Origin of the sequence: Paenibacillus bouchesdurhonensis, from assembly GCF_900155685.1 — a bacterium.
GTDB lineage: Bacteria > Bacillota > Bacilli > Paenibacillales > Paenibacillaceae > Fontibacillus > Fontibacillus bouchesdurhonensis.
The window spans coordinates 885,324-1,116,009 of the sequence record NZ_LT732548.1; the positions used below are offsets into that span (position 1 = coordinate 885,324).

The following is a 230,686-nucleotide window of genomic DNA, read 5'->3' on the forward strand; positions in this document are numbered from 1 at the left end:
TAAACGTGATATCAATGACTACTTCGGTTTGGAAACTCTCAAACTGATCGTTAAACAACCACTTAATTTGACTGAAACAACTTCAAGCTACGACGTGATCGTTATTGCTCACGGCGGAGGTATTTCTGGTCAAGCCGGAGCAATCCGCCACGGTATTTCCCGCGCTCTGCTCAAAGCAGATCCGGAATTCCGTCCTGCGCTTAAGAAAGCAGGCTTCTTGACTCGTGACCCACGCATGAAAGAGCGTAAGAAATACGGTCTTAAAGCGGCTCGTCGTGCACCACAATTCTCGAAACGTTAATATCAACGTTTACAGCCTGTTCCAGTTATTCTGGAACAGGCTGTTTTTTATGCTAATAAATGACCTAGTGAGTGTAAGTGCATGTTTAAGTTGATATTTTGACTAAACTGATATGATGTATTAGATCTATTCGATAAGTAAACTCAGCTCTTGCTTGTAAGCAGGAGCTTTTTTCTTTTGTTCATATTGACATATTGTTAAAAAGTTCTATACTTTAAATTATAATTCAAATCTGTTTAGTAGGATTATTTCCTTGTTTATGTAAGTTTAACGCGAGGGGGACAAAATTGATGAATTTATTGGAAAAAGAACAGTTGATTCAGACGAAAGCGGAAGAGTTCGAGAATGCATCGGCTGAAGAGGTAATAGCTTGGGCGATACAGACGTTTCCGAATATCACGTTTGCCTGCAGCTTCGGAGCAGAGGATGTTGTTCTGGTCGACATGGTGCAAAAAATCAGTCCATCGACGGACATATTCTATTTGGATACGGACTTTCACTTTAAAGAAACCTACGAAACGCGCGATAAGATGGTTTCCAAGTACAATCTTGAATTTGTTCGTGTATCTCCGCTAATTACGCCGGAGGAGCAGGCGGCTCAGCATGGGGAGGAACTATGGAAAAGCGATCCGAATGCCTGCTGCAACATCCGTAAGGTAGAGCCGTTAACCCGAGTATTGTCCGGATACGATGCCTGGATCACGGGGATACGCCGCGATCAGGCACCTACTCGTGCCAATGCGAAAAAAGTAGAGTACGATACGAAATTCGGTCTGGTTAAATTTAATCCGCTAGCGAGCTGGACATCCGAGGATGTATGGGACTACATCCGGGCTAACAATGTGCTGTATAACCCGCTGCATGATCAGAATTATCCGAGTATCGGTTGCGAGTACTGCACAAGACCCGTTATGCCGGGAGAAGATCCGCGGGCAGGACGATGGTCAGGATCAGAAAAGACAGAATGCGGACTTCATAAATAATAGGGCACGGTACACATATTAGGTACAGGGAGCGATGGAAATGACAGCAATTTTGCCGCACGGTGGCAAACTGGTAAACCGGATTGTCTCAGGTGAGGAAAGAGAGAGGCTGCTCGCATCTGCGAAGGAGCTTCCAACGATTTTGATTAACGCATGGACGATTTCCGATTTAGATCTGATCGGTGTCGGCGCATTTTCTCCGCTGGAAGGATTCTTGAACAAAGAAGATTATGAATCCGTGGTTCATAAGATGAGACTGGCGGACGGCACGGTATGGAGCATTCCGATTACCTTATCGGTAAGCGAAGAGCAGGCTAAGCAATTAGAAATCTCCAAGCGAGTAGCCTTAGTAGGTGAAAAGGATAGTGTTGTATACGGACTTCTGAATGTACAGAGTGTATACAAGGTGGATCAAGCCGAAGAAGCCAGGAATGTATTTAAGACGGAAGATATGGAGCATCCAGGTGTAGCTAAGCTATTTGAACGCTCGCCTTATTACGTAGGCGGTTCGGTACAGGTGCTGAATCGACCGCAACCGGAACGTTTTGGCGAGTTTTACTTCGATCCGGCGGACACGCGGCGTTTATTTGCCGAGAAGGGCTGGAGAACCGTAGTTGGATTCCAGACACGTAACCCGGTGCATCGCGCGCATGAATATATCCAGAAGAGCGCGATGGAAATCGTGGATGCGCTGTTCTTGAATCCGTTAGTCGGAGAAACGAAGTCGGATGACGTTCCAGCAGATGTACGGATGAAGAGCTATCTCACATTGCTGGAGAATTATTACCCTGCTGACCGTACCTTCCTTGGGGTATTCCCGGCTGCTATGCGTTATGCGGGGCCGCGAGAAGCGATATTCCATGCGATGGTTCGCAAAAACTACGGCTGCACTCATTTTATTGTTGGTCGCGATCATGCGGGTGTTGGTGATTATTACGGAACTTATGAAGCGCAAGAAATTTTCTTGAATTTCACGCCGGAAGAGCTAGGGATCTCCCCATTATTCTTCGAGCACAGCTTCTTCTGTACGACATGCGGCAATATGGCTTCCAGTAAAACCTGCCCGCATCCGAAGGAATCTCATTTGACTTTGTCCGGAACGAAGGTAAGAGCATTGTTGCGCGACGGCGTATGCCCGCCGCCAGAGTTTACTAGACCGGAGGTAGCTAAAGTATTGATCGAGGGCATGAGTCATCAGGTCATCATTTAATGCCATAATTTGATATGAGGTATATTTGTCCACCTCGTCCCATATAGATGATTAGAATCATTATGGGTGCGGAGGTGGCTTTTTTATGGGCTCACGAGATAAAGTGACGCTATGGATTTCCATAGGTCATATCAAAAAGCTGATGCTCGGCCTCGCTTTGCTGGGCATGCTCTGGGGGATCGCGTTCTATGAAGTTCCAGCAAGGAATGCTTGGAATTATTGGAGCCTGCCCTTGGCAGGAGTGACCGTAGCCCTGGATGCGGGCCATGGTGGACCGGATGGCGGAGCGGTAAGTCGGCAGGGCCTTATTGAGAAGGATATTAATTTGGCTGTGGCTCTCTATTTACGGGATTATTTGCAGCAAGCTGGTGCTATTGTTGTCATGACTAGAGAAGATGATCGGGACTTGGCTGATGAAGGAACGAAAGGCTATAGCAAACGAAAAACCGAGGACTTGAAGCGGCGAGTTCGTTTTATAGAAGAGAAGCAAGCGAAGCTGTTAGTCAGCATTCATATGAACAGCGTGCCGTCCAGCCGATGGAGCGGAGCGCAAACCTTCTTTACTTCGGCGAATGAGAACAGCTATGATTTAGCCTATCTCATTCAGGAGGAGCTCATACGGAACTTGGAGAATAGCGATCGCGTTGCAAAGCAGAACGACAAGACAGTCTATATGCTGGAGGCCGTAAAAGTTCCTGCAGCACTTGTCGAGGTCGGCTTTTTGTCCCATCCAGGGGAAGCGGCAATGCTCGGTAATGAGCAGTACCAGCGTAAAGTAGCCGCATCGATCTATCAGGGAATTCTAAGATATAGCTCTGGCGAGAAGGGAAAAAGGGCAAATGAGAGCGGAGAGTGATATAATATACATAATTTAAATTAAGCAACACGATATGATACGAAGTCGAGGTGTTGTCATTGTTATCCAAGGAGCATATTCAAGCGGCCTTGCGCCCTATTGCCGAGCCAACATTGAAACGAAGCTTGGTGGAGCTGCAATGGATTCGCGATATGATGGTGAAAGAGGATCGTGTTTCTCTGACGGTAGTTTGCCTGGAGAAGGATGATGAAGAGACGCGTAAGCTGCTAGAGCAGGAAATTCGCGATCGTCTAGCGGGTGCCGGGGTCAGTCATGTACATATCAGATTCCGGGAGGCGTCCGAACGGGAACGTGAGGAGGTCGCTGGCGGACAGGAAATGAAAGAAAGCAGAGGAACGGAAGAGCCTTCCGATGATGAGGTGCTGCAAAAAGGACATGCTGCAGGCCTGGGGAATCTGCCGATCCTTGATCCGAAGGCCGGTGTAAAGTTTATTGCTATCGCCAGCGGTAAGGGCGGCGTAGGTAAGTCTACCGTAACCGTGAATTTAGCGGTTGCGCTTGCACGGCTCGGACAACGTGTCGGATTAATTGATGCAGATATGTACGGCTTCAGCGTGCCTGATATGATGGGCATTGAGGAAGTGCCTAACATCGATGAGGGAGCGATAATTCCTGTAGAACGCTTTGGCGTTAAGGTCATGTCGATGGGCTTCTTTATTCGAGAGAATAATCCGGTCATTTGGCGCGGACCTATGCTGGGGAAAATGCTCCGGCAATTTTTCGTTGACGTGGAGTGGGGAGAACTCGACTACGTGCTGCTTGATCTGCCGCCAGGAACCGGAGATATAGCGCTTGATGTGCATCAGATGATTCCGCACAGCCGCGAAATCATCGTGACGACGCCGCACGCAACCGCCGCTTTCGTTGCCGCACGCGCGGGAGCGATGGCATTGAAGACCGATCATGAGATACTTGGCGTAGTTGAGAATATGGCTTACTATCAGTGCTCGGGCTGCGAACAAAAGGATTATATTTTTGGACGAGGTGGCGGGGCGCGTCTCGCGGAGACGCTGCACACGGGATTGCTCGCGCAAATTCCGGTAGGCGCACCGGACAATCATCCTGCCGAGCCTGACTTCTCGCCATGTGTTTACAAGCAAGACAGTGCAATTGGTCAAATATATGACGAGATTGCCCAGCAAGTCATGGATAAATATGCAAAGGACTGACCGATATAGGTCAGTCTTTTTTTGTACTTACATAGGCGCATTGATCCGAAGCTGGTGATGAAATCTATACGGCTATCCACCGCTACCGCTTTCTCCGCCACCACCACCGCCGGAGCCGCCGCCTTGTCCCCCTTGGCTGCCACCACTACTTTGACCGGAAGAAGGTTCCTTCTCCAGCTTAGGCTGTAGTTGCTCTTGCACGACTGTCTTTAACAGCTCCATCACCTGCATTTTAAATAACGGGCTCTGCATCGCCTCTTGCATGACTGTCATGGACTGTTTGCGGAAGTCAGAGGTTTGGGTAAGATCCAGGAACATCTTCATGACCTCAGGCGACTTCATGATTTCACTGATTGATTTTTGATACGTCGGATCTTTAATTAATTGCATGTGCAGCTCTTTATTCTGCGAATTGATTACTTTGGCGAAATCACCGGCGAATTTAGGATCGGTCATTATTTTTTCAAACTCTTTTTTATATTCCGGAGAAGTGATGGTTTCCTTTACTGCCATGCGAACCTGTTCGGAGGTCTGAGTAGGCAGGATCATTTTGATCCCCATGCTGCCGCCGCCCGATCCAGAACCTTTGGAGCTACTAGAGCCTGATTCCTCAGAGCTGCCGCCCGAAGATCCAGAACTGCTGCCTTCACCACTGCCCGATTCGGAGCTGGAACCTCCGGATTGTCCCTCGCTGCTCTCGGATGGGGGGGAGCTCAGTGCTTCATAGATCGCTTTCTTTCCTTCATCGGTCTTAAGTATGTCAATCATCATGGACTTGGTTTCTTTATATCCCCCGCCTTGGGAAGAAGAGGAGCTTTGTTCAGAACCGCAAGCCGTCAGCGGAAGTGTACAAATACATATAAGGCATATCCATCGATAATTCAGCCACTTCATGGTTCCTTCCTCCTTCATCATCATCGCTGTTTGTAGTATGCGGACGTGAAATAGGAATTATCCCCTTGAAAAGCATGGTGTTTTACCGGAATCGTTGGTAAAATAATTCGTTAGTGGGGGTGTGAGGTCTTGAATTTAAAAAATTGGTTGTATTTGTTCTGGACCACGTTGCTGGTCGGAGCAGTTGGATCGTTAGCCGTCGGTTTAATTCTGCAATGGACGGATACCGTGCAATTAAACGGCGCAGTAGATTTTTTGGTGAACGTTGGCATTTTGCTCGGAGTAGGCATTATGGTTAGCGTATATTCCCAGATGGGCTTTTTTGCTTATTTGATGATCAACTATATGGGAACGGGCGTATTCTCTAGAAGAACCTGGCAGTATGTGCAAATCGTGCTCACTGCGCTAGCGCTGCTTGAGCTGATGTTCTTCCGGACGTTTGTCGGTGAGGGGCAGGGCGGCAACTCGGATATCATTCTCAGCGTTATTATACTTATTGTGGCTTGTGCCGTAGCTTTTTATAAGGCCAAGCTTACCAATGGAACCGCGTGGATTCCAACCTTGTTCTTCATGATCGCCGTGACGATTGTAGAAATGATCGGTGTGCTTAAGATCGGTGTTAATGCGGCGACAGCCTGGATCGTTGCTCCTCTCTTGGCTTGCAATGCTTTCCAGATACTGATTCTGCACAAAGTGTTAAAGCCTGCTGGTTCTGCTGCGCCTGCACAGAGCCCGCAATAAGGGGCGAGGAAGCAAAGGAAAGCTCAGTACTATGCTGGGCTTTTTGTTTTAGGAAAAATAAAGAAAAAGACTCCCGTCAAGCGGAAGTCGATCCAAGCTTTCCATCGTCTTACTGAGTCGGCTACATGCCGGCAGCCAAATCAATTTGCTCCTGAATCCAGGCTTGATCCCTGACTTGGACGCCTTTGACTCCGGCTTCCTGAAGGAGATCAGAGACAGTGACGAACTCATATCCTTTTTTGCGCAGCTCATCAATAATTGTTGGGAGAGCTTCGTGCGTCTGCTTGACTGAGTCGCTGGCATGCAATAAAACGATATCACCTGGATGTGCTTTATTGACTACCCGATTGACGATTGTGTCAACGCCTTTGTTCATCCAATCCTGAGAATCGGTATCCCATTGAATTACTTTGTAACCAAGAGTGCTGGCAATTTTCAAGACGCGTTTATCAAAATCCCCGTTTGGCAGGCGGAGCAAGGTTGGTGATTTTCCAGTTAAATCGGTTAAAATAGAGTGAGCTGTCGTAATTTGTCTCTTGATTTCTTCGTCATCGAGTTCACTGTAATTGACGTGCTTATGGCCGTGACTGCCAATTTCAAAGCCTTGCTGTTGAATGGCCTTGACGATTTCCGGGTGGCTCTTGCTCCATGGGGAAGATAGGAAAAAGGTCGCCTTTGTTACCTCCTTCTCTTTCAGGACTTGAAGAATCGGCTCTGTTCTCGTATCCCCCCAGCTGATATCAAAAGTCAATGCAATGACCTTCTTATTCGTGGATACACTATAAATGGCCGAAGTATTGCTCTCTTCAGAGAATACCGTGATGTTCCCTTTCTCTACATAGACTACACCTACTGCAAATAGGGCCGCAGCGAAGACAAATAAGAATCGTTTGATCTTTTTTCCATTGAGGACGTAGAAGAAATTATTCATAAGTTATGCCCCTCTCGTATCAAATAAATTTGTCCATTGTTACAATATATGCTCGTACCTTCAGGAAATATTCCCGCTCTTGTCCGGAGGCAGGGGGAGATCATTAATAACTTATATAATAGGAGGAACAAATGTCATTTCGTCGCTTTATTCAGGATCTGATTCAATATCGGGTGATGATATTCGTTGCACTTGGACTTTTTATCGCAGGAATTATTATGGGAGTAGTCCTTACGGATGAACTCAGTGCGCTAATAGCCCCGCAAATAGAAGCGCTGCAAGAGGTGAGCGGGAAATTGTCGAACTCATCTTCACCGGAGCTGAGCTTCTTTATATTTATCTTTTTAAATAATGCCGTGAAAAGTTTATTCATTATGGGGTTAGGCGCGCTGTTCGGCTTTATGCCGATTGTGTTCTTGGTCATGAATGGGATGGTATTGGGATTTTTGGTTCATGCGGCCTCGGCTCAAGGGGCTAACATGTTCGATTTGATCGTGAAAGGATTGCTGCCGCACGGGATTATAGAAATTCCAGCGATTGTGGTTGCCGCTGCTTACGGGCTGCAGTTTGGTTATTTGGTGATGAAAAGCTTGGGAGAGCTTGGCGCCAGGGATCGTCATGAGCGCAGCGTGAAGTGGGGAATGTTTTTTCGGACGGCGGGAACAGCAGCCATCTGGATTACGGTGGCCTTATTGGTCGCGGCTATGATCGAAAGTACGATTACATTTCATTTGGTTAAAACATAAAAATTATATAAGCATTCATATTTTTCCTAAAAATTGTGCATACCATTAAAGCGGTTCAAAAGACCGAGTTTCTTATTTTGTAAAAAAGGTTAATCATCGTTAACCAACAGAGATGAGTTTCAAGATTTTGAATTTTAAGGGAAATATTGAAATTCATCTTGGTCAAATAGGGGCTGGGAGCATAGTGCCATCAAATCCTGCACCAATCGTAACTTAGTTGAAAGAGGAGCTGTGAGCCATGTTGGGTATGTTATTTAATGAAAAAGAATGCAAGGAACTTGATTATGTACTTCGTAAGGAACTAGATGAGATGCTGCTGGATATGAGCGACAATCGTCTTGATCAGGATATCAGACATGCGATTGCGAATCGATACAAGACTGTATTTCGAATGTATGCTCGGTTTGCCCCCTCGAAAGAACTCTCCAAATATGCACGAAGAGCAAGTTTCCCACAAGCAAGACAATAAGATTACAAAGGGTATTGACTTAAGAGTGGCAATTGTGATAAATTATCAATCGTGCCTCTTTTGAGGGACGGGATAGGGTCGTAAGAGTTTTATAAAGGAATTAAAAAAGTTTCAAAAAAACTCTTGCGAAAACCTAGCTGAGTATGTTATATTATAAAAGTCGCCGCTGAAACATGGCGACGCGCGAGAAGTGAAGTTGATCTTTGAAAACTGAACAACGAGTGAGCGGGTTTCACGGAAGTGAAATCTAAAAATAGAGTCAGATGCAAATCTGATCTCGTCAGATTCAAAATGAGCAAGTCAAACACTTAGCTGAAAGAGAAATTGCCTTCGGGTAAAACTTCCTTTCACCTTTAATGGAGAGTTTGATCCTGGCTCAGGACGAACGCTGGCGGCGTGCCTAATACATGCAAGTCGAGCGAAGTTATTTTGGAAGCTTGCTTCCGAAATAACTTAGCGGCGGACGGGTGAGTAATACGTAGGCAACCNCAGGTAGGCGAGAAGAGAATTCTAAGGCGCGCGGAAGAACTCTCGTTAAGGAACTCGGCAAAATGACCCCGTAACTTTGGGAGAAGGGGTGCCCCGGTAGTGTGAATAGCACGAGGGGGCCGCAGTGAAAAGGCCCAAGCGACTGTTTAGCAAAAACACAGGTCTGTGCGAAGCCGTAAGGCGAAGTATACGGGCTGACGCCTGCCCGGTGCTGGAAGGTTAAGGGGAGCGGTTAGGGAGTAATCCCGAAGCTGTGAACCGAAGCCCCAGTAAACGGCGGCCGTAACTATAACGGTCCTAAGGTAGCGAAATTCCTTGTCAGGTAAATTCTGACCCGCACGAATGGCGTAACGACTTGGGCGCTGTCTCAACGAGAGATCCGGTGAAATTTTAATACCTGTGAAGATGCAGGTTACCCGCGACAAGACGGAAAGACCCCATGGAGCTTTACTACAGCTTGATATTGAACTTTGATGCGATTTGTACAGGATAGGTGGGAGCCTAGGAATCCGGAGCGCCAGCTTCGGTGGAGGCATCGTTGGGATACCACCCTGATCGTATCGAAGTTCTAACCTAGGACCGTGACCCGGTTCGGGGACAGTGTCAGGCGGGTAGTTTGACTGGGGCGGTCGCCTCCTAAAGAGTAACGGAGGCGCCCCAAGGTTCCCTCAGAATGGTTGGAAATCATTCGTAGAGTGCAAAGGCAAAAGGGAGCTTGACTGCGAGACTGACAAGTCGAGCAGGGACGAAAGTCGGGCTTAGTGATCCGGTGGTACCGCATGGAAGGGCCATCGCTCAACGGATAAAAGCTACCCTGGGGATAACAGGCTTATCTCCCCCAAGAGTCCACATCGACGGGGAGGTTTGGCACCTCGATGTCGGCTCATCGCATCCTGGGGCTGAAGTAGGTCCCAAGGGTTGGGCTGTTCGCCCATTAAAGCGGTACGCGAGCTGGGTTCAGAACGTCGTGAGACAGTTCGGTCCCTATCTGTCGTGGGCGTAGGAAATTTGAGAGGAGCTGTCCTTAGTACGAGAGGACCGGGATGGACGCACCGCTGGTGCACCAGTTGTTCCGCCAGGAGCATAGCTGGGTAGCTACGTGCGGATGGGATAAACGCTGAAAGCATCTAAGCGTGAAGCCCTCCTCAAGATGAGATTTCCCAATTTAGTAAGACCCCTTGAAGACGACGAGGTTGATAGGCCTGAGGTGGAAGTGCAGCAATGTATGGAGCTGACAGGTACTAATCGGTCGAGGGCTTATCCAATTCCCTATATGAAGTAGGGCTAACACGCAAATGGTTGTTTCGTATCCAGTTTTCAGGTGATCAAACATCTGAAATGCAGTTTAAGCTGCATGTTTGTTCTAAGGTCTGATATTTTGCTGTAGCAGATCGAAGAAGTGAATGCAGTGCAAAAATCACGTTTGGTGGCAATGGCGGAGGGGTTCCACACGTACCCATCTCGAACACGACCGTTAAGCCCTCCAGCGCCGATGGTACTTGGACCGCAGGGTCCTGGGAGAGTAGGACGTCGCCAAGCGGATGTTCCCTGATAGCTCAGTCGGTAGAGCACTCGACTGTTAATCGAGTTGTCACAGGTTCGAGTCCTGTTCGGGGAGCCATTTGCTCTCATAGCTCAGTAGGTAGAGTGCATCCATGGTAAGGATGAGGTCACCGGTTCGATCCCGGTTGAGAGCTCCACTGTCTTTGCTTTGTGCAGTAAATAATCCGGCCCGTTGGTCAAGGGGTTAAGACACCTCCCTTTCACGGAGGTAACAGGGGTTCGAATCCCCTACGGGTCACCACTATCTTTAATGCTACGAGCAGGGTATGAGAAGCCCTTAAGGGTTCGTCGGAGCATGAGCGTCGTTAGCAATAACATCGCAGTCTCGAACGAAGTAAGAGTATCCCCTACGGGTCACTACTACTTTTATTAGCATCAGGTGAGGATGAGAGTCCCGCAGGTGGCAAGACCACTGCCTACATACGGAGGCTTAGCTCAGCTGGGAGAGCATCTGCCTTACAAGCAGAGGGTCAGCGGTTCGATCCCGTTAGCCTCCACCATTAGAAATTTTATTGGGGATTAGCCAAGCGGTAAGGCAACGGACTTTGACTCCGTCATTCATAGGTTCGAATCCTATATCCCCAGCCATTTGTATGAGCCATTAGCTCAGTTGGTAGAGCACCTGACTTTTAATCAGGGTGTCGAAGGTTCGAGTCCTTCATGGCTCACTTTTAAGAAATGCGCGTGTGGCGGAATTGGCAGACGCACTAGACTTAGGATCTAGCGTCTTCGGATGTGGGGGTTCAAGTCCCTCCACGCGCACCAAGTTTTGCGGACGTGGCTCAGCGGTAGAGCATCGCCTTGCCAAGGCGAGGGTCGCGGGTTCGATTCCCGTCGTCCGCTCCATATGAATATGCGCCCTTAGCTCAGCTGGATAGAGCGTTTGACTACGAATCAAAAGGTCGGGAGTTCGAATCTCTCAGGGCGTGCCATTTATTCTTAATACATCATTATCGGGACGTAGCTCAGCTTGGTAGAGCACCTGGTTTGGGACCAGGGGGTCGCATGTTCAAATCGTGTCGTCCCGACCATAATGATGCGGGTGTAGTTCAATGGTAGAACTCCAGCCTTCCAAGCTGGTAGCGTGGGTTCGATTCCCATCACCCGCTCCATAAATAAACAATACTGCCTTGTTGGCAGTTTTTTTGTTTTATAGCGGCTAGAGAAAAGAATCGACAATGGTTCGGCCGTCCGTGCAAGCTGTATGATCCATCCGCGATGATCGTGAATCATTGGAGTTACAGCAGCCTAAAATATCGTTGCTGGATAATTGGATAGAGAATAAGAATAGCCCTGTTACCACGACGGTAGCAGGGTTGCTTTTTTACAGATTTATCTTGTTAACAACAGTTTATTGTTTGGGAGATATCCCATCCATAATGAGTTGAATCGTATCGCGAATTTCCTGCTCTTCGTCCCAGGATTCATCAGGGAAGATGAGAAAGCGAGTAATAAACAGCCCAACCATCGCAGATGCGCTAAATCGCAGCAGGGAAGGCGTAGGCATCTCAATGATTTGCCCTTTATCCTTGAAATGCTCGACAATTTCACTAAATCTTTGGAACACTTTGCTGCCGATATGCTTTTTGAATTCATTTTGCAGTACAGGTTGAAAAGGAATTTCCTGCAGCAAAATTTTGATGATTTTAAGATGCTTTCGCGCGAAATTTATGCGGTTGACCGCCACTGCGTAAAGAAAATCCTCGATCGTCGGGTAATTCGACTCCAGCACCTCTTTGAAGTCATTCCAGACAAAGGGAGCGATGAGCCTAGTCATCATCGGGGAGACGATAGACATGAGCAGGTCCTTCTTTGTTTTATAGTGGCGAAAGATCGTCCCTTCGGCTACTCCTGCCATCTGGGCGATTTCGCTGGTGGAGGAGGCTGCGTATCCCTTCTCGGCAAAAATCTCCACTGCAGCCTGAATAATTTTAATTTGCTTCTCTGTCAGTTTGCCTTCATCTATTTTAACGATTTCCTGAATCCATTGTTCTAACGAATCTTGTTGGTGCATCGAATGTATCCTCCTGAAAAGCAGTGAAATTGCGAATGAGCATTTACGAATGAAATAACATTACGAATGACATCGTCATACTACTTAAATAGTATCATAAGCCTTGAAAGAATGTTATATTTTGCGGTGCTTGCGCAAAGCCGCGATGTTCAGGAGTATAAACAATACAGAGAATCCCGCCAGTACAATAACGTTCCCGGCAATCGCATCCCAGCCCTTGCCGCGAATCATTACATCGCTTAAGGCGTTCGTTCCATAAGTCAGTGGCATGATGAGCCCGAGCTTCTGAAGCCAAGCGGGGAGAGTCTCAAGGGGAAACAAGCCGGACAAGAAGAGCTGTGGAACGATAATCAAGGGAATAAACTGAATCATCTGCAGTTCATTGTTGGCGTAAGCCGACAGCAGTGTGCCAAGAGTTAAAGCAGTCATCGACAATAATAACGTTAGCAGAAGGACGTAAACAAAGGCTCCGGTCATTAGTATGCCGAGCACCTTAATGCAGAACCAGGAGATCAGCAGCGCCTGTATGATCGTAAAAATACCAAAGCCTCCGATATACCCAAGAACCAGCTCCCAGCGACGCAGAGGGGTCGATAAGAGGCGCTCCAGCGTACCGGTGGTACGTTCACGGAGGAAGGAGACACCCGAGATTAGGAAAACGAAAAAGAAGATAAAAAAACCGATTAAAATCGGCCCGAATTGATCGATTGCGGTCATGTTCTCCGAACCGTGCAAGTACGTAATATTCAATTTTTCTGTATTCATGTCGGGCTGGAGGCCCTCACCTAATTTTTGCAGCAGCATAATGACCGCTTTATTTACGGAAGGATCACTGCCCTCCAGCACTATCTGCAGGCTAGCGCCTCCGAGTGTCACAATGGCATCGATATTGCGATCATCCAAGGCCTGTTCTGCAGCTTCTAGACTCTCATAGTTAATCACGATGGCTTGCTGCTGTTCCATTTGATCAACAAGTATATCCGGAACTCTGACGACTCCGATATTAGATTCGTATTCCGAACCGTTGAAAACTAAGTTCATTAAAGAAAGCACAATGAGCGGAGCGAAAAGCAGAAGGGCAAGTGTTCTTTTGTCACGTCGAAATTGTCGTAAAATCCGCAGCATAATGGCCCAAATTCTCATGACTGAACACCTCCATAATGAATAAAGGCTTCTTCGATCGTAGTTTTCCCTGATTGCTCTATAAGCGCTGCTGGTGTATCGATGGCAATTAAATGTCCATCTCGGATCATGCCAAGGCGATCGCATTTTTCCGCTTCATCCATAACATGTGTCGTCATAACAATCGTCGTACCTTTGGCGTTTAGAGCTTTGAGTTCTGTCCAGATCGCTTGCCGCAGCAGGGGATCAATTCCTACGGTAGGCTCGTCTAAGACAAGCAGGGGAGGCTCGTGGAGTAGAGCAATGGCCAGCGAAAGCCTTCGTTTCATCCCTCCGGAATATTGATGAACCTTCTTATGTAGATGATCCTGTAGAGCAACGACCTCCATGACTGCAGAAATGCGTTGTTTGCGCCGCGCTCCTCTCAGGCCATATAGAGCGGCGTAGAAATCCAGGTTCTCCAAGGCGCTGAGCTCGTTATATAAAGCATCTGCCTGAGCCATGTACCCGATTTTTGATAAAATAGACAGGTTAGGCATAGGCGTATTAAATACTTCTATGCTTCCAGACGTAGTTTCATCGATGCCCGTGAGCAATTTGACGAGCGTTGTCTTTCCTGACCCGGAGGGGCCTAGCAAGCCAAAGGTTTCTGCGGGAATGACTTCAAGCGAAATATGTTCCAGTACGATTTTCTTGTTAAACTGTTTCGAGGCATCGTTAACTTGGATCAGGGGGCTGCTTCGAGCCATGGTGATTTCTCCTTTGTCCAATTAATGAGTGAGTACTCACTTCTAACTATAATTCTAATAAATAGTAATGTAAAGAATATGATTGAAAAGTTTTGTAGGATGAAAAGTGTTGAATAATGCTGAATTGTGTCATTTTCGCCGAAATATACTATTGCATTTTATTGCTTCACCGTGATAAGGTAAGTAATGGATTCTATGAATGTGTAATCTAAGTAATTACGGTTATGATGCATAATTATAAATATTTTTATGTAAAAATCTTGCCCCGTTAGGGCGATTATACTTTTATATGTATAAAAAGTCGTTAGAGGCTAGCAGCTACCTAAATTTTTCTGAAACTACTTTACAATAAAGTGGAGATTTTCAGAACAGTTTATTGTATGATAGTAGGAAGGCTTTAGAAAGACGGAATAGGGATGAAATGGGGGAGAAACATGACTGAATTAACAGTGACCGCAGGCAAAAGCAATTCAAACAACCTGCTTCGGCGCGACATCCGTTTTTTGGGCAATATTCTAGGAGAGGTCCTGGTTCATCAGGGCGGTAACGAGCTCTTAGATATTGTCGAGAAGATTCGTGAAGCCAGTAAATCGCTGCGGGCTGTATTTTTACCGGAATTGCATGATGAATTTAAAGATATGATTAATTCTCTTGAACCCGAAATTCGTCACCAAGTAATCCGTGCATTCGCTATTTATTTTCAACTGGTCAACATTGCGGAGCAGAACCATCGAATTCGCCGGAGAAGAGACTTGGAACGGTCAGCGGGCGAATCGGTTCAATCAGGTTCGATTGAAGCCTCTGTAAGGGATCTGAAGGAACGTGGATTTAATTATGCGGAGGCTCAGGAGATTCTGGAAGGAATGTCTTTGGAACTAGTGATGACGGCTCACCCGACGGAAGCGATGCGCCGGGCCATCCTGGACATTCATAAGCGGATTGCCGACGATGTCATGCAACTGGACAATCCAACGCTAACCTTCCGTGAGCGGGAACAACTCCGAGAGAAGCTGCTTATCGAAGTAATTACACTTTGGCAAACTGATGAATTGCGGGATCGCAAACCAACGGTTATCGATGAAGTGCGCAATGGAATGTACTATTTCCATGAAACGCTGTTCCAGGTGCTGCCTGAAGTATATTTAGAATTAGAGAGATGCTTGAGCAAGTACTATCCAGAGCATTTATGGCATGTACCTACCTATCTGCGTTTTGGGTCGTGGATCGGCGGAGACCGAGACGGCAACCCATCCGTAACGGCCGATGTGACATGGCAGACGCTAAAAATGCAGCGCAAGCTCGTTGTACGGGAGTACCAGCGTTATCTGGCAGAGCTATTTAAGCATCTAAGCTTTAGCACGACCATCGTGGATGTTACGAATGAGTTGGAAGCTTCGATCCAAAGGGATCGTCTACAGGTTACTTTGCACAAGACGCCGCAGTGGCTCAACGAGAAGGAGCCTTATCGGGTAAAACTTACTTATATGACGGAGAAGCTGCATAACTTGCTGGATGATTCCAAGAAGGGGACTCCGGAGCGTTATTCGGACGTTAGGGAGCTCATTAAAGATCTGAAAATTATCGACCGCAGCTTGCGTCACCATTATGCAGATTACGTTGCTGATACACATATTCAGAAGATGATCCGTCAAGTAGAACTGTTTGGTTTCCATACGGCAACACTGGATATTCGCCAGCATAGTCAGGAACACGAGAACGCGATGACGGAAATATTGGCGAACATGAACATCGTCAGCAACTACGCTGAATTGCAGGAAGAAGAGAAGATTAAGCTGCTTGAACGACTGCTCAACGATCCTCGTCCTCTAACTTCCCCTTATCAGGAATATAGCGAGAGTACTACAGAGTGTCTGAATGTATACCGCACCGTATTTCGCGCCCAGCAGGAATTCGGAAATCAGTGTATCACCAGCTACTTGATTAGTATGACGGAAGCAGCAAGCGACATTCTGGAAGTTATGGTCTTCTCGAAAGAAGTAGGCTTGTTCCGCAAGGAAGCGGATGGCACGGTTATCTGTACACTTCAATCCGTCCCGCTGTTCGAGACGATCGATGATCTTCATGCTGCACCTGGAATTATGAGCACTTTGTTCAGCATGCCGATCTATCGCCAGTCGGTAGCAGCGATGAATGATCTGCAGGAAATAATGCTTGGTTATTCCGATAGCAATAAAGACGGCGGAGTAGTGACGGCAAACTGGGAGCTGCGGGTCGCCTTGAAGCAGATTACTGCTGCCGCTAATGAGTACGGTGTGAAGCTGAAGTTCTTCCATGGACGCGGCGGGGCGCTGGGACGCGGAGGAATGCCGCTGAACCGTAGCATTCTGGTTCAACCGGCAGAGACGATCAGCGGAGGCATCAAGATTACGGAGCAGGGCGAAGTCATATCCTCTCGTTACTCCTTGAAAGGCATCGCTTATCGCAGTTTGGAGCAGGCTACCTCAGCCTTGATTAGAGCGGCGATTAATGCCAAGCTTCATCAAGATAACGATGAGAATGAACAAAAATGGGAAGAGATTAGTGCGGGTATTTCTGAGACTTCATTGAAAAAGTATCAGGACTTGGTATTCCGTGAGCCGGATTTCCTGAAATACTTCAAGGAATCTACACCTCTTCTGGAAGTCGGCGAACTGAATATCGGATCCAGACCATCGAAACGCAAAAATAGCGATCGTTTTGAGGATCTACGTGCTATTCCATGGGTGTTCGCCTGGACGCAGAGCAGGTATCTGTTCCCGGCCTGGTATGCGGCTGGAACGGGATTGTACCAGTTCTACCAGGATAATGAAGATAATCTAAAAGTGCTGCAAGAAATGTATGAGAACTTCTCCTTCTTCCGTTCGGTCATCGACACGCTTCAATTTGCGATCGTCAAAGCCGATCTGGTCATCGCCAAAGAGTACGCTGCGATGTGCGGTGATGATGAAGTGAGAGATCGCATTTTCAAACAGATCGAAGAGGAATTCTACTTGACGAAGGATATGATTCTGAAGATTACGGGACAAACGGATATTCTGGATCATAATCCGGGACTCCAGGAATCCATTCGCCAGCGTAATCCTTATATCGATCCGTTAAGCTATCTGCAGGTACAACTGCTTAGCGAGCTCCGCGCAATTCGTGAGAAGGATCAAGATGATCCGATTCTATTGCGTGAGGTATTGCTTACCATTAATGGAATTGCCGCCGGTCTTAGAAATACGGGCTGATGACGACGATATACAATTACAACAAACAAGCCGGAAACCTCTTATGATGAGGGCCGGTTTGTTTTTATTTACAGATATTTCAAAAAGTCGGCATTTGGAAGGCTGACATGACAGCATATCTTGCTTTTTGGACAAACATGAATTAACATTTGGAATGAAGTGCCGACGGCAAAGATGCCACGTTATTACGAGGCGCCGATGGCCGGACAGGCAGGGTGAAAAAATTGAAGCCCGTCCATGGATCTGGGGGAAATTCAATGGTAGATCATTTTGATGTGAGATTAGTGAAGCTAGCCCGCCAAGGGGATCAGGAATCTTTTGCCGACCTTGTGGATTTATATAAGGATAAAATATTTCATCTGGCCTACCGTATGTTGTCGAACCGTCATGAGGCGGAGGACATCGTGCAGGAGACTTTTTTACGTGTCTACAAAAATTGGCATCGCTATGATGAGAAGCAGAAGTTTTCCACGTGGCTGTACCGGATTGCCACTAATTTGTGCATAGACAGGCTGCGCAAGCGAAAGCCGAATTACTATCTTGATGCGGAAATGAACGATCAGGATGGCTTGGATGGGTATACTCTAATTCCTGGGGATGAACGGACGCCTGAAAGCGAATATTTGCTCTCTGAGACACAGCAGACGATTCATTACGCGATTGAAGGCTTGCCGGCGAAATACAAATCGGTCATTATATTAAGATATTTGCAGGAGCTGTCGCTAAGCGAAATTGGCGATGTGCTTGATATGCCGGTCACCACGGTTAAAACGCGGCTCCACCGCGGACGCGAATTTTTACGAAAAAAATTGCAGCATAAAGTTCTATAGTCTTTTACCGATGTATAGTAGGAAATATTTAGTTTTTTGAAACGTAATGCTGGACACAACGTATTGTATGGTAGGACGACTAGTTAAGCCGTGGTTTTTGGATTTTGCATAGATTTCACTGAAAGGACTGGCTGATATGGATTGCAAACAAGCCACCTCATTAATGCATGAGTATTTAGATGACGAGTTGTTTGGGGAAGAGGTCTTGTCACTCAAAAGTCATCTTCAGGAATGTCCATCCTGCCAGATGCATTTTAGGGAACTAGAGCAGGCGGAAATGATGTTGTTTGCGACAATTAAGCAATCCTCATTCTCTGCTTCCGACGAGCTGGTAGATCGGATTATGAAGACCATTCCCAGTCAACATAAACAGCGTGCTTGGCTCCACTGGGTCAAGAGACACCCTGCATTAACGGCGGCCGCGATGTTCCTGTTAGTGATGCTCTTCAGCGCCCTTTCCCTGTGGAATAGCGATGATCAGCTTATAGTAAAAGGGAAGGACTTGGATCAAGTCGTGATCAACGGCAGGACTGTAACGGTTCCAAACGGCTCTAAAGTAGCCGGCAACCTAACTGTAGAGAATGGTACGGCGGAAATTTACGGTGAGGTAGAGGGAAATCTGACAGTCATTGATGGATCGTATTATCAGGCTTCAACCGCCAAGATTTTGGGGGAGGTCAAGAGTATCGATCAAGCGCTGGATTGGATTTGGTACAGGATCACGAATACTTTTACGGAAGTCGCCTACAGGTAATGACATATTAGGGTAAATCATTGGCGCCTCCCCTACCGGGATCAAGGCGCTTTTTATTTTTTTTGCTTGAAAGGGAAATATTACATCTGTAGACGAAAGATGCTATTTATCACGGGTACTTGCATCTGGATTGTGAACGTTATAACCTAGAGTTTAAGGGGAATATATAGAGACAAGCAGTTTCAGCGATAGATGCGAGTACATAAATGTTTCTTTGTTGGCAATTGAAGCTAACGGAGAGATAACCGGGGGTTGCACCATGAACTATTTTGCAAATTTAACATGGCAGGATACCATTAAAGATATCATCGATATACTTATCGTTACCTATATTATTTATCACCTTATACTGTTGGTGCGCGGTACGCGGGCGGTTCAACTGCTAAAAGGGATTCTGTTTCTTGTTGTCATCTGGGCCGTGAGCACCTGGTTTGATTTATACACATTGAAGTGGCTTATGAACCAAATGTTTACGTTTGGTGTACTGGCGATCTTTATTATTTTTCAGCCGGAGCTCAGACGAGCTCTGGAGCAGCTTGGTCGTGGGAAATTATTCGGAAGAAGCACTGCGGATGAAGAGGAATTCGGAAAAGAAGTAAGCGAAATTATTAAGGCCATAAATTATTTATCACGTAGAAAAATTGGTGCGTTAATTGTATTTGAACGGGATACCGGATTAAATGAGTATACGGAATCGGGTATACCGATGCAATCAGTGATTTCATCCCAACTGCTGATCAATATATTTATTCCAAATACACCGCTTCATGACGGAGCCGTGATTATACAGGGGCATCGGATCGCGGCGGCGGCCTGTTATTTGCCGCTATCGGAGAACCCTTTTATCAGCAAGGAGCTGGGAACACGTCACCGGGCAGCGATCGGGATCAGCGAAGTCGGAGACGCAATTTCCATTATTGTGTCTGAGGAGACGGGGCAGATATCCCTAGCGGTAGACGGCCAGGTCGTTCGCGATATTAATGAGGAATCGTTAATTTCAAAGCTATATGAAGAACTAGGGCCGAATTCAAGCCCGGTCGAGAAGCGTACGCCTTTCTGGAAGCGGAAGGAGGGCGGGAACAATGGATAAATGGCTGAGCCATAACAATGTTGCTAAGGTGATCGCTCTTATTGTCAGTATCATTCTGTGGGCCATGGTGCATTTGGACAGCGGTACGCCTGTTGCTCCAACGCCTGTAGTAAATACGAAGGTAATTCCCAACGTTAAAATTCAAGTTGTCGGCTTTGATAGCGACAATTATGTATTAGCCGGGCTCGAGACTGATAAGGTCAGGTTAGAGGTGCGAGGTAAACGCACGGATATTACAACAAATTTCTCCGAATATAAGGTTAAGCTTGACTTGAGTGATATAGGGCCAGGTACATCTTCTCAGCCGCTCACGCATGAGCTGCCGCCGGGAGTTCAGCTAGTCTCCATGAGCCCGTCGATCGTTAAAGTGACTATTGAAGCGAAGCAAACGAAGGACATTACTGTCAATATCGTTACGAAGGGTCAGCCTGCACAAGGCATGCAGCTAGGATCTCCGGTCGTATCTGGTTCCGGTATAGTTCAGGTGACCCTCCCTGAGAGTGAACTAGCGGAACTAGAACGAGTGCAGGGAATTGTGGATATTAACGGTATCACAGAGCCGGTTAAGGGGAAAAGCGTTAAGCTGGCCGCTTATGATAAGCACGGGCAGGAAATGAAGAACGCAGTGATTGTACCCTCGTCTGTCGATGTGGATATCCCGATTACAAAGCTGTACAAGAATGTCCCGCTAGAGGTTCGTGAAGTCGGACAATTGCCGGATGGTCTGGTCGTTTCCAGTGTGGAGAGCGATGTTAAAGGCGTGGCCATATATGGGTCTAAAGAAGTGTTAGAGAGCATTTCGTCGTACTCAGTTTCGGTGGATCTAAGTCAATTCAAAGGAACTAATCAAACTAGGTATACGGTGGACTTGACTCCGCCCGAAGGTTCTGAGAAAATCGAGCCTAGCTCCGTTACGGTTACCGTCAAAGTGGAACCGCCGGGCGAAAGGCAGATTAATGATATTCCGGTTACCCTTAAGCAGGATAATCCGCAGCTGACAGCTACGATTCTTGAACCGACAGACAAGAAGTTGTCACTTAAGCTTCTGGGGGCGCAAGAAATTCTTGATAAGCTGAAGCCGGAAGATATTAAGATTACTGCCGATTTATCAGGTCTCGGGCCGGGAACGCATATGGTTCCCGTCGTTATTGCATTACCCCTTCATGTTGGGCTTGCTGAGAGCGACAACTCTAGACAGATCAGCGTGGAGCTGGTGGAGAATTCCGAGCCGGCCCAAGCGGAGCCGGAAGTGCAGCCGGATTCAAACCCTGCCAATGACCCGGATGCTGCAGTGCCTCCCTCTGAGAATGCGGGAGGAAATAATAGCGGAACGAACGTAGGCGGGTAACAGAAGCAGTAAGTCTGCCGTAAAATAGCGATAGCGGCATCAATCTCACATAACGTATGAGGAGTGAAATCATGGGAAAGTATTTTGGAACGGATGGAGTACGTGGAGTTGCGAATAAGGAACTAACTGCAGAATTGGCATACAAAATTGGTCGCTGTGGAGGGTATGTTCTGGCAGGCCAAGCTCCGAAACCCAAAGTAGTGATCGGCATGGATACCCGGATTTCCGGCGTCATGCTGGAATCGGCGCTTGTAGCGGGACTGTTGTCCATTGGAGCAGACGTTGTTCGCCTGGGAGTTGTCTCCACACCGGCTGTCGCCTTCCTGACTCAGAAGCTGGGGGCGGATGCGGGCGTCATGATTTCAGCTTCACATAATCCGGTTGAGGATAATGGCATTAAATTTTTTGGTAGTGATGGATTCAAGCTGTCAGACGAGACGGAATTGCAAATCGAAGAACTGATGGATAAGGAAGTTGATGAGCTTCCTCGCCCCATCGGCGATGCTCTCGGCAGTGTAACGATAGATACGGAGTCTAAGCTGAAATATTTGGAGTTTTTGAAAACTACAATCACCTCTTCTTTCAAGGGCATAAAAGTGGTGCTTGATTGCGCGAATGGAGCTGCTTACGAGCTTGCACCGCGCTTGTTCAATGAGCTGGGTGCAGAGGTGCACACGATCGGTGCAGAACCCAACGGGCTGAACATCAATGATCATTGCGGCTCGACTCATCCAGAGCATCTTAAGAAAGAGGTTCTACGTCTCGGCGCCGACCTCGGCCTTGCTTTTGACGGTGATGCTGACCGACTTATCGCTATCGATGATAAGGGAAATGAGGTGGACGGCGACTATATCCTTTGCATTTGCGGCGATGCGATGAACCGTGCTGGCAAATTGAAGGATAGTACTGTCGTTACTACGGTCATGAGCAACTTCGGATTCTATAAGGCGGCGAAGAAGCTTGGATTGAATACGGCACAGACCGCAGTAGGCGACCGTTATGTAATGGCCGAGATGCGCCGCGGTGGATATAAATTGGGTGGGGAGCAATCTGGGCACGTGATTTTTCTAGATTACAGCACGACTGGGGACGGTATCCTGACGGCGATTCAGTTGGTTGATACTCTGGCTGCTTCCGGCAGACCCCTCAGTGAGCTCAGACAGGTTATGAAACAGTACCCGCAAGTGCTCGTAAATGTCCGCGTACAGGATAAGAGCAAATATGAGGGCAATGAAGCGATCGGTAAAGCTGTAGCTGCAGTTGAGAGCCAGCTTGCGGACAATGGACGGGTTCTCGTGCGCCCATCCGGTACGGAATCCCTGATACGGGTTATGGCTGAGGGGCCGGACAAAGGAGAGCTTGAGCAGCTTGTATCGCAAATCGTGTCGGTTGTGGAGACGGAATTAGTATAATATATTTAGGGACTATTTACGTAATTTTATAAGATAGCCGCTGGGACAGGAGGCACCTGTTTCAGCGGTTTTTATTTTGCATGCTGCTGATGTGATTGGAGCTTGGAGTAGACAGGCCGGACAAAGGCAAGGGGGAGAATGGGGAAAGTACGATAAGAGAATAATAAGAGCAGGGGAAGTATATGGGACCGGTGAAGAGACGCAGCGCAAGGAAGGCAGCAAGACCGGGACGACATGATTATTGCCAAATACTTCAGAGTTGCATATAATAAGCATATTCAAAAATAGAAAGCGAGGATCGTGAGGTTACCTAGCAATATAAGCGCCAGAGCTTCATCTGCGCGAAGCTATGATCTCGTAGTATAGGGTTATCCATGCGAGTTAGTTATGCTAACCAACACCAGGTTTGTAACAAGCCAAAGGGTTAATAAATCCATTAGCAGCTAGCGGAATACAGCCTGAGGATAGCAGACGTGGCAAGCTCTTTACGAGACATTGTTCGGCAATAGAAGCTGACGAGGTGAAGGTGTTCGAAATTTCGGCGGGGACCTTCCGGTATTTCATCCATACCGTAACTGTGGAAGTCAAAGGGAGCGGGTAACTGTTCTTACAAACTTCTCGGAAGGATGCTGAAGAGTAGGGGAAAATGTTCATGAATGTGCGAAAGGAAGTGCGGGAGAACCGCAGTGCGGAGGGAAATGGACATTCATGAAAACGCCTGGATAATTTCAGACTTTTCTTATTGTTTTCATATATTTAATTTTTGACAATTGAATATGTTGTCTCTGTGTACTGCGGTGTATTACTTCCGTTTGCTTTCATTTCAAGCACATCAATTCTGAAATGATGAAACGGAGGATATATAAATATGTGTGGGATTGTTGGATATATTGGGAAGAGAGACACGCAAACCGTATTGATCGAGGGACTGAAGAAGCTGGAGTACCGGGGGTACGATTCCGCAGGCATTGCCGTATTTACACCGGCAGGTCTGCAAATCGCCAAGTCGATCGGCCGTCTGGCTAATTTGGAATCGAAACTGGAGGATACTCCGCTTGTAGGTACAGCCGGAATCGGACATACCCGTTGGGCAACCCATGGCAAGCCGTCGGATGTGAACTCGCATCCGCATACCGACCACAGCCGGAAGTTCTCCGTTGTACACAACGGAATTGTAGAGAACTACTTAGAACTGAAGGAAGAGTTGATTAGCCAAGGGTACGAGTTTGTGTCCGAGACGGATACGGAGGTCATATCCCATTTGGTCGCTCGTGAATACGATGGAGATATCGTCATGGCAGTTCAAAAGGCCATCAGTTACATGCGCGGCGCTTTTGCGCTCGGTGTGCTGACGGAATATGAACCGAACAAGCTTGTCGCCGTACGTCAAGCGAGTCCACTCATTATCGGGCTAGGTGAAGGAGAGAACTTCATCGGCTCTGACATTCCTGCCATTTTAAATTATACGCGTAAAATATATATCTTGAATGATGGCGAAATGGCTGTGCTGACAGAGGACGCTGTCGAATTAATGACCATCGAGGGGAATTTTATTTCTCGGGAAATGATCTCTGTCGATTGGGATGTGGTAACCGCAGAAAAGGGCGGATTCGATCATTTCATGCTGAAGGAAATCCACGAACAGCCTAAGGCTTATCGTGACACGATGAGAGGCCGCATTAGCGAAAATGGTCGTAAGGTCGTGCTGCCAAGCTTAAAGCTGACAGAAGAAAAAATACGCAGTCTGAACAGCATTCACATTGTGGCCTGCGGTACGGCATTCAATGCCGGGCTTGTGGGCGGTACGGCCATCGAGCAACTGGTTCGCATTCCAGTAATGAACGATGTCGCTTCGGAATACCGTTACCGCTCGCCGCTAATCACGCCGGAAACGCTCGTGATCGTCGTCAGCCAATCTGGTGAAACGGCTGATACGCTGGCTGCGCTGCGCGAGGCTCATGTGAACGGTGCTCATGTACTCGCGATTACGAACGTGGTTGGCAGCTCAATCGCTCGCGATGCGGACGATGTCATTGCTACGCTGGCTGGGCCTGAGATTGCGGTCGCATCGACAAAGGCTTACACCTCGCAATTAATTGCGTTCTATTTGCTTGGCTTGTATATGGCTCAGGTGCGCGGCACGCAAAGCGAGGAGGAAATCGCTCATGTCATCGCAGCCATGCAATCCCTGCCTGAACAGGCAGAGAGCATGCTGGAGAAGGCTGACATGGTGAAAGCTTATGCCGAGCAAATTGCTGATCATGAGCATCTCTTCTTCATCGGGCGCGGCCTGGATTACTCCGTTGTACAGGAAGGCTCATTGAAGCTGAAGGAGATTTCCTATATCCACTCCGAAGCTTACGCAGCCGGCGAACTAAAGCACGGCACGCTCGCATTGATCGAAGAAGGAGTTCCAGTCATTGCTCTAGTCACGCAAGACACTGTGCTTGAGAAGACCGTCAGTAACATTAAGGAAGTGAAAGCACGTGGCGCAGATGTCATGGCCATCACGCATGAAGAGCATGTGGCGGGATTGCTGAAATCCGTCGATCAAGCACTGGCTATTCCAAAGACGCTGCCGCTGCTTACTCCAGCGCTGTCCGTTGTGCCTTTGCAGCTGCTGGCTTACTACGCTGCCCTAGCTCGCGGCAATGATGTCGACAAGCCGCGCAACCTGGCGAAGAGTGTGACGGTGGAATAGGGGGGGGTAGTGTCTTGATATTTTTGTCTGGTGATAAAAAAGTCGTGAACCAGTAAAAGATGTCATGAACCAGTAAAAAAAGATGTGAACCAATAAAAGATGTCGTGAACTGAAATGCAAGGTGAATGACTTTTCATCTAGAAGGGAGCCCGTGGGATTGATTCGGGCTCCTTTTAATCTTTACGAATAAATGTACAAGGGATTTTACGATTGGTGGTGAAATTATTGAGTGACATTGGACATAGAATAAAATGTATCCGCAAAGAGATAAAGAAATAAATAAGAGAGTTGTATATTACCCGAATTCTAAGATAAATCAATGAAGCGGTGTCACTATTAAGAAAATGATATCCTTTTATTTACATTAAAACTTATCACGTGCCACGGCAAACCCACTAAAATCAAAATTAGTTCCAGAGATTTTTTATCACCGACAGTCCCATTGTAAACGTATGTGGAACCAGTAAAAAAGTCTAGAACAAATGTTGAGAATATGAAACCAATGACAAAAATGTGGTACCGCTAGAAGAATCCTGATGATGCTTAATTAGGTCATCGGGATATTTTTGTTCAGAAGGGGTTATACCCAATGCTCGAGGTACAAATTCAAGAAGTCAGAATAAATATTATTGTGCTATGCCGACGCACAAATTGGCTTGTTGTATTCATAGTCCGAACGATCATTTGATGGCCAACTGAGAATGATGTGGTATGCAACTGGAGCCGGAGTTAAGCCGACGAGAGAGAATAATTCGTGACAGTTACTTGCTAATCAATTAGTGAACGAATACCTACGGAACATCATTCATTCTTAAAGTTGGAAAGAGTGTATAATAATAGAATAGGCAAATCTCTAAAGGAGAATCATATGAGTCTTTTTAATAGATTGGAACAATTTACCTATTTGGTTGCAAACCAACGGACTGATCGCTATCGGCCTATCGCCCGCGTTCTGTATGAACATCATCGTACGTTTAGGAGCATGCTCACAACAGAAGATATTTACACCGCTTTGAGGCAAATGGATGAATTTGTTGAACGGTTCCCCGACTATTCAATCGAGGATTTGGAGATGGATCTTGGTGCGATGAAAGAGTGGGGGAATATCGAGATATCGCAACAAGAAAATGTGAAATACGTGGCGTATGAAGATTTCAAGCGAAAAAAACACTTGATTCGAGCCACCGACGCACTTATAGATGTTGAAGAAATGATCGCAACGATGGAGCGACGGGCAAATCGAGTAAGGGGGTCGCTAGAGAAAAACTTAGCAGCCCGTATTATCGAAGAACTCGATCGATTCAAAAGCGCAACGACAAAAGAACCATCCGAACTATACAATCTTTGGAACGAAGTCATGGGGCGACATGATCGCTTGCGCATTGATACGTCGGATTACCTCTCCCACGTGAACAGCAATGACATGGAAGCGGCTTATCTCTCCGATCGGTTCCTCGAGCATAAAAATAAATTTGTTAGCTACCTGGACGAATTCGTTCGTGATATTCAAAAACAGCAAGTCCGCATCCTAGAAAAGCTGATGTCCATTTCCAAAGATTACATTGAAGCTGTCATTTACTTAATCGTAGATTACGAGATCAATCGGATTCAACATCCTACCTTAGAAGACACAAATCAAGAAGAGCGCATGGAGTTGCACAAAAAGCAGTGGCAATCGATGGTTAATTGGTTTGCCAATGAAAGCTCCCAAGAGGGCGGGTACTACTATTTGATGGAGCAAACCAAAACCGCAATTAGCAAAGTCCTTCGTCTGTCTAGACAAGTGAGTGATCGGCTCTTCCACTACACCAACCGAAAGCATGATTACTTACATCTTGCGACCCTATTTTTAAAAGCCAATGATGATGAAGAATGTAAAGAATTGTTTGGCTATGTAAAGGGAATTGGTCCCGCTTCACAAATGGTTATCACCGACATACAGACATCAGACAGTGAAACCAAGACCGTATGGGAGTTGCCTGCGGAGCAGATCGAACTAATTCCCCGTAAAAAGAGAGATTTTATTAAGCGAGTTAAATCGATTCTGCTTGAAGACCCACTCGAGCGCCAGCGAATTGAAATGGAACATAAAGAGCAAGAGGAACGATTGCGAAGAGAAATGGAAGCAATCTCTGTTAATGGGCGAATTCGAATCCGAGACCTGGATGAAATCAGCCCCGCATTAAGGGAAACTTTGTTGTACATGGAAACCGAAGGCTTACGCAATCATGATATTGCTTATTTGCCTGATGGTCGTGAATTTCGCGCATTTGTCGCTACTGAAGACCGCATTAAGATGAAGTGTACAGATGGAGAACTTACCATGGATGACATTGAAATAGTGTTAGAGGATGGTGTTGCAAGTGAGTAACACTGAAGCCCTAGCCGAAGAGATCCAAAACCTGGTCTTTTCTCTCTGGTCAGAAGAGTGGGTCTATAGCAAACATAAGCCTGAATTATACTCTCGCATTCGAAGTCACGAGCACAAACTAAAAGCTATTTTTCGGGACTGGTTCCATTACCCTATCTACATGGGAGATGGCTATGTTCGTTTGATCAAGAGACCCGAACGGAGAGTGCTCGATCCTAACCCTACGCACTCATTGAAATACCAAATAGATTTTGTTTTATATGCTTGTGTATTGGCGTTTATGGAAGAGAAGGGCGAGGATCAACAATTTGTACTACGTGAGTTGCTTGAAAGCATTAAAGCGTATTATCCTGGAGGGCCAGATGCCATTTCTTGGTCTGATCATGGAGTTCGTACAAGTCTGATTCGCGTAATTAAAACGTTGGAACAAGAACGGCTCCTTCTCATGTTCGACCGAACCATCGACCAATTTCGAGACAGCGAAGATTATGATCTACTCATTCAAGTCTCCAATGGGCTTAGGCACGCGATTCGTCAGACTCGTGTACCGTTGTCTGAATTTAGCAACATGACTTTGCTTAGAGAGGCGCTTCATCAAGAAGAAATCGAAGAAGGTATACTATGTGAACAGCGAATTTGGAGGCGCTTGTTTGCACAGGGCTGCCTATTTTTATCCGAACTATCACAAGATGAAGAGATTTATGCAGAAAGACACGGCCTTCGCATGCAGCAAAAGCTAGAGGAGGTATTTCAAGGGGTATTTCTAGAGCGGTATGCCTCTACCTGGCTTCTAGTCCACGACAAACCCAGAGAAGGGAAGTGCGTTTATCCTACTTATAACACACATTCCCATATCGTCACTGCGATAGGGACTCATTTACGTGATCGTCTTGATCAAGGTGAAAATTGGTTGAATCACCGTGGCTATATTTTGCTTCATGCCAAAGATGCCTTCGATCTTTTTGTTTCTGTCCGTAGGGCGAATCAGGATCAATTAGCGAAGTCCAGTTTGTCTGATCGAGCGCTATGGGAAGAGGTTGCCGACTATATGAAGCAACTGGGGCTGTTGAAGATAGTAAATGATGAATGGATTTTTAGTGATGCATTAGGCCGTGTGGCAGGTGAAATTGTAGAAGAGGAAGTACCGCCAAAGGAGGACGTTAAGCATGCGCTGGAAACCGACCAGAATTGGTTATTTTAATGTCTGGTATCATGCTGATACAGAAATTGAACTATCGGACGGAAAACTGTTTATTCGCGGTGATAATGCTAGCGGGAAGACGATAGCCTCGACTTTGATGTTGCCCCTGCTCCTTGATGGGAATTACAACCCTTCCCGCCTTGATCCCCAAAAGCGTACTGATCGTTTGTTGATTGACCTCCACCTTGGTGAAGAGGCGGTCAATCAAAAGAAAGACGGAAACGGCTACCTTTACATGGAATTTCGTAAGGGGGAGCAGCTCATAACCATTGGTATGGGCCTTTCGGGCGTACGTAAGTCGAGGGATCTAATGACTTGGTATTTCATTGTCACAAATGGAAAGCAGATCGGGAAAGACTTGTTATTATACGACCAAACAAGGGATGGAAAGGCTCCGCTCGATTATCGTGATTTCTGTGACCGTTTCAAAGGAGCGTTCATTACCCAACATAAAGCCGAATATGCGAAAGAGGTCAATCGGCTGTTGTTCGGGTTTCAAAATATGCACACTTTCCATATGTATATCAAGCTATTAATGGAACTGCGGCCACCGAAAATTAGCAAAGATGTTGGGCCTGGCATTATTAATGCAAGTTTGACGGATGCGCTCCCAGAGCTGTCTGATAACGATTTGGAGTCGCTAACGAATATTGTATCAAAAATTACTGAGCAAGAAGAACTCTTAACAAAGACAACATCTGAAGTAGAGGCATTGAAAAAGCTGAGCGCAGCCTATGAAGCTTACCAATTTGCTCTGTTCTTCGAGTTTGCCGAGCATGTTTCTCGCACTTCTCAATTGTTCAAAGGTGAGCAAAGTCGTCTTATCACAAATGAAAACGACTTGCAAGAGATGACCCAAAGACAAGCAGATGCGAAAAAGCGGATCGAAGAATCAGAGCAAAAAATTACAGCGCTTGGAGTAACCGTTAATACACTTAAAGAAGCTCATCAGGATGCCTTCGAAGCTGAAAAAAAGATGCGAGAAATGGAAAGTCAGTTTGGTCAAGTCAAAGAAAAGTTAGGCCAGAAGGAAACCCAGCTCCGCAATTCTAGGGCGGATGTTCACAAGAATGAACAAGCAGTCGATGAGGCAGTTAAGGATGAGCTTCAAGTCAGGGATGAGATCCAAGGAATTCTCGATTACTTGAAAGAGTATGAAACATCGATCAAGTTCGACTACCACGATCGGTTTGTTAGTCAGTTCTCGACGACAGTAGATCGGATTAGTTTAATTGCGTCATGGAAAGAAGAAGTTGATCGGCATATTACTCAATTAAGAGAAATTGAAAAAAATCTACAGCTCTATAAAGAACAAGAAGCGAAAACCATGGAAAAACGAACTGAGTTTGAAAACAAACTTGAGGCATACAATGCTTCAATTGCAAAAATAGACTCATTGTACAAGCAGCTTCAAAAGTGCAAAGTCGAGTTGTTCGAACACATTGAAAGTTGGTCAATTGATCACGGCCTATCAATTGAAACACGAGAATGGGAAGCATTGCAGGGGATTTTAGAGGATTTCTGTGAATATAGTGAAGACGAGGAAAAGTTTCATTCTTGGCAGCAAGAGATTTTAGAGTCTCGAGAAAAACCATTCCAAACTAAAAAAAGGGAAGCCGAGTACCATGTTCAGCGGCTAACCAGTGAAATCAAGAAAGTTCAAATCGAATATGAGAAGGTTCTGTCAGCACCGTTTGTGGAACCTCCTGAGCAGAAAGAGGAGCGACTACAATGGATTGGCCTTGATGAGCTTCAAATCCCATATATTCGTTTTTTTGAAGCTGTCGAGTTCAAGGAGACCGTTTCAGACCCTATCCGAAAAAGTGTCGAGTCCGTCATTCAACGTTCCGGACTACTCCAAGCTGTCATTGTACCTGAGGAATATGAAGCAAAGGCGAGTGGTCAAGCGGTTGTACTTCGCACACAAGCGCCGAAAAGCAAGCATCTGGGTGATCTGATGGAGCCTGTTCCTAGTGATAAAATAGATACAAAAACAATTGAGCGTGTTCTGCAGGGAATTTCAGTCGATGAAAATCAAGAAGGGTACATCGGTGAGGATGGCGTTTTCCGTAGCGGCTTCCTAGAAGGAACTGCGCCTGGTTGCAGTGAGACGTATGTCGGTCTTCGGGCTCGAGAAGAGGCTCGTCAGCGACGTCTGCTTGCTCTTCGAGAGCAACTAGAAGAATTAGAACAGCATTTGTCGGATCACAGCCGTGAACTACGCGCGGCACAGGCCAAGATCGATGGACTAGGTCAAACATGGATGAAGATTCCTTCCACGCAAGAAATTAAGGACGTTTATTGGGAACAAGATGCAGAAAAACGAGATGCTAGACGTCGGGAGTTGGAAAAAGAGGAAGCATATGCGCATTATGAGTCCATTCGACGAGAAACCCTTAATGTTCGAAATCAAGTTATGCGTTTAATTGGCGATATGGACATTCCGCTTCGTCTGGCCGTATGCAGCCATATCCTCGAACAATGCGGGAAATATAAAGAGGAAATTATGGTATTAGGCACATTTGCTCAAAAACGAATGGAAGTGGAAAAGAGGGTTGCTCAATCCAGAGGCCATCTGTATTCTTTGAAGTCCATCGTAGAGAATTATCAAGAGGACTACGATGAAATATTGTACGAGTACTCGAAGCTTGAGAAGACCATTCAGAGCTTGCAAGAAGCTATGGATTCAAACTCTGATGTGTTTAAACAAATCGAGAAAGCGAACCAGCAGCTTATCAATGCTGAAGATAGTAAGCAACAAGCAGAACAGGTATTTAGCCAACTCACATTTCAAATCGACAATGCAAAAATAGAATTTGAAAAGCTCAAAAGAGCTGTCTTACAAGCCTCGGAAAGTGAAAGCGTGTGGTACAAAGAATTTCGTAAGCTCCAAACCATAAATAGTCCGTTTTCGTCTTACACGGCGGATCAAATGCTAGGGCAGGATCGTGTAGGTGCTCCTAACCGTGAAGATGCACTCGTGCACCTGTTAGATGTGGAAAGAGAGGTGCGAGGCGAGCTTGAGGACTACCGTCTACGTCGCCAACAAGAACAACCCTGGAACGCGGAAAGTGAAGTGAAGGAGAAAATCGGAAGACCCGATGTAGACGCGCTAAATCGACTAACTTCATATTTTACGTTAAGCCTGCAGAGTAACAGCGGGGTTCCATGTTCACCACTGGAGTTGCTTCAGGAATTGTCCGATATTGAGCTTAAGTTAAAACAAAATATTGGGGATAAAGAAAAAGAACTGTTTACAGATATTATCATTAACGAGATCGGACGTACAATCCAGGTTCGAATTTATGAAGCTGGACAATGGGTTGATGAAATAAACAAGCGATTCCACGAGTTTGAGGGACTTCGAATTCATTTGGATTGGAATGCGAAGGATGCTGTAGAAGACGATACATTAAAGACAAAACAACTTGTGGATTTGTTAAGTCGTAACAGTAGATTCATCGATCCCTCCGATCTTGAAAAAGTTGCAGCCCATTTCCGCGCGCGCATCGAAGCCGTACAACAACGAACAAAAAAAGATTTTAGAATGACTAGACTTGAGGCCTACAAAGAGGTTTTGGATTACCGGAAATGGTACCTATTTGAAACGAAGGTTGATAAAGGGACGGGATCAGAAACAGTCGGCAACCGTAATTTTGGGAGATACAGCAATGGCCAAAAAGCGATTATTTTGTATATGCCACTGCTTGCGGCGATCGACGCGATCCTTATGAGTGCATCAGATACCGCACCAAGGTTAATCACGCTTGATGAGGCATTTGCGGGAGTCGATTCCAACAATAAAGAGAAAATGTTCAACATGATTCAAGACTTTGATTTTGATTACATTATGAATTCGTATGATTTGTGGGGCTGCTATCGGAGTGTAAAATCACTTTCGATCCTCACAATTTTGCGGCAGCCTTCTTCTCCGCATATGGGTTTCCGTCGCTATCATTGGAACGGGAGGAGACAAGTGGAAGTGGAGTAAACAAAATGGAATTTCGTTTCGAAAGGCCGAGTTAAAAACGTAGTTAAATTTATAGCGCTAGAGCTACCAAGGAAGTGTATTTATGGAGTCTTCATTAGAGGAACTGATTCAGATTTTTCGAAATGAGAAAGAATTTAGCGATATACTTACACTTTTCAAGGAAAAATACCGGAGTCGTGGAAAAATTGTCAAGGTAACCAAAGTCGTCCTTAGCGATCTATCAACATACCACCTGCCCACGTTAGAAGGTTTTTTTGGTGAGATATACATGGACGGGAAGCCAATCACGATTACTGCAGCAAAATTTGAGAAAGCTATTATGAAAACAAAATATAAGGATTCATTTGAAGGTCTGGATATGAACGATCTTGTACAATTATACTTTTCGGGAAATTTAACATCCAAAAGCGAAGATAAACAAAAGTTTGAAAAAAAGAAAGAACTGTTTTTTCAAACTTTTCTGAGTCTTACTAAAAGAGAAGGCCCCTTCTATAGATTTGTTTCATTCATATCAAGTTATCAAAATGCACCATTTATTCATTCGATGTATAAGAACAAGCCAAATACACTTAGTCAATTACTTAACTTAGTGAAAGAAATTTTTGACAACTTACCTTTAGATAACGATACTTTTTTACCTCTTTTCTCCCATAGACTTACAGGTGATTTTTATGTTCTAGCTCCTAATTCGGATGGCGGTAAGATGATGTTGTTTGCATTACAAGTTTTAAATCATCTGGATAAAGATAGGGACATCATTTTAAAACCTGATAAAGAACAGATTACACATATCTTACAGGGGTATCGTATTTTATTCTGCCCGCAGTCCAATAGATTAGCTCGTCGTTTGTGGACGTTAGAAGACCAAAATGGAGTAGTACAAAAAAATCACCTAATTCCATTGAAAAAAATTGGATTTGGTGGGTTTGCTGAAGTATATAGAGTTTTTGATTTGATTGAAAAAAAAGAAATGGCATGTAAAGTACTCTTGGAGAAGTCAGTGTTCATTCAAGAATATGGTAAGGAAGGGGAGGACTACTTACTGCGCTTTAAAAGAGAGGTTAGACTTTTACGAGAAAAGATATCTCATGTTAATATTATTGAAGTTGATAAAATAAAACTCGATAAAGAGCCCTTTCTATTCACAATGCCATTAGCGGAAACCTCCTTAGAGAAGTGGTTAGAATTAAATTCTGCCGTGTCGCAGGAAATAAAAATACGTATATTTAAAGATATACTTTGTGGCGTCTCTTATCTACATAATAATTTTAAAATAAGTCACCGAGATTTAGCCCCACATAATATCTTGATATTTTCCAGCAGTGACGGGACTATAGTGGCGAAGATTGCTGATTTTGGTCTGGCGAAAGATGACCAATCGCTTTCTTCAATTACCAGACATTCTAACATTTCATATGGAAGAGCTGCGTTTACTGCTCCAGAGCAAAAGGAGAGCTTGAAAAATGCGGATTCTCTGTCTGATATTTATTCGCTAGGTGCCATAATGTATTTCATATTTAGTGGAGAATCACCCGAGCGAGGATTCAGATCGCTTATTAAATATCAAGCTATTGTTGGAAAGGCAATGGAAGAGGATCGTTCTAAAAGGTATCAAACTGTCCAAGAATTAATGGATGATTTTAATAATAGTTTGACTCAAAGCGATTATTTATTTGATAGTTTAAGGACTTATGAATTCCACGATCTCTCTTTTGATGTGAAGCAAGTAATAAAATATATGTCTTCCGTGAAAATTGAAGAGTCACAAAAAGTTGTTGAAAAATTCGTTAGCCCTTTCTTATCGATACCCCTTGACGTTCTTATGGAATGTGCAAAGCATACAACGGTAATGGTGCCATTTATACAAATAGCAAAAGTGAACATTATTAGGGCAATAGACTGTAATGAAGGGGAGTGGAGTCACCTTTCAGAGCATTTGAATGGAATTTATAAATCATCACGAAGTCTTGAAGTGCAGATATCTGCTTTAAACTTGATATTAGTAGTTGCATTAGAAAAGAAGGTTTCTTTAGCCCAAGCCATACTGGTTGATATTATAGGTAATTTGGCTGGTCAGGATAAACTATCTCAAGAAATAGCGTATATAATTGAGGCGGATTTTCTAAATTTTCATGATTTATTAATCAGCCTTTTGAAGGATACTCCGTATCCATCCGATATACGTTTCGCTGTAAATGATTATTAAAAACGAGCGAACTAAGCGAATAGGGACGACTTACAAAAAGCACATGGTATGTTTTTGTTGATACCTCATACTTACTTTGCCCCGATTATAAATGTTTGAAAGTATTTTCAAGAAGTTATCTGGTCCTTAGATACCAGCGTGCGTTAGAAAATGCGAAATTCATTTGGAAGCAAAGTTTTCAACTTTCTTTACATTGTAATTTCTGGCGGTTTACGACTTTCTTTTTTTCGCTTTTATCACGTGACACGGCAAATACAGTAAAATCAACAAAATCAGTTCACGACTTTATTATCACCTGACAATTCTTGTCTGGTGATAATAAAGTCGTGAACCAGTAAAAAAGTCTGGAACCACAATATAGACATCATGAGCCGTCCTGAGACTACAGGGCGGCTTATTTTTTTCCTAAGGGTAAGATATTTAATGAAGACAATCGGAGATAAGGTGAAGGTAGTATCTGAATGCCATTGTATTGCTAGCCTCTGCCCTGGCGATGGCCGGGCAGTCCAGTGAAATCGCGGTCTAAATTTTGAGTGTGCAGAAATTCTGTAGGTCTGCTCATTTTGATAACCGAGCTGGCTTCAACTGAAAATGCATCACTCAATAGGCAGGACTCTAATATTTAGTTCTCAATTATGGAATTATGCAAAATGCTCAATTACATAAAGCACCTAGAAAAGGTTTACTAACGGGAACTATTAGTTGAATAACCAGGGAGTAGATTGCCGAGGCAGTTGCTCCCTGGTTTTGTTCAAGTAACGAACAGTTTACGCTAATGAAGGAATTGAATGAGTATCTTCCAAATAATGAAATATCCCTTACAGCTGCCGGCAGGATTGGTAGAGCTTTATTTAAAAAGGTGGATCTTTATGAACTGGAATCAAATAAACGACATAAAAGGGGGGAACACGATTTCAATATGAATATCGTCGGCTTCCTTCCTTTAATCCTCACTATTCGCTCACAATCTTCATTGTAACATTGAAGCAGACGGGAGGGCAGTATTATGATTATCCACCTTTTCTTTTGAAAGAAAAGGTTTATTTATGATAACACTGATTTCGACAATACTATTCTTTTTTCTGCAAAGTAAAGGTGATTGTAACTAACTCACAAATACCCTTTTTCCTAAAATCATACATTTATTCTGGGAATTGTTGACGATGTATACTTTTCCATGTAAGGTAAATATAGTTCTTTTGATCTATAGTATATCAGCCAATATCATTTTTTGGCATATTAAGACACTAAATTACTAAATAACAGGGGGAGAACAATGAAGGGGCTAAAAAAGTTTGGGGCGGTTATTCTCAGCCTATCTCTAATATTTTGTTATTCTAGTACAGCTACTATTATCGCAGCGGATGTAGAAGCTGTGCCAAGATTTGTTACTACTGCAACGGGTGCAATTCAAATTGTCGACAAAAGCTTGGAACTGGCTATTCGCGAGAAATTGAATAAGTTGGACGGTACAGAGCTTACGGCTGATGAGCTTTTGACAATTACAGAGCTTCAAGTAATCAATGGTGGAATTAGTAATTTAGATGGCATACAGTATTTAACAAGTTTACGCAAGTTGGTATTGAATGAAAATAATATTTCGGATATTTCTTTGTTATCATCGCTGCAATCGTTGATCCATCTGGAACTTAAGAATAATCTGATTAAGAATGTTGCCCCATTAAGCGGATTAAGCCAGTTGACAGAGTTATATCTTGGAGGCAACTCCATTACAGATTATTCGTCCCTTGCAGGGATCTTTGGACAATTGACTGGGAAGGATTTTGCTCTTCCCGGAAATAATGAAGATCAGGTGATTAGTTTCGCGGATCCATTCGTTGAGCAGGCAGTGAGGACTAAGATCCAAAAACCCGTTGGAGAAATTAGGGTTCGAGATGTAAATGGAATAACGGAATTGAGACTTACACTTAATGACAAACTATCAAATCTCGAAGGCATTCAGTATTTTACGGACTTAAAGTCTTTAGCCATATGGGGAACAGGTGTAAAAGATATTACACTTTTGGAACAGTTGAAAAAAATAGAAACACTCAACCTGGATGAAAACCAAATAGAAGATATAAGTGTATTAGGAAAGCTTACGAATATAAAGCATCTTTACTTAGCAGATAATCAGATTAAGGATATCGATGTGCTAAGCCAACTGCAACAGTTAGAAACCTTAACGTTGAGTGGCAATCAGATTCAACAGATAACTGCGCTAAGCCAACTCAGCCAATTGCGATATCTAAAATTAAGTAATAATCAGATCGAAGATATTACACCGTTGGCAAGTTTGACGAACTTGTGGACCGCAGATTTAAGTAAGAACCGAATTACAGATATTGGGGCATTAAGCAATTTGAAAAATCTTCACACCCTGTACTTATCGGGCAATCACATCACTGATTTCACACCAACAGCAGCCTATTACAACAACTTAAGAAACAAGGACTTTTTACTTACCAAAGTTGACTTCATACCGATTACCTCTGTAAGCGTGAATCCGGAAAAGCTCGTTCTTACCGTTGGCGATCAGCCCGCCAAACTGCGACCAACCCTTTTACCGACGAATGCTACCTTCAATACATTGCTTTGGTCGAGCACCAATGAAAAAGTAGCAGAGGTTAGCCGGGAAGGGGAAGTCACAGCAGTAGGGGAAGGTACGGCGACGATTACCGTCCAATCGCTAGATCAAGTAGAGTGGGCACGAATACCCGTCACAGTGCATGATAAAAAAGTAGAAGTTAACAATCCGAACCAAACGATACCGGTTGGAAAAGATGGATTTACCGTAACGGTAACGAACCAAGCGGACAATAGCAAGTTGCAATATGATGCTCAACAAGTGAATGAGAATTTGAAGGTGGCCATTTCACCACTAATTAAAGCGGAAATGCAGACGTCTGCCGGTCAAGTTGAGATGTTGGTTTCAAAAGGTACTCTAATCAGTGGGGCAGCTAATTGGGATGGCAGCATTATGCTGCCTGTAGTAAGACCGAACAACAGCGTATCGGTTGCCGGTGCAACATCTATACTTACTGTTATCGAAGTCGGACTTAGCGATCAGGAGCTGCTTTTTGATCAGCCAGTAAGACTTGTCATACCTGGGCAAGCAGGCCGAAAAACGGGCTACATTAAGCAAGGAATATTTCACCCAATAGTTCAGGAACTTTCTGCGGATACGTTGGAGACAGCTAGTCGAGAGATAAATGGTAGTGGAGAGGCAAAAATCAATGTCGGCAAAGATCTCGTCATTTGGACGAAGCATTTTACCACTTTTGTAGCCTATGATGACCAGAAAGTAAATCCCCCAAGTTCAGGTTCGGGTAGTTCAGGTTTTAGTGGTGGCGGAGGAATTTCGACAACTACAGATAAAGCAACTGCTAAACAAAAGATTTCAAAAGCGAATGGTGGAGTCGTGACGTCTGGAGCGATAACGGTAAAAGTGCTGCCGGATTCAGTCTCCGAAGATGTCACATTGACTATTGAACAAATAGCAGGTACAGATTTACCGACCTATCCTATCAGTGTGCGATTTTTGGAAGAAGCGTATAAGCTGAGCACGGATAAATTCATTTCTTGGAAAAAAGCGCAACAAATTACGATGAAGGTTTCCTCCACGTTAACTGCCCAAGAATGGTCGCAGCTTGTCCTTTATCAATGGTCATCAAAAGAAGGCAAGTGGCAAGAACTAAGCAACCCGGTAGTCAACCAAGCCGAAAAGACAATTTCCGGAGAGCTTGCTGAGCCGATGATTGTAGGGATTTTCTTAGATACAAGCCGCGCCGCCTATGAGCAAAGAGAGGACGCTTCGAAAGGTAAGCAACCGACTGACGTTAAAGGGCACTGGGCGGAGAGCGCTATAGTCCAGTTGGTGGAACAGGGGATCGCCCAAGGCTTGCCGGATGGCACGTTTGCTCCGAATCAAAAGGTGACCCGGGCAGAATTTACAACCTTACTTGCACGTGCACTCGGATTGGAGCCACTCGAAGGGGGTAAAGGATTTGATGATACAGCTAACCATTGGGCCCGTAATTATATTGCTGCGGCACACGCCAGAGGAATCGTAAGTGGTTACTCCGATAAGCATTTTGGAGCAAACGATCGTATTTCACGTGAGCAGATGGCCGTGATGCTTGTGAAGGCATTGGAATTAAAGCCTGCTGCTGCAAAGATGTCGTACAAAGATGCAGAGTCCGTTTCGAAATGGGCACAAGAAGATATGAATACGGCCATTGCTAACGGAATTTTGGTAGGAATCACGGCCGATAAGCTTCAGCCACAGGGAGAAGCAACACGGGCAGAAGCCGCCGCGATGATTGTAAGAGCATTTGCAAAGCAATAACTGCAAATCGTTTGATAAAACGGAGAGCCTAATTTGAGGGGGATACTTACACATTAATGAATGGAGAAATTCAGGTCCACGTATCCTAATGTTAAACGGCTCTAATTTACACAAAGATACTTGCTCAGCATAACAAGGATTTGTGCAAGCCTCCCGATAACGGGGGGCTTTTCGTATTATCAGGTCAGCTAGAGATTGGTTGGCCTATTTTATAGGCGTTTTATGATGGCTGTAGTTTGGAGTACGAGGGGCTTTTTGGAGAATGTCGGAGGTCAAGAACATTGACCCATTCCCGACGTATGATCAACAGATGATGTAAGGAACTTTTAGCATATGAAGAGATTATCGTATATTTCATTTTGATGAAGGATCAAAAGATCAAGCCATACTCATATTTCTTATCATTGTGAGTAAAGTTATAAAAAGTGAACATGCCAAAGAAGATAGGTCCTAAAGAATATAATGGCTCTTAACTGTACCTATTTATGATCAAGGAAAATAAATTGAGAAAGTTCAGGTAATTAAAATAGTTTCCAACTTTCTTCTTTTCATGTTTATCACGTGCCGCGGCAAACCCAATAAAATCAACAAAATTGGTTCCAGAGATTTTTTACACCTGACAATTTTGTTGGAGTTCGATTAGAAAATCGGTTGTCCTAAAGGACGATCGATTTTTTAAATTTGTTGAATTAATTATAGGGATACTCTCACAGGCAAGCGTCGTTTTCAACCTGAATATTTAGTGGATATCCACCATAGATATTGGGTACATCGAATAAAGAGTTAGAGCAGAAAAAAGCTATAGACTGGCAGCCGGTGTTAGGCGCCTACTAGGGAAAGTGTGGATATAATATTAATAGTATTATGACTGCTGAAGGATTACCGGAAGTAAATCTCAGGGGAATCGAGGTTGAGGGGCTTCTGTCCAAATAAGCATGCGGATAACATTTGTTTTACCTGAAGAGATTAATAACTGAAGAAACATTCCACTGAAAAATGGAGCTTAAATAGGGTGCTTTAAAAAAGGATTGAACTGCAGACCGATTAAATTTAGCAGAATAGGGAATCAGTTGTTCCTGGATAGAATCTTCTATGAGTAATTGCAAATCGGCAGCCCAGCAAGGATCGTTATTCTCAAAAGAAACACCACTAATGCTTAAACGCTTAAACCTTGTATCCTTATTCGTATACAATTGTAGCTCTAGTGAACTTAAATCATAAACAACACTGTAAACCGTATCTTCTCTTCGAGCAGCCTGCAATATATTAAAGGAATAGGCAGCGGGATCTTTATCAATTGGAATTTTTTTGGCAGATGCCTTACCTTTTGCATCCGCTCCAAAGAATTACGCTCGTATCTAGTTGCCTGTGTCTTCGAATTAGGCGCTTTCAATCCTCGCTTATAAAGGGAATTTACCAATACTGAAGGGAGTCCTTCTCCCTTATGGATAATCATTTCGCCTTCAAGGAACTCGATTACGGCCCAGTCCCCACTTCGATCTGCAAGCAAAAAGTGTAATTTGGAAGTGCCTTGAGAAATACGAATTTGCGAAGCAGCTTCTAAAGCTTGTGTTACAGTTCCACAAGAATCAAGAAGTATTTGAATCCATTGTAGCTCTCCTACAGCTGAACCGTGGTCGGGGGATGGGTATTCAGTCTCCCATAGGGTTGTTTGTTCTACAACTAATCCAGCTTCGTTAATTCCTCCATTGGGTAGCTCCCTTCCCACTTGAGATAAAGTAACGCTTCCATAGTTGGCACGCCAAACCGCGGGACGTCCTGGGTAAGCAATAAAGCGATTTTCCAAACGGCCCTAGGGTTAGTGAAAAGATAAGCACCACTATAATTAATATCCTGTTTTTCTATAAGCACGCGACTTTTCTGCTGTAATTGAAACGTTGTACTCAATTCCTCTCTAAAGCAAGTAGATTGTCAAGTCGGCTGAAATTCTTCTGCTCAAGTTGATCCAGAAAGAGATGGCACAGTTGGAGTGCTTTTGGATCTCCTGATTGGATGGCGGCATTAAATCGTTCTTGAAGCTTCTGTATTTTGATTTCCTCCTGCAATTTAGCCAACGTTTCACGATGCATTGTTTTCTCTTCCTCATCATCAACCGTATTAATTTTGCGAGTAAGATAGGCAATTTGCAGACGCAGCTTAGCCATTCCATTCAGTTCTAATAGGTAGTGATGATTATCAACAAGCAGCTCTGCAGGTACTCCAAAATATTCAGCTACTTGCTGAAGCCTTTCATGGGGCACAGGACGCCGCTGTTTTACCCAATCTGAGAACTGTTGTGGGGTTATCCCAATTTCTTTGCATATGCTAGTGTAGGAAACCTGATGAAGCAGAGCCAGGTAAGGAAGCGTGGTAATGTTTTTCATTTAACAACACCTCTTTGACGTAAATTATGTCACATACATATAGATTTTATACCACTGGCATATTTTATGTCAAATAATTAAATGTTTATGGGAATAACCGAATACGTGAATATATATCCAGTATTATGAATGGCGAGAATTCAATTGGCTATTAAAAACGGCAAGCCTGAAAGGGTGGATCATTTGTTCATGCCTCGGAATCAGCCAATCGACTTTAACCATATCCATGGTGACTGGGCCAAATGTACAGACAATGATTTGTTTATCCCTTGCCAGAAGTTGTAATTTACTCAATACATCATCAAGGAGCTTTCCAGAAAACGGGGAATAGAAGAAGAATATATTCCCACTTTCGTAGTCGACTTCAAGTACATCTGCATTCTGGATTGTAACATCGCTTAAATTCAGTGAGGAAATACTCTTATTTGCGAGTTCACAGTAGGTAGGCTCTATTTCAATACCTACACATTTGGCACCAGCCAAAATATGTACCCAAATTACGACATGCCCAAGTCCAGAACCAAAATCATAGAAAACATCGTCTTTTGTAATCTCTAATTGATCTATCAGATCTAATATGACTTTAGCGGGAGTCACTTCCAAATGATGATATTCCATGCTTCTTTTCGGAAGTCGTATATTATCTAAGTTATAGTTGAATATCCCGTCTACGAGATAATCCAAATCATCAGAAGCATAATGATTAGTGAAAAGGGATTTTGCTTTATAGGAAGTGAATCGATTAAGTACTTCCCGAATTTCGTTATTTTTAATTTTTCTATCTTGTAATAAGCTAAGGTACTTAAGGTAAATTGAACGGTTATAGGAGTGAATTAAAGATTCTAATTTTTCAGTACGCTGAATCAGAGATACTTTAGCAATTTCAGCCAAAAATTGCGATGAGCCTCTAATTATTTTTATAGTTTCCAGTGTCTTATCACGAATATTAAAGTTGGTTTCTTCGAAAAGTTCATGGGATTGCTCATACTGTTCAAATTCACTAATGATGGATTGTAAGACCATACATCCTCCTACTGCATAGAAAAAGCTATGCTTAATATAAAATATCAATGCCCAGTTCAACTAAAATTTCTGATTTTCTCGCCTTCTTCAATAAACTGGGTGCATTCTACTATGTCACCTTCACCAATTAACTTTTTATTATGTATTTTGACTTCCTTCTGCAATTTGACTAACGCTCCCACGATGCATCTTTTTCCCTCCCTCATCATCAACTGTCGTCTTGTTGGAGTATTTCATGGGGTACAGCACGCTGTGGTTTTATTTAATCTGAGTACTGTTGACACTCCTTTGGCGTAAAATATGTCATGTGCATATAGAGAATATAGTATCGACATATTTTATGTCAAGCAATCAGTAAAAGATGCATTATAATAAAATGCTATCGGCTCTAAAACGGGGCTGAAGTCCACCGTCTTAGAGCCGATACGCTGTGGTAAAGCTTTACTGTTAGTCTTTCTCTAAATCCAACGTTTGAAGAATTAAATTGAAGGATATATTTTAGCTTCAGGAATTTTATACTTTACCGATTAATTAAATACTCCTGTATTTGATTACGCAAAAACACAGGGATCGTATCTATAGGCGCTGATATATCCAGCCATTGACCGCCTTCAGATGTCTCACCGGTACGCGCGTTGATCCAGACGGCACCATGCGGCAGGTAAACCAGGCGGGAGGTTGCCTGAGCTTCAACGATAGGGGCAACAAGTAGATCTGGGCCATACATATATTGCGTATTCACCCATAGCTCCATATTTCATTGGCAGCTCCGCGTACGGAGGTCTGCTCTTTTTGCTAGGCTAGCATTTCAAATATGCAGCAGTATGATTGATGAATCGTGATCCGAGAGTGCTGTCCGATTAATACAAATTTCAGATCATTCCATATCATCATTCCTGAATAATGAAGATTGCAAATTTGGGCTGACGAAGATTTAAGAAATGTAGTGTAAAATATTCAGTACAATGGAATGCTGTGATCCTCCTATTTTTCTGGACGCAGCTTTATTTAGAAGAAAACTCAATATATTTCCTATAAAGGGTGATACCATGTACGATCAACTAACCGCGTATTGTTTATTCAAAAAAGGAGCTGTCCAGGACTATCCATTCGGGCCCGATCCGCTGGTAATGAAGGTAGGGGGCAAAATGTTTGCGCTGCTGACCAAGGCGGGTGATGACAGGGAGGTACGCATTTCGCTGAAATGCGATCCCGTAATTGCAGAAAATTTGAGGGAGCAGCATGAGTGCGTTATACCCGGCTACCATTTGAACAAAAAGCATTGGAACACAGTTATTGCGGACGGAAGCCTTCCCATGGACGATTTGAAAACGATGATCGACCATTCTTATGACTTGGTTCTCGGCACGCTCACAAGGACGGCACGGGAAGCCGTTCTGCTTAGAGTTGACGGAAAATAACCAATTATGTACATTTTGAGCATATACTCTTTATTTCACTGACTGGTTCAATCCTCTTACCTTAATCTTCCACAATTCCGTACTTCGTGCAAATTGCGAGGTGTAATACCCGTTTCGCCTATTGCGACTGCCAGCTTCTTCGCTAGACATGAATGCTTGGCTTTTTTGTTGCCTGACTAGGTTCCAACTCTTTTAAAAAGTTTGAGAAATTGATGCTAAAGTTAATTTATTGTTATGGAAATCTATGACAAACAACAATAAAATTAGGTTGCATCACGACTTTATAAGCATTTTCCGGGGAAAGGAGGATATTGGGACCAAGAGAGGCAAGCAGGGAAAATATGAACCAAGAGGTGAGAAATGTGAAGAATAAATGGTGGATTGCGCTTTGCTCTTCGCTTCTTCTGTTGACTTCATTGGCGATCACTGCGAAGGGCGCTACTGTGTTCTGGGAGCCCATGACGTACTATAATTCACAGACCTGGGAAATGGCCAACGGGTACTCTAACGGCAACATGTTCAACTGTACCTGGCGGGCTAACAATGCAACGTTTACAAATGATGGCAAGCTGCGTCTCGCACTGACAAGCCCTTCCTATAATAAATTCGATTGTGCGGAGTATCGCAGCAAGTTCAAAGCCGGATATGGGTTGTACGAGGTGAATATGAAGCCGGCAAAGAATGTGGGCATCGTTTCGTCCTTTTTTACTTACACGGGGCCAACCGACGGCACACCATGGGATGAAATTGATATCGAATTTTTAGGCAAGGATACGACCAAAGTACAATTCAATTATTTTACTAACGGTGTTGGAGGGAATGAAAAGATCATTGATTTGGGCTTCGACGCATCTCAAAGCTTTCATACCTACGCCTTCGATTGGCAGCCGAACTCCATAACGTGGTATGTTGACGGTGTTGCGAAACATAGGGCCACTAAAAATATTCCCAAAACCCCCGGCAAAATCATGATGAATATTTGGAATGGCACTGGAGTAGATAGTTGGCTCGGGCCGTATAATGGAGCTAATCCGCTGTACGCTTACTATGATTGGGTAAGATATACTAGTAATTAAGTAGCAAACAATCCGGACAGGGGCACTACTGTTCCGGATTGTTTATTATTCTTTATAGTTTGAAGTGGCTTAACGAATGGCGCAATTCACTTGCTAGCACACTCAAATTGTTGGACAACTGTGAGAGCTCACTGCTGACAGCCCTTTGATTGTTGCTTAGGGCAAGGACTTCTTGGCTGGCCGCGGAGGTTTCCTCAGAAATGGCGCTGACTGATTCTATAGCAGCGGATAAGCCATTCTGGGATTCCTCCAGCTGGGTTGCCGAAACCTGCACAGCCGACAATTGTTCCATGAAATGTGATACCTCTTGGTGCAATCTCTCAAATATTTGCTTCGATTGGTGAGTCGATTCCGTTTGACGGCTCAGCGTAGGATGAAGATCAGCCAAGGAGGCAACAGTATTCTCGGTATCCTCCCCGATATGGGAAAGTACCTGGCTTACCATATTAAGAGAATTTTTGGATTGATCCGCCAGCCTTTGGATTTCCTCTGCAATCACCATAAATCCTTTGCCGGCCGCTCCAGCCTTGCTTGCCTCGATTGAAGCATTCAAAGAAAGAATCGCAGTTTGCTTCGTAATATTGCTCAAAAGCTCAATTATTTGTTCAATGCTGCCGGTTCCTTCAAGGAGCTGTGCAGCCTGTTCGATTAAATGGTTCGTCCGGGTTTCAATTTCTCCGGTTTGCTCCAGCATATAAGACATATGTTCCTGGCCTTGAGAACTCGCTTCTATTAAGTGATGACCGAGTCTTTCCAGATTTTCGTTGGATGATTTCAAGATGGTGATCCGCTCATTGTTTTGGACGGTAAGGCCGTTGCATATTTCCGCATCGTCAGCAACCTTGATGGCTCCATGGGTAATCTGCGTCATCGCTGCTGATATATCCTGGGAGGCGGATGAAGTGCGCTTGGATGAGCGAATAAGTTCTTCAGCAGTATGTAATACGGCATCTACAGAGTGATTCACTTGCTCTACCAGCAGAGTGATATGATTCATCATCCGGTCAAAGCTTCGCTCCAGATTCCCAATTTGATCCATACGCTGCGTATTGGTTCGTATCTGCAGGTTTCCTTGTTCCCCCTCAGCCATGAGGGAAGTGATTCGCTTCAGCGGCTTTCCGATGCTTCTCTGAACCATATACCCGATCCATACTGCACTGCAAGCAGCCAGGGCTAAAGCGACCCATTGAATTAAATTCTGCATATGGCGCATCTCGGCCAGCAGCTTGGACTTCGGGGCATAGCTCAACATAATCCAAGCCGATTCCGGCAGATAACTATAAACATACAGATGGTTGCCATGTTCGTCGCTGTTGCTGAACGATCCGGCTTGAATGCCCTCCACCGTGCTGTTAATCACCGGGAGGCTGCCCGTATATGGGGTTCCGATCAAGGAAGGATCCTCAGCGTATATGATCATCTGCTCCAAATCTACAATGAGGTTCTCACCGGACGGTCCTATCCGGATGCCATCGAGCGTTTCCGCCAGACTATCCGTGGACAGCTCCACCACTAGAGCACCCAAGGGTTTCTTGGATAGCGGGCTTTTGAGCAGCTTGCCCATGGCGTAAATTTGTTCATTTTGGTACAGCGTGACATAAGGGGTGTTCTGCGGCTGCAGCCACACGATGTTCCCGTCTCCGCTCTGGATTTTCTTATACCAGTTGTTTTCTTCCATTTTTGCCTTGTCCGTATCCAAAAAAATAGAGTCAAGCATTTTACGATCGGCTGTAGTAATCAGCGGGTGTGTTCCCTCAGGAATGATGGATATAGACCGAATTGAAGAATTGACATTGAGCAGCGATTCAAGAATGCCCCGGATTTGCGAATTCTGCGAATTCTCCTCGTAGGAGTCCTGTTCGGCAGCCTGATAATAGGTTGCGCGATTTACAAAGTCTTGGTTATTTTCAAGGTTGTGAGCCATATTTACAAAGCTGTCTAGCATTTGAGCCGTTTTTTTGCCCGCAATTTCCAGCGTCTGAGCGGACGCCTCAGCCACTTTCTGCTCATATGCATTTTTAAAAGAATAAAATGAGATGGAGGATATGGCCACGACGATGCAAATGACCGTCACGAGTACAGATATCGACAGTTTGATACTGACTGATTTGATACGAATAAAGTGGGTAAGAGCGTTGATTTTTATTTTTCTTTTCGTCATGTAAGACCCTCCTCAGAGCTTAACCCATGATTCAAGAATAAGGGGGTTCAGGGGAATGAACTATATCTGAAATTTAACTTAACTGTACTTTTCTCAACTTGTTACTAGTTGTTGTTTTTTCCTAATCGCCATATTCAACTCTGTACTAGTATAATGACCCTAGGTGATGATGATGGGATCGAAAAGGGGAAGGAAGAAATTCAAGTTTACGCTGTCGTTAAAGTTTTCGTTTGTACTATTCGTGTTATTGAGCATTGCAGTCGCATTAAACGGCCACTCGTATAGAGTGAGCATCCATGTGATCGAAAGTGATATTCAGAACTCCTATTACGAGCAGTTGCGGTTTTTTCTAGTTCAGTTGGACAACCAGGTGAATAATTTGGCTGCGAACTTGTTGCAGTTAGAGGAAGACTCCATCATGAAACAATACATCAATACGACAGCGCCTGAAGATCTGTTTGATTTTAATATGCTGCGATCCAATATGTATGAAAGAATTAAGCTGCAGAGTGTATCCTCCAACTGGCCTATGGAGATCAGCGTATTTTTAAAATCAAAAGAAGAGGTCATCTCTACCCGGCCGGATGTAGTCTATGGGGATCTTGCTTCCATCTCGAAGGCGGATCCAAGCAAAGGACTATGGAGCTACGAACCAGGCCAGGGCAATAGCGAGAACTACTTTACAATGGTTCGATTAGTTTCTGGCTATGCTATCATTGCCCGATTTTCAGATACCTACATTCGCGATATGATCAATAAATTCCAGCAAAATTCGAATCGGCACACCATGCTGTATCATCCGAAATTTGGCTTCATCGGGAATCCTCCATCGGATTTGGGAGAATGGAGGCAGCAGCTGGACTGGAATTCATTGCAAGAGCCAGGCAATGAGATACTGAATTTTAAGGAGCATCGCTTGCTCCTTAATTACGCCCCAGTGGGGAGTCTAGATTGGGTTATGATCGATTTGGTGCCGCTTGAGAAGGTAGTTTTGCCCGTGAAGGAAAGCAGCCGATTCTTTGTACTTGGAATTATTGCGATGCTGGCGATTGGCGTAATTATCACAGCTCTGATATACCGGCAGATACAGCACCCTATTAACGAGCTTGTTATGAAACTGCAGGATATCCGCTCGGGACACTTTTCCTCCCGGTTGAAAGCCAAGCACCGGGATGAGTTCCAAGATGTGTTCTCAGGTTTTAATGACATGGCGGAGCGGATTCAGGAGCTCATTGAAACGGTGTACGAGGAGAAGCTCCGATTGAAGGAAGCTGAACTGAAGCAGCTGCAATCGCAAATCAACCCCCACTTTCTATATAATTGTCTGTTTTACATTAAAAATATGGCCAAATTGGGCGAGGATGAGCAAGTCGTAGCTATGGCACTCAATCTGGGAGAATACTACCGCTATACGACCCGTCTTGAGAATCCGATGACGACAGTCCGTGAGGAGGTCAATTTCTTAAGGAATTATCTGAACATTCATTGCTTCCGCAAACCGATGAGCTATGAAGTTCATATTTCTGAAGATCTTATGGAGGTAGCGATCCCCCGGTTATTTATCCAGCCCTTAGTTGAAAACGCTATTATTCATGGCATCGAAAAGAGTGATCAAGCAGGGAATATTAAAATCCAAGGCTTCTTCATATCGGGTGGATTTATTATCAGTGTCGAAGATTCTGGAGACGGTATAGAGCCGGAGAACCTTGAGAAGCTTCGCGAAAAAATGAGTCTTCCGCTTACCCCCGAAACAGGCTGCGGCTTGTGGAATACCTGCCAGAGGGTGGTGAACCTGTATGCGCCGGGTTCGGGGCTGGAATTTGATCGTTCCAGTCTGGGAGGATTAAGAGTTTCAATCCGTTGCATGATTAAACAGCAGGAGGAACCAAATGTTAAGTTTACTGATTGTTGATGATGAACCGACGATCGTGGATACACTCGCTTTTACGATCGATTGGGAGCAGCTCGAAATCATGACGGTATACAAGGCATATTCTGCAAAAGATGCGTTGTTGATTCTCGCGGAGCATGCGGTTGATATTGTTATTGCAGACATTAATATGCCCCGCATGACAGGTATTGAATTGGTCGCAGAGATCTACCAGCAGTATCGGCACGTGAAAAGCGTGCTGCTCTCAGGCCACGCAGAATTTGCCTATGCCAAGCAAGCCATCAAATATGGCGTATTTGACTACTTGCTCAAGCCCGTTTCCGATGAGGATCTGATTGCTGTAATAAGCAGGCTTGTACAAAAGATCAAGGAAGAATGGCAGGAGGTTGTCTCCCAAACACGTGTCGTCGATACGCTGAAGGAAAGCTTGCCAATTCTGAAGGATAAGCTTCTGAATGAGATGTTAATGGGCAGGTTGAAGAAAGATTCCTTGATCTCTCTCTTGGATTTGTATGAGCTTCCTTTTCATTTCGGGGATGAAATTTGCATTATGGTCATTCGAATGGAGGAAAGCCTGCCGGAGTTTAATGAACGAGATTTCTTTCTGGTGGAATATGCCATCATGAATATTGCTGTTGAGATGTTGGGGGATTCCCATGACTTATGGTCCTGTAAGGATGCTAATGGCCTTCTGGTTCTGCTTGTCCGGAATAAATTTATCAAAGATGACAACGAAATGGTGGATGAACATCGAAAATTCGATTCGCTGGCGATGCAGCTTCAACGAAACATCGGATTGTACTTGAATCGTGTCGTTTCCATTATTGTAAGCACGTGGGGGAGATTTCCTGAAGACATTAACTTGCTGTACAGTCATATTACGGAGCAAATCCGCAGCAGGCTGGCGAATGAATCTGGCTGTTTCCTGTCTGGTCAGCTTTCCGAAGCAGCTTATGTACAACAGCTGTTGTATCGCCTGTATGAGACACCTACGCTGCAGCATCTGCTTGAAAACCGCAGGTGGGATGAATATCGGGAAAAACTAGAGATGGTGATTGAAGATATGAAGCAAGCGGGGAACTTATCGGAAGAGCATGTCCGGGAAGCTTATACCGTCGTGATCGGTTCGTTTTATTATTATGCACACAAACATAATCGGCTGTTAAGCGATCTGGTCGGAAGTACAGCCGTTCTCGATCGGTCTGTTTATTCTGTTCAGCAATTGTCGGAGTGGGCGTTCTACATGTTCGATAAAATTCAGCGCAGCGATCAGGCAGAGCAGAGAAGCTCCAGAGAAAAAATGACGTTAAAAATAAGGGAATACATAGACCGAAACTTGAGCACGGCATCCCTGCAAACGATAGCGGATGCAGTCTATCTTCATCCCGTGTATTTGTCTCGATTATATAAGACGGAAACGGGAGAGGGAATTAGCGAATATATCCAGAAGCAGCGCATGCTGAAGGCGGTTGAGATGCTCAAAAACAATTCCCTAAAAATTTATGAAATTTCCGAGCATATGGGCTTCAAAAACGCTGCGTATTTCAGTAAAGTATTTCGCGAAGAATATGGCATGACTCCTAATGAATTTCGAGAACAACTGTAAGATTAAATTACTTAGAGCTTCTCCTTCCGCAGCGCAGGCAGGAGAAGCTCGTTTATTTTTTGTCATCATAATTGTTTCTTTGTTATGTTCTTTGACCATCCATAAAGATACAGCTTCGGCAGAAGAAGGACTTGTGTAAGGTAAGTCAAGAAAAGGATAGAAATGTTGAAAATGAGTTATTTTGACCCCCGTTGATTATTTTTATAATAAAGATACGACGCAGGTAAGTAACAGAATTCATCGGAAAATTAATCCCGAGTGCTTTTGTACACGATCACGGAGGATTGGATGGATCCGGCGTTCAATGAACAACTGCGTTTGCCAATGTATTTTTATTGAAGAAAACCGGGGGGAAGAAAATGAGTAAAAAACGTTTCAGTCTGATCCTATTGTCGATCCTGATTATGATGAGCATGGTCTTATCAGCCTGCGGGAGCAGCGAAAACAGCAAAAATTCAGGGAACCAGAAGAGCAAGACGGCAGCTTCAACGGACAAGAACAACTCGACCGCAGATGCTCTGAAAGAAGACGTAACACTCACTGCTTGGGTTATGCCGAATAGTCCGAAGCCGGATAAAGATTTCATGGCAGTGATGAAGCCTTACCTAGATGAAAATCCAAACGTAAAACTGAACATTACTGTTCTCGATTGGGGGTCAGCATGGACAAAAATTACAACAGCTGCAACTAGCGGAGAAGGTCCTGACATTCTTCAGTTGGGCACGACTTGGGTACCTGCTATTGCTGCGATGAACGGGATTGAAGATTTGACGGATCGCGTTGGGGGAATAGGAGGATCGGACGCTTACCTTCCGGCGAGTTGGAAAACAACGATGATTGATGGAAAATCCGAAGTGTACGGGGTGCCATGGTTTGTGGATGCCCGAGCGCTCTTCTATCGTAAGGATGCTCTTGCTCAAGCTGGATTGGATCCGGCAACCGCATTTAAAGACTGGGACACCTTCAAGCAAACGCTGACCAAATTGAATGGGATAGAGATTGAAGGCGAAAAAATGACCGCTTTTGGCGTACCGGGAAAAAATGACTGGAACGTTCCTCATAATATATTCCCTTGGATTTGGGCTGCTGGCGGCAATGTGTTTAACGCAGATAATACAAAGGTTACGTTTAATGATAAAACTGCTCTAGAAGGAGTCATGTACTACACCGGCCTGGCCAATGAGGGGCTTGTAGATAAGGCTTCCCTCGAGAAGAATTCTTCACAGATTGAGAGCGACTTCTCCGATGGTAAAACTGCAATTATGGTCAGCGGCGCCTGGATGATTAAAAATTTCACAACTCCAGAGGCAGACGGTGGTGTAGGCGAAAAAGTCGCTGCGAAGAATTATGGTATTGCACCGCTTCCGGCAGGACCCGCAGGAGCATCTACATTTATTGGGGGCAGTCATTTGACGATTTTCAAAGGATCCAAGCACAAAGAAGCTGCGTGGGATATCATTAAGTATTTGTCCAGCGATGAAGCACAGCTTGCTTATGCACAATTATCTGGCCAACTGCCAGCTAACAAAACGATGATGGATTCGCTGTCAAGCGATCCGAATTATAAAGCGATGGTGGAGGCGACGAATTACGGTATGTCTTATCCTTCCATCCCTCAATGGGGGCCTTGTGAGACGGCTCTTGTAAAATATTTCGGAAATATTTGGGACATCGTGGCAGGTGTTTCTGGAACCTACAATGAAGCAGCGATTCAAAAACAGCTTGATGATGCTGCGAATGAAGTTAATGCTATTGTAAATCAGTAATCAAAACACAAGAATAATCAAATGTATGTGCTATCAAGTATTAGCTTGATAGCACACTTTACTTAGAAGGAAGTGAAAAGCTGTGGATGTATCAAAAGCACCCGAACAGCCAAAAGCCAAGGATACCTTTAGAATCCGGTTCATGAGGGGATTTAAGGAATACCGCATTGCCTACCTATTTATTCTGCCTACCTTTTTGTTTATGCTGCTCGTTCACGTTTTACCCATGATCCAAGGGATCGTGATGTCATTCTTGAAATTAAACCAGTTTACGTTAAGTCAATATTTAAAAGCCCCATTTGTCGGAATAAAAAATTACAGTGATCTGCTTTTTAATGAAAACAATCCTGTTCGCCAAGGGTTGGGATATGCGTTACGGAATACGGCAATATACAGTGTGGTTGTAACCATTGCTGTTATGGTAATAGGGCTGTTGGTTGCGATGCTGCTGAATCGGGATTTCCCGGGAAGAGGAGTTGCCAGAGCAGCCATGTTGCTCCCATGGGTTGTCCCCTCTTATGTCGTAGGGGTTCTCTGGGGATTCATGTGGCAAAAAGAAGGCATCATTAACTATATTCTGGTAGACATTCTGCACTTGATGTCAGAGAAGCCTTTCTGGTTGATCGGTCAGAATACGATCTGGGCTATCATTATTCCTACGATATGGAGAAGCTGGCCCTTTCTCATGGTCGTTTTTCTGGCAGGGCTTCAAACGATTCCTGAGGATCTCTACGAAGCATCAAAAATTGATGGTGCTGGCAGACTCCGGCAGTTCTTTTCAATCACATTGCCTATGCTGAAGCCCGTCATTGCCGTCCAGCTTTTGTTCCAGATTATTAACAATGTATATTCTTATAACATCGTCGCCATGATGTTCGGCAATGGTTCCGGATACCCCGGAAAATGGGGAGATTTACTCATGACAGCCTTGCAAAGACAAACCTTCGGGTATTGGTCCTTTGGGGTTGGCGCAGCGGCCTCTTTCCTCTTGATGGGAGCAATGTTGATCATTGTCGGCATATGGTATCGAATCTTTAGATCGGAGTTGAGAGCGGAATGAGTGCCCAAATTAAGAAAAAAATAGAGTATCACTCGCTAAATGTACTCACATGGGTGATCGTTGCATTTGTTATATTTCCCATTATTTGGATGGTCAAGGTTTCTCTCCATACGAACGGTGAAATTCTGCAGGGGATCACCAGTATTACGATTCCTGAACCTCAATGGCTCAACTACAAGAATCTTTGGGAGACGGTCAATTTCGGTACGTTTTTTAAAAATAGCTTGATTATTTGTACTGCAACAATGCTTGTTTCCAGTTTACTGGCTGTACTAGCGGGATATGCACTTGCCAGATATAAGTTTCCGGGTTCTGGTTTGTTTGGAATCAGCGTTATTGGGACACAAATGATTCCAGGTATTATGTTTCTGTTGCCAATTTACCTGATGTTCTTAGCAATCAAGGATACCTTCGGTCTTCCTATGGTAGATACGTATTGGGGAATGATATTAGTGTATTCAGCATTCTATACTCCTATGAGTATTTGGATCATCCGGAGTTTCTTTGTTTCCATTCCAAAAGATTTGGAAGAATCAGCGCGGATCGACGGCTGTAATCGGATTCAGGCATTTGTTCGAGTAATCCTTCCTCTTTCCTTACCTGGTATTATTGCGATGTGTGTTTATATTTTCCTGACTGCTTGGGATGAGCTGTTGTTTGCATGGGTATTGACTACAACTCCTGAAGTTCAAACAATTCCTGTAGGCATAAGGCTCTTTGTCGGACAATATACCAACCGCTATGATTTGTTAATGTCTGCAGCGACTGTCGTCACGGTTCCCGTTATTATCACGTTCTTTTTAACCCAAAAATATTTTATAAGCGGTATGACAGCTGGTGCGGTGAAAGGGTAGCTCTGGCATACAGCGAATGATGATCAAGACATATGTGCATGGAGAAAAAGACCGTAGATTTTCTTTGCATTTTGTTAAAACGGATTGGAGGTTCTTATGTATAGCAAATTAGTTGCAAGGGAAGCGAATGTGTCACCAGAGGAAGTCATTCGGAAGAAGTATGGGCAATGGCTTCCGCAAACGATGGTTATAGATGCCTTATTCATGGATACTACGTTTAATAACATTGTTGGGATTGCTGGATTACCTTTTAAAGCTCCTGTTGTACTAGAGTTGCTGAAAGATGCCGCTATTGCCGCTTTTCTGAAAAATGGCATAATACAGTATTCTTCGCTGCTCATCATGAATCAGGAAGGGACTTTGCAGGTTTTAGCGTTGGATTCAACCGGTCGGTTAATCGAAATCGCAATGCCTGCGGAAATTTCAGATGGTATATCGGAAATATTGGTCGGTATCAACCATTGGGCTGGATATGTCAATGAAGCAGGAGAGCATATCATTGATTTGCGGACACCTTCTCCAGGGCCGCATTTCCATTCAAATCTTCTCATCGGCAACCGAGTCGGCTTTCCCCGACCATTGCAAACGACGCCCAAAAGTGTCATCGACAGGCTGGGAGGAGGGAGTTTTCGTTCCCATGCTGCTACACAGGTGTTGGCTACCCGCTGGGATATGAGACAGGAGGAAAATGGATTTCCAGCAAATCGTCAGTTTTATCTGATAGAGGGCGACCAGCAGATTTTCTATTCCGCTGATCCGAAGGATGAAAATGTGGAAAGTGCAACCTGCACACATGCTCAGAATTTTACTAAAATCGAGTATAAAACCCGGTGCGGTTTAAAGATCGAGCGGCTCATTTTTTTACTTCCCCAACTGGAAGGAATGCCTTTGGCTACAGAGGTGCAACGAATTAATGTTACGAATCTTGGCAATAAGGATCGGAAGCTGAAGCTCGTGTACACCGGAATGTTCGGTAGCGCCAATCCCCATGCTTTGTTCGAAGATGTTCTGTACAGTAATATCATCATGCAGACAGGTCTTCTCTTGGATGAGAATCGTTCCATTGTCGCCATCACCCCGGACTACTATAGTGATTTTTACAAGGAAGATGTGAGATTTCACACTATGATGGTCGATAAGAAGGGGGATGTTGAATTTCCGAAGGAATTTTGCACTAACTATAATGAATTTGTTGGGAATGGTTCTTTACACCATCCAGAAGGAATTTATCAGCTAAGCAACCGTCTTTCCCGGAAGGGGCCGGGTTTCTTTGCTCTGGCTGCCGATCTTACGCTGGAAGCTGGCGAAGTCTGTCATGTTCGTCAGTTTACGGGGATTGTATCATCGAAACTTAATGATTCTTTTAGCGAAGAGACTGTGCGGGAGGAAATATATAGGTTGATTGACCGTTTACGAATACCGGGCCAGGTTGAGAAATTCCTTGAAGATAGCATTTCCTTTCTCAGTAGTTATAAGAAACTACTCCGTCTTCAAACGGAAGATGAGTTGCTCAATACGTATATGAACCATAATTTGCCTTTTCAGGTATTCTACCAGACCTTTGTTTCACGCTCGTTCTGCCAGACTCAAAAAGGTTACCGGGAAATTGGTTTTAGGGAAATACAAGACCTGTATGCAAGCATGTATTACTTCCTGGGTATGGGGATGGATCATTTTGTACAAGACATGTTAAAAGAATGGGGCTCGAAAGTATTTGAATTCGGGTATGCATACCACAATTTTTACTGGGAAGGCAAGGAGCCTGGAAAATGGTCTGATGACTCTTTATGGTTGATTCAAGCAGTCGCAAGGTATGTTCATTATACAGGCAATTACGGTTTTCTGGATGTAAAATGCGATATAGCAGGGACGGATCCGGTACAACAACGATCCATATATCAGACTATCCAAGCGATTATCCTTTATTCTGGCCAGATCTCTGTCGGCAAACATGGGCTTCCTTTATTGGATTTAGCTGATTGGAACGATTGCCTCAAGTTGGATCAAGACTGTATCGATGGAATCACCAAAGAGAGGTTATATAAGGAGCAGGTGGCCAACAAGGGCATTTCTGTTGGTGATGAGCCATTTGAAAGTAATTATTCTGAAAGCGTAATGAATGCCTTTCTACTGAAATTAGCGGTTGACGAAATGAAAGTAATCGCTGAAGCAAAGGAAGATCAAACCTATGCAGCATACTTGTCGGGTTTAAGCAATGAACTTCAGGGAAATATTCAGCAACATGCATGGAAGGAAAATTTCTTCGCAAGGGTGCTTTTTAACCGATACGACAACTACAGTTATTTGGGAGCGAAGGGGGATGGCCTGTCGGCAGACCCCTCTATTGACGGGACTTATTTTATCAACTCCTTTAGCTGGTCCATATTGTCTGACTCGGCATCGGAGGATCAAATAGAAAAGATGCTGGAGGTTTTGGAAAAGGTAATGGTCACTCCATTTGGCATCAAGTTAATGAGTCCAGCCGATATGGGGAAAATAGCAAAATTTACGGCTACAGGAGAGTACTTCCCTGGGGATCGGGAAAATGGCGCGGTCTTCAAGCATGCGAGTATGATGGCAGTATCTGCCATGCTAAAAGGGGCAAAATCGGTTAAGAAATCAGAATTGGCAGCAAAGCTGTCGAATCTCGCTTACTGGATGCTGGATTTAACTTTGCCGTATAAGACATTGGAAAATCCTTATGTTACCTGTGGAAACCCCCGTTTCTGTACACAGTATAATAATAGCGAAACCGGTGAGAATATTGGCCCAATTCTGAGTGGAACTTCAACGTGGCTAACTCTATCACTTATGTCTGCCCTGGGGATTGAATTTACGGGTGAGGGTCTTGTCCTAGATCCGATTCTTCGGGAGAAGGATCAAAAAGTAATCTATGATCTGAAGATCGGAGAATCTGAATACCATATTGAAATAACAAAACCAGTCGGCTTCTACCGCGCATTGGACAGCCAAGTTACTTTACTGCTTGATGGAAAAAAGTTAACAGGAAATGTGGTGCCTTTAGACAGAATCAAAGCAAACCATATTGTGACAATGCAGTTGCAGTAGGGATAAAAAAATACAAACAGCTTATTTACCGAAAAGGGGATAAGCTATTTGTATTTTTTTGCATATCGAAACACGTCCAAATTCAACAACGGGCTCCGATCTCACAATCGACGCCCGTATCTGGTTTGATGCTAATCTTCAGTATAGGGCGTGTATTTCATCCATTCATACTCCGCCGTAATTGGGGACGCACCGTCGTAAGGACCCAGCCAACGTTTCCAAGGTTTTGTATTCAGAGCCCTGTATATTTCCAGTATCATTCTTTGTAAGCATCAGCTCCATTGTTGATCCGTTAAAAAGGATATTTTCAGAGGACCATACACAATCAAAAGGGTCTCCATTGGAGTAACCGGTAGATGCCTCCCACTTTGTCGGGTCATGCTTCGCAAATGTGTGAACCCAAGTGTTTTCTTGTTTCGACTCTTGGGAAGCTTGGGAAGGGGCGTTTTTTTCTGAACAACCTGCAGCCATTAAGGCGATTAAAATAGCCAATACAATTTTCTTTTTCATCTGATCATCCATCCTGTCGTTTAATCTTATTTCATTCTAGATGGAAGATCGATGAAGATTAAAGGGCAATCTTTAAACAAAGCTATCATATTATTGACTTATTCCATGAACGGACTGATACCATTCGTTGACCTCTCTAGTTATTTGTTCTCCGCCGTTTGCTTTCCAATTCGCCACAAAATCATCGAAGTAGTCAATATTCTTTTTACCGTAAATGATTTGCAAGAAAGTCTCATGCTGTGTTTGCTGAAGCTGGTCGCCTTTCTCCTGCATGGTTGGTGTCGGCGGGCCTTGATACTCGTTGGGTAGCCGGCTGGAGAATAGCTGGGCGAGCACAGGCTTCTCGGTGTCGGACACCATTCTGGTCCAATGGGACGGAATTCGTGCGCCGTCATAGGTGAGGGTATAGGCTGTGACATCGACATAACCGCCGGGGATAAGGTTCCGGTCCATGGAGTACTTGCCGTTTACCATCGTATAGTCATAGTTATTAGCCATGCCGTATGCGAATTCTCCTTCCCCTAATCCTTGCGTTTCGTACAGGTAGTTCATGTAACGGAAAAAGGTTTGTGGATTTCTGTTGTTTTTGTTGATGAGTACAGCTCCGTTTCTAGGCTGGGAAGCACGATGATACGATTTGCCATCAGGCCCTTTTGGCAGGGGAATGGCGATGAATTTAGCCTGCGGATTCTTCTCGGTGAGCACATTAAGCGGCCAAAACCGCATCCAATGGGGGCCGATGACAATGCCTGCTTTTTCTTGGGAAAATAACCGGGCGGCTGATTCTTCATCCTGCCATAATGCCTCATTCGGAAAGTACCCTGCTTCTCTCCATTCTCTAAGCTTGATCAAACCTTGCTTGGTTGAATCTTGGATGGATCCGAACTCCAGCTCATCCTGAGCTTCGCAGAAGTTCCATTGTTCTGGCAGGCAGCCGTACATGCCGAATACCCAGCTGATGTCAGCCATCCAAGTGCTGATGGTGTTGCCCAGACTGACCGCCAGACCAAAGGTGTCGTCCTTTCCGTTGCCGTCGGGATCTTGGTGGGTAAATGCTTCAAGTACTTCCTCTAGCTCTGACAGGGTAGCAGGTGGGGACAAACCGACCCTTTCAAGCCAATCTACCCGAATCCACATCATGGGGTCGGAATTGTAGTCATAATCCAGAATCGGGATAGCATAATGCTCTCCATTCCGTTCGTAAGGATACCAGACGGAAGGGTTCTCATTCATCGCCTTTTTCCAGACTGGAGATGCGTACTGCTCGAACAAATCATCTACGGGCATAAATTGTCCAGAGTCAATCATCTGATGAATGACATCGGTTCTAACCGGAATAATATCGGGCATCTCTTGTTTATTTAGCAGATGTAGCTTTAATTTGGTTGAGAATGTACTGTCTGGGGTTGTCCATAAATACTGGAGATCAATGCCTAATTTTTCACGCACCGATCGGGTGTGAATGTTATCTTCAATGTTTTCGCCATTTTTGAAGCTTAGAGACGGCCGCAAACTAAATACGGTTGTCAAGATTTCCGGTTGGCTCTGGCTGCCAGATGGTTCATTGGATGGCGTCCACTGGTTGAGTTGGTAGAGTTCGTACATGGCTATCATAAGGATCAGTATTGCGGGTACGAACCATATTTTCTTCATACGATATCCCTCCGGCATTATTGTATCACGGAACGAATTGACATTGAACGCACGTTCTGCCTGGGCACTCAAACTGGTTAACGAATAGCTAGAAAAGCTAAGAAGTAGTTATATTGCCGATACCCCATCCCTTTTATAATGTACTTAAATTGCGATAAGGGAGAGTGAGTAACAGGTGAAACGGTTCATTGCACAAGGGCTAGTCCTGTGTATGTTGTTCAGCAGTTTCATGACTGCGGGTTATGCCAGTCCGATGACAAATGATTCAAAGGAAAGTGACATAAGGGGTCATTGGGCCGAATCTATGCTCGGGAAGTGGACCTCTTTGGGAATTTTGTCGGGATATCCCGATGGGAAGCTGAATCCGAATCAGCCTATGTCCAGAGCTGAGTTCAGTATGCTGCTGCAGCGGGTGTTCGGTATCAGCGGAACGGACCAGCTCGCATTTAAGGATGTGCCAGCGGACGCATGGTATGCTTCTTCTCTGGCAGCTGCTGCTCATGCCGGATTTATTAAGGGGTACGAAGACGGAACGTTTAAACCGAGCCACTCGATTATGAGAGCCGAAGCAGCTATGATGCTGTCGAGAGCTTTTCAGATTGCTGAAATCGAGCAGGGGATGAACACGGATGTGATGGGAACTTTTACGGACAAATCAAAAATTCGCCCTTATTCCTTATCTGCTGTGAAAGATCTGGTTATGGCGGGGGCCATGAAGGGATATCCAGACGGTTCCTTCGGGCCCGATCGATCGCTTTCCCGCGCTGAGGCGGTTGCCATGCTGGATCGGCTTGCTGGGACAGTGTACAACAAGGCAGTCACCGATGAACGGAAGGAAGTTCTGGCAAATGCTGTAGTCAACTCGAAAGAAGTGACCTTTCGAAACAAAGAAATTATGGGGAATCTATATCTAGCCCAGGGAATCGGTAATGGGGAGGTTACGGTAGAAAACACGAAAGTCGCTGGAGTAACCTTCATAAACGGCGGGGGACAAAACAGCATCCATTTCAAAAACACGAATTTAGGAAAGGTGATTCTGTATAATGTGGATCACCCGATTCGCGTAAACGTTGAAGGGAAGTCCGTCATTCAACAACTGGTGCTGCGCAGTCCGGCGGTAATTCACGTCGATGATGGAGCTTCGATTCATGAGTTGGTGCTTCAGAAGGGATCTAGCGGAACGTTGGTTAGTGGAAAAGGTGAAATCTCTCGCGTACAATCTGTAGCCGGAGGAATCATGGTGAACGGCCAGCAGCTGGAGCAAGGGAAAGAGTACGTTTGGCCATCTGAGAAGGAAGCCTTGATACCTGCTGGGGAGAAGGGTGTTCCAGTGGGGAGCACGGAGAATGCTGGCGGATTGAATCCATCTCCGGGGAATATCAGTCCTGGAACGGGGAGCGATACGGGATCCCGCCCGCCTGATTCATGGCCACCTGCGGTGGCGCAGGGAAGCTTGCCTGGAACTGCGAAGGTAACTGCCACGGTCTCTGCCGGGAACCGGCTGGCTGTTCTGGTATCTCACAAGGAGATGACCTCTCCGCAGATTGGAGATCCTTTGCTGAAGAGCAGCTTATTAATAGATCCTTATGAATCAGGAACTGACATATCAGGAGTTGACCCAAGCGTTAACAAGTATCTTGGAGTTTATGAAGTCGACAATAACGGGAAGATTGTTCGTTTCCGGCAGATCGTCTTGACGGAGGCGAATATTAAGCCTGAAGCCTGGAATAGGGTATGGAGTGACGAATTTGAAGGCTCTAGTATCGACAACTCCAAATGGAACTTCGTTCAAGGCGGCGGAGGTTACGGGAATAATGAGCTTCAAAACTATACCAATCGCGCACAGAACGCTCGCATTGAGAACGGGAATTTGGTGATTGAAGCCCATAAGGAAGATTATCAAGGAAATCCGTATACTTCCGCGAAGCTGACTACGGAAGGCAAGGGAGATTGGACTTACGGCAAATTTGAAATTCGTGCCAAAATGCCGCAAGGCAAAGGAATATGGCCGGCGATCTGGATGATGTCTAAGGATCAGAATTTGTATTCCGGTTGGCCTGCCTCCGGAGAAATCGACATCATGGAGCTTTTAGGGCATGAGCCGAACAAAATATATGGAACCCTTCATTATGGATTGCCTCATGAACAGGCACAGGGCAGTTATACTCTGCCAGACGGACGCACGTTTGCCGAGGATTTTCATACCTTTGCGGTAGAATGGGAGCCGGGGGAGTTCCGTTTTTACGTGGACGGCGTGTTATATTCCAAGCAGAACAACTGGTTTAGCAAAAATCCGCAGGAAGGTGGTGAATACACCTATCCCGCTCCTTTTGACAGGGATTTCTTCCTGCAGTTGAATCTGGCCGTTGGTGGCGATTGGCCAGGGAATCCGGACCCAATTACGGAATTCCCGCAAAAAATGCTCGTAGACTATGTGCGTGTATATGAAAGGGACGGTCATGCTTATCGTCAGCCAGTTATGCCTGCCACAAAGACCGCGGTCGTGAGAGAGCCGGGGGAAGATGGGAATTATGTGGAGAACGGAACGTTTGAAGATGAATTGAACCATTGGCTGTTCCAACCGTTCGCGCCGCCTGCTGATCTGTTCGGTGGTGTAGGGTCTGTGGCTGTGGATCAAGGGGCGGTAAAAACGACCATAGATCAGCAAGGGGACGTCAATTACGCCATTCAGCTGATTCAAGCCGGTTTGCCATTGATTAAAGGATCCACCTACCAGCTTTCCTTTGATGCATGGTCGTCGGGAGACAGAACGATGGTAGCGTCATTGTCAGGTCCTGACCGGAGTTATGTCCGCTATATGGATGACAAGACGGTTGCGCTTACCGCCGACCGGCAAAACTATACCTATACCTTTACCATGAATTCGGATACGGATCCAAATGCCAGATTGGAGTTCAACATGGGGAACGCAGGCATCCTTCCGGTATGGATTGATGAGGTGCGCTTAATTAAAATTGCTGATCCCGATCCGAATATTTCTCGTGATGCCCTACCGAGCGGGAACTTGATTTATAACGGCACTTTTGATCAAGGCAAGGATCGTCTCGGCTTTTGGAAGATCGATGGGCCAGGCAGCGCGGATGCGCTCTATTACGTCGGAAGTGCGATAAATGACCGTAAGCTGTACGTGAAGCCGAAGATGGCTGGACAGCCTGATGCGCTGGTTCTTAGTCAGGACCGGCTAAACCTCAAGGAAGGAAAAATGTACATTCTGTCATTTAGCGCTAAAGCGGACAATAATGTATCCATAATGGCCCAGATTGGGAATGACGATAAGTCGAATCTTTATGCCGAGCAGTCTTTCACTATTCGTACAGAACCGCAAATCTATTCATGGATTTTTACAATGGGCCCGGCGAACAGTTCAAGCAAGCTTGAATTCGGGTTGGGAGCTTTGACCGATCGCCTTGAACTGGATAATGTGAGTTTGAAGGAAATGAGTCCACCTGTAGAAGTGAACGGTTCAAAGCGCATTGAAGCGGAAAATTACTCCGACATGCAAGGCGTGCAAAAGGGAGAAGACGGGTTAAGCGTTGGCTGGATCGACCCGGGTGACTGGATGCAGTACATTATTGATGTCAAGAAGGCTGGCGAATACAAGCTTGCTTACTACGTTGCATCGGGATATGAAGGTGGCGGATCATTGACCTTGCTGGCCAAGCAGGGCAGTGTATACACGCACACATTGCCCGTAGGCGAAATCCTTGAGGCGGATGCGGATTTCAAATATACATGGAACATAGCGAATACGGGAGACTGGGGAATATTCAAATTAATGGAGCAAACCATTCAGCTGAATGAAGGAATTCAGACCTTGCAAATCTATGCTCCTCATGTGAATATTGACTATTTTACGCTGACGGATGTCAACCAGCGGAGTTTTACCGGAAATCTAATTCGCAACGGGACATTTGATGCCGATGTCAGCGAGTGGCAGACCTATCAGTCGGACAATAAGTCCGATAAGCTCTCTATTATCGCGAAAGATGGTGTCATGCAAATTCAACTCCCTGAAATCATGCCCGAAAATTGGAACCAGCAGGTCTACCAAGAAGGCCTCACGTTGGAGCAGGGGAGAATCTACTCGGTGACCTTTGATGTCTATTCCACGGTAGACCGGCCGATTCAATTGGGTGTAGGCGTTGTGGATCCCAGCAATAATTATGCGTATACGGATTTCCTTGACGGCAACAAGCCTACAATTTGGCTAACTCAGGTGAAGCAGCAGCAGCAATTAACCTTTGTGATGAAGCATCCGACGGAAACGAATGCGAAGCTGGAATTTGATTTGGGCCAGTTAACGATCGGAGGGAAGATATACGATGAGGCAGGGGATATTTTCCTGGATAACATTCGGCTTAGCAGCAGTCTGATTCAGAACGGATTGTTTAGCGAAGGCACGGATGATTGGTCAGCCTATTGGGGAGACGAATGGAATGGGCATTCTTCCGGAAGCTTAACCCAGCGTGGCGGAGAAATGGTGATCCAAATCGATACGGCAGGCAGTCAAAATTGGAATCCTCAAATCAGTCAGGAGGGGATCCGGCTCGAAGAAGGTAAAACCTATCAAATTTCCTTGGATGCCCGTGCGAGCGTTTCAAGAAAAATAAATATCGGTCTTGGAAAAAAGCTAAGCGAAGACCCTTGGCATGTCGGCTATTTCGGAACAGATTTGTCGCTGGCAACGAATATGCAGAGATACACATTTACATTTACAATGAATGGTACGACAGAGGATCACGCCAGAATCGATATTAATGTGGGCGAGCTTGAAGGTTTGGGTTCCAATACGGAGGTCATCTTAGACAATATCGTGCTGGTCGAAGTGGACTAACCCTCAGGAATAACGTATCAGGGTAGCATTGTGTCCATATATAAAATGAATTTTAGAAAGGGTACAGTCCTTAAGTGTTGGGGGGCTGTACCTTTTTCGTTATACAAATAATTATGCCATTATGAGGAGAGCAAGAGCACCTCCACAATTATTCAACTCCCAGTTTGGTAGCGTTTGCTTTACGTGAGGCGATACTCCCAAGAATTGACGGAAAATAACCATTTAACAATTTATTTGCTTACGGCAGTCTTTTTCGATTATAATACTGAATAATTGTTCAGTATTCTGAAGGCGGTGATTCAGGAATGAATAAAAAGAAGCAGCAAAGCGAGCAGACGAAGAAGAAGATTGCCGAGGCATCCACGGCTTTGTTCATACAGAAGGGCTACAGGGCTACATCGATCGAAGATATCGTGAAGGCAGCCGGCTGCAGCGCAGGTAATATTTATTATCATTTCAAGAATAAAGAGGGGTTATTTCTTTATTTGATTGATGAATGGAACCTGGAATGGGAAGAGACCTGGTTAGCCAAGGAGCCGCTCTACCCGACCACGATCGATAAATTGTACGGCATGGCTGAGCATTTAGCGCTCGATCAGTTGAATCATCCGCTGACGAGAGCCGCCGATGAGTTTTATAATAACTCGGAGAAAGCGTCGGATGTGGAAGAGCGAATTCATGAAATCGTTAAGGGCTATCTCATTTTTAATCAGCAATTGCTCCAGAAAGGGATCGATAACGACGAACTTAAAGCTACAAATGTAGTAGGACTTGCCATGATTCTGGATAGCCTTCTGCTGGGTCTAAGCCAGCATGCGCGAAATATGAACCGGGAGGAGATGCTCGAGGCTTACCGATTGGCTATGGATGTGTTTTTGCATGGGATCGCCAAGGAATCCAGTTAGTTTTTTATAATCGGAAGAAAAATGGCTGCTAAACGCTAAATAGGGTCTGTTTGAATAGAAATACGTCGCTAGACGTCTTTCTTTTTCTATCATTTTGAATGAACATTCAGTATGTTTGCATACAACTTTGGAGGAATTCTGTATGGGTTTATTGTTGAAAAATCGGGGTGCGGTTCTAATCCTGATGTTGAATATTTTTCTGGTTTTTATGGGGATTGGACTGATCATACCGATCATGCCCAAGTTCATGAATAGTTTAGGCATAGGCGGGAGCACGATTGGCCTTCTGGTGGCAACCTTTTCGCTGACGCAGTTTCTATTTTCGCCGCTGGCCGGCCGGCTGGCTGATTCTTATGGAAGAAAGCGGATGATTGTCATCGGCATGATCGTATTTGCTTTTTCCGAAGTGCTATTCGGATTAGCGAGCGCCCCAGTGCTATTGTTTGTCTCAAGGATGCTCGGAGGCGTTAGCGCCGCGATGATCATGCCGGCCGTTATGGCTTATGTCGCGGACATTACGACGCAGGATGAACGTGCTGCGGGGATGGGCTATATTAACGCGGCCATTACAACAGGCTTTATCATCGGGCCTGGCATCGGAGGATATATTGCTGAAATCGGCATCCGTGTTCCCTTCTATGCTGCAGGTGTTGCGGGACTTATAGCGGGCTGTATTTCTATGTTTGTTCTTCGGGAGTCTCTTTCTGCCAAAAGAACAACATCGGACTCATCCGCGTCAAAGGACAACGGAGGCAGTCTTCTATCTCAATTGATTCATTCCTATCGCGAGCCCTTTTTCCTAAGCTTGATCATCGTATTTGTTATGTCTTTCGGACTAGCCAATTTTGAAACGGTCTTTGGACTGTTTGTCGATCATAAATTCGGATTTGAGCCAGGAGATATTGCCTTTATCATTACCTTTGGCTCGATCGCTGGCGCTGTGGTTCAAGCTACGGCCTTTAGCTGGATTTTAAATCGCTTTGGCGAGAAAAATGTCATCTCGGTTTGCCTTCTCTTTGCTGGCATTTTCATTCTTATGACGCTCTTTGTACACAAGTTTTGGATGATTTTTGCCGTTACCTTTGTCGTCTTTCTGGCAATTGATATTTTGCGTCCGGCGATCGGTACCCAAATGTCGAAGCTAGCCGCAGACCGGCAAGGCTACGTTGCAGGCCTTAATTCGGCCTATACCAGTCTCGGCAATATTGCCGGGCCGATCCTGGCCGGATATTTGTTCGATATAGATATCAACTATCCGTATACTCTCGCATGTATAGTTCTATTAATCTGTTTCGGCTTATCCTTGAGAGTCGGTAAGCGAATGAAGGTGCCGTCTCCTGATCATCGTTCAAGCGCTAATTAATATACACAAAAGCATCTAGATAAGTTACTAGATTCAATGCTCCCCACATGGCAATGGCCAACCTTATGGGGAGCATTATATTTTTCAGTAAAAGTTAAGCAGCTATCCTCATGCAACGGAGCAGTAACTAGGTCATTACTTCACCAGGATTCACCTTTTTTGAGACAAGGCACATGTTGTTACGTATGTATATATAACAATAATTAGAACTATAGGTGGTGATTTGATGCAGTCTCCAATGAGTCTTCCGCAACAACGCTTATCCAAGGATGCAGTCAAGGTATGGATCATAAGCGAATTAATTACGAATATCATTGGATTTATGATTTTGGCGATATTGCTTTATCTCGATTATCGTTATTCATGGAAAGCGTGGATCGGTTGGATTCTGATTGGATTCACTGTATTTTCGGTGTTGAGCACCATATGGTCGGTTATAAATCCGTTTTTACTGTACAAAAATTGGCGTTATGACGTGAGTGAAGAGTTTTTGCAATTGAAATCAGGCGTATGGGTGGAGAAGCATCAGCTCGTGCCGATGACCAAAATTCAATCGGTTGCAACTAAGCAGGGGCCCTTGCTAAGAAGATATGGACTATGCTCGCTTTCCATCGAGACCATGGGTTCATCCCATGCGATCCCTGCTTTACCCAAAGAGGTAGCTAGCGAATTAAGGAATCAAATTGCTCATTATGCAAAAATTAAGGAAGTGGAGTCATGATGAAGACAAGACGTTACCGTTACCATCCACTGACGATCCTTCTTCAATTGGGGAGATTAGCCAAAAACGCCATCTTCTTTGTTATTTATTTGTTCGTGATTAGGGTAGGCTCGGAATCATCCTTCATTGTATATGGTAGGTACATTTTTGTTTTAGCCGTCGGATTTTCAATTTGCTCCATTATATTTAAATGGCTTACGAGTACATATGAACTGGATGATCGTTCCTTCCATCTTTACAAGGGGAATTTCAACAAATCGGAGCGAACTATTCCTTTTTCGAAAATTCAAAATATCAATCGCCATACTTCCTTATTTCATCGGTTGTTTAAAATGACTTCGGTTAGTTTTGAAACGGGAATGACGGGAGAGGACGCTGCGGTTAAATTTGAGGTCATTTCTCAAGCCGAAGCGGATCGAATAGAAGCGCATGTGGCAAAAACGAATGGATCTGACGAATCTGAAGAATGGGCTGCTGTTCCACCTATGCATGGAGTGATTGAAGCGACTTCTTCAGTGGATTCAGAGAATACGACTCTAGAGCGCATGATTCACTTTACACCGACAAAAAAGGACATTATAAAGGCATCCTTTACATCCCTAAGCTTTTTATTGTTCATCCCAGTAATTATTTCGTTTTATAATAAAATTAATGATATTTTTAATGTGGGAGAAAAAGCTGGAGGGATTCTGCAAAGTATACTAAGCTCTGGATGGCTGATCATTACCATCGTCATTGCATTCTTCATTGTTTCTACTATTTTTGGAATCGTGAGAACGTTCTTTAAATATGGTAAATATGAGATCTCGTCAGATCATGAACGTATTTATATTACACAGGGCATAGTGGATGAAACGTCCTTTTCCATCTCCAAAGACAGAATCCAGGCTATAGAAATCGAGCAGTCTATGATGAAAAGATGGCTCGGGCTTGCCGAAGTGAAATTGATTAGTGCGGGCAGTTTGGAATCCAATAAAAATAGGCATGAAATCAATTCTCTTTATCCTTTCCTGCCTATTCAGCGCGCCTATGATATGGTATCCGAGATTTTACCATCTTATCAAGTCACACAAGGGATGACTCGACTTCCCCCAAAAGCGTTATGGCTGCGTGTACTTCGGCCGAGCTGGTTCTGGATGACCGTGACGGCAGGCTTATTTTATTTCAAGCCGATGATCTTTCAAATGAAGGAAGCTTGGTGGGTGGTCGCAGCTATTTTACTCATGATCGTCCTTGTGACGAGATGGCTGGATTTTTTGAATACCCGCTACACCTTGCATGATCGCTTTATACAAATTAAAACGGGAAGTTTAACTACGACTCTATTCATATCCAAGCGGGATAAGATTATCGAGGTGAAAGTAACTCAGAGTAAACTTCAAAAGCTGTTGGGACTCGCGTCAATTGGAACCATTAACCGGGCCAAGCCCGTACATCACACAGGGATAAAAGACGTGCCTTCGGGATTAGCTGAGTCATTTTATAAGTGGTATATCGGACGTAGTACGGAAATCACCGTGAAATAAAATCATATGAGGGATCATATGAATAATTAAACAAAAAAGGAAGGCAGAGGTGCATGGAGCGCTTCTGCCTTCCTTTTTACGTAGCATAAATGAGTAGAAAATTACATGTGTTCAATGGGTAAGAATAATTAAAGTTCGAGCCATCGTTGTGACCAATTTTCTATATCTCTCATAATCGGTTCAAAGGCAATGCCTTTGTCCGTTAGGGAGTATTCGATCCGGACAGGGGTTTCTGGGTAAATGCTCCTAGTGACAATACCCTCAGTCTCCAAATCCTTCAGGCGTTCTGAAAGAACTTTGCCGCTGACACCAATGGATGATTCAAGTTGACAAAATCTCTGAGGGCCAGAAAGGAGCTGGTAAATAATGAGTCCTGTCCATCGTTGGCTTAATAGACTCATTGCTTTTTCAAATCTGGTGCAAATCGAAGTATCCAATGGCAATCCCTCCTAACTAATACTAATATACCACATTAAAAAGGTAACTTCATTACATTTTAATAAATGCTTACTTGACACAATCAGGTAGTATAAATATAATTACTTACATAAAGTAACCACAGGAAATTTAATTGAGACTTGGCTGGCAGTCAGTCGGTAAGATACAGTATTTTCAAAAACAAAAAATAAAAGGAGAATTTAGGTAATGCATATTATTAATCAGTTGGGATTAACATTGTTGAGAGTGTTTTTAGGCTATACATTCTTTATTCATGGGCTAGTCAAGTTTCAAGGTGGTATTGAGAATACGGTTGGTTTCTTTGAAAGTTTGGGTCTTCCGGGTTTTTTCGCTTATGCTGTAGCACTCATTGAATTAGTCGGCGGAGCTTTGATGATACTAGGGTTAGGGACAAGAGTTGCAGCTCTGTTGTTCGCACTAATTATGGTGGGGGCTATCTCTACAGCGAAGCTTGGACTCGGATTTCTTGGAGATGGGCAAATGGCTGGTTATGAGCTCGATTTGGCACTATTGGTGATTTCTATCTATCTTGCCTTGCACAAGACAACATATTTGGCCTTAGGTAATTTATTTTTTCGTACAAAGGAAGCTTAATAAGGAGGGGATAAGTATGAAGTTTCATCGTGGTTCTATTCCCTACGTGGGTCAGGTTAATCTGAAGGTGGAGAATCTGGAACGCTCGTTGGCATTTTACAAGGAGGTCATTGGCTTTAAAGTGCTTAGTCAAACGGAAAGAGCGGCCCAATTGACTGCGGATGGAAGAACGGTTCTTCTATCCATTGAACAGCCAGACGATGTCATTCCCCATCAAGGGCGGACAACGGGGCTGTACCATTTTGCACTATTGCTGCCTACTCGTACCGATCTGGCGCATATTGTTCAACACTTTAGCCGCTTACAGATAGAGTTGGGGGCATCCGATCACCTAGTTAGCGAAGCCCTTTACCTCTCCGATCCAGACGGCAATGGGATTGAAATTTATAGGGATCGTGCTCCATCAGAATGGAACTGGAATAACGATCAAGTAGAAATGACGGTGGATCCATTAAACTTCCAAGATCTTCTGCATGGTGTTGAGCCCCAAGCGTGGCAAGCATTGCCCGCTGATACGGTCATGGGACACATTCACTTGCATGTAGCTGAATTAAGCAAGACAGAGGAATTCTATGTCCATGGACTTGGCTTTGATGTGGTGAACCGTTATGGTGCGCAAGCTTTGTTTATTTCTACTGGGAAGTATCATCATCATATTGGATTAAATACCTGGAATGGTGTGGGAGCGCCAAAGCCTCACGACAATAGTGTAGGGCTTAAATCCTTCACGATCATTTATCCAAGCGAAGCTGCCCGGGAGCAGGCAGCGTTAAATTTGAAAAATATCGGAGCGTCCGTGGTTGAAGACAACGGCGCGTTAGCTACTGAGGATCCGTCTGGAAATCATATTCTCTTGCTGGCTTGACTCGGCGAAGGAAACGGTCATTCGGAAAGAGTCAGGTAGGTAAGTTTATATATAGGTGGTGTAATCAATGGGTTTTTGGGACAAATTATTTGGAAAACCAACGAAGGAGGAAAATGTCATGACAAAATTAAACATTGGTATTATTCTAGGGAGCACACGGCAAGGTCGAGTAAGTCCACAGGTTGGTGAATGGGTGAAAGGAATCGCAGACAAACGCGGAGATGCGAATTATGAGATTGTAGATATTGCCGATTTCAAATTACCGTTCCTGGGTACGACGGATGGCACTGAGCCAGGAATCGGGGAATGGAACCAGAAGCTCGCTAGTCTGGATGGATTCGTCTTTATTGTTCAGGAGTATAACCACAGCATTACCGGGGCATTGAAAAACGCTTTGGATTTCGCGCGGGAAGCCTGGAATGACAAGGCCGCAGGCATTGTCAGCTATGGTTCCACAGGCGGAGCACGTGCAGCAGAACATTTGCGCGGAATTTGCGGCGAGTTGAAGATTGCCGATGTCCGTACGCATCCAACTTTGTCATTGTTTACAGATTTCGAGAATGGATCGGTCTTTAAACCGCAGGATCTGCATCTGAACAACGTCAATACGATGTTGGATGAGGTTATGGCTTGGAGCGGTGCCTTGAAAACTTTGAGATAATCTATATGCGATAAGTCTTACCTTCACAAGAACGTCGAACTTTCCCTTGAGTGGTGATTCTCTATAGGATCATCGTTCAAGGAAAAGACGGCGTTTTTTTGTTACGCTGCTATGTATTGTGTCGCAACTGTTGGGATAGTGCTCTGCAAGGGTTAACTTCATCTACTTCCCCCGTTTGATGCGAATCATCATCGACGGATTATGATGATTACACCAGTCGGGCCGACCATGGATAGAGTCTTGTAGAGCAGACGAACCTTCGACCTTCACGACTCTCCCCTCTTAATCGGCTGCTGGAGAGCTCTTCCTTCGTATATTTATAACATTGGCCCATAGGTATATGTAGATACTGAATGAAGTCCCTCTCGGGTATGCGGGTCGAGAAATACGACAAAATCCGTTGAGGTGCTGCGGAATTTCGCACGGCTGACGATTGTAATTAATCGTCCTTTTTTATCGATAGTGTTCATCGGATGATTTTTTATTTGGAACTGCTTGATTTATAATATTCAAATAAAGGTAAAGACTAGGTATATGGAAGAACATCATGCTAAACACAACGGGGGTATACAATGACATACAGAAAAGTCAGCTTTGGACGCGGGTTTAAAACGACCACACTTCTTCTTGTCATTAGCACTAGTATTTTGCTGAGCGGATGTGCCAATAATCCGCAGTCTGGAGCACAGGAAACCACACCGGCGCCTAATGCAGGAACTTCGGACACGAACGGAGCGAATGCGAATAACACGGCTGAGCAGCCTAATCAGCAGCAGAACGAGGCAGCAGCCGTGTCGGAAACGGAGGGCCTTCCTTCAGGCGTAAAGGTTAAAAAGGTGATCAAGGATATCACACTAAAAAATAATTATCACAAAAAGATCGAGCTGCTTACTGATGGCGGCAAGCGAGTTACGATTACAGATGCCAACGGTGGAATTGTTGTGCTAAACCTGGAATATGAGGGGACGATCCTAGAGGTCAACGGCAAGAAGGTTACCGTTCAAGTCGATCGGGGAGAGCAGCAAACCATAACGATCCCAGATGAGATTGTGATTGAAGATGATGACAATCTTGGACTGAATAAAGGCGTTGAAATTGAATGGAACGTCGATGCGGATGGAAATATTCAAAGCGTGGAGTTAGATGATTAATCTAGACTTACAAATAAACCGAGCTTATTCGGGGGGCGATCCTGAATAAGCTCGGTTTATTTTATTTATTAAGATGTCAATGCGGCATATTTATCGATAACCGCCTTCGTTAACTCGCAGCCAGTTCTCGTCGTAAGAAACGTCAAGCTTCACCCCTCCACAGGATCTGTTTCAGCGATTTTGCCAGGGGCCCTCATGGGGATATCGGCGCCGATCACGGTTGTGCCTTATATGAACTTGAAGAGAGCGATTTTCAAGTCTGAAATAGGGTCAGATCATGTGAATCAAAGGGGCTTCCATGCCGTGCATCATGTAGGGCATAGCTAATTTAATATATTCCTCCGCGGATACATGGCTGTTGTTCTGCCAATCGATGGAAGCGCCGTAAATGCCCCAACTCAGGATGACAGCGGTAATTCTAAGGGATTCATCGCTTTCTTTGGCATGATGCTGCAGCAGCATTTTGTAGAATAGGTTTTCCAGCTCTTTCTTAATAATTGCTTCAATAGTCGTGGTAAAGGCTTCGAAGCTCCTGCGGCATTGTGATTGCAGCGACTTTTGAAATTTAGTGAGAGATAGAAAAATATGGATCGCCGTAGCCTCGTTAAGCTGGTCATGCTTGGAAATTTCACGGATGACGTTCGTCATTAAGTCCTCGGTTAAGACTTTTTCCAACAAATCATATTTATCGGTGAAATGATAATAGAAGGTTGCCCGGTTGACGGTGGCTTCTGACGTAATATCCTTAATGGTGATATCCTTGAACTCTTTGCGCGTCGACAGCAGGACGAACGCATCCATTATTAATTTGCGGGTACGAACGATGCGCGGATCGACTTTTGCTTCGGTCATGGGAATCCCTCATTTCGTATTTTTTCTACATTTCATCGAATTTGTCGTATAAACGATAAAAGCCAAAAACTATTGGTTGAGCGAGGGGAAGGTTGCTTTTACAATAAGTCTATACAACAAGTGTTGTATATGCAATAGATGTTAAATGACATCTGCAAGTCGTATTTGGTAAAATAGAGCGTGACATCTATCACATCTAAATATTTAGAGAAAAAGTGGAGGAATTTTACATGAACGTATTAGTAGTTAAGGCAAACAACCGTCCAGCTTCAGAGGGCATATCCAGTAAAATGTACGAAGCATTTATGGAGGCCGCCAAGGGCAAAGAGAACCTGAACGTGACTACGTATGATGTATTCGAAGAGGATATGCCATATTTCGGTCAAGACTTATTCAACGCCTTCGGCAAAGTGCAAAGCGGCGGCGAATTAACAGATGAAGAAAGCCGCCTCTTGGCAGCTAAGCAAAAAGCAATGGACGCGCTAACCGCTGCAGATGTGGTCGTATTCGCGTTCCCGCTCTGGAACCTGACGATCCCGGCCAAACTGCAAACCTTTATCGACTATGTGTACGCTGCTGGTTTTGCATTTAAATATAGCGAAGAAGGTCAGTTGGTTCCGTTGATGACGGATAAAAAGGCAATCTTCCTCAGCGCACGCGGCGGGATCTATTCCACGCCGGAAACAGCGCCAATGGAAATGGCAGTTAATTATATGCGTAACGTATTCGGAGGCGTGTTCGGTATGCAAATCCTTGACGAAGTCGTTATTGAAGGACATAACGCCATGCCGGCTCAAGCCAATGAAATTATCGAGGATGGATTGCGCCGGGTAGCTGAGGCAGCTTCTAAATTGGCGCATCAATACGCTTAAGCAAAGGGCATAGAAGCATAGAGATTTACGCAAAATAAGCTACTTCCAAGGTCTGTAGGGATCGAAGGAGGTAGCTTTTTTTACATCCCACAACAAACAAATGAATAACAAAGAATTCACTATGGTATTATCTTTGTTTTCATACTTTATAAATACAATTAAACATAAAAAAAGATAAAAACAAAGATATTAATGTTGACTTCGCAGAAGTAGGAATGTAGGATGAAAGTGTGCAGGCATTTGTGAATATATTCACTTTAAAGTCTGTTTTGAAATTTATTAATTAAGCGGAGGCTGATCGAAAATGAGTACTCGCGTGTATTATGTTCCATCCGTCAATATTATGGGGAAAGGTTGCCTTCAGGATATGGGCCCGTACATTCAAGAGCTTAACCTGAAGAAGGCGCTGGTAGTCACCGACAAATTCCTTGTGCAAAGCGGTATAGCCGGCAAAGTGCTGCATGTTCTGGATAGCATCGAACTGGAATATGTCGTTTATGACGAAGTGAAGCCGAATCCAACCTGCAAAAATGTGCATGACGGTGTAGAGACTCTACAGGCCAACGGCTGCGATTTTCTCATTTCCATCGGCGGAGGCTCGCCGCAGGATACGGCTAAAGGCATAGGGATTATCGCTACAAATGGCGGTCATATTGCTGAGTATGAGGGCGTTCATAAGTCCAAGCATAAGTCGCTGCCAATCGTAGCCGTGAACACTACAGCAGGGACGTCGGCAGAAGTGACGATCAACTATGTGATTACAGATGAAGAACGGAAAGTCAAAATGGTTATGGTGGATAAAAATAGTATTGCAACCATCTCTGTCAACGACCCAGAGCTGATGGTTGATAAGCCCGCCGATTTGACCGCGGCAACCGGGATGGACGCTCTTACGCACGCGATTGAAGCATTGGTTACCCCTGGGGCATATCCGGTAACGGATGCTACCGCCTTGGCGGCTGTCGAACTGATCTACAACAATCTGGCTCGAACGGTGAAGAACGGTTATGATATCGAAGCCCGGGAGCAGATGGTTTATGCTATTTTCCTGGGCGGATTGGCGTTTAACAATGCTGGACTCGGTTATGTCCACGCTATGGCGCATCAACTGGGCGGTGTTTATGACCTGCCCCACGGCGTATGCAATGCGATGCTGCTGCCGATCGTGGAAGAGGAGAATGCCAAGCATGTTCCCGAGAAGTTCAGACCGATTGCGAAAGCTATGGGATTTGAAGTAAAGGGGAAAAGCGACAAGGAGTGCGCCGATGATGTGATCAATGCTATCAAGGAGCTGTCTAAGGAAGTAGGCATCCCGGCTAAACTGTCCGAGCTCGGGGTGACGGAGGTCGACCTGGATCTTCTTGCAGAGAACGCTATGAAGGACGCCTGTGCACCGGGTAATCCGTTTATTCCGACCAAAGACGAAGTCATCGCGATGTTTAAGAAAATACTTTAATAAAATATTATCTATATTAATGATTCATCTAATAAAACGGATAATGAACGTGAAGGGGCGCCCAAGAATCTTTAATGATTGCTAGGCGACCCTATTTAGTTTTTTTTATAAAAATTGTTATCCATAACATGAATTAGATATTACGATGGGTATCCCGTACCTCATTAATTAAGTAAAATATCGATAATAGTAGATCCGAATCGACTTATAAAACGGGGTGGCCATCTTGATGGGAAAAATTCGCGGAGTATTCAGAGAGGCCGGCATCTACCACAAGATGCTGGTGTTGATCACGCTGCTGATGATTGTCAGCTTCTCATTGTATTGGATCGCGTTAAAATACGTGACCAGTCTATACGATCGGCAAATGTATGAGCGCACCTCCCAAGTGCTGAACAGTTCAGCACTCGGGATCGAGAATCAGCTGCGGGAGCAGGAAGAGCTGTCATTCCGGGTATTCTCCGATGAGCAGCTGCAGCAAAGCCTCGCCCACCTGAAGGTGGATAGCGCCACGGCTTATCAGAAGGCCATCCAGCGCAAGAAAATAATGGATCGCCTCACCTCCATCGCCGGCTCTGAGAAGTTCGTGTATTCGATCATGGTCATCGATCGGGAGCATCATGCCCTGATCGGAGGCAACCGCGCAGGCATGGCGCAGGAGCTGCAAACTGAGCTCACATCGATTGCCGAATTTGCGGACGGGTCAAACGTGTGGTACGTCGGCAGCGATCGGTCGCTGTATGCTGTGCGGCAAATTAAATCGTACAGCGGGACGACTTTTCCCAGAGACAACCTGGGCACGCTCATTATCCGTTTCCGCAAGGAACGCATCATAGAGGACTTCGTGCAGAGCGGCGAGGATGACAGCCATCTGATCATTACCGACGGAAGCAAAATTATTTATCCGGATCATCCTCTCATTTCCGAGGAGGAGATTGCGGCTGAATTGATACGTTCCGAGTCCTATGGCTTAACGACGGTCGGAGAGAATCGGTACTTTTTTACGCGGGTAAGGTCGTCCGATTTAGGCTGGACTTATTTGAATATGACCCCGTTCGACAGCATGTTTCGTACGATTTCATTCGTCAAAGAATTGGTCACGATCATATTCATATTGATTTTAGTGATCGGAATCGCGTTGGGGATCAAGTTGTCGCGCAGCATTACCCGGCCGATCGAGCAGTTGATCAAGAAGATGCGCAAGATCGAGAAGGGCGATCTCGACAACCTTGAAGAGCAGTCGCTGGGAGAGGTGCCGAAAACCTCACAGACCGAGGTCGAGCATTTGCAGCGCACGTTTAAAATGATGATTCAACGCATCCGCGAGCTTATTAATCAAAATTATGCAAAGCAGCTGGTCATTCGCGAAAGTGAATTGAAAGCGCTTCAGGCACAGATCAACCCGCACTTTCTGTACAATACGCTGGATTCGATTAATTGGTTGGCTAAAGTGAACCGCCAGACGCAAATTTCGCAAATGGTAGAGTCACTCGGTTTTCTGCTGCGAAGCTCGCTCGATGACGGAACAAGCTTAATTACGCTCAAGTCCGAGCTGGATATTGTGCGCAGCTATGTGACGATTCAGCGCATCCGCTTCGAGGAACGATTGGACTTTGAATTAGAGGTTCCTGACGACTACCTCGACGCTCTCATCCCCAAAATGACGCTTCAACCGCTGCTCGAGAACGCCATCCACTACGCTCTGGAGCCGAAAATCGATCCTTGCCATATCCGCATCGTTGTAGAGGAATCGTCGGAGCGCCATGGAGGGCTCAATATCCGGGTAGAGGACGATGGCCCGGGGATGACGCCCGAATTCCTAACGGAGCTCAGAGGCGGGCGGGTGCAGACGCGGGGCAAAGGCATTGGATTGTCCAATATCGAGGAACGTATTAAGCTGACCTTCGGCTCGGAGTGGGGAATCCGCATCGTAAGCGAGCCGAATATTCGAACGGAAATTCATGTACGGATACCCTATAGACAAGGAGATGATGAGGATGTATAAGGTGCTGCTCGTAGATGATGAGCGGATGATATTGGAGGGCATTCAGCAGATCGTGGATTGGCGAAGCGCGGGCACCGAGCTGGTCGGCACGGCACGCAATGGAATCGAGGCTTATGAGCTGATCGTGAAGGAGCAGCCGGACTTCGTCATCAGCGATATATCCATGCCGGGGCTGAACGGGCTGGAACTGGTCGAGAAGACGCTGCAGCTGTTCCCGGACATCCGGTTCGTCATGCTGACGGGTTACAAGGATTTCGAATATGCCCGCAGCGCGATGCAGTATGGCGTGAAGCATTATCTGCTGAAGCCCTGCAACGAGGCGCAGATCTATGAAGCGTTGGCGGAGCTTGTGGCTGAGCGCGAGGAGCGCCAAGAGCGGGAGCAGTTCGTAGCGGGAATAAAGGACAAGTTGAACAAGGTGCTTCCCCATGTGAAGGAGCAGTTTTTGCGCGAGCTTGTATCCAACAAGACGTATGGGCGCAGCGACTTGGACTATTACCGCGGGCTGTTCGGGCTGAAGGCGGAAGAGCATCCGGTGCGCCTCCTCTTATTTCAGCTGGAACATTCCCATGAATACGAGCATTTATTTGCCTTGAAAAATATAGCCGAGGATTTGCTGACCGATGTACTGCTGGGAGCCACGCTTAATGGAAGGCTGCTTATGCTTGTTCACGAAACGAGGGAGCCAGCGGTGCTGTTGCGGAACATTGAAGAGGTGAAGCAAACGTTTCTCGGTTTCTATAGCGTCGAATTGACCGTAGCCCTTAGTGAAGCCGGCCCGATGGAATCGGCGCGCAAACTGTATCGTGAGGCGCTGCAATGCATGAATCACCGTTTTTATGTTGGCGAAGGAAGCTTAATTACGAAGGGAGATTTGCCCACGGACGACCGTGGGAGCGGAGATGTCGAACTGGATGAGGAACGGATGGCTCTCCTAATCAAGTCGGGGCTCAGTGACGAGGTGGAGCGTGAGCTGGAGCGGCTGTTCTGCCAACTGGCGCAGCTTTGCCTGGAAATCGGCGTTACGCGTTCCTACGTGCTTGAGCTGTACGCTATACTGATTCGTTTATGCTCGTCAGAGGATCGCTACCGTTTTACGGCGCAAATGGCTGAAATTGTGGGGCTGGACACCCTGTCCAGTCTAAAGACATTCGTCAAGGAGGCAGCCCTGCACGTCACCTCCGGCTATTACAAGAACAGCATGAGCCGCCGTTCTTCCATCGTAGAGAGAATGATAGCGATTGTGGAACAGCATTACATGAATGCCGAGCTGACTTTAAACGGGGTGGCGAACGAGATGCTTTACATGAACCCCGATTACCTCGGCAAAGTGTTCAAGCAGGTAACGGGGGATAACTTCTCCCATTATTTAAGCCGTCTGCGGATCGAGAAGGCGGCTGAGCAAATCCGCCGCAGCGGAGATGTGAAGGTGTTTGAGCTTGCGGATTCTTACGGCTTCGGGGGGAACTCCAAATATTTCAGCCAGGCCTTCAAAAAGTGGATAGGCATGACACCGACGGAATACCGCAAATCGCTGGAAGAGAGCCGAGCCAACTGAATCACCACTGTTTTTTATACCTTTAAGTCGGATGAGTGAGTTTTCTTTCACCCCCTTTTGGGGCGAAAATGATAGTTGTAAGCGTTATCAAACTAGCGTTCGGCGAAAGGGGAGAATGTTTGTGAGAAAGAAAACGGCTTTATGGATGTTGGTTGTTCTGTTGTTCATTTTGCCTGCCTGCAGTGGCGGGGGCAGTGCCGGAGGTGCGAGTAACGGAGAAGGTAATGGCAAGCCTGCGCAAGAGAATACAGATAAAAAAGACAAAACCACGTTAAGAATTGCCTGGTGGGGAGGCGACAAACGCCATGAGTACACCCAGCAAATCGTTGATAAGTATCAGGAGCTGAATCCCCATGTAAAAATTGACGTTGAGTATGCGGCATTTGACGACTATTGGAAGAAGCTTGCTCCGCAGGCGGCGGCGAATCAGCTGCCGGACATCGTGCAGATGGATATTTCTTATATCGTACAATACGCCAAGAATGGCCAGCTTGAGGACTTAACGTCCTATATAGGCAATCAAATCAAAGTGGATGACGTAAATGACAATGTTATCTCCACCGGAAAAATCAATGATGTGCAGTACGGTGTGCCGACAGGCGTCAATGTCCTGGGCTTTCAGTTCGACCCTGAGCTGCTGAAGAAATCAGGCGTCGACAGCATTCCGGAAAATTGGACTTGGGATCAATATGAGGAAATCGCGTTGAAGGCACGGGATGCAGGTTATGTCATGGACGGCTCCATGGCGCCGGATATATTCTTCCATTACTTCCTTCGTACCCAAGGGCTTTCACTCTACAACCCAGAAGGGACGGCACTCGGATATGAGGATGATGCTTTATTCACGGAGTTTTTTGGACGGTTGGCTAGGCTGATTAAAGAGGGAGCCGTGCCTTCCCAAGAGAAACTGACGCAAACCAAAGGCATTCTAGAAGAATCGGAAATCGTAAAAGGAACAGGCATCGGCGTATGGCAATGGTCTAACCAATACGTCGGGCTCCAGGCCGCGGTCAATCGGCCGATGGAGCTGGCGCCAATGACGGGTCCGAATATGGAGAAGGGCCTGTACATGCAGCCTAGCATGTTCTGGTCAATCACCTCCCACTCCAAGAATAAAGAAGAGGCTGCGAAGTTTATCGACTTCTGGATTAACGACGTAGAAGCGAACAAATTGATCAAAGGCGAGCGCGGAGTTCCTATCTCGGCCTCGATCAAGGAGGCTATCGTCTCGGAGCTCTCGGAGCCGGAGAAGCAGGTATTCGACTTCGTCGCAGCCATGGAGGAGAAAAGTTCGCCGATGAGCCCGGCGCCGCCGGTAGGTTCGCCGCAGGTTATCGCTTCCCTTGCCGATTTGGTGGAGCAGATCAACTACGGCCAGACTACTCCGGAGAAAGCGGCTGCAACGTTCCGGCAGGAAGCAAACGCCATCCTGGCTAACAACAAGTAATCCGTTCCCGCCCACTTGAGAATAGCGGTAAATCCGTTCCGATCGAATGCTTGTTTACCGCTGTCTCTCAGGTGGATTTCATGTCTACGAAATTGCCAGGAGGTGCAGATGCCTTGCGGAAACAGTCGCTTAGAGCCAATTTAACCGGGTATGCTTTCATCAGCCCATTTGTAATCGGGTTCTTGGCCTTTACGCTTATTCCGATTTTGATCTCATTGTATTTGTCGTTTACAAATTACAATTTATTCAACGATCCGCAGTGGATCGGAACATTCAATTTCAAAAAAATGTTTACCCAGGATCAAAAATATTGGAACTCGGTCAGAGTTACTTTTATATATGTATTTGCCGGCGTGCCGCTACGGCTGATGTTTGCCTTGTTCGTCGCCATGCTGCTGAATACGAAGTCGCGCATGGTAGGTGTATACCGCACGGTGTATTATTTGCCATCGATCATTGGCGGAAGCGTCGCCGTATCGATCATGTGGCGCAACATTTTTAACGAACAGGGTATTGTGAACAGTCTGCTCATCTTCCTAGGGATTCCTCCCGTGGCTTGGTACGGCGATCCCAATGCTGCGCTAGGCACGCTGATTGCGCTGTCGGTATGGCAATTCGGATCTTCCATGCTGATTTTCCTCGCCGGTTTGAAGAACATTTCACCGGAAATGTACGAAGCGGCAAGCATCGATGGAGCAACCGCTCCCCGTAAATTCATGAAAATCACGCTGCCGCTGCTGAGCCCGATTATTTTGTTCAACCTGATCATGCAGACGATCAGCGCATTCATGACCTTTGTGCCGGCTTACATCATTTCCAAAGGGGAAGGAACTCCAATGGACGGAACCTTGCTGTATTCCTTATACCTGTTCCGGCAGGCCTTCATGTTCAACAATATGGGATACGCAGCGGCGATGGCTTGGGTCATGCTCATCATGATCGGCATCATGACGGCGATCCTGTTCAAGACATCGAAATTCTGGGTGTTCTATGAGTCGAAAGGGGGCCGCTAACTATGGTTTCAAGCAAATGGAAGTGGCCGGTATATCATGTATTTGTCGGCGCACTTGCCATACTCATGCTGTACCCGATCATTTGGCTCTTTATGAGCTCCTTTAAGGAGAGCCGGACGATATTTGCCACGGCTTCGCAGCTAATACCGCAGTCCTGGGATTTCGGGAATTATGCCGCAGGCTGGGCAGGCGTCGGCGGGCAGCCCTTTGCCCAGTTTATCGTCAACTCGCTGATCATCGTCATGCTGGCGACCATCGGCGTCGTCATTTCCTCGGCACTGGTTGCCTTCGGGTTCGGCCGGCTGGATTTTAAAGGACGCAATCTGTGGTTTGCCCTGATGATGGTGACGCTGATGCTGCCTCATGACGTAGTGCTCGTGCCGCAGTATATTATTTTCTCCAAGCTCGGATGGCTAAACAGCATGAAGCCGATCGTCATTCCGAACTACTTCGGCGCTCCGTTCTTTATCTTTCTGATGATTCAATTTATCCGTTCCATTCCAATGGAGCTGGACGAGGCGGCAACGATCGACGGCTGCGATAAGTTCCGCCTGTTCTATCGCATCATTCTGCCGCTCATTAAACCGGCGCTCGCCACGGCGGCGATCTTCTCCTTCTATTGGCGGTGGGAGGATTTGATCGGCCCAGTTCTGTATTTGAATTCGCCGCAGAAATATACCGTGTCAATGGGGCTTAAGATGTTCCTGGACAGTGAATCCGGCTCCAACTGGGGGGCGATGTTCGCGATGTCCATCGTCAGCTTGATCCCGGTCGTCGTTGTATTCTTTATGTTCCAGAAACAAATTGTAGAAGGAATTAGCAGCAGCGGGTTGAAAGGGTAAGAGAGTATGGGAGATGGGAGCCGAACCAGTTGGAGGGCGTGAAGGGGGGAGTCATATGGGGAATGAGAAGGCGAACACGGCGACGAGAGCGGACGAGGCATCCGGCATGGAGAGAACGTCATGGAAATTCGACTTTGGGCCGGGAGATCCGCTAGACGGTTACACGGGCGTAACCGCGAAAAGCGCGTATGATCCTGCGGATGGATATGGATTCGAGGACATCAGCCGGGTATATGCCCGGAACAGATTCGCAGCAGCGGCTGCTGATCCTGGCAATGCAAAGGCAGCATTGTATCATCGCTTCTGCATTCCGATGGGAGCTACGTTTGCGGCAGATGTGCCGGATGGAATATATGTGGTGAGCATCCTGGCGGGAGACGCATTCGCGGAGGCGCATACCATGCTGAAGGTGGCTGGAAGCAAGCGGGTGCTCCCGCCGATTCGCTCGGCGCCGGGCCAGTTTATCGAGGAGAAGTTCGCCGTTCCCGTCCGGGGCGGCCGCTTTCGCCTGCACGTGTCAGGGCAGGCTCCGCGCCTGAACATGCTGGAGCTTCAGCCTGCGCCAAGCACGCTGACCTTATTCCTTGCGGGCGATTCCACCGTGACGGATCAGCCGGAGGACGGCTATCCTTACGCGGGATGGGGTCAACTGCTCCCGGCCCTGTTCAGGCACGATGTCTGCGTGGATAACCATGCGCAGTCCGGGCGCAGCTCGCGGAGCTTTATCGAGGAAGGCCGCCTGGAGGCGATCCTGCAGCAGATCAAGCCTGGGGATTTCCTGATGATCCAGTTCGGTCATAACGACGAGAAGCCCGATCCTCGGGGAACCGATCCATTTACGACCTATAAGCAGCATTTGCTGCGCTATATCGAAGCAGCCCGGGAGAAGCTGGCCCATGTGGTGCTGGTGACGCCGGTGCATCGCCGGTATTTCAACCCGAACGGGACGCTCTCCGATACGCATGGAGATTATATTAAGGCGATGCAGGAGCTGGCGGCGGAGACGGACACACCGCTCATCGATCTTGCTGCCAGAAGCAAACGGTTGTTCGAGGCGGCCGGGCCGGAGGGCAGCAAGGATCTGTTCATGTGGGTGTATCCAGGCGAGTACATGAACTTCCCTGCGGGTGTACGGGACAATACGCATTTCCAAGAGCAGGGGGGAGAAGCGATAGCCCGGCTGATTGCTGACGGGATTCGAGATTTGCAATTACAGCCTTTGTTAATGTATCTAAGGTAGCGTTTGGGAGGAATAAATGACCACAGAGCCATTATGGGAAGGAGATCTAGATATGCCAGCATTGGTTTATGATGAGGAGCAGGTGAAGCAGACGATCGATCGGGTCGTTGAACGCACATTTAATATGGATTTTAACTGGGACTGGCCTGGCGGTGTCGCTTATTACGGGGTATGCGAAGCGTACGAAGCGACGGGAAATGAGCAGTATCTGACCAAGCTGAAGGCATGGGTCGATGAGCATATGGAGGACGGCCTGCCGAAGCTGTCCGTGAACGGCGTGTCGATCGGCCATTGCCTGCTGACACTGTATCAGGTCTACCAAGACGAGAAATATTTGAACACAGCTGTAGAAATGGCGGAATTTTTGAAAAATAAAGCGGAACGGTTCGCAGATGGTATTTTTCAGCATACGGTGAATTCAGTGAATGACGTATTCCCCCAGCAGGCTTGGGTGGATACGATGTTCATGGCCGGATACTTCCTGCTGCGCATCGGCCATCTTCTTGGGAACAAGGATTATTTCGAGGATGGGCTGAAGCAGTATCATGGCCATGAGGAATTTCTGCAGGATTCGGATACAAATCTCTACTATCACGGCTGGGATCATTTGAACCAGAATCATATGTCCGGTATATACTGGGCGCGCGGCAACAGCTGGGCGGTGCTGACGATGTCCAAAGCGCTGAAGTACGTTGAGGTTCAGCATCCTTCCTACATGATTATCGACGGCTCTTTGCGGGATCAATTAAGCGCGCTTGTCCGCCTGCAGTCGCCGGAAGGACTGTGGCATACGGTGCTGGATGACGATACCTCGTACCTAGAGACATCCGGGTCATCAGGAATCGCTACGGGACTGTTGATGCGGGGCAGACTTTACAATAAATACACGCAAAAGTCGATCGACGGCATTCTTTCCCGGATCAAGGAGGACGGCACAGTGACAGATGTTTCGGCCGGTACGGCGGTGATGAATGACGTAGAGGGATACAAAGGCGTACCATATAAGCGCATTCAGGGCTGGGGACAAGGACTTACGTTGGCGTTTTTGGCTCAGCTGCTGCGCTCCAAGGAAGATCCGTATAGTTGACCGATTGAGGTTTGAGGTTTGTATCGATAGTGCAAAGAGTACTATTGTTTGGCTAGGAGTAGGAGTAAGAACAGCAGCAGTTAATAGCAACAGCAGCAATAACGACAGAAGCAGCAACAGCAGCAGCAACAGCAGCAACAGGAACAGCAACAATAGCGACAGAAGCAGCAACAGTAACAGCAGCAATAGCGATACCTAATGCTGATTGGATAGCATGCTTATTGGATCAAGTGATGCTGGGATGAGCACTGTCTGCTTGCGATCATATGGGGAGGAGGGATTGCATTTATGGGAGTTCAAGCGAAAGGACACCGCTTCTGGGTTATTCCCGACGGTTATATTCCGCCGGATAGTCGCGGAGAGCTGGTGAGCCATGAAAGTATTTGCGTGTTGAATTGCGGCGAGGCGCCGGCGAAGCTCGGCATCACCGTCTATTATGAAGACCGAGAGCCGCTAGAAGGCTTTGAGGCCATCGTGGAAGGACGGCGTACAAAGCATATTCGCACAACGTCCTTGGAGAGTGGCGGAGAGCGAATCCCGGCCGGCGTGCCCTATGCGTTGACCGTGGAAAGCGATGTTCCGGTCATTATTCAATACAGCAGGCTCGACACGACGCAGCCGGAGCTCGCACTCATGAGCGTTATGGCTCATCCGCTGGAGGATTAGCTGCACTGTTTGTCGTTTGCATAAAGAGAACCCGGATGGTGGATGCTGCTTTCGAGTATGAGATGGAGCACACGCCACCTGGGTTCGTTTTTGTTTTGGTGCATATAATTAGCAGCATTTGTTGTATTTAAATATGGCGGTCGATCGCGGAATTCACAATTAGCTGGATTCTTTGTAGTTAAAACAACCATAAAGGGTTATTAAGCGGAAAATGTATGTTTTAGGTACACGAAATCCAATTAATACGAAAGTCACTTCTACGAATAAAAAATAGATACATGAAATCCAACTGATCTAGCTAATCAAGCTAATCCAACTGATCCAACTGATCCAACTGATCCAACTGATCCAGCTAATCCAGCCCCGGTTACATGATACTAATCCCCAGACAGGCTCCCCTAATTCAGACTACTCTAAGACAGATTACCTAAGGTAAATTAACCCATCAACTTTAGTAAACGCTGCAAGGCGTTTTTATTTTTTGTGATACTTAATTTCCCAATACAGTTAAAAGGTTATTTTTTGAAATATAATATGGTAAAATAATTTTTGAAATATGAAAGGGGAGATATTTTGAAAAGTGTCTTTAATAGCGCAGCTGTAAGGTCAGATGGCGATTGGGTCTATATGAAGGACATCGATCAAAAAAAGATTCAGCAATGGAATGGTTCCTTTACGCTCAGTGGGCATCATTCCTTTATGGATCAGCTTAAATTCATCCCAGCAGATGAAATGAATTGTAGATTGGATAGCCATCAGGATTTGATCTCCGTGGTTGAAGAGGAATTGAAAGCGCTTCATAGATTTTTGGTTAGGCCGTTTATATTTATATTAACCGATGTCGAAGGCGTGACACTCAGCTTGAACGGCCCGGAGACTGTGATCGCTATGCTGAAAGAGCATAACGTGAAAGTGGGCAGCTTGTTCGATATGAAGCATGCGGGAATCAACGCAGTATCCGTGGCGATGGAGACTGATACCATTGCAGTCGTCCGCGGCGAAGAGCATCATTTGAGGCTGTTTGCAGGCTGGTCTTGTATATGTGCTCCTATTCATATTAACGGTGAAATTAAAGGATACTTGGATATGTCTTTATCCGTCAACGAAGATATTACATACATAATTCCCCTGCTGCAGCAATTGATAGATCGAGTCAAAGGAAGGTGGCCTGATCCGGAGCTCAGGAAGCAAGCAATTTTCCAGGCCTTCGATAAATGCGGACTGACCAAACGCGAGAAAGAGATCGGTTATTTATGGATGCATAACCATTCGGCCTTTGAGATTGCCGAAATGCTGTATATTGCTCCCGGAACAGTGAAGAACACGCTCAAAAACGTATACAAAAAATCCAATGTTAGCGATAAAGGGGATTTTATCATCAAATTTTACCTTTGGAACGATATGGACGGCAGTACCTAAATATCCCTTAAGGGACATTTACATGTTGCAGGTGGAAAATGGTATAATTTAGGTGATTAAACTAATCATGTACACAACTAAATTGCGGATGGGACGATTGGGAATGATATTTTCGGGCAAATACCACTGCATAAAACAATTCGACATTAAAGATTGCGGGGCAGCTTGTCTAGCGACCATTTCCAAGCAGTATGGACTGAAGATTCCGATATCCCGAATACGGGAAGTAGCTGGAACGGACAAGCGCGGCACGAACGTCTACGGAGTCATTAAGGCCGCAGAAAGCCTCGGATTTACAGCCAAAGGGGTCAAGGCATCGCAGGAATCCATTTTTGAACCGTTTCCCATGCCAGCCATAGCCCATGTCATTATTGATCAAACGCTGTTACACTACGTAGTTATACATAAAGTGACGAAGAAGGAACTCATTATTGCCGATCCGGCAAAAGGCATCGTGAAATATTCGCCCGAAGAATTCAGCAAGATTTGGACAGGTGTCCTTATCTTGATGGTTCCGGCGCCTACCTTTCAAAAGGGGGATGAAACGAAAGGGTTATTTCCCCGATTTTTCAGTTTATTAATTCCTCAACGCAAGCTTATCTTCAGCCTGTTTATGGCTTCTATTCTCTATACCGTATTAGGTATTCTTGGTGCATTCTACTTTAAATTTTTATTGGATGAAATTTTACCCCACGGCTTGGACAAGACCTTGCATATGGTCTCTATCGGCGTCATAACTTTAACCTTGTTCAGAATATTGTTAAGCGCTTTCCGCAATCATTTGCTGCTATATTTGAGCCAAAAATTAGACATTTCATTAATCCTCGGTTATTACCAGCATGTGCTGAAGCTGCCGATGAATTTTTTCGGCACCCGCAAGACAGGAGAGATCATTTCTAGGCTGATGGACGCCTCCAAAGTAAGGGATGCCATATCGGGGGCTACCTTGACGATCATGATCGATGTCATCATGGCACTGATCGGCGGATTCATTTTATATTCCCAAAGCCCGTTTCTGTTCGGGGTTACCGCCACAATGATCCCCCTGTATATCGTGCTTGTCTGGGCGTTCCATAAGCCGTTCGAGCGGATGAACCGCAAGCAGATGGAGAATAACGCCCAACTGAACTCCTACTTGGTAGAATCGATCAACGGCATCGAGACGCTTAAGGCGTACAGTGCAGAGCAGAAGGCGAATTTTGAGACGGAGAAGAAGTTTGTCGTTCTGCTGCGAAGCGTGTTCCGATTCGGTTTTTTCAATAATGTACAAGCCTCGTTAAAAGGATTGGTTCAGGCCGTTGGGGGAATCGTTATTTTATGGGCCGGGGCGCATCAGGTGATTCGCGGGAATATGTCTATGGGGCAGTTGATCACGTTTAATGCGCTGCTCGCTTATTTTCTGGAGCCTATTCAGAACTTGATCAATCTGCAGCCGATGGTGCAAACTGCGGTTGTCGCCGCGGATCGGCTCGGAGAGATATTGGATCTCACGCCGGAGAAGGATGAGGATGAGGAGCGGAAGATCGTTCCTGCTTCATTGAAGGGACAAATCAAGCTGCAAGGGCTGGATTTCCGCTATGGAACGCGGCAGCTTGTCCTGAAGAATGTGAATCTTACCATTTCTGCCGGAGAGAAGATTGCGTTCGTCGGTGAGAGCGGATCAGGCAAAACGACGCTAATTCAGCTGCTGATGCGTTTCTATGTCCCCGAGAAGGGCGACATTCTCATTAATGACAATAATATTAAGGACATTAACATGGATACGCTGCGTGAGAGAATTGCTTACATTACGCAGGATACGTTTTTTTTCAGCGGGACGATTCGCGATAATCTCTGTCTTGGCATTGATGATGAGGCAGAGCTGGAGAGGGTCGTGGAGGCGGCGAAGATCGCCAAAGCACATGATTTTATTAATGAGCTGCCGTTAAGATACAGCACGGTGCTGGAGGAGGATGCCTCCAATTTATCCGGCGGACAGAAGCAGCGCCTTGCTATTGCGAGAGCAATTCTGAAGCAGCCTGATATCCTCATTATGGATGAAGCGACAAGCAATTTGGATTCGACGACGGAGAAGGCAATTTCAGAGACAATACATAATTTGCAGGATGTCACGACGATCATCATTGCCCACCGCTTAAGCACGATTATGCGCTGCAACCGAATTTTTGTAATGGATCATGGCGAAATCATCGAGTCCGGAACGCATGTGGAGCTAATGGGCCGCCGGGGCAAATATTACGAGCTGTGGAAGGATCAGATTCCGGAAGGTATGAATGAGCAAGGATTGCAGGGGCAAGGCATGCTGGAGACGACCAGCAATTAATTGCTATTGGTGGGTGAGCAAGATGGATATATGGACATTGATCCTATCGTGAGCACAACGCAGGGAAGTAGGTAGGATAAATTATGAGAGCAGTCATTAGGGAAATGGGAGAAATTACTGACAGCCGCGAGATTATGGAGGCGAGGACGAATCCATTCATTTCGATATTCATCGGTTTTCTGGTTCTCATTTTGGCAGTCGGGCTGATTTGGGCTTCCGTAAGCAAAGTCGACATTGTCGTCAAAGCAAGCGGCGTGGTGCGTCCTAATGAGAAAGTAAGCCGGATTCAGAATAAGGCGACAGGCACCGTGGAGAGCGTTCAATATGCCGCAGGGCAGAAAGTGAAGGCTGGAGATGTATTGTATACGCTGCATAAAGATCAGATCGAAGCGGACAAGCTGGCAGCGGAGCTTGATTTGCAGAAGGCGAAGGCGCAGCTGGAGGAGCTTGTGCAGTTCAGAAGCCAGATCCTTGCTGGTAAAACGCTGGAGAATCCGGATGCCGTCGAACAGTCGGAGCTTCTGAGCAATTTGCTGGAAAGCCATTCTATGAAGCAGAAATTCCATGTCGAATTGATCCGGCTGACGGGACAACTGGAACAAGCCGAAGAGAAGCATGAGCATCTGCAGTTGCTGAAGCAATCCATCGCTTCAGGCACAAATCTATTGCCTGCCGATACCGAATATTATTACAAATTTCAAGACTATCAGATCAAGAAGGAACAGTATGCATTGCGGGAGCAAACGGCGTCCGAGCTGTATAAAATGACGGTTCGTCATGACGGCGATGACAGCGAGGCGAAGCAGAAATTGGAGGATGTGCGGCTGCAGGCCAGCGATTATGTCAACGGCTATGAATTGGCGCTCATTACGGCCATCAATGAAAATAATCAACTATTGGTTAAATTGCGGGGAGAGATGGATGTTATTTACTTGCAATTAGCCGAATCTATCGATACTGGACAGGAGCATGTAAAGAGCCTGGAAGAACGACTCCAGAATCTCGATTTCGCGCTAAGGGATTATGTGATCAAGGCTCCGATTGACGGTACGGTGAACGTCATTACTGATATCAATGCGGGAGATTTGCTGCAGATAGGAACAGAATTGCTGACGATCCTGCCGGAGAACGATTCCGAGTTCATGATGAAGCTGGCGATATCCAATCAGGACGTGGCGAACATCAAGGTAGGAGATACAATCAAATATAGTTTTATCGCCCTCCCTTCCAAGGACTACGGAATGCTGCAAGGGACGGTTCGATCCATCAGCGGGGATGCGGTAATGAGTCAGCAGGATGGATACAGCTATTACTCCGTCGAGGCCGATATCCAGAGCAAGCCGCTTCGAAGCAAGAAAGGGGAGGAGGCCTACATTAAGACGGGGATGATGGCAGAGGCGCAAATCATCGCCAGAAGCGAGACGGTGCTTGAATATATTTTGAAGAAGATAGATTTGAAGCAGTGAATTCTAGGAGCTGGAAAGGAGGTGAAGATGATGAAAATTACACTCGATGCATTGCAAAAAGATTCAATCAGCTCTCATTTTAATGTCGAAATTAACGCAGTCGAAATTTCTCCTGAGGAAATGCAGAACATCGACGGCGGAAGCCTGGATCGTCCAATCGTTACGACACTTGCTGTCGGTGAAGAAGACGGCGGCCCGATCATGACGACGATGGCGCTTGGCGAAGAAGGCGGCGGCCCGATCATGACGACACTTGCTGTCGGCGAAGAAGGCGGCGCAACTACGCTCGCCATTGGCGAAGAGTGCTTCTAATACTTCGTAACAAAGGGGTAATTGTCGTTATGACATTATCCCTTTTGTGCTTATATTCGTGAAATATATTTATTTAGATTCATAGAAGAGGAGGTATATTCATGCCAATTCTCGTGGTCAATCCGATGAACGATGTTCATTGTCGTCATATGGTAGCGAAACTGAAGGAGATGGGGCTCGAATACAAGGAACTCGGTTCGCCACAGTTGAATGATTATGCGGCTGTCAATGGCGAGCTGATCTATAACGGGGAGCCCTTGCGAAGGCTTCGCTCCGTTTATTTTCGCAGCATCATGACTCACAATCCAAACCAACTGGCCGGGGGCAGTGCGGCTGAACGATACAACAGCCAGCTCCAGTTCTCCGCTCAGGTTGAGGCGGTACGGGGATGGCTGCACGCGCTTCACGAGGAAGGAGCCAGAGTCATTAACCCGCCAAGCAGCTCATCGAAGTACTATCAATTGAACGCCCTTCATAGAGCGGGCATTCCTCTGCCAAGAACCTGTATTACATCGAATTCGGAAATTGCCCGCAACTTCATTTCGCAGGTGAAGGGCGCAGTGTGCAAGCCTCTTCCCGGCGGAAGTTACTGCAGAAAGGTGACCCCGGATTTGCTTGAGCAGCTGGAAGCGATCCATAATGAGCCTACGATTTTTCAAGAGGAAATCCCCGGGGATGACGTTCGCATCAACATGCTGGCAGGAAAAGTGATCTCCGCGCACAAAATTATCAAATCGAATCCAGATATTCTGGATTATCGAACCGACCCGGATTATCATTCCGGCGAAGTGCAGTACGAGAGCGTTGAACTGCCTAAGCAAGTAGTCCAATTTTGTGCCAGAGCAATGCAACTGTTAGGTCTTAGGTTCAGCGGCATTGATCTAAGAAGAACTCCTGACGGTGAGTTTGTACTCATTGAATGCAACAGCATGCCGGCCTTCCTCGATATTGAGCTGAAGACGGGGGCGATGATTACGGCTAGTTTGATCGAGGATATGCAGCAGGCTCCCCTCATTGACCGCTCTTCATCCAATTTTGGAGTCGGCACCTATGCAAGAAAGAAAGGCACAGCGAACAATTCCACTTTGTTCGATTATTATGATGTTATGAGCCATTGGAGCAAGCAGGCCCGCAAGCTTAAGGATCGTATTATCGTTGATTTAAATGAGGAACAGAAGGAGCAGATGCTGGAACAGACCGGCTCTCCAAAAGCACAGATGGAGCTGGAAATTCAAGACGGCAAGGTCAAAGTGCTGCGAGTTTGGTAGTCATGCGCAACGTAATATCAAGCCGGAACTATTGCAAAATAGCCCTCAAGGGATATTTACTTTATTTGGGATATTATTAATAATATAGATAATAAGGAAACTAATCAGAAAGAGGTAAATACCATGCCAGGTATTATAATCTTTTCATTTATTATAGGTTTCGCCGCCGTCTTCATTTATAGCATATATATCAAAAGAAAAAATAAAGATGAGAAGTGATCAGGGTGTACTTTAGTTAACATTTACATATATTGCACAGTGCTCAAACTAAAGTAAATATTATTAAAGGAGGAGAAATTATGGATTCTGTTATGCAACTGAACGGCTTCAATGAATTGTCCCTGAATGAAATGATGTCAATCGATGGCGGCGGTGATTTTAGCTGGAGCGATCTGGGTAAGTCCGTAGTTGGCGGCGCTGCAAGCGGGGCGATCGGCGGCGGAGCGGCTGGTGCTATGGCTGGCGGCGTTGGAGCTGGTCCGGGAGCCCTCGTAGGCGGAGCGGCCGGTGCTGTGGGTGGAGCCGCAGCTTATCTCCTTACTTTCTGGTGGTAAACAGAAGTTTGGCAGTTTAATAAGGCAGCCCAATGGACTTGGACAAGCCTTGATTAATTGTCAGAGGAAGAATTCAGTCGGGCATCCCAGCTCGGCTGAACTTCTTCTTTCTTGAGTTATAAGCAGTATTAATGGAGTGATGACATGATCGCAGCGAAGATAATTCTATCCATCCTCATTTATCTATTGAATGCAGTTATTGCTGTAGTCTTGGGCAATAGTGCGATAAATAAATATAAGAGAACGGCTTCCAGAGAACAGGCTTTGTATTTTTTCGGGCAAATCAGATCCATTCATTACATATATTACATTGTTTCTATGGTAGTCATCATTATGCTGCTGACCAGCTTGTTGCCTAAGACCAAAGCGAATTATGCACTCATTTCGTCGCTGCCATTCGCCTATTTGATACTCAGTACGGTTCTAAGTCAGCTTATCTATCATCGGGTGTACAGAATCGTGCGAGACATCGGGACTTCCCTGCGGGAAGAACTGGAGACTGCTATTAAATCCAGCTTAATGATGTATTTGCCGGCGTTAATCATACTACCGCTTAGATTTCAATGGATTACGATTGAATTGAGCGGCCTATGGTCAAGCCTCTTAATATTAATAGCTGTTGCTGCTTATAATTTGGCGTATCCTTACCTGCTCCGATTTTCCTTATCGGCCAAGCCACTACAGGATGAGGCGAAGAAGGCAGAAATCGAGAGATTTCTGAATAGTCATAGCATGAAGCGGGTGCAGGTGTTTGAGTGGCCGACAACCAACAACAAAGTAGCGAATGCGATTGTCTGCGGTCTGATCTATAAGCGGGTGTTCATAGGCAGCTATTTGCTGGAGAATCTTTCGATATCTGAAATGAATTCGATTCTAGCCCATGAGATCGGCCATATTAGAAGGTTCCATTTATGGATTAAAGCCATATTATTCGTGGCAGCGATTCCTTTATTTTTAGGGTTGACGTCGATGATGGATCGGGTGGAAGGTAGTGGTTTTCATATCCCGATACCTGTCGGGGTTGTTTTTATTTTAGCTCTCATCCTGGGCTACCTATGGTTTGTAGGCTCGTATGTTTCTAGGAAGCTTGAGAGAGACGCGGACGCATACGTGCTTAAGATGGGAATTCCGGCAGCTGTATTCGTTTCGGCTTTGACGAAGCTCGCTGAATTGAATCATTCCATGCTCTCCATCCATAAATTCATCGAGAAGCTGCAGACGCATCCTTCGTTTGAACATCGGATTCAGTGGATCCAGCATGCAGCAAAGCATGCTTATAACGCGGATAAGCGGACGATTTCCAAATAATGAATAACGTATTCAGTTTTGCTGAAAATTTATAAATTAAATTCAATGACTATATTTTAAAAATGGAGGTACACAGCATGGAGCAGACGATTCATATTGAAACAGGGAAGAGCATCCGATTCGATCATGTAGCTGCGTTTCGCGCAAAAATAAAGCAATCCGAAGTGGATCATGAGCTGGGCAAATTTGTAGCTATATTACAAGGCAGCGGGGCAAGAAGAAACGGGCCGATGATTTCCGCTACCTTTGGGGTTGAGAGCGGTCAGGAGGAGCCAGTTTTAGATATCGAGTTCATGTTTCCAGTCGACCGCCCAATCGATTTGCCCGAACCCTACAAATTCAAACCGGTATTTCAACTGATTGACGCTGTATACACGAGGCATGTAGGAGATCCCCAAGGTCTGGATCGGGTATTTATGGAGCTTATGGATTACATCCACCGGAACGAAATGCTCCAAGTCTCCGCAGGATATAAAGTGTCCGTCGATCCTCCAGCCGGGGCAGAAGCATGCTTCGATGTGTATATTGTGGTGAATCCTTCTATTTTGTAGCAAAATCGCCCTCAAGCTCATTCAGAGATGGTATGCTATGTAAAGTGCAATACTGAGTGGCTAACTTCATAGCTTCACAGACAGAATGAGTGGAAGGGACGTAGAAGGATGAACTATAAAATGATCGTGCTAGATTTGGATGATACGCTGCTTCGGGACGACCACACGATTGCGCCGCGTACGAAGAAGGCGCTTATGGATGCGCAAGAGGCGGGGATTAAAGTCGTGCTGGCCTCCGGCCGTCCGACCTTTGCGATGACGCATATCGCCAAGGAACTGGAGCTTGAGAAATACGGGAGCTTCATCCTTTCTTTTAACGGGGCTAAAATTACGAATTGTGCAACCGAAGACGTATTGTTCAGCAGCACGCTATCGCCGGAAACGGTACATGAGCTGTATGAAATCAGCAAGCAAGAGGGAGTATGGATCCATACGTATGTCGGCGATGATATCGTAACACCGGCGAACAATAAGTACACCGATATCGAGGGCGAGATTACGGGTATGCCAATTATTGAGGCTGCGAATTTTGTTGAAGCGATCCAAGAGCCTGTTGTGAAGGTATTGATGGTAGACGATCCAGAGAAGCTGATCGCTTTAGAGGGCAGGCTGCAGCCACAGCTGGAGGGAGAGCTTAACGTCGTTCGCTCCAAGCCATTTTTCCTGGAGTTTACGGAGGCGGGGGTAGATAAAGGGACAAGCCTTCATCATCTCATTCAGCAGCTAGGGATTAAGCGGGAAGAGGTCATTGCTATCGGCGACAGCTACAATGATTTGGCTATGATTGAATTTGCCGGGCTTGGCGTAGCTATGGGCAACGCTCCTGACGATATTAAAGCGGTCGCGGATCATGTGACGGATACGAATATGGAGGACGGCGTAGCTAAGGTCGTCGAAACGTATATGCTTAATCAAGCGGCGCCAACCGCATAGTTGCAAATTAAGTCGAATTAGAGCGCTGAACGTCGTGTCGGCGCTCTTTGACGTTCTTGGAAATTAGGCGATAGACCACGTGGTGTCAGCAGGGGGAGGGCTCATGAGCAGGAAACTTATGATGGGGCGGTTCAAGCAAGTTACGTGCGCTGCAGAACAACCTCAACCAAGAACTGATTGTTCTTGAGAATACGCTGAATAATATCAACCACGTCTCGCAGCAGCACAGGCTGCTTATTTTAGACAATGATGGCCGGGTTGCATTCAGCGAAAATGAAGATTTGGGGTTGTTAAGGCAAGATGTAATGCTTTAGGTACACGAAATGCAGCTATTTGCGAAACCGCAAGCAATGAACAAAAGTAGACACATGTAATCCATTTAAATTCAACGGTAAGGACTGGAGCCAATGCGAGAAAGGCGTGAATCCTGAATCTAATCAGAGCACCCGCCGATCAGATCGACGGGTGTTCTGATTGCTAAATTATTTCAGGAAAGGCCCGTTATCTCCGATTTTGCCCGGGGCCGGATTGCCTGGCAGATCTAGAACGTAGATCCGAAGATTGCCTTGACCAGATACGGTGGCAGTTAGGGTGCCGTTGGTTACATTCTTCACGTCACCCGTAATGGCATCCTTATAGGTGCCATTTGGAATCCTGCTGAACGTTGCTGATGAGCTTACAGTTATCAATGCAAAGCTGTCCACGCCTGAGGCTGCGTCTGTGTAGCGGCGCTTATAGGCCATTCCTCCTTGGATATCCTCTGTCGAGTATTGGCCTTTTTGCAGTGCTGGTATTTCACGGCGAATTTGATTAAGCCGCTGTACGTGCTTAACAAGAGGGTGGTTCAACGTTTCGGCTACTGCGCCGCTTGCATACTGTACCTTGCCAAAATCGCTGGCAATCACGGTTCCTTCGAGCTTATCTCCGAAGTAGGCACGGCCCGTCTCTTCCAGCGGACAGGTTGGACCGCAATCGATTTGTGCTCCGGCTTTGAACTCAATTTCTGAACCGTAATATAGTGTTGGAATACCGCGGAACGTCCACATGAGGCTCATATTTTCTGCCCAAGCTGCCGTGCCGCCAGTGTAACGGGTGTTGGACTTGTTCGGTCCATAATCGTGGCTGTCGACATAGACGACGTTGAAGGTTGCATCATTATAGCTGTCGTCGGAATCTTTGCCGTTCCAAAACGCATTGCCTGCGTCACTGAAATTCATATGCATCCGCATGTCGATGACACTCATCCCCGAGAACTTGCTGTGATCTGGTGTGTGGTAGTCATTTCCTCTAAGGAAGGCGTTATCGGATATCGGCTGATTGCCGGTACCGAGATTATTCTCGTATTGATACATTTCCAGGGCTGCAGCAGCATCATCTGCACTGTATTCCTTACGCTCTTTCCATGTGAAAAACTGGGCAGAATGGTTCACGGAGCCCCGGTTCCATTTATCGTTGACAAAGGAGCCTACCTCACCGAACATAAAAAAGTTTTTACCCTTATCCCCAAATTTCTCTATAGAATGATTCATGGCATCCGGCAGAAAGTGCCGATTCCAAGTCGTACGAGGAATGTGCACGGCCGTATCAATACGGAAGCCATCGACGCCCATATCAATATATTTACGATATACGTCCTTCAGAAATTCCTGAACGGGTGCAGACTCGGTATTGAAATCAGCCAAATCCTCATGAATCCAGCAGCTTCTGGAGTCTTCACCTTCCCAGTTACCGATCCAACACTGGTGGTACAGCTCTTCCGGGAACATGCCGGAGGTTGGATTCGGCCATTGGCAATTGTAGATACGATGGCCTTCCTTACTGTAATACTGTGTTGGTGTTCCCCAGTTCCGGCACGTATTCCCGTTTGGCTCCTCTGTGGACCAAAGATCGCCGTTATAGGCTTTACCCATCGGATTATTAGTCGTAATTCCATCATACTCCTTGCCTGGAATAGGGTCGTCATAATACCAACTCCACTCGTTGTCCTGAATCCCGAACACTTTTGGTGAGAACAGGTTCTTTTCCCCCCAGCGACTGGAATGGTTGTATACGACGTCCTGAATGATCTTGATCCCTTTGTTATGGGCTTCATTAATCAAATCCTGATAAGTGGCTCCCGGGGATTCCAGACGGGGGTCAACACGATAGAAGTCCCAGCCGTGATAGCCATGGAAATCGTAATCCGAGCGGTTAAGGACGACGGGTGTAATCCAGATGGCAGAAAAGCCTAGAGCCTTGATGTAATCGAGCTTCTCGATTAATCCCTTGAAGTCACCACGGAACATCGGATCATTGTTGGCGGCATTACCTGTAGACTCATGGAACTGTCCCCCACGATTATTAGACTCGTCACCGTCATAGAAGCGGGCTGTCATTACAAAATAAATCGAATCCTCACGCATATCGGTGCCAAGAGGCTCACCGCCTAAAGGGGCTTCAGGGGCGTCCCCTGTCTTAGCGGATACAGCTTCGCTGTTTTCCGATTTGTTGGGCGGTACGGCTTTGTCAAAGGCTTTTATCGAGTAGGTGTATTCCGTTTGGGCTTCCAGGTTTGTATCGTTATATGAATGACTGGTTGTTGTAAAGACTTTTGTACCTAGCATGCCTCCGGTACGAGTGATTTCATAGCCGGCCAAACCACGGCCGCCTTCATTATCGGCAGAAGCCTCCCAAGTAATTGTAATTTTCAGACCGTTGACGGTGGCTTTGGGGCTGCCTGGTATAGAAGGGGGAATCGTATCTTCAGGGAGAGGTGTACAAGGGTTGGGAGCTCCGGCTGTCACGACACCATCCTTAACCGTGACAAGGCCGGACGGGATAATATAGTCAGCCCCATTATTATTGTCCCATACAGAGCCGTTGTTGAAGGCGGCCTTTAGTTCATGACCTGTTCCTAGATCAACGGTTTTCTTAGCCCAATCCATACAGGCGGTTTCACTCATGGAAATCCCGGGAGGTGTCGTCCATTTCGAGCCATCCAGAGAGTAGTGGATATTTGCCGAACTCCAGGAGCGATTCTTGGTATAGTAATATATTTGCGCCTGATTGCCAGCAGCGTCCTCCGCCGAAGTTGTTACTTCCAGCGCTAGAGATGGTGCTGATTTGTTGCCTGCCAAGTCTTTGGCTACAACAGTATAACTGTAATTTGTAGAAGGATTTAAACCGGAATCCTTATAGGTGGTAGCTGTAGTATCAGCTTTTACAAGGATTTGATCACGATAGACGTCATAACCTGCCAAGCCGCTGCCGCCATCATTATCCATGGACGCTGTCCATGTGATGGTTACGGACGTACTTGTTACGCTGTCTGTGCTTAACCCGGTAGGTACATTTGGTGGAATGTTATCTTCATTGCTTGTCTCACAAGGATCACCTGGGGAAACAACACCGTTCTCGACCTTGACACTGCCTGCACCGAGATCGTAATTCCTTCCATTGTTATTATCCCAGCTCGATCCGTTGTTAAAAGCTGCTGCAAGTCTTGTAGATGTGCCAAGAGAAATATTTTTCTTCTTCCATCCCAAGCAGGCATCCTCCATGGCTAACCCAGGAGGTGTAGTCCATGCCATGCCGTTTGGGGAATAGTGAATATTGACGTTGTCCCAGTTGTTATTAGGCTTGTAGAAAACCGTTGATACGTTACCTTCCGATCCAGGCAGACTGCCGTCACAAGGGTTGCCAGCTCCTGCGAGCACTTGCCCCTCTTTAATTTGATGTATTCCTGTACCGAGTGTGTAATTGTTGCCACCGTTATTATCCCAGGAATCTTGACCGTTATAGAAAACAGTCTGAAAATTAGAAATGGTGCCTAGATCTATCGTTGCTCGAGTCCAGTCTGTACAGGCTAGTTCCATAGCTACTCCTGGAATACTTGTCCAACTGCCATTTGCGTTATGGTGAATGTTAACGGTGCTCCAATTTTTGTACGGTGTGTAATAGTAGACGCTTGCTGTATTATTACTAGTGGGTTCAGCAGCTGCTATAGCTTGGAAGGGTATGCCGGCCATACCTGATAGTAATGAGAAGAAGAAGGCGATACATAATACAACATAAGGCCATTTCTTTACCTCGTGAATTTTATAGTCCAATGATTGCATCCTCCTTAATAATAAGCTCTGATAGTCGCTAGTCTACAAAATCCTCTCTTGTTGGGAAAACGTTTGCACGGATGTGCGCAAGGTATCCTGCAATTAAAAAACTAGAGGCAATAGCATTCCTTGTATGTTGTGAATAAGATCAGTCATGACAAGGCACCAATAATCTTTATTGGATCGATGTAGTCATTATAGCTATAGTCTACCATCCCCCCTTTTTTGCGCAAACGCTTTCAATTGCATTTATATATTATCAGCAGCCACTAAAAATTGTCAACAATTGTGATTTTTTAAATTATGTCTACTCTCTTGTTGCATTGGCTAAGGTTGACAATCCCGTTCGTAGACCTTATCATAGACACACGCTTAGTTTCTTGGTAAGAGCCAAGAAAGCGGGGGAACCGGTTTTACATTGGGGCGAATCACTCATTCACATGAGGTGTAGGGTACCATCTTACCCGAGTCCGTCAGCTAACCTCGTCAGCAGTGGATGGGTCTGTTATAAGATCATTTATTACGTCTCTTTAGACCCTTTTATTAGGGTCTATTTTTGTCTTCTGACCCTTGCTGGCGCAGCTGTGTCCAAGACCCCCCGATTTGGGGTCTTTTTTTGTTGATTACTAGGAAGGAGGATGTACAATGACTAAGACAAGAACAAAGTACATTACAAATCTAGACAGATTGACGATGATTCCGGAAGAGGAGCGCGAGCGCTTGAAACCGATTACGGAGAAATTCGTATTTCGGGTGAACGATTATTATTTGAACCTGATCGACTGGAATGATCCCCATGATCCGATTCGCAAGCTTGTCATTCCGAATGAGGGGGAGCTCGAGGAGTATGGCCGTTGGGATGCTTCCGACGAGGATACCAACTACGTTGTGCCGGGATGTCAGCATAAATACACGACAACGGCTCTCCTAATCGTGTCGGAGGTATGTGGAGCCTACTGCCGCTATTGCTTCCGCAAACGCCTGTTCCGCAACGATGTGAAGGAGGCCATGTCCGATGTTCAACCGGGCATCGATTATATCGCCAAGCATCCCGAAATCAACAATGTCCTGTTGACCGGTGGAGACAGCCTAATTCTCGCTACGGAGAAGCTGCGGGGAATTCTTGAGCAACTGCGTGAAATCGAGCACGTTAAGATCATTCGTTTGGGTTCAAAGATCCCTGTGTTTAACCCTATGCGGATCTACGAGGATGAAGAGCTGCTGGATGTGATCCGCACTTATTCCACGCCGGAGCAGCGCATTTACGTCATGGCTCATATTAACCATCCGCGCGAGATTACCCCAGAAGCTAGAAGGGGATTCCAGGCTCTGCATGAGGCTGGGGCGATTGTGGTAAACCAGACACCGGTGTTAAAAGGCATTAACGATGATCCTGTTGTGCTTGGCGAGCTGCTGGATAAACTATCTTGGGCGGGAGTAACGCCATATTACTTCTTCGTTAACCGGCCAGTGGCAGGGAATCGGGATTTTGTCCTTACACTGGAGGAAGTCTACCGGATCGTCGAAGAAGCGAAGGCGAGAACATCCGGACTAGGAAAACGTGTCAGACTTTCGATGAGCCATACATCGGGCAAAATCGAAATTTTGGCTATTGAAGACGGCAAGGCGTATCTGAAATACCATCAGTCTCGTGACGGAGATTACGGAAAAATGATGATACTAGATTGCCCTAAGGATGCCGCTTGGTTCGACGACCTGCCCGGCAATGAGCAGCATTGGGAGCAGCCAGAGAAGAAGACGGATGAAGTCGTCTCCGTGAATGAAATGCCGGATCTTCCGCAGAAGAGAAAACGTACGCCAGCCGTTCTATAGCTAAAAGCGCATAATACTCTCTGTACCAATCATGCTTAGAGCATCATAAGTAGCATCCAATATTTATTTAGAAAAGAAAATCCCCTGAAGAGCGGCTTGGAGAAATCTCCTGCCGACGCTCCAGGGGATTTTACTTTGCTCCAAGTATGATATTTCTCAGAAGAGGTCAAATGGATTATTATAAATTTAATAATATCTAATACTATATTATCTTCATGGAGAAGGAGTAATTATGGGGCGACTGAAATTCGATTCTTCCCGCTACAGAGTGGAATGGGGCACGGAGAGCATAGAGCTACTGGCCAAAGAATTTGCGCTGCTGCAGTTTTTGTACCGCCATCGTGACCGTGCATTTTCGCGTGACCAGCTCCTTGATCAGGTATGGGCAATGGAGTTCCCTGGGGAACGAACGGTGGATGATCATATTTATCGATTAAGGAAGAAACTGTCTTCATGGAACCATCTTCAAATCAATACGGTGCGGGGATACGGGTATAGTATGACCGTCAGAGAACCGAGATCCTTGATGAATCCATCTGTAGGGGATCTTGAGGTTAATTCTTCGGTAAGGGATATTTTTAAGAAGTATCATCTGTACGGACAAGGAAAGTCAATGCTGGCGCTGGCAACGCAGCAGGATATTCTTGGATTTGATATGGATCCATTTTACACGGTCTATTTAAAATTTATCCAGGGAGATATCGCCTGGTTTCTGCAGGCCGAGGAGATTCCGCTGCAAAATCGGCTGTTTTGGCTGCTCATTTTATACCGTGGGACAAACCCTGAACCGGAGCAGATACTGAACTACTGCAAGCAAGCAATTTCACGGCGTATTCTCTTATCTGAAGAACATCGCGAAATGAGCATTCTTAACATTCTTGAAGTCTATGCGGATGCGGGTCTGTCCATGGAGGCTATCAAGCGGTTCGAGCATACGAGAGAGACGGTTCGAAGGGATGGCCTTAAAGGCTTCATCATGCCGGTGGCTATTATGGAAATGTACGTCTACGTGCTGGCAGGGCAGCTCGAAGAAGCCGCCAAAGCATCTGAACGCCTGACCGAATTTCTTAAGGAAACACCTTATCTACGAGAGATTGGCCGTTACCAAATCGTTCAAGGATTGTTGTGCCTAGCTCAGGGCCGAAAAAGTGAGGCAGAGCAATTATTTGATGAAGGTCTGGATGTGCTGAATATGTCGTTGAATGTCCCGCTGCGGCTTATTTCCGTGTGCCAAATTATGAGATATATCGAACGAAATTATTCCTCTCTTGAAATGGAACATAAATATGTCTCCATATATGGAGCTCTGGATCAAGAGTACGGGTTATCAAAGTACAAAAAGGATATAGAGCTTGTCATCAATAGAGCGTTCTCAATGTCATAGCCTGCGATGCAGTTCAGCAACTGTCTGATATTCCTCTGACAAACCTCAGATAGGATAGGGATATCTGATATCTTAGATGCGAAAGGAATATGACCTATGACACGAAATGAACGCTCTTCCTTATTATCCATCCGCAGCTTTAAGCGTATGTTTACGGCTTATGCACTTGCCTCCTTTGGCGATTGGTTCGACGCGTTAGCCATTCAGGTGCTCGTCGCTTATCGCTGGGGCGTTGATCCGATGATGCTGGCTCTCATACCGGTGACTATGGCGCTGCCCGCGGTACTGCTCGGTTCCTTCGCCGGAACGGTCGCGGATCGAGTGCGCAAAGCCCGGCTGATGATGGTATGCGACCTCATTACCGCAGGCCTCACGCTGTGCATCCTAGCCGCTCCCAATATGGCGTGGCTTCTGCCTCTGCTGGCACTAAGAGCCGCTAGTGGCGTATTTCACGTACCTGCCCAGCAAGCGCTGACCCGGCAAATTGTGCCTGCAAATTTGCTGTTCCAAGCGACCTCCTTCAACGGATTGGTCAATCAGTCCTCCAAGGTAGCAGGCCCGCTGCTTGGCGCTATGACGCTGACTGCGCTGTCGCCTCAGGCGTGCATTTTGCTCAACGCAGCCGCGCGGCTGCTCTCTGCGGCACTGCTGTTCTCGCTGCGCCAGCTTCCGGTCTCGAATCAGGCTGAGCAGCCCATGGAATCCATGGGTTCCGGGCATAGCGATAAAGACTCTTTCCTGCGGAATTGGCGGGAGGGATGGCTGTACCTTTTTCAAGCCAAAAAAGTGCTCTATACGATGGCCTTCGGCTTCGTCGGCTTAACGGCTCTGTTAATGATCGACTACCAGTTCCCGACCTTGCTGCGTTCGATCGATCCAAGCAATGAATCGCTCATCGGCTGGTTAGTGTCCGCCATCGGAGCTGGCGCAGTTGCGGTTCTTGTCGTGCTGAACCGCTTGAATTGGATTGGCTATGGCTGGGGATTGGGCGGGGGGTATGTGCTCATTGGTGCGGGTATCGCTCTGTTAGGGCTGTGTCCGCCGGGGACGGGCGTGCTCCTGCTTCTCGGACTTGGAATTATGATTGGTATCGGAAATGGTATGTACATGGTCACGCAGAACTATATACTGCAGCGAGAAACCTCTGAGCAGATGATTGGTCGTGTGTTCGGCATTCAGAATACGATTATCAGTATGGTAATGCTGATCGCTCCCTTGATTGGAGGAGTTCTTATCACGGCAGTCGAAGCAGGCAAGGCTTTTATGTTCATAGGCGTGATTACTGCGTTGATAGGGCTTGTAGGCATTGTGTTTCGTTCAGCGATATGGGACGTTCCGGCACCAAGCAAGGATATGACTGCGATTGCCGGCGGAGGAACAGGGGAGACGCTATAATGGGTGAACCATATTCGCTTATGATTTCAGTTATGGATTTCCCTTTCCGCTGGAGCTCTACGATCATGCTTTAAACTCATCGGTATATCTGATTTGCTTGTTTCCCACCGCGTTCACAACCTTTCACTATTTTATATTCTATTATTCCCTATTTCCTGTTACTACTTTATACTAATTCCATTTTAACCCTATCGAGAACGGATGTTTTCATTGGGTTAATTTGTATGTTTGACAAGTCAGCTCAATCGGCTGTAACTTTGCTAGTATTAAAGAAGCTAGTATAAGACATCGTTATAACCACTTTGATAGAAGAGGCGCATGCAGATGAAATTTAGAGGAATTAGAACAAAAATATTTGCTTCGATGATTGTTGTTACATTACTGCCCTTGAGTATGGCTTCAGTTATTATATGGTATCAAATATCTAATGATATAAAGGAAGATCTGCAGTTTGCAACAATTCGTACGGAGCAGGATCTGAAAGGGACTATAGAGGATTATGTTCAGGCTTTGGATGAGACCGCTTACCAGATATATTCGAATCCAGATTTAATTCGGAGTTTAACTATGAATACAGCATATTTGCCGAATGAGAGCTACACCTATGACACGGTTCGGGATATTCGCCAATTTTTCTTAAGTGTGTATAACAATTCAAGAGTTAAAGATATCGTTGGCATGTATCTCATAAATGCAGATGAGAAGGCGGTCGGCAACTTTTTTCCCAGCATGTATCCGCGAATTACAGATGCTTATATTCAGGAGCTTCTGCTCAAAGCAAATCAGGCAGATGGACAGCCGACGCTTATGTTCACTTATAGCAGCATGTATAATGAGCCAATTATACAATATTTATATCCTGTGAAATCCTTAGGCGTACCGACAGGGCTGCTGGTCATTGACATGCGTGAGTCCTATTTTCGTGGGCTTGTTGAACAATATAACGATTTTTATAATGGAACGATTATTTTGACTGATCAAGCTGGTAGGATTGCATATCATACGAACTATAAAGAGGTAAACAGTTTATATCAGCCTGATGAGCTGGAAGGGAAGCCTTTTGTGCTGCAGACGAACATTAGCTTGAGCGATTGGGAGCTATTGTATACCTTTTACACGGATCCTGCTGTGTTAGTCATAAGAAATGTAAGTATCGGGGCGATCATATTGTCAGCCATATTAACATTTCTTTTCTCCTATTCATTGAGCTATAGCATGACTAAACCAATCGTGAAACTGTATCAGAAGATGGGGCTAATTCAAAGAGGTGACTATGCAGCCAGAGTGAATGTCAAGACGAACGATGAAATTGGATTTCTGGGCAATCAGTTTAACAGAATGGCTGGAACGATTCAGCAGCTGATTGATCACGAGTTGAAGCTGAAGCTAACAAATCAGGAAAGTCAAATCAAAGCGTTGCAGGCTCAAATATCACCTCACTTTTTGTTCAATACGCTGCAGATGATGTCCAGCATTGCTCAAGTGAACAATGTGCCGGACATGAGGCTGATCTGCCAAAGCTTAAGCAATATGTACCGCTACAACATGAATATCCGCAATGAATGGGTGCAGGTAAAAGATGAAATCATGCATATTCGTAATTACATGGTCATTATTAACAAGCGTTATCCTGAAGGAATACGGATTAGGTTTCAGATGGATGCGGACACTCGAAACTTGTTTATTCCTAAGCTGATTTTACAGCCGATTGTCGAGAATGCGGTCGAGCATGGATTGATTCCATTACTTCGTGGAAAGAAGCTGCTTAAAATATCTGCGAAAGTGGACGAAGAACTGGGAAGGCTTTACATTTACGTTCTGGATAATGGGGTCGGGCTTAATAAAGAGCAGCTGGAGAATGTAGAACAATCACTTAACGGGGAAACAACCCAAGGCGGCAAAGAAGAAGGTTCAATCGGCTTGGTTAATGTCCATACACGGATCAGGCTAATTTGTGGCGAGCATTTCGGACTACACATTCACAGCAAGAGAGGCAAGGGGACATGTACTGTACTTGAATTGCCTCTGCATGACATAAGATTATGAACTTATTAAGGAAGTGATTCTATGAAGGTACTAATAGTGGATGACGAGCGTTCAGTGCATGAACAGTTGAAGCAAATCATACCTTGGGAAGAATTGGGCTGGCGGATCGTTGGCCATGCATATAACGGCGAGGAGGCGAAATGCATGACGGCTGATAGAATGCCCCATCTCATTATTACTGATATAAAGATGCCCCTCGTAGATGGACTTGGATATATGGAGTGGCTGCAAGCGTCCGAAGTTGCAGCTAAGGTGATTGTGTTAAGTGGTTACGAGGATTTTGAATATATTCGACCAGCATTCAAGAATGGTGCTATTGATTATTTGTTGAAGCCAGTTCAACAGGCAGAGCTTCTGATCGTGCTTGGTAAAGTTGTAGAGCAGCTTAATGAGGAATCAAGGGCGATGGAGAAGGAAATTAATGAGAAGGCTGTCTTAAATATGGGGATTGTGCTCATGCAGGATCAGTTGATGTCAGAAATTATTGAGGGCTCCTTGCAGGAAGAGAATGAAATGATAGTGCGGGGGGAGCAGATATTGTTGCAGCTTCCGGAACGCGGGTACTATGTTATAGTTGCTAGTCTCACAGATTTTGATAAACATGTGAATAGTCGATATGAGAAGGATCGTTTTTCTCTGTATTATGCCGTACGAAATGTGTTAACAGAGTGTTTGAAGGAGTCAGGCCTTAAGGGAGATGTATTTCGCAACTTGCAAAAATCAAATGAGTTTCTCTTGCTGGTGACAGTCGATACTGGAGAGAGCATACAAATAGATGAAATGCTGCGCAGACTTAATGACTCGATTCAGCCAGCAGTTCGGCTTATGGTTAAGCTGGGTGTCAGTTTGCGTAAGACGAGATTGGAGCATTTGCGCGTAGCCTATCGGGAAGGAGTAGAGGCTATAGAGTCGTTGAAGCTCGGAGAGGCTGGCGGTATTGCTTACAGCAATATGGTCGGGGAGATACCTGAGCGGCGTATGGAGTTGTCGTATTGGAAGGAGCTTCGAGAGATGCTGGAGCTGCTTATAAAGACAGGATCATTGAGAGATCAAGATGCACTAGTGAGTAAGTTTGAGCAGGCTATGAAGGATGAAGCTTTAATGACACTGAGTGGAATAGAGCTAAAGCAAGCGTTTCGCAGCATATTGAAAGCATTTGAAGCACTGCCACAAGAAGATACCACGGTGCTTACGCTGCTTGAATCCGTGAAGGCAAGCGTGAACGAGCTTAGAATTGATCAGCTCAAGCAGCAGACTAGAGAGATGTTGGAGTACGTGCTTCAAAATTATAATAATGATCTCACATCCAAGAGCGGAAGACAGCTTGTGGGTACGATTATTCAATATACTACAGATTATTATCGGACGGTTACACTGGAAGAAATATCAAACAAATTTTACATTAACAAAAATTATTTTTGCTCGTTGTTCAAAAGTGAAACCGGAGAGAGCTATTTAGAGTTTTTGACTAAGGTGCGTATGGAAGAAGCCAAGCGTCTTCTAAAGGATAGTGATCTGAAAGCATATGAGATTGCAGAGCTGGTCGGTTATAGTGATCAACGGTATTTTAGCCAAGTATTTCGCAAGCATACTGGAATGAAGCCGACTGACTATCGCAAAGCTTCAGTAGAATAAGTGGCCTATCGAAAACAGCACAAACTTAATATCTTCAACATTAAACTGAATACTGCCTCATGCCCTTTTACTGTAGAAGCCTTTACAATATTCATATCAAAGAAAAAACGTATTAAGAAAGGGGGATCACCTAGACATGAAAAAGAAACTATCCTTAATGCTATCTTTTGTATTGTTGTTAGGGGTTCTTGCTGGGTGTGGTGGAGGCAGCAATAAAGCAGGAAATGGAGGTTCAGGCTCGGAGAATAGCTCCAGCACAAATAATACTGCTGCTGCAAAGGCTGTCACATTAAACTTCTGGTCTGCACTCGATCCGAGCTCAGAGGAAGGTAAGACGATCAAGCAGCTCGTTGAGGAATTTGATGCCAGTCGTGATGATATCGACATTAACATGCAGGTTATTTCTTACGATGTCATGCATGATAAGCTGGTAGCTGCTGTTAATGCAGGCGATGCTCCGGATATTAGCTGGGGGTTAAGTGAATGGTTCGGTGAATTCAATCAATTTGATGCACTGCTGGATTTAACCGATTATTTTAACCGCTGGGACGAGAAAGAAATGTTCTATACCAATGTTATTGAATCGTTTACTGTTGACGGCAAATTGAAGGCTCTTCCAAATTACCTGGGGATTCGTTCGTTGCTGTACCATGAAGATATTTTGAAGGAAGCTGGGTATGATCAGCCACCTGCTACATGGGACGAGCTTCTTGAGATGGGACCAGTTATTAAAGAGAAAACAGGTAAAGAGGCGTTCGGTATTGCAGGTGCGGGAGTTCGTTCTCCACAAGAGCTGATTATGTACCTCGCACAAAATGATTTAGTCGTTGCAGAGAAAATGAGTGATGATAAATACAAAAATACATGGGCGGACAATCCTGATCAGCTTGCAAGAGCCGCTGAAGTGTTCCAATTTTATAGGGATATGCTGAGCACTAAAACGATTAAGTCTGATGCAAAAACCTGGGGCTGGGAAGAAGAGGATCAGAACTTTGCACTGGGTCAGTACGCTATGGTTGTAAACGGTTCATGGATGCAAACCTATGAGGCATCACAGCCAGAAGAAATGGCAGATGTGAAGATTGCACCACCTATGTACAACAAAACACCAGCTACATTTATGGAAGTAGCACCATTGTTCTTATATAAAACAGAAAATGCTGATGCAACATGGGAGTTTGCTAAGTTTTTGCTGAGTAAAGAATATCAAAGTGCGGTCAACCTGAATGAAGCTCCCCGTTCAGACGTGATTAGTGATAGTCCTTGGGGCAGTGATTTCATGGCACTGGCAGAAACAGGGGTAGTGTTCCCACCCGTTTCACTTGGTGGTGTTACGAACGTGATGAAGGATGCACTAGCTAAAGCATTGCTGAAAAATGAGAAGCCGGAGGATGTTGCATTGTGGTTGTCCGGTGCGATTAATGACAGTCTGAAAAAGACAGGAGAGCTAAGTGCGCAGTAGATCCAACATGTTATTGCTTCAAATATAGACACAGAAGAAAAACAAGCATAGAACAGAACGAATGATCTAGGGCTATGCTTGTTTTTCTATCTTATAAAACGTGGTGAGAACAATGAAGAAAGCAACAATGACTCTAAGAGAAAGAAGATTTCGGCGCATTGCATACTGGTATGCCTTGCCTGCTCTGTTGTTCTTTGTGTTGCTAAATGCTTATCCGCTTCTAGGCGTCTTATGGGATAGCTTTCAAATTAAGCATTTGCTTAACAAGGCGGTTAGCGGCTTTGCTGGCTTGGAGAACTATAAAGAGGTTATTTCAAACGAATACTTTATGGATGCGCTGCGCAACACGATTATTTGGACGGTGCTGTCTGTAGCAGGCGAGTACATTCTTGGTCTAATATCAGCAGTAGCACTGAATCAAAATGTGAAGGGAAGAACCTTCTTCCGTGCGCTTGTTATCATTCCGTGGATTGTACCGATTGTGGTAGCAGGGTTAACTTGGGATTGGATGCTGTCCCCGGATTACGGAATTATAAACTATTGGCTCACAAGTCTCGGCATTATTGATGAGCCTGTATATTGGCTTGGTGAGATGGATACAGCTCTGCTTACGATTGTGTTTGTAAACATCTGGCGCAGCTTCCCGTTCTATACGATTACTTTATTGGGAGGTTTGCAATCGGTATCCCGCGACGTGCTGGAGGCTGCAGCGATTGATGGGGCGGGGGTAAGACAGCGGTTTTTCAAAATTGTAATGCCACAGCTAAAAACCGTCTCAATTACAATTATTTTTGTTCACATTATTTGGACGGCGGTCAATTTTGACTTTATTTGGATTATGAGTGAAGGCGGACCACTGCATTCCTCGGAGACGCTGCCGATAATGATCTATCGCTATGCTATGCAGGAGTATAACTTTGGAAACGCATCCGCACTGGCTTCAATGATGCTTGGATTTATGCTTAGCGGATTTATACTATATTATTTTTACACATCAAGAAAGAATAGGAATTAGAGCTTCCGAAGGATGGAGTGTGAACATCAATGCTGATGAGTAAAAGAAAGAAAAACTTTTTGCAGGCTGTAACTTATGTGGTACTGATCGGATTTGCATTGTATTGCGTTTTTCCGTTCTTGTGGATGTTCGTTACATCCATTAAGCCACCTAATGAAATTCGATCAATAACGCCAAGCTTTTGGACAGATGCCCCTACCTTTATGCACTTTGATAATGTCCTGAACAACTCGGCATTCCTGACATTTTTCAAAAATAGCTTGTTCGTTTCCGTAGTTACAACGCTAACCGCAATCATTATTTCGATTTTTGCCGGGTACACCTTAAGCCGTTACTTTCGATTCCGCGGTATTAAGATATTCAGTGTACTGATGCTGATGTCACAAATGATTCCTGGCGTGTTGCTTCTGCTTCCACTTTATTTGATTATGAGTAATATGGGCTTGATTAACACGCATTTGTCGCTTATTTTGGCGTATACAACATTTACGGTTCCGTTATGTACGTTCATGATGAAGAGCTTCTTTGACGGGGTGCCATTTGAGATGGAGGAGGCGGCCGAAATTGATGGCTGCTCCAAAATCGGTATTATTTTCCGAATATTACTGCCTGTTTCGCTGCCAAGTTTGGTGTCCACGTCCTTGTTTGCTTTTCTCAATTCATGGAATGAATTTATGTTCGGCTTCGTGTTCATTAACGATGAGTCGCATCGGACATTAACACCAGGAATTAGCTTATTCAGAGGGCTGTATCAGACCGACTGGGGGAGCTTGATGGCGTCTTCCGTATTGAGTGTACTGCCGGTTATTATATTGTTTATTTTTTTACAGCGCTTCATAGTTGAAGGAATGACATCTGGCTCAGTGAAAGGGTAATGAAGGAGGAAGTCTTAGTGGCTGAGAACATTCATATTTATGAAAATGGGCTGCATTTGTGGTTTGAGGTGACAGAAGACAAGGATTTGCGATTGCTGCATTTCGGTGATCATCCGACAACGTTGTTCGAAGGCTGGGATGATAAGCGCAAAGCCAAGCACCGATTTATTGAGGTACATGTGTCCGGTGAGAATCATGACGATCACCACGGTTCGAAGCATACAGGGACATTGCCCGGCAAACGTCTGAAGCTGCAGCATATGGAGGATCTTAGAAATGAGACAGGGCGTAAGCTCGTGTTCCATTTGCAGGATGACGGGGCTACATGCCTGCTCGTAAGCAGTCACATTCAGTTCTATGATGGATTGCCGATCGTTAAGGTATGGAATGTGCTTGAGAATAGTGGAACGGAGAAGATTGGTGTTGAATATGTGTCGTCTTTCGCCTATACGGGGTTTGATAAGCATGGAGTGAGTGGGCGAGATCAGAAAATACGTCTTCATATTCCGCATAATACGTGGTATGGGGAGGCACAGTGGCAAGCTAACAAGCTTCCTGAACTGGGGCTGAACACAGTAAATGAATTTTCAATGAAACGATTATCTTACAGCAGTACAGGGACCTGGTCTTCTTCTCAATATGCCCCAATGGCGTTTCTTGAAAATGTAGAGACTGGGGAGGGACTCATCTGGCAGATTGAGCATAATGGCTCATGGCATTTTGAAATTAGTGATATGACGGAGGAGCTGTACATTCAGCTTAGCGGTCCAACTGAAAATGAACACCATTGGTGGAAGCAGCTTGAGCCTGGCGAGCATTTTGAGACTGTGCCAGCAGCCGTAGGGGCCGTATCTGGCGGCTTACAGCAAGGTGTTGATGTGTTGACGAAGTATCGCCGCAGGATTCGCAGGCTAAATGAGGATAATGAGCAGTTGCCTGTTATTTTCAATGATTATATGAATTGTCTGTTTGGTGATCCAACGACAGAGAAGCTTATCCCGCTAATTGACGCAGCCGCTGAAGCTGGCTGTGAATATTATTGCATTGACTGTGGCTGGTATTCTGATGGCTATTGGTGGGATGGTGTAGGGGAGTGGCTGCCTTCTAATGAAAGGTTCCCCGGCGGAATCAGGGAAGTTATAGATTATATCCGGCACAAGGGTATGGTTCCTGGCTTGTGGCTTGAGCTTGAGGTAATGGGTGTGCAGTGTGTTACGGCAGCGAAGGTGCCGGATGAATGGTTCTTTATTCGTCACGGAAAGCGCGTTATCGACCATTCCCGATATCAGCTGGACTATCGTAACCCGGAAGTAAGAGCATATGCCGATGAGGTTATCGACCGACTTGTTCGGGAATATGGTGTTGGCTATATTAAGATGGACTATAACATTAATGCAGGGATCGGCACGGAGGTAGATGCGGACAGCTTTGGCGACGGGCTGTTAGGGCATAACAGGGCATATTTGTCCTGGCTGGATCAGGTGTTCGAGCGATATCCAGAGCTTGTCATTGAAAATTGCGGCAGCGGTGGAATGAGACTGGATTATGCGATGCTTAGCCGTCATAGCATTCAGTCAAGCAGTGATCAGACCGATTACTTAAAAAATGCAGCTATTGCCGCCGCTTCTGCTTCTCTCGTTACGCCGGAGCAATGCGCGGTATGGTCTTATCCGTTGCGGGATGCTGACCGCGAGGCCGTTGTGATGAATATGATCAACAGCATGCTGCTCCGTATTCATCAAAGCGGACACTTAGCCGAGATCAGTCAGCAAGGACTTGGCTATGTAAAAGAAGGTATCGCTTATTATAAGCAGATTCGTCATCATATTAAAGCGGGACTGCCTTTTTGGCCGAATGGTCTGCCAAGGCTGAATGATCCGTGGCTTAGCTACGGCATACGTGATGGAAACCGCTTGTTCCTTGCGGTATGGAGAATGGATGGCGCCTCAACCGCCTCGTTCCCGATTTCCGGTGCGGCAGGGCATTCTGCCGAAATTAAGCTTGCTTATCCTTCGGATGGCGGAGCTGAATGGCACTGGAACCGAACCTCTGGAACCTTAAGCATCTCAATTCCTGTAAACAGGGCGGCTAGGTTGTTTGAGATCGAGTTAAGCTAGCGATAATAAATTGCATGGTAATAGTAAAAGCCGCGATGTTCATATTCTTTGAACTATCGCGGTTTTTTTGTCGTTTCCCCCCATGCGTGGATACAAGTGAATCGAAAGATACGATCAATATGAATGGAGGAATTGTAAGGTCGTATCTCTGACATTCATGCTTCTTATACATATGTTCAGCCGAGTGTTAAAATGGTATTAAGACAATTCAGGCGAGTAAGGCGTGCATTATTTGATGCATCAATACAAACGATAGAAAAGAAGGAGCGGATTGATATGAGTATAGCTGGAATGATTGATCACACGCTGCTGCGGTCGGATGCGACGAAGGAGGAAATCCGGAAGCTTGCGGAGGAAGCCAAGGAATATGGCTTTGCTTCGGTGTGCGTGAATCCGGTATGGGTAGCCTACGCGGCGGAGCAACTGTCCGGCAGCGAAGTGAAGGTATGTACAGTCATCGGTTTTCCGCTGGGCGCCGCTACATCAAAGGCAAAGGCTTATGAGACAGCCGATGCGATTAACAACGGTGCTGCAGAGATCGATATGGTAATCAATATCGGGGCACTGAAATCCAGAGATGAAGCTGCCGTGCTTCATGATATTAAAGCCGTTGTGGATGCGGCTGCCGGTAAGGCTCTGGTTAAAGTAATCATAGAGACCGCCCTGCTCACAGATGATGAGAAAGTAAGGGCCTGCGAGTTAGCCGTTCTGGCTGGCGCTCATTTTGTAAAGACATCTACGGGATTCCAGGGCGGCGGCGCTACGGCAGAGGATGTCGCTCTCATGCGCCGTACCGTAGGCCCGAACGTAGGCGTTAAGGCTTCGGGAGGAGTTCGCAGCTTGGACGACGTAAATAAAATGGTAGAGGCCGGTGCAACCCGCATCGGTGCAAGCTCAGGTGTACAAATTGCGAAGGGCGAGCAGGGAACGGGTTCCTATTGACAAAATAACATCATAGCGCAGAAAGGAAGCAGTGAGCATGGCTAAATTCAAAAGAATACACCTCATTGTACTTGATTCCGTAGGTATAGGCGAAGCGCCGGATGCTGCTGAGTTCGATGATGTAGGCTCAGATACGCTTGGACATATCGCAGAAGCATGCGGCGGGTTGAATATGCCGAACATGGCAAAGCTCGGTTTGTCCAATATAGAGCAGATCCAGGGCGTACCCAAAGCGGATAAGCCGTTGGCGTATTATACGAAGATGCAGGAAGCATCGCGAGGCAAAGATACGATGACCGGGCATTGGGAAATCATGGGGCTATATATCGATACCCCGTTCCGCGTGTTTCCGGAAGGCTTTCCGGATGAGCTTATTCATCGTATCGAAGAGAAAACAGGGCGCAAGGTCATTGGCAATAAGCCGGCTAGCGGCACCGAAATTATCGACGAGCTGGGCGAAGAGCATATGAAGACGGGCGCTTTGATTGTGTATACTTCTGCCGACTCTGTCTTGCAAATCGCTGCCCATGAAGAGGTTGTACCGCTCAAGGAGCTATATGAGATTTGCGAGTTCTGCCGTGAAATCACTTTGGATGATCCTTACATGCTGGGCCGGATAATAGCGCGTCCGTTTGTGGGCGAGCCGGGGGGCTTTACTCGGACATCAAATCGGCATGATTACGCTCTGAAGCCGTTTGGCCGTACGACGATGAATGAGCTGAAGGACAGCGGCTTCGACGTGATTGCTCTGGGTAAAATCTCCGATATTTATGACGGGGAAGGGGTGACCAAGGCGGTGCGCACCGTATCCAATATGGACGGGATGGACAAGTTGATCGAGACGATCAAGACACCGTTCAAAGGACTGTCCTTCGTGAACCTGGTCGATTTCGATGCCGTATACGGCCATCGGCGCAATCCGGAGGGCTACGGTCAGGCGCTTGAGGAATATGATGCCCGGCTTCCAGAAGTGTTCGAACAGCTGCAGGACGATGACTTGCTGATTATTACCGCGGATCATGGCAACGACCCGACGTACAAGGGAACGGATCATACGCGCGAATACGTGCCCCTGCTGGTGTACTCGAAATCCTTTACCGGGGCAGGCAAGGAGTTGCCGCTGCGTAAAACCTTTGCGGATATCGGGGCGACGGTGGCGGAGAATTTTGGCGTGAAAATGCCGGAGCATGGGGCAAGCTTTTTGACGGATTTGAAATAAAATTCAAATGTTGAGGAGGAAGCCAGGATGAGCGTACACATTGGTGCAAAGCAAGGAGATATTGCAGATACGATTCTGTTGCCAGGTGACCCGCTGCGGGCGAAATATATTGCGGAAACTTATTTAAGCGATGTAACTTGCTATAACGAGGTGCGGGGGATGCTGGGTTTTACGGGGACGTATCAAGGCAAACGGGTATCCGTGCAGGGGACAGGGATGGGCATTCCATCGATCGGAATTTATGTTCATGAGCTAATTCAGGAATACGGCGTCAAAAATCTAATGCGCGTAGGTACATGCGGGGCGATGCAGGAGCATGTTCGGGTTCGGGAGGTTATTCTCGCTCAGGCGGCGTGCACGGATTCCAGCATTAATCGCCATGCCTTTGGCGGCTATGATTACTCGCCAATCGCTAGCTTCCAACTGCTTAAGAGGGCGTATGAACGCGGCGTGGCCAAGGGGCTGAACATGCATGTCGGCAATGTCTTCACCTCGGATGTGTTCTACCGCGACGACAAAACCGTTGTCCAGAAGCTGATGGATTACGGAGTGCTCGGCGTCGAGATGGAGACGACGGCCCTTTATACAATTGCCGCCAAATTCGGCGTGAACGCATTGACGATACTCACCGTGAGCGATCATCTGCTCACCGGAGAAGAAACCACGGCCGAGGAGCGCCAGACGACATTCCATGACATGATGGAAGTGGCGCTGGAGACGGCTATTTCATTGTAGCTTCTAGTATCACAATGTTTCATATTCGCGGCTTAGTATTCATAGTGAGGAGAATCAGCGATGAGAATGGTGGATTTGATTGAGAAGAAGCGCGATGGTCAGGAACTGTCTACCAAGGAAATTAATTTCATTATTGAGGGCTATACGCGGGACGAGATTCCCGACTATCAGGTAAGCGCTTTGGCCATGGCGATATTTTTCAAGGATATGAGCGAGCGGGAGCGAGCTGACTTAACGATGGCAATGGTTCACTCCGGCGATACGATCGATCTGTCAGCGATTGAAGGCGTGAAGGTTGACAAGCATTCCACCGGAGGCGTGGGCGATACGACAACACTGGTGCTGGCTCCGCTTGTCGCCGCGCTGGACATCCCCGTGGTCAAGATGTCAGGCCGGGGACTTGGCCACACGGGCGGGACGATCGATAAACTGGAAGCCATCTCTGGCTTCCATGTTGAGATCGGCAAAGAGGAGTTCGTGAAGCTCGTAAACGAACATAAAATCGCGATCGTCGGCCAAAGCGGCAATCTGACGCCGGCCGACAAGAAGCTCTACGCGCTGCGCGATGTGACGGCGACCGTCGATTCAATCCCGCTCATCGCCAGCTCTATCATGAGCAAGAAAATTGCGGCAGGCGCGGATGCGATCGTCCTGGATGTGAAGACAGGCGCTGGCGCATTTATGAAAACTGTGGAGGATGCCGGGGAGCTCGCTCATGCCATGGTTAGCATCGGCAACAATGTCGGCCGCAGAACGATGGCCGTCATCTCCGACATGAGCCAGCCGCTTGGTGCGGCGATCGGCAACGCCTTGGAGGTTCGCGAAGCGATCGCCACTCTTCGCGGCAGCGGACCGAAGGACTTGGAGGAGCTGTGTCTCGCTCTGGGCTGCCAGATGGTCTTCTTGGCAGGCAAAGCTGCTTCTCTGGAGGAAGCGGAAGAGAAGCTGAGAGAGGCTATACGCAGCGGAAAGGCGCTGGATAAATTCAAAGAATTCATCGCAAATCAAGGCGGAGACGCCTCTATTGTCGATGATCCGGGTAAATTGCCGACCGCTGCTTATCAAATTGAAGTGCCGGCGAAGAGCGCCGGAGTCGTAGCCTCCATTGTTGCCGATGAAATCGGTACCGCTGCGATGCTTCTTGGAGCGGGGAGAGCCACAAAGGATTCCGAGATCGACCTTGCGGTTGGCCTGATGCTGAACAAGAAAATCGGCGACAAGGTAGCGAAGGGGGAGTCTCTCGTGACGATTCACGCGAACCGGGAAAATGTCGCTGAAGTTATCGAGAAAATTTATGCGAACATCACGATTGCCGAGCAGGCAGCCGCACCTACGCTCATTCATGGCATTGTAACCGAGTAGGGTGTATTCCGCTGGAATCTGTCCTCCCCAGATGGAGGGCAGATTTTTTTGTATTACTCCACTGTTTATATAAGTAGTTTGACAAGTTATCAGTTTAGTTATAAACTGATGACAACAAGACGGATATCCAAACTGAATTTACTGCATAAATCGCTTCATTTTGAATGGAGGTGAAGGCAAATGGGAATGGAACGGAAAGAGGAGCGTTCTGGGCTGCTTATATGGTACCGGCTATCCCGAATTTATAGTCAGAGCCTGCGGGCTTCGAACCAGCATTTGAAAGCCTGGGATTTGACGGCGGCGCAATTCGATTGTCTGGTACAAATCGGTTCACATGAAGGCCTTACCCAGCAGGAGTTGGCGGATAAGCTGCTTGTTACCAAGGGGAATATTACGCAGCTGCTCTCGAAGATGGAACAGTTGGGCTGGGTTACGAGGAAGCAATCTTGGAAGACCAAGTCTTTGTTTTTAACCGAACAGGGGCGCAAGCTGTTTAATGAGGTTGTTCCCGCCCAGGAACAATTCCAGGCATCGCAATTCGATGGCCTAGAACTGGAAGAGAAGAAACAACTCATCAACTTGTTGCGGAAGGTGCAGCAAACCTCGCTCAAGGAAGGGTAGCTGCTATCGATTCATGCAGATATGAATAGAGACATGCAAGCAGCGAATGAATAATCCACGTATAATCTCACGAACATGGAGGGATGAATGATGCATTTCAAAGGAATTCACCACGTATCGGCCATTACGGCGAGCGCTCAGAATAATTTTAAGTTTTATACGAATGTATTGGGATTGCGGCTGGTTAAGAAGACGGTGAACCAGGATGACCCCTCCGTATATCACCTGTTTTATGGAGACGGGAGGGGGAATCCAGGGACGGAGCTGACATTCTTTGAAATCCCGACGGCGGGCCGTAACCGGGATGGGAATGATAGCATTTCGGCTATTTCTTTACGGGTTCCAAATGACGCTGCATTAGCTTATTGGAGTAAAAGACTGGATGAGCATGGCGTGGAGCGAGGAGAAATTACCGAGCGGGCAGGCAGAGCAACACTGTCTTTCGCCGACTTTGAGGGTCAAAGATTAGTCCTCGTTTCCGATGAAGGCAATGAGGGCGTCGAGGGCGGCAAGCCTTGGGAGAAAAGCAGTGTTCCGGCTGAATACGGCATTACGGGCCTGGGCCCGGTGCAACTAACCGTGGCGAATGCCGAGTTAACAACCTCTGTGCTGACTAAGCTTATGGGCTTTAGGAAGAAAGGGGAATATCCGTCCAGCATAGCCGGACAGGCGGATATTCAAGTGTTTGAGACTGGGGAAGGCGGCACGGGAGCCGAAGTGCATATCGAGGAGCGGAATGACCTACCAAAAGAACACCTAGGCCGAGGCGGAGTACATCACGTGGCTTTCCGTGTCGAGAATGAGGAGGAACTGCACGCCTGGGTTTCTCAGCTAAAAGCTGCGAGAATAGCAAGCTCCGGCTACGTGGATCGCTTTTATTTCCGCTCGTTGTACTTTAGAGAGCCGAATGGTATTTTGTTTGAAATCGCAACCGACGGGCCTGGCTTTGACACGGACGAGGATATCGAGCATTTGGGCGAAGCGCTCGCTCTCCCGCCGTTTCTGGAGCCCAGACGCGAACAGATCGAGGCTTATTTGAAGCCGCTGGATACCGTGCAATAAGTTAAGGCGCTTCTCGAATGCCGGCTCTCCACGTTCCAATAAAAAAACGCTAATAAGGCCAACCGTTAAGAGAGAGCCACGGTTGGCTATTAAATAGGCATATCAGGCTATGTGCCCATTAGTTCGATTTTACCGAATTTGTGCTGCTGGGCTTGCTATTTGGGCTGTACATTTTTTAATATTTTCAGCTTTTGACGGCTATATTTTGGGAATGAGTTCAATAAGCCCCCTGATGGCTTCTCTCTAAGCTGCGCTCAAACGCCACAATCCACTCCCCTTGAACGAGAGCATATCCGGTATCTCCCTCGGCGACCATACCGTACAGGTTCTTAACGTCTAGATATTCTCTGCGTTCTCCGTTGTCGAATTGCAGGGTAATGTAGTAGTGGGTTCGCGATGAGGAGGAGTGCATGTGATCGTTCGCGTGATGGCTGGAATGATGCTCCACATACGTCCGTTTAGATACGATGGTAGCGAATACGGATCTTTGGGGAGAGCGTTTATTTTGGGCGTATTTTACCCCGTTTGAGATAAATGTAGCGACGATGATTCCAAATACAACGATAAATATAATCGGAAACAGAGTAGACATCGTATCGAAAAATCCCCCTCCAAAAGGTGAAAAGCCAAAATCAGACATGTTCATGCCCCCTTCACAATATAAACGCAATAGAAACGCAATTGGTTTCGTATAATGTTTTATTATTCGGATAAGATGGAACATAGACTTGCCCCGCGCAGCATAAAAATACGGGTAGAATGCAGAACAGCTTGCCAACTGCGTTGTGTGGCTTTGCAAAATATGTTAATATAATAATACTTTTGAAAAGAACGGAGGGTTCCCTGTGATTTACATTAGATCCCGTTTTACCACTTTGCGCGGCTAATTGAATAGTGCTCAAAGGCTCTGCCCTGTGCAGAGCAAACGGGAGAGGTGTGCTGTCATAAAGGGGATCTTTATAATAGAATATGCCAACTTTGCCTGACGTCGCTTACGGTAAGCGCTATTTGCCGTAGGCTTGACGCTGGTTAATGTTCTTGTTTGCAATGACACAGGGTAACGCCTGTGTCTTTCTTTTCCCCTTAAACTTTTGATCACGAGGCATTCAAGTTAGGAACTTAAGAGATACAACTCGACATTGATTGTCGGAGGAGGTTATGTTTGTATGGAACAATTGCAGCAGAAGGCAATTCTGGTCGGAGTTAACTTAAACCATCAGGAGGATTTCGATTACTCCATGGAAGAGCTGGCTAATTTGACGAAGGCCTGCCATATTGAAGTCGCAGGTACGTTAACGCAAAATTTGCCGAAGGTAAATAAATCCCATTACATCGGGACAGGAAAAATAAGTGAAGTTCGCGGGCTCATCGAAGGGGAGGAGGCGAATCTCGTCATTTTCAACGATGAGCTGTCTCCCTCGCAAATCCGCAATCTAGAAGCGGATCTGGAATGCAAGGTTATCGACCGCACGGTGCTTATTCTCGATATTTTTGCGCAGCGCGCCAAGACGAGGGAGGCTCAGCTTCAGGTTGAAGTGGCTCACCTGAAATACATGCTGCCGCGCCTTGTCGGGATGAGGGAGTCCTTAGGCCGGCAGAGCGGAGGCGTAGGCACGAAGAACAGGGGGGCGGGCGAGACGCGCCTAGAACTGGATCGTCGCCGAATCGAAGAGAAGATTACGGTGCTGAGCAAAGAGCTTGAAGTGCTTGTGGCACATCGTCAGACCCAGCGGAAGCAGCGCAAGAAGAATGATCTGCCCGTCGTGTCTCTAGTAGGGTACACTAACGCTGGCAAATCGACGATTATGAACGCGCTGATGGAACGGTATAATCCAGCTCAGGAGAAGCTGGTGTTTGAGAAGGATATGCTGTTTGCGACGCTGGAGACTTCGGTGCGCAACATTCCGCTGCCGGATAATAAAGCCTTCTTGCTTACGGACACGGTCGGCTTCGTAAGCAAGCTTCCGCATCACCTGGTTAAGGCGTTCCGTTCTACACTGGAGGAGGTAGCCGAGGCTGATCTGCTGATCCATGTCGTCGATTACAGCAATCCGGAATACGAGCGGCTCATTCAAATTACGAACGAAACGCTGAAGGAAATCGGCATTACGGATATTCCGACGCTATACGCATACAACAAGAGCGATCTAACCGCTCATCCCGTACCCGATATTCAGGAAGATCAGATCTATATCGCTGCCAAGCCGCGAATCGGCATCGAGGCGTTGGTACAGCGGATCAAGGAAGCGATTTTTAAGGATTATATCCATTGCGAGATGCTTATTCCGTATGATCAAGGCGCGCTCGTATCCCATTTCAATGAGAATGCGAACATCAAGGCTACCACCTATGAAGCTGAAGGTACCAAGCTGACGATGGAGTGCAGACTGAGCGATTACAACAAATTCAAGCAATACGCTATTGAAGCCGAAAGCTAGAATCATAAAGACCCCGGCAGCGCACCTTGTGGCGATTGCCGGGGTTTTGCCTGATCAGGGGACAACGATATTAACAGCTTGGTCAGCCGAGCCACTTCAAACCGATTTGGTTCGATGGGTTAGTTCTCTAGCTGCGGCCTTTTCACGTCAACGTCAGCGGCAAATTCACTTCAAAGGCCGTGCCTTCCCCAGGCGGGCTAAAGACCTGAATACCGCCGCCATGCGCTTCTACGATCGATTGGGTAATGGAGAGCCCGAGACCCGCTCCTCCCTGGCTTCGTGTCCGTGAAGCGTCGCTGCGATAGAATCGATCGAAGACATGCGGCAGATGCTCTGGCGGAATACCGCAGCCATTGTCGCGGATAATTAGTTTGGCTTCCTTGCCCGAAACGGTCAGAGTTACGGTAATTAATCCCTGTTTGGGATCTGTATGTTGTACGGCATTGCTGAACAGGTTCAGGATGACCTGTTTGATCGCGTTGGCATCGTACATCCCCCTAACTCCTCCGGTTAGGACAAAGCGCACGGTTCGCTGCTTCGCAAGCATACGCAAATGAGGCTCCATTTCCGAAATGAGCGAATCCAGCCGCGTTTCTTGCAATTCCAATTCAGGTTTGCGATCCAACTTGGCAAGCAGCAGCAAATCCTCAACCAGCTTCTTCATGCGTGTGGATTCGCCGAGCATGCTTTTGAGGGAGGTCTGCAATTGCTCTGGATTTGCCGCTGCCCCGCGAAGGAGCACTTCCAGAAATCCATGGATGGAAGTGAGCGGCGTGCGCAGCTCATGCGAGGCATCGGCGATAAAGCGGCGCATTTGCTCCTTCGCTTCCCGCTCTCCTTCGAAGGAGATCTCAAGCCGCTCAAGCATTCCATTAAACGACTGGGCAAGAGCATCAATTTCCGACTGACCCTGGCTGGCAGGGAAGCGAATGCCCAGATTGCCGGCATTAATATCCTCTACGGTGCGAACCATGCGGTTCAGCGGATGCAGCGTCCGGCGCAGCAATGGCAAATAGAGCATCAGGCCGCAGGCAAGAGCGAGCGCGGACAGGGTGACGAAGATAAGGAGCTGGCGCAGAACGATGCTCTGCAGCGGCGCGGTATCTTTGCCAACTTGGATGAGCCCGGCGGGGCTGTCAGGACCCCCGACCGGACGAAATACGACGAGCTGTTCCCGGCCGGTCTCATCTTGCACCACCTCATATTCGCCGTGTACTCTCTGCTTAAATTGCTCTTGCAGAGCGTCATATTTCGCAGCGGATAATTGAGGCGATACCATCCCCGACGCTGTTCCTGTCCAATCAATGAACTCGCCGTCCTCCGAAATATAAGCAATCGACATATCGGGCAGGAAGAGCAGCGGGCGGCGCTCCGGATTGTTAATATTGTTTACATTCCAGCGTTCAGGAACAAGTCTGGGGATACCGAAAAGCTCCTTCGGAAGCCCGCGTATTTGAGAGCTCATCGTCTCAGCCTGATTCCGGTATAGGAAGTCTTTCATGATCACGTATTGAAATGCACCGATCAAGAGAAGCAGTGCGGCAAGCACGAGCAAAGAGCGCGACAATAGCTGGATTCGGAGAGAGTGAGGGGCTGCAGCGCTCCGAATGCGGCTGCGGATCAGCTTTAGCCTGCTCATATATCGACCCGATACCCGGCACCGCGCAATGTTCGAATGAGGCGGTGCTCTTTGTCGTTTAATTTATCGCGCAACGACCGGATGTACACCTCGACGATGTTCTCTTCGCCGCCAAAGTCGTATCCCCATACTTTATCCAAAATGGTTGTCTTACTCAGCACAATGCCGTGATTGATCACAAGATATTTTAGCAGTTCGTACTCTGTTGGAGAGAGCTCCAGCACTTGCTCGTGGTATATAATTTCCTTCTTTTTATCATTCAAGCGGAATGGCCCCATGGTCACTTCCCCGAGCAGGGCTGGGAATTGATTGCGCAGCCGAGCGCCAATGCGGGCCAGCAGCTCTTCAAAGCTGAACGGCTTGACCACATAATCATCCGCACCGATCGTCAGCCCCTTGACCCGATCCTCCACTTCATCCTTGGCGGTCAGCATAATGATGGAGGTGTGCATGCCGCTTTTTTTCAGAAGTCGACAGACCTCCCATCCATCCATGCCCGGCATCATGACATCAAGGACGATGATATGAGGCTGAAATTCCGTAGCTAGATTAATGGCGCTAAGCCCATCATGCGTACTCTGCACCTCGTATCCTTCGTTAATTAGCCCAAGCTCTAGGAATTGCACGATATGGGGCTCGTCGTCGACGAGTAATATTTTTATTCCCTTTAGATGACCCATAGGTTGAAGCCTCCTCTTGCAGCGACTGACGTATTAGTTTTTTTTATTATAGGGGATATTTCTGAAAGCAGGCTGAAAAAATTATGAGCTGCTCCTTAATTAGACAGCGATTTTTGAGTGAATACGGCAATATTTGATGTAAAATATTTGAATCTAGGACTCTATCATCTTGATTGTCCGAGGCCTTGTAGGATATACTTTTCTAAGTTAATGAGTAAAAGGAGAGTATTGAGATGGACAAAGTATTGATTTTCGGTCACAAAAATCCGGATACGGATACGATTTGTTCCGCCATCGCCTACGCGGATCTGAAATCCAAGCTGGGCTGGAATGTAGAGCCTGTTGCCCTTGGAAGCGTAAATGGGGAAACGAAGTTTGCTTTGGATCGTTTCGGTTTCAAGGCTCCACGTGTCGTGGAGAACGTGGCGGGAGAAGTGAAGGATGTCATTCTCGTAGACCACAACGAACGTCAGCAGAGCGTATCCGATATCGATCAGGTTCGGGTTGCCGAGGTCATTGACCACCACCGAATTGCCAATTTCGAGACAAGCGGTCCATTGTACTACCGTGCGGAGCCTGTCGGCTGTACGGCAACAATTCTGAACAAAATGTATAAAGAAAATGGAATCGCGGTTCCGGCGAACATTGCAGGCTTGATGCTGTCTGCGATTATTTCCGACTCCTTGCTGTTCAAATCCCCGACTTGCACGGAGCAGGATGTGGCAGCCGCTCGTGAGTTGGCTGAAATTGCTGGCGTAAACGCGGAAGAGTATGGCCTGGACATGCTCAAAGCAGGCGCTGATCTGAGCGACAAATCGATTGAAGATCTGATTTCCCTCGATGCGAAGGAGTTTGAAATGGGCGGTTCCAAAGTAGAAATTGCCCAGGTCAACGCGGTTGATGTGAATGATGTACTGTCCCGTCAAGCGGAATTGGAGACTGCTCTGGCAGCTATTGTTGAGAAAAAGGGACTTGATCTGTTCCTGTTCGTGGTGACGGACATTCTGAACAACGATTCCGTAGGTTTGGCGGTCGGCAAAGACGCGGCTGCGGTTGAAGAGGCTTATGGCGTCAAGCTCGTTGACAGCAAAGCTGTATTGAAGGGCGTAGTATCCCGCAAATCGCAAATCGTACCGGTTTTGACGGACATTTTCAACAAGCGCTAATCGTAGCCCTGTCCGTGATTGGATGCTGAATATATAGCGATAGCAAAGAGTCCGGAGCATATCAATCTGCTTCCGGACTCTTTTTTATTTCTCAAATCGTGTAGTATTCCGATCTGGCAGGGTAATAAGGTATATATGAGTCCAACTAATTCTGTTTAAACCTATCAGCCCATCAAGAGCCGTCACTTTGCGTAATTCTAACGTTTATCCGATTGCACTCGAACCCGAACCTTCATCCGGGCCGGGGCCCACACTTGCAGCCGAAGCGGAGCCAGTCGTGAGCGGAGAAGGCTTATGCTTAAAGATCGGGACAAGAATAAGCGCGCCGATGAGCAGGACAATACCCGACACGGTGTAAATTCCGACGAGGGGGAACGCCTTTTTGAGCGGTCCAGCCAGAGATATCATAATGACCATCATCCCCATAAACATGGGACTGAGTACACCGTTTACCCTGCCGACATAAGATTGCTCCGTCCATTGGAGAATCATTGTATTAATGCCGATTTGAATGCATGGGAAGGTTAGGCCGTTGATAAACTGCAAGGTTAAGGTCAAAGGAATACTCGTCGAAAAGCCCATACCGATAATACATAGGGCACTGACCGTTAAGCCGAAGGCAAGCAGCAGCTGCGGTGCGAACTTTTTTGTTAGCGTCATAATTACAATACCGCCTATGAACATAGCACCGCCGTTGACCATCATCAGGAACTGCAGGAACTCCTTAGGCTGGCCTAGTCTTTCCGTCACGATGAACAGCCCAAGGGTCTGAATCGTTCCGATCGCAAAGCCGGCAATCGCAAAGGTTGCCCCCAGCACCTTAAGAATTTTGCTGCCCCATACATAGCGAAAACCATCAACCAGCTCCTGCCGGATGTTTGTCGTACGTACCGGCTTGTGCTCCGGCTTCTCGTCAGGAGGGAGCCGGAACATGACGAGGGCGGAGAGCAGGAAGGCGACGCCCATGACGGCGATCGAATTTTCAATTCCGAATTTTTGGTAGGCGTAGATTCCCAGCGCAGGGCCGGCGACCATGAAGATTGCAACCAGCGATTGGAACAAAGCCATGCCCTGCTGCAATTGATCCGGATGAACGTGCTGCTTGAACAGCTTCATAACCGAAGGCTGGGAAAATTGCGATAGTATGGCAGATACGAAGGTTGCCAAATATATGGCCTCCCAGGAGCCGTACAGCAGCGTCAGCAGAACGGCAAACACGGAAGCCGCGGACAGAAAGTCACACCAAATAATCGTGCGTTTGGGAAGCCATCTGTCTGCAAATGCACCGCCAATAAAGGAAAATACGAATATGGGGGCAAATTCCACGACGGATATTAATGAAATTGCCAGCGGATCCTGATTCGTTTGATCTGTAACATACATGAGGATAGCAAAGTTTCTGACCCAAATTCCGATCTGCAGAAGGACATTTGAGATGAGAATCGTTTGATATAATCGATTGCGAAATAAACTTCCGTGATTCGAAGCCTGCGCGGCGACGGACATAATAATCACCTCAAATAGGGATAGGTTTTTTTAGTAGTGGCAGAATGCCCCTTTGCAACAATAATTCATTTTGGACTTCTTGAAAAGGGAAAAATCAACTATAATTATTTCCTGATATATATCGATCCAAATTGATTTTTTCAAATAGGCTGCTATTCAAAGCGGAACAAAGGGAAACAAGTCTGTTGCAACTGATCTGCATTCATGTTCAATCGTGAATTCAATTGGTATATGACATCCTACTGGACGGAGGACGGAGGCAGAAATATGGACATCAGAGAAGATGGACAGCATTCTATCTGTACAAATGAAACAGAGACCACAAATATAGCTGAATCCGGTTACAGGAGAAGAAGGATTCCGAAGAAATTCGGGCCGGATTTCAACAGCGGCCAGTTCTACGGGCAGATCGTACACCATGCGGGAGATATCATATATTGTTGTAATGAAGAGGGAGTTTGCGAGTATATCTCGCCATCCGTAGAGTGGTCACTCGGTTATACTCCTGAGGAATTGTTAGGCTGCACTTACATGGAGCTGTGCCATCCCGATGATCGGGCTCTCCCGACTAGGCGGGAAATGATTCGCAGTGGGGGAATCATCGAGCTTCGGCTCAGGCATAAAGACGGGAAGTATGTTTGGTTTGAGTTTAATGCCACCTTGCTCGGCGATGAATCGGAGGAACCGCTCATTCTGGCGATCGGGCGAGACATTTCGAAGTGGAAGAATGAGCAGGCGAGTCTGTCTGAAACGATGCGTACCGCATTAATCGGCAGTTGGGAGTGGGATATCGATAAGGATCGGCTGGTTCTTTTTGATTATGTATATGAAATGTTTAACCTGAAGAAGGGATCTGTAGCCACTTCCTCCGAACTTGTCGCTCTTATGCAAGATACGGAGCGGGATCGGTTTATTGAGGCGATTCGGCAGGCATTGGCGGAAGGAAAGCTCGATTTCGAGTTTCAATACAAACAGGATGAGAGTAAGGTTGGTTACTATTGTCTCAAGGGCGTTGTATTTTATGATGATGACAAAAATGCCATTAAGATGAATGGAACCGTGCAGGACATCACAGAGCGCAAAAACATTGAACGCAAAATTCAGGAGACCGTTGAACGCTACACCTCACTGAAGAAATACAATCATGATGCCGTGTTCTCCCTGGATTTAGAGGGGAATATTATCAATGCCAACGTCATGGCTGTAAGCATGACCGGTTATACGATTGAGGAGATGGCCGGCAAGAGCTTCTCGCGCTTTATCGGAGAGAAGCATGTCAAGCGTATTCTGAAGGACGCAATCAATGACCCGAGCATTGAGAAGCTGATCGATAAGCTGCAGAATAAACAAGGCGAAATTGTTGAGGTGTTAACGACGATAGCCCCGATCATGATTAATAATGAGAATGTGGGCTTTTATATTATTGCCAAGGATATTACAGAGCAGAAGAGACTGCTCATTGCCAAGGAAGCAGCGGAAAGCACGAACAAGGCCAAAAGCGAATTCCTGGCCATGATGAGCCATGAAATACGCACGCCTATGAATGGGGTCATCGGCATGACGGACTTACTGCTGGAGACGACAGAGCTGGATAACACCCAGAAAGAATACCTGGATATTATTCGCAAGAGCGGTGATACCCTGCTGAGCATTATTAATGACATTCTCGATTTTGCCAAAATCGAATCCGGCAAGACCATTCTGCATAAAGAATTATTCGATATCCGCAAGTGTATTTCCGAGACGCTGGACGTGTTTACGCCAAGGGCGGCCGAGAAGGAACTGGAGATGGAATACCATGTCCATCCCGGAGTCCCGGAGGAACTGGTTGGCGATCCCGATCGCCTGAAGCAGGTATTCCTCAATTTGGTCGGGAATGCGGTGAAATTTACTTTTAACGGCGGGGTCTCTATATCAGTTGATGTCATGGAGAGAGAAGCCGGATACGTCAGATTGGAGATCAAAGTCAAGGATACGGGGATTGGCATACCACAGGATAAAATATCTCATTTATTCGAGCCATTCTCCCAGCTAGACCATTTCATGACGCGAAACTATGAGGGGACGGGATTGGGACTGGCGATTACCAAACGGCTGATCGGGCTGATGGATGGCGAAATTCGGGTCGAGCCTACGGAAGGGCAGGGGGCCACCTTTGCATTTCATATTGCATTACAGGAGCCGGCCAAAGAACGTGCTTCCGGTAAAGGAACTGAGGAAGCCTGCTTGGACAGAATGCATGCCCCGGCGCTTAAAGTTCTCGTTGCTGAAGATAATGAAATTAACCAGATTGTATTGAGAAAAATGCTAGAGCGCCTTGGACATCAAATTACGATTGTCTCGAACGGCATTGAAGTCATTCAGAAAGTCGCTTATGAACCGTTTGATCTCATTTTCATGGATATTCAAATGCCTGAGCTGAATGGACTTGATACAACACGGGTCATAAAGGACACTATACCTCAAGACAAATGGCCGGTTATCGTCGCCGTTACCGCTAACGCATTGAAAGGCGACAGAGAGAACTGCTTGAACGCCGGAATGGACGATTATATTAGTAAACCGATAAAAAGTACAACTATCGCGCAGATTATAGCTAAATATTTCGGATAACATGAACACGGCGCAAAGATTCTGCTTGATGCAGCACCCTGTATTAATTACAATGCAGGGTGCTTTTTCTGTGGCAAGAATCAATAAGGCCAGCAAATTACTCTAAAGGAGAGCAATAAAAAGCATATATGGTGTGTTGCCGCTTACATTCGAGATTGTCCATTTGTGATACATCGTTGAAATTTTATATAATCGAGTTTGTGAGCGTTGCACCGGACGATATTTATAGATATACAGGGAGGAATACATCAATTGTTCAAAACATTAAATATAAGAGCGGCGTGGTTCTCGAACACTCGGGCTGACCTGCTATCCGGCCTGACGGTTGCGTTTGCTTTAATCCCCGAAGCCATCGCCTTCTCGCTGCTGGCTGGAGTCAGCCCTATGGTAGGGCTTTACGCCTCTTTTTTCATCGCAGTAACAATCGCTTTTGCAGGGGGCAGACCGGGAATGATCTCGGCAGCTACGGGGGCGATGGCGCTGCTGATGGGCGGGCTTGTTCGTGATTACGGGATCGAGTACCTCTTCGCAGCTACGATCCTCGCAGGCATGATTCAAATTATTTTTGGTATGTTGCGACTCGGCAAACTGATCAGCTTTCTCCCGCATTCTGTCATGGTTGGATTCGTGAATGCGTTGGCAATTTTAATTTTCATGGCCCAATTCACGTATTTTACGGGCGAGGGCTGGATCATGTACGCTCTAGTTGCATTGACTCTCGTTATTATTTATGTATTTCCACGGGTTACTAAAGCATTTCCTTCGGCATTGGCGGCTATCATTATCGTGTCGATTATTACGATGCTTCTCGGCCTGGATGTCAAAACCGTTGGAGATATGGGGACGATTACAAGTGCCTTGCCGTCGTTCCATCTTCCAGAGGTGGCTTTATCCTGGGACATGCTGAAAGTAATTTTTCCGGTGTCTTTATCATTGGCTGTGGTTGGGCTGTTAGAGTCCCTATTGACCGCTACGTTAATTGATGATTTAACGGACACGTCCAGCGATAAGAATCGGGAGATGAAAGGTCAGGGGCTTGCGAACATCGTCACGGGGTTTTTCGGAGGCATGGCGGGGTGCGCTATGATTGGCCAATCGATGATTAACATCAAGTCCGGAGGACGAACCCGCCTATCGACTTTGGTATCGGGAGTAGGCTTATTATTTCTCATCATTGTGTTGGGAGATGTCGTTAAGGCAATACCGATGGCTGCTCTAGTAGGCGTTATGTTCATGGTTTGCATAGGTACTTTTGATTGGGGCTATTTAAGGGGCATGCGCCGAAAGATCCCGTATTCGGAGGGCTTCGTTATGGTCGTTACCGTTGCGGCTGTATTAGCCACGAATAACTTATCCATCGGTGTTGGCATCGGCGTTTTGCTCAGCGCGCTTATTTTTGCCTGGAGAATGGCTAAGATCCGTATAGCTTCGGAGGAGCAGGCTGGTATGAAGAAATATACGGTGAAAGGCCAGATGTTCTTTGGCACTGTTACGGGCTTCTTGAATGAATTCGATGCGGTGAATGATCCGGAGCGAATCATTATCGATTTTACCAAATCCCACGTCTGGGATCACTCGGCGGTGCAGGCAATCTCCAAGGTCATTGCCAAGTACCGGGATCATGATAAGGAAGTGCAGATTGCAGGGCTGAATAAGGAAAGCACGGAGCTCGTTCATCGCACCGGATTGTTCGTCACGGGCAAACAAACTTAACAAGTTATTCTCATATAGCCGCCAGGTTGGGGCAGTTGAAAAAGGCAGGCCGTCATTTCGTCAAATGCGGTCTGCCTTTATTTTGGCGATAGAAGCTTGAATCGTTTGATCTGATCGTGCAATCCTTCCCTGGTAAGGATTTCAACCTGCTTCGTTCCAATTAAATCGAAATGGGGGTATGCGTCTCGCCGATGAATGTACTTCGGGTTCAGGCCGTTGCTTCTGCACCAGGCCGCTAATTTTTCCAGATCATTGCAGCCTACCTTGGTGACGGTCGTTATTCCCGGAAAACGCGGTTCGAGCCAATAATGCGTCAAATAAGCAATTTCACCTTGCGAGACGCGCTGCTTCCATGAGTTCAGTTCTTCGCGTGTAATTCCGAAGGCCATGCGATCCACCCTTTGTCATATTTATTTATGAATGCCTCTCCAGAGAAAGGCTACGATTTTATCAGCTGCTTCTTCATTTGACGCAAACAAGGTCTCGTTATTCGAATAGCGCCGCTCTCCGACTTTCAGCATGGACACATATAGATGCGCCGTGAGAAAGGGCTCCTCGCAATAAATTTCCCCTTTCTTGGCAGCATCGGTGAAGCTTTGCTCCAAAGCTTCGTACAGCGCATTCTCATGGCTGTTCAATCGCTCATGCTGCTCTTCGCTCAAATGATGCTTCACCTTCTCTATCATCCCATCCATATGAACCTGGGGAATTCGCAGATAGTTTTGGGCTATGAGCACAAGCCGCTCTCTGAAAGAGCGAGGCTGCGCCAATATCGTTTCAATCCGCTGCTTCACATTGACGAGCACGGCAACCATGCAGGCTACAAACAGCTCGTTTTTGGTGGGGAAGTAATAATATACCGAAGCTTTGGTTACACCGGAATGCTGCGCCACCATATTCATGGAGACGGATTCGTAGCCGTTTTCCATGAATAGCCTAGAGGCGGTATATAGAATATGTTGGGAAGTAGGCATTCCCTCCTGCTGCACGGGAGGTCTCCCCAAGGGCTTCTTGTTCGGGGCTTTCATCAAGGTCACCTCAATAAAACTTATACTGACGAATCATTATACCATAAGAGCTTGCTCAAAAAGTCATCTTTCGATGACTGCAAAATAAATGAAAATAGAAGATTGATAATTAACCTTCCGGTATATATAATTACTAATATGATTTATGTCACTTGACTATAAAAATGAGGAAAATGGAGATGAGAGAGCCGATGGATAAGATGCTGGAGCGACTTGGGCGCTGGTTTGCAGGGAGCAAAACGAAATGGGTTACCTTGGCTGCCTGGATTGTGCTTGTTGCCGTTTTGACGGCGATTTGGCCGGGAGTTAATGAGAAGCAGGACAATAATGCAGCGAATTTAGAGGCATCGATGCCTTCGATACAGGCGCAGCAACTGGCCGAGAAGGAGTTCCCGAGCGACTCTGGGATTCCGGCATTGCTCGTATGGCAGCGAAATAGCGGATTAACTGAGGAGGATTTCGGCAATTTACAGCAGCTTACCGCTTACCTCACTGATCATCCTCTTGAAGGCCAGGAAGCCGTACCGCCATTCCACCAAATGCCGCTGCCCGTGCTTCAGCAGCAGTCTTCCGAGGACGGGACGGCTTTCGTACTGCCGTTGTTTTTCAGCAAAGAAGCGGAGACAGACACTTTGGAAGCGGGTATGGAGATCATCAAGGAACAATCCAAAGAAATATTCGGGGAAGATGCATTCTCTGTAAGTATTGATGACGGAGAAGGGCTATCGGCCCGAGTGTCCGGCCCGGCCGGAATTTCTATCGACGCGGTCGGGTTGTTCTCCAGCGCGGACGTATCGTTGCTTATAGCGACCGTACTGCTTGTACTCGTGCTGCTGCTGCTTATTTACAGATCGCCTATATTAGCGATTATACCTTTGATTGGCGTTGGCTTTGCTTATGGAGCGGCTAGTCCGATCCTGGGCAAAATGGCCGATCTAGGCTGGATCACCTTTGATTCGCAAGGAATTTCTATCATGACGGTACTTTTGTTCGGTGCCGGAACAGATTACTGCTTGTTCCTCATATCGCGCTTCAGGCAAATTCTTGGAGAGGAACGGGATAAGACGAAGGCGCTAATTCGCGCATTCAAGGACTCAGCCGGAGCGATCGCCATGAGCGGCTTCACGGTCGTCATTGCCTTGCTCGTGCTCTTGTTCGCTAAATACGGGGCGGTTCATCGCTTCGGTGTGCCGTTCAGTTTGTCGATTCTTATCATGGGTGCGGCCAGTTTGACGCTTGTGCCTGCACTGCTCGCTATTCTGGGCCGTGCTTCCTTCTATCCGTTCGTGCCGCGCACACCGGAAATGATAACGGAAAGAGCGCAGCAAAAAGGCAAGCCGCTTCCGGGTGCCTCCCAAGCTGCAGTCAGACGGAAGCAGGGAGGCTGGATCGGTCGGATTGTAACGGAGCGCCCATGGATCGTTATTGCAGTTACCGTCATTTTCCTAGGGACTTGCGCGATTAATTCTACTCGGATCGAGTACACCGTGGATTTATTATCGACTTTTCCAGAGAGCAGTCCCTCGCGGGAAGGATTTGCTGTGATCGGCGACAGGTTTACCCCAGGCGAGCTGGCTCCCGTCAAGCTTATGGTAAATACAGAAGGGAAGGACGTGCCGCTGAAGGAGACCTTCTCCGACCTTGCTTATGTAAGCCAGGTGTCTGACGTGGTGCAGGGGAGCAGCAGCCCGGATATTCGGGCGATAGATATAGAACTGAATCTGAATCCTTACTCGAACGAGGCGATGGCGCTAATTCCCGAACTGCGGGATACGGCGGAGAAGATGCTCCAGACTGCGGGGATTTCTGCTCCAGAGGAGCAGGTGTGGATTTCAGGACAGACGGCGATCCAGTACGACACTGAACTGACGAACGAGCGGGACATCGCTGTTATAATCCCGATTGTCATTGGACTGATTGCTTTGCTGCTGCTATTGTACTTACGCTCCGTGGTAGCGATGCTGTACTTGGTACTGACCGTTGTCCTGTCCTATTTCTCGGCGCTCGGTCTGGGCTGGCTCGTTCTTCATGACATTATGGGTACAACGGCGATTCAGGGTCTTATTCCGCTTTATTCATTTGCCTTCTTGGTCGCGCTTGGCGAGGATTATAATATATTCCTGATCTCCAGCATCTGGCGCAAGAGCAAAACGATGCCTCTAAAGCAGGCGATTCGGGACGGAGTGACGGAAACAGGCGGAGTAATCACGTCAGCAGGGTTAATCCTGGCAGGCACATTTGCTGTATTAGCAACATTGCCGATTCAGGCGCTTGTTCAGTTCGGAATTATTTCGGCGATCGGGATACTGCTCGACACGTTCATCGTTCGTCCATTTCTCGTACCATCTATAACTACGGTGCTCGGCCGCGCAGCCTTCTGGCCAGGAAAGGGTTCGAAGAAAGCGCAGAATGAGCAAGACAAACCAGTTTCTGCAACATAAAAATAAAATTTCTCTTGAAAAAACTAACACCATTAGTTAAAATACAAACTAATGGTGTTAGTTTGTATGGAGGAGAGTGTTTCTATGAGAGTGATTCAGCGCAAATATTTATCCCAATTAACGTTCATGCCTAAGTTGTTCCCGGTAAATTGCTATTTGGTTGAGGAGGGAGAGAGCATTACATTAGTAGATGCTGCTCTTCCGTATGGTGCAGCTGGGATTTCGAAGGCGATTGAGGATAGCGGCAAGAGATTGACACGGATCGTATTAACCCATGCCCATGAAGATCATGTGGGAGCGCTGGATAGACTGAAAGTGAGGTACCCGGAAGCAAAGGTATATATTTCGAAACGCGATGCAAGAGTGCTTGCCGGAGACCGCACTCTCCAGGCCGATGAGCCGCAGACCAAGATCCGGGGAAGCGTGCCCAAAGCTATTAAGACTCGTCCCGATATTCTCGTCCATGAAGGCGACAGCATCGGTTCACTGCTCGTCATAGGTACCCCCGGGCATACGCCGGGCTCGATCTCGCTGCTGGATACAAGGACTAGAGCGCTGCTTGCCGGAGATTCCTTCCACACGCGCGGTGGGCTTACGGTGACAGGACATCTTCGCTGGATTTTCCCGTTTCCGGCTATGGCTACTTGGAACAAGGAAGCCGCGCTCGCCAGCGCAAGCAAGCTGGCTGATTATCAGCCGACTCTGCTAGCCACAGGACACGGAGAAATGCTGACTGACCCGGCTGAGGAGATGCGGAAGGCTCTAATCGCTGCAAAGCACCAAATGAAGATGGATCAAGGCAACTAGTTTGAGAAGGCAGTCAATATATTCATGAGGGGTGATTGTTATGGCGCCAAGACCTGGGCTTGACGCAAATGTCGTGTTGATGGCTGCAGTGGAAATTGCCGATCGGCAGGGAATTCAGGCCGTAACGCTGGCTTCGATTGCCGCTTCCCTCGGCGTACGTTCTCCATCGCTGTACAACCATATTCGGGGGCTGGAGGAGCTGAAAGCGCTGCTTGCTCAACATGCCTTGGAACAGCTCTACAACAAAGTTAGTGAAGCGTCGGACGGCTTATCGGGCAAGAAGGGGATCAAACAATTTGCGCATGCCTATATCCGCTTTGCCCAGGAGCATCCTGGGCTGTACGAGAGCGCCCAGCTAGTCCCGCAAGGACTGAACGAGACGGAGCTTCAGAAGGCCGGCCAGCGTATTGTTGATTGGGTTCTTCAGCTTTTACAGCCGTTCGAGCTGTCGCGGGAGGATGCCCTGCATGCGGTTCGCGGATTGCGGAGCCTTATTCATGGGTTTGCCTCGCTCGAGCAGTTGGGGGGCTTTGGCTTACCCTTGTCATTGGAGAAAAGCCTGGACTTTAATTTGCGTATTTTTCTGACCGGACTGGAGCAATAAATTGGTTAAAATGCTGCCCGTTGGGTTAATAGTACACAAGAGAACAAAATAAACCCCGCAAGGAGCCTCCATGCGGGGTGAATTTGCCCACGACCAGGTGGGCGACATATGCTTATTATGTGCGGGCTGCAAAAATATAATAACCACATAAGATTAAATAATCCCTGGTAATACGAAAGAGGAGCCGAGGCTCCTCTTTTGACTCAATACACGTATAACGTGTGAGTTTATCCACGACAAGGTGGATGACATAATAAATCTACGAATAAATCTCTTGATATTTATATTACCCTTTTCACATTCACGTGTCAATCCCCCTTAAATAAAAGTTCCGACCTCCCAGCATGGCTTATCCTGCTTCTATATTAAAATCCAAGCGTCCATTTGAGCCGGTTTTCCAGGCGGTTCATATCCTCTTCATCTAAATTACCGAGATGCTCCTTCAAACGAATTTTACTGACGGACGTAGCTTCCTCTGTTTTTGCCGCGGAGTCGAAGGCGAGGAAGTCATATTTGCTCTTGAACAGAAAGTAGTGGCTTTGAAAACGGGGGATGGGCTTGCCTTCCTTCGTCAGAATGGGCTGCCCGGTTTTCGGGCTGGTGCGTGTTTTTAAGTTTTTGGTCAATGGAACAACGATGACGTTGCCGGATGTGGAGTTTACTGTGTTGTTGGATACGACGATGACAGGCCGTTCTTCGTTTTGCTCGCAGCCGATGTTTTCTCCGAAATTGCAGAAGTGGATTGCGCCTCGAGCCATTCTCCGCTTCATTTGGACTTTTTCATGCTCAATCCAGTATTGCGCCATCTCGATTTTGACCGGCTTCCATGTATTTATTTGTTCCTCTTTCAACTTTTGCATCGCCTTAATCCGCGGGCTGGTCGGTTTTACGGGTCTAATGCTAGGTTGATGGTTGTTTTCCTGTTCATTTCTCATGTGATCTCTCCTCCAAGCCTTGTGAATGAGCATATTGTAGAATTACACGTGTTTGCCCTCATCTTAAACAAATTTGGTAAAGTTTTTTAAGAACATGGATGGATTCGTTTCAAGTCTGCTGAACGATTCGTGAATTCGGAAGAAAGTCAACTCCCGTGCAGGGTTTAGGCTTGTTGACAAAACAATTTGACCGTATGATACTTTAGGCAGGCATGAACCACGTACTTATGAGGTAGTCAGAAATTGAGGTGAACCGAGGATGGCCAAGAGAAAAAATGCGAAACCTTCCGCTGCTTCCACCGGCGACAAGCCCGCAACGCTTAAAGATCTGCTCGGAGCGGACACGATCAGCAAGCTTAAAGAACAGGCCGAGGGTTTGAAGCGCGAGGAAGAGGAGCGCAAGGCAGCGGCGAGGAAGCAGGCTGAAGAGGCTCGCAAGGCAGAGCAGAAGAGATTGGAGAATGATTTTGAGCATTTGCTGAATAACAGCGATATGGATTGGCATAAATACAAGTAAGATTCAGATTGGCGCAAATCTGGTAATGAAGGTGGATGAGTTGTTTACTTATGAGTAAATTTAAGAAAGACTATTTGATTACCATGGACGATATCGTAAGAGAGGGAAATGACATTCTTCGGGTGGTGACCGAGCCTGTCAGCAATCCGCCGACGGAGGAAGATAAGGAAGAGATGGCAGCGATGCTGCAGTTTTTGAAAAATAGCCAGGATCCCGAGCTGTCCAAGAAATACAAGCTTCGGGCGGGTGTTGGGTTATCGGCCAATCAGATTGGCCTCAATAAACGGATGTTCGCAGCATATCTTACCGATGATCACGGGCAATCCCGTGAATATGCGCTCTATAATCCGAAGATTATCAGCCATTCGGAAGCGATGGTCTATTTGCCGGAGAGCGAGGGCTGCCTGTCTGTCGATCGTTCAGTGCAGGGGTTCGTGCCGCGCTACGAAAAGGTGCAGATCAAGGCCTATGACGGCGACGGCAATGAGCTGAAGCTGCGGTTCAAGGGTTTTGAGGCGATCGTTATGCAGCATGAAATCGATCATTTGAACGGAATTATGTTCTACGACCATATCAATAAAGAGCATCCCTATAAGCTGCCGACTGGCGTGCCTATAGCGAGCTTATATTAGCAGCATGGGCATAACAAATAACTAGTTTAGCGCTATTGGTAGAAAATTTGCATTAACAAGGCCAACCCATCGGGTTGGCCTTGTTAATGTTCTAATGCTCTATTGCAGCAAAACGATTAGGATCGGCAAGGTAATGAAGGAGGCGATTGTCGTCCACAGAACGCATTTGGATACGGTTTGCGGCGAGGCCCCGAATTTCTCCGCCAGCGCGGAAGCGTTCACCGCTGCCGGCATACAGGCGAGGATGAACAGTACGGCGAACAACACGCCGTCGATTTGCAGCATCCATAGGGCGAGCAGCGCTACTACAGGCGACAGCAGCATCCGAATTGCGATACCTGAGCGAAAGGCTCGTGCGGAGCCGGAATTCATCGGAACGCCTGCCACGCCGACCATCTGCGCGCCGAGAATAGCGAGCACGACGGGTGAATAGGCGGCGGCTGCCATCGAAATGCCTTGACCGATGCCGGCGGGCAGCGAAGCCCCGGTAACTCGGAGCAAAATGGCGGCTGCCGCTGCATATATAGAAGGCAAGGTAAATACGGATTTCACAGCTTCCTTCATGGAAAAATTAGATCGTGCCGCCAGATACACGCCCACCGTATTGACAATAATCATTTGGCCGATGACGTAAACGGAGGCCTTGTCCAGGCCGAGCTGGCCGAAGGCGAGCAGAACGAGGGGCAGGCCGTAGTTGACGCTGTTCGTAAACGTGGCGACCAGAGTGAGTCCCGCCTGCTCATCGGATGGAAGCTTCAGAAGCCGGCCAGCCAAGGCGGCGACGAGCCAGAGCAGAATGAGATTCAATAGCGAGAAGCCGAGCGTTTGGTAAATATCCTGATATGAAATATCCGCCTTGGCTAGCGTGTCAAGGATCAAGGCTGGATTTAGGAAATACAGGTACAGCGTGACCAGCGGTCTTGTATCGAGCTTCTGGAACCGCTTAAGCAATGCGCCGGAAATGACGGGAATCGAAATGGGCACGATGACTTGCAGCATGGTGGTTAGGACAGAATACAGCATAATTAATCTCCCTTCAGCCGACTTGCACGGCTATATAGACTCTAGCAAATAATCGGCCAATGGTCTAAGAGAAAATAATAATTGAGAATAACGCGAACTTTTTGATTCCTTATCCCGTTACAGTAACAGATGCCAACCGCGCGAGGCTATCCATTACATTACCGTTATGAAATGAGGAAGTTCACGCATGATCGAGATCAATCATTTATATAAAATGTACCGAAAGGGTCAACTGGCGCTGGATGACGTCACCTTGACGATCGGTGAGGGCATGGTCGGCCTTCTCGGGCCTAATGGCGCAGGAAAAACTTCGCTGATGCGCATTTTGGCAACTTTGATTCGTCCTAGCTCGGGGGATGCGCTGATCAACGGGGTTTCGCTGAAGAAGGCGGAGGATATCCGGGCGATGATCGGGTATTTGCCCCAGCAGTTTCAAGTATATCCGCAGCTCACCGGCGTCGAATTTTTGGATTATGTCGCCGTGATGAAAGGGATGAATGATCCCCGCAAACGCAAGGCGGAAATTGCTCGGCTGCTGGAGGAGGTCAATCTCACCGAGAAGGGGTATAAGCGTATCCGCACGTATTCCGGCGGCATGAGAAGACGCCTGGGAATCGCTCAGGCGCTGCTCGGCTCGCCCCAGGTGTTGATCGTGGATGAGCCCACCGCTGGGCTAGATCCCGAGGAGCGCGTGCGCTTCCGCAATCTGCTCACGCGGTTCAGTTTGGGACGAATTGTGCTTCTATCCACGCATATCGTCGCGGACATCGAGAGCAATTGCCGGCAGATCGCTGTGCTTGACCAAGGCGGTGTCCGCTTCTCCGGCGATTTAGCGGATTTGCAGGCCTCTGGCCAAGGCAAGGTGTGGGAAGGCATCGTGGAAGAAGGCTTGTTCACCGAGCTTAACCCGATGTCCATTGTATCAACGCGCCGCACCGACGAGGGGCTTCGCTGCCGAATTATCGCTGATGCTCCGCCCATAGGGATGGAGGCAGAGACGGTTCGGCCTACGCTGGAGGACGGCTACCTTGCCCTTCTTAGATCGAGGCAGGAGGAAGGGGCGATGCGTCCATGGTGAAATGGAGGCGGCAATTCGCGCTTGAAGCGAATCATATTTTTCGTAATGCGTGGTTCATGGGGCTGCCTGCTCTGTACGGAGTACTGTACGCATGGAGCCTGTCCGCCGTCTCTCCGCTTAGCAATATTTTTAACGAGGCCTATAGCTTCCATTCTTTTGTACAGACACTTACTCTTGGTCTTGTTATGCTGCTGGGCATTCTAACTATTCGGCGCGACATCCGTCGTCCTGCTTACGAGTGGGGGGCGGGGCTGCCCCTTTCTTACGGCATGCGGATTACAGCAAAATATGCAGCTGCACTGACGTATTTAACCTTATTTTCACTGCTGGCAGGAATCTTGTTTATCATGTTCTCCTACGGCAGAGGGACTGAATTCGGAATTAACTTAACGCACAGTGTATACTTCTTTTTATCCTATGAAATCTCGTATATGGTGACGCTTGCGCTGGCGATGCTGCTCGCGGTATGCCTGCCGAATCGCGTCGTGTATTTGATCGGCTTTTGCGCCTGGATGTTCGGGACATTTTTCATGCAGCTGTTTATTGTGGAAAGATACGATTTATACATTCTGGGTATTTTTCATCTGAGCCAGCTATTTGTCGAAGGGAATTGGGGATATGAGCTGTGGGGCTATCGTCTTGCTGCCCCTGAGCTGCTAAGATCGGGATTGTTTGTCCTCGCCTTCTCTGCACTGCTCCAGGTCACTGCTATTACGATTCTTGACCTGCAACGGCCGACCAAGCACGGTGCGCGTCTATGGGTGACTGCAGGACTGTCTGTGCTGCTGGCCTGCGGAGCTTTTGCACCCTACGGTTTACTATGGCAGGACAGGTACAGCAGCTACTACGGTAAAATTAATGACGATACAATCCCGGAATTTCAGTTGATGAGTGAGAAAAATGAGGTTTTTGTGGTCGCCAGTTATGACCTTACGCTGGAACGATTGAAGAATGACGTTATATCCGCTGAGGCCTGGATGGATATTCCAGTATCGTCCTTGCAAGGGAAGGAAGAAATATTGTTGACGCTTAATCGGGCCTTCACTGTTTCTGAGGTTGAAGTCTCCAGCGGCCCTTTGTCGTTTTTCCAGCAGGGAGATCTGCTGACGGTGTCCTGGAATGGGGAGCTGAAAGAGCAAGCAGAGAACGCAGCATTGGAAGAGCAGACAAAGAACGTAACGCTGGGGATTAAGTATTCGGGTGCGGTTATGGACTATAACGGAAGAGGCGGTTTTTATGCCTTCATCTACCGGGAGCTTGTGCTCCTGCCGAGTTATTATGCCTGGTATCCGCTGCCCGGCAAGCAGCACGTCTATATGAAAGACGACTGGGCGGAAATACTACAAATGGGTGCGGTGTTTAACCAGGTGTTCTACCCTGAGGCAATGTATCGGCTGACGGTCAAAGGATTTGACACACCGCTTTATGCAAGCTTGCCTGAGCTGGAGCAGCCGGCAGATATTCAATTGCAGCTGGCTGACGCGGAGAAGCGGGTCTTTCAAGGCTCTGGCAAGGAAGGCGTCAGCTTATTTGGTGGGCCGTTCGTTGAGGTCAGCGGTTCTACGGTGCCAAGTCGGATTATTACAACTCCCAACAGCAGAAAGTTGGCGGAGCATGTCTTGGAAGAATGGAGCGGATATTACGATTACTTCGCATCCTGGGTCACGGATTTCAAACCGAAGATCCAACAGGTGGGCTATTTTCAGAATAAGCAAATATTGCCCATTGCCACTGAGAATAATACGTATATGCTCGTTTCCAGCAGCGGTGGGGATAGCGGCTACGCTGGTTTGTTGATGAATGAAATGCTGCTAGGGACAAGGAGTGGTTCCTATTACATCGAGAATACGAGGGAAGACGTACGTATGCCGCTGCGCAGCCTGATGTGGTACGTTTATTATAGAGTAGCCGACGGCTTGAGCCACAAGGACATAGAGAACGGGATGGCCGATTTCCGCATGCTAGGCGCGCTGTTCCATGCTGACCCTGACCGGGATCCCGATAATTTGGGTGACCGCATGGCGAGGCAGGTAGGCGGGGCGCTGGACGCGGGGAAAATCAGCGAAGTAAAGGAAATTTTGAATTACTTCTACAGCCAGGGGCTGGAAGTACCGGCGGAGGAGGGGCTGAATGATTCCGTTAAGGCGCGCCCGATTCCTTATGAAGCCTGGGAGCGGGAATGGAAGAAGGTGATGGACGATGAGAACGGAGCTTAAGATGCTGGGAAGCCAGATACGGCTCGATTTGAACCTTGGAAAACAGCCGCTTTTTCTCCTGACGTTGATCATTTACCTCTTCTATTGGTTTGTGATTCTAACAGGCAACGTAGATTATCCGCACACTGTACATTATTACTCGGAAATGGGGATGTTTCCGGTCGTCATTATGCTCACGATCCTTCTGTTCGAGCGGGAGATCGGCGGGGGAAGCATGGAGGTAATCGGCACCTATCCCGTATCTCTAAGGCTTATGGCCGTGAGGAAGTGGATAGTGGCCCTTGTGCTTGTCGCTTTAGCCGGCATGGGCTGGATGGCTGTATACCGAATTAAGTTCGGCAGCATCATGACCGTCATGCATCCATGGCACGGTGGTGAATCCGTGTCTCGTCAGGCAGGGTATTTAGAGCTTCTGCTTCAGACGATGCCGGCTTATATGCTGCTCGCTTCGCTTGCGGTACTGGGAATCGCCTGGCTCCAGAAGCTTTATGGCGGGCTGATTCTTGCCTTTTCCTTATGGGTGCTTGACACAGTGAGCATGGGTACCGTTCTAGGAGATTGGACGTTGTATGCCGCTTTCTTGCCAAAAGATTCCTCGTTTATCGTCAATCGAGTTGTACTTTTGATCAGTGCATGTCTTTTTATGATCTTGGCCCTGTGGCTGGTAGGCATGCGGGAGCGCTGGATCGGCAGGGAAGAGGAATAGGCAGAAATTCGCTGTCTTCGTTATTTTTGGTGTTATTCCTAGGTTATTACGATCATTGACTAGACAAAGAGAGAGGGGGGGAAGCAATGATTTCCGATCAGCAATTAACGGAGCGCACGGCAATGGGGGAGCAGGAGGCTTTCGAGCTTTTGGTTACCCGCTACCATGGCCCGCTGCTTAATTTCGTGACCCAGCAGTTGAAGGATCGGGGAAAAGCCGAGGATATCGTGCAGGAGACGTTCATCCGACTTATTCGGCATCTCCGGCAGTACGGAGGAATGGAGCAATTGCGGGCCTGGCTGTACAAGGTGGCAATGAACCTGTGTCGGGACTATTGGCGCAGCGCTGCTTACCGCTCAGAGCATACCGCTGCTGAGGAGATGCCGGAGAATGCCGATCCTGCTCCCGGAGCGCAAGAAATGCTGGAAAGGCAGGAGACAGCCAAGCAGATTGCCGCCACATTAGAGTATCTGCCGGATGTTCAGCAGGAAGTAGTGAGGATGCGCTTCTTCCATGACCTGAAGCTGCAGGAAATCGCGGAGCTGATGGAAATCCCCCTAAGCTCCGTCAAATCGCATTTATACGGAGCCTTGCGAAAATTAAAACGCATGTTGGCTAAGGACTCTGAACTGGATTTATCTTACCCGCAAACGGGAAGCCGTAACCGAACCAATAAGGATAAAGAAAAGGACAAGGAGGTGCCGCTTCATGAATCCGTCTATCGATAAAGAGCTTGAACTGCTGGAGCAGCAGCTGCAGGAGCCATTGCGGCGAGCGATGCAGCCGCCGCCATCCCCGGCGGAAACGGCAGAACTGATCCGCAGGCTTCAGCCCGAGTTCGACGCGCTTAAGGCTGACCAGGCTTCAGAGTCGCTTCAGTTCAATGTGCAGGTCGAGTCCCCGACCTTGCGGAAGCTGCTGCGCAGCCAATTCCGCCTCAATCGCAAATCATTGATATTGTCCAGTTCAGCGGTGTTTCTGATGCTTATTCTTCTCGTTGACCCATATCAGCCGATGCTGTCCATCGGTGCATTGCCGAGCTCGCTGTTTCCTGTAATCACGCCGCTCATGCTGATCGCTTCCATGCTGTTCAGCTATCGAACCTGGGATCCCGGGATGCGCTCCATCGAGAGCATTACTCCGTATCCACCTGCGCTTGTCATGTACTGCCGCATGCTTATGGTGATCGCCCTGATCGTTGGCTGGGCATTTATCAGCTCGATCATCGTAAGTGTCCGAATTTTCCAGGCAGGCGAATTCGTTCTTCCGCTCGGACCGTTCCTGCTGCAGTGGCTTGGGATTACACTTCTGACGAGTGGAGCGGCCATGTATGTTCTTTTCCGCAAAGGAATTTATTATGCGCTGGCTAGCGCCTTGGGCGTGTATGCACTTTGGTTCATTTACATTGATAATTCCAGCTCGTATGTATTTCGCGTCGAATATCGGGCAGTGATCGATGGCTTGCTGCTGGCTGCAGGAGCGCTGCTGCTGCTTCGCTCTTATTATCGCAGCCGCAAAGTAAAATTCGAGATGAATTCAGGTGCAGGCCATGATATCCATTGACCATGTGCGGCAGCCGATAGGTGCGTTCACGCTGGAGATTGAACAGCTGCGGTTATACCCAGGGCTGACGCTGCTCGTCGGCCCCAACGGGGCCGGGAAGTCTACGCTGCTGAAGCTGCTTGCTACGGTAGATAGACTGCGGAGGGGCAGAATTGCTTACCAGCAGCGTGAAGTGGGCGATTATCTCCCCATCGTGCGCAGCCAAATCGGGTATGTGCCTTCGGATCTTGAGCTGTATGAGGAGATGACGACGTACAAGCTGCTTGTCTATCTCGCCGAGCTGAAAGGGGTGTATCAAATCGAGCCGGTTGACCGCTTGATTCGTGATTTTCGGCTGGAGCCGTACAGGAACACCCGGATCAAACGGTTATCGATCGGCATCCGCAGAAGAATTGCGATCGTTCAATCGCTGCTGGCCCAGCCGAAATTCCTCTTTCTCGACGAGCCATTGAATGCGCTGGATTCAGGGGAGCGGAAAATGGCGATAACGTATTTAACCCGCTATGCGATGGGGCGAGTCATCGTAGCGGCCGTTCATGAATTGAATGAATGGGAAGCTGCAGCGAATCGCATATTATGGCTCGAGAACGGCAGGACTCGCTTCGAGGGGGGAGCAGCGGAGTGGAAGTGGAATCTTCCCTCGAAGGTCTGGGAAGGAGTAGTTACAAGAGAGCAACTGAATCGTTTTCCGGAGCGGGGAGTTATTTTTATGAGAGAGCTGGAGGAAGGGCTCTTTGTGCGGCTCGTTGCGGAACGTCTGCCATTACCCGGCTTGGAAGAGGTTCAACCGTCGATGGAGGATGCCTATTTCATTCGAAAATTCTCCGTGAAATCTTGGAGTGTATAGGCTATCCACATGTGGATAACCCGGACAGTTCACTTTTATGAACGATTATCAGCTCAATAATGTGAATATGTGCATGGTTCTACTGTGAGCGCTCGGGAATTATGAACAGTATACACATTCATATGCACATATGAACAAATGGCCGTCGGTTTTTAGCTGACGGTCTATTTTGTTGCAGTCTGTTATCCACAGCAAAGAATGAAATAGCCATCGGCCGATACGGAATTTAATAATTCAGAGGAATTTTATCGGATTTGGTATTTTCAAAAGGTTCATTATATGAGAGAATATGAAAAACATGACCCCCGTTTAGGGATATGCAAATTTGAAGGAGGATTTAACTATGTCTGAAGAGCGTCAACTCGGTCTTGAAACACTTGCGGTTCATGCCGGTCAGGAAATTGATCCTACTACTTATTCTCGCGCAGTACCGCTGTATCAAACAACATCCTATGGCTTCCGTGATACGGAGCATGCGGCCAATCTGTTCGGATTGAAAGAGTTTGGCAACATCTATTCCCGTATTATGAACCCGACAAACGATGTGTTTGAGAAAAGAATTGCGGCGCTCGAAGGCGGAGTTGGTGCACTTGCAACGAGCTCCGGTCAGGCAGCTATTACATTTTCCATCCTGAATATCGCAGGTGCCGGGGATGAAATCGTCTCCTCCGCAACCTTGTACGGTGGAACCTATAACCTGTTCTCTGCTACGCTTGCCAAGCTTGGAATCAAGGTGACCTTTGTGGATTCGTCCAACCCGGACAATTTCCGTGCGGCGATTACCGATAAGACCAAAGCCTTATACGCGGAGACGATTGGCAATCCGAAGGGCGATGTTCTGGATATTGAAGCAGTGGCTGCCATTGCTCATGAGCATGGTATTCCGCTTATCGTAGATAACACTTTCCCGAGCCCATACCTGCTGCAGCCGATTAAACACGGTGCGGATATCGTAGTTCATTCTGCCACAAAATTCATCGGCGGCCACGGAACATCCATTGGCGGTGTCATCGTAGACGGCGGTAAGTTCGATTGGACGGCAAGCGGCAAATTCCCTGGGCTGACTGAGCCGGACCCAAGCTATAACGGCGTTGTCTACACGGAAGCTCTTGGCCCGCTGGCCTATATTATCAAAGCCCGCGTTCAACTGCAGCGCGACCTCGGCGCATCCTTATCCCCGTTCAACTCTTGGTTGCTGTTGCAAGGCCTGGAGACGCTTCATCTGCGCGTAGAACGTCATAGCGAGAATGCGCTTAAAGTAGCGAAGCATCTGGAAGCCCATCCTAACGTGGAATGGGTGAGCTATGCCGGACTTCCTAGCCATGAGTCCTATGCGCTTGCTCAGAAATATCTGCCGAAAGGCCAGGGGGCTATTCTAACTTTCGAAATCAAAGGCGGCGTGGAAGCAGGCCGCAAGCTGATCAACAGCGTTAAGCTGTTCTCGCATTTGGCCAACGTCGGCGATTCGAAATCCTTGATCATTCATCCAGCAAGTACGACGCATCTGCAGTTGTCTCCGGAGGAGCAGCAATCAGCAGGCGTTACTCCTGGACTGATTCGCCTTTCTGTTGGTACGGAGTCGATTGAGGACATCATCTATGATCTGGAGCAAGCGATTGCGGCCAGCCAAGCCTAATCTTTTGTTAATATCCAATTAAAGTTATATGAGCAAAGCTGCTGCCGAGGTTTGATATCAAACTTCCGGAGCAGCTTTTTTTGATTGATCTTGGAGACTGACTTGCTGACTTGGAAATAGATCTTAGGATTGATAGTGGATATTGGAGGGCGTAGGTTGGAGGTCGGATAGTATGAGGACGGTATAAAAGTCTAAAAGTTCGGCGCGATTACTGGTGGTAGTTCTGATTAGTTTTGGTGACATTGGTGAGCAGGGAGGTGGATGTATACTAACTGTATTTCCTGCTGTTAATTTCGAAGAAATCCAGGCTACGAGGGTCAAAAGGTATGGTTTAGACGAAATACAATTGTTTTGCGAATAGTTCCAATTAGAGACGAAACAGATGCATGAAATACAACTGACCTTCATCAATTCCACATTCCACTCCAACCCAACTAACTCCATCGCCGACTAACTCCAAATAAAAGCAAACTCGGCCCTAATACTATGACACCCCAGCTTCAATTCCATCTCCGACCCCGCTCCCGACGCCAAGCCCCAGCTCCAAACAAAATAAAGCTAATCTCAGCTAAGTATGGTGGTATTTCATTCTAGGAAGTGCTTTAACCGAAATGATTGGGAGGCGTGTCCTGTCAATTTGTCTATTTACATAACGCACAAAAAGCTTTAAAATGAATATAAAGTTTCTCTAAGGAAAAATTATTGTTCTAATGCAAAAATGATTATCGTTCTCATTTACATGCTGCTCCGGGATGATCCCGGGGCAGCATGTGCCATTTTAAGGGCATTAACAATAGTATTCATTCTCAATTAGATATCAGATTAAGGGAGGAGATTTACATGCAAGCGATACACAAAGGGGTTCCCGCAGTTCAGCAATCAGCCAAGTTACCTGATCCAAGAAGACGCCGGCGTCACTCGTTTTTAAGCATGCTGCGGCATCGCGAGATTGTCCTTGCCCTTGGCAGCGGTCTGCTTATGCTGACAGCCTGGGGGGTAGGATCATTCTCGCAAACGATATCCGTGCTTCTCTATATTGCCGCTTATTTTATGGGAGGATTTTTGCAGGCTAAAGAAGGCTTGGAGACGCTGATCAAGGAACGCGACCTAGACGTGAACCTGCTTATGATTGCCGCAGCCTTGGGGGCAGCTTCTATAGGTTACTGGAATGAAGGTGCGATGCTGATCTTCATCTTTGCCTTGAGCGGTGCGCTGGAGTCTTTTGCAAGCGAGCGCAGCCAAAAGGATATTTCAGAGCTAATTTCTTTAAGGCCGGAGACGGCGGTGAGAGTGGGACAGGATGGCATGAAGATCGTCGCCGTGGAAGATTTGGTTATCGGCGATCTGCTGATCGTGAAGCCGGGCGAGGTCATTCCGGCGGACGGATTAGTACGCAGCGGCGGCTCTGCCGTCAACCAAGCTACGATTACCGGTGAATCCATTCCGGTGGACAAATCGATCGGGGACAACGTATTTGCGGGCACGTTGAATGGGGAAGGCGCCTTGTATGTTGAAGTAACAAGTCCCGCGGAAGGAACCTTATTTGCTAAAATTATCGCGCTGGTTGAGCAGGCACAGAATGAAACCCCGGAATCCCAGCGATTCATCAAGCGATTGGAAGGCATTTATGCCAAAGTCGTTGTGGCGGCCACGACAGGGCTCATCTTGTTAGCCCCAATGGTGCTAGGTTGGAGTTGGTCGTTCACTTTCTATAAAGCAATGGTATTTCTTGTTGTTGCTTCACCCTGCGCACTAGTCTCTTCGGTTATGCCGGCGATGCTCTCGGCTATGTCGAAGAGTGCTAGGAAGGGCGTCCTATTCAAGGGCGGAGCTCATATGGACAACTTAGGAAATACGAAGGTGGTTGCATTTGATAAGACCGGCACACTAACGGCAGGACAGCCGGTCGTTACAGAACTTTTTGTAACCGAAGGATATGACCGTTTGGAGGTCCTGGCGGCATGCGCCTCAGCGGAGAGCTTATCCGAGCATCCGCTTGCCCGGGCCATCGTAGAACGAGCGGCTATTGAAGGTGTACAGCTCAAGGCAGCCGAAGATATGAGGTCGATTACCGGCTGGGGCATTGAGGCTCGGATCGACGGGCAATTATGGCGGATCGGCAAGGCGGATGAGCACGACGCTGCCATGCCTGCCGCATTGCTGGAGCGACTGAAAGTGCTAGCGTCCGATGGCAACACCGTTTCTCTTATTTTGCAGGACGATAATTATGTAGGGCTCGTTGCTCTCCAGGATATCATTCGTCCTCAAGCGGTTGCCGCGATCTCCAAATTGCGCGATATGGGGATTGCTACGGTCATGCTGACGGGGGATCGCAGCGGAACGGCGGAGGCGGTAGCGAGAGCGGCTGGAGTGGATCAGGTATTCGGCGATTTATTGCCGGAGGATAAGGTGAACCATATCAAAAAACTGCGGGAGAAGCACGGTCATATCGTCATGGTCGGGGACGGGGTCAATGATGCTCCTGCTCTGGCTGCGGCTACCGTCGGTATGGCCATGGGGGGCGGAGGAACCGGGGCTGCTCTGGAGGTTGCTGATGTCGTACTCATGAACGACAATTTGGAGATGGTTGCCGAAACCGTGGAACTGGCTCGCCGCGCGCGTAAAGTTGTGAAGCAGAATCTTATATTCGCTGCGGGCATCATTCTAACCTTGATCATCGGGAACTTCATTCAGGGAATATCGCTTCCTCTCGGTGTAATCGGACATGAGGGAAGTACGCTTCTCGTCATCCTAAACGGATTGCGTCTGCTTCGCTGAAGCAGACCAGTCCGCCCTGGTTCATGAATCCTTCATGTAAACTTCACGGAACCCCGCTATTACAAATGTTGACCTTAGCTGCTCATTACAACATAATAAAGATTAGATATTAACAATATTTATTAATTCATATACTTATCTAGTACTCGCGTGAATTGGCTTGAAGGAGGATGTTATATATGTATAAGTCTATTATTATCGGAACCGGCCCGGCAGGGCTGACAGCAGCGATTTATTTAGCTCGTGCGAATTTGAACCCGTTGGTGATTGAAGGGCCCCAGCCTGGCGGTCAATTGACAACGACGACGGATGTAGAGAATTTTCCTGGTTTCCCGGATGGAATTTTAGGGCCTGAATTGATGGACAATATGCGTAAGCAGGCGGAACGGTTTGGTGCTGAGTTCCGTACGGGCTGGGTGAACTCGGTTGATCTCAGCAATCGTCCATTCAAGCTTCAAGTAGAGGGCTTGGGTGAATTGGTATCCGAGACTTTGGTTATTTCGACAGGGGCAACCGCCAAATATTTAGGAATTCCGGGCGAGCAGGACAATGTAGGCCGCGGTGTCAGCACCTGCGCCACCTGTGACGGCTTCTTCTTCCGCGGGAAGGAAATCATCGTCGTCGGCGGTGGAGATTCTGCCCTAGAGGAAGCGGGCTTCTTGACCCGGTTTGCTTCTAAAGTAACGCTGGTTCATCGTCGTGACGAACTGCGCGGCTCGAAAATTATGCAAGACCGCGTACGTGCCAATGAGAAGGTGGAATGGGCGCTTAATCGTACGCCGCTCGAGGTGCTTACAAATGAGATGGGCGTAACTGGCCTTAAAGTACGGAACAATGCGACTGGCGAAGAAGAAATTATCGAAGCTAGCGGCGTATTTGTAGCGATCGGACATCATCCTAATACTGCCTTCCTTGGCGGCCAGATCGATACGGATGTGAATGGCTATATCGTGGTAAAGCCGGGAACGTCCGAGACGAACGTACCGGGAGTGTTTGCTTGCGGCGATGTACAGGATACCCGTTATCGTCAAGCGGTTACCGCAGCGGGCAGCGGCTGCATGGCGGCGCTTGACTGCGAGAAATTTATCGAGAGTATAGAACATGAGGCAGCGACTGCGGCTGCGAAGTGAAATAATTTCAAGGCATGAATCATAAATAATGGCAAGACATAGATTGCCTATAATTGCATAGACAAGAAAGAGGAGAGCGGCTAATCCCGTTCTCCTCTTTAAATTCCATAGGTGCGATCACGATGTTGAATAAATATTGTCAGACAAACAGACCGACAACAAGTTGGAATACGATGTAGCTGACAATTCCGCTGCCGATCAAAATGAATCCGCTTTTCTTCCGCCCTTGAAATAGCCGCAGCAGGCCCAAACTGCCTAATGGCGCTATGATCAGAATAAAAAACATCACAGTAATGAAAAGTTGAACGGAAATGTCCGATATATTTACTATAGTCATACACTTGTCTCCCCGTTTCTATTATGGCTGACTGTGCAATGATATATATCACACTATTAACATGTTTTATATTATACCTAAACTGCTATCCAATTAAAAGGAAATCAGATAGGAAAATAAGGCATTTTCGCGTCTTTTTTGTCATCTGATTATGTGGCAGGAGAGAGGAGGAGCATGGAGGATTCGACAAAACTAGAAGGCCTTTTCACATCAGGTTATGTTACAATGGGCTTGAACAACGAGATTCCGTATATTTCATGTAGAAGGGTTGGGAGATGATGAAGCAGCAAATCGCAAAACGATGGATTACGGCAGGGATTGCAAGTGCCATTGTGTTTGGTGCCTTACCCCCGGGCGTCGGTTACAGTGAAGTGTACGCGAAATCGGAGACAGCTGCTGCAGAGACGGCTGCCGTAACCTCTTCCAAGGAGCTTCAAACGACATTAGCGGAACTTATGGAAGCTAGGCATACGACGATTACTTTAAAATATCAAGGTGCGACGAGCAATTTGAAGGATATTTTGAAGGAAGCCGTGAACGGGGCGCTGGAGAGCGACCCATACACGAAGTATGTCATTGATCGTTATACATATTCATGGAAAGGAACTTCCGGTTCTGCCAAAATTACTTTTCAAATTTATTACCGGGAGACCGCGGAGCAGTCGGCTTATGTTGATGACCGGGTAAAGGCAATTCTTAAGGAAATTATGAAGCCCGGCATGAATGATCATCTGAAGATTAAGGCGATTCACGATTATGTCGTGTTAAATATGAAATATGATGAAGGGCTGCAGAAGTATACCGCCTATGAAGGTTTGAAGACAGGGGAAGCGGTATGCCAGGGATATACGCTGTTAACATATAGGCTGCTGAAGCAGGCCGGGATCAACAATAGGATCGTTGAGGGCAGTGCGGGTGGTCAGCTCCATGTTTGGAACCTCGTTTCCTTGGATGGAGACTGGTATCATCTTGATACAACGTGGGATGATCCTGCTCCAGATATGCCGGGTGTCGTTAAATACGGCTATTATATGAGAACGGACGAGCAGATGAGAAAGACACATACCTGGAATAATGTGTATCCAGCTGCCAAGCAGTCCTATCGTCATACACTCAGTTCGTTAATCACTGCGGGCGGTCAAGCTGCCGCTGGCATGAAGGAGCTGGAGCAGCAGCTGGAATATACGCTTTACAGTACTGAAGCGGCACTTAAAAATGTGCAGGGAATTCAAGGACAGGTCAAACAAGCCATCAGCAACAAACAAAGTACCGTTACAATTAGATATGCAGGCTCTGAGCGGCAATTGGTCGATCATCTGAGCAGTCTATACGAGCTTAATATTAAAAATATATCCTATCTGGCTGAGCCGTTGGAAGGGACGAAAGATTTGCGAGTCGAGATTCATTGGGAGAATAAGTAAGATCGGAACCAATGTTCAGCCTATAGCAACAGAACATAGTAACGGAATAGTAAGGATGTAACGACAAGCTATAGCAAAAAGAGCTGCCCGTAGTAGAGAAATCTACTTTCGGTCAGCTCTTTTATTTGCAGAAGAGAAACTATGATTTGGTTGAAGGAGGATCAAGCTCGCATTCATGCAAGGGAATCAACTTGGTGCGCTTTCTCCATTTGTATCCGAGCCAAATCACGAGGAACAATGGAACGCTGATATAGGATACGACAACGCCGTACCAATCGATCTTTCCGCCGGTGAAGGCGGAGAGATTTTGTCCCAGTATGACGATAAAGCAAAGAATAAAGGCAAAGATGGGGCCGAAGGGAAACCATTTTGCCTTGTAGGGAAGATCGTTCAAGTCTCTGCCTTGGGCAACATAGGCCCGGCGGAAGCGGTAGTGGCTAATGGCAATACCGAGCCAGGTAATAAATCCGCACATGCCTGAAGCGTTGAGCAGCCAGGTGTATACGATCCCATCCCCAAACAGGGAGGCCAAGAAGGCGGTCATCCCGACTAGTGTCGTCAGCAGCAAGGCATTTACCGGCAGCCCCCTGCGGCTCAGCCGAGCAAGAAACCTCGGCGCTTTGCCTCGCTTGGCTAGCGAGTAGAGCACGCGGGAAGAAGCATACATGCCAGAGTTGCCGGCCGACAGAACGGAAGAGAGAATGACTGCGTTCATCACGGAAGCGGCGAAGGCTAGTCCGGCCTTCTCGAATACAAGGGTGAACGGGCTGACACCGATACTCTCAATACCATCTTTAAGCAAATTGGGATTCGTGTACGGAATCAATAAGCTGATGACGAGAATAGCCAGAATGTAAAAAATTAGAATGCGCCAAAATACCTGCCGGATTGCTCTCGGAACATGCTCCCGCGGGTTATCGCTTTCTCCTGCTGCTACGCCGACCATCTCCGTTCCCTGGAAGGAGAAGCCTGCGGCCATGAAGACGCCGAGAAAGGCGAAGAATCCACCATGGAAAGGCGCATCGCCAATCGTAAAGTTTTTGAAGCCAACTGCTTCGCCGCCCATAATGCCGAAGATCATCAAGACGCCGATAACGAGAAATATAATGACTACCGCGACCTTAATCGTCGCAAACCAATACTCCGATTCGCCATATCCTTTGACTGATAATAAATTGAGGCCAAGAATCAGAGCGAGAAACAAGACGCTCCACAACAAAGAGGAGCTGTCGGGGAACCAATATTTAATAATGAGCGTGGCAGCCGATAACTCGGCGGCGATGGTTATCGCCCAGTTGTACCAGAAATTCCAGCCCATCGCAAAGCCGAGAGAGGGATCGACGAAGCGTGAAGCATACGTCTCGAACGATCCTGAATCGGGCATATACGTGGCGAGTTCACCCAAGCTTGTCATAAGAAAGTAAACCATGATTCCGACAGCGGCATAGGCGAGAAGAGCTCCGCCGGGGCCCGCGGAAGCGATCGCTCCTCCGCTGGCGAGGAACAGTCCTGTGCCGATGGAACCGCCGAGCGCGATCATCGTCATATGACGGGCTTTTAATCCCGGCTTTAAGTTGTCCGTTGTCGATACTTTTTTGCTGCCCATTGTCTGCATCCTTTCCGTGAATGTGTAACGTGTATGTGTATAGATAAATTAAGAAAAGCAAAAGACCGCAGGAAAGGTTCCGCGGTCTTGTCGTTATACCGTGATCCTCATCAGCATCTGTAAAGATAGCTCAACACGGCTTGCCTTCTATATTAGGAAGTGGACCGTGACAGTTCTGTCCCTTTCGGAAACAGCCCCAGCATGTCCGTCTTTGGGAGCCTGACGTCCACACTTCGGCAATGCTGCCTTTCCAACTGATTCATCGACGGCTCCTGCGCCTCCTCAGATGTACTCATCAACATCGCGACCTCTACCTCATCTACTTGACTGATGAGGCTTAAATTCAGTTGTTAAATGATAACTCAGTATATAACAGCCGCTAAATTAGAGCAATGATCAAATATTGACATTGCTATTGTACAGCAGCACTGGAAGTTAAGCATCCTTCGTGCTGCTCTGTCTGTGCTGAGCCATTTGCTGCCAGATGGTGCCCGCCGCCTGTTCGCCAGATTCGATGCGCTCCAGCGCCATTCTCGCCTGAAGCCCGACCTCGAACTCGGGATCATCCGCAGCAGCGCGGAGCGCTTCCTTCGCATCATCCGTCCCGACTTCATAGAGGAAGCGGGCAGCACGCCAGCGAACGAGCTTGCTCGAATCCTGCAGGGCGGCGATCATGGCCACCGTCGCTGCCGGATCGCCGATATCGGACAGCGTATCGCCTGCGGTACGGCGCACAGCAGCCGACTTATCGCGGAGCGCCTCATACAGCAGCTCCATGGCCTCCGGCGTTCCGATGTCGCCAAGGTAGACGACCACGAGACGGCGCACCTGCATTTGCTTGTCGCGCAGGGCTTCAGCAAGCAGCGGCAGCGCTGCATCGTCCGGCTTCAGCGCTTCAAGACTCGCATAGCGAACGCGCCAATCGTCGCTCTTCAACTGCTCGCGCACCTCATCCAGACTAAGCTCGCGGCGCTGCTCGACGAATTCGCTCTCGCTGCTTCCGTGTTGGATCGCCTGCGCTACAAGAGTCTGCAGCCGCTCTGGCGGGTAGGCTGCTTCCAGCTCTTGTTCCACCTCGCGAGCGATTTCCGCGAGCTCTCCGTAACGCACGCCATAGTCGGTCAGCTTGCGCTCTTTGATAAGCGTTGCGCTCGACACCTCAGTCACAGCGTTCACGAAGCGTTCGCTGAGGCCGATCCGCTCCTCCAGGCTTCCGGACTTCACGCGAATTTGCATCGGAATGCCGCGGAAAAGCTGCACGAATACCTGTGCCTCGCCATAACCTTGAGCGGCATCCGCTTCGCCCTGTTCCCAGGCGGAGGCGATGCCCTCCTGGCCGAATTGGGCTTGAACCTCAGCTAAAATCGCCGACCAGTCGGCACTGCCTTTCCGGTCAAGGGCGACAAAATCAGCGGTATGAAATATGCTCTTCACCCCAGGGATATGCAGCATTTGCCCGATCCAAGGCGGGGCAGAGCGTTCATTGTCTAGCGTATATGTTTTACGAATGCCCGGCTCAAGACTTTCGCTCAGATGCAGCTTCATCGTGTTCGGGCTCGGCGTTGGCTCGATAAATACGATTTTCATCATTTGTTCACACTCCTTTCAATTTATTGTACCTCAAGGAATCATATTACCCAAGCCTCGGAAAACGGACCTCTGTGGGTTCAGTCAGGAATAAAAAGGAACTGAAGCGGCACAATACATGTAGAAAACTGACTTCCATAGGAGGTGCACCGTTATCATGTTCAAGAGGCAGGAAAGAATACTAATCCTCGTTTGCCTCATCGTCGCGATAATTATGCTGTACGCTACGATCAAAAGTGCCTTCCGATATATGGGTGCGCCAATAGAATCAGGGTTGCCGTCATACGGCATGATCATGATAAAAAGGGAGCTGAACCATGCCGATGTTTTCTATGGATCCAGTCACGTTGAGCCGGATACTTACCGGACTCACTTTGTTTGTACATATTAATTTCGCCTCGATTGGCGTAGGGGTTCCTCTCATTATCGCCTTGGCCGAATGGAGGGGAATTACGCATAAAGATCCCCACTATTCGCTGCTGGCTCGGCGCTGGGCTCGTGGATTTGTGATTTCTGTGGCTGTCGGCGTAGTGACCGGGACATCGATTGGTCTGCAGCTTAGTTTGTTGTGGCCAAGCTTTATGCGTGTAGCCGGGCAAGCAATAGCGCTGCCGTTATTTATGGAGACCTTTGCCTTCTTTATAGAAGCGATATTTCTCGGCATATATTTATATACGTGGGAGCGATTCAGACGGCCAGGGCTGCATTTGCTCTTGTTGATTCCCGTCGTGCTCGGGGCATTCTCCTCGGCGTTCTTCATTACAACGGTAAATGCCTTTATGAATACCCCGCAAGGATTTACGCTGGAAAATGGCGTGTTTACGAATATAGATCCGATCAAAGCGATGTTCAATCCAGCGACGCCGACTAAGGTATCTCATGTTCTGGCATCCTCCTTAACGATGAGCTCCGGCCTACTGGCCGGCATTGCCGCCTATAGCATGCTGAGGGGGCGTAACCACCCTTATTTCAAAAAGGCGCTCAAGCTCACAGTAACATGTGCCTTTGTTTTTGCAATCTCTACGGCGGTGATCGGGGATTTCTCCGGTAAATTCCTCGCGAAATATCAGCCGGAGAAGCTGGCTGCGGCGGAGTGGCATTTCAAAACGATGGAGAAGGCGCCGCTCATTTACGGAGGTATATTGGATGAGAACCATGAAGTGAAGTATGCGCTGCAAATTCCTTATGCCTTAAGCATTTTGGCTGGAAGTACTCCGAATACCAAGGTAATCGGTCTGGAGGAATATCCGCAGGATGACTGGCCGCCGCTGCTGATTCACTATATGTTCGATATGAAAGTGACGATTGGCGTGCTGCTTGTTCTTATCCCTCTGCTGTTCCTGCTGCGCCATAGATTCCCTGGGCGGAATAAAGGCTATCCGAGGTGGCTGCTGATCGCAATATTGACGCTCGGGCCATTCGCGATGGTATCGATCGAGCTTGGTTGGATGTTTGCCGAGATCGGACGGCAGCCATGGATCGTTCGCGGATATATGCGGGTCGTCGATGCGGCCACAACCTCCCCGCATGTCGGTTCGATGCTTGTGCTGTTTATTATTCTGTATCTGGTTCTCTGCGTATCATGTATTTACGTGTTAGCCAAACTATTCCGCAATAAAGACGTGCTCGAAGAAATGAAAGAGCGGGGAATCGAAGGAGGGAGCCGGGGATGAGTTACGAAATCGTGGGAATTACAGTCCTTTGGACGTTTCTATTCGGGTACTTAATCGTGGCTTCCATCGATTTTGGCGCAGGTTTCTTCAGCTATTACAGCGTGATTACTGGACATAACAACAGAATACACCACATTATTCAGCGTTATCTCTCCCCGGTCTGGGAAGTGACGAACGTATTTTTGATCTTTTTCGTCGTTGGCCTTGTCGGCTTCTTTCCGGTATCCGCATACTTCTATGGCACGGCGCTGCTGGTTCCGGGCAGTCTGGCTACCGTGCTGCTGGGGCTTCGAGGTGCTTATTATGCTTACAACACTTACGGGAGCAGCAAGGAGGACAATAAACTTTATATGGCGATTTACGGAGCGACGGGGCTGCTGATTCCGGCAGCGTTGTCAACGGTTTTAGCCATATCGGAAGGCGGCATAATCCGGGAAGAGGGCGGCCATGTGATTCTGGATTGGGCGGAGTTCTTCGCAAGCCCCTATAGTTGGTCCGTCATTGTGCTGGCCATCGTCTCCGTACTGTACATATCTGCCATGTTCCTGACGTATTACTCGAAACAGGCAGGAGACCGCATAGCCTTTGAGATCCTGCGAGGCTATGCGCTCATGTGGAGCGCGCCGACGATCATCGCCTCCGTGCTTGCCTTTTTTCAGTTGAATCGTCATAATTCTGAGCATTTTCAAAATATGCTCAATATAGCATGGATGTTTGTGGCCTCGTTCGTGTGTTTCCTGCTGGCGATATATTTCGTCTGGAGACGACGTCATCTGGGCTGGTCGTTCCTGCTTGTCATGCTGCAATTCGGTTTTGCTTGGTATGGATATGGACGTTCCCATCTGCCCTACATTCTGTTCAAGCAAGTGAGCATCTATGACGGATTTACAAATGAGACGATGGCCGTTGCGCTGATCGTTGCATTTATTGCCGGACTGTTCATTTTAATCCCTTCGCTTGTACTGTTAATGCGCCTGTTTTTATTTGATGCCAAATACATTCGGGGAGGATCGCCGAAGAAAGGGTGAGCTATCGATGGAGCATTTCTTGATGATGTGGGCGCCGCAACTGGTCATTATCTGTGCGGTTTTATTTTTATTCGTTTACGCCTATCGCTTTAAAGATCCTTCCGATTAAATTTTGATTAATTCTGTGAATTTTCGGGTGTATATGTTCTAAGTGTAGTAAAATAAACAACGCAAAGAAGAAACCGGAGGGGAGCTAGAAGGAGGGAATCCTCAAGAATGGCAAAAAAGCGTTACACGAACATCGATAATATAAACACTGACAGATCGCTGAAGCAATTCAGGCAATGGCGCGAAGAGCGGCGCAGAAAGAAGAAAGACTATTCCTACATCATTCCGAACTCTCCGCCGCAGTTGGACTTTTTACAGGAAAATAAGACCGAACTTACAGTCACTTGGGTGGGTCACGCCACGTTTCTGATCCAGTATAAAGGTTTGAATATCGTAACTGATCCCGTATGGGCTGGCCGAATGGGGTTCCAACGCAGGCTTGGAACGCCGGGAATTCCAATTGGTGACGTTCCCGAGCTTGACGTTATTCTCATTTCTCATTCCCATTACGATCATATGCATATTTCCTCTATTCGCAAGTTATATGGAGCAAATACCCAGCTTATCGTACCGATCGGGCTTGCGCGCAAACTGCGGCGTAAAGGATTCAAGCGCGTGCAGGAGCTCAACTGGTGGGAGCATCTGGAGATTGGCGAGGCCAAAATTTCCTTCGTACCGACGCAGCATTGGACACGCCGCACGCTGTTTGACATGAATACGTCGCATTGGGGCGGATATGTGTTGGAGCCAGCGCGGATTAACGAAGGGGAGCAGGCGCAAGTTCTTTATTTTGCGGGTGATAGCGGTTATTTCCGAGGCTTTGAAGAGATTGGCAAGCGATACAATATCGATGTCGCGTTACTGCCTATCGGGGCCTATGAACCGGAGTGGTTCATGACCTCCCAGCATACGACTCCGGAGGAGGCGCTGCAAGCGTTCCTCGATGTCAAAGCCAAGCTGATGATTCCGATGCATTACGGCACGTTTCGATTAGCGGATGATACAGCCCGGGAGGCGTTGGATCGATTGGAGGAGGATCGGAAGCGCAGGGGAGTCGCCGAGGATTCCATCAAAATTTTGCTTCATGGCGAGACGCTACGCTATCCTGGAAGTGGGTAAGCAAACATAAGCTAATATAATCATTCAACGACTACAAAGACGCTCGTTCGCCGCGTCTTTTTTTTTGCGTGCAATTAGGTCTCTTCGGGGGCGATCGGCCATGATTTATGCTATAATGTTGACCAGTGTGTAATTTTGATAAAGGATGGTAATGCCGAAATGATAAGTACTACTGGTGTAACGCTCCGTTATGGAAAACGAGCACTTTTTGAAGATGTGAATATAAAGTTTACGCCGGGTAACTGCTATGGTCTTATCGGTGCGAACGGGGCAGGGAAATCGACCTTCCTCAAAATTTTGTCCGGAGAGATCGAGCCGAACCAAGGCGAAGTGCATATGACGCCGAATGAGCGCCTTGCGGTGCTGAAGCAGAACCATTATGAATATGACGAATACCCTGTCCTGGAAACCGTAATTATGGGACATACCCGTCTGTATTCCATTATGAAGGAGAAGGATGCTCTGTACGCCAAAGCCGATTTCTCTGAAGAGGACGGCATGCGGGCTGGAGAGCTTGAGGGAGAGTTCGCGGAACTGAACGGCTGGGATGCCGAGCCGGATGCGGCTGCGCTTCTTATCGGGCTGGGAATTCCACGTGAGCTCCATGACAAGAAGATGGCTGAGCTGAGCGGGAACGAGAAGGTTCGGGTACTCCTCGCTCAAGCGTTATTCGGCCGCCCGAACAATTTGCTGCTGGATGAGCCGACGAACCACTTGGATCTGGAATCTATTCAGTGGCTGGAAAACTTCCTCATGGACTATGAGGGAACAGTTATCGTCGTATCCCATGACCGTCACTTCCTGAACAAAGTATGTACGCATATTGCCGATATCGATTTCGGTAAAATTCAATTGTATGTCGGTAACTATGATTTCTGGTATGAATCCAGCCAATTGGCGTTGGCGCTTCAGCGTGACGCTAACAAGAAGAAGGAAGAGAAGATCAAGGAGCTTCAAGCGTTTATTCAGCGTTTCTCCGCGAATGCTTCGAAATCGAAGCAGGCTACATCCCGGAAGAAGCAGCTGGACAAAATCACGCTCGATGACATCCGCCCTTCGAACCGGAAGTATCCGTTCTTGAACTTTAAGTCGGAGCGGGAGGCTGGCAAGCAATTGCTTAGTGTTGAAGGCCTGACCAAGACGGTCGAAGGCGAGAAGGTGCTCGACAACATTAACTTTGTCGTGAATAAAGGGGATAAGATCGCCTTTGTCGGTCCGAACAGCATTCCGAAGACCACGTTTTTCCAAGTCGTCATGGGTGAGCTTGAAGCGGACGCGGGAGAATACAGCTGGGGCGTTACGACTTCACAAGCTTATTTCCCGAAAGATAACTCTCAATATTTCGATGGCGTTGACCTCAATCTTGTCGAATGGCTGCGGCAGTATTCCAATGACCAGGATGAGACCTTCCTTCGCGGCTTCTTGGGACGGATGCTGTTCTCCGGCGAAGAGGCGCTTAAGAAAGCAAGCGTGTTGTCCGGGGGCGAGAAGGTTCGCTGCATGCTGGCAAAAATGATGCTGAACGGCGCTAACGTACTCTTGTTCGACGAGCCGACGAACCACTTGGACTTGGAGTCCATCACGGCGCTGAATAACGGTTTGATCGATTTTGACGGAACGATTCTGTTTACGTCCCATGACCATCAATTCATCCAGACGATTGCCAACCGGATCATTGAGATTACGCCGAATGGCATCATTGATCGCGTCATGACGTATGATGAATATTTGGAGAGCGAAGAAATTCAAAACCTGCGCAAGCAAATGTATCCCGAAGAAAAGTAAGCGCAAGACTAACTCATAAACGCAAAAAAGTCCGTACAGGGATTATCCCTGCCGGACTTTTTTGCGTTTCGCGTGTCTCCTGCTCCTATGACCCGCCTGTGCGACGACGCTGGTTATTCGGCTTTTTCGTGTTCTGACTTTTCATAGCTTTTGTCTGCTGGGTTCCCGTAAATCCAGGCTTGTTCGCCGCTGCCTGCTGCTGCTTTTTTTGCTGCAGCTTTTGGCGCATAGCTTCGGCTAAATCAACTTTTCGCGGCTCATTGTTATCTGTCATGTCAATCATCTCCTATACGGAAAGGGGTTGTTCTTATTCTATACGTTTTTAAATTATTGGACAACGGGAATAATGAATAACGCTTTGCTTTAGCCTGGGGCAACACTGTTTCTCTAGACCCACACGAAGTTCATTTGCTACGATGATATAACAAATTTTGTTTTTATATATAGAGAAGGAGTTGGAGGTGCAGATTTGGACATTTATGACGAGATACGCAAAGGCGAGCGGGGTGCCTGGATCAGCATTTCTGCTTACTTAGTTCTGTCTGCATTTAAGCTGATCAGCGGTTACCTGTTTGCATCGAGCGCCCTTTTGGCAGATGGCTTCAACAACGTAACCGATATCGTTGCTTCCATTGCCGTATTAATAGGATTGCGCATCTCTCAGAAGCCGCCGGATTCCGATCATGCCTATGGGCATTTACGAGCTGAAACGATTGCCGCTTTAGTGGCCTCTTTTATTATGGCTATGGTTGGAATTCAAGTCATTTACGGTTCGATCCGTTCTTTGGTGGTAGGGGTAGAGGTTGAGCCGGATGTTCGGTCGGCCGCCGTCGCGCTGGTCTGTGCGGTGGCTATGTGGTTCGTCTATGCTTATAACCGCAGATTGGCGACGCAAATCAATAATCAGGCTTTGATGGCTGCAGCCAAGGATAATTTATCCGATGCTTTGGTGAGTATCGGCGCTGCGGTCGGCATTATTGGCGCCCAATTCGGCTTGCCGTGGTTAGATACCGTGGCGGCCTTTGCAGTAGGACTGTTAATCTGTAAAACAGCTTGGGATATATTTAGGGATTCAACGCATCGCTTGACCGACGGCTTCGATGAGAGCGAGCTTGGAGATTTGCGGAGCTCCATTGCAAGAATCCAAGGGGTTGAGGGCATAAGGGATGTGAAAGCGCGCGTCCATGGCAATCATGTGCTTGTTGATGTTGTTATCGAAGTAGATCCGCTGCTTACCGTAATGGAGAGTCATGAAATCAGCGACCGTGTTGAAGAGCAGATGCGGCGTATTCGCAACGTGATGCACGTTCACGTTCATGTTGAGCCGAAGGCGGAAGCCTAGAGGAAAGGGGCCATCCAAGTAACCTCCCTAAAATAAAAGCCGGACAGGAAAACATCGCTTTTTTCCGTCCGGTTTTTTGTGAGCATCTGTTTATTGAAGGAAAGTGGCGAGGCATATGCCTGCTACTTTCGGCAGATTATGGGCTTGTTCTACGATCCCAAACTGCCATAGGCAATTAGAAAATCACCTGCAGATCCTGTTGTTCGCCAATCAATCTTATAGAGATAATACTCCTTGCTGCTGTACCCTGTCGGTCGGAAAAATGCAGGATTCCATTAATCATCGCTGGTAATCATGCGGTCATTGCTTTCCCCTGGCGGTACCATCGGGTAAACATTTTGTTCTTCTTTCACATTGAATTCCATGAGTACAGGCCCAGGGGTGTTCAGACTTTGCTGGATGATTGCTTCCGCTTCCTGGGAAGTGCTCGCTCGCAAGCCAGTGACACCGTAGGACTTAGCGAAGGTGACGTAGTCCGGCGATGAAATTTGGACGGAGGAGTAGCGCTTTTGATAAAATAATTGCTGCCATTGCCGAACCATACCGAGGTATCCATTGTTCAATATGGCAATTTTGATCGGCAAATTATAGTCGACGGCAGTCATCATTTCCTGCAAATTCATCTGAAAGCTTCCATCACCCGTAATGCATAATACGGGTCTAGAGGGATCAGCGATTGCGGCTCCTATGGCAGCGGGGAAGCCGAAGCCCATTGTACCAAGGCCTCCTGAGGTTATGAAACGCCGCGGGCGAGCGAATTTATAGTGATGGGCAGTCCAGATTTGATGCTGTCCGACATCCGTAGCAACAATAGACTTACCCTGTGTATGCCGATCCAGAAGCGAGATAACCTCGCCCGGACTTAACAGTCCCTCTTCATTAGAATAATAGGGAACCTTCTTGGGCCATTCCGTTGCTTCGATTAACCAAGACGATGGATTTCTGCGGCTCCCAGCCAAAGGCAGCAAGCGGTTTAACAGCTCGCGGATATCGGCGGTTATACCTATTCCTGCCGGGATATTTTTATTTAATTCCGCACTATCAATATCAACGTGAATTTTCAATGATTCTGGCGAAAACGATTGAGCCTTACCTGACACGCGATCATTAAATCGCGTTCCGAGACAGAGCAAGAGGTCTGCTCGGTGAACCGCCCGATTGGCAGCAAATGTTCCATGCATGCCGACCATTCCCAAATACCAGGGATGCCTTGCCGGGAAGGCGCCGATTCCCATCAAAGTGCTTACGACGGGTATGCCTGTTAGTTCTACTAGAGAGAGCAGCGCCTCGGTAGCTCCAGAAGAAATGACGCCACCCCCGGCGAGAATGACTGGTCGCTGCGCCTGCATGATTGAATCCCAAACCTGGGCAATCTCTTCTTCTATGATCGGCGGAGCCGATTGATAGCCGCGGATATTCAGATGTTCAGCAGGCAAGAGCCCGCCTGTTGTTGCCGTCATCACATCCTTGGGCAGGTCGATAAGAACAGGGCCTGGTCTTCCCGTAGAGGCAATATGAAACGCTTCCTTGATGATGCGCGGCAGCTCTGCCACGTTCCTGACCACATAGTTATGCTTAGTAACATCCATGGTCATTCCGTAAATGTTCACTTCCTGAAAGCTGTCACGCCCAATTAATTGGGTGGATACTTGTCCCGTCAAGATGACCAGCGGAACGGAATCCATGAATGCATTGGCGATTCCTGTAATCGCGTTGGTTGCTCCCGGGCCGGAGGTGACCAGTGCGACCCCAGGTCTGCCCGTTACTCGGGCATAGCCGTCCGCTGCATGGATGGCTGCCTGCTCGTGCCGAGTTAATATATGCCGAATATCGGGGCAGTCGTACAGCACATCATAAATAGGGATGACCGCTCCGCCGGGGTAACCAAAGATCGTGTCTACTTTCTCTTCTATTAGACATTCCAGCAGCAATTGGGCACCGATGGATGGAGCTTGCCGGATCGTACTATTTTCTCTCATCAAGATCCCTCCAGTTTGTTATTTTGACCATTTTACTGCGATTCACGAACCACGGAAGTGACCCCGGTCATAGAGGGACGATGCGGATATAGAAAAAGGAGAGCAGCAGCCCTCCCCGATGAATGGATTTATTAGTTTTGTATTTGATGCGAAATTATGCTCTGCTTTGGCTGATTACGCCGCTTAACATTTTCATTCCGCCGTACAAAGTGTAGAAGAAGGAATCAGGTGCATGAAGCGAGAAGGAAAGGTATTGCTTCGGATCGATGCCAAGCATTTTTTCAAATAGGGCAGCGGTATCATAGGCATAGAAGCAGAAGTAAGTATATTGAAACTCCGGCATTTTCTCTGCAATCGTTACAATCTCATCAGCGTATAAATTAACATTGTTTCCAGCCTCAGCAATCATAGTTAGTGCATCGTCAAGCTCTAGAGAGATTTGGATTTTCTTCTCGTCGAGGACTGTAATATTGGCCACTTGACAACCCTCCTGCCAGTATTAAATTTTGCCGATTCTTACCTGAAAGGTAGTTGGCCCTTGTTCAATATAATCCCATGTAAATTTACCCGGATGCATAGATTCAAACTGAAAGCGAAGAGGCACAGGGTCATGATCATTGATAAGAAGCATGGCTTCACCTTGCTCTAAGTCGTTGAATGCGGCAAAAATCGTCTTATGCTTCAGTTGCGGCGGATATTCAGTTGCATTAACTGTCGTCTTAATATTGTTCATGCTTAATTCCTCCTGTAATTAAAATTTGATGTGTTTGCGATCATTATATCAATTCAGCATGATGACATTGTGATACAAATCACTTGTTATATAAAACTATAATGCTCTAAAACTAGGTACTTAGTAGGTGTTTTGTTCCAATAACACGAAAAACGACTTATTTAGACAATCTTCGACAAAGGATATAATGGTTAGAAGTTAAAAGAAAGGAGGAATTAACAGTAATACCCATAATCCCAATCGCATCTAGGAGGTTTTTTCATCAATGAAACGGAGTGTGGCTATATTATTATCCAGTGCCATCGCATTATCCATTTATTCAGCGATGCCAGCGGCGACAACAGCGGCTGCGTCCCAGCAAAGTGCTGCGCAGTCAGGTTTGATTGAGGCAGGAGTCAATTTACGGGACAAGCCCTCAATGTCTGGAAAGGTTATTGGCTTTTTGAAGAAAGGTACAGCGGTTCAAGTCCTGGAGGAAAGCAACGGTTATTTCTATAAGGTGAAAGATGCCAAGGGAAAGACCGGTTATGTCAGCGCAGCTCCTAAATATATCACGGTTCAAGGTACAGCAACGAAACCAGAGGCTTCAAACGAATGGAGCGGCCGCGTCATCTACGGAGTGAATCTGCGCAGCTTGCCTTCCACATCGGGCAAGGTTATCAAAATGCTGAAGAAGGGCACCCGTGTAACCATTTTGGAAGAAAGCAACAAATCATTTTATAAAGTAAGAACCGATGAAGGACTGACCGGATATGTCAGCTCATCGAATAAATATATGGAAATTAGCGGGGAACCAGCGTCTCAGCCGTCTGTTCCAGCGAACATCAAGGAGCAGGTAGATCAAGTTATCCGAACGGGAAAGAAGTATTTGGGGACTCCCTACGAATTTGGATCCAACCGGAATACGACAACTACCTTTGACTGCTCTGATTTCGTGAGACATATTTATAAAGAGGCTTTGGGAATTACATTGCCGTCCGACTCCCGGAAGCAGGGCGCCTGGATCAAGGAGAACAGTCAGCCGGTCTATCGCATAAGTGATCTGAAGGCAGGCGATCTTGTCTTCTTTATGAGCTACAAAGGCTCATCCGCTTCAGCTTATAAAGGGATTGACAAGAACAGCGAACGGATCACGCATGTTGCCATGTATATCGGAGACGGCCAACTGCTGCAAACCTATTCCGTCAAATCCGGCGGCGTCCGAATCGATAAGCTAAGCGGTTCATGGGAACACCGCTTCTTATTCGGTGGAAGTGTGTTACAATAATTTTCCTTTCACCGTTTTTAACTCAAAATCGCTCCGCAGAACTTAGGGAATCCCTTTGTTCGGCGGAGCGATTTCGTGCATCATAGGTATATCCTGTGTTATATATTAGCTATAGTCTGGAACGTAGTTTGGCACCATAATCCAGGCTTTGCCCAGCCAAGTGTATATTTCTACCCAATCGTCGATGACTTGACCGGTTGGATGTACAAATTGAGGAGCAAGGGCACTCAAAACGTCTCCCTTCGGATTACTATACAAATTAGTAATGCTCATTAATTCAATAGGATTCGGGGCAATCACGGTTTCGCCAATCTGAATGATCGGCTCCTCAAGAGTCGGTAGCGGTGTCACTGTTTCTGCCTCATCTTCTGCTGCTGCGGCAGCGGTAGCCAGAGCGGCGGAGACAAGTAGGGAAGCGGTAATAGCTGCAAATTTTTTCAATCGAAACTCCTCCTTGAATATATTTGGTTGTATCTTGTTCGTACTTATGTAATAAACAATCAAGCAACTTAAGAATCATTTAAAATGATAGTTTTTAATAAATGAATGGAAGGAGAGACACGAGTGTGAGAAAAAAGCGGTCTAACTTGGGATTGCGGCTGCTCCTGTTCCTGCTGATATTAATATTTCTCGCGGCAGCTGCGATATGGTACATACGACCGGAGCGTACGCTGGATATGAATTACTCGGAAATACAGTGGAAGGACAAGCTTGTTGGGATGATTGAAACTCGCAAGCCGGAAATTGTAATCACTGAGGAAGAGTTCAATCATTTGGCCAAGAAGAAGCTTGCTGAGGCATTAAGGAGTCAAGAGCATCCCGTAGCGATCACCGGAACACAGTTGCAGTTCTCGGGCAACCAGCTTACAGTTCATCTCAATGCCGCATGGGGTCCTATGGAATTCGGCGCAGCGGTTCAGTATGCCATGGAATATTCAGCTAGGAAAGTAGTTATCACTCCTGAGGCCGTGAAGGTGAAGGATCTGTCTTTATCTCCGGGCTTGTTCGGGCTGGAGCAGATAGAGATCGACCCGGGCCCTTATTTGCCCGATCCCGTTACGGTAAAGGGTATGGTCTTCCATGATCGGCAAATCACGGTCAAGCTTACGCTGGACTGGCTCGAAATTGCCAAGTATTTATCTTCTTACTAACAATAAAGGCGGCCTTCGCAGAAGAGCCGCCTTTATTGATTCTAACCTTTTACCTAACTCATTGGCATAATCTATATGATGTAGTTCTGGATGGCTTGCCAGTTAAAGTGAACGGCTGCGTCCAGTAAAGAGAGAGATCACGAATAATACTAGGAAGATGAAGAATAGCACTTTAGCGATTGAGGCTGCGGCAGCTACAATGTTAAAGAATCCGAAAATTCCTGCAATGATGGCTACCATCAGAAAAATAACTGACCATTTCAACATGAGAATCACCTTTCCTTCATAGTAAAATAGTGTAGTATGAAGCTTAAAGCGACATAGGTGCAACCTGTGTAAAATGACCTATGCGGGAGGGATTGCAAATTTGGTGCTCCGTCGCTTGTAGTTGTCATTAACCGGGGGAAATCCGGATGAAACAGGAGGAAAACTTTCGAGAAATGTCGGAACAAAGGCGTTGTTTCGCCCCGAAAAACCAAGGGTAACTAAGGAGTAGCGACTCCGAAGTCAGGACAGGAAAGAGAGGGAATGATATGATTTGGCAAATAAGTGTGGCACTCATCGCGGTAGCATTTGTAGTACTAGTCATATTCCTGGTGAAAACTTTGAAGGCAGCGGAGAAGTCTCTGGATAAAACGACCCAGACGCTGCAGGAAATCCAGAAGACGGTGGATGAGCTTAGCTATGAAGTTAAACAGGTCGTTAGACAGGCTAACAGCATTACCGAGGATGTCGAGCATAAGATGAAGCAGCTCGATCCCGTATTGGAATCCGTAAAAAACGTTGGAGACGTGCTGAATGAAGTGACGCTTGCCGCCAAGCAGGTATCGACGTCGCTGATCGGAAGAATGAAGAAAACCTCACATAAAGCAGCAAGCAAGACTGGGGCGGAACAAATTGTACGGGAAGAACATCCGATTGACCGCTCCATGCATACTTATGGCTCGACCTATGATCACGCTGCAGCTTCTAAGTCAGAGCCTGGTTGGATGAAGTGGGTGGACATCGCTTCCGGCGTATGGCATAAATACCGGTCGTAAATTCATGAAAAAGGATCGGATCGGCAAGTCTCCAGAAAGAGGTGAGAACGATGCTGAACATCATGTTACTGCTTGTACTCCTTACTGCTGCAAGTCAAAATCCGGCAACCGTGGACAGCGTTCCGCAGCTTTCTACGAAGCTTGCCCTTTCGCAGCAATCCTCTTCTGAACGATCCATGCTAGGTGAAGACAAAGAATCTTTACCGATCGGCGAGTTTCATTCTATGGGCGACGTGACTTTGTACGATGATCGGGAAAGTGTCGTCCGAAAGAAAGGGAAACCGTTATCGGTCAATAAAAATGTTTATTCCGGTTATACCGAATATCAGTATAAGGATATTACGGTCGGCTTGTACGAGGATATGGTTTATTACGTGCATATCGATGCATCCCCCGAGAAAATCAAGGTAAATGGAAAGTGGCTGGTTCTGCATAAGCAGGAGCTTAAGCAGGCCTTCGGCGAGCCAGACTTTGAGGCGGAAGACGGGGATGTGTACATCCGTGATCTGGCGGCTATCAAAATATATCGTGATCCTGCAACGAAAGCGATTGTGGGCGTGGACTTGTTTGATACGATTGCATTTTAAGACCTCGTACAGAAGGTCAAGTAATCATGTTTCAAGTCGTTAAGAGAAGGGTAATTACAGCCATAGCGACAGAGAAGGATAGGATTTCATAATAGACAAAGGAGAGTGCTGACGATGAGTATGACGGATAAGAAGAAGTCTTATGCCAAGGTTGTGCAGAACGGGGTTCAGGCGGTAGAAGCTGTTAACGAGCTGCGAGCTGCCGGGTATGTAAGAGATCATATCTATGTTCTCGCTCATGACCAGGATCGTACAGAACGAATTGCAGACACATCCGATGCTAAGGAAATCGGTATTAAGGAAGAAGGCGTCTTTGATGCCATTGCCAACTTGTTCCGTTCGCGGGGCGACGAATTGCGTGCTAAAATAGTTTCGCTTGGATTTACAGAGACAGAGGCTGCCTTTTATGAGAAGGAACTGGATCTCGGCAAAGTGCTTGTGATCGCAAGATATACAGCGTAAATGAACGGGAGCTTCCAGCCTGATACTATAATCTTAAACCATAGATAAGGAATGGGGAAACTGCACTCCCCCATTCCTTATCTATGTTTATTAAGATAGAGTAGTAGCTATAGTTGAAAAATTCAGCTTTAATGCGAGGAGAAATCAATGAAAATATTAATTGTGGATGATAATCCAACAAATATAATCATCATTAGAGAAATCTTGAAGAAAGAAAATTATAGAAATACAACGGCGGCATCCTCAGCCGCAGAGATGTTCCAGCAGTTGGGGATTCAGGAGGATAATGCCGAGCTAATGCCCGGTTCGTCGGATATTGATTTGATACTGCTTGATATGATGATGCCGGAAATGGACGGCATAACCGCCTGTCGCGTCATTCAGCAATATGAGGGGCTTAAAGATATTCCGATTATTATGGTTACTGCCATAGGGGATTCGAAGAAACTCGCCGAAGCGCTGGACGCCGGTGCGGTTGACTATGTGACCAAGCCGATTAATAAAGTGGAGCTCATGGCGAGAATACGGCTGGCGCTAAGGCTAAAGCAGGAGAAAGATTGGCATAAAGAGAGAGATCAGCGGATTCAGGAGGAATTGAAGCTGGCTGCCTTAGTGCAAAATGCAGTTCTTAGCTCAGCTCTTGAAGACCCGCTATTCGAAATTGACGCCCTATACAAGCCGTCCTTTGAGCTGGCTGGAGATCTGTATTCATGGTATCCGCTCGGTGAGGGGAGATACGGCATTATATTACTGGACATGATGGGACACGGAATTTCCTCGTCCTTATTTTGCGTGTTCATCGCTTCTGTCCTTAAGGATACGGTCAGCACCTACGTGGAGCCTGAAAAAGTCGTGCAGGAGTTAAACCGGCGCTTTAATCAGCTCCATATCGAGAACCAATTGGTTCAGTATTATTTTACGGCGATCTATCTTGTCGTCGATACGAAGCATAAGAAGATCGATTATGTGAACGCCGGTCATCCGCCTGCATTGTTTTTCCAAAGCGAAGGAGAGGTGCTCAGACTAGAAACGGTATGTCCGCCCGTCGGCTTGTTCGACAAGATGGAGACAGCGACCCATACGATTACTTATGAAGGGGAAGGCCATCTCGTGCTGTATACCGACGGATTGATGGAGGTTATGGATGGAACGCAAGAGGAGCAGATCGAGTTTTTGGAGCAGACTTTAAGCGGAAGCCATATGTTGGACAAGGATATGATGCAGCGTCTATTTTTTGATGAAGGGCAGCCGCAGGAGCGGGAGGACGATAAATGTCTCGTATGGATTAGGCTCAAAGAAGGAGAGGGAAGCGCATGAAGATCAGGAGCAAGTTAATTATCGGCTTTAGTTCACTTCTAATCATTATGCTGGTGCTAACATTCGTCAGTTATGATCGGATGCATTTTATGAATGCTCAGCTGAAGAATGTGTATTCGGAAGGCTACTTGAAAGTTAAGGCCTCTACCGACATGCGCGGCGATGTGAACGATATTGCTCGAATCTTCACGAATATGGTGCAGGTGAGGAATCAGGACTATATCGTTCAGGAGCGAAACAAGCTGGAGAAGAAAGGGGAGTCGGCGAAGCAAAATCTGCAGTTTCTGCAGGACAGCTTGGTCACCGGCGAAGATCGCCAAATTATTACGCTGATTGAGGAAGCGACCCTGGACTTCGAAGGTTACCAAGCCCGGCTTTTGACGCTGCTGCTTAATGGAGAATATGACAGAGCCAATGACTATCGGATTTCCTCTGGTCAAGGTATTCAGGATCACTTGCTAAATACGTTGAATGAGCTGAGAGATTACTTGGATATCCAAATTGAAGCAGAAATAAATAAGGCTAACCAAGCGTACGAGAGCTCAATCCAGATAACGATTGCTACAATGGCAGTCGGTCTCTTGCTAGGATTAGCGATCGTACTGTGGGTGCTGCCGAGCATTACTAAGGGATTTAATATCGTAAACAGCATGATCAAGCATTTCGGCAAGGAGCAATGGGATGATATTAGATCCATCCCGGTGCAATCCAAAGATGAAATCGGCAGTGTAGCGCAGGTATTCCAAGAACTGACGGAGGATCTTCGGGAGAAACAAGACCTTGAGAAGAAGTTCATGCAGCAGCAGAAGGATTTGACTTGGGTCAACTCTAATTTAGCGCGGATTACCGAACTGCTTCATGGCATTAATTCACTGGAGCAAATATCGCAAATGTTTATTAACGAGTTTACTCCGATCCTCGGGGGCAAGGTGGGTGCTGTCTATATCCGGAAAGAGGCCGAAAATCCGGATGAGCTGCATTTGGCAGGAGCCTATGCCAAGGTCGGGGAGTTGGAGTCACCAGCGATGTTCAAAATCGGTGAAGGCCTCATTGGCCAAGTGGCTCTGGATCAGAAGCCGTTATCGTTGAAAGATACGCCGTCTAATTACTTATCCGTACGCTCTGCCCTGGGGGAAGCCAAGCCTTCGCATGTTCTGATTTTTCCGATCTTATTCGAAGATGAATTGCTGGGCGTTGTTGAGTTGGCGAATCTGGATCAATTTACGCCGCTGGAAGAGCAGCTGCTATCAGAGTTGACGATCAATTTAGGCGTCGTACTAAATAACGTGAACCGCAGGCTGCGGGTCGAAGAGCTGCTGCGTGAATCGCAGGCTCTGACAGAAGAACTGCAGGTACAATCGGAAGAGCTCCAGACACAGCAGGAGGAGCTTCGCCGTTCCAATGAAGCCATGGAGAAGCAAACAGCGGCTTTGAAGCGTTCCGAAGAGCTGCTGCAGCGGCAGCAGGAGGAACTGGAGCACTACAATACCGAGTTGATTGCCAAGACTCGTGCCCTTGAAGAACAAGTGCAGGAAGTCAAGGAGAAGAATGAAGAAATCGAGAAAACGAAAGATGAATTAGAGCGTCATGCATCCCAACTTGCTGTGACGAGTAAATATAAGTCGGAGTTTTTAGCGAATATGTCCCATGAACTGCGCACGCCTCTTAACAGTTTACTTATTTTGTCACAGCTGCTTTCGGAGAATAAAAGTAATAATTTGACGCCTAAGCAGGTGGAATACGCTCATACCATCCATATGTCAGGCACGGATTTACTGAAAATGATCGATGAGATTCTCGATTTATCGAAGGTAGACGCGGGCAAGATGGAAGTGAACGAGGAACAGGTCGACATTGAAGAGCTGGAAAGGTTCGTGGAGCATAATTTCCGGCCCGTGGCGGAGAGCAAAGGGATCGGGCTGCGAATTGAAGTCAGTCCAGAGGTGCCGGAGCGCATTACGACCGATGGACATCGGGTGAAGCAGGTATTGCGTAATTTGCTCTCTAATGCCTTTAAATTTACGAATGAGGGAGAGGTCGCGTTCTTGGTCAAGGCGGCTTCCCCGGACGAGCTTCCAAGTTATTTGGAGCATAATCGCGATTATTTGGCGCTAACCGTCAAGGATACCGGAATTGGCGTGCCTAAGGATAAGACGGATTTGATCTTTGAAGCCTTTCAACAAGTGGACGGAACGACGAGCCGTAAATATGGCGGAACGGGCTTGGGGCTGTCGATCAGCCGTGGGCTGTCCGCTCTTCTTGGCGGCGGAATCGCTTTGGAAACCAAGGAAGGGGAGGGCAGCAGCTTTACGCTCTACCTGCCTAAGGAAGCCGGCTCCAAGTTGTTTGGAGCTAACAGGGAGGCGGCTGCTACATCTACTGCGGCTATCGGAGCGCAAATGAGGCAGGGAGCCTACGCGCTGCCTGTACCGGCAGATGATCCAGTTCCTGTATCCAATCCAATTGATGATGACCGGGAAGCTATTGAAACAGAGGATAAAGTGCTGTTAATTATCGAAGATGATGTTGTATTTGCCAAAATCCTGCTCGAGATGACCCGTAATCATGGCTTTAAAGGACTTGTAGCCGTACAGGGGGACGAGGGACTGCGGCTTGTTCGTCAATATTTGCCGGATGCGATCATTTTGGATATTCAGCTGCCGGTAATGGACGGCTGGTCGATTCTTAATGAACTAAAAAGCGATGCTAAGACAAGGCATATTCCCGTGCATGTCATCTCCGTTGTGGATGACGTGAAACAGGGATTAATGATGGGAGCCATCGCCTACCTGCGCAAGCCATCCTCCCGGGAGCATCTCGAAAGGGCCTTTACCTATATCGAGTCCTATACGGAGAAGAGCCTGAAGCAATTGCTCGTTGTCGAAGACGACGAAATTCAGCAAAAGTCTATCATCGAATTGATCGGGCACGATGATGTAGCAATCACGGCTGTATCCACAGGGGCAGAGGCGCTTCAAGAGCTGCGCATGAAGCATTATGATTGCATGGTGCTTGATTTAATGCTGACGGATATGACCGGGTTCGAATTGCTCGACCAAATCCGTGATGATGAGAATTTGAATGATTTGCCGATCATTATTTATACTGGCAAGGATTTGGATTCTAAAGAAGAGACTAGGCTGCGTAAGTATGCCGAATCGATTATTATCAAGGACGTGAAATCACCGGAGCGGCTGCTGGACGAGACGACGCTGTTCCTACACCGCGTGGAGGCGAACCTCCCGGAGGACAAGCGGAAGATCCTCCAGAAGCTGCATAACAAGGAGGAATTGTTTGAAGGCAAGAAGATTTTGCTTGTCGACGATGACGTACGCAACGTATTCGCTCTCTCCAGCGTGCTTGAAGGCTACAGGATGAACGTTGTATATGCTGAAAATGGCAGAGAGGCGCTTGAAGTCTTAGATGAACAGGGGGATTTTGACCTGATTCTGATGGATATGATGATGCCGGAAATGGATGGTTATGAAGCGATGCGTCGCATTCGCGAGAAGCCGGAGTTTGCGAAGCTTCCTATCATTGCATTGACCGCCAAGGCGATGAAAGAGGATCGCTCCAAATGCATTGAAGCTGGTGCCTCCGATTATGTGAAGAAGCCGATCCAAACGGATCAATTACTCTCATTAATGCGCGTTTGGTTGTATTCGTAAGCAGATTTGCGGGGTAATAGTATTTATAGAGGTAGTAATATGTATTTATATTGGAAAGTGGAGTTGAACACATGTCATCCAGTGATTTCATAGATTTAGAAGAGGATATGCCTTACGATGCCAGCGAAAGCGAGCGGGAGAATATTGAGATTGAGCTGCTGCTGGAGGGGATTCATCGGCTTTACGGATACGATTTCCGAAATTATGCCGTTCCCTCCTTGCGCAGAAGAATATGGCATCATGTCCATTCCGAGCAGTTGAAGACGATATCCGGGTTGCAGGAGAAAATTTTTCATGACCGGGATTGCTTTGAACGCTTTGTCTACAATTTGTCTATCTCCGTGACGGAAATGTTCCGTGATCCGAACCTGTTTCGGGTATTTCGGGAAAAGGTAATCCCTATGCTCCGAACCTATCCCTATATTCGTATTTGGCATGCCGGCTGCTCCACGGGAGAAGAGGTATATTCCATGGCTATACTGCTTCATGAGGAAGGCCTCTATGACAAAGCCCGCATTTATGCTACCGATATGAATGACCGGTCTTTGCAAATGGCCAAAGAGGGGATCGTCGGTATTCAAAAAATGAAGCAGTACACGAAAAATTACTTGGAGGCGGGCGGAACTCGCTCGTTCTCCGAGTATTATACAGCGAAATATAACTCGGTTATTTTCCAGCCTTTTTTACGCAAAAACATCATTTTTTCCGAACATAACTTGGCCACAGATCGATCCTTCAATGAGTTTAATGTCATATTTTGTCGTAATGTGATGATTTATTTTGATGAAACGCTGCGAAATCGTGTTCATGGCCTTTTTCACGAAAGCTTGAGTCATTTTGGCATACTTGTGCTTGGGGCTAAGGAATCAATTCATTTTACGGACTTCACGGACAGCTACGAGGCATTGGATCGTGAAGAGAAAATATATCGAAAGATCAAATGATCTTTTGACAGTATGATTGGCAGGAGGATTTCATGGGGGTTGAAGAACCGATTCACATTTTGTTGGTAGACGACCGTCCTGAGAATTTAATGGCCCTGGAAGCTGTGCTGGGTAGCGAGCAGTACAAGCTTGTGATGGCCACTTCGGGTCAAGAGGCGCTCAAATATTTGCTTAAGGATAATTTTGCGGTGATTGTACTCGATGTGCAGATGCCCGGAATGGACGGGATTGAGACGGCCAAGCTAATCAAGGCACGCGATAAGACGAAGGATATTCCGATTATTTTCATTTCGGCAAACAGCAAGGATGCCGAGCATTTATTCGAGGGCTATTCAGCGGGAGCCATCGATTATATGGTTAAGCCGTTTATTCCGCAAATTTTAAAATCGAAAATCGATGGCTTTGTCGACATGTACATCACGAATCAACGCCATAAAACTCAGAGCATGCTGCTGCAACAGAAGACCCAGGAGCTGGAGCGGATCAATGATGAATTGGTGCAGGCCAAGGAAGCAGCGGAGATTGCCGCGAAGGCCAAGACAGAATTCCTAGCCATGATGAGCCATGAGATCCGTACTCCGATGAACGGTGTCATTGGCATGATAGATTTATTGCTTGAGACCGAACTGCAGGAAGAGCAGAAGGAGTATGCGGAGATTATTCGTAATAGCGCGAACACATTAGTGACGATTATTAATGATATTCTCGATTTCACCAAGATGGAATCCGGCAAGATGGAGCTGGAGGAAAGCCCGTTTGAACTGCGGGCCGGAATCCAGGAGGTATTCAATCTGTTCTCCATGGATGCGAACCGGAAAGGGCTGGAACTCGTATATTTCATGGATGACAGCATTCCGCAAATTTTATATGGGGACATGGGACGAATACGTCAGGTGCTGATTAATTTGATCGCTAATGGGATTAAATTTACCGACCAGGGCGGCATTTATTTAGTCGTATCGGCCGGTAACGACACGGATGAGAAGGATAACCTCCTGCTGGAATTCACGGTAAAGGATACAGGGATTGGCATTGCTCCCGATAAAGTAGACAAGCTCTTCAAACCGTTCTCCCAATTGGATTCGTCCATGACGAGAAAATATGGCGGAACCGGCTTAGGCCTCGCTATTTGCCAGACGCTAGTGCAACTGATGGGCGGCGATATTCGGATCGAGCCCCAGGAGGAGAAGGGGGCAACCTTTACTTTTTCGGTGCAGGTGCGTAATTATGCAGAGGAGGATGAAGTGTCGTATTATTGCCCAGGCGTTTCGGCAGAAGGGCAGTCTCTGCACACGGATCGGATGCTCGTCGTCGATGATCATCCGATCAATCAGCGTCTTATGGTCAGCATGCTGAATAAGCTGGGCTATGAAGCCGACGTAGCGGAAGATGGTGCCCAAGCTGTGCAGATGGCTTTAGAAGGAGAGGGCTATTCATTTATTTTCATGGATTTGCAAATGCCCGTCATGGATGGACTCGAGGCGACGAGGCGGATTCGTGACGCTCATCATTCGGGACCGTCGCCTGTCATTATCGCGATGACCGCAAATATAATGGAGGGGATCAGAAGCAAATGCCTGAAGGCGGGAATGAATGATTATATCAGCAAGCCAGTGAAGCTCAGTTCCGTAAGAAAAATGGTTGCTAAGCACATCAGCGGGTCAGTCCATGGATCTATGAAGCATTTCCCAGAGACATATCAAGAGAGTGTGGTTGATTCATAAGTAGTTCGTTTGGGTTATGAATAGAGAAAACATTTTTCAGGAGAGAGTGTCTATGAATACAAATAAGAATGATAAGTTTTCAGCTATGTCACAATTGGAGAATGGCACTTGCACGGTGTATTTACGAGGTGAGCTGGATTTGTCTGTAGCTCCGGATTTCCGCCAGGTGATGGAACCTCTCGTCGGAGACGAGGCACTGCATCTGATCATCAACATGAAGGACTTGAAATATATCGATAGTACGGGCATCGGAATTCTGTTGTCTATTCTAAAAGCAAGACATGGCATGAAGGCCGAATTCCTGGTAAAGGAAGTGCCAGAGCAAATTCAGAAGCTGTTTGACATGACCGGGATTGCCAAGTTTTTTGCCGCACAAGAGAATTCCCAATAGGAAAGGATCGAAGTAAGAATGAAAGACGAAGTTCAGAGAGTGGTTATTAGTTTGCCAGCGACTGCGGAATATGTGGATATCGTCAGATTGAATCTTTATGGTGTGGCCTCAAAAATCGGGTTTTCCTATGAAGAGATTGAAGACATGAAGGTTGCAGTGTCGGAAGCCTGTAACAACTGTGTGCTGTATGCGTACAAGCATAAGCCAGGAATAATGGAAGTTACCTTTGAAGTGCATGAGGATGCACTATCGATTGCAGTGAAAGATGAAGGGGAGAGCTTTGACTCTTGGGGCAAGACAGCAGATCGGGCAGCGTTACACGATAAGGAATTGAGCGAAGCTCAAATTGGCGGACTCGGCTTTTATCTAATGGAGGCGCTTATGGATGACGTGAGCGTAGAGAGCGTTTCCGGACAAGGAACTAAGGTAGTCCTGACTCGCCGGCTCGTTAAGAGCGAGGAGAAAGTATGAGTGACAAAATGACTCCCCCCGAGTCTTTGAATGAATCAACCAGCCTGATCTGGAAATATCAGCAAACGAAAGACAACGAGATCGCGACAGTTCTCATTCAAAAATATGAGCCGATGGTCAAGATGGCCGCAGGTAAAATTGCTCGCAACCGTCCTGATTTATATGAGGATTTATATCAGGTTGGCCAAATGGCGCTGATCCGGTTACTGCAGCAATATGATATTGAACTGGGCATCCCATTTGAGCCTTACGCTATGAAAAGCATGATCGGGCACATGAAGAATTTTCTGCGGGACAAGTCTTGGTACATCCAGGTGCCGCGCCGCATTAAGGAGAAGGGTGCTCTCGTCCAACAGGCGATTGACGAGCTTACCGTAAAACTGGAACGTTCTCCGGACGTGAAGGAAATCGCTGAATATTTGGATCTCTCGGTCGAGGAAACGGTCGAAGTGCTCGCCGGCCGGGAATGTTATCATTATGTATCTCTCGATTCTCCACTGTCTCAGGACGAAAGTGCGGCAACGCTTGGCGAGTTGATTAGTTCGGAAGCTAATGACTATGATACCGTGGAGAAGCGAATGGATTTGCAGCAAGCACTTAGCCAGTTAAAGGAGCAGGAGCAGCAGGTTCTGCTGCTGGCCTTTCAAGAGGGACAATCTCAGCGTGCGATTGCTCAGCAACTGGGGGTATCGCAAATGAGCGTTTCCCGGATTCAAAAACGTGCGACCGAAAAGCTGAAGCAGATTATGTCAAACGCTAATTTATATTAAGCGGTTGCAACCATTTCAATTTATTTGCCGAAAAGGCGCGCATTCTTCCTAGAGGAACAGCGTGCCTTTTCAATGAGGGGGGACGAAGTTTGGAATACGAGAAACATGGGCAGCGCATTATCGCAGTTGATCAGGGATGGAGCTGGCACGATCTTGAATTCGAAAGCTTGGCCGATTCAATCCTCCATAAGCTTCGTCAGGATGTCCCTGACACTGAGGAATGGCTGGACATTATACCTTCTGTGGATACGAATTATTTATCGGTACGTTTTCCCGACGGAAAAAAACCGATTATATTTGGCTCGCTTGTCTATTCCGTAGAGGAGGAAATGCAGGAAATCGAGGACTGCGTGCACATCCACTTTTTTGTGAATCAAGATCGCTTTATAACGCTCAACCTGGATGCTCACACCCGGGAAAGAATGCATATGCGCGAAAAAATGACGATGCTGCACGACTGCAGGCTGCCGATCGAAGGGATGTTCGTATTGATCCGCACGATCCTGCACTATATTCATGTCGGCATGGATCGCTTTGAGAAAAATCTGCGTAAAGTCGAAGAAACGATGAAGAAGCACAACAAAAAGCATTTAATGGATCAAATTTTAACTTCGCGCTTTGAGTTGCTATATTGGTCGAATTTATTCATTCCTTTCCAGGAAATCGTGACGGCTGCACAAGAGGCCTATTTGGAGGAAGAACTGGAGCATAGCGCTTATTTCAGACGACTGATATTCCGCACCGAGCGAATGAACGTATTATTCAGGCATTATGAGAAGGAAATCGATACGCTAATTTCGATTGACGAGGCAGTTTCTGCCTTTCGCGGCAATGATATTATGAAGACGCTGACTATTATGACGGCCATCTTTACCCCGGCTACGGTGATCGGAGCCATATGGGGCATGAATTTCGATTTTCTGCCTTGGGTAAAAACCGGAATGACCGGCTTCTTGATTATTAGTTCAATTACGATTTTCAGCACCTTGGCCTTCTATCTGTGGATGAATATGAAGGGCTGGACGGGAGATTTGCTGCAGGTAAATAAGAAGGATTCGCATTTGTAGAGGAATAAAATGGAGGAAGAACCTGACGCGAGGAAGGCAGCAGGTTCTTTTGTGTTTTATCGTTATATGATGTAACAGCTTGAGCTATTGTTCCGGATCAGGCTTGAGTCCACGGGCTTCATCCTCGCTATTGGTAGACATTTCGTCCATATCCTCACCGAGCTGTTTTAAATCCTCCATATCGTTGACCATGGAGCCGTTCTCGGCTTCTTGAATGCTTTTATGATCAGGATACTCTCCTTCACGCGCTTCCCTGATTTGTTTCTTCACATACTCCTCTTGTTCCTGTTCCGCATTTTGGGCCATCTATATCATCTCCTCCTAAGTATAGGGCGTTATCCCTAATACACAGTGTGCCGTTAAGGCTTGGATTTAATGTAATCCTGCAGTTCTTTGATATAATCGCCGATCATTGGGACGTCTACGAACAGGCTCAGAATCCAGCCGAGCAGACCAAGGACGACAAAGGTGCCGACGCTGAGGCCGAGACCGCGCGACAGACCGGCCATGAAATTGGTAAGTATTCGCCTTTTTGGGCTGGTATAGTTTTCTAAGATATCTTTAAACTCCGCCTTATCCAGCAAATCCGCGATATAGTCCAATCTCCCGTTCAAACGCTTTACTTCGTGGCGTAATTCAAAGGGATGCTCCTGTGGATCCATAGGTTGAGTGCGCGCCATACGGTACCTCCTTAAAAGTGGTATTGAATAGGCTTTATGCGGTTGAAATATAAGTAGCCAGCTCTTTAGAGCTGGCTACGGCAGGGGACAGCCCCATTATTGCTTCGCTTCATTGATCACGTCGTCGGAGGCGCTCTTTACATCTTCGGCTATATCGGCGGAAGCTTCTTTGGCACTATTGAAAATAGTTCCCGCGCTTGCACTGACCGTCTTGGCCAAATCCGTCGTCTTCTCGGTTACATTTTTAGCGAGGTCGGTTGCTTTCTCGCCTACGACAGTAGCGACTTCTTTCGATTTATCTGTAGCCGTGCTTAGCTTCTCGGATAAATCACTACGCAGCTCGCGTCCAGGTTTTGGTGCGTATAGAAGAGCGGCGGCCGCTCCGAGCAATGCGCCGATCACGAGTCCTTTAGTAAATGTAGAACTGCTCTGAACCGGATGTTCCATTTCTTCTTTATTCATGTTCCATCGCTCCTTATATGTCATTTGTGGTGATTGACAGAATTTATCCTGCTTACTTCCTATATAAACGTCAGGAGGAGGACTGAAACAAAAGATCCAGTCGTTAGGGCTTTCGGAGACGGCGCTGCTTCCCCATGATTTGGCACCTGCAAAGCTGCTGTACTATACTGAAATGGCACGGGTTTATGAAAGGGGATAATAAGAGCGATGGACAGCTTAAGAGATACATTATTGATTGAAGAATATCGCGGAGGCATTCTGGAATGCAGTCATCGCGGATATATTTGCGTGGTTGATGAAGAGGGCCGGATATTTAAGCGTGCTGGCGACCCCAATGCCCAGGTGTTTACCCGCTCTGCTGCGAAACCTATTCAGGCCATTCCGGCAATTCGGGCTGGTATTAAAGAAGCTTATCAGCTGACTGAGGCTGAGATCGCCGTAATGACTGCTTCACATCGCGCGGAGAATGTTCATGTGGATGTGCTGGAGTCCCTGCTCTCCAAGATCGGCGTGGAGGAAGAGGGGCTGGTGTGCGCTCCTAGCTTGCCGTTGGATCGTAGGTCAAGGGAAGTCCTTCTACGGTCGGGAGGAGATCCGCGCAGATTATATCATAACTGTTCAGGTAAGCACTTAGGTGTGCTTGCATATTGTAAAATGAAGGGCTTCGATTTGAAAAATTATCATGAGCCGACACATCCCGTTCAGCAGGAAATTGTTGAAGCATTGGCTTCTCTTGCCGATATTGCGGCGGAAGACATTGGCCGGGGTACTGATGGCTGTGGCTTTCCTGTATTTGCATTGCCCTTATCGGCGTTAGCAACGGCTTATTTGAAGCTGGCTTGCCCCGACCTCATCAAGGATGCCCCTACGGCTGAAGCGGTGTGTAAGATCACCCGGGCAATGAATGCACGCCCGGAGCTGGTCGGAGGGAGCGGCCGCATTGACTCCGTCCTTATGGAAGACGATAACATCATCGCCAAAGGCGGCTTTAAAGGTGTGTATTGCTTCAGTTTGAAGCGGGAGCGGCTGGGGATCGCTTTTAAAGTATCGGATGGTTCGGAGGAAGAATGGGGCAGAATTGTCTTTGAAATATTGCAGCAGCTCGATTATGCGAACGAAGAGCTGCTGCTCAAACTGCAGGAGCAATTTCCGGCCCGCATCCTGAATGACGAGGGCACCCGTGTTGGGTACACGGAGACGGTTTTTGAGCTTGTAGATTAGTTGTCCGCTCTTAGTTCGTAGCTCTTTGGGGACGTACTTTGATTAGTGTTTTTGTGTTAAGGGTAAGAAATATTCACAACCACCCTTCAAAACAATGAATCCAAGTATTGATCTTGATAGAGAGCGAGGAGGATAACGATGATCAAAGTGGTCACCGCTGAGGAACGCCATACTTCGGACAAAGGAGCAATTCATAGCGAATTCAGCTTCTCCTTTTCCGATTATGATGATCCGAGCAATGCTCATTTCGGTTGTTTGCTTGCTTTAAATGACAACGTTGTTCAGCCTGGTCAGGGATTGGCCCCTCATCCGCACCATGATCTTGAGATTGTCACATATGTAGTATCCGGTACGCTGCGCCATGAAGATGATCTCGGAAATAAGCAGGATCTGGCGGCGGGGAGTGTACAGGTAATGAGCGCCGGCGAGGGGATCCGTCATTCGGAGAGCAATCCTTCGGATACAGAGCGTGTGCGTTTTATCCAAATGTGGTTTCTGCCTGCGGAGAGAAATTTGAAGCCTGCATGGGCTAGCGGGTGGTTCCCTTGGCAGGAGCGTGAAGGGGGCTTGAAGCCTCTTGTAGCGCAGCAGCCTCCGAACGGCGGTCTGCGCATCAATCAGGATGTGCAGCTCTTTATTCCGAAATTGAATACCGGGGAAAAGCTGCCGATTCCTTCCCGCGGTGAGCGCCGAACGCATTTATTTATGCTTTCGGGTCACATTGATTTATACTGCGGCAAGCAGAAATTCTCGCTCCGTCCAGGCGATGCAGCCAGAATACGGAATGCCGAAGAATTGACCGTTCGCAGCACCGCCAGTGACGGTGCCGCCGAGTTTATACTGATCGATCTGCCTTAGTGGCAGATTGCTTGGAGAAGGAAATTAAAAAGAGTCCAGCATCCCCGCTTCCTGGTTTTAGCCGGAGCGGGGGTTGGACTCTTTTCCTGTTCCGACAAGCGCCGAGACTAATTGCCTCTAAGTTGGCCGAGTTCTTTGGCGAGTGCCTCCACTTCCGAAATGCTCAGGCGTTCCTTGCTCATGACGATTTCATAAACCTCCAGAATGTCTTCATAACGATCCACATGAAATGCCGAAGCCGACATGGCAGCCCCGGTCGCCATCCTTAATTTCGTCTTTATTGCTTCGATCATATATTCCACATTTTCCTGAGTTTTTTGAGTTAAATCTACCATGATCGTTCATCCTCTCTATAATGTGCTCGTTCTGGCTTCATTGTATTGTATCATGACAGCTCATTCGGTTCTATGTTTTGCGGTGCATGCCCGGTTAGGGTACAATCAAAATACGTTTATACAGGGGGGATGAAGATGAAGTTAAAGGGACAAGGGCTTCATAATGATTCTGCCTTTCGCCAAAGGAAGCTGACAGGCGAGGAATTACCGCAATTTATGCATAGCATTCGCCAAAAGCATCCATTAGACAACGTTACTTTTTTATGTATTGGGACAGATCGCTCCACAGGAGATTCGCTTGGCCCCATCGTCGGCACCCGATTGGAGGAGCTTGGTTTTCCTTCGATTGTAGGTTCGCTTCAGCATCCCTGCGATGCCGATAATTTGGTGTTACGCATGAATACTATTCCTAAGGATCGTGTCGTTATAGCGATCGACGCTTGCTTGGGCATTCCGGCTTCGGTAGGCTCCTACATCGTATCCGGAAAGCCGCTGATTCCAGCAAAATCCGTGGGCGGCGGTTTGCCGGAGGCGGGACACTACAGCATTGCGGCCGTCGTAAACGTAAAAGGCCCAAAGCCTTATTGGACCCTCGGAATGACTTCATTGTACCAGGTCATGCAAATGGCGGATGAAATCGTGCGTGCTGCAGTGAAGGGATTTCATGGATCATAGGCTATGGCAGACTTCATTAATTAGCGGCAGCGTTTCAGAAGAGTAAAATTGGCTTAATTATATATATTCAATACATAGACAAGAAAGAAGGATGAACGATGGAAAAGCTAACGATAAGCGGAACGACGCTTGCATATGAAGATCAGGGCAAGGGAGACGTTGTAGTGCTTTTACACGGTTACTGCGGTAGTTCGGCTTATTGGGAGCAAGTGATGCCGCTGCTAACGAAGCATTATCGCGTCATTGCTCCCGACCTGCGAGGACACGGTTTGTCTGATGCGCCGCTCGGTGCCTATACCCTGGAGCAAATGGCTGATGATGTTGTTGGCTTAATGAAGGAATTGTCGGTTGATAAATATACCCTGCTGGGCCATTCAATGGGCGGATATGTTACATTGTCTCTGGCGCAGCGTTATGCAGGCAGCCTAAATGGGTTTGGCCTGATCCATTCAACGGCTTATCCGGACAGTGAGGAAGCCAAAGAGAAGAGACTGCAGGCGGTGTCGGTAATCGGTACCGAGGGGATTACCCCGTTCGTAGATGGACTAGTGCCGGGTTTGTTTGCACCTGCGAATACTGTTTCTCACGAAGCAGCTTTGGATCGTGTAAAAGAAATTGGCTACAGGACACCCCCGCAAGGGGCTTCTGGAGCAGCTCTGGCTATGCGTGAACGAATCGACCGCAGAGATGTGCTATCCTCTACAACGCTGCCTGTACTGTTAGTGGCGGGAGAGGATGATGCTTTGATTCCGATTGAGCGGACATTTACGACGGAAGGCAGTAATGTTACGAAGGCGGTCATTAAAGGAGCCGGGCATATGAGTATGTATGAGGGTCCTGAACAGCTGGCCGTCGTCATTAATGATTTTCTACGCCAAATCGATAAAGAAGAGGAATAAGATTTCAGACAGATATTTTGGATGGCCATGAGGACGAATATCCAAAGCAAGCATCTAGAGCAAGCATCCAGGCAAGCATCCAGGCAAGCATCCAGAGTGGGTGTCGAGAATAAGTATTCAATGCGGGTATCCTGAACTATATAAATAGCCGGACGTCTCCTGAGAGAATCCGGCTTTATTTGCGTCTGCAATGCGATGTTTCCTTGCGCCGAATGTAATGATTCAAGCGGCGGAAGCTGGAAATGGGGAGCGAAATCATATAAAATCGGTCTCTATACAGTTAATTTTTTGGATAAGTAAATGAAGAGATTGGAAGGGGGCTGTGCGCATGTTCCGAAAAGATTATCTCGTCCGGGCCATCGAAGAGATTACAGAAGCGCTCGGTACTATCTTTGGCTTGAAGCAGCAGAAGAAGCATCCCGAAGCTCTGCAGGAGCTTGAAGATTTGTTTAGAATCCAGTTCCGTTTGAATTCCCTACTGCTCGGCACGCTGTCGCCCAAGGACATTACAGAGTTGTTTCGCAGCGGCGGAATCATTGAGGCGGATAAGCTGCAAACTTTGGCTCGCCTGCTAAGGGAGGAAGCGGATGTTATTCTGGATAGCGGCGATGAGAATGAAGGCAGAATACGGCAGCATAAAGCGCTCCATTTATTTCTGGTGGCTGGGCAGCATGGCGCTGACCCGTCCTTATGGCAATTAGATGAGGAAATCTCCAGTCTCTTGGCTCAACTCAAAGGCCATCCTCTTCATCCGGATACGGAACGGCTGGTATTTAGCTTTGCTGAGGAGAAAGGCAGATATGCTCAGGCCGAAGATGCCTTGTACCGCCTAATCGATCAGCAAGCGATGGGCGTGCAAGAAGGCATTTCCTTTTACGAACGTTTGGCAAGCGTAGATCCGCAGGATCTGGTCGAAGGCGGGCTATCTGCGGCCGAGGTGCAGGAGGGGCTTGTTGAACTGCGTCATCGCTTGTAAAATGACATAATTACCGATAAGGTAGAACAATTATTCGAATAGTGAAAGAGAGTTGTCTAAATTATGGAGTCTTTGCGGAATCTAGTCCATCAACTGGCGGAAGAAGGCATCTTGATCTCTGCTACGCTCAGTCAGCGCCGCAAAGCGGGGGACACTGGCTATACCAAAGTGGTCGTGAAGCCCGTGGAACTGAAGAAGAGCCTGTATTATCAATTGGCGTATCACTATGCCAATAAGGTTACTCATGAGAATATCGAAGCTTCTTTATTCGAGGAACGGATAATGGCGATGTTTGAAGAGACGTTCCGGCAGGGGCTGTTATGTACTGTAGATGCCGACTACCAGGTGTTGATCAGCAAGAAATATAAAGTGTCGATTCTTAAGAAGTCTCCTTCTAAGAAGCCCAGTGCCCTGTCGCATAATCGGCAGAAGCAGTACATCTTGGAAGAGGGAACACCGGTACCGTTCTTGGTGGAGCTCGGGATTATGAATGCGGACGGGAAAGTGTTCGCAAAAAAATACGATAAGTTTCGACAGATCAATCGTTTCCTGGAGATGGTGCAGGATGCTATCCCCCATCTTCCCGAGGATCGTCCGCTAACGATCGTCGATTTCGGCTGCGGCAAATCATATTTAACATTCGCACTGTATCACTATCTGACAGTCCAACAACGCCGGGAGCTGAACATCGTCGGGCTTGACTTGAAAGCCGACGTGATCGAGCATTGCGGGACGTTGGCACGTAATTTAAACTATGATCAACTGCGCTTCCTCGTCGGCGATATCGCCGATTATGACGAATTAAGCCAGGTAGATATGGTTGTCACCTTGCATGCATGCGATACGGCGACAGATGCTGCGTTGGAGAAGGCGGTGCGTTGGGGGGCATCCGTCATTCTATCCGTGCCTTGCTGTCAGCATGAGCTGTTTAAGCAGGTGGACAGCCCTGTACTTGAGCCGCTGCTGTCGCATGGCATTCTCAAGGAACGCTTCTCGGCGCTGGCTACGGATGCGATCCGAGCCAAGCTATTGGATTTGCTCGGTTATAAGACGCAGTTGCTTGAGTTCATCGATATGGAGCATACGCCGAAGAATATTTTGATTCGTGCTGTAAAATCGTCTGGTGCTGATAAAGAGCGGTTGTGGCAGGAATATACCGCTTTTCGCGATTTTCTGAGCGCTGATCCTTACCTGGAGAGAGCGTGCCGGGACTTGCTGCCTCAAGGCTAATGCCCCCAGGAGCTAAGTGATTAGACAAGACTGCTTCGGTTTGCGTAGTTTGAAGTGATCATGTGAGGTCAACACTTAAAGTGTTGGCCTTTTTTATGAGAAAGCACACCCTGTGGTGTTATAACTGTTTATACCTAAGGAACAGACTAACTGTAATTTGTTGTAATTAAAATCGGAAATCTGCAAATGGATAACAAATTAGCTGTATTCGTAGTAACAAAAATGGGATTTCAAGATGAGCCAGATGGAAATTTCTATTTTAAGCCCATGAAATGAAGCTAAATCGGCAATCTGTCTTAATCCATGAACAATAGATACATGAATTCCAATTAAATCTAGTTAGTTATAGCATTGTTCCAGGGCGCTGACGGATGTTCCGATGCGAATCGTGTTACGTGAACCTGAACAGGTGTTGAATTTGTGAAAAAGGGGAACAGCATGCACGAGATAAGTGAGAGAAGGACAGAAGCAATCGAAATTTGGGCAAGAGCGGCCGGAGTAAGGGCGCAGTTGTCGGCGCTTTTGGCATTCATCTGCACACTGACAGGTGGCGTTGTTTGCTTGAACCGTGGATTGTATTTTGCTGATACGCTGCTTTCTTGGGGACTAATGCTGACAGGCATTATGATAACAGTACTGGTATTAATGGGAAATGCGGTGTGTGGATCGGGGGTAAGCGGGAGGCATTTGGATGAAAGCCGATTGGTCTATAAAAGACAGCTCAAACACAGCTTAATTTTCGGCTGGCCGTTCTCGATAGCTGCGTTCTATGCAGCCCATCTTGCCTTCACTCCCTTGTCCCAGCAGGCTACTGGGGAGGCTCTGCTTAAGTGGAGCTTTTACGGCTGCTTTGGCCTGCTTATTTATTACGCTGGACGATGTATCAAGGGCAGAAAGGCTCTTGATACGGGCTGGTGCTTTCTTGGATTACTGCTTAGCATAACGGCTTTAGCATCTGTGTATGGGTTGTTTCCTTATCCTGGGGCCATTCTTCGGACAGAGCAGATCGCTTTATCCGCCAATGGGGCACGATTAGGCGGGCTGCTGCAATATCCGAATGCCCTCGGAGCCGTGATGGGGGTATTCCTCTTGGAGCGGCTGATGTATATTGCCCGGATATCGGCCGCAGATTTTAATTGTCAACGAAGATGGGAAATATATGCGGCGGTAAGCAGCTCTTATATTTATTTGGTGTGTCTTTTGCTGACGGAGTCGCGTGGAGCTTACATAGCGGTTGCAGCCGCTTGGTTGGTCGGTCTTTTCCAGCTTCAAGGAGCTGACCGCTATCGTTATGCGAGGCAAAGCGGAGTGCTGCTTCTCTGTGGATCAGCAACTGCTGGTCAATTGTTTTCCGCCCTGCTTGCTCCGCCATTGCTTCCTGGACTACTCATTTTCGTTATCATGATGTATGCAGCAGTGGCCGTCGTTCAGCATATTGCTCGTCCTAGAACTCGCTGGATAGCAGCTCAGCATCTGACTGGCCATGTGACTCGTTGGATGGCAGCCCGGTTCTTTGCTGGATTTGGAACTTGTCGAATAAAAGCCCTGCGCCTGACAGAATCAAGGGATCGTTGGCTTGCCGCTAGCAGCATTCTGCTGACGGTGATTTTTCTTGTGGCCTTCTGGAGCGATAGCCCGTTTGAGCGGATGAAATCATTCGCTACAGCTTCTGCCCGCTTTCTTATGTACCGCGATGCCTGGAGCCTGTTTCTCACCTCTCCTTGGTTTGGACAAGGAGGCGGAACATGGGAAGTGATGTATCGAGCCATCCAGGGCACCCCTTACGTCGGGGGAGAAGTGCATAGCGGTTATATGAATATCCTCTTGGAGATCGGTCTGGCCGGGTTGGTGGTCTTGCTGCTTTGGTTCATCGTTATCGGTGTTGTTCTAGTTCGCTTGCGCAGCCGTATGTGGCCATCATGCCTAGTAGTTCTTCTCCACAGCGCAATTGATTTTGATATGAGCTATGGCCTGATTTGGTTGCTAATGATTTGGATGGTCTGCTCCGGCATATCGCAACTGCCTGAATTGTCGCCGACCTCTGCGCAGCCGCAACATTCTGAACTGTCCTTGCAAACTATACAAACTGTACAACATGAACGACACGTACAACATGAACAACATGAACAACACGTACAACGTGTATTGCCTTTAAGTCCCAAACTATCTGTACAAACTGCACCATCCAAACAATACACGCACTCCAAACAAAGCAAACAATTCCTACAACCCGTAAGACTTATACAGCTTATAAAACCTATACAATCCGTAGAGCTAAGTCAAAACGTACAACCTGCACTGGCTGCGCGAACTACTCAGCCAATGACTCAGCGTTTGCGATACAGCTGCGCTCCTATTGTCATGGCCGTATTGCTGATGCTTGTTGCTCTGCTGGGGATACAGCATGCGGTTAGCCTAGCATGGGAGCAGCGGGCGTTGGCTGCGGCGGCATTGGGCAGAGCTGAGGAGGCTAGAGCCAATCTGGAACAGTCGCTAGCCATCTACCCTGCCAGAACGTCAGCTCGGCTGCAGTTGGCTGGTTTGTCCGATTCTCCGGGATTGGTCAAAATGCTGCAGCGAGGGCTAGCTTACGATCGGGCCGATCCCGAACTATGGGCAGCCCTGGGACGAGCCTTTTCAAGCTCGCGTCCAGTGGAGGCTGTTGCGGCATGGGAGCATGCCGTAAAGCTTGATCCTTTTAGCAGGAAGAGGCAGACGGAGGCAATAAGGAATCTTGTTTCCCTTGTCCGCCAGCTGCAGCAAGAGCATCGTCCGCAAGAGGCTATAGCTGCAGCTCTGTCAGGATACAAGCTGTATGCTCGTTACGACGAGCTGGCCAATAAGCTCGCTATAGCAATGAACCAACGTAATGATCGGCGCTTTGTAGTGACTGCGGAAGCAAAATACCTCGGGCACGAACTGGGAGAGTATGTCTTCCGTTACCCTCCCAGTCATCGTTAACCGCCAAAAGCTGCTCGAAACGCTTTGCACAAAGCTTCGCGGTCAAGGCACCATAGCTCGGCGAGCTCAGGCCCGACCTCGTCGTCCCACCAATCCGCAAGCAGCTTGCGGTTGCTGCTGTTCTCGCCGATCCAGAGCAGGTTGGCAATCACTTTATTGTAGTAAAGCTCCTCTCCTTTTTTGAGCTGATCCTCGGGAATGTATGTGCCAAGCCGTTTGATCGCTCGGTATAATTCCTTGCTGCAGCCCCGGCGGATTTTGCGCGGCGTTGGAAGAGCGGCTTGATGCTTGCCGTGCATTTTGTCCAGATTGATCGCCTCCTTTACAACAGCATATGCGCGCTGAACAGGGCAGGATACAGCAGAACATGCCGTTGCCGAGCATGCGTTGTCGTGGCGAAAGCTACTGCGCTGCATACTGCTGTGCTGAACGTGGCCTAACTAGAAGGCATGTCTTAGGCTATGGTAGAATAGATTGGAAGTAAGAAGATTTTGAGGAGAGGACGAGTCGTGGAATGGTTGTCAAATGTAATCGGAGCATTGTTTGAATGGATACAGCAGCTAGGGTATTTTGGCATTATGCTGGGGCTAATGATCGAGGTCATACCGAGTGAGATCGTACTTGCCTACGGGGGCTATCTCGTGTATACGGAGCGCATTAGTTTCATTGGGGCGGTTATATTCGGCGTGATCGGCGGCGTAATTGCCCAGCTGTTTGTGTATTGGATCGGACGATACGGAGGACGGCCCATTTTGGAGCGATTCGGCAAGTATATTTTGATCCAAAAAAAGCATATCGACTTATCCGAGGCCTGGTTTTTAAAATACGGATCAGGGGTTATTTTTACCGCTCGATTTATCCCGGTGGTCAGACATGCTATTTCAATTCCGGCTGGCATGGCTAAGATGCCTGTGAGCAAATTTCTGTGGCTGACAACTCTTGCAGTCATTCCATGGTCGATACTGTTTGTCTATTTAGGCATGGTGTTGGGAGAACAGTGGCAAGCGATCGATGAGAAGGCAGGGCCGTATATTATGCCGATTTTGCTTGTCGCCCTTGCACTGCTGATTGGGTATTTCATCGTAAAATGGTACGGAGTGAACAAAAGGAAAGGAGAGGCTTGATATGAGTGTGAATCTTAGAAATAAGCTCGGCAAGGGTGTTTCGCCAAAGCAATTTATGGGTGGGATGCAGCGAAATAAAGAAGCGTTTCAATCTGGATATGATGATTTCAAGTGGGTGAACGAGGAAGACAGAGAATTTTTTGAGAGCTTGAAATATCGGGATGATTTGCGGGTATTGATACTGGCTGCGGATTGGTGTGGCGATGTAATACGCAGTGTTCCTGTTGTTCTCCGGGCGCTTGAGACAGCGGGCATCGAGACGGAAATCCTCATTGTGGAGGAACATCAGGATGTGATGGATCACTTCTTAACGATGGGCGGCCGTGCCGTTCCGATCGTTATCGTAGCAGATACGGGAGGACATGTGCTTGGTCATTGGGGGCCGCGTCCAGCCGATGTACAGGAGATCATGATCCGATTCAAACAGGAGAACCCGGATCGCGAAGCTGCGGACTATAATGAGAAGATTGCTGTGATCCGTAAGCAAATGGCTGAGAAATATGATGAAGGAGCAGGAGTTAACGGCAAGGTCGTATCCGAACTGCGCGAGTTACTCTCAAAATTTTAACATGCTGAACATCGAGACATTTTCATTAGGACCACTACAGACAAATGCTTATTTAATTCGTGGGGAAGACGAGGGCAAGGCCATTATCATCGATCCAGGCATGAACCCGGCGCCCTTGATCCGTAGAATCGAAGGACTTGAAATCGAAGCTATTCTGCTGACGCATGCCCACTTTGATCATATCGGGGGAGTCGAGGACATTCGTCGGTTAAAGAAGTGCCCGGTATATTTGCATTCGCTTGAAAGCGGTTGGCTGACGACGCCTGCGCTTAACGGGTCGCTCCGCTGGGCGGAGGTATCACCACCGATTCAGAGTGAGCCGGCGGAGTACGAGTTGGCTGAAGGACAGAAGCTGAAATTGATTGGTCATGAGTTTACTGTATACCACACTCCGGGCCATTCCCCAGGCAGCGTTAGCTTCCTCTGCGGCAATGATCTCTTTTCAGGAGACGTATTGTTTCGCATGAGCGTGGGACGCTCGGATTTGCCGGGCGGCCGCGAGGCTGATTTGTATAATTCCATTCGCGGTAAGCTGTATCGTTTGTCGGATGAAGTTATCGTATATCCAGGTCATGGGCCAAAAACGACGATTGGATTCGAAAAAGCCAATAATCCGTACGTTTCCTGAGCGGGAAATGCGATTTAGTGAGAATTTGCTACAAAAAGTGCAAAAATACTAGACAAAACTACATTCCTTTGCTAGGATGTATATTAATTAAATGTTTGTAACCTTTGCGAAGCACGCAAGCTGTGGAATAATCCCGGTTTGCGTTCTTTTTTTGTCTATTTTTTGGTATTTGCGGAATAATTGCAGGAAGACGGGCAAGCCGGCAGGAATCAGGAAGGAGAGGGCAAGTTGAAGCGCAATGTATCCACGGTTACGGACAAAGGTTATGGTTACTTACAGAGAGAGAATAAAGAAGGTATGACGATTGCAGAAGCCTCCACATGCGGAATTTCCTCTGCGTGGCGCCAGGTTGCTATCGCTTCCGGCACCATAATGCAGCCATGGCATCATAAGTTGACGCAAATACGCAAAGAACTATATAAATAAGTGTGCTCGGAAGAGCTGAAAGAGTGATGTTGCATCCCCTCCTTCAGCTCTATTTCTTTTGGATATATTTTTTTGAAGCCGCCGTTGAACGATTCGCGTTACCTGAACGTATTATAGATGCTATGGACAAGAAGGGGTGACACGATGCCGCAGGAGAGGGAATGGATCAAACAAGCGAAACAAGGCGATGCCACCGCTCTCGCTTCACTAATACAACATCATTATTCTTATGTGTACAAATACTTGGTGAAGGTGACCATGGAGCCCAAGATGGCCGAGGATTTGACCCAGGATACCATGCTTAAATGTATAGAAAATATTCAAAGATACGATGGAACGTCCGCTTTCTCTTCTTGGTTAATGACGATTGGGACACGATTGTTCATCGATGTGACCCGTCGCCGGAAAAGAGAAAGGCAATGGCTAGAGCAGGATGGAGGCGCTGAACGGCTAAAATGGCATTTCGAAGCCAATCAGGAGGAATGGAGCGATTTGCTTGAGCTGCTGTCCAGGCTGTCTCCTGAGCATCGGATAGCGGTCCTGCTGAAGCATTATTACGGGTACAGCTACGATGAAATCGGAGATATGCTGAATATTCCGGCAGGTACGGTCAAATCTCGAGTTGCTTATGGACTACGCGAATTGCGAAAGGAGTTGAATCCACATGAATCATAACGGACAAGACAAGGAGTTAGAGGACGAGCTTATTCGAGATCTACTGAAGGATTTACAAAGCTTGGATCGGGTCGTTCCGGAGAAGAACGGGCCTTCAGTGGAATCATGGGAACTGATCGTAAAAGAGCGCTGGCGGATGACGGCTTGGCTGAGAAAATGGGAAGTCATGCTGTTCTGTTTGATTGCCCTGTTAATGATTAGTGGCGGTTTTCTGTTCCTGTTAACGATTCCGGTAGTTTACGCTTTATTGCAAGGGCTTGGAGCTATCGCGGCGGTAGCGGTGATCATCGCGCTACGTCCAGCCCGGGGGGAGAGAGCAGAATGAATATGCCGCAGATGATTCATACAGAGCCGCTTCCGCCATGGTGGGTGTTCATTCTAGTTGCATTGCTGTTGCTCGTTCAAGGTACGTGGATGTTTATAGATGCCCGCAAGCGGGGGAGAAGGGCCTGGTTCTGGGGATTATGGGGAGTGATTAATTGCCCCACCTCATTAATTGTATATTTGCTTGTCGTCGTATGGGCTGATTATCGAAAAGAGAAGAAAAGAATAGGGGGAAGAAAATGAATATTAATTGGGGATTGCTCGCGCCCGTTATAGTATTGCAGTTTTTGCTTATGATTACGGCCCTCATTTCGCTGGCACGGACGGAATCGGTAAGGGGAGCGAAGTGGATTTGGGTTTTGATTATTATTTTCGGAAACATGGCCGGGAGCATTGTTTATTTCATAATCGGAAGGAAAGAGGCCTAAAATGTCATTTCTTCTTGTGGATCAATTGACTAAGCGTTTTGGCACTCGTACTCCGGTCAAAGGAATTTCCTTCGAGTTGGAGCTAGGAAGCTGCACCGCGCTGCTCGGGCCAAACGGAGCGGGAAAGACGACAACGATGCGGATGATTGCCGGTTTGCTCGCTCCCTCCGCGGGACGGATTTCCGTGCAGGGACGACAGCATTCCGACGGGGAATACCGCTCGCTGATCGGATATTTGCCGCAGCATCCTGCGTTTTACGGCTGGATGACTGGCGAGGAATTTGTGATATATGCCGCATGTCTAAGCGGTATGAGACGTAAAGAAGCCCGAAAACAGACGCATTCTGTGCTGGAGCGGGTTGGCTTGGCGGAAGCGGCAAAGCGGCGGATCGCGGGATATTCCGGAGGGATGAAGCAGCGGCTTGGCTTGGCGCAGGCGCTGGTTCATCGGCCGCAGTTGCTGCTGCTCGACGAACCGGTATCAGCGCTCGATCCAATCGGGCGGCGTGAGGTTATGAATTTAATGCAGTCGCTCCGGGCGGAGACGACAATTTTGTTTTCGACGCATGTGCTGCCTGATGCGGAGGAAGTCTGTGATCGGATTATGATGATGCGGGACGGAGAGATTGTAGAAAATGGAGAACTGCAGGTGCTTGCCGACAAATACCGTCTTCCGCTGCTGACTATTCAAGTGGAAAGACAGGGCGAAGCGAAAGATTGGCTGCAATCGCTACAGAGCCGACCGTATATTCAAGAGATGCAGATTCAAGGCAGTACTGCTCTGCTGACTGTCCATGATATGACAGAAGCGAGACGGCTGATCTTGGAGGAGGTCTCATCACGAGGTATTCCTTTATTGAGCTTTCAGGCAGGTACAACCTCGCTCGAGGATATGTTTATGAAGGTGGTTACAGCATGAGGCAAACATTGTACATGTACCGCAAAGAGCTGTTAGGCATGGCTCGAAGCTATCAGCTTCTCTGGATTCCAATCGTATTCATGCTGCTTGTAGTGATGCAGCCCGTAACCTCGTTTTATATGCCGGAGATACTGGCCGCCTCAGGCAGTGTGCCTGCGGAGTTGATCGCGGGGATTCCGATTCCGGGCCCTGCGGAAGTGATGGGGAGCGTCCTCGGGCAATACAGTACCTTCGGGGTACTTATTCTCGTGATCGCGGGGATGCAGGTCGTAGCTGGAGAGCGCTATGGAGGGACGGCTGCCTTATTGCTCGTCCGGCCCGTAAGCTCAGCTTCCTTTATTTCCGCCAAATGGGCGGGCCTAATGACCTTGATGCTAGTGTCCTTCGCTGCGAGCTATGCAGCAGCATGGTATTATACTACGCTATTGCTCGGCCCAGTGCCTTGGCGAGGAGGATTAATTGCAGGAGGGCTATATATTTTATGGCTTGCGTTTGCCCTATCCTTGACCCTGCTGTTCAGCACAGTGTTGCGCGGCAGTGCCGCTGCCGTGATATCCCTTCTGCTTATTGCAGTACTATCGCTAGGCCATAGCCTTGCGTCTGCTTGGTTTGCCTGGAGCCCGGCCCGGCTGTTAATGTTAGCAAACGCCGCAATCTCGGGTTCGCAAGTAGATTCAGTTTATTATTCTGTGATCATGACTGTGTTATTATGTCTTGTTTGCATAGGTATTTCCATTTGGAGTTTGCGTCGGCAAGGTATACCTGATTTAAGGGGAGAATAAGGAATCCTTGATTTTTGCTCTGCTAGTCTATTAAATCCCTGAAATGCTTGACCAATCTCGCTTGTTTTTAGTAGGATAGTAAAATAACTGACAGTAATAATCAGGGAGGTAGACGATGCTGCAATTGGGAGAGAAAGTTGTTATCGTCGGCGATGCTTTTGAGCAGAATCTTCCTGTTGGGGAATATGGCTATATTATTGCTTATGACCGTAATCCGGACAACGTGTTTGATTATGTTGTTCGGGCTCCAAAAACTGGGCGGAATTATTTTGTCCCATCGCAGGATGTGGAATCCGAAGAGCGGCTGATTGAGCAAGAAGTAGAGCGCACCACCCAGGAAGCGTTGATTGACTACGCACTGGCTACGCACAATGAGAAGCTGTTCCACCAGGTCATCAACGGAGAAGATCCTTACGCGGAGGAGCAAGAAGAACCAACAAAGGAAGTTATGTCTCAGGCGGAATTCATCAAACAGGTGAATTTGCGAGCTTGGATTTAGGAAAAAGGTCGGCAGGTGCCGACCTTTTTTGAGTTCACTTTTGCTTTGTGTTGGCTTTTGAGGTTCATTCATGCTTCGCGTTAATGGATTGAATTGTGAGATAATCTACAATATAATTTTAATCATCTATGCGGACATGTTAAAATGGACGAATCAAGTCCCGTCAGGGAAGGTACGAGGAGGATTCACGGAAATGAGCATCGAGAGTAAAGATGTTGAACATGTGGCCAAGCTGGCCCGTTTAACTTTAACGAATGAAGAGCTGGATGTATTTACGGAGCAATTGAATGCGATTTTACAATATGCCGAGAAGCTTAATGAGCTGGATACTGAAGGCGTAGAACCAACGACTCATGTGCTTCGCCTCAGCAATGTTATGCGCGATGATGTCGTGCAGGAGAGCTTGACGCAAGAGCAGGTATTCCGCAATGCCCCGGAAGAAGAGGATGGGCAATTTAAGGTTCCTGCCGTTCTGGAATAACCGATGAGGTTGCTAAAATAACGAGCAAGCAAATCAACAAATGGTTAACCCTATGAATTTAACCGATGTGTTAGCCAACGCATGTGCTGTCCTGGTGGACGAGTTGCCCAATTTTGGAAGGAGGAAGCGGTTGTGACGCTTTTTGATTTACGTTTACAGGATATACATAGCCAGCTCCGTAACAAGGAGTTATCGGTTACCGATTTGGTTGGCGAAGCTTTTGCCAAGATCGGAGAAAGAGATGAGCGGATCGGCGCCTTTTTGACGCTGAACGAGGAAAGCGCACGCGCAGAAGCAGCGCGCTTGGATGATAAGCTGGTTAGCGGCGAAACTTTGGGCCTCTTGTTCGGCCTGCCAGTTGGAGTAAAGGACAATATGGTGACGGAGGGACTGCGCACGACCTGCGCCAGCCATTTTCTGTCCAACTATGATCCGATTTATAATGGTACGGTCATTTCAAAGCTGAAACAAGCCGAATCTATTTTGATTGGTAAATTGAATATGGACGAGTTCGCGATGGGCGGCTCCAACGAGAATTCAAGCTTCCATCCAGTTCGCAATCCATGGGATATGACCCGGGTACCGGGCGGCTCAAGCGGCGGATCGGCTGCTGCTGTGGCTGCGGGTGAAGCTTATTTTGCTTTAGGCTCAGATACGGGCGGATCGATTCGTCAGCCTGCTTCGTATTGCGGAGTCGTTGGACTTAAGCCAACCTATGGCCTTGTATCGAGGTATGGCTTGGTTGCATTTGCTTCCTCGCTCGATCAAATCGGGCCGCTTACGAAGAATGTAGAGGATGCGGCATATGTGCTGCAGGCCATCGCGGGATATGATCCGAAGGATTCTACATCGGCTAAAGTCGATATTCCGAATTATGCAAGTGCCTTAACCGGGGAAATCGCTGGGCTTCGCATCGCGGTACCGAAGGAGTATATGGAAGGCGTTGATCCGCAAGTCAAGGCTTCTGTCATGGAAGCACTGCGTCTGCTCGAAAGCCTAGGCGCCGTATGGGAGGAAGTATCGCTTCCTCATACGGAGTATGCTGTCGCTGCCTATTACTTGCTGGCTTCCTCGGAGGCATCCTCAAATCTGTCGCGCTTTGACGGTGTTCGCTATGGAGCGCGTGCCGATCATGCGGGCAGCCTGATTGATCTCTATCATGAATCCCGCAGCCAGGGCTTCGGTCCGGAAGTGAAGCGGCGAATTATGCTCGGAACCTATGCGCTCAGCTCCGGATACTATGATGCTTACTATTTAAAAGCACAGAAGGTACGTACTTTGATCAAGCGCGATTTTGACCAAACGTTTGAGAAATATGATGTTATCGTCGGGCCGACAACGCCAACGACGGCGTTCTCGCTAGGATCTCAGGTGGATGATCCGCTGACGATGTATTTGAATGATATATTGACGATTCCGGTCAGCCTTGCTGGAATGCCGGCGCTTACTGTGCCTTGCGGATTTGAGGACGGGCTTCCGATCGGGCTGCAATTTATCGGCAAAGCGTTTGATGAGAGCACTATATTGCGGCTAGCTCATGCCTTTGAAGCGAATAGTGACCATCACAAACGGCGTCCATCATTGTAAAAGGATGATAGCAGGGTTGTTTCACTAAAGTGTTCAGGAGGATCAATATGTCAACATCCAAATATGAAACGGTAATTGGGTTGGAAGTGCACGTGGAGCTGCATACGAAGTCGAAAATTTTCTGCGGCTGCTCCACGGAGTTCGGCGCTCCGCCTAACAGTCATACATGCCCGATCTGTCTCGGGCATCCCGGAGTGCTGCCTGTGCTTAACCGCCAGGCGGTGGATTACGCGATGAAAGCAGCAATGGCTCTTAATTGCGAAATAGCAGATGTCAGCAAATTTGACCGTAAAAACTATTTCTATCCCGACTCTCCGAAGGCTTATCAAATTTCTCAATTTGACCAGCCGATCGGACAAAACGGGTACATCGATATTGAGGTTGATGGAAAAACAAAGCGCATTGGCATCACCCGTCTTCACCTGGAAGAGGATGCCGGCAAGCTGACCCATATCGACGGGGGGTATGCCTCGCTCGTCGACTTCAACCGCGTCGGTACTCCACTGGTGGAGATCGTGTCCGAGCCGGAAATCTCCACTCCAGAGGAAGCGCGGGCTTATTTGGAGAAGCTGCGCGCTATAATGCAATATTGCGACGTGTCCGACGTGAAGATGGAAGAAGGCTCGATGCGCTGTGATGCGAATATCAGTCTTCGTCCCGTAGGGCAGAAGGAGCTAGGGACACGGGCTGAGCTTAAAAACATGAACTCTTTCCGCGGCGTACTGCGCGGACTGGAGTATGAGCAATACCGTCAAGCCGAAATTTTGGATGACGGAGGAGAGGTCGAGCAGGAGACGCGGCGCTGGGATGAAACTCAAGGCAAAACGTTCTCGATGCGCGGCAAGGAAGAAGCGCATGATTACCGCTATTTCCCGGATCCAGATCTTGTTACACTGCATATTGACCAAGCGTGGAAGGAGCGGATCAGAGCTTCTATTCCTGAGCTTCCAGATGCTCGCAAGTCACGTTATACCGAGAAATTCGGGCTTCCGAGCTATGATGCCGAGGTCATTACTTCCTCTATAGAGTTGGCTGATCTGTTCGAAAGCAGCCTCGAATTTACAAAGGATGCTAAATCAGTTTCCAACTGGATTATGGGCGATCTGCTCGGGTATTTAAACAGTAATGGTCAAGAGCTGGCCGATGTGAAGTTAACAGGTCAAGGGCTCGGCGAGATGATCGGTTTGATTGAGAAAGGAACGATCAGCTCCAAGATCGCCAAGACGGTATTTAAGGAAATGCTGCAAAGCGGCAAGCGGCCTGAGCAAATTGTTGAAGAGCAGGGACTGGTTCAAATCAGCGACGAGGGAGCGATTCTAGCTATCGTTAATGAGGTCATTGCCGATAATCCGGCTTCTGTGGAGGATTACAAGGCGGGTAAAGAGAAGGCGATTGGCTTCCTGGTCGGTCAGGTTATGAAGCGCAGTAAAGGCAAAGCCAACCCTGGACTCGTTAACAAGCTCTTAGTAGATGTCCTGAAGGGCTAGAGCCTTCGCTGCGGATAAGCTTCTCGAATGTTGATCTATGAAGAAGGGGGTGAGCGCGTGATCGCACCGCTATCACTGCGGGATCCGGAGATCGTCGAACAAATTTGGAGACTGCAGCACGCAGCCTACCGTCTTGAGGCATATGCGGTAGGAGCTAAATATATGCCCCCGCTTCCAGATACGTTTGAAACATTGATGAACAGCACCGAAGTTTTCTATGGAGATATCACCTCGGGGGGAGAAATTATCGGCGCAATCGCTGTTTCGACGAAAAAAAACGAAGGAACTACCGAGATTACGCGCCTCATGGTACATCCCCAGCATCTGCGTCAAGGAATAGGCAGAAAGCTGCTTCGCCATGTTATTGAACACTATTCGGATACCACATTGCTCGAAGTAACAGCCGGCACATTAAACGCCCCAGCTGTCGCTCTATATAAGCAGCAGGGCTTTGTAGCCACGGGTACTGCAATGGCGATGCCGGATGTGGAATTAACGATATATCAGCTTGATCCTGTGAAACTCTCCTCTTAATAGGAGAGTTTCTTTGTATTCGCGCCAGTACATTCCAAGTTACGAATGGGTGTGAAATCGGTTATTATTAGTCAAAGAAGGTTTAATCGCTCAGAGCTGCTTTGTTGAGAGGAGGATGGATATGACGCGAGGTGGAATGAACACAAGTGATTCTGTGCAGCAAAGTCAACAGCTTGCGGCAAAGAAGGCGATTAATCGCTATAGACCCAGACGGCTTAAACGCAAGTTTATGGCTTGTATGCTGTCGGCCTTGTTCCCGGGTCTCGGCCATCTTTATTTGCGGATGTTTTGGCGTGGGATAGCTATCATTTATTTTTTAATCCTGGATGCTTCGGCATTGATTTATTTCTCGTCCATACGAATGACGATTAATATTCCATTTTTATTTTTACTGGGAATTCTAATACCTGCTATGTACTTCTACAGCATTTATGATGTGCTTCAATCTACCGATGTCGTCAATGCAAGGGTAAAGAGTGAAAAGAATGATCCTCGGAAAGGAGTTTCCCGATCGGCTGAGCACGTTTGGAGAGGAATTCTCTCTGGACTGGGGCTAATGGCAGGCGGTGGGGTAATATTTTTGCTTATTCAAAAGCCGTCTTGGCTCGCGCCCATCATCCAAGCAAGCGCAGGATACGTGGTTTCGGTGCTGTTGATCTTGGGCGGTCTGCTGTTTATGATTCGGGAGTATCGTCGCAGGCGGTTTAGAACAGGGCGAATGACGGCCTCTCTATTGCTAGTGGGTGTAGGGCTCATCCTTCTAGTGGATGTTGCGTCGGGCAGTAACTTCATGCTTCGTTTGTTGAAATGGTGGCCGCTGCTGCTTGTGGTTGCAGGGATCGAGCAAATTTACGTTTTCCTGTGGAACCGCCGAAAAGCAGCTCATCCGTTGAGACTGCTTCGCGTTGATATTAAAGGAATGCTGCTGTCGTTGTTCGTGGCATTCTCTGTATTCGCGGTAACGCAACAGGATCATTACATGCATTTGTGGAACCGGGTCAGCCTCGATTTGACGACTGCCGGCACGGATTTCAGCGTGGAAGAAGGATACAGCTTGGTGAAGAAAACGCTGGAGATTCCCATCGATTTAAGTACCGAGCAAATTATTATTAACGGCATTAATGGAAACATTGACGTAAGAAGAGCAGAAATTGAAGGAATTCGTGTTGAGAGTACGGTATGGGTAGATCAGCTGCCGGCTGAAGAGGCTCAGGCTGTGGCTGAAGATACGGAGCTCCAGACGACCGAAGGCAAAGCGTTGACCCTTAATGTAAAGGATCAGGTCTATGGTGCTTCCGGCAAGAGGCATCCTCGTTTGAATATGACCGTATTCCTACCGGAGAATCGTTTCTTGGACATTGATATTAGTACTTCAAGCGGAAAAATTAGAATGAGCGGAGTTCGCGCCATGAAACAGATTAAGCTGCAGACGGGCAATGGGGATTTGAAGCTGTGGGACGTCAATGGCGATGTAACGGCAAAAACGCTGAATGGAGATGCGGAAATGTATCGCATATTCGGCAATGTCCATGCCGAGACTCAAGGTGGAAATATGATCGGAAACATGATCACGGGAAAAGTCTCCATGTCTACATTGGTCGGCAACATCGCTTTGATGAACGTAGATGACGACATCCATGCAACAACGAAGAATGGTAATATAAATATTAAGGGTGTGGCTGCTGCGCTAAGGGCCGAATCCCTGAATGGTAAGGTTGAGATCGAGTCCCCGCAAATCGAGGGAGATTGGAATGTATATAGCGCCGTAGGAGAAATGACCTTAATCATTCCCGAGGAAGGCGATTATATGCTGGAGGGCTCGAGTGGATATGGCGACATTACGACAGACTTGCCTTTCCTAGTCGATAACAAAGCAATAAATGGAATTATGGGCACGGGGGAATATTTAGTAAAGATCGAAGGGAACAGCAATTTGTTTGTGAATAAACGATGAAATCGGTTTGCTAGGCTTGTCAGAGTTTGCTTCCCTGGCTGCACTCAATTGACAAACGAATTATTGTAAAAGTACAATAAAGTTGTAAGAAGACAGAGGAGGACGGGCAACAACCTCTTAAAGGCGGTGGACAAAATGACTACGCGGGTACAGCATGCTCTGGATCAATTGAAACTGAGTGGGGTTCGAATTACGCCGCAGCGTCATGCCATTTTAACGTTTCTTATGGAATCGATGGGCCATCCGACGGCAGATGAAATCTACCGTGCGTTAGCGCCCCGCTTTCCGAATATGAGCGTGGCAACAGTATATAATAATCTCAAAATGTTTATTGAAGCTGGTATGGTTCGGGAATTGACATATGGAGACAACTCCAGCCGTTTTGACGCGGACGTCTCGAATCATTATCATGTGATATGTGAGAAGTGTGGCAAAATTAAAGACTTCACATATCCCTCGTTGGAGGATGTGGAACAAAAGGCCGAAGAAATGACCGGCTTCCAGGTGCATGGTCACCGAATGGAGCTTTATGGGGTTTGCGGCGATTGCCGGGAACAATAATCATTTGACCTGCGCATTTGGAAGAACGTGACGAATTCCTTCGTGAATTCTTCACGTTTTTGTTTTTTCGAGTCCATATGAGCTTGCCGCGTCGCAACTATTATCTATTGATGGGGGTACTTTGGATTGAAAAATAGAAGAACGGCTCGTACGAGACGCAGGCGCGGAGGACGATTCAAGTGGTTCATGGTACTTGTATTGCTTGCGGCCGGTGCATACTGGGCGGCGTCTGAGTTTTTGCCAAGTTGGGAGCATGCCGATCCCGACTGGAAAGGTAAAATTGAAAAGCCGATTTTTGTGGCAGGCGAAGTGATGGATTTGCCCGCTTTGGATAGCGGGGAAGGGTTGCAGCTTCCTTTTACGGTGATTCAATCGGTGATTGATCCTAATATCAGATATGAAGAAGAGACGAAGTCGGTCATTCTTACTACGCAGCGCAAACTGGTATTGATGAAGACGGACGACATGAATGGAAAGATCAATAATAAGCCGGTTCAATTGTTGTTTGCTCCGGTGGAGAAGGATGGAAATTTATACTTGCCGGCCTATCTATTGAAGGATCTGTATGGTATCGAGGCGCATGAAGATGGGGATTCCGGTGCTGTGTTATTGTATCGGGCAGGGGAGTCGCTCCAAACGGCTCACGTCCAAACCTCTAGCCGGAAGAAGGATGCCGTGGTTGCTATGCGCCAAGGCAGCAGCATTCATACACCGATTTTGGCGGAGATGAAGCCGGGAGAGAATCTGCGGATTTTGGATGAGGCTGGTGATTGGTATTATGCCCAATTGGATAATGGCTATGCCGGATATGTGAAAAAAAAGAATGTAGTACTGGATGAGAAAGTGACTATTCCGTCGCTGGAAGAGCAGGCCGCACCTCAGGCCAAGCAAAAGTGGCAATCCACAATTGTTAATTTAACCTGGGAGGCCGTGTACAATGTTGCGCCCAAGCCATCTTCAATCGGGGAGCTGCCAGGGGTGAACGTTGTTAGTCCTACTTGGTTCTCGCTCGTGGATGGAAAAGGGAATGTCCAAAGCAAAGCTGATCGCGCTTATGTGAATTGGGCGCATGGCCGTGGCATGCAGGTGTGGGGATTATTTAGCAATAGTTTTGAGCCGGAAATCACTTCGGAATCCTTGTCGACTTTCGAACGTCGCATGACTACAATTGTACAAATGCTGCACTATGCAAAACTATATGATTTAGACGGCATTAATATTGATTATGAGAATGTTTATACAAAGGATGGAGCCAATTTGACCCAATTCATGAGGGAATTGTGGCCGCTGGCGCAAGAGCAGGGACTCGTGATTTCTATAGATGTGACTCCAAAATCAAACAGTGAAATGTGGTCGGCGTTCCTGGATCGCAGGTCTTTGGCAGAGGTAACCGATTATTTAATTGTCATGGCATATGATGAGCATTGGGCTGCAAGTCCGGTATCAGGCTCTGTTGCCTCTCTGCCTTGGGCTCGTTCTTCGATGACGCGGATTATTGAGGAGGATGATGTGCCTCCCGGCAAGTTGATTTTGGGAATACCATTATACACGCGGGTATGGACAGAGACGCAGGAAGACGGATCCACGAAGGTGAAGTCTAAAGCGATCGGTATGAAGAAGGCTCAGGAAATCATTAAGGAAAAATCGCTGAAGCCGAAGCTGTCCGAGGAAACCGGTCAGAATTACGTCGAATACCGTGAAGATGGGGCTCTTCACCGAATTTGGTTGGAAGACAAGGACTCCTTGGCTCGTCGGGTGGAAATGGCGAAGTCGCTTCAGCTTGGAGGTATCGCAACGTGGAATCGGAGTTTTGCTTCAAGCGAAGCTTGGGAAGTATTGAGCAAAATCGCCAACTGAAAATTGTTATAGAAGTTATGGGAAAATAAAAAGGCGGGCACTTATAAGTGCCCGCCTTTTTATTTGTTGTATTAGGATTTTGCGGAATGTGCGGCAGCCATTTTTTGCTGCTGCAATTGTTCGGCTGTAATATTTGCTCGATCAGGATCTAACGTTAACATGGTTTTGCAGAACATGCAGCGATCCGTCTTGCCAAGCATTTTTGTTAATTTACGGCATTCTGGGCATTCCAATTGAACTGCAGAGGTGGACAGCATGCCAGCGATGAAGTAAACAGCCAAGCTTCCGAGCATAGCGATGAGTCCGATGACAAGTCCGATTCCGGCGACAACTTTTCCCGATTGTCCCCAGAAGACGATGCCTGCTGTACCGAGAACCATAAGCCCCATTCCGATCATAGTGAGGAGAAGGCCCCATAATCTGAATTCATTGATTTTGCTTGATTTGAAGAACATTTGAGCAAACCTCAATTCATGATATTTTTTTAGAACGCTGCTTAAAAAAAAGCAGGAAACTTCAATATAGCGTAGAACTATATTATAACGAATTGGCAGGATAACGCCAAGGTAGGAGGATATCGTGGAACCAACTATTTATTCATTAGTTGATGAAGATAGTGTCGGCCGCCAAGCATTAGGCGCTATCGGATATCGCCACAACAGTGGAGAATTTCACAGCTCGCTTATTTACAACTTTGAACTGGTTGTTATAACGGTATGCGAGGGAATGAATGAAGCGGGGATTGAAATTGAGCATTGTACAAATGGAGATATGCAGTATCAATTGCTTTATATTGGCAACGAGGATTTGAAACGCTGGGTAATGACTGGTGAGAACCGGGAAATTGTACAGTGTTTTTTACATGGAGAAATTATTTGGGATGTCGAAGGAGAATTAGCACGGTTGTGTAATGAAATCATTGAATTCGGAGAAGGTATGAGAGAGCAGCGCAAATTTATTGAATTTGCAAAATTTCTAAAGATGTACATAGAAGCAAAGCGCTATACCCAAGATCTTGATTTCCTCGACGCTTATTATAATGTGCTGCAGGCCTTGAAGCATTACGCAAGAATAGAATTGATTGAACAGGGGATTTTACCTGAAAGCAGTGTATGGGAGCAAGTGCGCCCGCTGAACTCTGTCGTGTATAAGCTGTTTGACGAGCTGACGGATAATAAGGAGACATTGGAGCAGCGAATCCAGCTTGTACTGCTGGCTTGTGAGTTTACGATTATATCCAAGATGTCGGACTGCTGCTCGGTATTGCTGCGCATTTTATCTAGCCGCAAAGACGCCTGGAGCATCCAAGAGCTCAGACAGCTTCCAGAATTAGAGCATGTGCGAGAAGAAGTCCCCATGCTGTTGAGGAAACTGGTGTATCATTCCTTGGCATATGAAGTAACAAGCGAGCCAAAGGGAAGCATTGGGGAAGAGCGTGAGATCAAGTATTTGGCGGGAAAATTTTGATGTAAGTCATTTCCAAAGAAATAAGTATAAATATAGATTGACTCTTATGTATGATCTGTGTTAAATTAAATCTCGCCCCTTCAAGGCAGCAAGATTTTAAAAAATATATACAGGCATGAGCCTAAAAAAGTTTTTTAAAAAACTTGTTGACTTAATCCGGGTGATCGTGATATATTATAAGAGTCGCTGCTGAAACAAAGGCGACGCACGAAATAAGGTTTGATCTTTGAAAACTGAACAACGAGTGAGCGGGTTTCACGGAAGTGAAATCTAAAAATAGAGTCAGATGTAAATCTGATCTCGTCAGATTCAAAATGAGCAAGTCAAACACTTAGCTGAAAGAGAAATTGCCTTCGGGTAAAACTTCCTTTCACCTTTAATGGAGAGTTTGATCCTGGCTCAGGACGAACGCTGGCGGCGTGCCTAATACATGCAAGTCGAGCGAAGTTATTTTGGAAGCTTGCTTCCGAAATAACTTAGCGGCGGACGGGTGAGTAATACGTAGGCAACCTGCCCCTCAGCCTGGGATAACTAGCGGAAACGTTAGCTAATACCGGATAATTTGCTTTTTCGCATGAAGAAGCAATGAAAGACGGAGCAATCTGTCACTAAGGGATGGGCCTACGGCGCATTAGCTAGTTGGTGAGGTAATGGCTCACCAAGGCGACGATGCGTAGCCGACCTGAGAGGGTGAACGGCCACACTGGGACTGAGACACGGCCCAGACTCCTACGGGAGGCAGCAGTAGGGAATCTTCCGCAATGGACGCAAGTCTGACGGAGCAACGCCGCGTGAGTGATGAAGGTTTTCGGATCGTAAAGCTCTGTTGCCAGGGAAGAACGTCTTGGAGAGTAACTGCTCTAAGAGTGACGGTACCTGAGAAGAAAGCCCCGGCTAACTACGTGCCAGCAGCCGCGGTAATACGTAGGGGGCAAGCGTTGTCCGGAATTATTGGGCGTAAAGCGCGCGCAGGCGGTCATTTAAGTCTGGTGTTTAATCCCGGGGCTCAACTCCGGGTCGCACTGGAAACTGGGTGGCTTGAGTGCAGAAGAGGAGAGTGGAATTCCACGTGTAGCGGTGAAATGCGTAGAGATGTGGAGGAACACCAGTGGCGAAGGCGACTCTCTGGGCTGTAACTGACGCTGAGGCGCGAAAGCGTGGGTAGCAAACAGGATTAGATACCCTGGTAGTCCACGCCGTAAACGATGAATGCTAGGTGTTAGGGGTTTCGATACCCTTGGTGCCGAAGTAAACACATTAAGCATTCCGCCTGGGGAGTACGGTCGCAAGACTGAAACTCAAAGGAATTGACGGGGACCCGCACAAGCAGTGGAGTATGTGGTTTAATTCGAAGCAACGCGAAGAACCTTACCAGGTCTTGACATCCCTCTGACCGGTACAGAGATGTACCTTTCCTTCGGGACAGAGGAGACAGGTGGTGCATGGTTGTCGTCAGCTCGTGTCGTGAGATGTTGGGTTAAGTCCCGCAACGAGCGCAACCCTTGATCTTAGTTGCCAGCATTTCGGATGGGCACTCTAAGGTGACTGCCGGTGACAAACCGGAGGAAGGTGGGGATGACGTCAAATCATCATGCCCCTTATGCCCTGGGCTACACACGTACTACAATGGCCAGTACAACGGGAAGCGAAGCCGCGAGGTGGAGCGAATCCAATCAAAGCTGGTCTCAGTTCGGATTGCAGGCTGCAACTCGCCTGCATGAAGTCGGAATTGCTAGTAATCGCGGATCAGCATGCCGCGGTGAATACGTTCCCGGGTCTTGTACACACCGCCCGTCACACCACGAGAGTTTACAACACCCGAAGTCGGTGAGGTAACCGCAAGGAGCCAGCCGCCGAAGGTGGGGTAGATGATTGGGGTGAAGTCGTAACAAGGTAGCCGTATCGGAAGGTGCGGCTGGATCACCTCCTTTCTATGGAGTACCTCGCTTCCGTAGCGAAGCGGTACAAATACGGTCAGCGCAAGCTGCCGGATATGCTTTCGAAGTAGCTTTACTTCGTAAAGCTTTTAGCTCACTCGTTGGTCAGTTTTGAGAGGTTAAGCCTCTTATGCGTTTGGTGATAATGGCGGAGGGGTTCCACGCGTACCCATCTCGAACACGACCGTTAAGCCCTCCAGCGCCGATGGTACTTGGACCGCAGGGTCCTGGGAGAGTAGGACGTCGCCAAGCGCAGCCCATTTTATGGGTTGCCTTTTAAATTTAACATTCCTTTTACGGGCCCTTAGCTCAGCTGGTTAGAGCGCACCCCTGATAAGGGTGAGGTCGGTGGTTCGAGTCCACTAGGGCCCACCATACAACTCCATATTCACTTATACGTGCTTTGGAGTGGCGTATGGGGCCATAGCTCAGCTGGGAGAGCGCCTGCCTTGCAAGCAGGAGGTCAGCGGTTCGATCCCGCTTGGCTCCACCATAAATGCTATCTCTTCCATAACTTACCGCTTGATTGGTGAGTGTGGACTTGATAAGATAGTCTTCCGCCAGTAAAGTGGTGGTGGAACAATTTGTTGAAATGTTGAACGTCACCTTGCGTGATCGTTACAAAATTTCATCATTGCTGATCATTACAACCTCACGAAGTGATGGCTGCGCATGATCGAGCATTTGATCCTTGAAAACTGGATAACGAAACGAAATTTGCGTTTTAGAAATATTCCTTTTCTGATGAATTTAAATGAGCTGCAAAGCCAAATTAAAATTCATCATAGCTGAACTTGTGTCAAAACAAGTGAAGTGAAAAGTGGCTAGCGAAGGTTTTGGGACTGGAGATCCTTTGTGAGGCGATTTCTACCTTGTATGAATTTACTTGATCAAGAAATCGACGAACAACAGAGCGCCAGGCGCAAAACCGAAGCATTATGGTTAAGCTACTAAGAGCACACGGAGGATGCCTAGGCGCTAGGAGCCGACGAAGGACGTGGCGAACAACGAAACTGCCTCGGGGAGCTGTAAGCAAGCTTTGATCCGGGGGTGTCCGAATGGGGAAACCCGGCTGTGGTAATACGCAGTCACTCGCATCTGAATACATAGGATGCGTAGAGGCATACCAGGGGAACTGAAACATCTAAGTACCCTGAGGAAGAGAAAACAAGAGTGATTCCGTCAGTAGCGGCGAGCGAACGCGGAACAGCCTAAACCAGAGAGCTTGCTCTCTGGGGTTGTGGGACGTCTCACATGGAGTTACAAAGGAACAGGTTAGACGAACAGGTCTGGAAAGGCCGGCCGTAGAAGGTAAAAGCCCTGTAATTGAAAGTCTGTTCCCTCCGAGACGGATCCCGAGTAGTGCGGGGCACGTGAAACCCCGTATGAATCTGCCAGGACCATCTGGTAAGGCTAAATACTCCCTAGCGACCGATAGTGAAGCAGTACCGTGAGGGAAAGGTGAAAAGCACCCCGGAAGGGGAGTGAAAAAGAACCTGAAACCGTGTGCTTACAAGAAGTCAGAGCNTCTCGAACACGACCGTTAAGCCCTCCAGCGCCGATGGTACTTGGACCGCAGGGTCCTGGGAGAGTAGGACGTCGCCAAGCGCAGCCCATTTTATGGGTTGCCTTTTAAATTTAACATTACTTTTACGGGCCCTTAGCTCAGCTGGTTAGAGCGCACCCCTGATAAGGGTGAGGTCGGTGGTTCGAGTCCACTAGGGCCCACCATACAACTCCATATTCACTTATACGTGCTTTGGAGTGGCGTATGGGGCCATAGCTCAGCTGGGAGAGCGCCTGCCTTGCAAGCAGGAGGTCAGCGGTTCGATCCCGCTTGGCTCCACCATAAATGCTATCTCTTCCATAACTTACCGCTTGATTGGTGAGTGTGGACTTGATAAGATAGTCTTCCGCCAGTAAAGTGGTGGTGGAACAATTTGTTGAAATGTTGAACGTCACCTTGCGTGATCGTTACAAAATTTCATCATTGCTGATCATTACAACCTCACGAAGTGATGGCTGCGCATGATCGAGCATTTGATCCTTGAAAACTGGATAACGAAACGAAATTTGCGTTTTAGAAATATTCCTTTTCTGATGAATTTAAATGAGCTGCAAAGCCAAATTAAAATTCATCATAGCTGAACTTGTGTCAAAACAAGTGAAGTGAAAAGTGGCTAGCGAAGGTTTTGGGACTGGAGATCCTTTGTGAGGCGATTTCTACCTTGTATGAATTTACTTGATCAAGAAATCGACGAACAACAGAGCGCCAGGCGCAAAACCGAAGCATTATGGTTAAGCTACTAAGAGCACACGGAGGATGCCTAGGCGCTAGGAGCCGACGAAGGACGTGGCGAACAACGAAACTGCCTCGGGGAGCTGTAAGCAAGCTTTGATCCGGGGGTGTCCGAATGGGGAAACCCGGCTGTGGTAATACGCAGTCACTCGCATCTGAATACATAGGATGCGTAGAGGCATACCAGGGGAACTGAAACATCTAAGTACCCTGAGGAAGAGAAAACAAGAGTGATTCCGTCAGTAGCGGCGAGCGAACGCGGAACAGCCTAAACCAGAGAGCTTGCTCTCTGGGGTTGTGGGACGTCTCACACGGAGTTACAAAGGAACAGGTTAGACGAACAGGTCTGGAAAGGCCGGCCGTAGAAGGTAAAAGCCCTGTAATNCTGCCCGGTGCTGGAAGGTTAAGGGGAGCGGTTAGGGAGTAATCCCGAAGCTGTGAACCGAAGCCCCAGTAAACGGCGGCCGTAACTATAACGGTCCTAAGGTAGCGAAATTCCTTGTCAGGTAAATTCTGACCCGCACGAATGGCGTAACGACTTGGGCGCTGTCTCAACGAGAGATCCGGTGAAATTTTAATACCTGTGAAGATGCAGGTTACCCGCGACAAGACGGAAAGACCCCATGGAGCTTTACTACAGCTTGATATTGAACTTTGATGCGATTTGTACAGGATAGGTGGGAGCCTAGGAATCCGGAGCGCCAGCTTCGGTGGAGGCATCGTTGGGATACCACCCTGATCGTATCGAAGTTCTAACCTAGGACCGTGACCCGGTTCGGGGACAGTGTCAGGCGGGTAGTTTGACTGGGGCGGTCGCCTCCTAAAGAGTAACGGAGGCGCCCCAAGGTTCCCTCAGAATGGTTGGAAATCATTCGTAGAGTGCAAAGGCAAAAGGGAGCTTGACTGCGAGACTGACAAGTCGAGCAGGGACGAAAGTCGGGCTTAGTGATCCGGTGGTACCGCATGGAAGGGCCATCGCTCAACGGATAAAAGCTACCCTGGGGATAACAGGCTTATCTCCCCCAAGAGTCCACATCGACGGGGAGGTTTGGCACCTCGATGTCGGCTCATCGCATCCTGGGGCTGAAGTAGGTCCCAAGGGTTGGGCTGTTCGCCCATTAAAGCGGTACGCGAGCTGGGTTCAGAACGTCGTGAGACAGTTCGGTCCCTATCTGTCGTGGGCGTAGGAAATTTGAGAGGAGCTGTCCTTAGTACGAGAGGACCGGGATGGACGCACCGCTGGTGCACCAGTTGTTCCGCCAGGAGCATAGCTGGGTAGCTACGTGCGGATGGGATAAACGCTGAAAGCATCTAAGCGTGAAGCCCTCCTCAAGATGAGATTTCCCAATTTAGTAAGACCCCTTGAAGACGACGAGGTTGATAGGCCTGAGGTGGAAGTGCAGCAATGTATGGAGCTGACAGGTACTAATCGGTCGAGGGCTTATCCAATTCCCTATATAGAAGTAGGGCTAACACGCAAATGGTTGTTTCGTATCCAGTTTTCAAGCGATCAAGCTTGAATTAAATATTGTTCCCTGATAGCTCAGTCGGTAGAGCACTCGACTGTTAATCGAGTTGTCACAGGTTCGAGTCCTGTTCGGGGAGCCATATGGAGAGGTGTCCGAGTTGGCCGAAGGAGCACGATTGGAAATCGTGTAGGCGTCACAAGCGTCTCGAGGGTTCGAATCCCTCTCTCTCCGCCATCATTTTACTTAAGTATCATGTTTTTATGATACATATATGGCCCGTTGGTCAAGGGGTTAAGACACCTCCCTTTCACGGAGGTAACAGGGGTTCGAATCCCCTACGGGTCACCACTATCTTTAATGCTACGAGTAGGGTATGAGAAGCCCTTAAGGGTTCGTCGGAGCATAAGCGTCGTTAGCAATAACATCGCAGTCTCGAACGAAGTGAGAGTATCCCCTACGGGTCACCACTTTCATTAAGTAAGTTTCAGTAGGGTGAGAATCCCTAAGTGCCATGAAAAATAACTTGATTTTCTACTCGGTTATATGGTACAATAGAAATTGTCTTTCCTCGGAGGCTTAGCTCAGCTGGGAGAGCATCTGCCTTACAAGCAGAGGGTCAGCGGTTCGATCCCGTTAGCCTCCACCATATAATTTTATAACTGTCGCGGGGTGGAGCAGCACGGTAGCTCGTCGGGCTCATAACCCGAAGGTCGCAGGTTCAAATCCTGTCCCCGCAATTGCATTACCTAGTGTGGAGCCGTGGTGTAGAGGCCTAACATGCCTGCCTGTCACGCAGGAGATCGCGGGTTCGAATCCCGTCGGCTCCGCCATTACATCTCTGAGATAGGGATGGGAATCCGAAGGGTTCACAAGTCAAGAACTGGAAACCGTCACGCTAACGAGCTGATCGCAGCGGAATAGGTGAAGGCTCCAAGGGAACTATTCCTATATGGCTCGGTAGCTCAGTCGGTAGAGCAGAGGACTGAAAATCCTCGTGTCGGCGGTTCGATTCCGTCCCGAGCCACCATTGATTCATTTGATAACTGAAAACGCCGGTGTAGCTCAATTGGTAGAGCAACTGACTTGTAATCAGTAGGTTGGGGGTTCAAGTCCTCTCGCCGGCACCACATGGAGGCTTAGCGAAGTGGCCAAACGCAGCAGACTGTAAATCTGTTCTCGTACGAGTTCGGTGGTTCGAATCCATCAGCCTCCACCAGTTTTACCATAGGGGCATAGTTTAAAGGTAGAACAGCGGTCTCCAAAACCGTTAGTGTGGGTTCAATTCCTGCTGCCCCTGCCAGTTTTACAATAGCATACTTTTATTATGGCGGTCGTGGCGAAGGGGTTAACGCACCGGATTGTGGCTCCGGCATTCGTGGGTTCAAGTCCCATCGATCGCCCCATTTTTATCTCAAAAATCATATATTGGGGATTAGCCAAGCGGTAAGGCAACGGACTTTGACTCCGTCATTCCATAGGTTCGAATCCTATATCCCCAGCCATATGTTGCGGACGTGGCTCAGCGGTAGAGCATCGCCTTGCCAAGGCGAGGGTCGCGGGTTCGATTCCCGTCGTCCGCTCCATTTTTGTATATGGCGCCATAGCCAAGTGGTAAGGCACAGCTCTGCAAAAGCTTTATCCCCAGTTCGAGTCTGGGTGGCGCCTCCATTGTTACTCTGCGGGAGTGGCGGAATCGGCAGACGCACAGGACTTAAAATCCTGCGGTAGGTTACTACCGTACCAGTTCAAGTCTGGTCTTCCGCACTTGTATCGAGTTGAAATTATACTATGCCGATGTGGTGGAATTGGCAGACACGCCGCACTCAAAATGCGGTGCCGAGAGGCTTGCCGGTTCGAGTCCGGCCATCGGTATTATGGACAAGAAGGTATATACAATTGCTACACAAGCAATTGTATATACCTTCTTTATTTTTATAAAATTTCCGTTTAGGCGAAGGAAGTTTGACTTTAGTATTTGCAAGGTATATTTTGAGTATGAGAAGGATTCTCCATGCAGAATCCTTCTGAGGTATCTTGGCAATTTATTAAGGAGGCTTGCTACAGAATGAAGAACGTGCAATCTACCGTAACTTTGTCGAATGGGGAGCAAATGCCATGGTTGGGTCTTGGCGTATTCAAAATGAGTGACGGGCAGGAGGTTATCAACTGCGTAGAAACAGCAATCCAGAACGGTTATCGAAGCATTGATACTGCGTCCCTTTATGATAATGAAGAAGGGGTGGGGCAGGCGATTAAATCTTCCGCTGTCCCACGCGAACAATTGTATATTACAACAAAAATATGGAATTCCGATCAGGGCTATGAAAGTACACTGAAGGCTTTTGACCGCAGTATGAACAAGCTCGGGTTAGATTATCTGGATCTCTATTTGATCCACTGGCCAGTCAAGGGAAAATATAAAGAAACCTGGAAGGCCCTCGAAAAATTACATAGAGATGGTCGTGTCCGTTCCATAGGCGTTTCTAACTTTCAAATTCATCACTTGCAAGACTTGTTGGAAGATGCCGAAATCAAGCCGGTGGTCAATCAAGTGGAATTACACCCTTTGCTTAGCCAAGTGGAGCTGAGGGAGTATTGTAAGTCTGAGGGAATCCAAATCGAGGCATGGTCACCTTTAGCTCAAGGCCAATTGCTGGATAATGAGGTACTGAAGGCGATCGGTGCAAAATACGGTAAATCGACAGCTCAGGTAATTATTCGTTGGGATCTACAGAATGAAATTGTTACGATTCCTAAATCGGCGAAAGAACACCGTATCATTGATAATGCGAATGTATTTGACTTCGAATTGACATCAGAAGAGATGGAGCAAATAAATGAGTTGAATCAAAATAAGCGCATTGGCCCGGATCCTGACAATTTCGATTTCTAGTCAAGCCGTGTAAGTTGTATTTGGATCTACTCTGTTTGGCTTTATAATAAATAAAGAAGCGCCTTGAGTTCCATTAGAACTTAAAGCGCTTCTTCTGATTTTAATCGGCTACGCTGTAAATAACCGCCTGGCTAGATTTAAGTTGGAAGGCTATATATTAAGCACTACCATTCAGCAAAATCTGTCTAATTTGCTGCTGGTGGAGACGCTCGCCGATAACTACAACCAATGCGCCCGCTGTTAGCAGCAGATCCGGGCCAGGATTGATATGTTTGGAATGATTGCTTTCAACGACGGCGATAATCGTGGCACTGGAACGCTGACGTACGCGCAGCTCGCCAATCGTTTTGCCAATCGCTTTGTAGTGCGGCTCTAGTTTATACCATTCGATAATGAGATCGCCTAATGCGACTTCTATATTTTCCAATGGAGTAGGCTTGTAAGTGACTCCGCCGATAATCGCAGACACGTACCGCGCTTCCTCATCGGTTAAAGATATTTTGGAGATGCTGTCCTCTGGATTGTCAACTCCGTAGTGATAAACTTCACGTCGACCGTCATCGTAGATCGTAATGGTTAGTTTCTCGCCGCTGCGAGTTTCAATTTCAAATTTTTTGCCTGTGCCGGGTAAATCAGTTTCTTTAAGATTCATTAGGTTCCGACCTCCAGTATAAGAAATGTTATTTTTATAAGTTTGTTTTGTAATAGCCGCCGATCTTCCCTCACGACTAAGGACGAAATCTTAGTTACTTGTCATTTACGTTTGATTAAGCTGCATACATGCTAGTAAATTTGATAGGTAACAGAAGGATCCGCTTCATGCGTTGATAGAAGAATGGACGAAAATAAGCCCCTGCCAAAGCAAGCAGTGAACATGCTGCAGCGGGTAGGACTAACAGGTAAAGCGGGATTAGGCCACTGCTAAAATGGACATATACCGATGAATGAAAGGCTTTGTTCTCCGAATTGCGGAGCGCTTGGTCAACCTTAACGGTTCCCTGTCCCAAGTTAGCGATATGTCCTTGATTTAGAGCTGGATAAGGAATGGAGAAAATCATGAAAAGCGCAAGGACAGCGGTAGAGAACTGAGCCATCGATCGCCGCATATGTATCATGATGCCTATCTCCTCTCTTAAAATAGCTGCTAACCTTAAGGATAGCATACAATCCTTTGTATCTCAAAAGAATGATGATAATTTATTTATCCAAATTCATGGGTTTTACTTCGAAACTGCGTAATTGTACGATTCGAATATATTCCCGAGGCTGAAAAGAACCATTGATCTCCATTCTGGCATTAGGCTGCCGGGAGTGTAAATGCAATTGCTTTGCAGGCATCGTCGGAGGCACATTATGCTCAAGAAACGCTGCACCGCAGGTAATAAGGATAAATAGAGACGAGCAGACAAGGATTTGGCGGATCGGCATGGAAATCACTCTCCTTTATTATAGAAAGTGATTTCCCTAATGAGTTATATATATACAGTTATATTCTGGTTTACAACCATCTAAAAAAGCGATATACTTTTTGATGTGCTATACAACCAGTATTATCTTTAATCGCATATATGTTAATCGGAGGAGCCTGCCAAACGCGGGCTCTTTTTGCGTTTTTTCAGGCATACCCTATTTATGTTCTGGTCTAAATATGGCAAAGCTGATGAGACCAGGAATGATATCCCTGATTTAAGGAGGAAGCATTTTGTCTACATTGCACGCAGCAATTATACTACCTTTTATTCTGGCAATAGGAGTCCCTCTGCTTAAAAGGCTGCCGGGGAGGCCGCATCCAGGTTGGGCTGTTCTCTTGGGGCCTGCCGCTTTATTTATCTATTTTTTAGGGCAGATTCCATCCGTCCAAGCGGGGCAAGGGATTGTATCGACCATACCTTGGATACCATCGCTAGGCATCGAAGTTACCGTTCTTTTGGACGGGCTGTCGTTGTTATTTGCACTGCTCATATCAGGGATTGGGGCGCTCGTTACTCTATATTCTATTTTTTATATGGATAAGAAAAGGGAGGCTGTTCATCGCTTCTACACTTACCTGCTTCTATTCATGGGGGCAATGTTAGGCGTTGTATTGTCGGATAATTTGATTGTGCTCTACGGCTTCTGGGAACTGACGAGCATTTCTTCCTTTTTACTTATCTCTTTCTGGCATCATCGGGAGCGCTCGAGATACGGGGCTTTTAAATCTATGTTGATTACCGTATTCGGCGGGCTTGCGATGCTGGCTGGATTTGTTCTGCTTTATAGGATGACAGGCACTTTCTCGATTAGAGAAATCATACAGAGTACGGACTTGATCAAGGGCCATTCACTCATGCTGCCTACATTGCTGCTGGTACTGCTTGGCGCCTTTACGAAATCAGCTCAGTTCCCATTCCACATTTGGCTGCCAGACGCTATGGAGGCGCCGACGCCGGTCAGTGCTTATCTGCATTCGGCAACGATGGTTAAGGCTGGTTTATATCTCGTAGCTAGACTTACACCTGTGTTTGCCGGGCAAGCAGCTTGGTTCTGGCTTGTATCTGCAGTTGGATTGATTACGCTGATTTTCGGTTCGTTCAAAGCGATTAAGCAGACGGATTTGAAAGCGATGCTGGCCTTCTCCACGATTAGTCAGTTGGGGTTGATTATGGCCTTGCTGGGGCTCGGTTCGGCTTCGGGTTACTTTACAGATATTCAGCAATCCTTGTTCTACTCCAAGGCTACGATGGCCGCTATATTTCATTTGTTGAATCATGCGGTGTTTAAGGGAGCCTTGTTTATGGTCGTTGGAATCGTGGATCATGAGACGGGGACAAGGGATATCCGCAAGCTTGGCGGATTAATGTCAATTATGCCCGTGACATTCACGGTCGCTTTGATCGGCACCTTCTCCATGGCTGGCATACCGCCATTCGGCGGCTTCCTAAGTAAAGAAATGTTCTTCACGGCTGTTCTGAATGCGGGCGAGATGGGCATTTGGAACATGCAAACCTGGAGTTTATGGTTTCCGCTCATCGCCTGGGTTGCCAGCGTCTTTACCTTTGCCTATAGCATGGTACTGCTGTTTAGAACCTTTACGGGAAAACTTCAGGAGCAGGAACTGTCGAAACGGCCGCATGAAGCACCGGTAGGCATGCTCATTTCACCGGTGATCATGGCTTCCTTGGCCCTGGTATTCGGGCTGTTCCCAGGCTTGCTATCGTACTCGTTAATCGAGCCAGCGATGGCCTCGATTCTGCCAGGCCTGCTTGCGCCAGGCGAGAAGTTTCAAGTGTCCATACAGTTCTGGCATGGCTGGACTCCAGAGGTGTTCATGACCATCGGCGTTATTGCGGTCGGCATCTTGGTATTCGCACTGAGCTCCAAAATCAAGGCACTCCATAATCCATTGTTTACCCGATTCTCGCTGAACGGTGTATATGATTCAGGCTTAAGAACGATGGAGCGATCGTCGCAATGGATCACGAATAAATATATGACGGGCTCCGTGCGTCATTACTTAATTTATATTTTTGCGTTCCTTATAGTTGTGCTTGGGGTCATTATGTTCGCGTTCGATGGCTTCAGTCTGGATATGAGCAGCTACGCTCCTGTAACAATTTATGAGACAGCAATTTTGCTTGCGCTTATTATAGCCGCATCAGCAGTGCCATTCGCCAACTCGCGTTTACTGGCTATCATTCTGACGGGATCGGTAGGATATATGGTAACTCTGTTCTTCGTTATCTTCCGCGCGCCGGATCTTGCCCTAACCCAACTCATCGTAGAGACAGTATCAGTTACGCTGTTTCTGCTCTGTTTCTATCATTTGCCGAAGCTGAAAAAAGAGCTGTCCGTGCTTAAGTTCAAGCTCACGAATTTTTTGATTTCGCTAGGAGTCGGCACGATGGTAACACTCATTGCGCTCAGCGCACTAAGCGCAGGAAGCAGTCATCCTTTCGAATCGATCTCGAAATTTTTCTTGGAAGCAAGCTATAAACTGGCCGGCGGAAAAAATGTTGTGAACGTCATCCTCGTCGATTTCCGGGGCTTCGATACGATGCTGGAAATCGTGGTGCTCGGGATCGCTTCGCTGGGCATCTACGCCATGATTCGCTTAAGCCTGGATGATGAGCAGCAAGTACAGCTGCCTTCTGGAAAATTAGATGCAGCCGTGACGGGGAAAGGCTTAAAGCCGCTGAAAAGCAACGATGTTATTCTACGGACGACTTCTAGGATCGCCATGTTTATCATATTGACCTTCTCCTTTTATTTATTCTTTGCAGGACATAATGATCCGGGAGGCGGTTTCATTGGTGGTCTGATGACTTCTGCTGCACTCGTCCTGTTTGCTATCGCATTTGGACTGAAGGTCATGCGGAGCATTATTCCGCTTAATTTCCGCAAAGTCATGGCTACGGGCCTGCTAATCGCATTCCTGACAGGGCTAGGTTCGCTTGCGTTCGGAGTTCCATTCCTCAGTCATGCGTTTGGGCATGTTCATTGGCCGATTATGGGGGAAGTCGAGCTTGCTACAGCCGTAATTTTTGACTTGGGCGTATATTTAACCGTGGTGGGAGTCACGATGACAATTATTCTTGAGATTGGAGGGGATCGGTAGTCATGGAATTAATGATGTCTATTGCTGTTGGCATATTGTTCATGATTGGAGTATATCTCATCCTATCCAGGAGCCTGCTGCGCATCATTCTTGGAACATCGCTTCTCACGCATGCCGTTCATTTACTTCTGCTGACGATGGCACGTTTGAAAAAAGGAGCGCCGCCGCTGCTTGGCGAGCAGGCTTCCGCCTATACAGATCCAATTCCGGCGGCGCTTATTTTAACATCAATTGTAATTAGCTTTGGGGTAACGTCCTTCTTCTTTGTACTTGCCTACAAATCGTATCAAAAATTAAAGACGGACGATATGGAGCAGTTAAGGGGGGATGAAGGTGAATAATTTACTCGTGTTTCCGTTAATGATTCCCCTGTTGACTGCGGTAGCTCTTATTTTTAGTCATAACCGGGTCGTGCTTCAAAGATGGATTAATGCCACGGGAGCGATTCTGAATGTCGTTGCAGCCGCCTTGATTGTTCGCCAGGTAAGACTGGACGGTATTCAGACTTTATATATGGGGGGATGGACTCCGCCCTACGGGATCGTATTTACCGCGGATATGCTGGCGTCGCTGCTTGTTCTGACGACCACGGTGCTTAGCACGGCCTGTTTATTCTATGCCTTCGGCAGCATTGGTCAAGAGAGGGAGCGGCATTATTTTCATCCGTTCTTTCAGTTTTTGATCGTAGGCGTGAACGGGTCGTTCTTGACGGGGGACTTATTTAACCTGTTTGTCTGCTTCGAGGTTATGCTGATCGCATCTTATGCTTTGATCGTACTTGGCGGCACGAAACGGCAGCTGAGAGAAACCTTGAAATATATTCTGATCAATATCGTGTCTTCCAGCTTCTTTGTGGCAGGAATTGCCTACTTATATGGGGTTGTCGGGACGCTGAATATGGCCCATTTATCACTTCGTGTAGCAGAGGTAGGACAGGGCGGGGTACTTAATGTGATCGCCGTATTGTTCTTAATTGTATTTGCGCTCAAGGCCGGTCTATTCTTGTTCTTCTGGCTGCCGGGCTCGTACAGTGCTCCCCCAACGGCCGTAAAGGCTTTGTTCGGCGCGCTCTTGACCAAGGTCGGCATCTATGCCATTGCCCGTACCTTCAGTCTGATTTTCTACAACCAGCCGGAGCTTACTCATTCGCTTATTGGCTGGATGGCGGTATTGACGATGATATTAGGCGGCATCGGCGCGGTCGCTTATTCTGATATTCATCGTATCATCAACTATAATGTCGTGATCGGGATTGGCTTTATTTCCTTTGGAATCGCCACGGCTGCCAAGCCTTCTATGGACGGCGTCGTCTTCTATTTAATCCATGACATGATCGCTAAAGCGCTGTTGTTCCTGCTGGGGGGCATGCTCATCAAGGCTGCGGGAACAAGCGATTTACGGCAAATGGGAGGGCTGATCAAGCGATACCCGCTGCTAGGCTGGATGTTTTTTATTCTGACGCTGGCTTTAGTGGGCGTACCGCCGCTTAGCGGCTTTACGGGCAAGCTGCTGATCATTCAAGGTGGATTCGCTTCGGGGCATTATGTGTGGACCGGTATAGCCCTGGCATCCAGCTTGATCGTTCTGTACTCTTTAATGAAAATATTCTTAGGGGCATTTTATGGCGATGAGCAGCCTGCCGCTGCGAAGGAGCCTGTTCGGTTAAGGGGACTGAGCGCTGCAGCTGCCGTACTATTCGCATTTATCCTCGTAATCGGTATCGGCTCTGAATGGGTATACTCGTATGTGTCTCAGGCCGGGGATGTTCTGGCGAGTCCTGCTATTTATATAGATGCCGTGCTGAAGGAGTAGATGAAATGGCAATTCAAATTTTATTAAACTTCCTAATCGCTGTGGTGTGGATGTTCCTTAACAATAATTGGTCGGCGTCCGGGGGGATCGTCGGTTATGTCGTGGGCTTGGCTCTGATCGGCATGTTCAGCCGCTTCTGGCCGCAGGGCATCTACATGAGGAAGGTATGGTCTATCCTTAAGCTGCTTGTCCTGTTTATAAAAGAGCTATTTAAATCCAGCTTCGTGGTCATGGGTCAGGTTATTTCTCCAAAGCTGAACATTCGGCCAGGCATATTCAGTTATACCACCGAGTTGACGAGCGATTGGGAAGTAACCATACTAGCGAACCTGATTACACTTACGCCTGGGACATTAACGATTGATGTATCAAGGGATGGCTCCACATTGTATATCCATGCGATGGACATTGATGATGTAGATGAGCTATGCAGTCAGATTAGAAGCACATTTGAAAAAGCCATCATGGAGGTGACGAGATGATTAACGGATTATTGTTCGCTGCGCTCGTAATTATATCGTTTGCGATACTCGGCTGCCTGTATCGTTTAATGAAGGGGCCTTCTATGGCAGACCGCATTACATCGCTCGATACGATCGGCATCAATTTACTGGCCATGGTAGCTGTGCTCTGTATGCTAATGAGGACGGAAGCGTATTTCGAAATCATTCTTCTGATTGGTATTCTTTCATTTATAGGAACGACGGCCTTTGCCAGATATATTGAACGAGGCGTGGTTATTGAACAGGGAGGTGAAGACGGTGATCGGTGAGCTTCTGATCGGTTTGCTCGTCCTATTTGGAGCGGTGGTCAGCGCGTTGAGCGCCTTTGGGCTTGTGCGGCTCCCTGACGCATACATGCGATCCCATGCGGCAACGAAAAGCACAACGCTGGGCGTATTATGCATTTTGTGCGGTGCGTTTTTATACTTTATGTTCTCTTTGGAGCATGTGAGCGCCAAGCTGCTGCTCGGCATTGTCTTTGTCTTCATAACCGCGCCTGTAGGAGGGCATTTGAACGGCAGGGCCGCTCATCGGACAGGGGTGCCTTTGTGGAAGGACAGCGTACGTGACGACTTAAGCGAGGCGATGAGACGGGAGCAGGAGAAGGAGAAGGAGTAGTAGATTATTCCGCTCTATAAAACAATATCTGCGGGGGATATAATAGGATCAAGCGATGCGATAGGAGTAGCAGAAAAAGAAAGTCGGCAGAACTTATAGTACCTTTGGAAGCTACAAATTGCCAAGGTACTACAAGGGCCGTTAGACGTTGTAAATCAGATAAGCCTGCCCCAATTTAACGGGGGCAGGCTGTTGCTATTTCCAAAGTGCAAAGTCTCGGCCAGCCCATGGTTATCAAGAGTCCTAAGCCGTACTCGACTTAGGTCTAGGATGAAAAACCGTCCGTAGTCCGTTTTGAATAAATGCTTTTCCACCTACAATAAGGACATAAGGTTGAAACTTAAGAAAGGCGGTGATGGATAAATGAGAACAAATCGATCGAGCGGCTTCGCAATCGTGCTTATTGTTCTGGGAGCATTGATCCTGTTGGGCAAGCTTACTCCGCTGCTGGGAAGTCTTTTCGGACTGCTGTTCGCAGTAGCATTGATCGGTCTTGGTTACTATGGTATTCGCCGGGGCAACGCTTTTTTTGGATGGATCGTCCTGTTCTTTGGGATCATATCCTTAATGAACAAATTGGCCTGGCTCATCGTACCAGCAATCGGGATCGGCTTAATCCTCTTCGGCATTTATTCACTGAATGGAAGACGTCGGGGGTATTGATCACATATATCGAATAATGATGATGACCGAATTGGTTAGGAGGGATGGGATGTCATGAGTGTATTTCGTCGAGTACGGGATATTACGGTAGCTAATTTAAATGAACGATTAGAACAGTCTCAAGATCCGGTGCGGTTGATCGATCAATTCCTGATCGAGACCCGTCAGGAGATTGCCGAGGCAGAGAAGCTGCATCAGCAGTATGCGGGGCATACAAAGCAATTGAAGCAGCAAGTGGATCAGGCCAAGGTGATGCGCGACCGAAGGGAAGAGCAGGCGCTGCTTGCCCTTAAAGCCGAGGAAGAGCATTTGGCAAAGCTAGCTTTGCAGGAGAAAATGCTCTACGAGGAGAAGATCGAGCAGTATTCCGGATTGTATGCTCAGAGCCTGGAATCTTTGCAGGAATTAGAAAGCCAACTGAATGAATTAAAAACGGAATATCAAGTGGTATACAGCAAGCGGCAGTATTATTATGCCAGAATGGAGACGCTCCGTTTGCAGCAGCGTATGAACCAGCGGATGAGTGGGTACGGTACACAAGACGTGCCAAAAATGTTCCACCGCTTGGAAGACCGGGTATCCGATATGGAGTGGGAAGCCCGCAGCCTTCGCGATCTGAAAAGATCAGGCCAGGATATTATGAACCATGCCGGATCGGTTCTGCAATCGACTTTGGAACAGGAGCTCTCCCGTTTGAAGCAGAAGCTGAATAACAAAGGAGAGGAGTAAGACCGATGGGAACTCTATACCGTTCCAGACGTGATCGTTGGTTCAGCGGCCTGATTGGCGGGCTAGGCGAATACTTCGGCATTAGCGTTACCGGACTTCGCTTACTAATGATATTTAGTGTATTCATTACTGGCGGAACAACGATTCTGATTTATTTGATCGCATCGCTTGTCATTTCCAAGGAGCCTTACATTCCTCGCGATCCATACGGCGGGGGCTGGCAAAACGGCCACGGGGGGCACGGCGGGCACGGGTACGGCAATCCAGGCGGTCATGGAGGCCATGGGTACGGTAATCCGGGCAACCACCAGCACCGCGAACCGCAATATGCCGATCCGCGCTACAACGATCCGCATTATCAGCAGCAGCAGCAATCCGCATTTGGCGGCAATGCATCGAATTTGGATTCGATGATGGAGGATATTGAGAAGAAGGCTATGGAAAAAGAGCTCGAGGAGCTCCGTAGAAAATTATCAAAATATGAGAACGAGAAGGGAGATAAATAACGATGGGAGTATTCAAAAGAATTAAAGACATTACGAAGGCGTCTGTCAATGATATGCTAGATAAAGTCGAGGATCCAGTAGTGATGCTCAATCAATACCTGCGCGACATGGAGGCTGAAATCCGTGACGCAGAGGTAACTGTAGCGAAGCAAATGGCGAACGAGCGCAGAATGAAGCATCGTCTAGAAGAGGCGATCCGCATTTCTGCACAAAGAGAGAGCCAGGCTGAAGCTGCACTGATGAATGGTCAAGAGGAAGTAGCCCGCAAGCTGCTGGAAGAGAAAATCCTGTATGATCAGAAGCAAGTGGAATTCAGCGACCTGCATGCTCAATCCGAAGCACAAGCACTAGAGCTCAAGCAGCAGCTTCATGATATGAAGGATGAATTCTACAAACTGCGCAACAAACGCAACGAACTGGTCAGCCGTGCGCAAATGGCCAAAGCCAGAAAACAAATGTCTCAAATCAATACGCTCAATACGATTGAAAGCGGCAGTGCTTCCTTAGGCTTCCACCGGATGGAAGAGAAAATTATGCAACTGGAAGCTGAAGCAGAGGTAGCCGGTATCGGTTATCGCAGCGTAAGCAGCTCTACTTCCTCCTACATCAGCCCGGCGGATGCCGAGAAGCAGGTTAAGGTGGATGAGCAACTGGAAGCTCTGAAAGCTAAGCTCAACCCTTCTGCTAAACGCGAGGAAAGCAAGGAATAACAGCTACACGACTACAGGACATTGTGATATGCTATGTAATGGTCAAGCCATGCGGTATGAATATTTATACTGTTATGGCTTTTCCACTTACAATCTCACATATGAACTGATCTGGAGGTGCGGCATGGATAGGCATAGAAGCTTGTTGGCCATCGGATTGATCGGACTTGGCGTATTTATCATCTTCGGCCAGTGGCTGAGCTTTTTTACCATCGTCGCGATTTTAATACTAGGCTTCGGCATTTATAAAATCCGTCTTGGTGATGACGTAAAAATCGGCTATATTTTGCTGGCGATTGGCGGCGGTATGATTCTGCTGCATAATTTTATGCTAGTGGTCGCCATATTGATGATTTCACTTGGATTGTACTATGCCAAGATGAAGAAGATGCATCCGGTAAACAACCTTGTTCAAAAGCAAAACGTGACATCCAGCATTCATTGGGATCGTGATCCATGGACGCTGCGTAATACCAGCATGTGGCATGTGCTCGGGGAAGTGAACATCGACCTGTCGCTCGCTATGGTAGATGATCAAGACAATGTGCTGATGTTCCAGGGGGTCGTCGGTGACATCGATTTGATCGTATCTGAAGACTACGGCGTAGAGATTGAAGCGTTTGTTCTGTTCGGACAGATCGATTTCAGCGAGGTGAAGGAGACCGGGATGCTGAATCGTATCTATTGGAAGTCTCCAAACTATGAACAACGCGATCAAAAAGTGAAAATTATTATTTCCTACCTCGTAGGAAATGTCGATATACATTTAACTTAATCACAGGAGGATTGACCACCATGAGAAAGAAAAAACCGTCCAACATGGTATCTCGCAGTATGCGGGATGGGATCCTCCTGTCTTTTGTGCTGCTTGCAGGCATCATCTATGTTCTATATACATATGGGTACTTCATACCGATAGCCTCATGGAAAATCGGTATCCAGGCCGGACTGACATTGCTGACGCTGCTCCTTGTGATCGGGGCGGTATATGGATTCTTTCAGGGCTACCGCGCCAAGCGAAGGATTGATTTGCTGCGTGATTCCTTGCTGCAGTGGGAGAAGGGAAATCAGACGGGAACGGTGCCTAAGCTGGGGGAAGATGAGCTGGGCCGGCTTGGGCAACAGCTGGAGAGAATCGGAAAACGTTGGGAGGAGCAGGTAACCTCCTTGCAGCGTTTGTCTACGCATAATGCCCAATTGGCTGAGCAGGCGCGGGTGTCGGCGATCGTTGAGGAGCGGCAGAGGCTGGCCCGCGAGCTGCATGATGCGGTTTCCCAGCAATTGTTCGCTATATCGATGACAGCGACGGCGGTAGGCCGTACTTTGGAGAAGGATTTCGACAAGGCCCAGCGGCAGGTAGAGCTGATTGAAGAGATGGCTTCTGTCGCCCAATCTGAAATGAGAGCCTTGCTGCTGCATCTCCGTCCGGTTTATTTGGAGGGCAAGGAGCTGTCGCAAGGGCTGCTTGAGCTCGTACGCGAGCTCAAGACGAAGGTGCCTATGGATTTGACGTTGGAGATCGATGAAGACCTGAAGCTTAGCAAAGGAATTGAGAATCATTTATTCCGTATCATTCAGGAAGCGATGTCGAATACGCTGCGCCATGCCAAGGCAGATAAGATGGAAATTCGCATTCATCGGAGAGCCGAGACCGTCAAGGTCATTCTTCGTGACAATGGCGTCGGGTTTGAACTGGACGAGAAGAAGCAGGCCTCCTACGGCTTATCCACGATGCAGGAGCGCGTGCTCGAGATCGGCGGCTCAATCCAATTTATAACTGCACCGGGCAAAGGGACGCGGATTGAGATTACGGTACCGCTGATGACCGAAGAGAGTGGAGGGGAGGAGTATCATGGAGATGGACAATGATATTAAAGTATTGCTGGTAGATGATCACGAAATGGTTAGAATCGGCCTGGCTGCCGTGCTTGGTACGGAGGATGGAATAGAAGTGGTCGGCGAGGCCAGCAGTGGAGAGGAAGGCATCCGGCTGGCTCAGGAATACAAGCCGGACGTCGTACTCATGGATCTTGTGATGGAAGGCATGGATGGAATCGAGACAACGAGGCAGTTGCTTAAGCTCTATCCTGAATGCAAAGTTATCGTCCTGACGAGTTATTTGGATGATGAGAAAATGTATCCTGTCATCGAGGCAGGCGCGTTCAGTTACCTTCTCAAGACATCCCGAGCTTCCGAGGTAGCCGACGCTATTCGTGCCGCCGCGCGCGGACAATCTGTTCTGGAGTCTCAGGTAGCATCCAAAATGATGAACCGGTTCAGACAACCGAAGGCGGAGACCGCAGCCCATGACGAATTAACGGATCGGGAGATGGACGTGCTGCGCTTGCTGGCTCAAGGGAAATCCAATCAGGACATTGCTGACGATTTGATTATCGGCATTAAAACTGTGAAGTTTCATGTGACGAATATTTTAGCTAAGCTGGGTGTGGAAGACCGCACACAAGCAGCTATTTATGCTTATAAAAATGGGCTGGCAGAATAGTTCTTCAGAAAATGTTAAGCTGGTCATATTGCAGCTTGTATGTGTTGGAATGCATAATTTTTAGATCTACATCCACATTGTCGAGCTCGATAGAAGATAGAAGATGATCCTGGCTTTGAGGGCCTGCGGTCATCTTTTTCCATTGGTTGTTGAATTGGCGGTATAGAATGTCCTCGACGCCATAAATGTCTTTATTTTGCTTCTTGGCGGTTTGAAAAGCTTTGTCTATTTGCTCCTCTAATAAAGCGGTCGCCAATGCTTTGATTTCGGTTGCAGTCGGTTCCGGCTGAGCCACGACCTCTGAGACTGCAGCTCTCACCATAACCTTGATGGAAATATGCGCTTTGTCCCCTTCTAAACGTACCTTTACCAACGGCTTAGAATTTAAAATGTTCAGCTGCACATATCCTCCTTGATGCAATTTCAGCATTAGAGGATATTTATACATATTTTTAAAGGCAACGATTCTAGCCCCGCTTAATAAATCATTGTCCAAATAACCTTGGCTTCTTCCTTTGGAAATTAAATAGGCTCCGTTTAATTTGACTAGCGGAATCGGTTTATTCTTCTTTGACCATATCTGTTCGGTGAGCTTGATGGATGGCAAGAAGACAGTGGCTGCCGGCTCCCTTATACCGTTCATTAGCTTAATTAGCCGCAAGGGCTCGATCGTGGATAGCTGTTCATACACTTCTCTGGGATCCATGAGCTCAGAACTCAAGGCGGATTGATTAAGTAAAGAGACCCCTGACAAAATGGGCGGGATTTCTTGGTCTGTTCCGTAGACCCAGGATGTGTAACGAAGCTCGCTGGCGCGAAGCAATGCGGTCAAGCAACTGTCCAATTCGCTTTCTATCAGTGATTTTGAGAGGACGATGGCTTTGACATGAGTCCAGAGTGTTCGCTGCTGTGAAGCGGGATAGATGCTAGTAAGGGCCTGCGTGACTGTTTCTCCTTTGCCGGTAGCGATCCACACTTTGGTATCCTCCGTGTTAGCGGTGCTTTCCTGTTTGGAAATGTCGCCGAAGGAGAGAACCTGCGCATAAATCGTATACTGTCCTTTAGAGTAATCTATGCCTAGTGCGGTAATGAAATTAACACTCTGGGCCTCTTTGGCGTCCCAGCAGCCGGATAGTAAAGCACATATACATATGACAGCTAGAGCAGCCTTCCATTTCACCAGTCATTCTCCTTTCGAGGTGTTGTCCTTGGGATGAAAAATCCCTGATCTTTGATTACTGCTGCCGGATGGCTTTTTAATCACGGCTTGAATAAAGTCCTTCTTATGGAAGGGGGATATCGGTGACAAATACGGAACCCCGTATGATTCTAGATACGCAAGATAAAACACGAGACCGATAA

191 protein-coding genes, 31 tRNA genes, 3 rRNA genes, 2 riboswitches and 2 other annotated features (2 of these 229 only partly in view) are annotated in these 230,686 nt (G+C 47.2%); of the genes, 183 read left to right on the forward strand and 42 right to left on the reverse strand.

The window, feature by feature from the left end:
• From rpsI to CZ379_RS08475, 5 genes are all read left to right on the forward strand, one after another.
• Nucleotides 1–301, forward strand: partial view of a 30S ribosomal protein S9 gene (gene rpsI, locus CZ379_RS08455; RefSeq protein ID WP_110931241.1) — the 3' portion only. It extends 92 nt beyond the left edge of the window; 301 of the gene's 393 nt are visible here — the last part of the coding sequence; its start codon lies beyond the left edge, outside the window; it ends in the stop codon at nt 299–301.
• A gap of 290 nt (nt 302–591) precedes the next feature.
• Entirely contained in the window at nt 592–1,284 is a 693-nt protein-coding gene (locus CZ379_RS08460) for a phosphoadenylyl-sulfate reductase (RefSeq protein ID WP_110931242.1), read from the forward strand.
• Between the two features lie 40 nt (nt 1,285–1,324).
• Entirely contained in the window at nt 1,325–2,494 is a 1,170-nt protein-coding gene (gene sat / locus CZ379_RS08465; protein ID WP_110931243.1) for a sulfate adenylyltransferase, read from the forward strand.
• Between the two features lie 85 nt (nt 2,495–2,579).
• Nucleotides 2,580–3,350, forward strand: a complete 771-nt coding sequence (gene cwlD, locus CZ379_RS08470; RefSeq protein WP_110931244.1) for an N-acetylmuramoyl-L-alanine amidase CwlD — start codon at nt 2,580–2,582, stop codon at nt 3,348–3,350.
• A gap of 59 nt (nt 3,351–3,409) precedes the next feature.
• Nucleotides 3,410–4,540 (forward strand): Mrp/NBP35 family ATP-binding protein, encoded by a 1,131-nt coding sequence (locus CZ379_RS08475; RefSeq protein WP_110931245.1) that lies wholly within the window; start codon nt 3,410–3,412, stop codon nt 4,538–4,540.
• A 72-nt stretch (nt 4,541–4,612) separates the two neighbouring features.
• Here the strand turns inward: CZ379_RS08475 and gerD are convergent, their stop codons facing one another.
• Complete coding sequence (gene gerD, locus CZ379_RS08480) at nt 4,613–5,434, reverse strand: spore germination lipoprotein GerD (protein WP_110931246.1); 822 nt, start codon at nt 5,432–5,434, stop codon at nt 4,613–4,615.
• A gap of 129 nt (nt 5,435–5,563) precedes the next feature.
• Here gerD and CZ379_RS08485 point away from each other — a divergent pair, with 129 nt between their 5' ends.
• Nucleotides 5,564–6,175 carry a KinB-signaling pathway activation protein gene (locus tag CZ379_RS08485; RefSeq protein ID WP_110931247.1) on the forward strand — a complete coding sequence of 204 codons (612 nt, stop codon included), beginning with the start codon at nt 5,564–5,566 and terminating at the stop codon, nt 6,173–6,175.
• A 121-nt stretch (nt 6,176–6,296) separates the two neighbouring features.
• On the opposite strand, the gene pdaB is transcribed toward CZ379_RS08485, so the two are convergent.
• Entirely contained in the window at nt 6,297–7,106 is an 810-nt protein-coding gene (gene pdaB / locus CZ379_RS08490; protein WP_110931248.1) for a polysaccharide deacetylase family sporulation protein PdaB, read from the reverse strand.
• Nucleotides 7,107–7,237: 131 nt separating this feature from the next.
• Here pdaB and CZ379_RS08495 point away from each other — a divergent pair, with 131 nt between their 5' ends.
• From CZ379_RS08495 to CZ379_RS08560, 14 genes are all read left to right on the forward strand, one after another.
• Nucleotides 7,238–7,852 carry a stage II sporulation protein M gene (locus CZ379_RS08495; protein ID WP_110931249.1) on the forward strand — a complete coding sequence of 205 codons (615 nt, stop codon included), beginning with the start codon at nt 7,238–7,240 and terminating at the stop codon, nt 7,850–7,852.
• A 238-nt stretch (nt 7,853–8,090) separates the two neighbouring features.
• Nucleotides 8,091–8,321 carry a hypothetical protein gene (locus CZ379_RS08500; protein ID WP_110931250.1) on the forward strand — a complete coding sequence of 77 codons (231 nt, stop codon included), beginning with the start codon at nt 8,091–8,093 and terminating at the stop codon, nt 8,319–8,321.
• Between the two features lie 309 nt (nt 8,322–8,630).
• Nucleotides 8,631–10,063, forward strand: a sequence feature (23S ribosomal RNA rRNA prediction is too short).
• 169 nt (nt 10,064–10,232) lie between these two features.
• Nucleotides 10,233–10,349: ribosomal RNA gene (gene rrf / locus CZ379_RS08505) — 5S ribosomal RNA — on the forward strand.
• Nucleotides 10,350–10,355: 6 nt separating this feature from the next.
• Nucleotides 10,356–10,431, forward strand: a tRNA-Asn gene (locus CZ379_RS08510).
• A 3-nt stretch (nt 10,432–10,434) separates the two neighbouring features.
• A tRNA-Thr gene (locus tag CZ379_RS08515) sits at nt 10,435–10,510 on the forward strand.
• Between the two features lie 29 nt (nt 10,511–10,539).
• Nucleotides 10,540–10,614, forward strand: a tRNA-Glu gene (locus CZ379_RS08520).
• Nucleotides 10,615–10,797: 183 nt separating this feature from the next.
• Nucleotides 10,798–10,873 (forward strand) — tRNA-Val (locus CZ379_RS08525).
• Nucleotides 10,874–10,886: 13 nt separating this feature from the next.
• A tRNA-Gln gene (locus CZ379_RS08530) sits at nt 10,887–10,961 on the forward strand.
• Nucleotides 10,962–10,968: 7 nt separating this feature from the next.
• Nucleotides 10,969–11,041 (forward strand) — tRNA-Lys (locus tag CZ379_RS08535).
• 12 nt (nt 11,042–11,053) lie between these two features.
• Nucleotides 11,054–11,138, forward strand: a tRNA-Leu gene (locus CZ379_RS08540).
• Between the two features lie 6 nt (nt 11,139–11,144).
• A tRNA-Gly gene (locus tag CZ379_RS08545) sits at nt 11,145–11,219 on the forward strand.
• A 9-nt stretch (nt 11,220–11,228) separates the two neighbouring features.
• Nucleotides 11,229–11,305: transfer RNA gene (locus CZ379_RS08550), tRNA-Arg, on the forward strand.
• Between the two features lie 22 nt (nt 11,306–11,327).
• Nucleotides 11,328–11,404 (forward strand) — tRNA-Pro (locus tag CZ379_RS08555).
• 7 nt (nt 11,405–11,411) lie between these two features.
• A tRNA-Gly gene (locus CZ379_RS08560) sits at nt 11,412–11,485 on the forward strand.
• 239 nt (nt 11,486–11,724) lie between these two features.
• Here CZ379_RS08560 and CZ379_RS08565 read toward each other — a convergent pair.
• The 3 genes from CZ379_RS08565 to CZ379_RS08575 form a co-directional block, all read right to left on the reverse strand.
• Entirely contained in the window at nt 11,725–12,387 is a 663-nt protein-coding gene (locus tag CZ379_RS08565) for a TetR/AcrR family transcriptional regulator (protein WP_110931251.1), read from the reverse strand.
• A 114-nt stretch (nt 12,388–12,501) separates the two neighbouring features.
• Nucleotides 12,502–13,530 (reverse strand): ABC transporter permease, encoded by a 1,029-nt coding sequence (locus CZ379_RS08570; RefSeq protein ID WP_110931252.1) that lies wholly within the window; start codon nt 13,528–13,530, stop codon nt 12,502–12,504.
• Entirely contained in the window at nt 13,527–14,258 is a 732-nt protein-coding gene (locus CZ379_RS08575) for an ABC transporter ATP-binding protein (RefSeq protein ID WP_110931253.1), read from the reverse strand. The genes CZ379_RS08570 and CZ379_RS08575 overlap by 4 nt, the downstream gene beginning before the upstream one ends.
• 434 nt (nt 14,259–14,692) lie before the next feature.
• Between CZ379_RS08575 and ppc the strand changes: the two genes are divergently transcribed.
• From ppc to CZ379_RS08635, 12 genes are all read left to right on the forward strand, one after another.
• Nucleotides 14,693–17,488, forward strand: coding sequence for a phosphoenolpyruvate carboxylase (ppc, locus tag CZ379_RS08580; RefSeq protein WP_110931254.1), 2,796 nt, complete (start codon nt 14,693–14,695; stop codon nt 17,486–17,488).
• A 257-nt stretch (nt 17,489–17,745) separates the two neighbouring features.
• Nucleotides 17,746–18,318: an RNA polymerase sigma factor SigW gene (gene sigW / locus CZ379_RS08585; protein ID WP_110931255.1), complete on the forward strand. Its 573-nt coding sequence runs from the start codon at nt 17,746–17,748 to the stop codon at nt 18,316–18,318.
• A gap of 136 nt (nt 18,319–18,454) precedes the next feature.
• Nucleotides 18,455–19,072, forward strand: a complete 618-nt coding sequence (locus CZ379_RS08590) for a zf-HC2 domain-containing protein (protein ID WP_110931256.1) — start codon at nt 18,455–18,457, stop codon at nt 19,070–19,072.
• A gap of 259 nt (nt 19,073–19,331) precedes the next feature.
• On the forward strand, nt 19,332–20,162 hold the full coding sequence (cdaA, locus tag CZ379_RS08595; RefSeq protein WP_110931257.1) for a diadenylate cyclase CdaA: 831 nt from the start codon (nt 19,332–19,334) through the stop codon (nt 20,160–20,162).
• Nucleotides 20,155–21,510, forward strand: a complete 1,356-nt coding sequence (locus CZ379_RS08600) for a CdaR family protein (RefSeq protein WP_110931258.1) — start codon at nt 20,155–20,157, stop codon at nt 21,508–21,510. The genes cdaA and CZ379_RS08600 overlap by 8 nt, the downstream gene beginning before the upstream one ends.
• Nucleotides 21,511–21,581: 71 nt before the next feature.
• Entirely contained in the window at nt 21,582–22,922 is a 1,341-nt protein-coding gene (glmM, locus tag CZ379_RS08605; protein ID WP_110931259.1) for a phosphoglucosamine mutase, read from the forward strand.
• 868 nt (nt 22,923–23,790) lie between these two features.
• On the forward strand, nt 23,791–25,623 hold the full coding sequence (gene glmS / locus CZ379_RS08610) for a glutamine--fructose-6-phosphate transaminase (isomerizing) (protein WP_110931260.1): 1,833 nt from the start codon (nt 23,791–23,793) through the stop codon (nt 25,621–25,623).
• A gap of 868 nt (nt 25,624–26,491) precedes the next feature.
• Nucleotides 26,492–27,994 carry a TIGR02677 family protein gene (locus CZ379_RS08615; RefSeq protein ID WP_110931261.1) on the forward strand — a complete coding sequence of 501 codons (1,503 nt, stop codon included), beginning with the start codon at nt 26,492–26,494 and terminating at the stop codon, nt 27,992–27,994.
• Nucleotides 27,987–29,195 (forward strand): DUF2398 family protein, encoded by a 1,209-nt coding sequence (locus tag CZ379_RS08620; protein ID WP_199925536.1) that lies wholly within the window; start codon nt 27,987–27,989, stop codon nt 29,193–29,195. The genes CZ379_RS08615 and CZ379_RS08620 overlap by 8 nt, the downstream gene beginning before the upstream one ends.
• Nucleotides 29,161–33,186: a TIGR02680 family protein gene (locus tag CZ379_RS08625; protein WP_110931263.1), complete on the forward strand. Its 4,026-nt coding sequence runs from the start codon at nt 29,161–29,163 to the stop codon at nt 33,184–33,186. The genes CZ379_RS08620 and CZ379_RS08625 overlap by 35 nt, the downstream gene beginning before the upstream one ends.
• An 82-nt stretch (nt 33,187–33,268) precedes the next feature.
• Nucleotides 33,269–35,392: a protein kinase domain-containing protein gene (locus CZ379_RS08630; RefSeq protein ID WP_110931264.1), complete on the forward strand. Its 2,124-nt coding sequence runs from the start codon at nt 33,269–33,271 to the stop codon at nt 35,390–35,392.
• 1,276 nt (nt 35,393–36,668) lie between these two features.
• Complete coding sequence (locus tag CZ379_RS08635) at nt 36,669–39,740, forward strand: leucine-rich repeat domain-containing protein (protein WP_110931265.1); 3,072 nt, start codon at nt 36,669–36,671, stop codon at nt 39,738–39,740.
• 1,210 nt (nt 39,741–40,950) lie between these two features.
• Here CZ379_RS08635 and CZ379_RS08640 read toward each other — a convergent pair.
• The 4 genes from CZ379_RS08640 to CZ379_RS08655 all read right to left on the reverse strand — a co-directional run bounded on the left by CZ379_RS08640 (nt 40,951) and on the right by CZ379_RS08655 (nt 43,901).
• Complete coding sequence (locus CZ379_RS08640) at nt 40,951–41,547, reverse strand: carcinine hydrolase/isopenicillin-N N-acyltransferase family protein (protein ID WP_110931266.1); 597 nt, start codon at nt 41,545–41,547, stop codon at nt 40,951–40,953.
• Nucleotides 41,548–41,644: 97 nt separating this feature from the next.
• Nucleotides 41,645–42,124: a helix-turn-helix domain-containing protein gene (locus tag CZ379_RS08645; RefSeq protein ID WP_110931267.1), complete on the reverse strand. Its 480-nt coding sequence runs from the start codon at nt 42,122–42,124 to the stop codon at nt 41,645–41,647.
• A gap of 123 nt (nt 42,125–42,247) precedes the next feature.
• Entirely contained in the window at nt 42,248–43,147 is a 900-nt protein-coding gene (locus tag CZ379_RS08650) for a class I SAM-dependent methyltransferase (protein WP_110931268.1), read from the reverse strand.
• Between the two features lie 520 nt (nt 43,148–43,667).
• Nucleotides 43,668–43,901, reverse strand: coding sequence for a TIM-barrel domain-containing protein (locus CZ379_RS08655; protein ID WP_110931269.1), 234 nt, complete (start codon nt 43,899–43,901; stop codon nt 43,668–43,670).
• A gap of 295 nt (nt 43,902–44,196) precedes the next feature.
• On the opposite strand from CZ379_RS08655, the gene CZ379_RS08660 reads away from it, so the two are divergent.
• Nucleotides 44,197–44,568, forward strand: a complete 372-nt coding sequence (locus tag CZ379_RS08660; protein ID WP_110931270.1) for an MmcQ/YjbR family DNA-binding protein — start codon at nt 44,197–44,199, stop codon at nt 44,566–44,568.
• Between the two features lie 362 nt (nt 44,569–44,930).
• Nucleotides 44,931–45,644: a beta-glucanase gene (gene bglS, locus CZ379_RS08665; protein WP_407668614.1), complete on the forward strand. Its 714-nt coding sequence runs from the start codon at nt 44,931–44,933 to the stop codon at nt 45,642–45,644.
• A 52-nt stretch (nt 45,645–45,696) separates the two neighbouring features.
• Here the strand turns inward: bglS and CZ379_RS08670 are convergent, their stop codons facing one another.
• Nucleotides 45,697–47,805, reverse strand: a complete 2,109-nt coding sequence (locus CZ379_RS08670) for a methyl-accepting chemotaxis protein (protein ID WP_110931272.1) — start codon at nt 47,803–47,805, stop codon at nt 45,697–45,699.
• Between the two features lie 172 nt (nt 47,806–47,977).
• Here CZ379_RS08670 and CZ379_RS08675 point away from each other — a divergent pair, with 172 nt between their 5' ends.
• The 6 genes from CZ379_RS08675 (at nt 47,978) to CZ379_RS08700 (ending at nt 58,051) form a co-directional block, all read left to right on the forward strand.
• Nucleotides 47,978–49,717, forward strand: coding sequence for a sensor histidine kinase (locus CZ379_RS08675; RefSeq protein ID WP_234404863.1), 1,740 nt, complete (start codon nt 47,978–47,980; stop codon nt 49,715–49,717).
• Nucleotides 49,695–51,302, forward strand: a complete 1,608-nt coding sequence (locus CZ379_RS08680; RefSeq protein WP_110931274.1) for a response regulator — start codon at nt 49,695–49,697, stop codon at nt 51,300–51,302. Before CZ379_RS08675 ends, CZ379_RS08680 begins: the two co-directional genes overlap by 23 nt.
• Before the next feature lie 359 nt (nt 51,303–51,661).
• Entirely contained in the window at nt 51,662–53,068 is a 1,407-nt protein-coding gene (locus CZ379_RS08685; RefSeq protein ID WP_110931275.1) for a sugar ABC transporter substrate-binding protein, read from the forward strand.
• An 82-nt stretch (nt 53,069–53,150) separates the two neighbouring features.
• Nucleotides 53,151–54,128 (forward strand): carbohydrate ABC transporter permease, encoded by a 978-nt coding sequence (locus CZ379_RS08690; protein WP_234404864.1) that lies wholly within the window; start codon nt 53,151–53,153, stop codon nt 54,126–54,128.
• The gene (locus CZ379_RS08695; protein WP_110931276.1) at nt 54,125–54,982 is read left to right on the forward strand and encodes a carbohydrate ABC transporter permease; all 858 of its coding nucleotides are present in this window, start codon (nt 54,125–54,127) and stop codon (nt 54,980–54,982) included. Before CZ379_RS08690 ends, CZ379_RS08695 begins: the two co-directional genes overlap by 4 nt.
• Before the next feature lie 204 nt (nt 54,983–55,186).
• Nucleotides 55,187–58,051, forward strand: coding sequence for a GH36-type glycosyl hydrolase domain-containing protein (locus CZ379_RS08700; protein ID WP_199925538.1), 2,865 nt, complete (start codon nt 55,187–55,189; stop codon nt 58,049–58,051).
• A gap of 165 nt (nt 58,052–58,216) precedes the next feature.
• Here the strand turns inward: CZ379_RS08700 and CZ379_RS08705 are convergent, their stop codons facing one another.
• Both CZ379_RS08705 and CZ379_RS08710 read right to left on the reverse strand, forming a co-directional pair.
• Nucleotides 58,217–58,561, reverse strand: coding sequence for a LamG domain-containing protein (locus tag CZ379_RS08705; RefSeq protein WP_110931278.1), 345 nt, complete (start codon nt 58,559–58,561; stop codon nt 58,217–58,219).
• Between the two features lie 90 nt (nt 58,562–58,651).
• Entirely contained in the window at nt 58,652–60,214 is a 1,563-nt protein-coding gene (locus tag CZ379_RS08710) for an extracellular solute-binding protein (RefSeq protein ID WP_199925539.1), read from the reverse strand.
• A gap of 253 nt (nt 60,215–60,467) precedes the next feature.
• Here CZ379_RS08710 and CZ379_RS08715 point away from each other — a divergent pair, with 253 nt between their 5' ends.
• The 5 genes from CZ379_RS08715 (at nt 60,468) to CZ379_RS08735 (ending at nt 69,584) form a co-directional block, all read left to right on the forward strand.
• On the forward strand, nt 60,468–65,069 hold the full coding sequence (locus tag CZ379_RS08715; protein ID WP_267890512.1) for a carbohydrate binding domain-containing protein: 4,602 nt from the start codon (nt 60,468–60,470) through the stop codon (nt 65,067–65,069).
• Nucleotides 65,070–65,374: 305 nt separating this feature from the next.
• Complete coding sequence (locus CZ379_RS08720) at nt 65,375–65,974, forward strand: TetR/AcrR family transcriptional regulator (RefSeq protein ID WP_110931281.1); 600 nt, start codon at nt 65,375–65,377, stop codon at nt 65,972–65,974.
• Between the two features lie 142 nt (nt 65,975–66,116).
• A complete protein-coding gene (locus CZ379_RS08725) occupies nt 66,117–67,337 on the forward strand; it encodes an MFS transporter (RefSeq protein ID WP_110931282.1) in 1,221 nt (406 codons plus the stop codon).
• A 226-nt stretch (nt 67,338–67,563) separates the two neighbouring features.
• Entirely contained in the window at nt 67,564–68,058 is a 495-nt protein-coding gene (locus CZ379_RS08730) for a PH domain-containing protein (RefSeq protein ID WP_110931283.1), read from the forward strand.
• The gene (locus CZ379_RS08735) at nt 68,055–69,584 is read left to right on the forward strand and encodes a PH domain-containing protein (RefSeq protein WP_110931284.1); all 1,530 of its coding nucleotides are present in this window, start codon (nt 68,055–68,057) and stop codon (nt 69,582–69,584) included. Before CZ379_RS08730 ends, CZ379_RS08735 begins: the two co-directional genes overlap by 4 nt.
• 128 nt (nt 69,585–69,712) lie before the next feature.
• On the opposite strand, the gene CZ379_RS08740 is transcribed toward CZ379_RS08735, so the two are convergent.
• The gene (locus tag CZ379_RS08740) at nt 69,713–70,021 is read right to left on the reverse strand and encodes a winged helix-turn-helix transcriptional regulator (RefSeq protein WP_110931285.1); all 309 of its coding nucleotides are present in this window, start codon (nt 70,019–70,021) and stop codon (nt 69,713–69,715) included.
• Nucleotides 70,022–70,229: 208 nt separating this feature from the next.
• Here CZ379_RS08740 and CZ379_RS08745 point away from each other — a divergent pair, with 208 nt between their 5' ends.
• The 4 genes from CZ379_RS08745 (at nt 70,230) to CZ379_RS08760 (ending at nt 73,314) form a co-directional block, all read left to right on the forward strand.
• Complete coding sequence (locus tag CZ379_RS08745; RefSeq protein ID WP_110931286.1) at nt 70,230–70,637, forward strand: DoxX family protein; 408 nt, start codon at nt 70,230–70,232, stop codon at nt 70,635–70,637.
• Nucleotides 70,638–70,653: 16 nt separating this feature from the next.
• Nucleotides 70,654–71,502 carry a VOC family protein gene (locus tag CZ379_RS08750; protein WP_110931287.1) on the forward strand — a complete coding sequence of 283 codons (849 nt, stop codon included), beginning with the start codon at nt 70,654–70,656 and terminating at the stop codon, nt 71,500–71,502.
• Between the two features lie 67 nt (nt 71,503–71,569).
• The gene (locus CZ379_RS08755; RefSeq protein WP_110931288.1) at nt 71,570–72,163 is read left to right on the forward strand and encodes an NADPH-dependent FMN reductase; all 594 of its coding nucleotides are present in this window, start codon (nt 71,570–71,572) and stop codon (nt 72,161–72,163) included.
• A gap of 572 nt (nt 72,164–72,735) precedes the next feature.
• Nucleotides 72,736–73,314 (forward strand): hypothetical protein, encoded by a 579-nt coding sequence (locus CZ379_RS08760; RefSeq protein ID WP_110931289.1) that lies wholly within the window; start codon nt 72,736–72,738, stop codon nt 73,312–73,314.
• A 270-nt stretch (nt 73,315–73,584) separates the two neighbouring features.
• Here CZ379_RS08760 and CZ379_RS08765 read toward each other — a convergent pair whose 3' ends face one another.
• Complete coding sequence (locus CZ379_RS08765) at nt 73,585–74,166, reverse strand: TetR family transcriptional regulator (protein WP_110931290.1); 582 nt, start codon at nt 74,164–74,166, stop codon at nt 73,585–73,587.
• A 230-nt stretch (nt 74,167–74,396) separates the two neighbouring features.
• Between CZ379_RS08765 and CZ379_RS08770 the strand changes: the two genes are divergently transcribed.
• From CZ379_RS08770 to CZ379_RS08860, 19 genes are all read left to right on the forward strand, one after another.
• Entirely contained in the window at nt 74,397–75,038 is a 642-nt protein-coding gene (locus CZ379_RS08770) for an FMN-dependent NADH-azoreductase (protein ID WP_110931291.1), read from the forward strand.
• A gap of 304 nt (nt 75,039–75,342) precedes the next feature.
• Nucleotides 75,343–76,494 (forward strand): iron-containing alcohol dehydrogenase, encoded by a 1,152-nt coding sequence (locus CZ379_RS08775; RefSeq protein WP_110931292.1) that lies wholly within the window; start codon nt 75,343–75,345, stop codon nt 76,492–76,494.
• A gap of 229 nt (nt 76,495–76,723) precedes the next feature.
• A complete protein-coding gene (locus CZ379_RS08780) occupies nt 76,724–78,499 on the forward strand; it encodes a sensor histidine kinase (RefSeq protein ID WP_110931293.1) in 1,776 nt (591 codons plus the stop codon).
• A complete protein-coding gene (locus CZ379_RS08785) occupies nt 78,492–80,057 on the forward strand; it encodes a response regulator transcription factor (RefSeq protein WP_110931294.1) in 1,566 nt (521 codons plus the stop codon). Before CZ379_RS08780 ends, CZ379_RS08785 begins: the two co-directional genes overlap by 8 nt.
• Before the next feature lie 121 nt (nt 80,058–80,178).
• Complete coding sequence (locus CZ379_RS08790) at nt 80,179–81,504, forward strand: ABC transporter substrate-binding protein (protein ID WP_407668624.1); 1,326 nt, start codon at nt 80,179–80,181, stop codon at nt 81,502–81,504.
• A gap of 80 nt (nt 81,505–81,584) precedes the next feature.
• Nucleotides 81,585–82,517: a carbohydrate ABC transporter permease gene (locus CZ379_RS08795; RefSeq protein WP_110931296.1), complete on the forward strand. Its 933-nt coding sequence runs from the start codon at nt 81,585–81,587 to the stop codon at nt 82,515–82,517.
• Nucleotides 82,518–82,519: 2 nt separating this feature from the next.
• The gene (locus tag CZ379_RS08800) at nt 82,520–83,359 is read left to right on the forward strand and encodes a carbohydrate ABC transporter permease (RefSeq protein WP_110931297.1); all 840 of its coding nucleotides are present in this window, start codon (nt 82,520–82,522) and stop codon (nt 83,357–83,359) included.
• 106 nt (nt 83,360–83,465) lie between these two features.
• Nucleotides 83,466–84,599, forward strand: coding sequence for a rhamnogalacturonan acetylesterase (locus CZ379_RS08805; protein WP_110934289.1), 1,134 nt, complete (start codon nt 83,466–83,468; stop codon nt 84,597–84,599).
• A gap of 52 nt (nt 84,600–84,651) precedes the next feature.
• On the forward strand, nt 84,652–85,686 hold the full coding sequence (locus CZ379_RS08810) for a glycoside hydrolase family 88/105 protein (RefSeq protein ID WP_110934290.1): 1,035 nt from the start codon (nt 84,652–84,654) through the stop codon (nt 85,684–85,686).
• Between the two features lie 288 nt (nt 85,687–85,974).
• On the forward strand, nt 85,975–86,352 hold the full coding sequence (locus tag CZ379_RS08815; RefSeq protein WP_110931298.1) for a sensory rhodopsin transducer: 378 nt from the start codon (nt 85,975–85,977) through the stop codon (nt 86,350–86,352).
• A gap of 573 nt (nt 86,353–86,925) precedes the next feature.
• Nucleotides 86,926–87,771: a helix-turn-helix domain-containing protein gene (locus tag CZ379_RS08820; RefSeq protein ID WP_110931299.1), complete on the forward strand. Its 846-nt coding sequence runs from the start codon at nt 86,926–86,928 to the stop codon at nt 87,769–87,771.
• A gap of 67 nt (nt 87,772–87,838) precedes the next feature.
• Nucleotides 87,839–90,094, forward strand: a complete 2,256-nt coding sequence (locus tag CZ379_RS08825) for a peptidase domain-containing ABC transporter (protein WP_234404866.1) — start codon at nt 87,839–87,841, stop codon at nt 90,092–90,094.
• A gap of 83 nt (nt 90,095–90,177) precedes the next feature.
• Nucleotides 90,178–91,560 carry a beta-barrel domain-containing protein gene (locus tag CZ379_RS08830; RefSeq protein WP_110931300.1) on the forward strand — a complete coding sequence of 461 codons (1,383 nt, stop codon included), beginning with the start codon at nt 90,178–90,180 and terminating at the stop codon, nt 91,558–91,560.
• 27 nt (nt 91,561–91,587) lie between these two features.
• Complete coding sequence (locus tag CZ379_RS08835; RefSeq protein WP_199925541.1) at nt 91,588–91,872, forward strand: hypothetical protein; 285 nt, start codon at nt 91,588–91,590, stop codon at nt 91,870–91,872.
• A 101-nt stretch (nt 91,873–91,973) separates the two neighbouring features.
• Nucleotides 91,974–93,140 (forward strand): ATP-grasp domain-containing protein, encoded by a 1,167-nt coding sequence (locus CZ379_RS08840; protein ID WP_110931302.1) that lies wholly within the window; start codon nt 91,974–91,976, stop codon nt 93,138–93,140.
• 299 nt (nt 93,141–93,439) lie between these two features.
• Nucleotides 93,440–93,694, forward strand: coding sequence for a Blp family class II bacteriocin (locus tag CZ379_RS08845; protein WP_199925542.1), 255 nt, complete (start codon nt 93,440–93,442; stop codon nt 93,692–93,694).
• Between the two features lie 144 nt (nt 93,695–93,838).
• Nucleotides 93,839–95,002, forward strand: coding sequence for a M48 family metalloprotease (locus CZ379_RS08850; RefSeq protein WP_110931303.1), 1,164 nt, complete (start codon nt 93,839–93,841; stop codon nt 95,000–95,002).
• 77 nt (nt 95,003–95,079) lie between these two features.
• Complete coding sequence (locus tag CZ379_RS08855) at nt 95,080–95,553, forward strand: GyrI-like domain-containing protein (RefSeq protein WP_110931304.1); 474 nt, start codon at nt 95,080–95,082, stop codon at nt 95,551–95,553.
• Between the two features lie 108 nt (nt 95,554–95,661).
• A complete protein-coding gene (locus CZ379_RS08860; protein WP_110931305.1) occupies nt 95,662–96,486 on the forward strand; it encodes a Cof-type HAD-IIB family hydrolase in 825 nt (274 codons plus the stop codon).
• A 482-nt stretch (nt 96,487–96,968) separates the two neighbouring features.
• Here CZ379_RS08860 and CZ379_RS08865 read toward each other — a convergent pair whose 3' ends face one another.
• Complete coding sequence (locus CZ379_RS08865) at nt 96,969–100,574, reverse strand: carbohydrate binding domain-containing protein (protein WP_199925543.1); 3,606 nt, start codon at nt 100,572–100,574, stop codon at nt 96,969–96,971.
• Between the two features lie 359 nt (nt 100,575–100,933).
• Nucleotides 100,934–101,081, forward strand: a riboswitch (cyclic di-AMP (ydaO/yuaA leader).
• A 138-nt stretch (nt 101,082–101,219) separates the two neighbouring features.
• Here CZ379_RS08865 and CZ379_RS08870 point away from each other — a divergent pair.
• The 15 genes from CZ379_RS08870 to CZ379_RS08940 all read left to right on the forward strand — a co-directional run bounded on the left by CZ379_RS08870 (nt 101,220) and on the right by CZ379_RS08940 (nt 120,277).
• Nucleotides 101,220–102,407 (forward strand): KamA family radical SAM protein, encoded by a 1,188-nt coding sequence (locus CZ379_RS08870; protein ID WP_110931307.1) that lies wholly within the window; start codon nt 101,220–101,222, stop codon nt 102,405–102,407.
• A gap of 232 nt (nt 102,408–102,639) precedes the next feature.
• Nucleotides 102,640–103,791 (forward strand): winged helix-turn-helix domain-containing protein, encoded by a 1,152-nt coding sequence (locus CZ379_RS08875; RefSeq protein ID WP_110931308.1) that lies wholly within the window; start codon nt 102,640–102,642, stop codon nt 103,789–103,791.
• Nucleotides 103,792–103,887: 96 nt separating this feature from the next.
• A complete protein-coding gene (locus tag CZ379_RS08880; protein WP_110931309.1) occupies nt 103,888–105,186 on the forward strand; it encodes an MFS transporter in 1,299 nt (432 codons plus the stop codon).
• 324 nt (nt 105,187–105,510) lie between these two features.
• On the forward strand, nt 105,511–107,232 hold the full coding sequence (locus CZ379_RS08885; protein ID WP_199925544.1) for a cache domain-containing sensor histidine kinase: 1,722 nt from the start codon (nt 105,511–105,513) through the stop codon (nt 107,230–107,232).
• Nucleotides 107,233–107,253: 21 nt separating this feature from the next.
• Nucleotides 107,254–108,867, forward strand: a complete 1,614-nt coding sequence (locus tag CZ379_RS08890) for a response regulator transcription factor (protein ID WP_110931311.1) — start codon at nt 107,254–107,256, stop codon at nt 108,865–108,867.
• Between the two features lie 136 nt (nt 108,868–109,003).
• Nucleotides 109,004–110,329 carry an ABC transporter substrate-binding protein gene (locus CZ379_RS08895; protein WP_110931312.1) on the forward strand — a complete coding sequence of 442 codons (1,326 nt, stop codon included), beginning with the start codon at nt 109,004–109,006 and terminating at the stop codon, nt 110,327–110,329.
• A 112-nt stretch (nt 110,330–110,441) separates the two neighbouring features.
• The gene (locus CZ379_RS08900; RefSeq protein WP_110931313.1) at nt 110,442–111,344 is read left to right on the forward strand and encodes a carbohydrate ABC transporter permease; all 903 of its coding nucleotides are present in this window, start codon (nt 110,442–110,444) and stop codon (nt 111,342–111,344) included.
• Nucleotides 111,345–111,373: 29 nt separating this feature from the next.
• A complete protein-coding gene (locus CZ379_RS08905; protein ID WP_110931314.1) occupies nt 111,374–112,219 on the forward strand; it encodes a carbohydrate ABC transporter permease in 846 nt (281 codons plus the stop codon).
• Between the two features lie 17 nt (nt 112,220–112,236).
• The gene (locus CZ379_RS08910) at nt 112,237–114,336 is read left to right on the forward strand and encodes a glycoside hydrolase family 36 protein (RefSeq protein WP_110931315.1); all 2,100 of its coding nucleotides are present in this window, start codon (nt 112,237–112,239) and stop codon (nt 114,334–114,336) included.
• Between the two features lie 276 nt (nt 114,337–114,612).
• Nucleotides 114,613–115,278, forward strand: a complete 666-nt coding sequence (gene deoC, locus CZ379_RS08915) for a deoxyribose-phosphate aldolase (protein ID WP_110931316.1) — start codon at nt 114,613–114,615, stop codon at nt 115,276–115,278.
• 37 nt (nt 115,279–115,315) lie between these two features.
• On the forward strand, nt 115,316–116,497 hold the full coding sequence (gene deoB, locus CZ379_RS08920; RefSeq protein ID WP_110931317.1) for a phosphopentomutase: 1,182 nt from the start codon (nt 115,316–115,318) through the stop codon (nt 116,495–116,497).
• A 27-nt stretch (nt 116,498–116,524) separates the two neighbouring features.
• On the forward strand, nt 116,525–117,232 hold the full coding sequence (deoD, locus tag CZ379_RS08925) for a purine-nucleoside phosphorylase (protein WP_110931318.1): 708 nt from the start codon (nt 116,525–116,527) through the stop codon (nt 117,230–117,232).
• A 60-nt stretch (nt 117,233–117,292) separates the two neighbouring features.
• Nucleotides 117,293–118,594 (forward strand): pyrimidine-nucleoside phosphorylase, encoded by a 1,302-nt coding sequence (locus tag CZ379_RS08930; protein WP_110931319.1) that lies wholly within the window; start codon nt 117,293–117,295, stop codon nt 118,592–118,594.
• A 186-nt stretch (nt 118,595–118,780) separates the two neighbouring features.
• Nucleotides 118,781–119,215 (forward strand): MarR family winged helix-turn-helix transcriptional regulator, encoded by a 435-nt coding sequence (locus CZ379_RS08935; RefSeq protein ID WP_199925807.1) that lies wholly within the window; start codon nt 118,781–118,783, stop codon nt 119,213–119,215.
• A gap of 90 nt (nt 119,216–119,305) precedes the next feature.
• Nucleotides 119,306–120,277: a ring-cleaving dioxygenase gene (locus CZ379_RS08940; RefSeq protein WP_110931321.1), complete on the forward strand. Its 972-nt coding sequence runs from the start codon at nt 119,306–119,308 to the stop codon at nt 120,275–120,277.
• 217 nt (nt 120,278–120,494) lie between these two features.
• On the opposite strand, the gene CZ379_RS08945 is transcribed toward CZ379_RS08940, so the two are convergent.
• Nucleotides 120,495–120,917, reverse strand: coding sequence for a DUF2500 domain-containing protein (locus tag CZ379_RS08945; protein WP_110931322.1), 423 nt, complete (start codon nt 120,915–120,917; stop codon nt 120,495–120,497).
• A 526-nt stretch (nt 120,918–121,443) separates the two neighbouring features.
• On the opposite strand from CZ379_RS08945, the gene hflX reads away from it, so the two are divergent.
• Nucleotides 121,444–122,715: a GTPase HflX gene (gene hflX / locus CZ379_RS08950; RefSeq protein WP_110931323.1), complete on the forward strand. Its 1,272-nt coding sequence runs from the start codon at nt 121,444–121,446 to the stop codon at nt 122,713–122,715.
• Between the two features lie 142 nt (nt 122,716–122,857).
• Here hflX and CZ379_RS08955 read toward each other — a convergent pair whose 3' ends face one another.
• The gene (locus CZ379_RS08955; protein WP_110931324.1) at nt 122,858–124,354 is read right to left on the reverse strand and encodes a sensor histidine kinase; all 1,497 of its coding nucleotides are present in this window, start codon (nt 124,352–124,354) and stop codon (nt 122,858–122,860) included.
• Nucleotides 124,351–125,034: a response regulator transcription factor gene (locus CZ379_RS08960; protein WP_110931325.1), complete on the reverse strand. Its 684-nt coding sequence runs from the start codon at nt 125,032–125,034 to the stop codon at nt 124,351–124,353. The genes CZ379_RS08955 and CZ379_RS08960 overlap by 4 nt, the downstream gene beginning before the upstream one ends.
• A 233-nt stretch (nt 125,035–125,267) precedes the next feature.
• On the opposite strand from CZ379_RS08960, the gene CZ379_RS08965 reads away from it, so the two are divergent.
• On the forward strand, nt 125,268–126,200 hold the full coding sequence (locus CZ379_RS08965) for a manganese-dependent inorganic pyrophosphatase (protein ID WP_110931326.1): 933 nt from the start codon (nt 125,268–125,270) through the stop codon (nt 126,198–126,200).
• Between the two features lie 204 nt (nt 126,201–126,404).
• Here CZ379_RS08965 and CZ379_RS08970 read toward each other — a convergent pair whose 3' ends face one another.
• Nucleotides 126,405–127,706 (reverse strand): MFS transporter, encoded by a 1,302-nt coding sequence (locus CZ379_RS08970; RefSeq protein ID WP_110931327.1) that lies wholly within the window; start codon nt 127,704–127,706, stop codon nt 126,405–126,407.
• A gap of 267 nt (nt 127,707–127,973) precedes the next feature.
• Between CZ379_RS08970 and CZ379_RS08975 the strand changes: the two genes are divergently transcribed.
• Together CZ379_RS08975 and CZ379_RS08980 are read left to right on the forward strand one after the other, a co-directional pair.
• Entirely contained in the window at nt 127,974–130,319 is a 2,346-nt protein-coding gene (locus tag CZ379_RS08975) for a PAS domain S-box protein (protein WP_199925546.1), read from the forward strand.
• Between the two features lie 252 nt (nt 130,320–130,571).
• Entirely contained in the window at nt 130,572–132,032 is a 1,461-nt protein-coding gene (locus CZ379_RS08980) for a SulP family inorganic anion transporter (RefSeq protein WP_110931329.1), read from the forward strand.
• A gap of 77 nt (nt 132,033–132,109) precedes the next feature.
• Here CZ379_RS08980 and CZ379_RS08985 read toward each other — a convergent pair whose 3' ends face one another.
• Entirely contained in the window at nt 132,110–132,421 is a 312-nt protein-coding gene (locus tag CZ379_RS08985) for a hypothetical protein (protein WP_110931330.1), read from the reverse strand.
• A 21-nt stretch (nt 132,422–132,442) separates the two neighbouring features.
• Nucleotides 132,443–133,006 carry a TetR/AcrR family transcriptional regulator gene (locus CZ379_RS08990; protein ID WP_234404867.1) on the reverse strand — a complete coding sequence of 188 codons (564 nt, stop codon included), beginning with the start codon at nt 133,004–133,006 and terminating at the stop codon, nt 132,443–132,445.
• 233 nt (nt 133,007–133,239) lie between these two features.
• Between CZ379_RS08990 and CZ379_RS08995 the strand changes: the two genes are divergently transcribed.
• The 3 genes from CZ379_RS08995 to CZ379_RS09005 all read left to right on the forward strand — a co-directional run bounded on the left by CZ379_RS08995 (nt 133,240) and on the right by CZ379_RS09005 (nt 136,912).
• Nucleotides 133,240–135,501 carry an MMPL family transporter gene (locus CZ379_RS08995; protein WP_234404868.1) on the forward strand — a complete coding sequence of 754 codons (2,262 nt, stop codon included), beginning with the start codon at nt 133,240–133,242 and terminating at the stop codon, nt 135,499–135,501.
• An 84-nt stretch (nt 135,502–135,585) separates the two neighbouring features.
• Nucleotides 135,586–136,308, forward strand: coding sequence for an MBL fold metallo-hydrolase (locus tag CZ379_RS09000; protein WP_110931332.1), 723 nt, complete (start codon nt 135,586–135,588; stop codon nt 136,306–136,308).
• Between the two features lie 40 nt (nt 136,309–136,348).
• The gene (locus CZ379_RS09005; RefSeq protein ID WP_110931333.1) at nt 136,349–136,912 is read left to right on the forward strand and encodes a TetR/AcrR family transcriptional regulator; all 564 of its coding nucleotides are present in this window, start codon (nt 136,349–136,351) and stop codon (nt 136,910–136,912) included.
• Nucleotides 136,913–137,277: 365 nt separating this feature from the next.
• Here the strand turns inward: CZ379_RS09005 and CZ379_RS09010 are convergent, their stop codons facing one another.
• The gene (locus CZ379_RS09010) at nt 137,278–137,847 is read right to left on the reverse strand and encodes a type II toxin-antitoxin system PemK/MazF family toxin (RefSeq protein WP_110931334.1); all 570 of its coding nucleotides are present in this window, start codon (nt 137,845–137,847) and stop codon (nt 137,278–137,280) included.
• A 259-nt stretch (nt 137,848–138,106) separates the two neighbouring features.
• On the opposite strand from CZ379_RS09010, the gene CZ379_RS09015 reads away from it, so the two are divergent.
• Together CZ379_RS09015 and def are read left to right on the forward strand one after the other, a co-directional pair.
• Entirely contained in the window at nt 138,107–138,364 is a 258-nt protein-coding gene (locus CZ379_RS09015) for a YqkE family protein (protein ID WP_110931335.1), read from the forward strand.
• 50 nt (nt 138,365–138,414) lie between these two features.
• On the forward strand, nt 138,415–138,996 hold the full coding sequence (gene def, locus CZ379_RS09020; protein ID WP_110931336.1) for a peptide deformylase: 582 nt from the start codon (nt 138,415–138,417) through the stop codon (nt 138,994–138,996).
• 99 nt (nt 138,997–139,095) lie between these two features.
• Here the strand turns inward: def and CZ379_RS09025 are convergent, their stop codons facing one another.
• Nucleotides 139,096–140,019, reverse strand: coding sequence for an AEC family transporter (locus tag CZ379_RS09025; RefSeq protein ID WP_110931337.1), 924 nt, complete (start codon nt 140,017–140,019; stop codon nt 139,096–139,098).
• A 187-nt stretch (nt 140,020–140,206) separates the two neighbouring features.
• On the opposite strand from CZ379_RS09025, the gene CZ379_RS09030 reads away from it, so the two are divergent.
• From CZ379_RS09030 to trxB, 9 genes are all read left to right on the forward strand, one after another.
• Nucleotides 140,207–141,097, forward strand: coding sequence for an ABC transporter ATP-binding protein (locus tag CZ379_RS09030; RefSeq protein ID WP_110931338.1), 891 nt, complete (start codon nt 140,207–140,209; stop codon nt 141,095–141,097).
• Nucleotides 141,091–143,313 carry a hypothetical protein gene (locus tag CZ379_RS09035; RefSeq protein ID WP_110931339.1) on the forward strand — a complete coding sequence of 741 codons (2,223 nt, stop codon included), beginning with the start codon at nt 141,091–141,093 and terminating at the stop codon, nt 143,311–143,313. Before CZ379_RS09030 ends, CZ379_RS09035 begins: the two co-directional genes overlap by 7 nt.
• The gene (locus CZ379_RS09040) at nt 143,297–144,019 is read left to right on the forward strand and encodes a hypothetical protein (protein ID WP_110931340.1); all 723 of its coding nucleotides are present in this window, start codon (nt 143,297–143,299) and stop codon (nt 144,017–144,019) included. The genes CZ379_RS09035 and CZ379_RS09040 overlap by 17 nt, the downstream gene beginning before the upstream one ends.
• An 86-nt stretch (nt 144,020–144,105) precedes the next feature.
• Nucleotides 144,106–144,747: an RNA polymerase sigma factor gene (locus CZ379_RS09045; protein WP_110931341.1), complete on the forward strand. Its 642-nt coding sequence runs from the start codon at nt 144,106–144,108 to the stop codon at nt 144,745–144,747.
• Nucleotides 144,728–145,582 carry a hypothetical protein gene (locus CZ379_RS09050; RefSeq protein ID WP_110931342.1) on the forward strand — a complete coding sequence of 285 codons (855 nt, stop codon included), beginning with the start codon at nt 144,728–144,730 and terminating at the stop codon, nt 145,580–145,582. Before CZ379_RS09045 ends, CZ379_RS09050 begins: the two co-directional genes overlap by 20 nt.
• Nucleotides 145,569–146,429 (forward strand): ABC transporter ATP-binding protein, encoded by an 861-nt coding sequence (locus tag CZ379_RS09055; protein ID WP_110931343.1) that lies wholly within the window; start codon nt 145,569–145,571, stop codon nt 146,427–146,429. Before CZ379_RS09050 ends, CZ379_RS09055 begins: the two co-directional genes overlap by 14 nt.
• Nucleotides 146,430–146,772: 343 nt before the next feature.
• On the forward strand, nt 146,773–148,065 hold the full coding sequence (locus CZ379_RS09060; RefSeq protein ID WP_110931344.1) for a homocysteine synthase: 1,293 nt from the start codon (nt 146,773–146,775) through the stop codon (nt 148,063–148,065).
• An 840-nt stretch (nt 148,066–148,905) separates the two neighbouring features.
• On the forward strand, nt 148,906–150,843 hold the full coding sequence (locus tag CZ379_RS09065) for a heavy metal translocating P-type ATPase (protein ID WP_110931345.1): 1,938 nt from the start codon (nt 148,906–148,908) through the stop codon (nt 150,841–150,843).
• 179 nt (nt 150,844–151,022) lie between these two features.
• Nucleotides 151,023–151,973, forward strand: coding sequence for a thioredoxin-disulfide reductase (gene trxB / locus CZ379_RS09070; protein WP_110931346.1), 951 nt, complete (start codon nt 151,023–151,025; stop codon nt 151,971–151,973).
• 139 nt (nt 151,974–152,112) lie between these two features.
• Here trxB and CZ379_RS09075 read toward each other — a convergent pair whose 3' ends face one another.
• A complete protein-coding gene (locus tag CZ379_RS09075; protein ID WP_110931347.1) occupies nt 152,113–152,310 on the reverse strand; it encodes a hypothetical protein in 198 nt (65 codons plus the stop codon).
• 275 nt (nt 152,311–152,585) lie between these two features.
• Between CZ379_RS09075 and CZ379_RS09080 the strand changes: the two genes are divergently transcribed.
• Nucleotides 152,586–153,731 carry a transglutaminase domain-containing protein gene (locus CZ379_RS09080; protein ID WP_234404869.1) on the forward strand — a complete coding sequence of 382 codons (1,146 nt, stop codon included), beginning with the start codon at nt 152,586–152,588 and terminating at the stop codon, nt 153,729–153,731.
• A gap of 139 nt (nt 153,732–153,870) precedes the next feature.
• Here the strand turns inward: CZ379_RS09080 and CZ379_RS09085 are convergent, their stop codons facing one another.
• Entirely contained in the window at nt 153,871–155,337 is a 1,467-nt protein-coding gene (locus tag CZ379_RS09085) for an amino acid permease (protein WP_110931348.1), read from the reverse strand.
• Between the two features lie 118 nt (nt 155,338–155,455).
• A riboswitch (Lysine riboswitch) is annotated at nt 155,456–155,658 on the reverse strand.
• Nucleotides 155,659–155,772: 114 nt separating this feature from the next.
• The gene (locus tag CZ379_RS09090) at nt 155,773–156,924 is read right to left on the reverse strand and encodes a virulence factor (protein WP_110934295.1); all 1,152 of its coding nucleotides are present in this window, start codon (nt 156,922–156,924) and stop codon (nt 155,773–155,775) included.
• Nucleotides 156,925–157,247: 323 nt separating this feature from the next.
• Here CZ379_RS09090 and CZ379_RS09095 point away from each other — a divergent pair, with 323 nt between their 5' ends.
• The 5 genes from CZ379_RS09095 (at nt 157,248) to CZ379_RS09110 (ending at nt 162,577) form a co-directional block, all read left to right on the forward strand.
• On the forward strand, nt 157,248–158,597 hold the full coding sequence (locus CZ379_RS09095) for a cytochrome ubiquinol oxidase subunit I (RefSeq protein WP_110934296.1): 1,350 nt from the start codon (nt 157,248–157,250) through the stop codon (nt 158,595–158,597).
• Nucleotides 158,594–159,625: a cytochrome d ubiquinol oxidase subunit II gene (locus CZ379_RS09100; RefSeq protein ID WP_110931349.1), complete on the forward strand. Its 1,032-nt coding sequence runs from the start codon at nt 158,594–158,596 to the stop codon at nt 159,623–159,625. The genes CZ379_RS09095 and CZ379_RS09100 overlap by 4 nt, the downstream gene beginning before the upstream one ends.
• 7 nt (nt 159,626–159,632) lie before the next feature.
• On the forward strand, nt 159,633–159,734 hold the full coding sequence (cydS, locus tag CZ379_RS27155) for a cytochrome bd oxidase small subunit CydS family protein (protein ID WP_407668626.1): 102 nt from the start codon (nt 159,633–159,635) through the stop codon (nt 159,732–159,734).
• Nucleotides 159,735–159,841: 107 nt separating this feature from the next.
• Nucleotides 159,842–160,792 (forward strand): MBL fold metallo-hydrolase, encoded by a 951-nt coding sequence (locus CZ379_RS09105; RefSeq protein ID WP_110931350.1) that lies wholly within the window; start codon nt 159,842–159,844, stop codon nt 160,790–160,792.
• Between the two features lie 159 nt (nt 160,793–160,951).
• Complete coding sequence (locus CZ379_RS09110; protein WP_110931351.1) at nt 160,952–162,577, forward strand: ABC-F family ATP-binding cassette domain-containing protein; 1,626 nt, start codon at nt 160,952–160,954, stop codon at nt 162,575–162,577.
• An 85-nt stretch (nt 162,578–162,662) separates the two neighbouring features.
• Here the strand turns inward: CZ379_RS09110 and CZ379_RS09115 are convergent, their stop codons facing one another.
• The gene (locus CZ379_RS09115; protein ID WP_110931352.1) at nt 162,663–162,851 is read right to left on the reverse strand and encodes a hypothetical protein; all 189 of its coding nucleotides are present in this window, start codon (nt 162,849–162,851) and stop codon (nt 162,663–162,665) included.
• A 195-nt stretch (nt 162,852–163,046) separates the two neighbouring features.
• Between CZ379_RS09115 and CZ379_RS09120 the strand changes: the two genes are divergently transcribed.
• Nucleotides 163,047–163,919, forward strand: a complete 873-nt coding sequence (locus CZ379_RS09120; protein ID WP_110931353.1) for a cation diffusion facilitator family transporter — start codon at nt 163,047–163,049, stop codon at nt 163,917–163,919.
• Nucleotides 163,920–164,194: 275 nt separating this feature from the next.
• Here the strand turns inward: CZ379_RS09120 and ilvB are convergent, their stop codons facing one another.
• From ilvB to CZ379_RS09135, 3 genes are all read right to left on the reverse strand, one after another.
• Nucleotides 164,195–165,898 (reverse strand): biosynthetic-type acetolactate synthase large subunit, encoded by a 1,704-nt coding sequence (gene ilvB / locus CZ379_RS09125; protein WP_110931354.1) that lies wholly within the window; start codon nt 165,896–165,898, stop codon nt 164,195–164,197.
• A gap of 154 nt (nt 165,899–166,052) precedes the next feature.
• Nucleotides 166,053–166,376, reverse strand: a complete 324-nt coding sequence (locus CZ379_RS09130) for a hypothetical protein (protein ID WP_110931355.1) — start codon at nt 166,374–166,376, stop codon at nt 166,053–166,055.
• A 21-nt stretch (nt 166,377–166,397) separates the two neighbouring features.
• Nucleotides 166,398–166,631, reverse strand: coding sequence for a DUF2249 domain-containing protein (locus CZ379_RS09135; protein WP_110931356.1), 234 nt, complete (start codon nt 166,629–166,631; stop codon nt 166,398–166,400).
• A gap of 265 nt (nt 166,632–166,896) precedes the next feature.
• Here CZ379_RS09135 and CZ379_RS09140 point away from each other — a divergent pair, with 265 nt between their 5' ends.
• The gene (locus CZ379_RS09140) at nt 166,897–167,898 is read left to right on the forward strand and encodes a C40 family peptidase (RefSeq protein WP_110931357.1); all 1,002 of its coding nucleotides are present in this window, start codon (nt 166,897–166,899) and stop codon (nt 167,896–167,898) included.
• Between the two features lie 105 nt (nt 167,899–168,003).
• Here CZ379_RS09140 and CZ379_RS09145 read toward each other — a convergent pair whose 3' ends face one another.
• Nucleotides 168,004–168,339, reverse strand: a complete 336-nt coding sequence (locus CZ379_RS09145) for a hypothetical protein (protein WP_110931358.1) — start codon at nt 168,337–168,339, stop codon at nt 168,004–168,006.
• A gap of 125 nt (nt 168,340–168,464) precedes the next feature.
• Here CZ379_RS09145 and CZ379_RS09150 point away from each other — a divergent pair, with 125 nt between their 5' ends.
• Entirely contained in the window at nt 168,465–169,049 is a 585-nt protein-coding gene (locus tag CZ379_RS09150; RefSeq protein WP_110931359.1) for a hypothetical protein, read from the forward strand.
• A 102-nt stretch (nt 169,050–169,151) separates the two neighbouring features.
• Here the strand turns inward: CZ379_RS09150 and CZ379_RS09155 are convergent, their stop codons facing one another.
• On the reverse strand, nt 169,152–169,316 hold the full coding sequence (locus CZ379_RS09155) for a DUF1328 domain-containing protein (RefSeq protein ID WP_110931360.1): 165 nt from the start codon (nt 169,314–169,316) through the stop codon (nt 169,152–169,154).
• Between the two features lie 266 nt (nt 169,317–169,582).
• Here CZ379_RS09155 and CZ379_RS09160 point away from each other — a divergent pair, with 266 nt between their 5' ends.
• From CZ379_RS09160 to CZ379_RS09210, 11 genes are all read left to right on the forward strand, one after another.
• Complete coding sequence (locus CZ379_RS09160) at nt 169,583–170,089, forward strand: DUF948 domain-containing protein (RefSeq protein ID WP_110931361.1); 507 nt, start codon at nt 169,583–169,585, stop codon at nt 170,087–170,089.
• 50 nt (nt 170,090–170,139) lie between these two features.
• Nucleotides 170,140–170,676, forward strand: coding sequence for a hypothetical protein (locus CZ379_RS09165; RefSeq protein ID WP_110931362.1), 537 nt, complete (start codon nt 170,140–170,142; stop codon nt 170,674–170,676).
• A gap of 114 nt (nt 170,677–170,790) precedes the next feature.
• Nucleotides 170,791–171,138, forward strand: coding sequence for a YflT domain-containing protein (locus CZ379_RS09170; RefSeq protein ID WP_110931363.1), 348 nt, complete (start codon nt 170,791–170,793; stop codon nt 171,136–171,138).
• Between the two features lie 147 nt (nt 171,139–171,285).
• Nucleotides 171,286–172,455 (forward strand): PP2C family protein-serine/threonine phosphatase, encoded by a 1,170-nt coding sequence (locus CZ379_RS09175; RefSeq protein ID WP_110931364.1) that lies wholly within the window; start codon nt 171,286–171,288, stop codon nt 172,453–172,455.
• Nucleotides 172,452–176,123 (forward strand): response regulator, encoded by a 3,672-nt coding sequence (locus tag CZ379_RS09180; RefSeq protein ID WP_110931365.1) that lies wholly within the window; start codon nt 172,452–172,454, stop codon nt 176,121–176,123. Before CZ379_RS09175 ends, CZ379_RS09180 begins: the two co-directional genes overlap by 4 nt.
• Before the next feature lie 71 nt (nt 176,124–176,194).
• Nucleotides 176,195–177,067: a CheR family methyltransferase gene (locus tag CZ379_RS09185; protein WP_110931366.1), complete on the forward strand. Its 873-nt coding sequence runs from the start codon at nt 176,195–176,197 to the stop codon at nt 177,065–177,067.
• 32 nt (nt 177,068–177,099) lie between these two features.
• On the forward strand, nt 177,100–178,791 hold the full coding sequence (locus tag CZ379_RS09190) for a response regulator (RefSeq protein WP_110931367.1): 1,692 nt from the start codon (nt 177,100–177,102) through the stop codon (nt 178,789–178,791).
• A gap of 52 nt (nt 178,792–178,843) precedes the next feature.
• Nucleotides 178,844–179,182 (forward strand): STAS domain-containing protein, encoded by a 339-nt coding sequence (locus CZ379_RS09195; protein ID WP_110931368.1) that lies wholly within the window; start codon nt 178,844–178,846, stop codon nt 179,180–179,182.
• Nucleotides 179,183–179,200: 18 nt separating this feature from the next.
• Nucleotides 179,201–179,653 carry an anti-sigma B factor RsbW gene (rsbW, locus tag CZ379_RS09200; protein ID WP_110931369.1) on the forward strand — a complete coding sequence of 151 codons (453 nt, stop codon included), beginning with the start codon at nt 179,201–179,203 and terminating at the stop codon, nt 179,651–179,653.
• Nucleotides 179,650–180,423, forward strand: a complete 774-nt coding sequence (locus CZ379_RS09205) for a sigma-70 family RNA polymerase sigma factor (protein WP_110931370.1) — start codon at nt 179,650–179,652, stop codon at nt 180,421–180,423. The genes rsbW and CZ379_RS09205 overlap by 4 nt, the downstream gene beginning before the upstream one ends.
• An 89-nt stretch (nt 180,424–180,512) precedes the next feature.
• Nucleotides 180,513–181,490: a magnesium transporter CorA family protein gene (locus tag CZ379_RS09210; RefSeq protein ID WP_110931371.1), complete on the forward strand. Its 978-nt coding sequence runs from the start codon at nt 180,513–180,515 to the stop codon at nt 181,488–181,490.
• Between the two features lie 84 nt (nt 181,491–181,574).
• Here the strand turns inward: CZ379_RS09210 and CZ379_RS09215 are convergent, their stop codons facing one another.
• From CZ379_RS09215 to CZ379_RS09225, 3 genes are all read right to left on the reverse strand, one after another.
• Nucleotides 181,575–181,796, reverse strand: a complete 222-nt coding sequence (locus CZ379_RS09215; protein WP_110931372.1) for a hypothetical protein — start codon at nt 181,794–181,796, stop codon at nt 181,575–181,577.
• Nucleotides 181,797–181,849: 53 nt separating this feature from the next.
• Nucleotides 181,850–182,170, reverse strand: coding sequence for a DUF5665 domain-containing protein (locus tag CZ379_RS09220; RefSeq protein WP_110931373.1), 321 nt, complete (start codon nt 182,168–182,170; stop codon nt 181,850–181,852).
• A 96-nt stretch (nt 182,171–182,266) separates the two neighbouring features.
• The gene (locus tag CZ379_RS09225; protein ID WP_110931374.1) at nt 182,267–182,632 is read right to left on the reverse strand and encodes a YtxH domain-containing protein; all 366 of its coding nucleotides are present in this window, start codon (nt 182,630–182,632) and stop codon (nt 182,267–182,269) included.
• 207 nt (nt 182,633–182,839) lie between these two features.
• Between CZ379_RS09225 and CZ379_RS09230 the strand changes: the two genes are divergently transcribed.
• Together CZ379_RS09230 and CZ379_RS09235 are read left to right on the forward strand one after the other, a co-directional pair.
• Complete coding sequence (locus CZ379_RS09230; protein WP_110931375.1) at nt 182,840–183,853, forward strand: asparaginase; 1,014 nt, start codon at nt 182,840–182,842, stop codon at nt 183,851–183,853.
• Nucleotides 183,854–183,991: 138 nt separating this feature from the next.
• Nucleotides 183,992–184,711 (forward strand): pirin family protein, encoded by a 720-nt coding sequence (locus CZ379_RS09235; protein WP_110931376.1) that lies wholly within the window; start codon nt 183,992–183,994, stop codon nt 184,709–184,711.
• 107 nt (nt 184,712–184,818) lie between these two features.
• On the opposite strand, the gene CZ379_RS09240 is transcribed toward CZ379_RS09235, so the two are convergent.
• Nucleotides 184,819–185,046: a DUF1128 domain-containing protein gene (locus CZ379_RS09240; RefSeq protein WP_110931377.1), complete on the reverse strand. Its 228-nt coding sequence runs from the start codon at nt 185,044–185,046 to the stop codon at nt 184,819–184,821.
• Nucleotides 185,047–185,181: 135 nt separating this feature from the next.
• On the opposite strand from CZ379_RS09240, the gene yyaC reads away from it, so the two are divergent.
• From yyaC to CZ379_RS09265, 5 genes are all read left to right on the forward strand, one after another.
• Complete coding sequence (yyaC, locus tag CZ379_RS09245; protein ID WP_110931378.1) at nt 185,182–185,721, forward strand: spore protease YyaC; 540 nt, start codon at nt 185,182–185,184, stop codon at nt 185,719–185,721.
• A 98-nt stretch (nt 185,722–185,819) separates the two neighbouring features.
• Nucleotides 185,820–186,620 carry an alpha/beta fold hydrolase gene (locus CZ379_RS09250; protein ID WP_110931379.1) on the forward strand — a complete coding sequence of 267 codons (801 nt, stop codon included), beginning with the start codon at nt 185,820–185,822 and terminating at the stop codon, nt 186,618–186,620.
• Nucleotides 186,621–186,948: 328 nt separating this feature from the next.
• Nucleotides 186,949–187,596 carry a DUF6483 family protein gene (locus CZ379_RS09255; RefSeq protein WP_110931380.1) on the forward strand — a complete coding sequence of 216 codons (648 nt, stop codon included), beginning with the start codon at nt 186,949–186,951 and terminating at the stop codon, nt 187,594–187,596.
• A gap of 63 nt (nt 187,597–187,659) precedes the next feature.
• Nucleotides 187,660–188,826 carry a class I SAM-dependent methyltransferase gene (locus CZ379_RS09260; protein ID WP_110931381.1) on the forward strand — a complete coding sequence of 389 codons (1,167 nt, stop codon included), beginning with the start codon at nt 187,660–187,662 and terminating at the stop codon, nt 188,824–188,826.
• 438 nt (nt 188,827–189,264) lie between these two features.
• Nucleotides 189,265–191,787 carry an O-antigen ligase family protein gene (locus tag CZ379_RS09265; RefSeq protein WP_110931382.1) on the forward strand — a complete coding sequence of 841 codons (2,523 nt, stop codon included), beginning with the start codon at nt 189,265–189,267 and terminating at the stop codon, nt 191,785–191,787.
• Here the strand turns inward: CZ379_RS09265 and CZ379_RS09270 are convergent.
• Nucleotides 191,784–192,203, reverse strand: coding sequence for a dehydrogenase (locus CZ379_RS09270; RefSeq protein WP_407668629.1), 420 nt, complete (start codon nt 192,201–192,203; stop codon nt 191,784–191,786). The genes CZ379_RS09265 and CZ379_RS09270 overlap by 4 nt on opposite strands.
• 93 nt (nt 192,204–192,296) lie before the next feature.
• On the opposite strand from CZ379_RS09270, the gene CZ379_RS09275 reads away from it, so the two are divergent.
• The 18 genes from CZ379_RS09275 (at nt 192,297) to CZ379_RS09360 (ending at nt 206,621) form a co-directional block, all read left to right on the forward strand.
• Complete coding sequence (locus tag CZ379_RS09275) at nt 192,297–192,911, forward strand: undecaprenyl phosphate transporter UptA (protein WP_110931384.1); 615 nt, start codon at nt 192,297–192,299, stop codon at nt 192,909–192,911.
• A gap of 1 nt (nt 192,912) precedes the next feature.
• The gene (locus CZ379_RS09280; protein WP_110931385.1) at nt 192,913–193,479 is read left to right on the forward strand and encodes a thioredoxin family protein; all 567 of its coding nucleotides are present in this window, start codon (nt 192,913–192,915) and stop codon (nt 193,477–193,479) included.
• Between the two features lies 1 nt (nt 193,480).
• A complete protein-coding gene (locus CZ379_RS09285) occupies nt 193,481–194,107 on the forward strand; it encodes an MBL fold metallo-hydrolase (protein WP_110931386.1) in 627 nt (208 codons plus the stop codon).
• A 228-nt stretch (nt 194,108–194,335) separates the two neighbouring features.
• Nucleotides 194,336–194,533: a hypothetical protein gene (locus CZ379_RS09290; RefSeq protein ID WP_110931387.1), complete on the forward strand. Its 198-nt coding sequence runs from the start codon at nt 194,336–194,338 to the stop codon at nt 194,531–194,533.
• A gap of 144 nt (nt 194,534–194,677) precedes the next feature.
• Nucleotides 194,678–195,208, forward strand: coding sequence for an RNA polymerase sigma factor SigY (gene sigY / locus CZ379_RS09295; RefSeq protein WP_110931388.1), 531 nt, complete (start codon nt 194,678–194,680; stop codon nt 195,206–195,208).
• Entirely contained in the window at nt 195,198–195,533 is a 336-nt protein-coding gene (locus CZ379_RS09300) for a DUF5345 family protein (RefSeq protein ID WP_110931389.1), read from the forward strand. Before sigY ends, CZ379_RS09300 begins: the two co-directional genes overlap by 11 nt.
• Nucleotides 195,530–195,775 (forward strand): hypothetical protein, encoded by a 246-nt coding sequence (locus CZ379_RS09305; protein ID WP_110931390.1) that lies wholly within the window; start codon nt 195,530–195,532, stop codon nt 195,773–195,775. The genes CZ379_RS09300 and CZ379_RS09305 overlap by 4 nt, the downstream gene beginning before the upstream one ends.
• On the forward strand, nt 195,772–195,960 hold the full coding sequence (locus CZ379_RS09310) for a PLD nuclease N-terminal domain-containing protein (RefSeq protein ID WP_110931391.1): 189 nt from the start codon (nt 195,772–195,774) through the stop codon (nt 195,958–195,960). The genes CZ379_RS09305 and CZ379_RS09310 overlap by 4 nt, the downstream gene beginning before the upstream one ends.
• A gap of 1 nt (nt 195,961) precedes the next feature.
• On the forward strand, nt 195,962–196,879 hold the full coding sequence (locus CZ379_RS09315; RefSeq protein ID WP_110931392.1) for an ABC transporter ATP-binding protein: 918 nt from the start codon (nt 195,962–195,964) through the stop codon (nt 196,877–196,879).
• Nucleotides 196,876–197,661, forward strand: coding sequence for an ABC transporter permease (locus CZ379_RS09320; protein WP_110931393.1), 786 nt, complete (start codon nt 196,876–196,878; stop codon nt 197,659–197,661). The genes CZ379_RS09315 and CZ379_RS09320 overlap by 4 nt, the downstream gene beginning before the upstream one ends.
• 115 nt (nt 197,662–197,776) lie before the next feature.
• Nucleotides 197,777–198,160, forward strand: coding sequence for an ATPase (locus CZ379_RS09325; protein ID WP_110931394.1), 384 nt, complete (start codon nt 197,777–197,779; stop codon nt 198,158–198,160).
• Between the two features lie 193 nt (nt 198,161–198,353).
• Nucleotides 198,354–198,641, forward strand: coding sequence for an Asp-tRNA(Asn)/Glu-tRNA(Gln) amidotransferase subunit GatC (gatC, locus tag CZ379_RS09330; protein WP_110931395.1), 288 nt, complete (start codon nt 198,354–198,356; stop codon nt 198,639–198,641).
• Nucleotides 198,642–198,773: 132 nt separating this feature from the next.
• Entirely contained in the window at nt 198,774–200,228 is a 1,455-nt protein-coding gene (gatA, locus tag CZ379_RS09335) for an Asp-tRNA(Asn)/Glu-tRNA(Gln) amidotransferase subunit GatA (RefSeq protein ID WP_110931396.1), read from the forward strand.
• A 47-nt stretch (nt 200,229–200,275) separates the two neighbouring features.
• The gene (gatB, locus tag CZ379_RS09340; RefSeq protein ID WP_110931397.1) at nt 200,276–201,715 is read left to right on the forward strand and encodes an Asp-tRNA(Asn)/Glu-tRNA(Gln) amidotransferase subunit GatB; all 1,440 of its coding nucleotides are present in this window, start codon (nt 200,276–200,278) and stop codon (nt 201,713–201,715) included.
• 57 nt (nt 201,716–201,772) lie between these two features.
• Complete coding sequence (locus CZ379_RS09345) at nt 201,773–202,249, forward strand: GNAT family N-acetyltransferase (RefSeq protein WP_110931398.1); 477 nt, start codon at nt 201,773–201,775, stop codon at nt 202,247–202,249.
• Nucleotides 202,250–202,370: 121 nt separating this feature from the next.
• Entirely contained in the window at nt 202,371–204,203 is a 1,833-nt protein-coding gene (locus CZ379_RS09350) for a DUF4097 family beta strand repeat-containing protein (protein WP_234404870.1), read from the forward strand.
• A 135-nt stretch (nt 204,204–204,338) separates the two neighbouring features.
• The gene (locus tag CZ379_RS09355; RefSeq protein WP_110931399.1) at nt 204,339–204,764 is read left to right on the forward strand and encodes a Fur family transcriptional regulator; all 426 of its coding nucleotides are present in this window, start codon (nt 204,339–204,341) and stop codon (nt 204,762–204,764) included.
• 186 nt (nt 204,765–204,950) lie between these two features.
• On the forward strand, nt 204,951–206,621 hold the full coding sequence (locus tag CZ379_RS09360) for a glycosyl hydrolase family 18 protein (RefSeq protein WP_110931400.1): 1,671 nt from the start codon (nt 204,951–204,953) through the stop codon (nt 206,619–206,621).
• A 71-nt stretch (nt 206,622–206,692) separates the two neighbouring features.
• On the opposite strand, the gene CZ379_RS09365 is transcribed toward CZ379_RS09360, so the two are convergent.
• Complete coding sequence (locus CZ379_RS09365; protein ID WP_110931401.1) at nt 206,693–207,076, reverse strand: YgzB family protein; 384 nt, start codon at nt 207,074–207,076, stop codon at nt 206,693–206,695.
• Nucleotides 207,077–207,200: 124 nt separating this feature from the next.
• Here CZ379_RS09365 and CZ379_RS09370 point away from each other — a divergent pair, with 124 nt between their 5' ends.
• The 24 genes from CZ379_RS09370 to CZ379_RS09485 all read left to right on the forward strand — a co-directional run bounded on the left by CZ379_RS09370 (nt 207,201) and on the right by CZ379_RS09485 (nt 216,686).
• Nucleotides 207,201–208,088, forward strand: coding sequence for a nucleotidyltransferase-like protein (locus CZ379_RS09370; RefSeq protein WP_110931402.1), 888 nt, complete (start codon nt 207,201–207,203; stop codon nt 208,086–208,088).
• Between the two features lie 376 nt (nt 208,089–208,464).
• Nucleotides 208,465–210,019 (forward strand): 16S ribosomal RNA (locus CZ379_RS09375).
• 141 nt (nt 210,020–210,160) lie between these two features.
• Nucleotides 210,161–210,277: ribosomal RNA gene (rrf, locus tag CZ379_RS09380) — 5S ribosomal RNA — on the forward strand.
• A 46-nt stretch (nt 210,278–210,323) separates the two neighbouring features.
• Nucleotides 210,324–210,400 (forward strand) — tRNA-Ile (locus CZ379_RS09385).
• 42 nt (nt 210,401–210,442) lie between these two features.
• Nucleotides 210,443–210,518: transfer RNA gene (locus CZ379_RS09390), tRNA-Ala, on the forward strand.
• A 447-nt stretch (nt 210,519–210,965) separates the two neighbouring features.
• Nucleotides 210,966–213,773: a sequence feature (mutual gap in cmsearch alignment for this rRNA model is longer than 100), on the forward strand.
• A tRNA-Ile gene (locus tag CZ379_RS27270) sits at nt 211,680–211,756 on the forward strand. Its footprint overlaps the feature before it by 77 nt.
• Nucleotides 211,799–211,874 (forward strand) — tRNA-Ala (locus CZ379_RS27275). It lies within the feature at nt 210,966–213,773.
• Before the next feature lie 83 nt (nt 213,774–213,856).
• Nucleotides 213,857–213,932, forward strand: a tRNA-Asn gene (locus CZ379_RS09405).
• A gap of 3 nt (nt 213,933–213,935) precedes the next feature.
• Nucleotides 213,936–214,027: transfer RNA gene (locus CZ379_RS09410), tRNA-Ser, on the forward strand.
• Between the two features lie 39 nt (nt 214,028–214,066).
• Nucleotides 214,067–214,141: transfer RNA gene (locus CZ379_RS09415), tRNA-Glu, on the forward strand.
• Between the two features lie 222 nt (nt 214,142–214,363).
• A tRNA-Val gene (locus CZ379_RS09420) sits at nt 214,364–214,439 on the forward strand.
• Nucleotides 214,440–214,456: 17 nt separating this feature from the next.
• A tRNA-Met gene (locus tag CZ379_RS09425) sits at nt 214,457–214,530 on the forward strand.
• A gap of 16 nt (nt 214,531–214,546) precedes the next feature.
• A tRNA-Asp gene (locus CZ379_RS09430) sits at nt 214,547–214,623 on the forward strand.
• Nucleotides 214,624–214,744: 121 nt separating this feature from the next.
• A tRNA-Phe gene (locus CZ379_RS09435) sits at nt 214,745–214,820 on the forward strand.
• 24 nt (nt 214,821–214,844) lie between these two features.
• Nucleotides 214,845–214,920 (forward strand) — tRNA-Thr (locus CZ379_RS09440).
• A gap of 3 nt (nt 214,921–214,923) precedes the next feature.
• Nucleotides 214,924–215,009: transfer RNA gene (locus tag CZ379_RS09445), tRNA-Tyr, on the forward strand.
• Between the two features lie 10 nt (nt 215,010–215,019).
• Nucleotides 215,020–215,093, forward strand: a tRNA-Trp gene (locus CZ379_RS09450).
• Nucleotides 215,094–215,120: 27 nt separating this feature from the next.
• Nucleotides 215,121–215,196 (forward strand) — tRNA-His (locus CZ379_RS09455).
• Nucleotides 215,197–215,219: 23 nt separating this feature from the next.
• Nucleotides 215,220–215,295, forward strand: a tRNA-Gln gene (locus CZ379_RS09460).
• Nucleotides 215,296–215,301: 6 nt separating this feature from the next.
• Nucleotides 215,302–215,376 (forward strand) — tRNA-Gly (locus CZ379_RS09465).
• A gap of 11 nt (nt 215,377–215,387) precedes the next feature.
• Nucleotides 215,388–215,461: transfer RNA gene (locus tag CZ379_RS09470), tRNA-Cys, on the forward strand.
• 10 nt (nt 215,462–215,471) lie between these two features.
• Nucleotides 215,472–215,557, forward strand: a tRNA-Leu gene (locus tag CZ379_RS09475).
• A gap of 26 nt (nt 215,558–215,583) precedes the next feature.
• Nucleotides 215,584–215,665: transfer RNA gene (locus CZ379_RS09480), tRNA-Leu, on the forward strand.
• A 193-nt stretch (nt 215,666–215,858) separates the two neighbouring features.
• The gene (locus CZ379_RS09485) at nt 215,859–216,686 is read left to right on the forward strand and encodes an aldo/keto reductase (RefSeq protein ID WP_110934298.1); all 828 of its coding nucleotides are present in this window, start codon (nt 215,859–215,861) and stop codon (nt 216,684–216,686) included.
• A gap of 157 nt (nt 216,687–216,843) precedes the next feature.
• On the opposite strand, the gene CZ379_RS09490 is transcribed toward CZ379_RS09485, so the two are convergent.
• Both CZ379_RS09490 and CZ379_RS09495 read right to left on the reverse strand, forming a co-directional pair.
• Nucleotides 216,844–217,338: a cation:proton antiporter regulatory subunit gene (locus CZ379_RS09490; RefSeq protein WP_110931403.1), complete on the reverse strand. Its 495-nt coding sequence runs from the start codon at nt 217,336–217,338 to the stop codon at nt 216,844–216,846.
• Between the two features lie 115 nt (nt 217,339–217,453).
• Nucleotides 217,454–217,801, reverse strand: coding sequence for a hypothetical protein (locus tag CZ379_RS09495; protein ID WP_110931404.1), 348 nt, complete (start codon nt 217,799–217,801; stop codon nt 217,454–217,456).
• A 587-nt stretch (nt 217,802–218,388) separates the two neighbouring features.
• Between CZ379_RS09495 and CZ379_RS09505 the strand changes: the two genes are divergently transcribed.
• The 13 genes from CZ379_RS09505 to CZ379_RS09565 all read left to right on the forward strand — a co-directional run bounded on the left by CZ379_RS09505 (nt 218,389) and on the right by CZ379_RS09565 (nt 229,324).
• Nucleotides 218,389–221,280 (forward strand): Na+/H+ antiporter subunit A, encoded by a 2,892-nt coding sequence (locus CZ379_RS09505; RefSeq protein WP_110931406.1) that lies wholly within the window; start codon nt 218,389–218,391, stop codon nt 221,278–221,280.
• Nucleotides 221,281–221,282: 2 nt separating this feature from the next.
• Nucleotides 221,283–221,621: a Na(+)/H(+) antiporter subunit C gene (locus CZ379_RS09510; protein ID WP_110931407.1), complete on the forward strand. Its 339-nt coding sequence runs from the start codon at nt 221,283–221,285 to the stop codon at nt 221,619–221,621.
• Entirely contained in the window at nt 221,614–223,092 is a 1,479-nt protein-coding gene (locus tag CZ379_RS09515; RefSeq protein ID WP_110931408.1) for a Na+/H+ antiporter subunit D, read from the forward strand. Before CZ379_RS09510 ends, CZ379_RS09515 begins: the two co-directional genes overlap by 8 nt.
• A 5-nt stretch (nt 223,093–223,097) precedes the next feature.
• Complete coding sequence (locus CZ379_RS09520; protein ID WP_110931409.1) at nt 223,098–223,574, forward strand: Na+/H+ antiporter subunit E; 477 nt, start codon at nt 223,098–223,100, stop codon at nt 223,572–223,574.
• A complete protein-coding gene (locus tag CZ379_RS09525) occupies nt 223,571–223,864 on the forward strand; it encodes a Na(+)/H(+) antiporter subunit F1 (RefSeq protein ID WP_110931410.1) in 294 nt (97 codons plus the stop codon). The genes CZ379_RS09520 and CZ379_RS09525 overlap by 4 nt, the downstream gene beginning before the upstream one ends.
• The gene (gene mnhG, locus CZ379_RS09530; RefSeq protein WP_234404871.1) at nt 223,854–224,213 is read left to right on the forward strand and encodes a monovalent cation/H(+) antiporter subunit G; all 360 of its coding nucleotides are present in this window, start codon (nt 223,854–223,856) and stop codon (nt 224,211–224,213) included. The genes CZ379_RS09525 and mnhG overlap by 11 nt, the downstream gene beginning before the upstream one ends.
• A gap of 363 nt (nt 224,214–224,576) precedes the next feature.
• Nucleotides 224,577–224,876, forward strand: a complete 300-nt coding sequence (locus tag CZ379_RS09535) for a LiaF transmembrane domain-containing protein (protein ID WP_110931412.1) — start codon at nt 224,577–224,579, stop codon at nt 224,874–224,876.
• A 54-nt stretch (nt 224,877–224,930) separates the two neighbouring features.
• Nucleotides 224,931–225,605, forward strand: a complete 675-nt coding sequence (locus tag CZ379_RS09540; protein WP_110931413.1) for a PspA/IM30 family protein — start codon at nt 224,931–224,933, stop codon at nt 225,603–225,605.
• Nucleotides 225,606–225,610: 5 nt separating this feature from the next.
• A complete protein-coding gene (locus CZ379_RS09545) occupies nt 225,611–226,111 on the forward strand; it encodes a PspC domain-containing protein (protein ID WP_110931414.1) in 501 nt (166 codons plus the stop codon).
• Between the two features lie 2 nt (nt 226,112–226,113).
• The gene (locus CZ379_RS09550; RefSeq protein WP_110931415.1) at nt 226,114–226,821 is read left to right on the forward strand and encodes a PspA/IM30 family protein; all 708 of its coding nucleotides are present in this window, start codon (nt 226,114–226,116) and stop codon (nt 226,819–226,821) included.
• 124 nt (nt 226,822–226,945) lie between these two features.
• On the forward strand, nt 226,946–227,596 hold the full coding sequence (gene liaF / locus CZ379_RS09555; protein WP_110931416.1) for a cell wall-active antibiotics response protein LiaF: 651 nt from the start codon (nt 226,946–226,948) through the stop codon (nt 227,594–227,596).
• Between the two features lie 20 nt (nt 227,597–227,616).
• Nucleotides 227,617–228,690, forward strand: a complete 1,074-nt coding sequence (locus CZ379_RS09560) for a sensor histidine kinase (RefSeq protein WP_110931417.1) — start codon at nt 227,617–227,619, stop codon at nt 228,688–228,690.
• Nucleotides 228,680–229,324 carry a response regulator gene (locus tag CZ379_RS09565; RefSeq protein WP_407668701.1) on the forward strand — a complete coding sequence of 215 codons (645 nt, stop codon included), beginning with the start codon at nt 228,680–228,682 and terminating at the stop codon, nt 229,322–229,324. The genes CZ379_RS09560 and CZ379_RS09565 overlap by 11 nt, the downstream gene beginning before the upstream one ends.
• 4 nt (nt 229,325–229,328) lie before the next feature.
• Here CZ379_RS09565 and CZ379_RS09570 read toward each other — a convergent pair whose 3' ends face one another.
• Together CZ379_RS09570 and CZ379_RS09575 are read right to left on the reverse strand one after the other, a co-directional pair.
• Nucleotides 229,329–230,504: a Ger(x)C family spore germination protein gene (locus CZ379_RS09570; RefSeq protein WP_199925548.1), complete on the reverse strand. Its 1,176-nt coding sequence runs from the start codon at nt 230,502–230,504 to the stop codon at nt 229,329–229,331.
• A 3-nt stretch (nt 230,505–230,507) separates the two neighbouring features.
• A protein-coding gene (locus CZ379_RS09575) for a spore germination protein (protein WP_110931420.1) crosses the window boundary here: on the reverse strand, nt 230,508–230,686 show its end. The gene runs 1,303 nt beyond the window's last position; 179 of the gene's 1,482 nt are visible here — the last part of the coding sequence; its start codon lies beyond the right edge, outside the window; its stop codon occupies nt 230,508–230,510.

Bases quoted from the DNA above. Each gene is read 5' to 3' on its own strand.
- rsbW (WP_110931369.1), top strand. From the start codon at position 179,201: ATGAAAGACGAAGTTCAGAGAGTGGTTATTAGTTTGCCAGCGACTGCG.
- CZ379_RS08935 (WP_199925807.1), top strand. From the start codon at position 118,781: ATGGAACGGAAAGAGGAGCGTTCTGGGCTGCTTATATGGTACCGGCTA.
- CZ379_RS08835 (WP_199925541.1), top strand. From the start codon at position 91,588: ATGATGAAAATTACACTCGATGCATTGCAAAAAGATTCAATCAGCTCT.
- CZ379_RS09315 (WP_110931392.1), top strand. From the start codon at position 195,962: ATGTCATTTCTTCTTGTGGATCAATTGACTAAGCGTTTTGGCACTCGT.
- CZ379_RS09250 (WP_110931379.1), top strand. From the start codon at position 185,820: ATGGAAAAGCTAACGATAAGCGGAACGACGCTTGCATATGAAGATCAG.
- CZ379_RS09000 (WP_110931332.1), top strand. From the start codon at position 135,586: ATGAGAGTGATTCAGCGCAAATATTTATCCCAATTAACGTTCATGCCT.
- glmS (WP_110931260.1), top strand. From the start codon at position 23,791: ATGTGTGGGATTGTTGGATATATTGGGAAGAGAGACACGCAAACCGTA.
- CZ379_RS09080 (WP_234404869.1), top strand. From the start codon at position 152,586: ATGATGAAGCAGCAAATCGCAAAACGATGGATTACGGCAGGGATTGCA.
- CZ379_RS09160 (WP_110931361.1), top strand. From the start codon at position 169,583: ATGATTTGGCAAATAAGTGTGGCACTCATCGCGGTAGCATTTGTAGTA.
- CZ379_RS08960 (WP_110931325.1), bottom strand. From the start codon at position 125,034: ATGGGTCATCTAAAGGGAATAAAAATATTACTCGTCGACGACGAGCCC.
- CZ379_RS08670 (WP_110931272.1), bottom strand. From the start codon at position 47,805: ATGACGAAAAGAAAAATAAAAATCAACGCTCTTACCCACTTTATTCGT.
- CZ379_RS08890 (WP_110931311.1), top strand. From the start codon at position 107,254: ATGAAGGTACTAATAGTGGATGACGAGCGTTCAGTGCATGAACAGTTG.
- CZ379_RS09360 (WP_110931400.1), top strand. From the start codon at position 204,951: ATGGTACTTGTATTGCTTGCGGCCGGTGCATACTGGGCGGCGTCTGAG.
- CZ379_RS08975 (WP_199925546.1), top strand. From the start codon at position 127,974: ATGGACATCAGAGAAGATGGACAGCATTCTATCTGTACAAATGAAACA.
- CZ379_RS09140 (WP_110931357.1), top strand. From the start codon at position 166,897: ATGAAACGGAGTGTGGCTATATTATTATCCAGTGCCATCGCATTATCC.
- CZ379_RS09240 (WP_110931377.1), bottom strand. From the start codon at position 185,046: ATGGTAGATTTAACTCAAAAAACTCAGGAAAATGTGGAATATATGATC.
- CZ379_RS08770 (WP_110931291.1), top strand. From the start codon at position 74,397: ATGAACGTATTAGTAGTTAAGGCAAACAACCGTCCAGCTTCAGAGGGC.
- CZ379_RS08765 (WP_110931290.1), bottom strand. From the start codon at position 74,166: ATGACCGAAGCAAAAGTCGATCCGCGCATCGTTCGTACCCGCAAATTA.
- CZ379_RS09230 (WP_110931375.1), top strand. From the start codon at position 182,840: ATGGACAGCTTAAGAGATACATTATTGATTGAAGAATATCGCGGAGGC.
- CZ379_RS09005 (WP_110931333.1), top strand. From the start codon at position 136,349: ATGGCGCCAAGACCTGGGCTTGACGCAAATGTCGTGTTGATGGCTGCA.
- CZ379_RS08800 (WP_110931297.1), top strand. From the start codon at position 82,520: ATGGTTTCAAGCAAATGGAAGTGGCCGGTATATCATGTATTTGTCGGC.
- CZ379_RS08775 (WP_110931292.1), top strand. From the start codon at position 75,343: ATGAGTACTCGCGTGTATTATGTTCCATCCGTCAATATTATGGGGAAA.
- CZ379_RS08695 (WP_110931276.1), top strand. From the start codon at position 54,125: ATGAGTGCCCAAATTAAGAAAAAAATAGAGTATCACTCGCTAAATGTA.
- cdaA (WP_110931257.1), top strand. From the start codon at position 19,332: ATGAACTATTTTGCAAATTTAACATGGCAGGATACCATTAAAGATATC.
- CZ379_RS08905 (WP_110931314.1), top strand. From the start codon at position 111,374: ATGCTGATGAGTAAAAGAAAGAAAAACTTTTTGCAGGCTGTAACTTAT.
- CZ379_RS08990 (WP_234404867.1), bottom strand. From the start codon at position 133,006: ATGCCTACTTCCCAACATATTCTATATACCGCCTCTAGGCTATTCATG.
- CZ379_RS08945 (WP_110931322.1), bottom strand. From the start codon at position 120,917: ATGTCTGATTTTGGCTTTTCACCTTTTGGAGGGGGATTTTTCGATACG.
- CZ379_RS09050 (WP_110931342.1), top strand. From the start codon at position 144,728: ATGAATCCGTCTATCGATAAAGAGCTTGAACTGCTGGAGCAGCAGCTG.
- CZ379_RS08895 (WP_110931312.1), top strand. From the start codon at position 109,004: ATGAAAAAGAAACTATCCTTAATGCTATCTTTTGTATTGTTGTTAGGG.
- CZ379_RS08630 (WP_110931264.1), top strand. From the start codon at position 33,269: ATGGAGTCTTCATTAGAGGAACTGATTCAGATTTTTCGAAATGAGAAA.
- CZ379_RS08795 (WP_110931296.1), top strand. From the start codon at position 81,585: ATGTCTACGAAATTGCCAGGAGGTGCAGATGCCTTGCGGAAACAGTCG.
- gatC (WP_110931395.1), top strand. From the start codon at position 198,354: ATGAGCATCGAGAGTAAAGATGTTGAACATGTGGCCAAGCTGGCCCGT.
- CZ379_RS09100 (WP_110931349.1), top strand. From the start codon at position 158,594: ATGAGTTACGAAATCGTGGGAATTACAGTCCTTTGGACGTTTCTATTC.
- CZ379_RS08965 (WP_110931326.1), top strand. From the start codon at position 125,268: ATGGACAAAGTATTGATTTTCGGTCACAAAAATCCGGATACGGATACG.
- CZ379_RS09015 (WP_110931335.1), top strand. From the start codon at position 138,107: ATGGCCAAGAGAAAAAATGCGAAACCTTCCGCTGCTTCCACCGGCGAC.
- CZ379_RS09265 (WP_110931382.1), top strand. From the start codon at position 189,265: ATGCACGAGATAAGTGAGAGAAGGACAGAAGCAATCGAAATTTGGGCA.
- CZ379_RS09105 (WP_110931350.1), top strand. From the start codon at position 159,842: ATGGCAAAAAAGCGTTACACGAACATCGATAATATAAACACTGACAGA.
- CZ379_RS08625 (WP_110931263.1), top strand. From the start codon at position 29,161: ATGCGCTGGAAACCGACCAGAATTGGTTATTTTAATGTCTGGTATCAT.
- CZ379_RS09010 (WP_110931334.1), bottom strand. From the start codon at position 137,847: ATGAGAAATGAACAGGAAAACAACCATCAACCTAGCATTAGACCCGTA.
- CZ379_RS08710 (WP_199925539.1), bottom strand. From the start codon at position 60,214: ATGAAGAAAATATGGTTCGTACCCGCAATACTGATCCTTATGATAGCC.
- CZ379_RS09065 (WP_110931345.1), top strand. From the start codon at position 148,906: ATGCAAGCGATACACAAAGGGGTTCCCGCAGTTCAGCAATCAGCCAAG.
- CZ379_RS08705 (WP_110931278.1), bottom strand. From the start codon at position 58,561: ATGAAAAAGAAAATTGTATTGGCTATTTTAATCGCCTTAATGGCTGCA.
- deoD (WP_110931318.1), top strand. From the start codon at position 116,525: ATGAGCGTACACATTGGTGCAAAGCAAGGAGATATTGCAGATACGATT.
- cwlD (WP_110931244.1), top strand. From the start codon at position 2,580: ATGGGCTCACGAGATAAAGTGACGCTATGGATTTCCATAGGTCATATC.
- gerD (WP_110931246.1), bottom strand. From the start codon at position 5,434: ATGAAGTGGCTGAATTATCGATGGATATGCCTTATATGTATTTGTACA.
- CZ379_RS08735 (WP_110931284.1), top strand. From the start codon at position 68,055: ATGATGAAGACAAGACGTTACCGTTACCATCCACTGACGATCCTTCTT.
- CZ379_RS09310 (WP_110931391.1), top strand. From the start codon at position 195,772: ATGAATATTAATTGGGGATTGCTCGCGCCCGTTATAGTATTGCAGTTT.
- CZ379_RS09185 (WP_110931366.1), top strand. From the start codon at position 176,195: ATGTCATCCAGTGATTTCATAGATTTAGAAGAGGATATGCCTTACGAT.
- CZ379_RS08955 (WP_110931324.1), bottom strand. From the start codon at position 124,354: ATGAGCAGGCTAAAGCTGATCCGCAGCCGCATTCGGAGCGCTGCAGCC.
- CZ379_RS09205 (WP_110931370.1), top strand. From the start codon at position 179,650: ATGAGTGACAAAATGACTCCCCCCGAGTCTTTGAATGAATCAACCAGC.
- CZ379_RS09170 (WP_110931363.1), top strand. From the start codon at position 170,791: ATGAGTATGACGGATAAGAAGAAGTCTTATGCCAAGGTTGTGCAGAAC.
- CZ379_RS08880 (WP_110931309.1), top strand. From the start codon at position 103,888: ATGACACGAAATGAACGCTCTTCCTTATTATCCATCCGCAGCTTTAAG.
- CZ379_RS09355 (WP_110931399.1), top strand. From the start codon at position 204,339: ATGACTACGCGGGTACAGCATGCTCTGGATCAATTGAAACTGAGTGGG.
- CZ379_RS08600 (WP_110931258.1), top strand. From the start codon at position 20,155: ATGGATAAATGGCTGAGCCATAACAATGTTGCTAAGGTGATCGCTCTT.
- CZ379_RS08680 (WP_110931274.1), top strand. From the start codon at position 49,695: ATGTTAAGTTTACTGATTGTTGATGATGAACCGACGATCGTGGATACA.
- CZ379_RS09030 (WP_110931338.1), top strand. From the start codon at position 140,207: ATGATCGAGATCAATCATTTATATAAAATGTACCGAAAGGGTCAACTG.
- CZ379_RS09490 (WP_110931403.1), bottom strand. From the start codon at position 217,338: ATGAATCTTAAAGAAACTGATTTACCCGGCACAGGCAAAAAATTTGAA.
- sigW (WP_110931255.1), top strand. From the start codon at position 17,746: ATGGTAGATCATTTTGATGTGAGATTAGTGAAGCTAGCCCGCCAAGGG.
- CZ379_RS09320 (WP_110931393.1), top strand. From the start codon at position 196,876: ATGAGGCAAACATTGTACATGTACCGCAAAGAGCTGTTAGGCATGGCT.
- CZ379_RS08845 (WP_199925542.1), top strand. From the start codon at position 93,440: ATGGATTCTGTTATGCAACTGAACGGCTTCAATGAATTGTCCCTGAAT.
- CZ379_RS08825 (WP_234404866.1), top strand. From the start codon at position 87,839: ATGTACACAACTAAATTGCGGATGGGACGATTGGGAATGATATTTTCG.
- CZ379_RS08575 (WP_110931253.1), bottom strand. From the start codon at position 14,258: ATGGCTCGAAGCAGCCCCCTGATCCAAGTTAACGATGCCTCGAAACAG.
- CZ379_RS09300 (WP_110931389.1), top strand. From the start codon at position 195,198: ATGAATCATAACGGACAAGACAAGGAGTTAGAGGACGAGCTTATTCGA.
- CZ379_RS08850 (WP_110931303.1), top strand. From the start codon at position 93,839: ATGATCGCAGCGAAGATAATTCTATCCATCCTCATTTATCTATTGAAT.
- CZ379_RS08675 (WP_234404863.1), top strand. From the start codon at position 47,978: ATGGGATCGAAAAGGGGAAGGAAGAAATTCAAGTTTACGCTGTCGTTA.
- CZ379_RS09305 (WP_110931390.1), top strand. From the start codon at position 195,530: ATGAATATGCCGCAGATGATTCATACAGAGCCGCTTCCGCCATGGTGG.
- CZ379_RS08840 (WP_110931302.1), top strand. From the start codon at position 91,974: ATGCCAATTCTCGTGGTCAATCCGATGAACGATGTTCATTGTCGTCAT.
- CZ379_RS09165 (WP_110931362.1), top strand. From the start codon at position 170,140: ATGCTGAACATCATGTTACTGCTTGTACTCCTTACTGCTGCAAGTCAA.
- CZ379_RS09235 (WP_110931376.1), top strand. From the start codon at position 183,992: ATGATCAAAGTGGTCACCGCTGAGGAACGCCATACTTCGGACAAAGGA.
- CZ379_RS09560 (WP_110931417.1), top strand. From the start codon at position 227,617: ATGAGAAAGAAAAAACCGTCCAACATGGTATCTCGCAGTATGCGGGAT.
- CZ379_RS09135 (WP_110931356.1), bottom strand. From the start codon at position 166,631: ATGAACAATATTAAGACGACAGTTAATGCAACTGAATATCCGCCGCAA.
- CZ379_RS08460 (WP_110931242.1), top strand. From the start codon at position 592: ATGAATTTATTGGAAAAAGAACAGTTGATTCAGACGAAAGCGGAAGAG.
- CZ379_RS09495 (WP_110931404.1), bottom strand. From the start codon at position 217,801: ATGATACATATGCGGCGATCGATGGCTCAGTTCTCTACCGCTGTCCTT.
- CZ379_RS09060 (WP_110931344.1), top strand. From the start codon at position 146,773: ATGTCTGAAGAGCGTCAACTCGGTCTTGAAACACTTGCGGTTCATGCC.
- CZ379_RS08635 (WP_110931265.1), top strand. From the start codon at position 36,669: ATGAAGGGGCTAAAAAAGTTTGGGGCGGTTATTCTCAGCCTATCTCTA.
- CZ379_RS09155 (WP_110931360.1), bottom strand. From the start codon at position 169,316: ATGTTGAAATGGTCAGTTATTTTTCTGATGGTAGCCATCATTGCAGGA.
- CZ379_RS09220 (WP_110931373.1), bottom strand. From the start codon at position 182,170: ATGGCGCGCACTCAACCTATGGATCCACAGGAGCATCCCTTTGAATTA.
- CZ379_RS08985 (WP_110931330.1), bottom strand. From the start codon at position 132,421: ATGGCCTTCGGAATTACACGCGAAGAACTGAACTCATGGAAGCAGCGC.
- trxB (WP_110931346.1), top strand. From the start codon at position 151,023: ATGTATAAGTCTATTATTATCGGAACCGGCCCGGCAGGGCTGACAGCA.
- CZ379_RS08855 (WP_110931304.1), top strand. From the start codon at position 95,080: ATGGAGCAGACGATTCATATTGAAACAGGGAAGAGCATCCGATTCGAT.
- CZ379_RS08930 (WP_110931319.1), top strand. From the start codon at position 117,293: ATGAGAATGGTGGATTTGATTGAGAAGAAGCGCGATGGTCAGGAACTG.
- CZ379_RS09055 (WP_110931343.1), top strand. From the start codon at position 145,569: ATGATATCCATTGACCATGTGCGGCAGCCGATAGGTGCGTTCACGCTG.
- ilvB (WP_110931354.1), bottom strand. From the start codon at position 165,898: ATGAGAGAAAATAGTACGATCCGGCAAGCTCCATCCATCGGTGCCCAA.
- CZ379_RS08730 (WP_110931283.1), top strand. From the start codon at position 67,564: ATGCAGTCTCCAATGAGTCTTCCGCAACAACGCTTATCCAAGGATGCA.
- CZ379_RS08760 (WP_110931289.1), top strand. From the start codon at position 72,736: ATGACATACAGAAAAGTCAGCTTTGGACGCGGGTTTAAAACGACCACA.
- CZ379_RS09550 (WP_110931415.1), top strand. From the start codon at position 226,114: ATGGGAGTATTCAAAAGAATTAAAGACATTACGAAGGCGTCTGTCAAT.
- CZ379_RS09255 (WP_110931380.1), top strand. From the start codon at position 186,949: ATGTTCCGAAAAGATTATCTCGTCCGGGCCATCGAAGAGATTACAGAA.
- CZ379_RS09565 (WP_407668701.1), top strand. From the start codon at position 228,680: ATGGACAATGATATTAAAGTATTGCTGGTAGATGATCACGAAATGGTT.
- CZ379_RS08755 (WP_110931288.1), top strand. From the start codon at position 71,570: ATGGGTTTTTGGGACAAATTATTTGGAAAACCAACGAAGGAGGAAAAT.
- CZ379_RS09535 (WP_110931412.1), top strand. From the start codon at position 224,577: ATGAGAACAAATCGATCGAGCGGCTTCGCAATCGTGCTTATTGTTCTG.
- CZ379_RS09175 (WP_110931364.1), top strand. From the start codon at position 171,286: ATGAAAATATTAATTGTGGATGATAATCCAACAAATATAATCATCATT.
- CZ379_RS09180 (WP_110931365.1), top strand. From the start codon at position 172,452: ATGAAGATCAGGAGCAAGTTAATTATCGGCTTTAGTTCACTTCTAATC.
- CZ379_RS08780 (WP_110931293.1), top strand. From the start codon at position 76,724: ATGGGAAAAATTCGCGGAGTATTCAGAGAGGCCGGCATCTACCACAAG.
- CZ379_RS08655 (WP_110931269.1), bottom strand. From the start codon at position 43,901: ATGGAGCTATGGGTGAATACGCAATATATGTATGGCCCAGATCTACTT.
- CZ379_RS09520 (WP_110931409.1), top strand. From the start codon at position 223,098: ATGGCAATTCAAATTTTATTAAACTTCCTAATCGCTGTGGTGTGGATG.
- CZ379_RS08750 (WP_110931287.1), top strand. From the start codon at position 70,654: ATGAAGTTTCATCGTGGTTCTATTCCCTACGTGGGTCAGGTTAATCTG.
- CZ379_RS08725 (WP_110931282.1), top strand. From the start codon at position 66,117: ATGGGTTTATTGTTGAAAAATCGGGGTGCGGTTCTAATCCTGATGTTG.
- CZ379_RS08875 (WP_110931308.1), top strand. From the start codon at position 102,640: ATGGGGCGACTGAAATTCGATTCTTCCCGCTACAGAGTGGAATGGGGC.
- CZ379_RS09510 (WP_110931407.1), top strand. From the start codon at position 221,283: ATGGAATTAATGATGTCTATTGCTGTTGGCATATTGTTCATGATTGGA.
- def (WP_110931336.1), top strand. From the start codon at position 138,415: ATGAGTAAATTTAAGAAAGACTATTTGATTACCATGGACGATATCGTA.
- CZ379_RS09095 (WP_110934296.1), top strand. From the start codon at position 157,248: ATGTTTTCTATGGATCCAGTCACGTTGAGCCGGATACTTACCGGACTC.
- CZ379_RS09525 (WP_110931410.1), top strand. From the start codon at position 223,571: ATGATTAACGGATTATTGTTCGCTGCGCTCGTAATTATATCGTTTGCG.
- cydS (WP_407668626.1), top strand. From the start codon at position 159,633: ATGGAGCATTTCTTGATGATGTGGGCGCCGCAACTGGTCATTATCTGT.
- CZ379_RS09085 (WP_110931348.1), bottom strand. From the start codon at position 155,337: ATGGGCAGCAAAAAAGTATCGACAACGGACAACTTAAAGCCGGGATTA.
- sat (WP_110931243.1), top strand. From the start codon at position 1,325: ATGACAGCAATTTTGCCGCACGGTGGCAAACTGGTAAACCGGATTGTC.
- ppc (WP_110931254.1), top strand. From the start codon at position 14,693: ATGACTGAATTAACAGTGACCGCAGGCAAAAGCAATTCAAACAACCTG.
- CZ379_RS08615 (WP_110931261.1), top strand. From the start codon at position 26,492: ATGAGTCTTTTTAATAGATTGGAACAATTTACCTATTTGGTTGCAAAC.
- CZ379_RS09075 (WP_110931347.1), bottom strand. From the start codon at position 152,310: ATGACTATAGTAAATATATCGGACATTTCCGTTCAACTTTTCATTACT.
- deoC (WP_110931316.1), top strand. From the start codon at position 114,613: ATGAGTATAGCTGGAATGATTGATCACACGCTGCTGCGGTCGGATGCG.
- CZ379_RS09195 (WP_110931368.1), top strand. From the start codon at position 178,844: ATGAATACAAATAAGAATGATAAGTTTTCAGCTATGTCACAATTGGAG.
- CZ379_RS08715 (WP_267890512.1), top strand. From the start codon at position 60,468: ATGACAAATGATTCAAAGGAAAGTGACATAAGGGGTCATTGGGCCGAA.
- CZ379_RS09260 (WP_110931381.1), top strand. From the start codon at position 187,660: ATGGAGTCTTTGCGGAATCTAGTCCATCAACTGGCGGAAGAAGGCATC.
- CZ379_RS08500 (WP_110931250.1), top strand. From the start codon at position 8,091: ATGTTGGGTATGTTATTTAATGAAAAAGAATGCAAGGAACTTGATTAT.
- CZ379_RS09190 (WP_110931367.1), top strand. From the start codon at position 177,100: ATGGGGGTTGAAGAACCGATTCACATTTTGTTGGTAGACGACCGTCCT.
- CZ379_RS08660 (WP_110931270.1), top strand. From the start codon at position 44,197: ATGTACGATCAACTAACCGCGTATTGTTTATTCAAAAAAGGAGCTGTC.
- CZ379_RS08900 (WP_110931313.1), top strand. From the start codon at position 110,442: ATGAAGAAAGCAACAATGACTCTAAGAGAAAGAAGATTTCGGCGCATT.
- CZ379_RS08565 (WP_110931251.1), bottom strand. From the start codon at position 12,387: ATGCACCAACAAGATTCGTTAGAACAATGGATTCAGGAAATCGTTAAA.
- sigY (WP_110931388.1), top strand. From the start codon at position 194,678: ATGCCGCAGGAGAGGGAATGGATCAAACAAGCGAAACAAGGCGATGCC.
- CZ379_RS08745 (WP_110931286.1), top strand. From the start codon at position 70,230: ATGCATATTATTAATCAGTTGGGATTAACATTGTTGAGAGTGTTTTTA.
- CZ379_RS08645 (WP_110931267.1), bottom strand. From the start codon at position 42,124: ATGAAAAACATTACCACGCTTCCTTACCTGGCTCTGCTTCATCAGGTT.
- CZ379_RS08700 (WP_199925538.1), top strand. From the start codon at position 55,187: ATGGATACTACGTTTAATAACATTGTTGGGATTGCTGGATTACCTTTT.
- CZ379_RS09035 (WP_110931339.1), top strand. From the start codon at position 141,091: ATGGTGAAATGGAGGCGGCAATTCGCGCTTGAAGCGAATCATATTTTT.
- CZ379_RS08885 (WP_199925544.1), top strand. From the start codon at position 105,511: ATGAAATTTAGAGGAATTAGAACAAAAATATTTGCTTCGATGATTGTT.
- CZ379_RS08785 (WP_110931294.1), top strand. From the start codon at position 78,492: ATGTATAAGGTGCTGCTCGTAGATGATGAGCGGATGATATTGGAGGGC.
- CZ379_RS08570 (WP_110931252.1), bottom strand. From the start codon at position 13,530: ATGAGAATTTGGGCCATTATGCTGCGGATTTTACGACAATTTCGACGT.
- CZ379_RS09110 (WP_110931351.1), top strand. From the start codon at position 160,952: ATGATAAGTACTACTGGTGTAACGCTCCGTTATGGAAAACGAGCACTT.
- CZ379_RS08495 (WP_110931249.1), top strand. From the start codon at position 7,238: ATGTCATTTCGTCGCTTTATTCAGGATCTGATTCAATATCGGGTGATG.
- glmM (WP_110931259.1), top strand. From the start codon at position 21,582: ATGGGAAAGTATTTTGGAACGGATGGAGTACGTGGAGTTGCGAATAAG.
- CZ379_RS08590 (WP_110931256.1), top strand. From the start codon at position 18,455: ATGGATTGCAAACAAGCCACCTCATTAATGCATGAGTATTTAGATGAC.
- CZ379_RS08720 (WP_110931281.1), top strand. From the start codon at position 65,375: ATGAATAAAAAGAAGCAGCAAAGCGAGCAGACGAAGAAGAAGATTGCC.
- hflX (WP_110931323.1), top strand. From the start codon at position 121,444: ATGGAACAATTGCAGCAGAAGGCAATTCTGGTCGGAGTTAACTTAAAC.
- CZ379_RS09115 (WP_110931352.1), bottom strand. From the start codon at position 162,851: ATGACAGATAACAATGAGCCGCGAAAAGTTGATTTAGCCGAAGCTATG.
- CZ379_RS09090 (WP_110934295.1), bottom strand. From the start codon at position 156,924: ATGAAAATCGTATTTATCGAGCCAACGCCGAGCCCGAACACGATGAAG.
- CZ379_RS08650 (WP_110931268.1), bottom strand. From the start codon at position 43,147: ATGGTCTTACAATCCATCATTAGTGAATTTGAACAGTATGAGCAATCC.
- CZ379_RS08940 (WP_110931321.1), top strand. From the start codon at position 119,306: ATGCATTTCAAAGGAATTCACCACGTATCGGCCATTACGGCGAGCGCT.
- gatB (WP_110931397.1), top strand. From the start codon at position 200,276: ATGTCAACATCCAAATATGAAACGGTAATTGGGTTGGAAGTGCACGTG.
- CZ379_RS09365 (WP_110931401.1), bottom strand. From the start codon at position 207,076: ATGTTCTTCAAATCAAGCAAAATCAATGAATTCAGATTATGGGGCCTT.
- CZ379_RS09045 (WP_110931341.1), top strand. From the start codon at position 144,106: ATGATTTCCGATCAGCAATTAACGGAGCGCACGGCAATGGGGGAGCAG.
- CZ379_RS08870 (WP_110931307.1), top strand. From the start codon at position 101,220: ATGACTAAGACAAGAACAAAGTACATTACAAATCTAGACAGATTGACG.
- CZ379_RS09280 (WP_110931385.1), top strand. From the start codon at position 192,913: ATGAGTGTGAATCTTAGAAATAAGCTCGGCAAGGGTGTTTCGCCAAAG.
- yyaC (WP_110931378.1), top strand. From the start codon at position 185,182: ATGAAGTTAAAGGGACAAGGGCTTCATAATGATTCTGCCTTTCGCCAA.
- CZ379_RS09545 (WP_110931414.1), top strand. From the start codon at position 225,611: ATGGGAACTCTATACCGTTCCAGACGTGATCGTTGGTTCAGCGGCCTG.
- CZ379_RS08830 (WP_110931300.1), top strand. From the start codon at position 90,178: ATGAGAGCAGTCATTAGGGAAATGGGAGAAATTACTGACAGCCGCGAG.
- CZ379_RS08810 (WP_110934290.1), top strand. From the start codon at position 84,652: ATGCCAGCATTGGTTTATGATGAGGAGCAGGTGAAGCAGACGATCGAT.
- CZ379_RS08860 (WP_110931305.1), top strand. From the start codon at position 95,662: ATGAACTATAAAATGATCGTGCTAGATTTGGATGATACGCTGCTTCGG.
- CZ379_RS08970 (WP_110931327.1), bottom strand. From the start codon at position 127,706: ATGTCCGTCGCCGCGCAGGCTTCGAATCACGGAAGTTTATTTCGCAAT.
- CZ379_RS08805 (WP_110934289.1), top strand. From the start codon at position 83,466: ATGGAGAGAACGTCATGGAAATTCGACTTTGGGCCGGGAGATCCGCTA.
- CZ379_RS09350 (WP_234404870.1), top strand. From the start codon at position 202,371: ATGACGCGAGGTGGAATGAACACAAGTGATTCTGTGCAGCAAAGTCAA.
- CZ379_RS09285 (WP_110931386.1), top strand. From the start codon at position 193,481: ATGCTGAACATCGAGACATTTTCATTAGGACCACTACAGACAAATGCT.
- liaF (WP_110931416.1), top strand. From the start codon at position 226,946: ATGGATAGGCATAGAAGCTTGTTGGCCATCGGATTGATCGGACTTGGC.
- CZ379_RS09325 (WP_110931394.1), top strand. From the start codon at position 197,777: ATGCTGCAATTGGGAGAGAAAGTTGTTATCGTCGGCGATGCTTTTGAG.
- CZ379_RS09025 (WP_110931337.1), bottom strand. From the start codon at position 140,019: ATGCTGTATTCTGTCCTAACCACCATGCTGCAAGTCATCGTGCCCATT.
- CZ379_RS09225 (WP_110931374.1), bottom strand. From the start codon at position 182,632: ATGAATAAAGAAGAAATGGAACATCCGGTTCAGAGCAGTTCTACATTT.
- CZ379_RS08995 (WP_234404868.1), top strand. From the start codon at position 133,240: ATGAGAGAGCCGATGGATAAGATGCTGGAGCGACTTGGGCGCTGGTTT.
- CZ379_RS09485 (WP_110934298.1), top strand. From the start codon at position 215,859: ATGAAGAACGTGCAATCTACCGTAACTTTGTCGAATGGGGAGCAAATG.
- pdaB (WP_110931248.1), bottom strand. From the start codon at position 7,106: ATGAATAATTTCTTCTACGTCCTCAATGGAAAAAAGATCAAACGATTC.
- CZ379_RS09040 (WP_110931340.1), top strand. From the start codon at position 143,297: ATGAGAACGGAGCTTAAGATGCTGGGAAGCCAGATACGGCTCGATTTG.
- CZ379_RS08685 (WP_110931275.1), top strand. From the start codon at position 51,662: ATGAGTAAAAAACGTTTCAGTCTGATCCTATTGTCGATCCTGATTATG.
- CZ379_RS08815 (WP_110931298.1), top strand. From the start codon at position 85,975: ATGGGAGTTCAAGCGAAAGGACACCGCTTCTGGGTTATTCCCGACGGT.
- CZ379_RS09215 (WP_110931372.1), bottom strand. From the start codon at position 181,796: ATGGCCCAAAATGCGGAACAGGAACAAGAGGAGTATGTGAAGAAACAA.
- CZ379_RS09540 (WP_110931413.1), top strand. From the start codon at position 224,931: ATGAGTGTATTTCGTCGAGTACGGGATATTACGGTAGCTAATTTAAAT.
- deoB (WP_110931317.1), top strand. From the start codon at position 115,316: ATGGCTAAATTCAAAAGAATACACCTCATTGTACTTGATTCCGTAGGT.
- CZ379_RS09270 (WP_407668629.1), bottom strand. From the start codon at position 192,203: ATGCAGCGCAGTAGCTTTCGCCACGACAACGCATGCTCGGCAACGGCA.